Annotated in this window: 201 protein-coding genes, 3 tRNA genes, 6 pseudogenes and 1 riboswitch (2 of these 211 cut by a window edge); of the genes and pseudogenes, 80 read left to right on the top strand and 130 right to left on the bottom strand. The window is 73.4% G+C overall.

Annotation, left to right across the window (positions count from 1 at the left end; genetic code table 11):
• The 6 genes from JQX11_RS05665 to JQX11_RS05640 all read right to left on the bottom strand — a co-directional run.
• Nucleotides 1-340, bottom strand: the 5' end (the start) of a protein-coding gene (locus JQX11_RS05665; RefSeq protein WP_307826079.1) for a sensor histidine kinase. It extends 1781 nt beyond the left edge of the window; only the first 340 of its 2121 coding nucleotides appear in the window; the start codon lies at nt 338-340; its stop codon lies off the left edge, out of view.
• A gap of 44 nt (nt 341-384) precedes the next feature.
• Nucleotides 385-846 carry a hypothetical protein gene (locus JQX11_RS05660; protein ID WP_204923910.1) on the bottom strand — a complete coding sequence of 154 codons (462 nt, stop codon included), beginning with the start codon at nt 844-846 and terminating at the stop codon, nt 385-387.
• Between the two features lie 345 nt (nt 847-1191).
• Entirely contained in the window at nt 1192-4383 is a 3192-nt protein-coding gene (locus JQX11_RS05655) for a hypothetical protein (RefSeq protein ID WP_204923909.1), read from the bottom strand.
• Nucleotides 4384-4578: 195 nt separating this feature from the next.
• Entirely contained in the window at nt 4579-5166 is a 588-nt protein-coding gene (pgsA, locus tag JQX11_RS05650) for a CDP-diacylglycerol--glycerol-3-phosphate 3-phosphatidyltransferase (protein ID WP_088645596.1), read from the bottom strand.
• A 77-nt stretch (nt 5167-5243) separates the two neighbouring features.
• Entirely contained in the window at nt 5244-6782 is a 1539-nt protein-coding gene (gene rimO, locus JQX11_RS05645; protein ID WP_204923908.1) for a 30S ribosomal protein S12 methylthiotransferase RimO, read from the bottom strand.
• A 182-nt stretch (nt 6783-6964) separates the two neighbouring features.
• Nucleotides 6965-7888 (bottom strand): ornithine cyclodeaminase family protein, encoded by a 924-nt coding sequence (locus tag JQX11_RS05640; protein WP_204924155.1) that lies wholly within the window; start codon nt 7886-7888, stop codon nt 6965-6967.
• 91 nt (nt 7889-7979) lie between these two features.
• Nucleotides 7980-8046, top strand: a riboswitch (guanidine-III (ykkC-III) riboswitch).
• 59 nt (nt 8047-8105) lie between these two features.
• Between JQX11_RS05640 and JQX11_RS05635 the strand changes: the two genes are divergently transcribed.
• Complete coding sequence (locus tag JQX11_RS05635; RefSeq protein ID WP_204923907.1) at nt 8106-8420, top strand: DMT family transporter; 315 nt, start codon at nt 8106-8108, stop codon at nt 8418-8420.
• A gap of 42 nt (nt 8421-8462) precedes the next feature.
• Complete coding sequence (locus tag JQX11_RS05630; RefSeq protein ID WP_307826077.1) at nt 8463-8762, top strand: hypothetical protein; 300 nt, start codon at nt 8463-8465, stop codon at nt 8760-8762.
• Nucleotides 8763-8845: 83 nt separating this feature from the next.
• Here the strand turns inward: JQX11_RS05630 and JQX11_RS05625 are convergent, their stop codons facing one another.
• Nucleotides 8846-11317, bottom strand: a complete 2472-nt coding sequence (locus JQX11_RS05625; protein WP_204923906.1) for an FtsK/SpoIIIE family DNA translocase — start codon at nt 11315-11317, stop codon at nt 8846-8848.
• Between the two features lie 113 nt (nt 11318-11430).
• Here JQX11_RS05625 and JQX11_RS05620 point away from each other — a divergent pair, with 113 nt between their 5' ends.
• Complete coding sequence (locus tag JQX11_RS05620; RefSeq protein WP_204923905.1) at nt 11431-11907, top strand: type III secretion system chaperone family protein; 477 nt, start codon at nt 11431-11433, stop codon at nt 11905-11907.
• A complete protein-coding gene (locus JQX11_RS05615; protein WP_204923904.1) occupies nt 11904-13508 on the top strand; it encodes a type III secretion system chaperone family protein in 1605 nt (534 codons plus the stop codon). Before JQX11_RS05620 ends, JQX11_RS05615 begins: the two co-directional genes overlap by 4 nt.
• Nucleotides 13509-13599: 91 nt before the next feature.
• Here JQX11_RS05615 and JQX11_RS05610 read toward each other — a convergent pair whose 3' ends face one another.
• Complete coding sequence (locus JQX11_RS05610; protein WP_204923903.1) at nt 13600-14799, bottom strand: S1 family peptidase; 1200 nt, start codon at nt 14797-14799, stop codon at nt 13600-13602.
• A gap of 183 nt (nt 14800-14982) precedes the next feature.
• Between JQX11_RS05610 and JQX11_RS05605 the strand changes: the two genes are divergently transcribed.
• On the top strand, nt 14983-15861 hold the full coding sequence (locus tag JQX11_RS05605; protein WP_204923902.1) for a helix-turn-helix domain-containing protein: 879 nt from the start codon (nt 14983-14985) through the stop codon (nt 15859-15861).
• A 203-nt stretch (nt 15862-16064) separates the two neighbouring features.
• A complete protein-coding gene (locus tag JQX11_RS05600) occupies nt 16065-17057 on the top strand; it encodes an SMP-30/gluconolactonase/LRE family protein (RefSeq protein ID WP_204923901.1) in 993 nt (330 codons plus the stop codon).
• 73 nt (nt 17058-17130) lie between these two features.
• Here JQX11_RS05600 and JQX11_RS05595 read toward each other — a convergent pair whose 3' ends face one another.
• The 5 genes from JQX11_RS05595 to JQX11_RS05575 form a co-directional block, all read right to left on the bottom strand.
• Nucleotides 17131-18819, bottom strand: a complete 1689-nt coding sequence (locus JQX11_RS05595) for a ribonuclease J (RefSeq protein ID WP_088645585.1) — start codon at nt 18817-18819, stop codon at nt 17131-17133.
• Between the two features lie 52 nt (nt 18820-18871).
• On the bottom strand, nt 18872-19798 hold the full coding sequence (dapA, locus tag JQX11_RS05590) for a 4-hydroxy-tetrahydrodipicolinate synthase (protein WP_204923900.1): 927 nt from the start codon (nt 19796-19798) through the stop codon (nt 18872-18874).
• Between the two features lie 46 nt (nt 19799-19844).
• A complete protein-coding gene (thyX, locus tag JQX11_RS05585; RefSeq protein ID WP_204924153.1) occupies nt 19845-20588 on the bottom strand; it encodes an FAD-dependent thymidylate synthase in 744 nt (247 codons plus the stop codon).
• A gap of 148 nt (nt 20589-20736) precedes the next feature.
• Nucleotides 20737-21450, bottom strand: coding sequence for a DUF2752 domain-containing protein (locus JQX11_RS05580; RefSeq protein ID WP_307826076.1), 714 nt, complete (start codon nt 21448-21450; stop codon nt 20737-20739).
• Between the two features lie 4 nt (nt 21451-21454).
• Complete coding sequence (locus JQX11_RS05575; RefSeq protein WP_204923899.1) at nt 21455-22684, bottom strand: winged helix-turn-helix domain-containing protein; 1230 nt, start codon at nt 22682-22684, stop codon at nt 21455-21457.
• A gap of 78 nt (nt 22685-22762) precedes the next feature.
• Here JQX11_RS05575 and JQX11_RS05570 point away from each other — a divergent pair, with 78 nt between their 5' ends.
• A complete protein-coding gene (locus tag JQX11_RS05570) occupies nt 22763-23314 on the top strand; it encodes a GNAT family N-acetyltransferase (protein WP_204923898.1) in 552 nt (183 codons plus the stop codon).
• Here the strand turns inward: JQX11_RS05570 and JQX11_RS05565 are convergent.
• Nucleotides 23213-24550: a glycosyltransferase 87 family protein gene (locus JQX11_RS05565; protein ID WP_204923897.1), complete on the bottom strand. Its 1338-nt coding sequence runs from the start codon at nt 24548-24550 to the stop codon at nt 23213-23215. The two genes, JQX11_RS05570 and JQX11_RS05565, sit on opposite strands and share 102 nt — an antisense overlap.
• A gap of 36 nt (nt 24551-24586) precedes the next feature.
• Here JQX11_RS05565 and JQX11_RS05560 point away from each other — a divergent pair, with 36 nt between their 5' ends.
• Both JQX11_RS05560 and JQX11_RS05555 read left to right on the top strand, forming a co-directional pair.
• Nucleotides 24587-25168: a GNAT family N-acetyltransferase gene (locus tag JQX11_RS05560; protein WP_204923896.1), complete on the top strand. Its 582-nt coding sequence runs from the start codon at nt 24587-24589 to the stop codon at nt 25166-25168.
• 73 nt (nt 25169-25241) lie between these two features.
• The gene (locus JQX11_RS05555; protein ID WP_145918428.1) at nt 25242-25622 is read left to right on the top strand and encodes a VOC family protein; all 381 of its coding nucleotides are present in this window, start codon (nt 25242-25244) and stop codon (nt 25620-25622) included.
• Between the two features lie 12 nt (nt 25623-25634).
• Here JQX11_RS05555 and JQX11_RS05550 read toward each other — a convergent pair whose 3' ends face one another.
• From JQX11_RS05550 to rimP, 17 genes are all read right to left on the bottom strand, one after another.
• Nucleotides 25635-26105, bottom strand: a complete 471-nt coding sequence (locus JQX11_RS05550; RefSeq protein WP_204923895.1) for a GNAT family N-acetyltransferase — start codon at nt 26103-26105, stop codon at nt 25635-25637.
• Nucleotides 26106-26213: 108 nt separating this feature from the next.
• Entirely contained in the window at nt 26214-26981 is a 768-nt protein-coding gene (gene dapB, locus JQX11_RS05545; protein ID WP_204923894.1) for a 4-hydroxy-tetrahydrodipicolinate reductase, read from the bottom strand.
• 177 nt (nt 26982-27158) lie between these two features.
• Nucleotides 27159-28445, bottom strand: coding sequence for a M16 family metallopeptidase (locus tag JQX11_RS05540; protein ID WP_204924151.1), 1287 nt, complete (start codon nt 28443-28445; stop codon nt 27159-27161).
• A gap of 206 nt (nt 28446-28651) precedes the next feature.
• Nucleotides 28652-31027 carry a polyribonucleotide nucleotidyltransferase gene (locus tag JQX11_RS05535; protein ID WP_204923893.1) on the bottom strand — a complete coding sequence of 792 codons (2376 nt, stop codon included), beginning with the start codon at nt 31025-31027 and terminating at the stop codon, nt 28652-28654.
• A 222-nt stretch (nt 31028-31249) separates the two neighbouring features.
• The gene (gene rpsO, locus JQX11_RS05530) at nt 31250-31519 is read right to left on the bottom strand and encodes a 30S ribosomal protein S15 (RefSeq protein ID WP_109804764.1); all 270 of its coding nucleotides are present in this window, start codon (nt 31517-31519) and stop codon (nt 31250-31252) included.
• Nucleotides 31520-31737: 218 nt separating this feature from the next.
• Nucleotides 31738-32664, bottom strand: coding sequence for a bifunctional riboflavin kinase/FAD synthetase (locus JQX11_RS05525; RefSeq protein WP_204923892.1), 927 nt, complete (start codon nt 32662-32664; stop codon nt 31738-31740).
• Between the two features lie 124 nt (nt 32665-32788).
• Entirely contained in the window at nt 32789-33673 is an 885-nt protein-coding gene (truB, locus tag JQX11_RS05520; protein WP_204923891.1) for a tRNA pseudouridine(55) synthase TruB, read from the bottom strand.
• Nucleotides 33674-33808: 135 nt separating this feature from the next.
• Complete coding sequence (locus tag JQX11_RS05515) at nt 33809-35134, bottom strand: MATE family efflux transporter (RefSeq protein ID WP_204923890.1); 1326 nt, start codon at nt 35132-35134, stop codon at nt 33809-33811.
• Nucleotides 35135-36843: 1709 nt separating this feature from the next.
• Complete coding sequence (locus tag JQX11_RS05510; protein ID WP_194822111.1) at nt 36844-37053, bottom strand: DUF6186 family protein; 210 nt, start codon at nt 37051-37053, stop codon at nt 36844-36846.
• A complete protein-coding gene (locus JQX11_RS05505; protein WP_145918420.1) occupies nt 37053-37460 on the bottom strand; it encodes a hypothetical protein in 408 nt (135 codons plus the stop codon). The genes JQX11_RS05510 and JQX11_RS05505 overlap by 1 nt, the downstream gene beginning before the upstream one ends.
• Before the next feature lie 19 nt (nt 37461-37479).
• Nucleotides 37480-38580 (bottom strand): DHH family phosphoesterase, encoded by a 1101-nt coding sequence (locus tag JQX11_RS05500; RefSeq protein WP_204923889.1) that lies wholly within the window; start codon nt 38578-38580, stop codon nt 37480-37482.
• A complete protein-coding gene (gene rbfA, locus JQX11_RS05495; RefSeq protein WP_204923888.1) occupies nt 38577-39053 on the bottom strand; it encodes a 30S ribosome-binding factor RbfA in 477 nt (158 codons plus the stop codon). The genes JQX11_RS05500 and rbfA overlap by 4 nt, the downstream gene beginning before the upstream one ends.
• Nucleotides 39054-39401: 348 nt before the next feature.
• A complete protein-coding gene (locus JQX11_RS05490) occupies nt 39402-39695 on the bottom strand; it encodes a DUF503 domain-containing protein (protein WP_204923887.1) in 294 nt (97 codons plus the stop codon).
• A gap of 90 nt (nt 39696-39785) precedes the next feature.
• On the bottom strand, nt 39786-42782 hold the full coding sequence (infB, locus tag JQX11_RS05485; RefSeq protein ID WP_204923886.1) for a translation initiation factor IF-2: 2997 nt from the start codon (nt 42780-42782) through the stop codon (nt 39786-39788).
• A 93-nt stretch (nt 42783-42875) separates the two neighbouring features.
• Nucleotides 42876-43208 carry a YlxR family protein gene (locus tag JQX11_RS05480; RefSeq protein ID WP_204923885.1) on the bottom strand — a complete coding sequence of 111 codons (333 nt, stop codon included), beginning with the start codon at nt 43206-43208 and terminating at the stop codon, nt 42876-42878.
• A 16-nt stretch (nt 43209-43224) separates the two neighbouring features.
• Nucleotides 43225-44268: a transcription termination factor NusA gene (gene nusA, locus JQX11_RS05475; protein ID WP_204923884.1), complete on the bottom strand. Its 1044-nt coding sequence runs from the start codon at nt 44266-44268 to the stop codon at nt 43225-43227.
• On the bottom strand, nt 44265-44930 hold the full coding sequence (gene rimP / locus JQX11_RS05470; protein ID WP_204923883.1) for a ribosome maturation factor RimP: 666 nt from the start codon (nt 44928-44930) through the stop codon (nt 44265-44267). The genes nusA and rimP overlap by 4 nt, the downstream gene beginning before the upstream one ends.
• A 172-nt stretch (nt 44931-45102) precedes the next feature.
• Between rimP and JQX11_RS05465 the strand changes: the two genes are divergently transcribed.
• From JQX11_RS05465 to JQX11_RS05435, 7 genes are read left to right on the top strand one after another with little or no spacing between them, the layout of a single operon-like run.
• Nucleotides 45103-45609 carry a hypothetical protein gene (locus JQX11_RS05465; RefSeq protein WP_307826075.1) on the top strand — a complete coding sequence of 169 codons (507 nt, stop codon included), beginning with the start codon at nt 45103-45105 and terminating at the stop codon, nt 45607-45609.
• Complete coding sequence (locus JQX11_RS05460; protein ID WP_204923882.1) at nt 45606-46055, top strand: ferritin-like domain-containing protein; 450 nt, start codon at nt 45606-45608, stop codon at nt 46053-46055. Before JQX11_RS05465 ends, JQX11_RS05460 begins: the two co-directional genes overlap by 4 nt.
• Before the next feature lie 57 nt (nt 46056-46112).
• Nucleotides 46113-46700 (top strand): PadR family transcriptional regulator, encoded by a 588-nt coding sequence (locus JQX11_RS05455; protein ID WP_204923881.1) that lies wholly within the window; start codon nt 46113-46115, stop codon nt 46698-46700.
• Nucleotides 46697-47431: an ABC transporter ATP-binding protein gene (locus tag JQX11_RS05450; protein ID WP_204923880.1), complete on the top strand. Its 735-nt coding sequence runs from the start codon at nt 46697-46699 to the stop codon at nt 47429-47431. Before JQX11_RS05455 ends, JQX11_RS05450 begins: the two co-directional genes overlap by 4 nt.
• On the top strand, nt 47428-50196 hold the full coding sequence (locus JQX11_RS05445) for an FtsX-like permease family protein (protein ID WP_307826074.1): 2769 nt from the start codon (nt 47428-47430) through the stop codon (nt 50194-50196). Before JQX11_RS05450 ends, JQX11_RS05445 begins: the two co-directional genes overlap by 4 nt.
• A 57-nt stretch (nt 50197-50253) precedes the next feature.
• Nucleotides 50254-50733: a nitroreductase family deazaflavin-dependent oxidoreductase gene (locus JQX11_RS05440; protein WP_204923879.1), complete on the top strand. Its 480-nt coding sequence runs from the start codon at nt 50254-50256 to the stop codon at nt 50731-50733.
• On the top strand, nt 50730-51461 hold the full coding sequence (locus JQX11_RS05435; protein WP_307826073.1) for a nucleotidyltransferase domain-containing protein: 732 nt from the start codon (nt 50730-50732) through the stop codon (nt 51459-51461). Before JQX11_RS05440 ends, JQX11_RS05435 begins: the two co-directional genes overlap by 4 nt.
• Nucleotides 51462-51505: 44 nt before the next feature.
• Here JQX11_RS05435 and JQX11_RS05430 read toward each other — a convergent pair whose 3' ends face one another.
• Together JQX11_RS05430 and map are read right to left on the bottom strand one after the other, a co-directional pair.
• Nucleotides 51506-52222: a VIT1/CCC1 transporter family protein gene (locus JQX11_RS05430; protein WP_204923878.1), complete on the bottom strand. Its 717-nt coding sequence runs from the start codon at nt 52220-52222 to the stop codon at nt 51506-51508.
• Nucleotides 52219-53076 (bottom strand): type I methionyl aminopeptidase, encoded by an 858-nt coding sequence (gene map / locus JQX11_RS05425; RefSeq protein ID WP_204923877.1) that lies wholly within the window; start codon nt 53074-53076, stop codon nt 52219-52221. The genes JQX11_RS05430 and map overlap by 4 nt, the downstream gene beginning before the upstream one ends.
• Nucleotides 53077-53164: 88 nt before the next feature.
• On the opposite strand from map, the gene JQX11_RS05420 reads away from it, so the two are divergent.
• The gene (locus JQX11_RS05420; protein ID WP_307826072.1) at nt 53165-53479 is read left to right on the top strand and encodes an STAS domain-containing protein; all 315 of its coding nucleotides are present in this window, start codon (nt 53165-53167) and stop codon (nt 53477-53479) included.
• Between the two features lie 13 nt (nt 53480-53492).
• Here JQX11_RS05420 and JQX11_RS05415 read toward each other — a convergent pair whose 3' ends face one another.
• The 6 genes from JQX11_RS05415 to JQX11_RS05390 form a co-directional block, all read right to left on the bottom strand.
• A complete protein-coding gene (locus JQX11_RS05415; RefSeq protein ID WP_204923875.1) occupies nt 53493-57176 on the bottom strand; it encodes a SpoIIE family protein phosphatase in 3684 nt (1227 codons plus the stop codon).
• A gap of 176 nt (nt 57177-57352) precedes the next feature.
• On the bottom strand, nt 57353-57904 hold the full coding sequence (locus JQX11_RS05410) for a pyridoxamine 5'-phosphate oxidase family protein (protein ID WP_204923874.1): 552 nt from the start codon (nt 57902-57904) through the stop codon (nt 57353-57355).
• A 60-nt stretch (nt 57905-57964) separates the two neighbouring features.
• Nucleotides 57965-58699: a gamma-glutamyl-gamma-aminobutyrate hydrolase family protein gene (locus JQX11_RS05405; RefSeq protein ID WP_307826071.1), complete on the bottom strand. Its 735-nt coding sequence runs from the start codon at nt 58697-58699 to the stop codon at nt 57965-57967.
• Complete coding sequence (locus tag JQX11_RS05400; RefSeq protein WP_204923873.1) at nt 58696-59463, bottom strand: 3-oxoacyl-ACP reductase; 768 nt, start codon at nt 59461-59463, stop codon at nt 58696-58698. Before JQX11_RS05400 ends, JQX11_RS05405 begins: the two co-directional genes overlap by 4 nt.
• A 5-nt stretch (nt 59464-59468) precedes the next feature.
• Entirely contained in the window at nt 59469-60815 is a 1347-nt protein-coding gene (locus JQX11_RS05395) for an aldehyde dehydrogenase family protein (RefSeq protein ID WP_307826095.1), read from the bottom strand.
• A gap of 114 nt (nt 60816-60929) precedes the next feature.
• Nucleotides 60930-62294, bottom strand: coding sequence for a glutamine synthetase family protein (locus JQX11_RS05390; protein WP_204923871.1), 1365 nt, complete (start codon nt 62292-62294; stop codon nt 60930-60932).
• Between the two features lie 529 nt (nt 62295-62823).
• Between JQX11_RS05390 and JQX11_RS05385 the strand changes: the two genes are divergently transcribed.
• Nucleotides 62824-63417 (top strand): hypothetical protein, encoded by a 594-nt coding sequence (locus tag JQX11_RS05385; RefSeq protein WP_204923870.1) that lies wholly within the window; start codon nt 62824-62826, stop codon nt 63415-63417.
• Nucleotides 63418-63497: 80 nt separating this feature from the next.
• Here the strand turns inward: JQX11_RS05385 and JQX11_RS05380 are convergent, their stop codons facing one another.
• The 5 genes from JQX11_RS05380 to pcaF form a co-directional block, all read right to left on the bottom strand.
• Nucleotides 63498-65135, bottom strand: coding sequence for an amino acid permease (locus JQX11_RS05380; protein WP_307826070.1), 1638 nt, complete (start codon nt 65133-65135; stop codon nt 63498-63500).
• Between the two features lie 441 nt (nt 65136-65576).
• The gene (locus JQX11_RS05375) at nt 65577-66077 is read right to left on the bottom strand and encodes a DUF456 domain-containing protein (RefSeq protein WP_204923869.1); all 501 of its coding nucleotides are present in this window, start codon (nt 66075-66077) and stop codon (nt 65577-65579) included.
• A gap of 177 nt (nt 66078-66254) precedes the next feature.
• Nucleotides 66255-68420: a putative bifunctional diguanylate cyclase/phosphodiesterase gene (locus JQX11_RS05370; RefSeq protein ID WP_204923868.1), complete on the bottom strand. Its 2166-nt coding sequence runs from the start codon at nt 68418-68420 to the stop codon at nt 66255-66257.
• A 7-nt stretch (nt 68421-68427) separates the two neighbouring features.
• Nucleotides 68428-69315 carry an SAM-dependent methyltransferase gene (locus tag JQX11_RS05365; RefSeq protein WP_204924146.1) on the bottom strand — a complete coding sequence of 296 codons (888 nt, stop codon included), beginning with the start codon at nt 69313-69315 and terminating at the stop codon, nt 68428-68430.
• Nucleotides 69316-69492: 177 nt separating this feature from the next.
• Complete coding sequence (gene pcaF / locus JQX11_RS05360) at nt 69493-70698, bottom strand: 3-oxoadipyl-CoA thiolase (RefSeq protein ID WP_204923867.1); 1206 nt, start codon at nt 70696-70698, stop codon at nt 69493-69495.
• A 158-nt stretch (nt 70699-70856) separates the two neighbouring features.
• Here pcaF and JQX11_RS05355 point away from each other — a divergent pair, with 158 nt between their 5' ends.
• The 4 genes from JQX11_RS05355 (at nt 70857) to JQX11_RS05340 (ending at nt 75192) form a co-directional block, all read left to right on the top strand.
• Nucleotides 70857-71822 carry a glutathione S-transferase family protein gene (locus JQX11_RS05355; protein ID WP_204923866.1) on the top strand — a complete coding sequence of 322 codons (966 nt, stop codon included), beginning with the start codon at nt 70857-70859 and terminating at the stop codon, nt 71820-71822.
• A complete protein-coding gene (locus JQX11_RS05350; RefSeq protein ID WP_204923865.1) occupies nt 71815-72525 on the top strand; it encodes a DUF998 domain-containing protein in 711 nt (236 codons plus the stop codon). Before JQX11_RS05355 ends, JQX11_RS05350 begins: the two co-directional genes overlap by 8 nt.
• A 205-nt stretch (nt 72526-72730) precedes the next feature.
• On the top strand, nt 72731-74047 hold the full coding sequence (locus JQX11_RS05345; protein ID WP_204924145.1) for a dicarboxylate/amino acid:cation symporter: 1317 nt from the start codon (nt 72731-72733) through the stop codon (nt 74045-74047).
• Between the two features lie 77 nt (nt 74048-74124).
• Entirely contained in the window at nt 74125-75192 is a 1068-nt protein-coding gene (locus tag JQX11_RS05340; protein ID WP_204923864.1) for an NADH:flavin oxidoreductase/NADH oxidase, read from the top strand.
• Between the two features lie 98 nt (nt 75193-75290).
• Here the strand turns inward: JQX11_RS05340 and JQX11_RS05335 are convergent, their stop codons facing one another.
• On the bottom strand, nt 75291-78968 hold the full coding sequence (locus JQX11_RS05335) for an ATP-binding cassette domain-containing protein (RefSeq protein WP_204923863.1): 3678 nt from the start codon (nt 78966-78968) through the stop codon (nt 75291-75293).
• A gap of 413 nt (nt 78969-79381) precedes the next feature.
• Nucleotides 79382-80221 carry a GNAT family N-acetyltransferase gene (locus tag JQX11_RS05330; RefSeq protein WP_204923862.1) on the bottom strand — a complete coding sequence of 280 codons (840 nt, stop codon included), beginning with the start codon at nt 80219-80221 and terminating at the stop codon, nt 79382-79384.
• A gap of 129 nt (nt 80222-80350) precedes the next feature.
• Between JQX11_RS05330 and JQX11_RS05325 the strand changes: the two genes are divergently transcribed.
• Nucleotides 80351-80929 carry a PadR family transcriptional regulator gene (locus JQX11_RS05325; protein WP_204923861.1) on the top strand — a complete coding sequence of 193 codons (579 nt, stop codon included), beginning with the start codon at nt 80351-80353 and terminating at the stop codon, nt 80927-80929.
• 121 nt (nt 80930-81050) lie between these two features.
• Here the strand turns inward: JQX11_RS05325 and ispG are convergent, their stop codons facing one another.
• The 6 genes from ispG to JQX11_RS05295 form a co-directional block, all read right to left on the bottom strand.
• Nucleotides 81051-82223 carry a flavodoxin-dependent (E)-4-hydroxy-3-methylbut-2-enyl-diphosphate synthase gene (ispG, locus tag JQX11_RS05320; protein WP_204923860.1) on the bottom strand — a complete coding sequence of 391 codons (1173 nt, stop codon included), beginning with the start codon at nt 82221-82223 and terminating at the stop codon, nt 81051-81053.
• Between the two features lie 9 nt (nt 82224-82232).
• Entirely contained in the window at nt 82233-83474 is a 1242-nt protein-coding gene (locus JQX11_RS05315) for a M50 family metallopeptidase (RefSeq protein WP_204923859.1), read from the bottom strand.
• Nucleotides 83474-84685: a 1-deoxy-D-xylulose-5-phosphate reductoisomerase gene (dxr, locus tag JQX11_RS05310; protein ID WP_204923858.1), complete on the bottom strand. Its 1212-nt coding sequence runs from the start codon at nt 84683-84685 to the stop codon at nt 83474-83476. The genes JQX11_RS05315 and dxr overlap by 1 nt, the downstream gene beginning before the upstream one ends.
• Nucleotides 84686-84728: 43 nt before the next feature.
• Nucleotides 84729-85448 (bottom strand): Uma2 family endonuclease, encoded by a 720-nt coding sequence (locus JQX11_RS05305; protein WP_204923857.1) that lies wholly within the window; start codon nt 85446-85448, stop codon nt 84729-84731.
• A gap of 210 nt (nt 85449-85658) precedes the next feature.
• Complete coding sequence (locus JQX11_RS05300) at nt 85659-85883, bottom strand: DUF397 domain-containing protein (RefSeq protein WP_204923856.1); 225 nt, start codon at nt 85881-85883, stop codon at nt 85659-85661.
• Nucleotides 85874-86680 (bottom strand): helix-turn-helix domain-containing protein, encoded by an 807-nt coding sequence (locus tag JQX11_RS05295; RefSeq protein ID WP_232377252.1) that lies wholly within the window; start codon nt 86678-86680, stop codon nt 85874-85876. The genes JQX11_RS05300 and JQX11_RS05295 overlap by 10 nt, the downstream gene beginning before the upstream one ends.
• A gap of 151 nt (nt 86681-86831) precedes the next feature.
• Between JQX11_RS05295 and JQX11_RS05290 the strand changes: the two genes are divergently transcribed.
• The gene (locus tag JQX11_RS05290) at nt 86832-87092 is read left to right on the top strand and encodes a hypothetical protein (protein ID WP_204923855.1); all 261 of its coding nucleotides are present in this window, start codon (nt 86832-86834) and stop codon (nt 87090-87092) included.
• An 89-nt stretch (nt 87093-87181) separates the two neighbouring features.
• Complete coding sequence (locus JQX11_RS05285) at nt 87182-87499, top strand: hypothetical protein (protein WP_232377251.1); 318 nt, start codon at nt 87182-87184, stop codon at nt 87497-87499.
• 102 nt (nt 87500-87601) lie between these two features.
• Here JQX11_RS05285 and JQX11_RS05280 read toward each other — a convergent pair whose 3' ends face one another.
• Nucleotides 87602-89161 carry a pectate lyase family protein gene (locus JQX11_RS05280; protein WP_204923854.1) on the bottom strand — a complete coding sequence of 520 codons (1560 nt, stop codon included), beginning with the start codon at nt 89159-89161 and terminating at the stop codon, nt 87602-87604.
• A gap of 26 nt (nt 89162-89187) precedes the next feature.
• On the opposite strand from JQX11_RS05280, the gene JQX11_RS05275 reads away from it, so the two are divergent.
• Together JQX11_RS05275 and JQX11_RS05270 are read left to right on the top strand one after the other, a co-directional pair.
• The gene (locus tag JQX11_RS05275) at nt 89188-89421 is read left to right on the top strand and encodes a hypothetical protein (protein WP_204923853.1); all 234 of its coding nucleotides are present in this window, start codon (nt 89188-89190) and stop codon (nt 89419-89421) included.
• A 255-nt stretch (nt 89422-89676) separates the two neighbouring features.
• Nucleotides 89677-90510: pseudogene (locus JQX11_RS05270) on the top strand (YhjD/YihY/BrkB family envelope integrity protein); the annotation flags it as partial.
• Here JQX11_RS05270 and JQX11_RS05265 read toward each other — a convergent pair.
• On the bottom strand, nt 90459-92861 hold the full coding sequence (locus tag JQX11_RS05265; protein ID WP_204923852.1) for an MMPL family transporter: 2403 nt from the start codon (nt 92859-92861) through the stop codon (nt 90459-90461). The pseudogene JQX11_RS05270 and the gene JQX11_RS05265 sit on opposite strands and share 52 nt — an antisense overlap.
• A gap of 218 nt (nt 92862-93079) precedes the next feature.
• Here JQX11_RS05265 and JQX11_RS05260 point away from each other — a divergent pair, with 218 nt between their 5' ends.
• Entirely contained in the window at nt 93080-94681 is a 1602-nt protein-coding gene (locus JQX11_RS05260; protein WP_204923851.1) for a phytoene desaturase family protein, read from the top strand.
• 40 nt (nt 94682-94721) lie between these two features.
• Here the strand turns inward: JQX11_RS05260 and JQX11_RS05255 are convergent, their stop codons facing one another.
• The 4 genes from JQX11_RS05255 to JQX11_RS05240 form a co-directional block, all read right to left on the bottom strand.
• The gene (locus JQX11_RS05255; protein WP_307826069.1) at nt 94722-95393 is read right to left on the bottom strand and encodes a TMEM175 family protein; all 672 of its coding nucleotides are present in this window, start codon (nt 95391-95393) and stop codon (nt 94722-94724) included.
• A 146-nt stretch (nt 95394-95539) separates the two neighbouring features.
• Nucleotides 95540-99592, bottom strand: a complete 4053-nt coding sequence (locus JQX11_RS33315; RefSeq protein WP_204923849.1) for a CHAT domain-containing protein — start codon at nt 99590-99592, stop codon at nt 95540-95542.
• On the bottom strand, nt 99589-101550 hold the full coding sequence (locus tag JQX11_RS05245; RefSeq protein WP_204923848.1) for a caspase family protein: 1962 nt from the start codon (nt 101548-101550) through the stop codon (nt 99589-99591). Before JQX11_RS05245 ends, JQX11_RS33315 begins: the two co-directional genes overlap by 4 nt.
• Nucleotides 101547-102878 carry a hypothetical protein gene (locus JQX11_RS05240; protein WP_204923847.1) on the bottom strand — a complete coding sequence of 444 codons (1332 nt, stop codon included), beginning with the start codon at nt 102876-102878 and terminating at the stop codon, nt 101547-101549. The genes JQX11_RS05245 and JQX11_RS05240 overlap by 4 nt, the downstream gene beginning before the upstream one ends.
• Before the next feature lie 794 nt (nt 102879-103672).
• On the opposite strand from JQX11_RS05240, the gene JQX11_RS05235 reads away from it, so the two are divergent.
• The 5 genes from JQX11_RS05235 to JQX11_RS05215 are packed head-to-tail and all read left to right on the top strand — an operon-like array spanning nt 103673 to nt 108781.
• The gene (locus tag JQX11_RS05235) at nt 103673-105445 is read left to right on the top strand and encodes a magnesium transporter CorA family protein (protein WP_204923846.1); all 1773 of its coding nucleotides are present in this window, start codon (nt 103673-103675) and stop codon (nt 105443-105445) included.
• Between the two features lies 1 nt (nt 105446).
• The gene (locus tag JQX11_RS05230; RefSeq protein ID WP_204923845.1) at nt 105447-105650 is read left to right on the top strand and encodes a hypothetical protein; all 204 of its coding nucleotides are present in this window, start codon (nt 105447-105449) and stop codon (nt 105648-105650) included.
• Complete coding sequence (locus JQX11_RS05225) at nt 105647-106207, top strand: hypothetical protein (RefSeq protein WP_204923844.1); 561 nt, start codon at nt 105647-105649, stop codon at nt 106205-106207. The genes JQX11_RS05230 and JQX11_RS05225 overlap by 4 nt, the downstream gene beginning before the upstream one ends.
• Nucleotides 106208-106216: 9 nt before the next feature.
• On the top strand, nt 106217-107782 hold the full coding sequence (locus tag JQX11_RS05220) for an AAA family ATPase (protein ID WP_088645516.1): 1566 nt from the start codon (nt 106217-106219) through the stop codon (nt 107780-107782).
• 9 nt (nt 107783-107791) lie between these two features.
• Nucleotides 107792-108781, top strand: a complete 990-nt coding sequence (locus tag JQX11_RS05215) for a hypothetical protein (RefSeq protein WP_204923843.1) — start codon at nt 107792-107794, stop codon at nt 108779-108781.
• 126 nt (nt 108782-108907) lie between these two features.
• Here JQX11_RS05215 and JQX11_RS05210 read toward each other — a convergent pair whose 3' ends face one another.
• Nucleotides 108908-110488 (bottom strand): Rieske 2Fe-2S domain-containing protein, encoded by a 1581-nt coding sequence (locus tag JQX11_RS05210; protein ID WP_204923842.1) that lies wholly within the window; start codon nt 110486-110488, stop codon nt 108908-108910.
• Nucleotides 110489-110752: 264 nt separating this feature from the next.
• Here JQX11_RS05210 and JQX11_RS05205 point away from each other — a divergent pair, with 264 nt between their 5' ends.
• On the top strand, nt 110753-110974 hold the full coding sequence (locus JQX11_RS05205; protein WP_088645513.1) for a DUF2631 domain-containing protein: 222 nt from the start codon (nt 110753-110755) through the stop codon (nt 110972-110974).
• Nucleotides 110975-111043: 69 nt separating this feature from the next.
• Here the strand turns inward: JQX11_RS05205 and JQX11_RS05200 are convergent, their stop codons facing one another.
• The 8 genes from JQX11_RS05200 to JQX11_RS05165 form a co-directional block, all read right to left on the bottom strand.
• Entirely contained in the window at nt 111044-112264 is a 1221-nt protein-coding gene (locus tag JQX11_RS05200; RefSeq protein WP_204923841.1) for a DivIVA domain-containing protein, read from the bottom strand.
• 22 nt (nt 112265-112286) lie between these two features.
• Nucleotides 112287-113438: a dual-specificity RNA methyltransferase RlmN gene (rlmN, locus tag JQX11_RS05195; RefSeq protein ID WP_204923840.1), complete on the bottom strand. Its 1152-nt coding sequence runs from the start codon at nt 113436-113438 to the stop codon at nt 112287-112289.
• A 104-nt stretch (nt 113439-113542) separates the two neighbouring features.
• Nucleotides 113543-114823, bottom strand: a complete 1281-nt coding sequence (locus JQX11_RS05190) for a phosphatidate cytidylyltransferase (protein ID WP_204923839.1) — start codon at nt 114821-114823, stop codon at nt 113543-113545.
• Between the two features lie 449 nt (nt 114824-115272).
• Nucleotides 115273-115830 carry a ribosome recycling factor gene (gene frr / locus JQX11_RS05185; protein ID WP_204923838.1) on the bottom strand — a complete coding sequence of 186 codons (558 nt, stop codon included), beginning with the start codon at nt 115828-115830 and terminating at the stop codon, nt 115273-115275.
• A gap of 86 nt (nt 115831-115916) precedes the next feature.
• Complete coding sequence (gene pyrH, locus JQX11_RS05180; protein ID WP_088645508.1) at nt 115917-116684, bottom strand: UMP kinase; 768 nt, start codon at nt 116682-116684, stop codon at nt 115917-115919.
• Between the two features lie 171 nt (nt 116685-116855).
• The gene (gene tsf / locus JQX11_RS05175) at nt 116856-117683 is read right to left on the bottom strand and encodes a translation elongation factor Ts (RefSeq protein ID WP_204923837.1); all 828 of its coding nucleotides are present in this window, start codon (nt 117681-117683) and stop codon (nt 116856-116858) included.
• 135 nt (nt 117684-117818) lie between these two features.
• Nucleotides 117819-118697 (bottom strand): 30S ribosomal protein S2, encoded by an 879-nt coding sequence (rpsB, locus tag JQX11_RS05170; RefSeq protein WP_204923836.1) that lies wholly within the window; start codon nt 118695-118697, stop codon nt 117819-117821.
• A 313-nt stretch (nt 118698-119010) separates the two neighbouring features.
• On the bottom strand, nt 119011-120297 hold the full coding sequence (locus tag JQX11_RS05165; RefSeq protein WP_372444551.1) for a hypothetical protein: 1287 nt from the start codon (nt 120295-120297) through the stop codon (nt 119011-119013).
• Between the two features lie 233 nt (nt 120298-120530).
• Between JQX11_RS05165 and JQX11_RS05160 the strand changes: the two genes are divergently transcribed.
• The 6 genes from JQX11_RS05160 (at nt 120531) to JQX11_RS05135 (ending at nt 127706) form a co-directional block, all read left to right on the top strand.
• The gene (locus tag JQX11_RS05160) at nt 120531-120890 is read left to right on the top strand and encodes a YraN family protein (protein WP_204923834.1); all 360 of its coding nucleotides are present in this window, start codon (nt 120531-120533) and stop codon (nt 120888-120890) included.
• Nucleotides 120891-120954: 64 nt separating this feature from the next.
• Nucleotides 120955-122475: a YifB family Mg chelatase-like AAA ATPase gene (locus JQX11_RS05155; protein WP_204923833.1), complete on the top strand. Its 1521-nt coding sequence runs from the start codon at nt 120955-120957 to the stop codon at nt 122473-122475.
• A complete protein-coding gene (locus JQX11_RS05150) occupies nt 122472-123644 on the top strand; it encodes a DNA-processing protein DprA (RefSeq protein ID WP_307826068.1) in 1173 nt (390 codons plus the stop codon). Before JQX11_RS05155 ends, JQX11_RS05150 begins: the two co-directional genes overlap by 4 nt.
• A 69-nt stretch (nt 123645-123713) precedes the next feature.
• Nucleotides 123714-125045, top strand: coding sequence for a serine hydrolase domain-containing protein (locus JQX11_RS05145; RefSeq protein WP_307826067.1), 1332 nt, complete (start codon nt 123714-123716; stop codon nt 125043-125045).
• Between the two features lie 299 nt (nt 125046-125344).
• The gene (locus JQX11_RS05140; RefSeq protein WP_204923831.1) at nt 125345-126400 is read left to right on the top strand and encodes a tyrosine recombinase XerC; all 1056 of its coding nucleotides are present in this window, start codon (nt 125345-125347) and stop codon (nt 126398-126400) included.
• A gap of 121 nt (nt 126401-126521) precedes the next feature.
• Nucleotides 126522-127706, top strand: a complete 1185-nt coding sequence (locus JQX11_RS05135) for an aminotransferase class V-fold PLP-dependent enzyme (protein WP_204923830.1) — start codon at nt 126522-126524, stop codon at nt 127704-127706.
• Between the two features lie 231 nt (nt 127707-127937).
• Here the strand turns inward: JQX11_RS05135 and JQX11_RS05130 are convergent.
• Nucleotides 127938-128492: pseudogene (locus tag JQX11_RS05130) on the bottom strand (murein hydrolase activator EnvC family protein); the annotation flags it as partial.
• A 207-nt stretch (nt 128493-128699) separates the two neighbouring features.
• Here JQX11_RS05130 and JQX11_RS05125 point away from each other — a divergent pair.
• The gene (locus tag JQX11_RS05125) at nt 128700-129806 is read left to right on the top strand and encodes a sulfite oxidase (RefSeq protein WP_204923829.1); all 1107 of its coding nucleotides are present in this window, start codon (nt 128700-128702) and stop codon (nt 129804-129806) included.
• Nucleotides 129807-129860: 54 nt separating this feature from the next.
• Here the strand turns inward: JQX11_RS05125 and JQX11_RS05120 are convergent, their stop codons facing one another.
• The 12 genes and pseudogenes from JQX11_RS05120 to proS form a co-directional block, all read right to left on the bottom strand.
• A complete protein-coding gene (locus JQX11_RS05120) occupies nt 129861-130184 on the bottom strand; it encodes a DUF2469 domain-containing protein (RefSeq protein WP_011905215.1) in 324 nt (107 codons plus the stop codon).
• A complete protein-coding gene (locus JQX11_RS05115; protein WP_204923828.1) occupies nt 130181-130993 on the bottom strand; it encodes a ribonuclease HII in 813 nt (270 codons plus the stop codon). Before JQX11_RS05115 ends, JQX11_RS05120 begins: the two co-directional genes overlap by 4 nt.
• A complete protein-coding gene (locus JQX11_RS05110; RefSeq protein ID WP_204923827.1) occupies nt 130987-131466 on the bottom strand; it encodes an NUDIX hydrolase in 480 nt (159 codons plus the stop codon). The genes JQX11_RS05115 and JQX11_RS05110 overlap by 7 nt, the downstream gene beginning before the upstream one ends.
• Before the next feature lie 58 nt (nt 131467-131524).
• Nucleotides 131525-132160, bottom strand: a complete 636-nt coding sequence (lepB, locus tag JQX11_RS05105; RefSeq protein WP_088646703.1) for a signal peptidase I — start codon at nt 132158-132160, stop codon at nt 131525-131527.
• A gap of 164 nt (nt 132161-132324) precedes the next feature.
• Nucleotides 132325-133146 (bottom strand): annotated as a pseudogene (lepB, locus tag JQX11_RS05100) (signal peptidase I); the annotation flags it as partial.
• Between the two features lie 192 nt (nt 133147-133338).
• Nucleotides 133339-133695 carry a 50S ribosomal protein L19 gene (rplS, locus tag JQX11_RS05095; protein ID WP_088646705.1) on the bottom strand — a complete coding sequence of 119 codons (357 nt, stop codon included), beginning with the start codon at nt 133693-133695 and terminating at the stop codon, nt 133339-133341.
• Nucleotides 133696-133837: 142 nt separating this feature from the next.
• On the bottom strand, nt 133838-134626 hold the full coding sequence (trmD, locus tag JQX11_RS05090; RefSeq protein ID WP_204923825.1) for a tRNA (guanosine(37)-N1)-methyltransferase TrmD: 789 nt from the start codon (nt 134624-134626) through the stop codon (nt 133838-133840).
• Nucleotides 134627-134641: 15 nt separating this feature from the next.
• On the bottom strand, nt 134642-135226 hold the full coding sequence (rimM, locus tag JQX11_RS05085) for a ribosome maturation factor RimM (RefSeq protein WP_204924140.1): 585 nt from the start codon (nt 135224-135226) through the stop codon (nt 134642-134644).
• A gap of 2 nt (nt 135227-135228) precedes the next feature.
• Nucleotides 135229-135489: an RNA-binding protein gene (locus JQX11_RS05080; protein WP_172862164.1), complete on the bottom strand. Its 261-nt coding sequence runs from the start codon at nt 135487-135489 to the stop codon at nt 135229-135231.
• Nucleotides 135464-135940 carry a 30S ribosomal protein S16 gene (rpsP, locus tag JQX11_RS05075; RefSeq protein ID WP_204923824.1) on the bottom strand — a complete coding sequence of 159 codons (477 nt, stop codon included), beginning with the start codon at nt 135938-135940 and terminating at the stop codon, nt 135464-135466. Before rpsP ends, JQX11_RS05080 begins: the two co-directional genes overlap by 26 nt.
• 248 nt (nt 135941-136188) lie before the next feature.
• A complete protein-coding gene (locus tag JQX11_RS05070) occupies nt 136189-136836 on the bottom strand; it encodes a ribonuclease FAU-1 family protein (RefSeq protein ID WP_204923823.1) in 648 nt (215 codons plus the stop codon).
• A 157-nt stretch (nt 136837-136993) separates the two neighbouring features.
• Nucleotides 136994-138400 carry a proline--tRNA ligase gene (gene proS / locus JQX11_RS05065; protein ID WP_204923822.1) on the bottom strand — a complete coding sequence of 469 codons (1407 nt, stop codon included), beginning with the start codon at nt 138398-138400 and terminating at the stop codon, nt 136994-136996.
• A gap of 69 nt (nt 138401-138469) precedes the next feature.
• On the opposite strand from proS, the gene JQX11_RS05060 reads away from it, so the two are divergent.
• Complete coding sequence (locus JQX11_RS05060; protein ID WP_204923821.1) at nt 138470-138991, top strand: hypothetical protein; 522 nt, start codon at nt 138470-138472, stop codon at nt 138989-138991.
• Between the two features lie 76 nt (nt 138992-139067).
• On the opposite strand, the gene JQX11_RS05055 is transcribed toward JQX11_RS05060, so the two are convergent.
• From JQX11_RS05055 to ftsY, 8 genes are all read right to left on the bottom strand, one after another.
• The gene (locus JQX11_RS05055; protein WP_204923820.1) at nt 139068-140147 is read right to left on the bottom strand and encodes an amidohydrolase family protein; all 1080 of its coding nucleotides are present in this window, start codon (nt 140145-140147) and stop codon (nt 139068-139070) included.
• Between the two features lie 18 nt (nt 140148-140165).
• Nucleotides 140166-140747: a Uma2 family endonuclease gene (locus JQX11_RS05050; RefSeq protein WP_204923819.1), complete on the bottom strand. Its 582-nt coding sequence runs from the start codon at nt 140745-140747 to the stop codon at nt 140166-140168.
• A gap of 68 nt (nt 140748-140815) precedes the next feature.
• Nucleotides 140816-142372, bottom strand: coding sequence for a signal recognition particle protein (gene ffh, locus JQX11_RS05045; RefSeq protein ID WP_204923818.1), 1557 nt, complete (start codon nt 142370-142372; stop codon nt 140816-140818).
• A 220-nt stretch (nt 142373-142592) separates the two neighbouring features.
• Complete coding sequence (locus JQX11_RS05040; RefSeq protein WP_204923817.1) at nt 142593-144917, bottom strand: [protein-PII] uridylyltransferase; 2325 nt, start codon at nt 144915-144917, stop codon at nt 142593-142595.
• A 12-nt stretch (nt 144918-144929) separates the two neighbouring features.
• Entirely contained in the window at nt 144930-145268 is a 339-nt protein-coding gene (locus JQX11_RS05035) for a P-II family nitrogen regulator (RefSeq protein WP_067307311.1), read from the bottom strand.
• Between the two features lie 25 nt (nt 145269-145293).
• Nucleotides 145294-146691 carry an ammonium transporter gene (locus JQX11_RS05030; protein WP_204923816.1) on the bottom strand — a complete coding sequence of 466 codons (1398 nt, stop codon included), beginning with the start codon at nt 146689-146691 and terminating at the stop codon, nt 145294-145296.
• A gap of 229 nt (nt 146692-146920) precedes the next feature.
• On the bottom strand, nt 146921-147784 hold the full coding sequence (locus tag JQX11_RS05025) for a phosphotransferase (RefSeq protein ID WP_204923815.1): 864 nt from the start codon (nt 147782-147784) through the stop codon (nt 146921-146923).
• A gap of 7 nt (nt 147785-147791) precedes the next feature.
• Complete coding sequence (gene ftsY / locus JQX11_RS05020) at nt 147792-148973, bottom strand: signal recognition particle-docking protein FtsY (protein WP_204923814.1); 1182 nt, start codon at nt 148971-148973, stop codon at nt 147792-147794.
• 148 nt (nt 148974-149121) lie between these two features.
• On the opposite strand from ftsY, the gene JQX11_RS05015 reads away from it, so the two are divergent.
• The 5 genes from JQX11_RS05015 (at nt 149122) to JQX11_RS04995 (ending at nt 154115) form a co-directional block, all read left to right on the top strand.
• Nucleotides 149122-150834 carry an alkaline phosphatase D family protein gene (locus JQX11_RS05015; RefSeq protein ID WP_204923813.1) on the top strand — a complete coding sequence of 571 codons (1713 nt, stop codon included), beginning with the start codon at nt 149122-149124 and terminating at the stop codon, nt 150832-150834.
• 24 nt (nt 150835-150858) lie between these two features.
• Entirely contained in the window at nt 150859-151296 is a 438-nt protein-coding gene (locus JQX11_RS05010) for a MarR family winged helix-turn-helix transcriptional regulator (RefSeq protein WP_307826066.1), read from the top strand.
• A 141-nt stretch (nt 151297-151437) separates the two neighbouring features.
• Nucleotides 151438-153057, top strand: a complete 1620-nt coding sequence (locus tag JQX11_RS05005) for an MDR family MFS transporter (RefSeq protein ID WP_204923812.1) — start codon at nt 151438-151440, stop codon at nt 153055-153057.
• The gene (locus JQX11_RS05000; RefSeq protein ID WP_307826065.1) at nt 153054-153545 is read left to right on the top strand and encodes a universal stress protein; all 492 of its coding nucleotides are present in this window, start codon (nt 153054-153056) and stop codon (nt 153543-153545) included. The genes JQX11_RS05005 and JQX11_RS05000 overlap by 4 nt, the downstream gene beginning before the upstream one ends.
• A 48-nt stretch (nt 153546-153593) precedes the next feature.
• Entirely contained in the window at nt 153594-154115 is a 522-nt protein-coding gene (locus JQX11_RS04995; RefSeq protein WP_204923811.1) for a DinB family protein, read from the top strand.
• A gap of 28 nt (nt 154116-154143) precedes the next feature.
• Here the strand turns inward: JQX11_RS04995 and JQX11_RS04990 are convergent, their stop codons facing one another.
• The 3 genes from JQX11_RS04990 to JQX11_RS04980 form a co-directional block, all read right to left on the bottom strand.
• The gene (locus JQX11_RS04990; RefSeq protein WP_204923810.1) at nt 154144-154761 is read right to left on the bottom strand and encodes an HAD family hydrolase; all 618 of its coding nucleotides are present in this window, start codon (nt 154759-154761) and stop codon (nt 154144-154146) included.
• Nucleotides 154761-158369, bottom strand: coding sequence for a chromosome segregation protein SMC (smc, locus tag JQX11_RS04985; protein WP_204923809.1), 3609 nt, complete (start codon nt 158367-158369; stop codon nt 154761-154763). Before smc ends, JQX11_RS04990 begins: the two co-directional genes overlap by 1 nt.
• A gap of 291 nt (nt 158370-158660) precedes the next feature.
• On the bottom strand, nt 158661-158855 hold the full coding sequence (locus JQX11_RS04980) for a hypothetical protein (RefSeq protein ID WP_067305353.1): 195 nt from the start codon (nt 158853-158855) through the stop codon (nt 158661-158663).
• 308 nt (nt 158856-159163) lie between these two features.
• On the opposite strand from JQX11_RS04980, the gene JQX11_RS04975 reads away from it, so the two are divergent.
• Nucleotides 159164-161056, top strand: a complete 1893-nt coding sequence (locus tag JQX11_RS04975; RefSeq protein ID WP_232377249.1) for a CAP domain-containing protein — start codon at nt 159164-159166, stop codon at nt 161054-161056.
• A gap of 107 nt (nt 161057-161163) precedes the next feature.
• Nucleotides 161164-162069, top strand: coding sequence for an endo alpha-1,4 polygalactosaminidase (locus JQX11_RS04970; RefSeq protein WP_204923808.1), 906 nt, complete (start codon nt 161164-161166; stop codon nt 162067-162069).
• A 96-nt stretch (nt 162070-162165) separates the two neighbouring features.
• On the opposite strand, the gene JQX11_RS04965 is transcribed toward JQX11_RS04970, so the two are convergent.
• From JQX11_RS04965 to rsmD, 9 genes and pseudogenes are all read right to left on the bottom strand, one after another.
• Nucleotides 162166-164385 (bottom strand): MMPL family transporter, encoded by a 2220-nt coding sequence (locus JQX11_RS04965; protein ID WP_204923807.1) that lies wholly within the window; start codon nt 164383-164385, stop codon nt 162166-162168.
• A gap of 223 nt (nt 164386-164608) precedes the next feature.
• Nucleotides 164609-165466 carry a bifunctional DNA-formamidopyrimidine glycosylase/DNA-(apurinic or apyrimidinic site) lyase gene (gene mutM, locus JQX11_RS04960; protein WP_204923806.1) on the bottom strand — a complete coding sequence of 286 codons (858 nt, stop codon included), beginning with the start codon at nt 165464-165466 and terminating at the stop codon, nt 164609-164611.
• A 199-nt stretch (nt 165467-165665) separates the two neighbouring features.
• Nucleotides 165666-166400, bottom strand: a pseudogene (rnc, locus tag JQX11_RS04955) (ribonuclease III); the annotation flags it as partial.
• Nucleotides 166401-166549: 149 nt separating this feature from the next.
• Nucleotides 166550-167494: pseudogene (locus tag JQX11_RS04950) on the bottom strand (phosphate acyltransferase PlsX); the annotation flags it as partial.
• A gap of 135 nt (nt 167495-167629) precedes the next feature.
• The gene (gene rpmF, locus JQX11_RS04945; RefSeq protein WP_088646032.1) at nt 167630-167803 is read right to left on the bottom strand and encodes a 50S ribosomal protein L32; all 174 of its coding nucleotides are present in this window, start codon (nt 167801-167803) and stop codon (nt 167630-167632) included.
• 5 nt (nt 167804-167808) lie between these two features.
• The gene (locus tag JQX11_RS04940) at nt 167809-168372 is read right to left on the bottom strand and encodes a YceD family protein (protein WP_204923805.1); all 564 of its coding nucleotides are present in this window, start codon (nt 168370-168372) and stop codon (nt 167809-167811) included.
• Nucleotides 168373-168482: 110 nt separating this feature from the next.
• Complete coding sequence (locus JQX11_RS04935; RefSeq protein ID WP_088646034.1) at nt 168483-168980, bottom strand: SPFH domain-containing protein; 498 nt, start codon at nt 168978-168980, stop codon at nt 168483-168485.
• 153 nt (nt 168981-169133) lie between these two features.
• A complete protein-coding gene (gene coaD / locus JQX11_RS04930) occupies nt 169134-169619 on the bottom strand; it encodes a pantetheine-phosphate adenylyltransferase (RefSeq protein WP_088646035.1) in 486 nt (161 codons plus the stop codon).
• Nucleotides 169616-170179: a 16S rRNA (guanine(966)-N(2))-methyltransferase RsmD gene (rsmD, locus tag JQX11_RS04925; RefSeq protein ID WP_204923804.1), complete on the bottom strand. Its 564-nt coding sequence runs from the start codon at nt 170177-170179 to the stop codon at nt 169616-169618. Before rsmD ends, coaD begins: the two co-directional genes overlap by 4 nt.
• A 306-nt stretch (nt 170180-170485) precedes the next feature.
• On the opposite strand from rsmD, the gene JQX11_RS04920 reads away from it, so the two are divergent.
• From JQX11_RS04920 to JQX11_RS04905, 4 genes are all read left to right on the top strand, one after another.
• The gene (locus JQX11_RS04920; RefSeq protein ID WP_204923803.1) at nt 170486-171763 is read left to right on the top strand and encodes a cell wall anchor protein; all 1278 of its coding nucleotides are present in this window, start codon (nt 170486-170488) and stop codon (nt 171761-171763) included.
• 127 nt (nt 171764-171890) lie between these two features.
• Nucleotides 171891-172727: an ABC transporter ATP-binding protein gene (locus tag JQX11_RS04915; RefSeq protein ID WP_204923802.1), complete on the top strand. Its 837-nt coding sequence runs from the start codon at nt 171891-171893 to the stop codon at nt 172725-172727.
• Between the two features lie 8 nt (nt 172728-172735).
• Nucleotides 172736-173497 (top strand): ABC transporter permease, encoded by a 762-nt coding sequence (locus JQX11_RS04910; protein ID WP_204923801.1) that lies wholly within the window; start codon nt 172736-172738, stop codon nt 173495-173497.
• 30 nt (nt 173498-173527) lie between these two features.
• Nucleotides 173528-174298, top strand: coding sequence for a MerR family transcriptional regulator (locus JQX11_RS04905; RefSeq protein ID WP_204923800.1), 771 nt, complete (start codon nt 173528-173530; stop codon nt 174296-174298).
• A gap of 72 nt (nt 174299-174370) precedes the next feature.
• Here the strand turns inward: JQX11_RS04905 and recG are convergent, their stop codons facing one another.
• A complete protein-coding gene (recG, locus tag JQX11_RS04900; RefSeq protein ID WP_204923799.1) occupies nt 174371-176575 on the bottom strand; it encodes an ATP-dependent DNA helicase RecG in 2205 nt (734 codons plus the stop codon).
• Nucleotides 176572-178191, bottom strand: a complete 1620-nt coding sequence (locus tag JQX11_RS04895) for a DAK2 domain-containing protein (protein WP_204923798.1) — start codon at nt 178189-178191, stop codon at nt 176572-176574. Before JQX11_RS04895 ends, recG begins: the two co-directional genes overlap by 4 nt.
• Before the next feature lie 222 nt (nt 178192-178413).
• On the opposite strand from JQX11_RS04895, the gene rpmB reads away from it, so the two are divergent.
• Both rpmB and JQX11_RS04885 read left to right on the top strand, forming a co-directional pair.
• Nucleotides 178414-178605: a 50S ribosomal protein L28 gene (gene rpmB / locus JQX11_RS04890; RefSeq protein WP_046569512.1), complete on the top strand. Its 192-nt coding sequence runs from the start codon at nt 178414-178416 to the stop codon at nt 178603-178605.
• A 110-nt stretch (nt 178606-178715) separates the two neighbouring features.
• Nucleotides 178716-179969 carry an ATP-grasp domain-containing protein gene (locus tag JQX11_RS04885; RefSeq protein ID WP_204923797.1) on the top strand — a complete coding sequence of 418 codons (1254 nt, stop codon included), beginning with the start codon at nt 178716-178718 and terminating at the stop codon, nt 179967-179969.
• Nucleotides 179970-180032: 63 nt separating this feature from the next.
• Here the strand turns inward: JQX11_RS04885 and JQX11_RS04880 are convergent, their stop codons facing one another.
• Nucleotides 180033-180494, bottom strand: a complete 462-nt coding sequence (locus JQX11_RS04880; RefSeq protein WP_204923796.1) for a GNAT family N-acetyltransferase — start codon at nt 180492-180494, stop codon at nt 180033-180035.
• A gap of 22 nt (nt 180495-180516) precedes the next feature.
• Nucleotides 180517-181455, bottom strand: coding sequence for a thiamine-phosphate kinase (locus tag JQX11_RS04875; protein WP_204923795.1), 939 nt, complete (start codon nt 181453-181455; stop codon nt 180517-180519).
• 121 nt (nt 181456-181576) lie between these two features.
• Between JQX11_RS04875 and JQX11_RS04870 the strand changes: the two genes are divergently transcribed.
• The 11 genes from JQX11_RS04870 (at nt 181577) to JQX11_RS04820 (ending at nt 194858) form a co-directional block, all read left to right on the top strand.
• Entirely contained in the window at nt 181577-181810 is a 234-nt protein-coding gene (locus JQX11_RS04870; protein ID WP_088646044.1) for an Lrp/AsnC ligand binding domain-containing protein, read from the top strand.
• Nucleotides 181811-182440: a DUF3515 family protein gene (locus JQX11_RS04865; RefSeq protein ID WP_204923794.1), complete on the top strand. Its 630-nt coding sequence runs from the start codon at nt 181811-181813 to the stop codon at nt 182438-182440.
• 139 nt (nt 182441-182579) lie between these two features.
• Nucleotides 182580-183536 carry an MFS transporter gene (locus JQX11_RS04860; RefSeq protein ID WP_204923793.1) on the top strand — a complete coding sequence of 319 codons (957 nt, stop codon included), beginning with the start codon at nt 182580-182582 and terminating at the stop codon, nt 183534-183536.
• Nucleotides 183537-184506: 970 nt separating this feature from the next.
• A complete protein-coding gene (locus JQX11_RS04855; RefSeq protein WP_204923792.1) occupies nt 184507-186639 on the top strand; it encodes an Agd3-related carbohydrate-binding protein in 2133 nt (710 codons plus the stop codon).
• 46 nt (nt 186640-186685) lie between these two features.
• Nucleotides 186686-188527 (top strand): GT4 family glycosyltransferase PelF, encoded by a 1842-nt coding sequence (gene pelF, locus JQX11_RS04850; protein WP_204923791.1) that lies wholly within the window; start codon nt 186686-186688, stop codon nt 188525-188527.
• Complete coding sequence (locus JQX11_RS04845; RefSeq protein ID WP_204923790.1) at nt 188527-190044, top strand: hypothetical protein; 1518 nt, start codon at nt 188527-188529, stop codon at nt 190042-190044. The genes pelF and JQX11_RS04845 overlap by 1 nt, the downstream gene beginning before the upstream one ends.
• Nucleotides 190045-190081: 37 nt before the next feature.
• A complete protein-coding gene (locus JQX11_RS04840) occupies nt 190082-190885 on the top strand; it encodes a nucleotidyltransferase family protein (RefSeq protein WP_307826093.1) in 804 nt (267 codons plus the stop codon).
• Nucleotides 190882-191775 (top strand): NAD-dependent epimerase/dehydratase family protein, encoded by an 894-nt coding sequence (locus tag JQX11_RS04835; protein WP_204923788.1) that lies wholly within the window; start codon nt 190882-190884, stop codon nt 191773-191775. The genes JQX11_RS04840 and JQX11_RS04835 overlap by 4 nt, the downstream gene beginning before the upstream one ends.
• Before the next feature lie 52 nt (nt 191776-191827).
• Nucleotides 191828-193204, top strand: a complete 1377-nt coding sequence (locus JQX11_RS04830; protein ID WP_232377247.1) for a nucleotide sugar dehydrogenase — start codon at nt 191828-191830, stop codon at nt 193202-193204.
• Nucleotides 193201-194166 carry an NAD-dependent epimerase/dehydratase family protein gene (locus JQX11_RS04825; RefSeq protein WP_204923787.1) on the top strand — a complete coding sequence of 322 codons (966 nt, stop codon included), beginning with the start codon at nt 193201-193203 and terminating at the stop codon, nt 194164-194166. The genes JQX11_RS04830 and JQX11_RS04825 overlap by 4 nt, the downstream gene beginning before the upstream one ends.
• Complete coding sequence (locus JQX11_RS04820; protein ID WP_232377246.1) at nt 194166-194858, top strand: putative glycoside hydrolase; 693 nt, start codon at nt 194166-194168, stop codon at nt 194856-194858. Before JQX11_RS04825 ends, JQX11_RS04820 begins: the two co-directional genes overlap by 1 nt.
• Nucleotides 194859-195005: 147 nt before the next feature.
• Here JQX11_RS04820 and JQX11_RS04815 read toward each other — a convergent pair whose 3' ends face one another.
• Nucleotides 195006-195632: a TetR/AcrR family transcriptional regulator gene (locus JQX11_RS04815; protein ID WP_307826064.1), complete on the bottom strand. Its 627-nt coding sequence runs from the start codon at nt 195630-195632 to the stop codon at nt 195006-195008.
• A 106-nt stretch (nt 195633-195738) separates the two neighbouring features.
• Here JQX11_RS04815 and JQX11_RS04810 point away from each other — a divergent pair, with 106 nt between their 5' ends.
• The gene (locus JQX11_RS04810) at nt 195739-196761 is read left to right on the top strand and encodes a glycoside hydrolase family 113 protein (protein WP_204923785.1); all 1023 of its coding nucleotides are present in this window, start codon (nt 195739-195741) and stop codon (nt 196759-196761) included.
• A gap of 30 nt (nt 196762-196791) precedes the next feature.
• On the opposite strand, the gene JQX11_RS04805 is transcribed toward JQX11_RS04810, so the two are convergent.
• Nucleotides 196792-197388, bottom strand: coding sequence for a TetR/AcrR family transcriptional regulator (locus tag JQX11_RS04805; protein ID WP_204923784.1), 597 nt, complete (start codon nt 197386-197388; stop codon nt 196792-196794).
• Between the two features lie 202 nt (nt 197389-197590).
• On the opposite strand from JQX11_RS04805, the gene JQX11_RS04800 reads away from it, so the two are divergent.
• Both JQX11_RS04800 and JQX11_RS04795 read left to right on the top strand, forming a co-directional pair.
• A complete protein-coding gene (locus JQX11_RS04800; RefSeq protein ID WP_204923783.1) occupies nt 197591-198610 on the top strand; it encodes an aldo/keto reductase in 1020 nt (339 codons plus the stop codon).
• A gap of 57 nt (nt 198611-198667) precedes the next feature.
• Nucleotides 198668-199513, top strand: coding sequence for an LLM class flavin-dependent oxidoreductase (locus tag JQX11_RS04795; protein ID WP_232377245.1), 846 nt, complete (start codon nt 198668-198670; stop codon nt 199511-199513).
• A 164-nt stretch (nt 199514-199677) separates the two neighbouring features.
• Here JQX11_RS04795 and JQX11_RS04790 read toward each other — a convergent pair whose 3' ends face one another.
• On the bottom strand, nt 199678-199893 hold the full coding sequence (locus JQX11_RS04790) for a hypothetical protein (RefSeq protein ID WP_204923781.1): 216 nt from the start codon (nt 199891-199893) through the stop codon (nt 199678-199680).
• 236 nt (nt 199894-200129) lie between these two features.
• On the opposite strand from JQX11_RS04790, the gene JQX11_RS04785 reads away from it, so the two are divergent.
• Nucleotides 200130-201539: an alpha/beta fold hydrolase gene (locus tag JQX11_RS04785; protein WP_204923780.1), complete on the top strand. Its 1410-nt coding sequence runs from the start codon at nt 200130-200132 to the stop codon at nt 201537-201539.
• 51 nt (nt 201540-201590) lie between these two features.
• Here JQX11_RS04785 and JQX11_RS04780 read toward each other — a convergent pair whose 3' ends face one another.
• A complete protein-coding gene (locus JQX11_RS04780; RefSeq protein ID WP_204923779.1) occupies nt 201591-202493 on the bottom strand; it encodes an oxidoreductase in 903 nt (300 codons plus the stop codon).
• Between the two features lie 67 nt (nt 202494-202560).
• Between JQX11_RS04780 and JQX11_RS04775 the strand changes: the two genes are divergently transcribed.
• Both JQX11_RS04775 and JQX11_RS04770 read left to right on the top strand, forming a co-directional pair.
• The gene (locus JQX11_RS04775) at nt 202561-203145 is read left to right on the top strand and encodes a TetR/AcrR family transcriptional regulator (RefSeq protein WP_307826063.1); all 585 of its coding nucleotides are present in this window, start codon (nt 202561-202563) and stop codon (nt 203143-203145) included.
• A gap of 40 nt (nt 203146-203185) precedes the next feature.
• Nucleotides 203186-204055 carry an alpha/beta fold hydrolase gene (locus tag JQX11_RS04770; RefSeq protein WP_204923777.1) on the top strand — a complete coding sequence of 290 codons (870 nt, stop codon included), beginning with the start codon at nt 203186-203188 and terminating at the stop codon, nt 204053-204055.
• Nucleotides 204056-204196: 141 nt separating this feature from the next.
• Here the strand turns inward: JQX11_RS04770 and JQX11_RS04765 are convergent, their stop codons facing one another.
• A complete protein-coding gene (locus tag JQX11_RS04765) occupies nt 204197-205291 on the bottom strand; it encodes a D-alanine--D-alanine ligase family protein (RefSeq protein ID WP_204923776.1) in 1095 nt (364 codons plus the stop codon).
• Nucleotides 205292-205441: 150 nt separating this feature from the next.
• The gene (locus JQX11_RS04760; RefSeq protein WP_204924133.1) at nt 205442-205672 is read right to left on the bottom strand and encodes a hypothetical protein; all 231 of its coding nucleotides are present in this window, start codon (nt 205670-205672) and stop codon (nt 205442-205444) included.
• A gap of 253 nt (nt 205673-205925) precedes the next feature.
• Between JQX11_RS04760 and JQX11_RS04755 the strand changes: the two genes are divergently transcribed.
• Nucleotides 205926-206771 (top strand): helix-turn-helix domain-containing protein, encoded by an 846-nt coding sequence (locus JQX11_RS04755; protein WP_088646065.1) that lies wholly within the window; start codon nt 205926-205928, stop codon nt 206769-206771.
• Between the two features lie 7 nt (nt 206772-206778).
• On the top strand, nt 206779-206979 hold the full coding sequence (locus tag JQX11_RS04750) for a DUF397 domain-containing protein (RefSeq protein ID WP_204923775.1): 201 nt from the start codon (nt 206779-206781) through the stop codon (nt 206977-206979).
• A gap of 65 nt (nt 206980-207044) precedes the next feature.
• On the opposite strand, the gene JQX11_RS04745 is transcribed toward JQX11_RS04750, so the two are convergent.
• The 5 genes from JQX11_RS04745 to JQX11_RS04725 form a co-directional block, all read right to left on the bottom strand.
• Nucleotides 207045-208115 (bottom strand): ROK family protein, encoded by a 1071-nt coding sequence (locus tag JQX11_RS04745; protein WP_204923774.1) that lies wholly within the window; start codon nt 208113-208115, stop codon nt 207045-207047.
• A gap of 178 nt (nt 208116-208293) precedes the next feature.
• Entirely contained in the window at nt 208294-209085 is a 792-nt protein-coding gene (locus JQX11_RS04740) for a putative protein N(5)-glutamine methyltransferase (RefSeq protein ID WP_204923773.1), read from the bottom strand.
• A 157-nt stretch (nt 209086-209242) separates the two neighbouring features.
• A complete protein-coding gene (locus JQX11_RS04735; protein WP_204923772.1) occupies nt 209243-210406 on the bottom strand; it encodes a cystathionine gamma-lyase in 1164 nt (387 codons plus the stop codon).
• Entirely contained in the window at nt 210403-211410 is a 1008-nt protein-coding gene (locus tag JQX11_RS04730) for an NAD(P)H-dependent glycerol-3-phosphate dehydrogenase (RefSeq protein WP_204923771.1), read from the bottom strand. The genes JQX11_RS04735 and JQX11_RS04730 overlap by 4 nt, the downstream gene beginning before the upstream one ends.
• Nucleotides 211411-211453: 43 nt before the next feature.
• On the bottom strand, nt 211454-212176 hold the full coding sequence (locus JQX11_RS04725; RefSeq protein WP_204923770.1) for a lysophospholipid acyltransferase family protein: 723 nt from the start codon (nt 212174-212176) through the stop codon (nt 211454-211456).
• A gap of 128 nt (nt 212177-212304) precedes the next feature.
• On the opposite strand from JQX11_RS04725, the pseudogene cofC reads away from it, so the two are divergent.
• From cofC to JQX11_RS04710, 3 genes and pseudogenes are all read left to right on the top strand, one after another.
• Nucleotides 212305-212955 (top strand): annotated as a pseudogene (cofC, locus tag JQX11_RS32150) (2-phospho-L-lactate guanylyltransferase); the annotation flags it as partial.
• A gap of 288 nt (nt 212956-213243) precedes the next feature.
• A complete protein-coding gene (locus tag JQX11_RS04715; RefSeq protein ID WP_204923768.1) occupies nt 213244-215565 on the top strand; it encodes an RNA degradosome polyphosphate kinase in 2322 nt (773 codons plus the stop codon).
• Nucleotides 215566-215614: 49 nt separating this feature from the next.
• On the top strand, nt 215615-216499 hold the full coding sequence (locus tag JQX11_RS04710) for an NUDIX hydrolase (RefSeq protein ID WP_204923767.1): 885 nt from the start codon (nt 215615-215617) through the stop codon (nt 216497-216499).
• Nucleotides 216500-216554: 55 nt separating this feature from the next.
• Here the strand turns inward: JQX11_RS04710 and JQX11_RS04705 are convergent, their stop codons facing one another.
• The 3 genes from JQX11_RS04705 to leuC all read right to left on the bottom strand — a co-directional run bounded on the left by JQX11_RS04705 (nt 216555) and on the right by leuC (nt 219516).
• Nucleotides 216555-217298: an HU family DNA-binding protein gene (locus tag JQX11_RS04705; RefSeq protein ID WP_204924132.1), complete on the bottom strand. Its 744-nt coding sequence runs from the start codon at nt 217296-217298 to the stop codon at nt 216555-216557.
• Between the two features lie 172 nt (nt 217299-217470).
• Nucleotides 217471-218058, bottom strand: coding sequence for a 3-isopropylmalate dehydratase small subunit (gene leuD / locus JQX11_RS04700; protein ID WP_204923766.1), 588 nt, complete (start codon nt 218056-218058; stop codon nt 217471-217473).
• A 15-nt stretch (nt 218059-218073) separates the two neighbouring features.
• The gene (leuC, locus tag JQX11_RS04695) at nt 218074-219516 is read right to left on the bottom strand and encodes a 3-isopropylmalate dehydratase large subunit (RefSeq protein WP_204923765.1); all 1443 of its coding nucleotides are present in this window, start codon (nt 219514-219516) and stop codon (nt 218074-218076) included.
• Nucleotides 219517-219565: 49 nt separating this feature from the next.
• Here leuC and JQX11_RS04690 point away from each other — a divergent pair, with 49 nt between their 5' ends.
• Nucleotides 219566-220252 carry an IclR family transcriptional regulator gene (locus JQX11_RS04690; protein ID WP_088646078.1) on the top strand — a complete coding sequence of 229 codons (687 nt, stop codon included), beginning with the start codon at nt 219566-219568 and terminating at the stop codon, nt 220250-220252.
• A gap of 234 nt (nt 220253-220486) precedes the next feature.
• On the opposite strand, the gene JQX11_RS04685 is transcribed toward JQX11_RS04690, so the two are convergent.
• The 4 genes from JQX11_RS04685 to JQX11_RS04670 all read right to left on the bottom strand — a co-directional run bounded on the left by JQX11_RS04685 (nt 220487) and on the right by JQX11_RS04670 (nt 222086).
• A tRNA-Glu gene (locus JQX11_RS04685) sits at nt 220487-220562 on the bottom strand.
• Between the two features lie 329 nt (nt 220563-220891).
• Nucleotides 220892-220964, bottom strand: a tRNA-Glu gene (locus JQX11_RS04680).
• Nucleotides 220965-221103: 139 nt separating this feature from the next.
• Nucleotides 221104-221175, bottom strand: a tRNA-Gln gene (locus tag JQX11_RS04675).
• A 107-nt stretch (nt 221176-221282) separates the two neighbouring features.
• The gene (locus JQX11_RS04670; protein ID WP_204923764.1) at nt 221283-222086 is read right to left on the bottom strand and encodes a fumarylacetoacetate hydrolase family protein; all 804 of its coding nucleotides are present in this window, start codon (nt 222084-222086) and stop codon (nt 221283-221285) included.
• Nucleotides 222087-222239: 153 nt separating this feature from the next.
• Here JQX11_RS04670 and JQX11_RS04665 point away from each other — a divergent pair, with 153 nt between their 5' ends.
• Entirely contained in the window at nt 222240-223817 is a 1578-nt protein-coding gene (locus tag JQX11_RS04665) for a hypothetical protein (protein ID WP_204923763.1), read from the top strand.
• 33 nt (nt 223818-223850) lie between these two features.
• On the top strand, nt 223851-224735 hold the full coding sequence (locus JQX11_RS04660; RefSeq protein ID WP_204923762.1) for a 3-methyladenine DNA glycosylase: 885 nt from the start codon (nt 223851-223853) through the stop codon (nt 224733-224735).
• Between the two features lie 42 nt (nt 224736-224777).
• Here the strand turns inward: JQX11_RS04660 and JQX11_RS04655 are convergent, their stop codons facing one another.
• The 8 genes from JQX11_RS04655 to JQX11_RS04620 all read right to left on the bottom strand — a co-directional run.
• Nucleotides 224778-225932: a cellulose binding domain-containing protein gene (locus JQX11_RS04655; RefSeq protein WP_204923761.1), complete on the bottom strand. Its 1155-nt coding sequence runs from the start codon at nt 225930-225932 to the stop codon at nt 224778-224780.
• Nucleotides 225933-226074: 142 nt separating this feature from the next.
• Nucleotides 226075-226653, bottom strand: coding sequence for a GNAT family N-acetyltransferase (locus JQX11_RS04650; protein WP_204923760.1), 579 nt, complete (start codon nt 226651-226653; stop codon nt 226075-226077).
• A 7-nt stretch (nt 226654-226660) separates the two neighbouring features.
• Nucleotides 226661-227077 carry a DUF4180 domain-containing protein gene (locus JQX11_RS04645; RefSeq protein ID WP_204923759.1) on the bottom strand — a complete coding sequence of 139 codons (417 nt, stop codon included), beginning with the start codon at nt 227075-227077 and terminating at the stop codon, nt 226661-226663.
• Between the two features lie 110 nt (nt 227078-227187).
• Entirely contained in the window at nt 227188-227613 is a 426-nt protein-coding gene (arfB, locus tag JQX11_RS04640; RefSeq protein WP_088641642.1) for an alternative ribosome rescue aminoacyl-tRNA hydrolase ArfB, read from the bottom strand.
• 9 nt (nt 227614-227622) lie between these two features.
• Nucleotides 227623-227931, bottom strand: coding sequence for a hypothetical protein (locus JQX11_RS04635; RefSeq protein ID WP_204923758.1), 309 nt, complete (start codon nt 227929-227931; stop codon nt 227623-227625).
• 141 nt (nt 227932-228072) lie between these two features.
• Nucleotides 228073-228936: a S1C family serine protease gene (locus JQX11_RS04630; RefSeq protein WP_204923757.1), complete on the bottom strand. Its 864-nt coding sequence runs from the start codon at nt 228934-228936 to the stop codon at nt 228073-228075.
• Between the two features lie 62 nt (nt 228937-228998).
• The gene (locus tag JQX11_RS04625) at nt 228999-229958 is read right to left on the bottom strand and encodes a VWA domain-containing protein (protein ID WP_204923756.1); all 960 of its coding nucleotides are present in this window, start codon (nt 229956-229958) and stop codon (nt 228999-229001) included.
• Nucleotides 229955-230686, bottom strand: partial view of a DUF58 domain-containing protein gene (locus JQX11_RS04620; RefSeq protein ID WP_204923755.1) — the 3' portion only. Its footprint extends 261 nt past the window's final position; 732 of the gene's 993 nt are visible here — the last part of the coding sequence; the start codon falls outside the window, past its right edge; its stop codon occupies nt 229955-229957. The genes JQX11_RS04625 and JQX11_RS04620 overlap by 4 nt, the downstream gene beginning before the upstream one ends.

Genomic DNA, 230686 nt, shown 5'->3' with positions numbered 1-230686 from the left:
GCAGGGCCAGGAAGATCAGCCCGCACGGCGGCCACCAGAGCCACTGCCCCAGCCAGGCCAGCGGGGTGACCGCGGGCCAGCTCAACGCCAGCACCGCCGTCCCGGCGACGAGTCCGGCGGCCAGCATCAGCCGGCCGACCGGGTGACCGGGCAGCCCGGCGAGCACCAGCGCGCCGAGGGCGGTGAACGCGACCGCGATCGTGCCGGTCAGCGCCGCCGGCCCGAGCGCCGCCGGTTGCGGGTACCACCACTGCCCGGCCAGGACGAGCCCGGCGACGACCAGGCCCGCCCCGGCCAGGACCCGGCGGGACGGGGACAGTGCGGCGATCGGCGACGGCACGGCAGGCCCTCCCGGGTTGGTCGTCGGTGGTGGGATCGGGTGGGTCAGTCGGCCCAGCCGGCGGCGTGCATCGCGTTGTGCAGCCAGTTGCCGGTGTCGTGTTCGAGGTGTTCCGGCAGGGCGCCGATGATCTCGGACAGGTCCGGGTCGTCGAGGCGGGGCAGCTCGGACAGCGCCCGCTCCAGCGAGATGCGGGACCGGGCGAGCACGTCGGGGTGGTCGTGGATGTACTGCGTCACGTGCGCGATCACCGCGGTCAGCCGCTGCCGGACGACGTCGGGCACCGCCGGGCCGGTGCCGGCCTGCAACGCCTCCAGCCGCCAGTCGGCGGAGAAGACCGGGTGCAGCCGTCGGCCGGTGACGTCGAAGAACTCGACCGCCCCGGCGAGCTTCTCGCCGTGGTCGGCGGTCGACAGCAGGTCGGCCAGGTTCTGGTACACGTGGCAGAACGTGTCGTTGGTGGCGATCAACAGGATCCGTCGGTCGTCGCCGGCGTTCGGCATCATGCTCACTCCTCGGGTGCCGTGCGCGGACGGGCGGGGCCGTCCCCAGGAACCCGTCCGCCGCAGCGTAGGTGGTCGACCGTCCACAGTGGCACCGTCGGGCGGACCGGCGGGGTGGACGGTCGCGCCATCGTCACCCGCCGGCTGTCCCGCCGACCCGGGTCGGATGTCCCGGCCCGGCGGGACCGATCGGACGGCGACCCCGGCCGGCGACCCGGGGAAGCGCACCCCGCAGGCGGGGGCAGGGCCCCGGACCCGCGACGCGGGGGAAGGGCCCCGGCCGGCCCGGCGGGCGGGGGAAGGGTCCCACCCGCTCGGGCCGACGGGGCCCTCCCGGTCGACGCGCGGTCAGCCCGCCGGGTGCACGCTCACCGTGGTCGCCCGGGTCATGTCGGTCGCCGCGGTCACCTCCGGCAGCCCCTCGGTGTGCCCGCCGGAACGCACCCGGGACGACCAGTGGTCGTAGCGCTGGCCGAGCTGGCCGACCCGGACGAACGCCGCGCTGGCCAGGCAGGCGCTCAGCGGGTCACGCGGCTTGTCCGGCACGCTGGCCTGGACGCAGCCGGCACCGTACTGGCCCTGGTCCCGCAGCGGGTCGAAGCCCGACCGCTCCCCGTCGCACGGGTTCCAGTCGAACGTCTGGACGCAGTCGGCGTAGTTCTCCACCGCCTGCGTCATCGCGTTGCGCAGGTGCTGGTGTGCCGACTGGTCGCCGTCGCTGCGCGGGCGGGTGTAGTCGGCGGGCAACCCCTGGCCGCCGTAGAGCAGGCCGGCGAGGCTGTCGTCGAGTTCCAGCGCGGTCCCCCAGCCCAGTTCGGTGTACGCCTGCAACAGCCGCAGCGCGTCGGAGACCGCCTTGCCCTTCTGCCAGAGCACCCGGGACACCTCCCAGGTGTCGCTGCTCGGCGGGTTCGGCCCGGTGCCGGCCCGCATCACCCGGTAGAAGTACTTCTGCCGGCCGGACAGCATCGCGGCGGCCTTGCTGCGGGCGGACGTCGCCTGGGTGGCGACGACCGGGATCGCCGCCGACTCGAACGCCGGCTTGTACGTCCCCGCCCACCGGTCGGTGAGGTACTTGTTCTCGTCGTAGCAGTAGCCCTGCGGGATCGGGGACCGGACGTCCCACGAGCAGAACGTGCCGATGGGAAAAACGCGGGTGGCGGTCTGCACCTCCTGCCAGTCCCCGCCGGCCCACTTCACCCGCGACCGCAGGGTGATCTGGAGGTCGCCGGTGGTGGTCTGGAACCGGGGTCCCTCGTGCTCCTCGACGTTGACGAAGTTCGCGTCGTAGCAGGTGGAGAACTCCGGGGCGTGTCCCGGCGGCATGGCGTGGCGGGCCAGGTGGAACGCGTTGGGCAGGTTGCTCCGGCGTACCGTCGACGGGATCGGCCGGCCGACCCGGGTCGGGCCGCACCCGCCGATCGACTCGGTCTCGGGAATCCGGTTCGCCGCCGGGAGTTCCTGGTCCGGGCTGCCCCACATGTCGTGCACCGGCAGGGTGTCGCTGCCGTTCCAGACCACCGCCTTGCGGACGTTCTCCACCTGGGCGTTCCAGCCGGCGACCGCGGTGCGGTAGTCGGCCATCAGCGCGGTGAACAACGGGTTGGTGCCGCCGTCGGCGGTCGGCTGGCTGAACTGCCGGACCCGTTCGTTGATGGTCCGCCCGGTCTCGGCGACGGCGTCGCCCCGCCCGGCGGCCACCTGGGCGGCGAACTGCGGGTTCTCCAGTTGCAGGATGTTGTAGACCCGGGCGGCGGTGGACCAGGCGGCGGCGTTGGCGACCGGGCCGACCGTCCAGGTGCCGCCGACCCGGTTACGCGCCCACTGGCCCAGGTAGTTGATCGAGCCGGCGGGCAGGTGGGTGTCGAGCACGCTGACCGGGTCGGCGAGGCTGGTGCCGGCCGGCGCGGTGAAGGTGCCCTCGTCGGAGGCGTTGACGGTGGCGAAGGTGAAGGTCGGCGACTCGGCCTTCGGGAAGTAGGTGCCCAGGTAGTCCGGGATCGGCTGCCCGGTGATCTCCTTGTGGTGCACGTACGTGGTGATCACCTGGTTGAGCTGGCTCTTGGCGATGTTCTCCAGGGCCACGTGGGTGGCGAGCGCCATCGAGTCGACCTTGCGTTCGATGGTCTGCAACTGGGTGGCGATCCGGCCGAGGTTGGCGCGTACCTCGTCGAGGCCCTTGGTGAGGGCGTCGAGCTGGGCGACCAGCCCGGCGTACATCTCCTTGAGCGCCGACTCGATCCGGTCGAACCGCTTGTCGATCCCCTTGGCCAGCCGGTCGATCTGCTGGCGCAGCTTGCCGATCTCCGCCTGGATCGCGGCGTTCGGGTCACCGCCCCCGGCGAACAGGCCGATCAGGCTCACCGCCGCGCCGAGCAGGTTGCCGGTCAGCACGGCCGTGCCCATCGCCGTGGCGGCCATGGTCAGCCCCTGCCCGAGCACCGTCGTCACGTACGTGTTGATCGCGGTCACCGAGGTCACCACGGCCTTGCCGATGGTCTCCAACTGCTTGCCGAACTTCTTGTCGACGAAGCCGACCAGGGTGGACAGCACCGTGACGGTGGACCCGAGACCCTCGAAGATCTTGCGGTTGGACTCGGTCTTCGCCTTCTCCGCGTCGATGACCGCCTGGCTCGGCTTCGGGTCCTGGTTGAGCGGGTACGTGTTGGCGTAGCTGACCACCTCGGTGATCCGGTTGTTGCCGTCGGTGTCGAGCACCTTCAGCGTCGCGTACGCCCGCTCCTGCACCAGCGCCTTGAAGGCGGTCGCGTCACCGCGGACGTCGCGGATCGCGGACAGCGGCACGTAGTAGCCGAGGGTGCCGGTGTTGCCGTCGGCGCGCGGCTCGTGGATCCGGGCGGCCAGCAACCCGTCGACCGGGGTACGCACCCCGGTGCCGGTGCGCCCGGCGAACGCGCTGTCCCAGCCGGTGGCCAGCGCGTCGTCGGTGGCGGCCCGGCGGTGCAGTTCCCGCCAGGTGTCCTGGGTCAGGTCCCGGGAGCGGGCGTTCCACGCCGCGTCCTGGTAGCCGCCCCGGACCAGGTTCAACGCGTCCGGCACCACGTTCGCGCCCTCCGCGCCGACCGTGCTGGTCAGGAACGCCCGCACCGCCGGGCCGGTGGTCACCGCGCCGCTGGACCCGGCGAGCCGGGCCAGCACCGCCATCGCCACGGCGAACCGGGACCGGTCCTCGGCCCGCGCGTCGCTGACCGCCGCGTCGGCGACCGCCCGGGTGGTGGCCACGTGCCCGGCCACCTGCGTCGCGTCGGCACCCGGCTGGGCGCTACGCCAGTCCAGCAGCTCGGCGGTGAGCAGGGCGTCCTTCAACCCGGCCGCCCCGGCGTCGCGGAGCTGCACCACCGCCCCGAACAGCGCCCCGTGCACCGCCTGCTCGTCGAACGGCACCGGGTCGGCGGCCCGGGCCGGAGTCTGGTGCATGGTGACCGCCAGCACCGCCGTCAGGCCGGCCGCCCACAGCCGGCGGCTGCGCCACCCGCCGCCCGGGGACCGCCCCCGGGTGTGTCTCGTCGCTGTCCCCACCGCTGCTCCTCCCGCCACCGGGCGCAACCCCGCCCGCCGTCACCGGGCGTCGACCCGGTCGGGCCGACGCCGCACCGGCCGCAGGGGTCGGTGCGGTGACGACTCTGCGGGGCGGGACGTCCCGACCGGCAGGGACAGCCGTCCCGCCGCACCGGGATTCCGGTGCGGCGGTTCAGCGGAGGCGGTGCGGGCCGGTCAGGGCCGGGGGCGGCGCAGGCGCAGGGCCTGGGCGACGTAGTCGAAGCCGGTGACCACGGTGACCAGCACGGCGGCGGCCATGATCCACGGCCCGACGGCGGCAAGGGCCGCCGGCATCGGCCACAGATACCAGGCGATGGCCAGGATCTGCAACGCCGTCTTGAGCTTGCCGCCCCGGCTGGCGGCGATCACGCCGTGCCGGATCACCCAGAACCGCAGGCCGGTGATGCCCAGCTCACGGACGAGGATCAGTACCGTCACCCACCAGGGCAGCCGGTCGTAGACGGACAGCAGCACCAGGGCGGCACCGGTGAGCGCCTTGTCGGCGATCGGGTCGGCCACCTTGCCCACCGAGGTGACCAGGCCGAAGCGGCGGGCGATCCAGCCGTCCACCAGGTCGGTCATCGAGGCGAACGCGAAGATCAGGCAGGCGGCGATCCGCCACCCGGTGTGGGTCATGCCGGAGGCGACCACCGACGCGGCGAAGACCGGCACCAGCACCAGCCGCAGCAGGGTCAGGCCGTTGGCCGCGTTGAGCACCGGCACCCGGGCCACCGGCGGCGCGGACTCCGCCGCCCCGGTCACCGCCGCGCCCCGCTCCGGCCGTCGTGGCGTTCCTGGCACCGCCCCACCTGGCTCCCCCGCTCCGTCCGGGCCCACCGTCACCGTTCCGCGCCGGGCGCCGCCGAGATCATCTCATCCGGCACGGCCACCAGGTCGACGCCCTCGGTCGCGGTGACCGTGGCCCGGACGAGGTCGCCGGGGCGCAACGCTGCCAGGTCGACCCCGCCACCGACCGGGGCGACCAGGGTGGTCGAGCCGTCGACCTCGGGGGCCTGGTGCGCCGCCCGGCCCTCCACCACGCCGTCGTCGACCGTGTCGACAAGCACCTCGACCATGCTGCCGAGCCGTTCCTCGGCCCGCTGCGAGCACAACTCGTCGGCGAGGGCTGCGAGCCGGTCGTAGCGGCGCTTGACGGTGGCGGCGGAGAGCTTGCCGGGCAGCCCGGCGGCCTCGGTGCCGTCCTCATCGCTGTAGTCGAACACGCCGATCGCGTCGAGCCGCGCGTCGGTCAGGAAGCGGGTCAGCTCGGCCACGTCCTGCTTGGTCTCGCCGGGGAAACCGACGATGAAGTTGCTCCGCGCGCCCGCCTCGGGGGCGAGGGCGCGGGCGCTGGCCAGCAGCTCCAGGAACCGGTCGGTGGAGCCGAACCGGCGCATCCGGCGCAGCACCGGCTCGCTGGAGTGCTGGAACGACAGGTCGAAGTAGGCGGCCACGCCGGGGGTGGTGGCGATCGCCTCGACCAGGCCGGGCCGGGTCTCGGCGGGCTGGAGGTAGCTGGCCCGCACCCGGACGATGCCGTCGATCGCGGCGAGCTGCGGCAGCAGCTTCTCCAGCGCGCGCGGGTCGCCCAGGTCCTTGCCGTACGACGTCGAGTTCTCGCTGACCAGCACCAGCTCGCGGACGCCGGTCTTGGCCAGCCACTCCGCCTCGGCCAGCAGCTCGTCGGGGGTACGCGAGACGAACGCGCCCCGGAACGCGGGGATCGCGCAGAACGCGCACCGCCTGTCGCAGCCGCTGGCCAGCTTCAGCGAGGCCACCGGGCCGGTGTCGAGCCGGCGGCGCAGCACCTGCCGCAGGTGCGCCGGGGTGTGCGCGTCGGTCTCCGGCGCGACCCGGGTGGGGGTGCCGTGGCCGGGCAGGGAGACCGCCGACTCCCGCCGGGCGACCGGGGTCAGCGGCAGCAGCTCGCGGCGGTCGCGGGGGGTGTGCGCGCCGATCGCCTCGCCGGCCAGCACCGAGTCGAGCCGGGCGGCGATGTCGGGGTAGTCGTCGAAGCTGAGCACCGCCTGCGCCTCGGGGAGGCTGTCGGCCAGCTCCCGGCCGTACCGCTCGGCCATGCAGCCGGCGGCGACCACCTTCGCCCCGGTGTCGGCGGCGGCGAGCAGGGTCTGGATCGAGTCCTGCTTGGCCTTCTCCACGAACCCGCAGGTGTTGACGACCACCACGTCGGCACCCTCGCCGTCGGTGGTGACCTGCCAGCCATCGGCGTGCAGCCGGGCGGCCAGCTCCTCCGAGTCGACCTCGTTGCGGGCGCAGCCCAGGGTCAGCAGGGCGACCCGGCGGCCGTCGGCGGGCGACGGCTGCGGGGCGGGCCGCGACGGGCCGGCGTTGTCAGGCGTGGGGGTGGCGGACACCATCCGAGGGTACCGGGCGCGGGAGCGGGCCCGACCGACGGCGGCGTGCGGTGTCGGCCGGTTCACCCCGCCGCCCGGCAGATCGTTGATCAAATGACGAGATTGCACACGACACGCCGGGAACACTCGCCGGAATTGCAATCCGATCATGGTGCAGCCGCCCGCCGCAGCCGACGTACCGGCGGTCAGACCGTCGTCGCGCCCACCCGGACCAGCCGGTCCAGCAGGGCGACCTCGGTGCCGGCCAGGCCGGTGGAGCAGAACACCGACACCTGGTCCGCGCCGGTGCGGCCGGGGACCGCACCGGCCAGCACCGCCCCCAGGTCCCGCAGCCGTCCCGGGTACGGCGCGACGGCGGTCAGCATCGGCGGGTCGTACGCCGCCGCCTGGGCCGGCGAGTCGGTGGCCAGCACGTCGGCGGCGTCGAGCAGGTCGGTGCCGAACTCGTGCCGGTGCACCTGCTTGAAGCCGACGGTGTTGACGTGGGTGCCCGGGGCGAGGTCGGTGGCGGCCAGCACCGGGGTGGCGCTGGTGGTGGCGAGCACCACCACGTCCCGGTCGCGGACCGCCTCGGCGGCCGAGGCGACGGCGCGGGCGGGGATCCCCAGCTCGGCGCGGACCCGGGCGGCGAACGCCTCGCGGCGGGCCGCCGAGCGGCTGTGCACGGTCACCTCGCGCAGGGGCCGGACGGCGGCGGTCGCCCACACCTGCGTCCACGCCTGCCCGCCCGAGCCGATCACGCCCAGGGTGGCGGCGTCCGGGCGGGCCAGGGCGTCGACGGCCACCGCGCCCAGCCCGCCGGTACGCCGGGAGCCCAGCTCCGCGCCGACGGCGATGGCCCGTACCGCCCCCGTCCGGGCGTCGTGCAGCACCACGAGCTGCTCGCCGGCCGGGTGGCCGAGGGTGTCGTAGGAGCGGAAGCCGTACCACTCGTCGGTGAGCTGCCCGGCGGTGAGCACCATCCGCCCGCCGGCCAGCGGTGCGGACGCCCGGGGTGGGGCGACGAGCCGGCCGGCGTGGGCGGCCAGCAGGGCATCCCGCATCGCCGCGACGGTGGTCGGCGCGTCCAGGGTGGCGGCGACCTGCCGGTCGTCGAAGAGCAGCGTCATACTCCCCATGCTGCAACCTCAAGCTGACTTCAACTCAAGGTGTGGTGGGGAGGATCACCCCACCCCGCCGGCCGGCGGTGCTAGCGTCGGTCGTGGTGGCCCGCACGGCCACCCCGGACGAGTCGCGGGCGTACCCGGTCAGGCCAAGACGCCCCGTACCGAATCGACTCGTCCCCGGCCGACGGGCCCGGGACCCGCACCCCCGAGGTGATACCCGATGGCCTGGATCGTGCTGGTGCTCTCCGGACTCCTGGAGACCGCGTGGGCGGTCTCCCTCGACCGCAGCGCCGGGTTCACCAGGCCGCTGCCCTCGGCCGTCTTCGCGGTCACCCTGGTCGCCAGCATGGCCGGCCTGGCGTACGCGCTGCGTGACATCCCCGTCGGCACCGGCTACGCGGTCTGGGTCGGCATCGGGGCCGTCGGCACCGCCGTGGTCGGCATGGTCGCCCTCGGCGAGTCGACGAGCCTGCCCCGGCTGCTCAGCCTGCTGCTGGTGGTGGCCGGCGTGGTCGGCCTCAAGCTCTTCCACTGAGTGGCCCGGCCCTCGCCGGGGCCGATGCGTAGTTTCCGTCCGGTGTGGGTAGTGATCGACCACCACAGCAACCAGCCCCCGACCACGGAGGACGTCATGGCCGACACCCACGCCCCCGCCCGCCCGCGTACCAACGCCGCCCGCATCTGCACCATCCTGGCGTTCGTCTTCGCCGTCGTCGCGCTGCTGATCGCGCCGGTCATCTTCGGCATCATCGGCCTGGCGCTCGGCATCGTCGGCGCGGTGCTCGGCGACAAGCCGCTGGGCTGGTACGCCGCCGCCGCGAACGTGGTGGCCATCGTCCTGAGCCTCGTGCTGATCAGCGCCATGATGAACAGCTGACCAGACGCACCCGTGCGACGGGCCCGCCGGATTCCCGGCGGGCCCGTCGCACGTCCCGGCCCGGTCGGGGGTACGCCCCCGGCTCAGTCCACGTCGCCGCGCAAGCCGTCGAGCACCTCGTCCAGCTCGTCCGGCTTGACCAGCACGTCGCGGGCCTTGGAACCCTCGGACGGGCCGACCACCCCCCGGGTCTCCATCAGGTCCATCAACCGGCCCGCCTTCGCGAAGCCGACCCGCAGCTTGCGCTGGAGCATCGAGGTCGAACCGAACTGCGAGGTCACCACCAGCTCCACCGCCTGCACCAGCAGGTCCAGGTCGTCGCCGATGTCCTCGTCGATCTTCTTCTTGCTGTCCTGCGCCGGAGCCAGCACGTCGGAGCGGAACTCCGGCTCACGCTGGTCCTTGCAGAACTTCACCACGTCGGCGATCTCGCGCTCGGTCACCCAGGCGCCCTGGATGCGGACCGGCTTCGACGCGCCCATCGGCAGGAACAGCCCGTCGCCCCGGCCGAGCAGCTTCTCCGCGCCCGGCTGGTCGAGGATGACCCGGGAGTCGGCGAGCGACGAGGTGGCGAACGCCAGCCGGGACGGCACGTTCGCCTTGATCAGGCCGGTCACCACGTCGACGCTCGGCCGCTGGGTGGCCAGCACCAGGTGGATGCCGGCGGCGCGGGCCAACTGGGTGATCCGGACGACCGAGTCCTCCACGTCGCGCGGGGCGACCATCATCAGGTCGGCCAGCTCGTCCACGATCACCAGCAGGTACGGGTACGGCCGCATCTCCCGCTCGCTGCCCGGCGGGGCCTTGATCTCGCCGTTGCGCACCTTGCGGTTGAAGTCGTCGATGTGCCGGACCCCGTTGGCGGCGAGGTCGTCGTAGCGCATGTCCATCTCGCGGACGACCCACTCCAGCGAGTCGGCCGCCTTCTTGGCGTTGGTCACGATCGGGGTGACCAGGTGCGGGATGCCCTCGTACCCGGTCATCTCGACCCGCTTCGGGTCGATCAGCAGCAGTCGCACCTCGTCCGGCGTGGCCCGGGTCAGGATGGACACCAGCAGGGTGTTGAGGCAGCTCGACTTGCCCGCGCCGGTGGCCCCGGCGATCAGGATGTGCGGCATCTTCGCGAGGTTGGCCACCACGAAGCCGCCCTCGATGTCCTTACCGAGGGCCACCACCATCGGATGGTGGTCGCTGGTGGCGGCCCGGGACCGCAGCACGTCACCGAGGGCGACGTTCTCCGGGTCGGTGTTGGGGATCTCCACCCCGACCGCGCTCTTGCCCGGGATGGGGCTGAGGATGCGCACGTCGGGCGACTTCACCGCGTACGCGATGTTGCGGGAGAGCTGGGTGATCCGCTCGACCTTGACCCCGTGCCCCAGCTCGACCTCGTAGCGGGTGACGGTGGGGCCCCGGGTGAAACCGGTGACCTCGGCGTCCACCCCGAACTGGTCGAAGACGCCGGTCAGCGCGGCGATCACCTCGTCGTTGGCCTTGCTGCGGGTCTTCGGGGCCGCGCCACCGGTGAGCATGTTGGCCGGCGGCAGCACGTAGTCGCCGGCCAGCCCGGTCAGCGCGAGCTGCTCGGCGCGGGTGGGCGGGGCGGAGTGCTCCGGCGGCTCCGCCGGCTTACGGCTGGCCGGCACCCGGCTCGCCGGCCGGCGGGGCAGCACGATCGTCTCCTGGAGGTCGACCTCCGGGCCGACGTCGTCGAAGTCGTCCGGGTCGGGCGGCGGGGGCGCGGCCTTGCGGGCCGGCCGCTTACGGGCCGGCTTCGCGACGACCTCCGCCGGCTCCGCGTCCTCCTGCTCCGGGGCCTCGGGCGGGGCGACCAGCGTGCCGGCGAGCAGACCGAGCCGCTCCGGGATCTTGTTGATCGGGGTGGCGGTCACCACCAGCAGCCCGAAGACGAGCAGCAGGATCAGCAGCGGCATCGCCACCCAGGCGGTCACCGCCCGCTCCAGCAGGTCGCCGATCCCGGCACCGACGAGACCACCGGCGTAGTCACGCTGCACCGGGTCCACCGGATTCTGTCCGATGTGCAGCATCGCCGCCGTGGCGACCAGCATGGACCCCCAGCCGACCAGGCCCCTCCCCCGGTGTTCCGGGGCCACCGGGGTCCGCAACAACCGCCACGCGCCGATCATCAGCAGCACCGGCACCACCACCGCGATCGCACCCAGGAACAGGCGTACGGTGTCGGCCAGCCGCGCGCCGAACGGGCCGGCGCCGGAGAACCAGATCGCCACCGCGCTGAGGATGGCCAGCCCGAACAGCAGCAGGCCGGCGCCGTCGCGGCGGTGCTCCGGGTCCAACTCCCGGGCCGAGGCGGCCTGCCGGCCGGCGGCCCGGAAGCCCCAGCCGACCCCGTGCGCCAGCCCCATCCACAGTGCCCCGACCGCCCGGCCCACGTACGCCGCCGGAGCGGGTCGGGGGGCCGGTCGCCGCCGGGCCGTCGCCCGGGTGGTCTTCTTCGCCGGCTGACGGGCACGACTGTTCGTGGTGCCGCGCGGCGACGCGCCGCGTCGCCGGCTCGCCTGAGAGGTACGGCCCGCCATAGAGTCACCGTAACGGCGTGACCCGGCAGATCGCCGCTTTTCCGGGTCGTGTCCGCGCGTCGCAGCACGGACCACGCCCGCAGACGTGTTATTCGCCTCAGAAGGGATGCCCGATGGCGTCGCCTGCTTTCGCGGACCGTCCCGACCCCCTCGCGGGTGACCCGCAGGCCCTGCGCCCGCTGACCGCCGACCTGGTCGCCGCCGTGCTGGGCACCCGGGGGTACGTCGTGGTCGCCGACGGGGACGGGGACCTCGTGGGCCGCTGGGACGACAGCCTGATCTGGTTCCTGCGTCAGGGCGGCCACGGCGAGCTGCTCCAGGTCCGCACCCTGGCGGCGGCGACCTTCGGCATCGAGCACGTGCCGGCGCTCTACGCCTTCTGCAACTCGTGGAACCACGAGCGGTTCTGGCCGAAGGCGTTCGTGCACGTCGACGACGACGGTCGGGCCCAGGTCTGCGGCGAGGTGATCACCGACCTGGAACGCGGAGTCACCCCGCACCAGCTCGACCGGCTACTCGACCGCGGCATCACCGAAGGCTGCCGGCTCGCCGCCGCCGTCGGCCAACTGCCCGGCCGGACGCCCGGATGACCGGCGGGTTCGCTCCGGGGGCGGACGGGCCGGCCGCGCCGCGCGACCCGGGCCTGGCCGCCGCGTTCGCCGACGCCGGGGACCTGCCCGACGGGGAGGCCCGGCTGGCCGAACTCGACCGGATCGCCGCCCGTGCCGACGCGCTCGGCGACCCGCACTCCGCCCTGGACGCCCGGTTCGCGCTGGTGGCGGCGTACCTGCGGCACGGGGGCCGGTGGCGGATCATCGAGCCGGTACGCCGTCTGCTGGCCACCGTGGACCGGTCCCCCGACATGCTCGACGCCCGCCCCGGCGACGCGGAACTGCTGCGGCGGCACCTGCGTCAGGCGGTGGAGGCCGCGATCGGCACCCCCCGGATCGGGCTGGACCAGGCCAACGCCCTGCTCGACGCGCTGGCCCGACGGGTCGGCGCGGAGGCCGGCGTGGTCGCCCAGTTACGCTGCCGGCTCGCCGACCACGCCGGCGACGAGCCCACCGCCCGCCGGTGGTACGACAGGTGGACGGCCGCCGCGCCGGACCCGGAGGGCGGCTGCCCCGCCTGCCTGGCGGTACGCCGCGCCGAACTGCTCGCCGGATGGGGCGACGACCGGGCCGCGTTGGCGGCGCTGCGCCCCGCGCTCGACGCCGGGGTCGACTGCACCGACCAGCCGGAACGGGCCCTCGCGGTGGGGCTGCTGCCGTGGCTGCGCACCGGGGCGGCCGGTCGGGCCGCGACGGCGCACCTGCGGGCGTACCGGCGGCACCGGCGGGAACGGGCCGCGTTGCCGTACCGGGCCGCGCAGTTGCGGTTCTGCGCGCTGGCCGGGCACCCGGACCGGGCGCTGGACCTCCTCGCCGAGCAGTTGCCCCGGCTGGACCACCCCCACGACGACCTGTCGGCGATGGAGTTCGCCGCCGCCGGGGCGCTGGTCTGCGCGTTCGCCGCCGAGTCCGGCCGGGCCGCCCGCCGGATCCGCCGCCCCGGCCACGCCGACCGGCCCGCCGCCGACCTGGACGTGGCGACCCTCGGCACCGACCTGCTGGCCGAGGCGACCCGGCTGGCGGGCAGCTTCGACGCGCGCAACGGCACCGGGCACCACGCCGGGCGGATCGCCGCCTGGCTGGCCGAACGGCCGACCGGCGACCCGGTGCCCCTGCCGGCGCCGGAGAGCGTCGACGACCCGGCCGACGAACCGTTCCTGCCCTCGGCCGAGGAGCCGGCCCCGCTGAGCCTTTCGCAGCTCACCGCCGTGCTGGACACCCGGGGCGACGTGTACGCCGTCGACGCCGCAGGCGTGGTGGTCGGCCGCTGGGACGAGGCGGTCGTGCAGTTCCGCCTGCTGGGCCGGGACGGGGAGATCCTGCACGCCCGGGTGGTGGCGGCCCGGCGGCTGGCGGCGGGACGGCTCGCCGAGGCGTACGAGTTCTGCAACGCGTGGAACCACGACCGGCTGCTGCCGAAGGCGTACGTCCACGAGCTGCCCGGCGGTGAGCTGGTGCTGGCCGGCGACGTCACCACCGACCTCGCGCACGGGGTGGCCCCGGCACAGCTCGGCATCCTGGTCGACGCGGCGGTGAGCACCGGCGTCGCGTACGCCGCCGCGGTCGCCGCCCTGCCCTGACCGCCACCGGCCGACGGGGCGTGCACGCGCGAGCGGCCCCCGACCTCCGGGCGGTGGAGGTCGGGGGCCGCGGTACCGGGGCCCGGGGTGGTTACCGGCCGCGTCGCGTCGCCTGCTGGCCGCCGTTCGCGGTGACCAGGGTCAGGTTGTTGCGCTGGAGGATCTCGTTGACCGGCTGGAAGAAGGTGACACCGCCGACGGTGCAGTCACCGGAGCCGCCGGAGGTGACGCCCTGCGCCTGGTCGCCGGCGATCCACGAGCCACCGGAGTCGCCCGGTTCGGCGCAGACGTCGGTCCGGGTCAGGCCGGTCACCGTCCCCTCCGGATAGTTGACGGTGGCGTTGCGGGCCTGGACGACGCCGCACCGGGCGCCGGTGGTGGAGCCGGAACGGCAGATCGACGCGCCGGGCGGCACCTCGACGGAGCCGTTGACCGGCACCGTGCCGCCGTTGAAGTCGCTGACCACCCCCTGCGGGGTCCACTGGCCGTTGGTCCGCACGAACGCCCAGTCGTCACGCGGGAACGACGACGCCGCGAACACCCCCTGCCGGGCCTGGTTGAACCCGGTGGTGCGGTCCCCGACCCGGCCGCAGTGCCCGGCGGTGACGAACCCGCCGACCACCGCGAAGCCGATCGAGCAGCGCCCGATGTCGTTGATGAAGAACGGATCGCCGCCGACCAGGTCGAACAGCGGGCGCGGCTGCTCCCGGGAGGTGGTGACCCGGACCGCGTCCGCCGGGGCCCCGCTGCCCGCCGCCCACCGGCGGGCCCGCGCCTCGGCGCCCGGCTGGGCGAGCACCACCACGGAGTTGGTGGCGACGTCGACGTACCAGCCGGTGATGGCCGGGGACGCCTGCCCGCCGACCGCGTCGAGCCGGGTCTTCGCCGCGTCCAGCTCGCCGACGGCCCGGTCGACCGGCTTGGGCACCGCACCGGCGGCCCGGACCCGGTCGGCCTTCGCGGGGTCGGCGACCGCCACGTTCAGGGTGGACCCGTCGCCGCTGAGCCAGGCCCCGCCGTAGTCGTTGCCGAGCGCGGCCCGCAACCCGGTCAACCGGGCGGTCGCCTGCTGCTCGGCGGTCAACCGCCGGACCGCCTGGTCCCGGCTGATCCGCAGGTCGCGGCTGAGCGCGTCCACCACCTCGGGAGCCGGCCCACCGGCCGCGCGGGCGTCGGTCCCCCCGGCGCGGGGCGCGCCCTGGTCACCGGCGAACGACGGCAGGGTCACCGCCGCCGTCAGTCCCGCTGCCGCCAGCACGACGCCGATCGCTGTCATCCGTCTGCGGTCCATCCGCCATGCTCCTCCCGGCCGACGCGGGGTACGCCCGCCGGACGGAGGTACGCAGACGGCCGCCGAACGGATGAGCCGATCCGCAGTTATCGACGTACGGTGACCGTCAGGTGACGCATTCCCGCTGTGCCTGTCCCCCGCAGGGTGTGGTTGGCCTGTCGACCGCCGCCGATACTGGGAGTCATGCAGGCGCAACGACAACTCGGCGAGTTCCTCCGCTCGCGACGCTCCCGGCTCAGCCCCCAGGAGGCCGGGGTGGCCACCTACGGCGGCCGACGGCGGGTGCCGGGGCTGCGCCGCGAGGAGCTGGCCCTGCTGGCCGGGGTGAGCGCCTCGTACTATGCCCGGCTGGAGCAGGGGCAGGCCACGAACGCCTCACCCGAGGTGCTGGACGCGCTCAGCCGGGCGCTGCGGCTCGACGCCGCGGAACGCCGCCACCTGTCCGGGCTGGCCGCCGGCCCCCGTCGCCCGGCCGTCCGCCGGCCCCCGCCGGAACGGGTCGACCCGGCCGTACACCAGCTCGTCGCCGCCCTCGGGGACGTGCCCGCGCTGGTGCTCGGCCGCCGGCTCGACGTGCTGGCCTGGAACACCGCCGGCCACGCCCTGTTCGCCGGTCACCTGGAACCCGACGCGGTGCACCGGCCGGACCGACGGCCCAACATGGCACGGCTGGTCTTCCTCGACGCGCACACCCGCGATCTGTACGTCGACTGGCCGGCCAAGGCACGGGCCGTGGTGGCGACCCTGCGGATGACCTCCGGGCAGCACCCGACGGATCCGCTGCTGGCCGCGCTGGTGGGCGAACTCGCGGTGGGCAGCCCCGAGTTCGCCGCCCGGTGGGCCGACCACCGGGTCAAGGCCGGCGGCGCCGCCGCGTACGCGATGCGGCACCCGCTGGTCGGCTCGCTGACCGTCACCCAGCAGAGCCTGCGCACCGAGGACGACCAGACGGTCGTCGTCGCCACCACCGCACCGGGTTCGCCGTCGCAGGCGGCGATGACCCTGCTGGTGCACGCCGCGGTCACCGGCCGCGCCGCCGCCCGGCAACCGCTGCCCGGCTGACCCTCCACTTCCGATCCCGGCGGCGCCGACAGGGTGCCGCCGTCCCACCCGGCCGCGCCGGGCCCGCCACCGGACCGTGTCGTCCGGCGGGGGTCGGCGCTGCCCGGCACCACGCGACGACGGCGCTCCGCACGGGGCGTCCGGTCGTCCGCGCCCGAAACCGGACCCGATCGGCGGGTCCGCACACCCACGAAGGACGAACCATGCGCAGAAGAATCCGTACCCTCGCGGTGGCCGTCGCGGCAGTCGGCGTCCTGGCCGCACCGGCGACGCCTGCGGCACCGGCGGTGGCCGGCCCCACGGCGGGCGTCGCGGCCGCCCCCGTCGCCCCGTCGACCCTGCCGGCCCGGATCGCCGTCCACTTCGACCCGGCGACGGGACAGCTACCGGAGAACATCGTGTGGGCCCCGGACGGCACCGCCTACCTCACCTTCGCGGCGGCCCGGCAGGTCGTCGCCGTCGACCCGGCGGGCCGGACCCGGGTGCTGGCCACCCTGCCCGCCCCCGCCGACGGCGGCGTGCACACCCCGGTGCTCGGCTTCGCCCTGACCACCGGGATCGTCCGGACCGGCGACGGCACCCTGTACTTCCTGTACGCCAGCGGCGACGCCGCCAGCACCGGCCTCTACCGGTTGACGCCCGGTCAGCCGCCCCGACGGATCGCCGCGCTGCCCGCCACCGGGCTGCCCAACGGGCTGGCGCTCGACCCGACGGGCCGGACGTTCTACCTGACCGACTCGGTGCTCGGCACCATCTCCACGGTGCCGCTGGCCGGCGGTCCGGCCCGGGTCTGGTCGTCGGCGTCCGCCCTCGCCGCGACGGGCTTCCTCGGCGTCAACGGCGTCAAGGTGCGCGGCGGCGCGGTCTGGGTGACCAACCTGGACCAGGGCACCCTGCTGCGGATTCCGCTGCGGCAGGGCCGCCCGGGAGCCGTCGAGGTCAGGGCGACCGGGCTGGTCGGCATCGACGACTTCGCGTTCACCGCCGACGGCCGGGTCGTCGCCGCCCTCAACGGGCCGAACACGGTGGTCGGCATCGACCACGACGGGCGGACCAGGACCCTGCTGACCGCTGCCGACGGGCTGCAGAACCCGACCTCGGTGGCCGTACGCGGGCACACGGTCCTGGTGGCCAGCGCCGCCTACGTCACCGCGACCGACCCCAACCTGATCGTGGCCACCCTGCGCCACCGCTGAGCCGACCGGCAAACGGGCCGGCCACCGTCGTGACGACGGTGGCCGGCCCGCGGCGTCCGGGTGGGGAACCCGCTCAGACCTCGACGACGGTCGGGACGATCATCGGGCGGCGGCGGTACGCGTCGTTGACCCAGCGTCCCACGGTGCGGCGGACGATCTGCTGAAGCTGGTGCGGATCGGTGATGCCGTCCGCGGCGGCCCGGTTCAACGCCTCGGTGACCAGCGGGATCACCGGGTTGAACGCGGCCGGGTCCTCGGAGAAGCCCTTCGCCGACAGGGTCGGGCCGGCGACCACCTTGCCGGTGACCGAGTCGACGACCACGGTGGTGGCGATGAAACCGCCGTCGCCGAGGATCCGCCGCTCGGTGAGCAGCGACTCGCTGACGTCGCCCACGGCCAGGCCGTCGACGTAGACGTAGCGGCTCTTCACGTGCCCGACCACACTGGCCCGGCCCTCGACCAGGTCGACGACGTCGCCGTCCTCGCAGATCACCACCCGGTCCGGGGCGACGCCGGACTCGATGCCCAGCCGGGCGTGCGCCCGCAGGTGCCGCCACTCGCCGTGCACCGGCATCAGGTTGCTCGGGCGCACCACGTTGAGCAGGTAGAGCAGTTCACCGGCCGGGGCGTGCCCGGAGACGTGCACCTTGGCGACGTCCTTGTGCACCACCACCGCGCCGGCCCGGGCCAGCCGGTTGATCACCCGGTAGACCGAGGTCTCGTTGCCGGGGACCAGCGACGAGGCGAGCACGACCGTGTCGCCGGGGGCGATGGTGATGTGCCGGTGGTCGCCGCTGGCCATCCGTCCCAGGGCGCTCATCGGCTCGCCCTGCGAACCGGTGGACATCAGCACGATCTGGTCGGGCGGCAGCGTGGTGGCCTCCTCGATGCCGATCACCAGACCGGCCGGGATGTTGAGCAGGCCGAGATCCCGGGCGATGCCCATGTTGCGGACCATCGAGCGGCCGATCAGCGCCACCTTGCGGCCGTGCTCCAGCGCCGAGTCGAAGACCTGCTGCACCCGGTGCACGTGCGAGGCGAACGAGGCGACGATGATCCGCCCCTTCGCCTTCGCGAAGATCGAGTCGAGCACCGGCCCGATCTCCCGCTCCGGGGTGACGAAACCGGGGATCTCGGCGTTGGTGGAGTCCGACAGCAGCAGGTCGACGCCCTCCGCGCCGAGCCGGGCGAAGCCGGCCAGGTCGGTGATCCGGCCGTCCAGCGGGAGCTGGTCCATCTTGAAGTCACCGGTGTGCAGCACCAGGCCGGCCGGGGTACGCACGGCCACCGCCAGGGCGTCCGGGATCGAGTGGTTGACCGCGAAGAACTCGCACTCGAACGGGCCCAGCCGCTCCCGGCCGCCCTCGCGGACGGTGAGCGTGTAGGGCTGGATGCGCCGTTCGGCCAGCTTCGCCTCGACCAGGGCGAGGGTGAACTGGGAGCCGACCAGGGGGATGTCCGGCTTGTGGGCGAGCAGGTACGGCACCGCGCCGATGTGGTCCTCGTGACCGTGGGTCAGCACGATCGCCTGCACGTCGGCCAGCCGGTCCAGGATCGGTGCGAAGTCGGGCAGGATCAGGTCCACGCCGGGCTGCTCGACGTCGGGGAAGAGCACCCCGCAGTCGACGATGAGCAGCTTGCCGTCGTACTCGAAGACGGTCATGTTCCGACCGATGGCACCGAGTCCGCCGAGTGGGATGATCCGCAGCCCGCCCTCGGGCAGCGGCGGGGGCAGTTCACCCTCGAATTGCGCCTCGGTCACGCGTCCACCTCATTCTGCGACGCCGTAACCCGGCGTCCGTCGTGTCGTTCGATCATTCGGGCAGGTCCAGGCCCGCCGCCGCGCAGTCCGCGCGCAGCAGGGCCAGTTCGTCGTCGGTGGCGTCCGCCAGCGGCGGACGCACCGGGCCGGCGGGCAGGCCCAGCACGTTCAGGCCCGCCTTCACCAGGATGGTGCCCGGGCTACGGAAGATCCCGGTGAACAGCGGCAGCAGCCGCCGGTGCAGGGCCAGCGCCGTGCCGGTGTCACCCGCGTCGTACGCCTCGATCATCTGCTTGGCGAGCGCGCCGGTGAAGTGGGTCGACGTGCCGACCAGCCCGACCCCGCCGACCGCCAGGGTGGGCAGGGTGAGCGAGTCCTCGCCGCTGTAGAAGGCGAGGTCGGTGCGGCTGGTCACCCAGCTGGTGGCGGTCAGGTCACCCTTGGCGTCCTTGACCGCGACGATCCGCTCGTGCGCGGCGAGCCGCACCAGCGTCTCGGTCTCGATCGGCACCCCGGCGCGGTGCGGGATGTCGTACATCATGATCGGCAGGCCGGTGCCGTCGGCGACGGCGGTGAAGTGCGCCACCAGCCCCCGCTGCGGCGGCTTGCTGTAGTAAGGGGTCACCACCAGCAGGCCGTGCGCGCCGGCCTTCTCGGCCGTGGCGGCCAGCTCGATGGTGTGCCGGGTGTCGTTGGTGCCGACGCCGGCCACGATCCGCGCCCGGTCACCTATCGCCTCGACCACCGCGCGGATCAGGGTCTCCTTCTCCGCGTCCGAGGTGGTCGGCGACTCGCCGGTGGTGCCGTTGAGCACCAGCGCGTCGTTGCCCTGCTCGTCGACGAGGTAGGTCGCCAGCCGGACCGCCCCGTCCAGATCGAGGGAGCCGTCGGCGGTGAACGGGGTCGCCATCGCGGTGAGAAGCCGCCCGAACGGGCGCGACACGCCCCGGTCGGGGGCGGCAGGGTGGTCGTGCGTCATGCTCACAACCTAGCGGACGAGCACCGGACAGCCGGTGGGGAAGGGCTCAGGACAGCTGTGCGTGCGGACTGGTCGCCACCTCGGTGCCATCGGGCAGCGTCGAGACGACGAAGTCGGCGAAGACGTTCGGGGCGACCTGCTGGAGCTGCCGCAGGCACTCCACGGCCAGCTCACGGATCTCCACGTCGGCGTGCTCGGTGGCCCGCATCCCGATGAAGTGCCGCCAGGCGCGGTAGTTGCCGGTGACCACGATCCGGGTCTCGGTGGCGTTGGGCAGCACCGCCCGCGCCGCCTGCCGGGCCTGCTTGCGGCGCAGCGTCGGGTTGGGCTCGTCGGCGAACCGCTGCTCCAACCCCTCCAGCAGCTCGGTGTACGCCCGCACGCTCGCCTCGGCGGCCTCGACGAACCGCTTGTGCAGCTCCGGGTCGTCGGCGATCACCGCCGGCTCGACCATCGCCGCGTCCCGCTCCGGCACGTAGCGCTGGGAGAGCTGGGAGTAGGAGAAGTGCCGGTGCCGGATCAGCTCGTGGGTGAACGAGCGGGACACCCCGGTGAAGTAGAACGTCACGCTGCCGTGCTCCAGCACCGACAGGTGCCCGACCTCCAGGATGTGCGCCAGGTAGCCGGCGTTGGTGGCGGTCGCCGGGTTCGGCTTCTTCCAGCTCTGGTAGCAGGCCCGGCCGGCGAACTCCGCGAGCGCCTGGCCGCCCTCGGCGTCGGTCGACCACGGCACGTCGTCGGGGGCCTGGAACTGGGTCCACGCGATCAACTGCACCTGGGGCTGCACCATCTCCGGCATTCCTGCGACTGTAGTGGCCCGGTGGGCTGCGGGGAAACTCGGGCCACCGCGCTGACCAGCGAGATCATGGACAGTTCCGGCCGGGGGCGGCGGCGGGTGGCCAACGTCTCCCACCCGGCCCGCCGGGCGCCCCGGCCGGTCAGACGTAGAGCGCGGTGAACGGTGCCCAGGGCAGGTTGCGCAGCACCGAGAAGGCCATCCAGACGGCGAGGAACCCGCCGATCACCGGGGAGCTGAGCCGCAGCTCGGGCAGCCGCCACCCGAACGCCTGCCGGCCCGCCCAGGCGACGAAGAGGTATGCCAGGAAGGGCACCGCGAAGACGAACACGGCGTGGTGGCGGGCGGCTGCCGGCAGGTCGGCGTGCAGGAGGTACCACAGCGCGCGGGTGCCCCCGCAACCCGGACAGTCCAGCCCGGTGGTCAGCTTGAGCAGGCAGCTCGGCGCGGCGTCCGGGTCGCTGGTGGTCGGGTCGCTGACCAGCGCGTACGCCATGCCGGCGGCGACGCAGCCGAGCGCGGCCAGCGGGGCGGCCCAGCGCGGCGACCGGGCGTGCAGGCGGAGCACGAACCGGGTGAGCCGGTCCGGCTCGGCCGGCTGCCACACCACCGGCGGCCCCGCCGACCAGGAGCCGGGGGGCAGCCCCTCGGCGTTTGCGCCCACCCCCGGGTGCGGGTGCCCGTGGGAGGCGGCCGGGTCGGTCGGCGTGCCGACGGCGTACGGGCCGGTCGGCGTGCCCACGGGGTACGGGTCGCTCAGCGTGTGGGTGGTGCCGGCCGGTGCGGCACCGGTCGACGTCGGATCGGTGCCCTGCCCCGACCGGGAAGGCCCGGTCGGCCCGTCAACGCTCGTCACGGCCTCACGGTACACCGGTGAGGCTGCGCAACGCGGCGGCCAGCGGGGCGGCCAGGTCACCGGCCGCAGGTGGGGCGACCGCGTCCAGGCCGAGCCAACCGGCGAGCCGACGCAGCTCGGCGGCGAGCGCGACGGCGGTCTCCCCCGGGTCGACGCCGGGTTCCTGCCAGGCCGCCGGCACCAGCAGCACCCCGGCCTTCCGGTCGGCCTTGAGGTCGACCCGGGCGGTGAACCGCTCCCCCTGCAGGAACGGCAGCACGTAGTAGCCGTGCACCCGCTGCGCGGCCGGCACGTAGATCTCGATCCGGTAGCCGAAGCCGAACAGCCGCTCGGTGCGGGCCCGCTCCCAGACCAGCGGGTCGAACGGGCTGACCAGGGTGTTGCCCCGCACCCACCGGGGCAGCCGGGCGTCGACGTGCCGCCAGGCCGGCTGCCGCCACCCCTGCACCGTCACCGGCACCAGCTCACCGGCCTCGACCAGCTCGGCGACGGCCTGCCGGGCACCGGCCAGCGGGAGCCGGAAGTAGTCCCGCAGCTCCGGCTCGGCGGCCACCCCCAGCGACCGGGCGGCCACCGCGACCAGGGTGCGGTACGCGTCGGCGTCGGTCGGCGTGGGCGCGTCGAGCGCGGCCGCCGGCAGCACCCGTTCGGGCAGGTCGTAGCGGCGGGCGAAGGAGGGCGTCCGGTCGGCGGCGGTGACCTCGCCGGCCCAGAACAGGAACTCCAGCGCCCGCTTCACCGCCGACCAGTTCCAGCCCCAGTTGCCCGTCTCCCGGGGCGCGTCGTGCTCGATCTCGGCGGCGGTCAGCGGCCCGGCGGCAGCCACCTCGTCGCGCACCCAGGCGACCAGTTCGGGCTGCTCGGCGGCGATCCGGCGCATCCCGCCCCAGGCGTCGTCGCGGGCCTTGGCCATCCGCCAGCGCAGCGCGGCGTGCAGCCCCACCGGCACCAGGGACGCCTCGTGCCCCCAGTATTCGAACAGCTCACGGGGGCGGCGGTAGGCCGCGGAGTCGAGCAGGCTGGTCGGGTAGGGCCCGAGCCGGCTGTAGAGCGGCAGGTAGTGCGCCCGTTGCAGCACGTTGACCGAATCCATCTGGATCAGCCCGACCCGGTCGAGCACCCGGCGCAGGTGCCGGCGGGTGGGCACCCCGGCGGGCGCGGGGTCGGCGAAACCCTGGGCGGCGAGCGTCATCCGCCGGGCCTGGGCGAGCGAGAGCGATTCCGGTGCGACCATCGCCGACGACCCTAGACCAGCGGTACGACACCGGAGCGGACACTGGACCGACCGCCCGTCGGGGCATAGAACGGACGCATGCTCACCATCCGCCGCGAGGAGCCCGACGACGCCGAAGCGATCGCCCGGGTGCACATCCACGGCTGGCAGGCCGGGTACGCCGGCATCATGCCCGCCGAGGTGCTGGCCCGGCTCAACCCGGTGGCCTGGGCGCAACGCCGGCGGGACGTGGGCACGGCCCACCCGGAGCACCCGTTCACCACCCTGCTCGCCGAGGTCGACGGGCTGCCGGCCGGATTCACCACCTTCGGGCCGTACCGCAACAACCAGGACCGGGACGACCTGGACCCGGCGTACGGCGAGGTGCTGGCGATCTACGTGGAGCCGGCGCGCTGGGGTGACGGCACCGCGCAGGCCCTGTTCGCCGCCGCCCGGGACGGGCTGGCGGCGAACAGCTGGCGGGAGTACCGGGTGTGGGTGCTGGCCGACAACCTCCGCGCCCGCCGGTTCTACGAGCGGGCCGGCCTGTCAGCCGACGGTGAGCGGTCCCGGTACCGGGTGCCGCTGGCCGGCGGCGGTCCCCCGGTCCACCTCGACGAACTGCGCTACACCGGCCGGCTCCCCGGCTGAGCCCGCCGGCCGCCGACCGGCCCCGGGGTCGACCGGTCCGGCCGGGGCGCCCGGCCGGCCGCCGACCGGGGCGGCCCAGGTGCGGATCGGCAGCAGCCCCAGCAACGCGAGGCTGATCCAGACGTAGGTGTTGCTGCCCAGGAAACCGCCGGCCCCGGTGAAGTCCTTCTCCCAGGCCCAGACGATCCGGCTGCACAGCAGCACGTAGGAGATCACCGCGAGGGCCAGCAACGCGCGCCGCCGCAGGCTGCCGGCGGGCGCGGCGACCACGTTGTCGACCAGCAGGATCAGCGCCGGGATCAACCAGACCAGGTGGTGCACCCAGGTGACCGGGCTGACCAGGCACATCAGCGCGCCGGTCAGGGCCAGCCCGGTGGCCTCGTCGCCGACCGCCACGGCGGCCCGGCAGCGCCACGCCCAGACGGCCAGGGTGACCAGCACCAGCGCCAGCCAGGCCAGGGTGCTCGGGTGTTCCGGGTCGAGCCGGGCCACCACGCCGCGCAGCGACTGGTTGGACACGAACGCCAACTCGCCCACCCGGTCGGTGTTCCACAGCGCCGACGTCCAGAACTCGCGGGCGGCGTCGGGGAAGAGGGCTGCGGCGAGCAGGGTGGCCGCGGCCGCGGCGGCGACGGCGGTGCCGGCGGCCCGGAACCGCCTGGTGATCAGCAGGTAGACGATGAAGACACCCGGGGTCAGCTTGATCGCGGTGGCCAGCCCGATGCCGACCCCGGCCCACCGGTTGCCGGCCGGCAGCAGCCGCAGCAGGTCCACCGCGACCAGGAACAGCAGCAGCATGTTGACCTGGCCGAAGTTGACCGTCTCCCGCATCGGCTCGAACGCGGCGGCCAGGCAGAGCGCCACCGCCAGGACGAACCACCGGGTCCAGCCGGCCCGCCGGGCGACCGGGTCGAGCAGCCACCAGACCAGCACCGCGCTGACCAGCACCGTGGCGGCCACGCTGACGGTGATCGCGACCGGCCACGGCAGGTACGCCATCGGCAGCATCACCAGCGCGGCGAACGGCGGGTAGGTGAAGCCGTACTGGGTGCCGGGCTTGAGGTAGTCGTAGATCTCGCCGTGGTCGTGCACCCAGAAGGTCAGCGCGCCGTAGTAGACCTTCAGGTCGAAGAAGCCGTGCCGGACGGCCGCCACGGAGAGGAAGGCGGCCACCGCGACGGCGAGCACCACCACCGTGACGACCTGCCCGGCCGTCCGCCTGGCCCCCTGCGCCACCGTCGTCTCCCTCGCTGTGGCCTAGGCTTTCGTGCCATGGCTCTGGGGTACGTCCGCCCGGCGCGTCCCGAGGACGCCGCCGAGATCGCCCGTGTGCAGCTCGCGACCTGGCGGGTCGCGTACCGTCGACTGCTGCCCCGGCACGTGCTCGACAACCTGGACGAGGCGTGGCTCGCCCGGCGGTGGAGCGCGGCGGTGCAGGAGCCGCCCTCGGCTGCGCACCGGGTGCTCGTCGCCGTGGAACAGGCCGAGCAATCCTATCTGGTGGGTTTCGCGGCTTCCGGGCCGGCGGACGCCGAAGCGCTCGCCCCGGGCGAGCCGGCCACGGCGCTGGGCGCCGGGGTGGTCGCGGTGACCGACCTGCTGGTCGAGCCGCGCTGGGGTCGGCGCGGGCACGGCAGCCGGCTGCTCGCCGCCGCCGTCGACGCCTGGCGCGGCGACGGGTTCACCCACGCGGTCGCCTGGACGTTCGACGGCGACGAGGCGACCCGTAAGTTCCTCACCAGCACCGGCTGGGAGCCGGACGGCGCGGCCCGCGCGCTGGACGTCGACGACATGCTCGTCCCCCAGGTACGGCTGCACGTCGCGGTCCCCACCGAACCGGACGACACGCCCTGAACCGGTCGGTTCTGTCGGCCCATCCTGGTAGACCGGAGGCGGCGGTGCGCCACCGACGGTGAGGGAGACGGGCATGTTCCGGGAGACGAAGGCGTTCAGCGGGTTCTCGGCCGACGACACCGACCGGGCCCGGGAGTTCTACGCCGGCACCCTCGACCTGCGGGTGTCGCAGCTCGGCGGCCCCGGCGGGCTGCTGATGCTGCACCTGGCCGGCGACCGGGACGTGGTGGTCTACCCCAAGGCCGACCACGTGCCGGCGACGTTCACGGTGCTCAACTTCCCGGTGGCCGACGTCGACCGGGCGGTCGACGAGCTGACCGCACGCGGGGTGCGGTTCGCGCGCTACCCCGGGCTGCCGCAGGACGACCGGGGGATCATGCGCGACAACGGGCCGACCATCGCCTGGTTCACCGACCCGGCCGGCAACATCCTGTCCGTCATCGAGCAGGAGTGACCCCGCACCGGGTCAACGGCGCAGCTCGACGACCAGCTCGTCGTCCTCCACCGCCCCCGTCGGGGTGAAGCCCAGCGAGGTGTAGAGCCGGGCGGCGGCCGTGTTGTCCGGGTGGTACGACAACCGGACGGGGTGCGTGCCGTCCGGCCCGGCCAGCCAGGCGGCGAGGGTGCGTACGGCGGCCCGGCCCACCCCCCGGCCCTGCTCGGCGGCGTCGATCAGCATGCCGCCGATCCACCGCGACCCGTCGTCGTCCACGCCCCACATGACGTGGCCGGCCACGGTCTCGTCGGCGTGGACCGCCAGCGACGTCCAGACCTCGGAACGCGAGGTCAGCACCAGGTAGCGGGCCGCCAGCGCCGGCACCCACCCCCGCTGGTCGTCGCGGGGGGCCAGGTCGGCCACCGCCCGCCAGTTGTCGTCGTCCACCGGGCGCAGGGTGACCCGCCGCCCGGCCTGATCGGTATGTCCGGAATCCAGCACCGGGGCAGCCTAGGGGCGCACGGCGGCACCCCGCCAACGAATTCGTCGCCACGCGCACGCCACACCCGACCCGGCACCCGGGCACAGCGGGCGGGCGACGCGGCAGGTCTAGTCGAGCAGGGCGTCCAGGCCGACGGTCAGCCCCGGCCGCTGCCGGACCGCCCGCACCGCCAGCAGCACCCCGGGCATGAACGACACCCGGTCGTACGAGTCGTGCCGGATGGTCAGCGTCTCGCCGAGGGTGCCGAACAGCACCTCCTGGTGGGCGACCAGGCCGGTGGCACGGACCGCGTGCACGCGTACCCCGTCGATGTCGGCGCCCCGCGCGCCGGGCACCTCGTCCCTGGTCGCGTCGGGGGTGGGCCCGAGGCCGGCCTCGGCGCGGGCCTGCGCGACCAGCCGGGCGGTGTGGGTGGCGGTGCCGCTCGGCGCGTCGAGCTTGCGCGGATGGTGCTGCTCGATGATCTCCACGGACTCGAAGTGCCGGGCCGCGCGGGCGGCGAACTGCATCATCAGCACCGCGCCGATGCCGAAGTTGGGGGCGATCACCACGCCGACGTCGGGCCGGTCGGCCAGCCAGCCGCGCACCTGCTCCAGCCGCTGCCCGGTGAAGCCGGTGGTGCCGACCACCGCGTGCACGCCCCGCTCGATGCACCAGCGCAGGTTGTCCATGACCGCGTCCGGGGTGGTGAAGTCGACGACCACCTCGGCGGAGGCGGCGGCGGACAGCTCGTCGCCCTGGTCGACGGCGGCCACCAGCGCCAGGTCGTCGGCCCCGTCGACCGCCCGGCACACCTCGGCGCCCATCCGGCCCCGGGCACCCAGCACGCCGACCCGGACCGCCCCACCCGGAACCTTCTCCTGCTCGTCAGTCACGCGGCACAACCTATCCCAATCGGGACGCGGGCCACCGCCGGACCACCACCGTCCCACCGGCCGGTCCCGGTACGGACCCCGGACCCGACCGCGAACCGCCGACCACCCGGACGCCGGCCGGTCGGACCACCGCCGGGACGGCCCGCGTCACCGGGCACGGGTCGGCGGGCGGCGGGCTCAACCGGCGAAGTCGTGCTCGCCGAACGGGCCGACCACCGCCAGCGACATCGGCCGGCCCAGCAGCTCGGCGGCGAGGGTGTTCACGTCGGCCACGGTCACCGCGTCGACCCGGGCCAGCAGCTCGTCCACCGGCATCAGGTCGCCGTAGAGCAGCTCACCCTTGGCCAGCCGGCTCATCCGGGAGCCGGTGTCCTCCAGGCCCAGCACGAACGAGCCCTTGCTCATCCCCTTGCCCCGGGCCACCTCCGCCTCGGTGAGCCCGTCGGCGGCCACCCGGGCCAGTTCGGCGCGGGTCAACCGGAGCACCTCGTCGACCTTGCCCGGCGCGCAGCCGGCGTAGACGGCGAACAGGCCGCTGTCGGCGTACTGGCTGGCGTAGGAGTAGACCGAGTAGGCCAGGCCACGCCGTTCGCGGATCTCCTGGAACAGCCGGCTGGACATGCCGCCGCCGAGGACGTTGTTGAGCACCCCGAGGGCGAACCGCCGCTCGTCGACCCGGTCGATGCCGGGGCAGCCGAGGATGACGTGCGCCTGCTCGGTCTCCTTCGGCTCGACCAGGACGGCGGCCGGCTTCGTGCGTACCGCCGGGGTGTTGCGCCGGGGCGTGCCCGGCGCGGCCGGGTCGGTGTCCAGCGGGGTGCCGCGCAGCGCCTGGCGGACCAGCCGGACCACGGTGGCGTGGTCGAGGTTGCCGGCGGCGGCGATCACGATCTGCGGCGCGGTGTAGCGGCGGCGGTAGAAGCTCTGGATCTGCCTGCGGGTCATCGGGGTGACCGTCTCCTCGGTGCCGGAGATCAACCGGCCGAGGGGGTGGTCGCCGTAGACGGCGCGGGCGAACAGGTCGTGCACCTCGTCGCCGGGCTCGTCGTCGTGCATGGCGATCTCTTCGAGGATGACCCCGCGTTCGGTCTCCACGTCGGCCGGTTCCAGCAGCGAGTCGGCGACCGCGTCGCACATCACGTCGATGGCCAGCGGCAGGTCCTCGTCGAGCACCCGCGCGTAGTAGCAGGTGTACTCCTTGGTGGTGAAGGCGTTGGTCTCGCCGCCCACCGCCTCGATCTCGGCGGAGATCTCCAGCGCGGTGCGCTTGTGGGTGCCCTTGAACAGCAGGTGTTCCAGGAAGTGCGCGGCACCGGCCTGCGGGCCCGTCTCGTCCCGCGAGCCGACCGTGACCCAGATGCCGAACGAGACGCTGCGCATCGTCGGGATCGCCTCGGTGAGCACCCGCAGCCCGCTCGGCAGCACGGTCCGCCGCACGGTGCCGCCCAGCGGGTCGTCACTGATCGTGCGGGTGACCGCCCGGGACGCGGCCCCGGCGCGGCCGGGCTGCCCGGCGACGGCGTGCCGGACGGGCGACGCCGCCGGCCGCCGGCCCGGGGGAAACGACGAACGCTGGGCGCGGCTCACGCAGACCTGCTTCCCGTGCGACGAGGGGTGGAGGGAACACACCGGCCGGGTGACGACGTCGTCGTCACCCGGCCGGTCACTGCTCAGCTGTGCCGGGTACGCCGACGCGGACGCTCGCCGCCGTCGCCACCCTCGCCGCCACCCGGGCCACGCTCGCCGCGCTCCGGCGCGCGACCACCGCGGTCGCCGCCCCGGTCACCGCGGTCGCGCGGACCCCGGTCGCCGCCCCGGCCGGCCGGCCGGTCGCCACCGGCGGCCTCACCGGCGGCCGGCGCCTCGGCGCCCTCCGGCCGGACCTTGTCCAGGTAGATCTTGCCGCGGGCGTCGATGTCCGCGATCTCCACCTCGACCTTGTCGCCAACGTTGAGGAAGTCCTCGACCCGCTCGACCCGCTTGCCGTCGCCCACCTTGGAGATGTGCAGCAGGCCGTCGCGGCCGGGCAGCAGCGAGATGAACGCGCCGAACGCGGCGGTCTTGACCACCGTGCCGAGGAACCGCTCGCCGGCCTTGGGCAGGGTCGGGTTGGCGATCCCGTTGATCCGGTCCACGGCGGCCTGCGCCGACGGGCCGTTGGTCGCGCCGACGTAGATCGTGCCGTCGTCCTCGATGGAGATCTCGGCGCCAGTCTCGTCCTGGATGGCGTTGATGGTCTGCCCCTTCGGGCCGATCACCATGCCGATCTTGTCCACCGGGATCTTGACGGTGGTGACCCGGGGCGCGTAGTCCGACATCTCGGCCGGGGCCTCGATCGCCGCCTGCATCACCCCGAGGATGGTCTGCCGGGCCTCGTTCGCCTGCTGGAGCGCGGCGGCGAGCACATCCGACGGGATGCCGTTGAGCTTGGTGTCGAGCTGGAGCGCGGTGACGAACTCCGGCGTGCCGGCGACCTTGAAGTCCATGTCACCGAACGCGTCCTCGGCACCGAGGATGTCGGTCAGCGTCACGTACTGGGTCTTGCCGTCGACCTCGTCGGAGATCAGGCCCATCGCGATGCCGGCCACCGGCGCCTTGAGCGGCACACCGGCCGACAGCAGCGCCAGCGTCGAGGCGCAGACCGACCCCATCGAGGTCGAGCCGTTGGAGCCGAGCGCCTCGGAGACCTGCCGGATGGCGTACGGGAACTCCTCGCGCGACGGCAGCACCGGCAGCAACGCCCGCTCGGCCAGCGCGCCGTGGCCGATCTCCCGCCGCTTCGGCGAGCCGACCCGGCCGGTCTCCCCGGTCGAGTACGGCGGGAAGTTGTAGTTGTGCATGTAACGCTTGCGGTTCTCCGGGGAGAGGGTGTCCACCATCTGCTCCATGCGCAGCATGTTCAGCGTGGTGACCCCGAGGATCTGGGTCTCGCCCCGCTCGAACAGCGCGGAACCGTGCACCCGGGGCAGCACGCCGACCTCGGCGGTGAGCGGCCGGATGTCGCGCGGCCCCCGGCCGTCGATGCGGACCTGCTCGCGCAGCACCCGGTTGCGGACCTCGGACTTGGTCAGCGAACGGAAGGCGGCGGAGAGTTCCTTCTCCCGGCCCTCGAACCGACCGGTCAGCTCCTCGGCGACCTTGGCCTTGACCCGGTCCAGGGCCTCCTCACGGTCGGCCTTGCCGGCGATCTGGAGCGCCTCGGCCACCTCGGCGCGGACCAGCTCGGCCACCGCCTGGTAGACGTCGTCCTGATAGTCGAGGAAGACCGGGAACTCGGTGACCGGCTTGGCGGCCACCTCGGCCAGCTCGCTCTGCGCCCGGCACAGCTCGCGGATCGCCGGCTTCGCGGCCTCCAGGCCGCTGGCGACGATCTCCTCGGTCGGGGCGGTCGCGCCGGCCGCGATCAGGGTCACCGCGTGCGGCGTCGCCTCGGCCTCGACCATCATGATCGCGACGTCGCCGTCGTCGAGCGCCCGGCCGGCCACCACCATGTCGAAGGTGGCGCGGGCCAGCTCCTCCAGGGTCGGGAACGCCACCCACTGGCCGTCGACGTGGGCCACCCGGGTCGCCCCGATCGGGCCGGAGAACGGCAGGCCGGACAGCTTCGTCGACATCGAGGCCGCGTTGATGGCGACCACGTCGTACGGGTGCTGCGGGTCGAGCGCGAGGACGGTCTCGACGACCTGGACCTCGTTGCGCAGGCCCTTGACGAACGACGGGCGCAGCGGCCGGTCGATCAGCCGGCAGGTGAGGATCGCGTCCTCGCTGGGCCGGCCCTCACGGCGGAAGAACGAGCCGGGGATGCGGCCCGCGGCGTACATCCGCTCCTCGACGTCGACGGTCAGCGGGAAGAAGTCGAACTGCTCCTTCGGGTGCTTACCGGCGGTGGTGGCGGAGAGGACGACCGTCTCGCCGAGCTGGGCGATGACGGAGCCGGCGGCCTGGCGGGCCAGCCGGCCGGTGGAGAAGGTGATCTCACGGGTGCCGAAGGACCCGTTGTCGATCACGGCGGTGCGGGATTCGGTGCCGAGGTTGGTCTCGGTCATGTGCTGCGGTACTCCTTCGCGTCGTGGGCCCCACGACACCGGAGCTGCTCAGACGGCCGGTCTTCGATCGAAGCGCCCGGGTGGCCGGCATGATGCCGGGATGCCCGGGGGCCACTACCGGAGACCGGTACGCTGACCGGCTCCCTCTCGGGTGGTCGCGCGGCCCTCTTCTTCTGGTGGTGCCGAGCGGGGGAGCGACCCGGTGGCCGCTCCCCCGTCACGTCATCGGCGCAGGCCGAGCCGCTCGATCAGCGACCGGTAGCGGTTGATGTCCTTCTTCTGGACGTAGTTGAGCAGCCGACGGCGCCGACCGACCAGCAGCAGCAGCCCACGGCGGCTGTGGTGGTCGTGCTTGTGCACCTTCAGGTGCTCGGTCAGCTCCGCGATCCGCTTGGTGAGGACCGCGACCTGGACCTCCGGCGAACCGGTGTCGCCCTCGGCGGTCGCGTACTCCGTGCGGATCTTGGCCTTGGCTTCCTGGTCGAGCGCCATGTTCTCCCTGTTTCGGTGGGTTGACAACTGGTGTCCGTCGTTCGGGTCCGCGTGGACCGGAGACGGACGAACCTCGCACCCGCGGCGTCGTGCAGGCACGCGAGGCCCCGCGTCGGTCATCCGACGTCACCGCCACACTACCAGCCCGTCGCGGAACCGCCCGGTCAAGCCCCACGCGGCGGGCGTCGGGGGCCCGTACACCCCACCCGCCGGGCCGGTCAGGCGACCGCCAGCCGGGTCCGCGCGACGTCCTCGGCCATCTGCGCCAGCAGCGGCTCGATCGCGTCGTACCGGATCTGGCCGCGCAGGTGGGCGGCGAAGTCGAGGGCGACCTGCTCGCCGTACAGGTCGCCGGCGAAGTCCAGCACGTGCGCCTCGACCCGGCGCTCCCGGCCGGCGAACGTCGGGTTGGTGCCGATCGAGATGGCCGCCGGCAGCCGCTCGATGCCCCCGCGTACCAGCCAGCCGGCGTACACCCCGTCGGCGGGCACCGCCGCGTGCGGCGGGCAGCGCAGGTTGGCGGTGGGGAAACCCAGCTCCCGGCCGCGCTGGTCGCCCAGCACCACCACCCCCTCGAGGCGGTGCGGCCGGCCGAGCACGACGGTCGCCGCCGCCACGTCCCCGGCCTCGATCCGGGCCCGGACGTACGTCGAGGAGAAGACCGTGCCGTCGGCGGCGACCAGCGGGGCGTTCTCCACCGCGAAGCCGTAGGTGCGGCCGAGCTGTTCGAGCAGCGCCACGTTCCCGGCGGCCCGGTGCCCGAACCGGAAGTTGTCCCCCACCACGACCAGCGCCGCGTGCAGGTGTTCGACCAGGATGTCGTGCACGAACGCCTCGGCCGGCAGCCGGGACAGCTCGGCGGTGAACGGCACCACGCACAACACGTCGACCCCGAGCGCCTCGATCAGCTCCGCCTTGCGGATGGGCTCGGTGAGCACGGCCGGGTGCGCGCCCGGGCGGACCACCTCGGCCGGGTGCGGGTCGAAGGTCACCACCACCGACCGTACGCCCAGCTCACGGGCCCGCGCCACGGCGTGTCCGATGGTCGCCTGGTGCCCCCGGTGCACGCCGTCGAAGACGCCGATGGTGACGACCGACCGCCCCCAGTCACCGGGTGCCGCCTCGTACCCCCGCCACCGCTGCATGCCGCTCCTTCCCTGCTCCGCCGCTGACCGGCTCACACCCGTACCCACCGCCGCCGGTCGTGCCGGCCGTCGTCCCCGCACCCGTCCCCGCTGTGCCGTCCGGCCGTGCCGGCCGACGGCCCGGTCAGGCCGGGGCGAGCACGATCTCCGCGCGGGCCCGGCCGTCCCGCTCGCTGACGATAGCGATCAGGCCGCCGTCCGGTCCGAAGACGGCGTACGGTCCGGCGATGCCCACCGGGTCCAGCGGGCCGCCGTGGGAGAGCACCTTCGCCTCGTCGGCGCTGGCCTGCCGACGGGAGAAGTACCTGTCGGCGGCGGTGTCGAGGGGCAGGGTGACCACCTCGGGCGCGCGCTGCTCCAGCGTCGCGAGGGTCGCCGACTCGGCCAGGGTGAAACTGCCCACAGCGGTACGCCGCAGCGCGGTGAGGTGTCCGCCGACGCCGAGCGCCAGGCCCGCGTCCCGGGCCAGCGCCCGGATGTACGTCCCCGAGGAGCAGTCGACGTCGATGTCCACGTCGACCACGTCCGGGGTGTCCCGGCGGATCGCCGACACGTCGAGCCGGGAGACGGTGACCCGGCGGGCGGGCAGCTCGACCTGCTCGCCGTCCCGGACCCGCTTGTACGCCCGCTCCCCGTTGATTTTGATGGCGCTCACCGCGCTGGGCACCTGGTCGATCTCACCGGTCAACGGCACGAACGCGGCCCGGATCGCGGCGTCGGTCAGCGCACCGGCAGGCGTGGTCCCGATCACGTCGCCCTCGGCGTCGTCGGTGACCGTGGACTGGCCGAGCCGGACCGTCGCGGTGTAGCTCTTGCCCGCCCCGATCACGTACGTCAGCAACCGGGTGGCCCGGCCGACCCCGATCACCAGCACCCCGGTCGCCATCGGGTCGAGGGTGCCGCCGTGCCCGACCCGGCGGGTGCGGGCCAACCGGCGGATGCGCGCCACCACGTCGTGCGACGTCATGCCGCCGGGCTTGTCGACCACGATCAGACCGTCACCGTTCACGACCGCCAAGCCTGCCAGACGGGTCCACCCCGCCCGCCACCGCACGGCACATCGCGCGCCGTCGGACCCGGCGCCCCACCTGGGTCCCGGCCCGCCGACCACCGTACGGCCGGACGGGTCGCCCCCGGTGGCTGCTCAGCGCACCGCGCCGACCACCGCCCACCTGCCGGACCGCAGCCGCAGCAGCACGCCGACGAGGCGGATCACCACGAGCAGGGTGAGGCCGGCCCAGATACCGCCCAGACCGAGGTCGAACGCGTAGGAGAGCCAGATCGCCGGCAGGAAGCCGCCGACCGCCGCGACCACTGTCAGGTTGCGCAGGTAGCGGATGTCGCCGGCACCGATGAGCACACCGTCGAGGGCGAACACCACCCCGGCGAACGGCTGCATCGCCACGAACCAGGGCCACGCCACCATCGCCTGCCCGCGTACCTCGGGATCGGAGCTGAACAGGGACGGCACGACGCCGGACCCGGCGGCGATCAGCACCGCGAAGGCCACTCCGCACACGCCGCCGAGCAGCGCGAACCGGCGGGCCAGGGCGCGTGCACCGGCGGCGTCGCCCGCGCCCAGTGTCGCCCCGATCAACGCCTGCGCGGCGATCGCCAACGCGTCGAGCAGCAGCGCGGTGAAGAACCACAGTTGCAGCGCGATCTGGTGGGCCCCCACGGCGGCGGCACCGAACCGGGCGGCGACGGCGGTGGCGGACAGGAAGCTGGCCTGGAAGGCGAGCCCCCGGATGAGCAGGTCCCGGCTGAGCACCAACTGCTGGCGGATCAGCGCCGGTCGGGGCCGCACGCCCACCCGCTCCCGCAGCAACGCCCCCACGAACAGGGCACCCGAGACGGTCTGGGCGATCGCGTTGGCCACCGCCGAACCGGCCACGCCGAGTCCGGCGGGGTAGACCAGCAGGGGGCAGAGCAGCGCGGAGAGCAGGTTCGGCCCGAGCACGAACAGCAGCGGGCGGCGGGTGTCCTGGATGCCGCGCAGCCAGCCGTTGCCGGCGGCGGCCAGCAGCAGCCCGGGCGCGCCGAGGGCCGCGATCCGCAGCCACTGCCCGGCGGTGTCGGCCACCTCGCCACCACCACCGGCGAGGGTACGCGCCAGCGCGTCACCGCCGAACTGCATGCCGACGGCCACCAGTACGCCCACCCCGAACGCCAGCCAGGACGCCTGGACACCCTCGGCCAGCGCCGCAGCCCGGTCACCGGCACCGAACCGGCGGGCCGCCCGCCCCGTGATGCCGTACGCCAGCACGGTGCCGAGCCAGGCGGTGAGCGTCAGCACCGTGCCGCCGACGGCGAGGGCGGCCAGCGGGACCCGGCCCAGGTGCCCCACGACGGCAGTGTCGACCAGCACGTAGAGCGGTTCGGCCGCCAGCACCACCAGGGCGGGCAGGGCGAGTGCGGCGATCCGGCGCGGCGAGGCGAGCGCGGTGGCGGTGGCGGTGGACTGGCTCATCGCCGCCGATCCTGGCACGCCTGCGGTAAGGAACGCAAGCCTTGGCATCGCTTACCGAGCGAGGGTCGGCGGAAGCCGCCCGGCGAGGGACACGATCGCGGGGGACGAGATGAGCGCGGATGGCGGAGTGGTGAGGTGGGGTGCTGCGGCCGAGCCGGCCGGACTCAGCGGGGGGGTGGGGTGTGCCCGGCCCTGCCTGGACGGCCGATCCCACCGGCACACCGAGGCAGGCCGAGCCGACCGGGCTGAGGTCGGCCGCCGCGCCGAGCCGACCGGGCCGGGGCAGGCTGGGGCGCACCCGACTGAGGAAGGCCGAGCCGATCGGGCCGGGGCGGGCCCGGCTGACGGGTATCGGTACGACCACCGCAGGTCGAACACGACCCGGCCGAACGACCTCTGGAGGGGCTCTCACCCGGCCTGTCGGACACGGCTCGGGCCGGGCGGCCTCCGGGCACGGCTCGGCGGAGCCGGTCGAACCCGGCTCGGAGCGAGCCGCCCTCGTACACCGCCGGACCGGATGGACACGGCCCGGCTCGGCCGCGCCGAACGCGTCCGGAGCCGGGAACGGTAGGGCTGAGCGCAACCGGGTGCCGGGGCGGTCCGGACGGGCGGCAGGCCAGGCCCGGCCACGCAAAACCGGGCAGCCACGGCCTGCGGCCGGGGGCGGGATCGCGGCCGGGCGGGGTCAAGCTGAAAAGCAGTCGGTGCCGGACCGGGCCGACGCCAGGGCGGGACGACCCGGAGCATGCGTTACGGCCGGGCCGCGCCTGGGGGTAGCGAGCCCGACCAGCGGCGGGACGACGGTTCGGTGCCGAGTCCGGTGGGGTGGGTGAAAACGAGCCGGGCGGGGCCGGACCGCGCACGACCACCGGAGCCAGGCTGAGTCGGAACTCAGCCGGGCAGCGGGGTCATCGCCGGTTCGGCAGGGTCACTGGCGGGTGTCCATCGAGGTCTGCAACGCGCGGCGCATCTGCTCGCGGGCCTCGTCGGTGGTCTCGGTCTTGGGCTTGGTCGCCATGGCGGTGTCCTTCCAGGGTGCGGACCACCGAACAGGTGGCCCGGACGGGCGGTCCTGCTGAGCGCCGGGAAGGCGGCCCGGGATCACCGGAGCGGCTCGCCTGGCAGCGTGAGCCCGGGTCGGTCAGACCCTGGAGGGAGGCGGCACCGGGTGTGGCACCACCGCCCGCGACCTGCGTCGCGGCGCGACGTCGGCCTCTCCCAAGTTAACGTTTACTTTCCACATGCTGCCCACTCTTCCCGTCATCTGGACGGGCCTGGCAAGCATCCCGAGAGCAGCCCAGACCGACCTGCACGCATCGACACGGGTCGCGCATCACCCGGACCCCGTCGGGGTTCCCCGTGACCCGTGGGATCGAGCAGGCCCATACCGGCCACGAGACGGCACCGCTGAACCGGCCGGCCCAGGCACGGGACACCCAGGCAGGCTGTGGGCGCGGAACCCAGCCGGGCCGGCACGGAAACCGGGCGAGCCGGCGCAGAACCCGGGCGAGCCGGCGCGGGAACCGGGCGAGCGGAGCCGGGCGGGCCAGACAAGGCAAGGCAGGGCCCGTGCCACCCGGTGGCGCGGGCCAGGTCGGGCGGGCAGGGCGGAAACGGGCCGGGCGACCTACCGGAGCGGGATCGCTGGGCAGGTCCGCGTCGCCGCTCCTGCCGGGCCCGCAGCGGCCGTCACCCGACGGTGGAAGCGGTCAGCGGGCCAGGAAGTGCCAGCCGAGCCACCACCAGAACCCGAACACGCCGATCCGGCCTACCGGCACCGGACCGACCTCGTACCGCATGACGTAGGCGCAGACGTCGCCCAGTGACGGAATCCGGGAACCTTCCCGGCGGGCGGCCCACTCCACGGCCGCGAAGAGCACCAGCGAGGCGAGGAAGCCGCTGATGGCGAGCGTGCGCATCATCGCCGTACCAGCCCCCAGAACGCGGCCAGCCAGGCGAACCAGGCCGCCGAGCGGACCAGTTCGTCCTCCAGCAGCGGATCGGCCAGGCGGGAGAAGGTGGGGAACTCGTCGCCGACCGCCATGACGAAGGTGGCCCCTTCGAGCACCCCGAACAGCGCGGCCGGGAGCAGCCACCAGACGGTGCCCCGGCCCAGCCGGCGCGGTGCCGGCCGACGTTGCACCCGGTTGCCGAGGCCGAGCCAGATCAGCGCACCGCCGGTGCCCAGCGTCCAGATGTTGGCCTGTGCCGAGAACGACGGGAACTGCCCACCGACCAGGGAGAGGCAGGCCAGCACCGGCACGGTGACCACCGGCCTGTCCCAGGCGCGGGAGACGTCCACGGCGATCTCGTGCGGCTGCTCCATCGTCCGATTCTCCCCGGGGTCACCGTGTGCGGGAAGACCGACACCCGTCGGCGTCGGCGGGGTCACCGGTCAGCGCACCGGCCAACTCCGCCCTGATGAGGGCGATGACCTGCTCGGCGTCGCCCGATCCGGTGAAACCGGCGGCGAAGCGGTGACCTCCGCCACCCAGCGCCACCGCCACCGCGCTGACGTCGACGGCACCCTTGCTGCGCATCGACACCGCCCACTCGGCCGGCCCGACCTGCTTGAGCACGCACGCGACGTCCGCCTCGGCGGTGCAGCGGACCGAGTCGATAAGCGATTCCAGCACGTACGGCTGCTGGTCGTGCCGGGCCAGGTCGTCGAGGGTGGCGTCGGTCCAGACCAGGCCGTGGCCGGCGGCGGCCTCCGGTTCGAGCCGGGCCCGACCCAGCACCTCGCCGAAGAGCCGGACCGCGCCGAACGGCCGGGTGTCGAAGACCTGGCGGGAGATGTCCCCGGGGTGCAGGCCGGTGGCGAGCAGCCGGGCGGCGAGCCGGTGCACCTCGGGGGTGGTGGCCGCGAACCGGAACGAGCCGGTGTCCGTGGTCAACGCGACGTAGAGGCCCGTCGCGATCTCGGCGTCCAGCGGCACGTCGAGCCGGGAGAGCAACTGCTCGGCGACGACCGAGGTCGCCGCCGCTGTCGGATCGACCAGATGTACCGCGCCGAAGCCGGTGTTCGAGGCGTGGTGGTCGAGAACGATCGAGGTGCCGGCGGTGTCGAGCCGGTCGACCAGGTCACCGAGCCGCGACTCGCTCGCGGCGTCGAAACAGACCACCAGATCCGGATCCGGGTACGCCTCGGCCGCCGGCACCAGCAGATCGAGCCCCGGCAGCCAGCGGAACGGCTCCGGCACCCCGGGCGGCCCCGGGAAGGTGGCCTGCAACCGGCGTACGCCGAGCCGGCGCAGCCCCAGCCCGAAGCCGAGCATGCTGCCCAGCGCGTCGCCGTCCGGGTTGACGTGACAGATCAGCAGCACCCGGGCATCGGCCGGCAGACCGCGTACCGCTGCGACGGCGGCGGCCCAGTCGTCCTCGCCGGGGCCGGCGGACGGCGACCCGGTACGGAGCTGGTCGGCCGTGCCCGGGGCGGCCGTCACCGCCGGTCCGTGGCGGACGTGTCGGTGGTGGCGTCGTCGTCCGCCTCGTCGTCCTCGTCGTCGACCCGGTACGGCTGGGCGTCGCCCGCGTACTTGGCCTGGGCGGCCAGCCGCTGCACCTCGGCGTCGGCGTGCCGGGCCTGGGCGAGCAGGTCGTCGATCTGCTTGACCTGGTCCTGCACGTCGTCGAGGACGAAGGTCAGGGAGGGCGAGTGGCGCAGCCCGAGGGCCTTGCCGACGGTGCTGCGCAGCATGCCCTTGGCGCTCTCCAGCGCGGCGGCGGTGCTGGCCTGTGCCGTCGCGTCACCGAGGACGGTGTAGAAGACGGTGGCGTCGCGCAGGTCGGCGGTGATCCGGGCGTCGGTGATGGTGATCATCCCGAGCCGGGGGTCCTTGATCTGGCTCCGCACCACCGAGGCGACCAGTTCGCGAATCCGCTCGGCGTGCCGGCGAACCTTGGCCGGATCAGTCATGTCCCCCACCTCCAGGGCGTTCCTTCCGCGGCTGGAGCGGCGACGCGGGCGTCACCGGGACCAACCACCCAACACCTCGAACACTACCCGCGCGCCACCCCCACCCGCCCGCCCCCACCCCGCCCCACCACCCCGCACTCCCGCCTCCCCCACGTCCCACCCAGCCCGACCCTGCCTCACCCCGCCCCGCCCCGGTGATCAAGAAGTTTGCGTCAATTGATCAAGAGGTTCGCGTCAACCTGAAGATCGAAGCTGACGCAAACCTCTTGATCAACGCGAACAGGCGGGGCGGGGCGGGGGCGGGCGTGGGGCGGGGGCGGGAGCTGGTGGGTGGGTGGGGAGAGGGGGTCAGTCTTCGGGGGTGTGGAGGTGGCGGCGAACGGAGAGGAGCTCGATCTCGGGGCGGGCGGCGACCAGGCGTTCGCAGGAGTCGAGCACGTCGCGGACGTGGGTCGCCTCGGCGGCCACCACGGCCACCCCGATCTCGGCCCGCCCGTGCAGGTCGAGCGCGCCCACCTCGGCGGCCGACACCTCGAAGCGGCGCAGCGCCGCCACGATGGGCCGGACATAGGAGCGCTTCGCCTTGAGGGATCGGGAGTCACCCGGCAGGAGCAGGTCGAAGAGTGCGGTTCCGGTATACATCGCCACGGACGTTACGGAAGCGGCCCGGACATGCTCAAGGGGTTTACGCCGGGTGGCGTAAACCCCTTGAGCACTGTTGTCAGCCTCGGATCAGGCGCGCGGCTTCTCCCGCATCTCGAAGGTCTCGATGGTGTCGCCGACCTGGACGTTGTTGAAACCGCCCAGAGTCAGACCACACTCGAAGCCTTCGCGGACCTCCGTCGCGTCGTCCTTGAACCGCTTGAGCGAGCTGATCGTGAGGTTGTCCGCCACGACCGCCCCGTCCCGCAGCAGCCGCGCCTTGGCGTTGCGGCGGATGATGCCGGACCGGACGATGCAACCGGAGATGTTGCCGATCTTGGACGAGCGGAAGACGTCGCGGATCTCCGCGGTGCCCAGCTCGACCTCCTCGTACTCCGGCTTGAGCAGCCCCTTGAGCGCGGCGTCGATCTCCTCGATGGCCTGGTAGATGACGGTGTAGTACCGGATCTCCACGCCCTCGCGGTCGGCGATCTCGCGGACCTTGTTGGCGGCCCGCACGTTGAAGCCGATGATCGTGACCGCCTCGGACGAGGCGCTCGCGAGCATGACGTCGCTCTCGGTGATCGCACCCACGCCCCGGTGGATGATCCTGAGCTGGACCTCCTCGGGGATGTCGAGGTTGAACAGCGCGTCCTCGAGGGCCTCCACGGAACCGGAGACGTCGCCCTTGAGCACCAGGTTGAGCGAGGTCTTCTCGCCCTCCTTGAGCTGCTCCATGAGCGTTTCGAGAGTGGCCCGACCGCGGGAGTTGGCGAAGGACGCCGCCCGCCGTCGTGCCTGCCGCTGCTCGGCGATCTGCCGCACCGTGCGGTCGTCCTCGGCGGCCAGGAAGGTGTCACCCGCACCCGGCACCGCGGTCAGACCGAGCACCAGGACCGGACGGGCCGGACCGGCCTCGGCGACCTGGTTGCCGTTCTCGTCGAGCATGGCGCGGACCCGGCCGTGGGCCCCACCGGCGACGATCGAGTCGCCCGCCCGCAGGGTGCCCTTCTGCACCAGCACCGTCGCCACCGCACCGCGACCCTTGTCCAGGTGCGCCTCGATGGCCACACCCTGCGCCGGCCCGTCGATCGGAGCGGTCAGCTCCAGCGACGCGTCGGCGGTCAGCAGGACCGCCTCCAGCAGCTCGTCGATGCCGATGCCCGGCTTGGCCGCCACGTTGACGAACATGGTGTCGCCGCCGTACTCCTCGGCGACCAGGCCGTACTCGGTCAGCTGCTGGCGGACCTTGTCGGGGTTCGCCTCCGGCTTGTCGACCTTGTTGACCGCGACCACGATCGGCACGTCGGCCGCCTTGGCGTGGTTGAGCGCCTCGATCGTCTGCGGCATGACGCCGTCGTCGGCCGCCACCACCAGCACCACGATGTCGGTGACCTGCGCACCACGGGCACGCATGGCGGTGAACGCCTCGTGACCCGGGGTGTCGATGAAGGTCACCGCGCGGTCCTCGCCCTCGTGCGGGACGTGGACCTGGTACGCGCCGATGTGCTGGGTGATGCCACCCGCCTCGCCGGCCACCACGTTCGCCTTACGGATCGCGTCGAGCAGCTTGGTCTTACCGTGGTCGACGTGACCCATGACGGTCACCACCGGCGCACGGCTGACCAGGCGGTCCTCCGCGACCTCGGCGTCGAGGTCGATGTTGAACTGCGCGAGCAGCTCGCGGTCCTCGTCCTCCGGGCTGACGATCTGCACGTCGAAGCCGAGGTGCTCACCCAGCAGCAGCAGGGTCTCGTCGGAGCAGGACTGGGTCGCGGTGACCATCTCGCCCAGGTTGAACATCTCCTGGACCAGCGAACCCGGGTTGGCGTTGATCTTGTCGGCGAAGTCCGACAGCGAGGCGCCACGGGAGAGCCGGACGACCTGACCCTGACCCCGGGGGGCACCCGAGCTCATGGTCGGGGCCGACAGGTTGTCGAACTCCTGTCTGCGCTGCTTCTTGGACTTGCGACCACGGGTCGGCCGGCCACCCGGACGCCCGAAGGCACCCGCGGCGCCGCCGCCACGGCCACGACCGCCACCACCGGGACGACCACCGCCACCGGCCGGGGCACCCGGACGGAAACCACCGCCGGGAGCGCCACCGCCGCCACCGGGGCCACCACGGTAGCCACCGCCGCCGGCGCCACCGCCGCCACCGGGACCGCCACGGAAGCCACCGCCACCGCCACCACCGGGACGGAAGCCACCGCCACCGCCACCGGGACGACCGGCACCGCCGCCGGGGCCGCCACGACCGCCACCGGGGCCGCCGGGGCGACCGGTGGTGGGCCGCTGGCTCGGCATCGAGGCCGGGCTGGGCCGCGGCGGCATCGACGCCGGGCTCGGCCGCGGGGGCATGCCGGCCGGGCTCGGCCGGGGACCGCCGCCGCCGGCCGCCGGGGGCCGCTGCTGGCCACCCTGGATGCCGAACGGGTTGTTACCGGCGCCGCGCGCCGGGGGACGACCACCGGGCCGGGCACCCGGGCCCGCCGGGGGACCACCGGGCCGGCCGGCGGCCGGGGTACCCGGACGCGGCGGTACGGCGTTCGGGCCGGGACGCGGACCCGGACGCGGGCCACCCTCGGTGGGCGGCTCCCGCCGGACGTTGTCCCGCTGCTGCTGCCGAGCGGCCTGAGCGGCCTTGACCGCCGCCTCCTGCTCGGCCTTCAACGCGGCGGCACGCGCCTCGGCGGCAGCCACCTCGATGTCGTGTGCGCTCGCCGGCTTGGCGACCGGGGTCACCGGCTGCGGCGGGCCGGGGACCGGGCCCTTGGGCTTCGGTCCAGGGGTCGGCGCGGCCGGCCGCCGGGGCGGCATCGGTCGGGCCGAGACCCGGGGGGCACCCGGGGTCGGGGTCGGCGTCGGGGTCGGTGCCGGGCTCGGGGCCGCCGCCGGAGCGGACGGTGCCGACGAACCACCGGCGGACGCGACGAATGCGCCACGCAGTCGTCGGGCGACGGGCGCCTCGACGGTGCTGGACGCGGACTTCACGAACTCGCCCATTTCCTTCAGCTTGGCGAGCACTGTCTTGCTTTCGACCCCGAGCTCCTTAGCAAGCTCGTGTACGCGGGCCTTACCTGCCACTGCACTCCTCACTCCGAGGTCGTGCGGGCAGCACCCGCAGCGACCTCACTCCTGCACTTGAAGCCTGGTCATTTCAGGGACTTCATCGTGTGCTCATGTCGGTCGTCCTACCTTGCTAGCGACCCTCGCCCGATCGGGTTGACCGGACGTAGTGGTTGGCGCATCGACGTGCTCCGCGACGGCACCGTGATCGGGGACCCCGGTGAGTCGCAGCGCCCGCCCGAAGGCGCGACGCCGCACCGCCAGCGCGAAGCAGGCCGGATCCGGGTGCAGGTTCGCTCCCCGACCCGGCAGACTGCGGCTCGGATCAGGCCGGAGACTGTGACCATCCTCGTCACCGACCGCGACGATCCGCAGCAGTTCGCTGGCCGGCGCACGTTTCCGGCAACCCACACAGGTGCGCTCCGGATGCGCGCGTCGTACCACTGGAAGAAGTCTACCCCTAGCCGGCCGAGATCGCTCCGCCCGGCTCCGGGACGTGCTCGCCTCCACCCCGACCGCCGGCGCCCGGCTGCTCCGCGTCGGACCGGATGTCGATCCGCCAACCGGTCAACCGGGCGGCAAGCCGGGCATTCTGCCCCTCCCGGCCGATCGCCAGGGAGAGCTGGAAGTCCGGGACGGTCACCCGGGCCGTACGGGTGGCCAGGTCGACCACCTCGACCCGCAGCGCCTTGGCCGGCGAGAGCGCGTTACCGACGAACGTCGCCGGGTCGTCCGACCAGTCGATGATGTCGATCTTCTCGCCGTGCAGCTCACTCATCACCGCGCGGACCCGCTGGCCCATCGGCCCGATGCAGGCGCCCTTGGCGTTCACACCCTGCACGGTGGACCGGACGGCGATCTTGGTGCGGTGACCTGCCTCACGGGCGATCGCCCCGATCTCCACGGTGCCGTCGGCGATCTCCGGCACCTCCAGCGCGAAGAGCTTCTTCACCAGCGCCGGGTGCGACCGGGACAGGGTGATCTGCGGCCCGCGCATCCCCTTGGTCACGTGCACCACCACGCAGCGGATCCGCTCGCCGTGGGTGTACCGCTCGCCGGGCACCTGCTCGGACTGCGGCAGCACGCCCTCCAGCTTGCCCAGGTCGACGCTGACGATGCCCTTCTCGCTGCGCGCCTCGTGCGCCTGCACCACGCCGGTGACCAGGTCACCGTCGCGGCCGACGTACTCGCCGAAGTGCACCTCGTCGGTGGCCTCCCGCAGCCGCTGGAGGATCACCTGCTTGGCGGTCATCGCCGCGATCCGGCCGAAGTCGTGCGGGGTGTCGTCCCACTCCCGCACCACGCTGCCGTCGTCGTCCAGCTCCTGGGCGTAGACCAGGGCGGCGCCGTTCTTACGGTCGATCTCCACCCGGGCGTGCGACTCGGCGCCGTCGGTGTGCCGGTAGGCGGTCAGCAACGCGGTCTCGATCGCCGCGAGGATCGTGTCGAACGGGATCTCCCGCTCGCGCTCCAGTGCGCGCAGCGCCGCGAGGTCGATGTTCACCTCTCCTCGTCCTCCACATCATCGTCGTCATCTTCGTCGGTGTCGTCGCCGACCTCGTCGATCTCGTCCGCCTCGTCGAGGCGGTGGAACTCGACCTGGACCCGGCCGGGGCCCAGCTCGGCGTAGCGGTGCTCCACCGGACCGGACTCGGTCTCCAGCACCACGCGCTCGTCGTCGGCCGCCGTCACCCGCCCGGTGACCTGCCGGTCCACGGCGGGCTCGCCGGCCCGTACGGTCACCTTCACCAGCCGGCCGGCGTTGCGCCGCCAGTGCCGGGGCAGGGTCAGCGGGCGGTCCACCCCCGGGGAGCTGACCTCCAACTGGTACTCCCCCGCCACGATGTCCCCGCCGGACTCCTCGGCCGCGTCCAGCGCCGCCGAGACCGCCCGCGAGACGACCGCGACCGCGTCCAGGTTGATCCCGCCGTCGGCGTCCACGATCACCCGGACCACGTGCCGGCGGCCGGCCCGGGAGACCGAGACGTCCTCCAGGTCGTAGCCCGCCCCGGCGACCACCGGCTCGATCACCGCGCGCAGCCGGTCACGACGGGCGGCCAGGTCACCCCGGGATGCGCCGGCACGGTCGCCGCCCCGGGGACCGTCGGTGCGGCGGGAGCGTCCCGCCGGTGCCGTCGGCCTGGTGGCACGGCCACGCTGCGTCATCTGGGCACCCTTCTCCTGGTCGGCGGCGGTCGTCGGACCGGCACGCCGGGACGCCACCGGGGCGGCAGCGCCGGTGGCTGCGCAGAGCGTAACGCGCCGTCGGTACGGCGGCCCCGGCGGCGCACCGACGGCGGTCGCCCGGCGGACGCCGGGCATGGTGTTGACTTGTCCGGTGGCCACGGGCAGAACAACGACGCACCACGACGCAACGGGGCAGTCCCGGCGTACCGTGCTGCGGGCCGGCGCGCTCCTGGCGGCCGGCGTCGCCGCCGTACCGCTGACCGGGTGTGGTCTTCTCGACCGCGACGACCCGACCCCGCCGCCCGACCCGCTGGAACCCCTCGCGGCGGAGGCCCGGTCGCTGGCCGACCGGCACCGGGCCGCGATCGCCGCCGATCCGGGGCTGGCCGACCGGCTCACCCCGATCGCCGACGCGCACGCCGCGCACGCCGACGAGCTGCGCCGGGTGATCGGCCGCCCCGGACCCTCCGCCGCGGCGTCGCCGGACCCGTCCGCCGCCGGAGGTGACCGCGCCGCCGTGCTGGCCGCGCTACGGACGGCTGAGCAGCGCGGCCGGGACAACGCGGCGAAGGCGTGCGCCGACGCGCCGGGCGACCGGGCCGCCCTGCTCGGCGCGATCACCGCCGCCCGTGCCACCCACCTGGAGGCGCTGAAGTGAGCCGCTCCACCGCCCCCGCCACCCCCGGCGACGCGCTCGCCGGGGCGTTGGCCGCCGAATACGCTGCGATCTACGCCTACGGCCCGATCGGGGTGCACCTCACCGACGCCGACCGGCGGGCGGCCCGCGCCGCCGAGGCGGCCCACCGGTCCCGACGCGACGCGCTCGTGCTCCAGCTCAGCGCGGCCGGGGGAACGGTGCCGCCCGACCAGGCCGGCTACGCCCTGCCGTTCCCGGTCACCGACCGGGCCACCGCGCTGCGACTGGCGGTGCAGGTGGAGGAGCGCACCGCGGCGTTCTGGCGGGTGGCGCTGCCGGTCACCACCGGCGCGGACCGCACGCGGGCGCTCAACGCGCTGACCGACTGCGCGGTACGGGCCACCCGGTGGCGGCGCAGCGCGGGCCTCACCCCACTGACCGTCCCGTTCCCCGGCAGTCCCACCTGACCCACCGTCCGTACCCTGCGGTTGCGGTCCGCATACGGGGTATGCATACTCCGTCGCATGTCCATCCGTCACGGCCTGCTCGCCCTGCTCGAGCGCGGCCAGATGTACGGCTACCAGCTGCGGGCCGCGTTCGAGGAGTCGACCGGCTCCACCTGGCCGCTGAACATCGGTCAGGTCTACACCACCCTCAACCGGCTGGAACGCGACGGCCTGGTCCGTTCGCTGCCCGAGCACGAGGGCGGGCAGCGGCCGTACGAGATCACCGACGCCGGACGGGCGGACCTGGCGCTGTGGTTCGTCACCCCGATCAGCCGCAACGACCGCCCCCGCGACGAGCTGTCCATCAAGCTGGCCCTGGCGCTGACCACACCCGGGGTGGACGTGCGGGCGGTGGTGCAGACCCAGCGTGGCGCGACCATGCGTACATTGCAGGAGCTGACCCGGCTCAAGTACACCAGTGACCGGCCGGAGGACCTGCCCTGGCGGCTGGTGCTGGACGCGATGATGTTCCAGGCCGAGGCGGAGATCCGCTGGCTCGACCACTGCGAGACCAGCCTGGTCCGGCACCGGCCGGCGGCCCCCACCGCACGCAGCGGGTCACCGCCGGAGGTGGTGGAGCGGGCCGACCAGGAGGCACACCGGTGACCGGTCCCGACGGCGCGGTGCTCGAACTGCGCGACGTCCACCGCACCCACGGGGGCGGGGAGGCGGCCGTGCACGCGCTGCGCGGGGTGAGCCTCACCGTACGACCGGGCGAGCTGGTGGCCGTGATGGGCCCCTCCGGTTCGGGCAAGTCGACCCTGCTCACCCTCGCCGGTGGGCTGGACCGGCCGACCGGCGGGGAGGTGCTGGTCGAGGGGGAGTCGCTCGGCACGCTCGACGGGCGGCGGCTGGCCCGGCTGCGCCGTCGCCGGATCGGCTACGTCTTCCAGGATCTGAACCTGCTCGGCAGCCTCACCGCCGCGGAGAACGTGGCCCTCCCGCTGGAACTCGACGGGGTCGGCGTACGTCAGGCCCGGCGGGCGGCCCTGACGGCCCTGCAGGAGGTCGGCCTGGACGGGCTCGGCGGTCGCTTCCCCGACCAGATGTCCGGGGGTCAGCAGCAACGGGTGGCGATCGCCCGGGCGCTGGTCGGTGACCGGCGGCTGGTGCTCGCCGACGAGCCGACCGGGGCGCTGGACTCGCAGACCGGGGAGGCCGTGCTGCACCTGCTGCGCCGCCGGGTCGACGCGGGCGCGGCCGGGGTGCTGGTGACCCACGAGGCCCGGCACGCCGGCTGGGCCGACCGGGTGGTGTTCCTCCGCGACGGCGTCATGGTCGACTCCACCGCGCCGCTGGCCGGGGTGGAGCACCTGCTCTCCGGAATCGGCCGGTGAGCGCCCCGCCCCACCCGGACGGACCCTCGCCCGCCGACGGCCGGTCCGCCCGCACCGCCCGGCTCGCCGGCACGGTCGGGTCCTGGCGGGCGGCGCTGCGGATCGCCCGGCGGGAGGCGCGGCGGGCGCGGGGGCGTACCGCGCTGGTGCTGACGATGATCGCGCTGCCGGTGCTGGTGCTGAGCTTCGTGGCGGTCACCTACGACATGGCCGACCTCACCCGGGAGGAGAGTTTCGTCCAGCGGGCCGGCGCCGCCGACGTCGAGCTGAGCTGGGTGGCGGAGAACCCGATCCACCAGGACTCCTGGGGGGACACGAACTGGGCCCGTACGGGTGAGCAGGTGACCCGGGAGCGGCCGGTGGGCCGGGCGGAGATCGAGGCGCTGCTGCCGGCCGGCAGCAGCGCCAGCCGGGTGAGCTGGTGGGTGCCGTTCGAGGTGCGGATCGGCGACCGGACCAGGACCCTCGACGGGCGGGCGCTGGACCTGACCGACGCGGTGGCCCGCTCGACGGTGCGGCTGCGCTCCGGGCGGGTCCCCACCGCACCCGACGAGGTCGCGGTGAGCGCGCAGGCCGCCGCCCGGATGGGCGTCCGGGTGGGCGGGTCGGTCGACGCGGCCGACGGCACCCGCCGGTGGCGGGTGGTCGGCGTGGTCGAGTTCCCGGACCAGCTCGGGGAGATCGTCGCCCTGACCCCGGCCGGGCTGCCCCGGGACGGGCGGAGCTACGACGAGAGCTGGCTGGTCGACCTCCCCGGCCCGGTGGATGCCGCGCTGGTGGACCGGCTCAACGCGCACGGCGTGCTGGTCAGCGCCCGTAACCCGGTGCCGGGTGCCCGCTCCCCCGACGGGTCGACGCTCTACCTGCCCGATCCGGTGCTGGCGAGCAACACGGTGCTGGTCGGCGGCCTCGGTCTGCTGGAGGTCGTCCTGCTGGTCGGCCCGGCCTTCGCGGTGGGGGTCCGGCGGCGGCGGCGGGACCTGGCGCTGGTCGCGGTGGCCGGCGGCGACCCGGTGCACCTGCGGCGGATCGTGCTCGCCGACGGGGTGGTCCTCGGTGGGCTCGGGGCGGCGTGCGGGCTGCTGCTCGGGGTCACCGCCGCGCTCGTCGGCCGGTCGCTGGTCGAGGAGCACGTGCTGGGGGCCCGCAGCGGGGGCTACCGGGTCTTCCCGGCGGCGCTCGCCGCGATCGCGGCGGTCGCGGTGCTGGCCGGGGTGCTGGCCGCGCTCGCCCCGGCGCTGGCCGCCGCCCGGCAGGACGTGGTGGCCGGGTTGGCCGGTCGCCGGACCGCACCCCCGCACCGCCGCCGCTGGCTGCTCCTCGGGGTGGCGCTGACCGTGCTGGGCAGCGGAACCGCTGCCCTGGGTGCCGCGCGGGGCGACACCCCGCTGATCCTCGCCGGGTTGGTCCTGGGCGAGCTGGGCCTGGTCTTCTGCACGCCCATGCTGATCGGTCTGCTGGCCCGGTTCGGTCCGCTGCTGCCGCCCGCGCCCCGGATCGCGCTGCGCGACGCCAGCCGCAACCGCTCGTCGGCCGCCCCGGCCATCTCCGCGGTGATGGCCGCCGTCGCCGGCAGCGTCGCTCTGGGCGTCTACGTGGCCAGCAACGACGCCCGCGAACGAGCCGACTGGCAACCGGGGATGCCGCCGGGCCGGGTGCTGCTGCTGCGCGCCGACCGCGACGGCACCGGACCGCTGCCCCCGTTGCCGCTGATCACCGAGCGGGTGCGGGCCGAGCTGGGCACCGACGCGGTGCTGCCGGTGGCGACGCCCGGCTGCACCGAAGTGCGCGACCCGGGCGCCTACTGCACGGTCGCGCCGGTGCTGCCTGCCGGCCGGGCATGCCCGTACGACCCGGAGTCGTACCAGACAGCCGAGGCCCGCCGCGCGGCGCTGGACGACCCGCGCTGCGTCCCGCCGGTCCGCATCGTCAGCGGCTTCTACCTGCCCGCCATGGTCGACGACGGCACCGCCCTGGGGGTGCTCAGCGGCGCGCCGGCGGCCGAGGTGGCGGCGGCGGCCGCCGTGCTGCGGGCCGGTGGCGTGGTGGTGAGCGACCCCCGCTACGTGGTCGACGGCCGGGTGATGGTCCGGGTCGACCGGTCGACCGGCGGTTCCCGGCCGCCGGTGGCGAACACCGTCACCCTCCCCGGTCACCTGCTGCGTGACGGGTTGGCGGTGGACCGGCTGGTGCTCTCCCCCACGGCCGCCGCCCGGGCCGGTCTGCGCACGGAGCCTGTCGGTTTCGCCGTCGATACCCGGTCCGCGCCCACCGCCGCGCAGCTCGACCGGGTGGTCACCGCGCTGCGGCCGTTGCTGCCGGTGTCGGCGCAGATCGAGCGGGGTCCGCCCCGTTCGGAGCAGCGGCCGTTGCTGCTCCTGCTGGCGGCCGGTGCCGGGATGATCACCCTGGGCGCGGCCGGGGTGGCCACCGGGCTCGCCGCGGCGGAGGGCCGCCGGGACCTCTCCACGCTCGCGGCGGTGGGGGCCAGTCCCCGGGTACGCCGGGTGCTCTCGCTCTGCCAGGCGGGGGTGATCGCCGTGGTGGGCTCGGCGCTCGGCATCGCGGCCGGGCTCGGCTCCGCCCTGATCATCCTGACCTCGACGAACCGCCAGTACGCGCAGAGCTGGCCGACCCAGACGCCGTACCCGATGGTGGTGCCCTGGCAGACCCTCGGCGTGCTGGTGGTGGTGCCGCTGGTGGCGATGCTCGGTGCCGGCCTGTTCACCAGGTCCCGCCTCACTGTCGAACGCCGGCTGGACTGAGCGGCCCGCCGGGAGCCGGTGGGTGCGGACACCGCGTCGACCAGGCAGACTGGCCGGGTGCCCGTACTCGGAACCCTCACCCGGCGGCTCGGTCACCACACGTGGTTCGGTGCCACCATGCGCCTGCTCGTCCCCGTCGACCGGGCGGTCGGACGGCTCACCCGGGGTCGGGTGGTCGCGCTGGGGCTGGTCCCCTCGCTGATCATCACGACCACCGGGCACCGTTCCGGCCTGCCGCGCAGCAACCCCCTGCTGTACGTGCCGGACGGCGACGGGTTCGTGGTGATCGGCTCCAACTGGGGTCAGCGGCACCAGCCCGGTTGGGTGCACAACCTGCTCGCCCGGCCGCAGGCGGAGGTGGCCGTCAAGGGCCGTCGGCTCGCCGTCCGCGCCGACCTGGCGACCGGGGCCGAGCGGGAACGGCTCTGGCAGTTGCTGGTCACCGAGTGGCCGGCGTACCGGACGTACGTGCAGCGGGCCGGCGGCCGGGAGATCCACATCTTCCGGCTGGCGCCGACCGGTGCCGACCTGCCGTGACCGTGCCGGAGCCGGCAGCCGGAGTGGACCTGGACGATCCGCGTTGGCAGGTCGCCGGGCGGGTGGCCGACGCGGCGCGGCGACGCTTCCCGGCGGACATCCTCGCGGTGGCCGTGCACGGTCCGCTGGCGCACGGCGACGACGACGGTGGCGGGGACGCCGAGGTCGACCTGCTGCTGGTCACCTACCGGGCGGGCGGCGGCCCGGCCCCGTCGACCCGGCGGGTGGACGGGGTGCTGGTCGCGCTGACCGTGGCCGACGCCGACGGCTACCTGCGGCGGGCCCGGACGCTGACCCCGGCCTGGCCGCTGACCGCCGACCGGTACGTCACCACCGTCGCGCTGTACGACCCGACCGGCTGGCTGCGCACCCTGCGCGACGAGCACCTGGGCCGGCTGGCCCGGGCCCGGCCGGCCGAGTTCAGCACCGCCGCCCGGGACGCCTGGTACCGGGGCTGGGCGGCGCACGCCCGCGCGGCCCGGCTCGCCGAGTGGTACGAGACCGACCAGGCGCTGGTCATGCTGGGTGAGGCGCGGCTGGCGGCGGCCACGGTCAGCGGCCTGCTCAGCCGCACCTACTTCCGGGACCCGGGCGACGCGGTGCGGCGTACCGGGCTGGCCGGCGCGGACATGACCGAGGTGGGCCGGGTGCTGACCGGGCAGGCCGAGGAGCTGACCGCCCGGGGCCGACCGGTCGACGGCACGGTGGACGACCTGCTCACCGGCTGAGCCCCGGCACCGCCGGACCGACCGTGACGACCGACCGGGCCGGTCTAGCCGAGGCCGCCCTGCACCCCGATGAGCATCCCGACCAGGTAGGTCGCGCCGGCCGCCGCCGCGCCGAGCAGCAGCTGCCGCAGCCCGCCGGCCCACCACGGGCGGTGGGTGAACCGGGCCACCACCGCCCCGGCCGCGAAGAGCCCCACCCCGCCGACGGCGAGCGCCAGCGCCAGGCTGGTGGAGCCGAGCAGGTAGCTCAGCAGCGGGAGCAGCGCGCCGACGGAGAAACAGAGGAACGACGAGATCGCCGCCGCCCAGGGGCTGGGTTGTTCGTCGGGGTCGACACCCAGTTCCTCCCGGACGTGCACCCGCAGCGCCTCCTCCGGGTTGCGGCGTACCGCCTCGGCGACCTGGTCGGCCAGGTCACGCGGCAGGCCCCGGGCCACCCAGGCGTCGGACAGCTCCCGGGCCTCGGCCTCCGGGTGGCGTTCCAGCTCGCGGCGTTCCTTGGCCACCTCGGCGGCGACCTGCTCGTTGGCCGACCGGACGCTGGTGTACTCGCCCAGCCCCATAGAGATGGCGCCGGCGACCAGGCCGGCGGTGCCGGTGAGCACGATGCTGTGCGCCGACACCCCACCGCCGCCGACCCCGGCGATCAGGGCGATGTTGGTGACCAGACCGTCCATCGCGCCGAAGACGGCGGGGCGCAGCCAGCCGCCGGACACGTCCGCGTGGTGCGCCTCGCGCAGCGCCGCCGGGGTCTCGGTCACGGCAGGGTGAGGATCTCGAAGCCGTCGTCGGTGACGACGATGGTGTGCTCGAACTGGGCCGTCCACTTCCGGTCCTTGGTGACGACCGTCCATCCGTCGTCCCACATGTCGTACTGGTAGGTGCCGAGGGTGATCATCGGCTCGACGGTGAAGGTCATGCCGGGTTCCATGATGTCGGTGGGCCGGGGGCTGTCGTAGTGCGGCACGTACAGGCCGCTGTGGAAGGCCTCGCCGATGCCGTGGCCGGTGAAGTCGCGGACCACCCCGTAGCCGAACCGCTTGGCGTACGACTCGATGACCCGGCCGATCACGTTGATCTGCCGGCCGGGGCGGACCGCCCGGATGCCGCGCATCATCGCCTCGTGGGTGCGCTCGACCAGCAGCCGGGCCTCCTCGCTCACCTCGCCCACGCAGAAGGTGGCGTCGGTATCGCCGTGCACCCCGTCGAGGTAGGCGGTGACGTCGACGTTGACGATGTCACCGTCGGCGAGCACCGTCGAGTCGGGGATGCCGTGGCAGATGACCTCGTTGATGCTGGTGCAGCAGGACTTGGGGAAGCCCCGGTAGCCCAGCGTCGACGGGTAGGCGCCGTGGTCGACGAGGAACTCGTGCACCACCCGGTCGATCTCGTCGGTGGTGACCCCGGGCTTGCAGTGTGCGCCCGCGAGCTGGGTGGCCTGCGCCGCCAACCGGCCGGCGACCCGCATCTTCCCGATGGTCTGCGGGGTCTGCACGTGCGAGCCGCGCCACTGCTGGGGTTGCTTGCGGCCCACGTACTCCGGGCGGGCGATGTGGTCGGGGACCGCTCGCCACGGGGAGAGTGTGCCGGGGGTGAGCGGGGCACGGACGGTCATGACGACAGCCTATCTCCGGAGGGCGGAGGGCCTCCCGCACGGCCCGGCGGTTGTTGCCGCCACCACCGGGCTGTGCAATGGTGGCGGGGTGGATCTGGAGGGCGAACCGCCCGTGTTCTCCGCACGCGCGGAGAACACCGGGGACCACGTCCGCGTCACGGTGACCGGCGAGGTCGACATGGCCACCGCGGACACCATGGTCCAGACCACGCTGCGTGAGCCGGCCCGGCAGGTCACCCTGGATCTGCGCGCGGTCACCTTCTTCGACTCCGCCGCCATCCACGCGGTGGTCCAGCTCGCCCGGCGGTTCCCGGGCGCGCTGACCGTTTTCCCGTCCCGGCAGGTCAGCCGGGTGCTGGAGATCTCCGGCCTGGGCGGGCAGGAGTGGCTGCGCCCGCTCTGACCCGGGGCCCGGCTCAGTCGGCCAGCCGGCGGCGCAGCGACACCTCCGTCCCCTCGTCGGTACGGCGCACCGACAGCTCGCCCAGCGCCTCGATCAGCGCGAGTCCCCGGCCCCGGAACCCGGCCCCGGTCGACTCCCGCCACCGGCCGCTGTCGCGCACCGTCGCCACCACCGTCCGGTCGACGATCGACACCTCGACCACGATCGTCGGCTCCACCGGCGCGACCGGGTGCTCGATGGCGTTGGCGGCGGCCTCGGACACGGCGACGATCAGGTCGAACAGGTCGTTCTCGCCGACGGAGTGCGCGACCAGGAAGTCCTCCAGCCGCTTGCGCAGCACGCTGAGCCGGGTCGGGTCGGCGGGCAGCCGCAACGCGAACCGGTTCAGCTCGGCGGCCTCCAGGGCCAGCACCGCGACGTCGTCGTGCCGGCTGCGCCCGTCGACCCGCCCTACCACCGCGTCCACCAGGTCGGCCACGTGTCCGCCGCCGGCACCGGCAGCGGCGTCCGCCCGGAGCTGGGCGAGGGCCGCGTCGATGCCGGCCCGCCGGTCCTCGATCAGGCCGTCGGTGTAGAGCAGCAGCCGACCGCCGGGGGCGAGTCCACCCTCGACGGTGCGGTAGTCGGTGCCGGTGAGCGCCCCGATGGGCGGCCCGAGGGCCTGTTCGTGCAGGAAGGCCACGTCGTCTCCTCGGATCAGCAGGGGGGACGGATGACCGGCGCTGGCGTACCGCAGCCGGCCGGTGCGCGGAGTGAAGGAGAGGCAGAACACGGTGGCGAACGACTGCCGCTCGGTCGAGCCGACCAGCCGGTTGAGCCGGGTCAACGCCTGCCCCGGGTCGTAGCCCTCCAGCAGGTAGGCCCGCAGGCCGTTGCGGAGCTGACCCATCGCGGCGGCGGCCCGGACGCCCTTGCCGACCACGTCGCCGATGACCAGCACCACCTCGTCGTCGCCGGTGCCGATCACGTCGTACCAGTCGCCGCCGACCTCGACGTCGGTGCTGCCGGGCAGGTAGCGGCTGGCCATCACCGCACCCGGGAGCTGGGGCAGCGAACGCGGCAGCAGGCTGTGCTGCAGCGTGGTGGCGATCCGGTGTTCGGCCTCGTAGAGCTGGGCGTTCTCCAGTCGTACGCCGACCAGGCGGGCCAGTTGGGTGAGGGCCGCGTGCTCGGTGCCGTCGCCCTCCCGACGCCAGACCCGCAGCTCGCCGAGCTGCCCACCGGTGCTGCCGGTCAGCGGCAGCACCTGGGACGGCTGGTCGGTGCTGGCACCACCACCGTCGGCCTCGTGCCGCGCGCCGGTGACCGTGGTGACCGATACCCGGGCCGCCTCGGCGAGGTGCAGGGCGTGCCGGGCGGCGACCCGGACCACGTCGGCTGTCGACTTCGCGGTGTTGACCGCCACGGCGGCGTCCGCGAGCGCCCGCAGCCGGCGGATGATCTGACCCCGCAACTGGCCCAGTTCGACGTTGGCCCGGACCCGGGCGATCAGCTCGGTGCCGGAGAACGGCTTGGTGAGGTAGTCGTCGGCACCCACCGCGAGACCGGCGACCGCCTCGGCGGAACCGGCCCGCGCGGAGAGCAGCACGATTGGCACGTGCCGGGTGGCCGGGTTGCCGCGCAGCGCGGTGACCAGGCCGAAGCCGTCCAGCCGGGGCATCATCACGTCGGTGAGCACCAGGTCGAACCGGCCCGCGGTGGCCTCCTGGAGGGCCACCGCGCCGTCCGGCACGGCCACCACCTCGTACTCGGGACTGAGCAGTCGGGTGACGTGTTCGCGCAGGTCGGCGTTGTCGTCGGCGAGCAGGACCCGGCCGACCCGGGCGGGGTCGCCGGTGGCCGGGCCGGGCCGCCCGTCGCCGGCCGGGTCGGGCCGGTCGGTCCACCTGGCGGTCTCCGCCACGTAGAGCGACGCCTGCGCCGACTCGCTGGTGGGCAGCGGCGCGGCGGCGGCGACCCGGTCGGGCGGCAGGTGCGCGGAGCCGAACGGGACGGTCACGGTGGCCGTGGTGCCGTGGTCGACCCGGCTGGTGGCGGCGACCGTGCCGCCGTGCATCTCGACCAGTTCACGGACGAGGGCCAGGCCGATGCCGGTGCCCTCGTGGGTACGCGAGCGGACCCCCGGCACCCGGTGGAACCGCTCGAAGACGTGCGGCACCTCCTCGGCGGCGATGCCGACCCCGGTGTCGACCACCTCCAGCCGGGCCGTGCCGTCGACCGCGACCACCCGGACCCGGATCTCCCCGTCAAAGGTGAACTTCAGCGCGTTGGAGAGCAGGTTGAAGACGATCTTCTCCCACATGTCGCGGTCCAGGAGGACCGGCGCGGGCAGCGGCGGGCAGTCGACCACGAGCCGCAACCCCGCCCGCTCGGTCGCGGAGCGGAACGTGCTGGCCAGCCGGGAGGTGTATTCGGCCAGGTCGGTGGGCTGGTAGTGGGCGGCCAGCCGGCCTGATTCCAGCCGGGAGAAGTCGAGCACCGTGTTGACCAGCTTGAGCAGGCGCAGCGCGTTGCGGTGCATCATGGTCAGCCGGTCGAGGTGCTCGGCGGACAGCGTCGGGTCGGCCAGCATGTCCTCCAGCGGGCCGAGGACGAGGGTCAGCGGGGTGCGGAACTCGTGGCTGACGTTGGCGAAGAAGTTGGTCTTGGCGCGGTCGAGCGCGGCCAGTTCGGCGGCGCGGGCCCGCTCCTGCTCGTACACCCGCTGCTGGCCGACCACCCGGGACACCTGCGCGGCGATCAGGCCGAGGAAGTCGCGGTACTCGTCGGTGAACGGCAGTCGGGCGGAACGGCCGACCACCAGCGCCCCGGCGGGCTCGCTGGTGGCGGTGAGCGGCAGCACCAGCGCCCGGGGGGCGACGTCGTCGGGCACCGCGCCGAGTAGCTCGGCCACCTCGATGTCGGCGGCCACCCCACCGGCGGCGACCCGGGCCAGCGTGGCCGGCGGCTCGGCCGGCACCCGGGCGGGATCGACGCCGCTGACCCCGGCCGGCACCGGCCGACCTGTCTCGTCGGTCAGGTAGACCAGGGCGAACGGGACGTCGGCCCGGTGCCCGTCGAGCACCGCCGCCGTGGCCTGCCCCAGCTCGGCCATGCTGCCGGCCGAGCCGAGGCGGGCGCCGAGTTCGGCCAGGGCCCGCAGCCGGCGTTCCCCGACGACCCGGCCGGTGGTCTCGTTGACGAAGCAGAAGACGCCGTTGACGCTGCCGTCGTCGTCGCGGATCGGGTCGTAGGAGATGTCGAAGTAGACCCGCTCGACGAAGCCGTGCCGGTCGAGCAGGAACGGGTGGTTCTCGGCCCGGTAGGACTCGCCGCTGCGGCACACGCCGTCGAGCAGGGGGCCGAGCACGTCCCAGGTCTCGGCCCAGTGTTCCCGGGCCGGCCGGCCGAGCGCGACGGGATGCTTGTCGCCGATGGTGGGCCGGTAGGCGTCGTTGTAGAAGGCCAGTTGGTCGGGGCCCCAGAACATCACGATCTGGGCCCGCGAGGAGAGCATCATGCCGATGGCGTGGCTCAGCGCCGCCGGCCAGGTGTCGGGGCTGCCGAGCGGGCTGGCCGCCCAGTCGTGTCCGCTCAGCCGGCGGCCCATCTCGCCGCCCGCCGCGAACGCCCCGGTCAGCCACGGCGGCAGTACGGCGTCAGCGGACGACAGTGCGGACAGCCCTCGGCCGTCCTCGCCCCCACGGGCCGAGCTCATCCGCGCCCCCTGCTTCGGCCGGTCGTGCCCCCCATAACGCCTCGGCTCACCGCCGGTCGCGTCCGTCTTCTACCCCGACGGATCAGGAACGTAACGCACAGGTTCCGACGGACGCTGGTAACCCGTGCCTCATCCTGCCGTCATCTGTCCGACAGCGCACGGTGGGGGCGGTCAGGTCAGAAGACCGGCAGGCCGTCGATGCTGGCGGCGTTCTTGGTCGCCCGGTAGGCGACCAGGTCCTCGGCGGTCCGCCGGGAGTGTGAGGTGAGCAACAGGTCGCGGTCGGCGCGGTAGTCCATCAGGGGCACCGCGTAGCCGCAGGAGTCGCTGACCCGGTCCACGGTCACCCCGATCACCGCCCGCACGGCGTGCACGTCGGGCGGCTGCGGGAAGTCGGCCAGTAGCGCCCCGAAGCCGGGGTCGGTGACCGGGGTGGCGACGCCCCGCCCGTGCAGTCGGACGATCTTCGGTGGGCCGTCGAAGGCGCAGAACATCAGCGTGATCCGGCCGTTGTCCCGCAGGTGGGCGATCGTCTCCGCGCCGCTGCCGTGGTAATCAAGCCAGGCCACCCGGTGCGGGCCGAGCACGACGAAGGTGCCCCGCATGCCCTTGGGCGAGACGTTGACGTGCCCCCCGCTGCCGCTGGGCGCGGTGGCCACGAAGAACATCGGCTGCGCCTCGACGAACTCCCGCAGTCGCCCGTCCAGCGCCGGATACACGGTCCCCATACCGTCATCCTGCCGCCGCTGACCGCATTTCGAGACAGGCATCCCGCATAATGGGAGGCATCAGTGGTCTCGGGCGGCCCTCACCAGGGCGGTCACCGGGCGCGGGTCGTCGTCGTTCTCCGGATGCCACTGCACCCCGAGCAGGAACCGTCGCGCCGGGTCCTCCACCGCCTCCACCACCGCGTCGTCGGCCCAGCCGGTGACCGTGAGCCGCCCCGGGTCGGCCACCGCCTGATGGTGGTACGAGTTGACCCGGTCCACCCCGGCCAACACCGACGCCGTCCGGGTCCCCGGCGCGAACCGCACCGGATGCGCCCCGTACACCCCCGGGGCGGGGCGGTGCCGGTCGTGACCCACCACGTCCGGCAGGTGCTGGTGCAGCGACCCGCCGTACGCGACGGCCAGCAACTGCATGCCCCGGCACACCCCCAGCACCGGCAGGTCCACGGCGAGGGCGGCGGCCAGCAGGGCCGACTCCCCGGCGTCCCGGTCGGGCCGGGGCTCGGTACGCGGGTCCGCCGGCTGGCCGTAACGCTCCGGGCCGACGTCCGCGCCACCGGCCAGCAGCAGCCCGTCGAGCACGTCCACCACGTCGGCGTCCAGGTCGTCCGGGGGCAGCACCACGGCCCGGCCCCCGGCGGCGGTCACCGAGCGGACGTACGCCTGCGGGATCAGCGACGCCGGCACGTCCCGCCAGACGGCCCAGCTCGCCGGCTCGACGTACCCGGTGATGCCGATCAGCGGACGCGCCCTGCGGCCGGACGGCCCGGCGCCGCCACCCGCCGGCCCGCTCACAGCGGGGTGACGTACGCGCCGGTGATGCCGCCGTCGACGACGAACTGCGCGGCGGTCATGAACGACGCGTCGTCGCTGGCCAGGAACGCCACCGCGGCGGCGATCTCCTCCGGTGCGCCGAACCGGCCCATCGGCACGTGCACCAGCCGGCGGGCGGCCCGCTCCGGGTCGGCGGCGAACAGCTCCATCAGCAGCGGGGTGGCGACCGGGCCGGGGCACAGCGCGTTGACCCGGATGCCCTCCCGGGCGAACTGCACGCCCAGCTCCCGGGTCATCGCCAGCACCCCGCCCTTGCTCGCGGTGTACGCGATCTGCGAGGTGGCCGCCCCCATCAGCGCCACGAACGAGGCGGTGTTGATGATGGAGCCCTTGCCCTGCCGGCGCATGTGCGGAATCGCGTACTTGCAGCACAGGTAGACGCTGGTGGTGTTGACCCGCAGCACCCGTTCCCAGGCGTCCAGACCGGTGTCGAGGATCGAGTCGTCGTCGGGCGGGGAGATGCCGGCGTTGTTGAACGCCACGTCGACCCGGCCGTGCCGCTGCACGACCCCGTCGAAGAGGTCCCGCACGGCCGCCTCGTCGGCGACGTCGGTGTGCACGTACTCGCCGCCGACCTCCTCGGCGGCCCGCCCGCCGGCCTCGTCGTCGATGTCGACGCAGACCACCCGGGCCCCCTCGGCGGCGAACCGCCGCACAGTGGCCAACCCGATCCCGCTGCCCGCCCCGGTCACCACGGCGACCCGGTCCTGTAGCCGACCCTGCACGCGCCTCACTCCTCTGTGCTGATGAAGACGTTCTTGACGTCGGTGAAGGCGTGCAGCGCGTCCGGGCCCAGCTCACGGCCGAGCCCGGAACGCTTCATCCCACCGAACGGGGTCCAGTAGCGCACCGAGGAGTGCGAGTTGACGCTCAGGTTGCCCGCCTCCACGGCGCGGGCCAGCCGCAGCGCCCGGCCGACGTCCCGGGTCCAGATCGAGCCGGACAGGCCGTACTCGGTGTCGTTGGCGAGCCGGACCGCGTCGGCCTCGTCGTCGAAGGGGAGCACCGAGACGACCGGCCCGAAGATCTCCTCCCGCCAGTGCCGGTCGGCCGGGGAGTCGGCGAGCAGCACCGTCGGGGCGTGCCAGAAGCCGGGGCCGTCGGGCCGGTTGCCGGTGAACGCGACCCTCGCACCGTCGAGGTAGCCGGCGACCCGGTCCCGGTGGGCTGCGGAGATCAGCGGGCCCATCTCGGCGGTCTCGGCGGCCGGGTCCTCCACCCGCAGCGCCCGGACCGCCGGTTCGAGCAGTTCCAGGAACCGGTCGTAGACCGGGCGCTGGACCAGGATCCGGGAGCGGGCGCAGCAGTCCTGGCCGGCGTTGTCGAACACGGCGTACGGCGCGGTGGCCGCCGCCTTTTCCAGGTCGGCGTCGGCGAAGACCAGGTTGGCGCTCTTGCCGCCCAGCTCCAGGGTGACCCGCTTCACCTGGGCGGCACAGCCGGCCATGATCCGGGTGCCCACCTCGGTCGAGCCGGTGAAGCAGACCTTGCGCACGGCCGGGTGGGTGACGAACCGTTCGCCGACCACGTCGCCCCGGCCGGGCAGCACGGTGAACACGCCGTCCGGCAGGCCGGCTTCGCACCCCAGCTCCGCCAGCCGCAGCGCGGTCAGCGGAGTCAGCTCGGCGGGCTTGAGCACGACCGTGTTGCCGGCGGCCAGCGCCGGGGCGAAACCCCAGGCGGCGATCGGCATCGGGAAGTTCCACGGCACGATCACCCCGACCACGCCGAGCGGTTCGTGGAAGGTGACGTCCCAGCCACCGGGCACCGGGATCTGCTGCCCGGTCAGCCGCTCCGGCGCCCCCGCGTAGTAGTCGAGCACGTCGCGGACGTTGCCCGCCTCCCACCTCGCGTTGCCGATGGTGTGCCCGGAGTTGCGCACCTCCAGCTGGGCCAACTCCTCCAGGTGCGCGTCCACCAGCCCCGCGAACCGCCGCAGAACCCGCCCCCGCTCCCCCGGCGCCACCTGACGCCACGCTTCGAACGCACCAGCAGCCCGAGAGATAGCCGCATCCACCTCCCCCGGCCCGGTGGCCGCCACCTCCCCCACCACATCCCCGCTCGCCGGATCAACCACCCGCGTCACACCCCACCCCTTTCCCCGTCGATCATGGAGTTGTGGTGCCCCGCATGAACCACATACCGCCACACGTCGCCCACCACAACTCCATGTTCGACGCCGCAGTGGGGGTCAGAGGCGTTCGAAGCCACGGGTCAGTTCCCAGTCGGTGACGGCGGCGTCGAAGGCCGCCAGTTCGACCTTCGCCAGGTTGGCGTAGTGGGCGTGGACCTCGTCGCCGAAGGCGGTGCGGGCGATGTCGGAGTTCTGCCAGAGGGTGAGGGCGTCGCGGAGGGTGGGCGGGACGCGTTCGGCGGTGGGGTCGTCGTAGGCGTTGCCGGTGCACTCGTCGGCCAACTCCAGCTCCTGTTCGATGCCGTGCACCGCCCCGGCGACCAGGGCGGCGATCGCCAGGTACGGGTTGACGTCCGCGCCGGGGACCCGGTTCTCCACCCGCATCCCCTGCCCGTGGCCGACCAGCCGCAGCGCGCAGGTGCGGTTGTCGGTGCCCCAGCGCAACGCGGTCGGCGCGAACGAGCCGGGCTGGTAACGCTTGTAGGAGTTGATGTTCGGGGCGAACAGCACGCTCATCTCGCGCATGGTGGCGAGCAGCCCGGCCAGCACCCGCTGCCCGGTGTCGCTGAGCTGCGCCGGCCCGTCGCCGAGCATCGCCGAGCGGCCGTCGACGTCGCGCAGCGAGAAGTGGATGTGGCAGGAGTTGCCCTCCCGGGCGTTGGGCTTGGCCATGAACGTGATCGACACGCCCTCCTGGGCGGCGATCTCCTTCGCCCCGTTCTTGTAGATCACGTGGTGGTCGGCGCAGGCCACCGCCTCGTCGTAGCGGAAGGCGATCTCGTGCTGGCCGAGGTTGCACTCGCCCTTGGCGCTCTCCGGGGTCAGCCCCGCGCCGGCCATCTCGGTGCGGATGCGGCGCAGCAGCGGCTCCACCCGGGCGGTGCCGAGCAGCGAGTAGTCCACGTTGTACTGGTTGGCCGGGGTGAGGTCGCGGTAGCCGCGTCGCCAGGCCTCCTCGTACGAGTCGCGGTAGAGGACGAACTCCAGCTCGGTGCCGGCGTACGCGGTCAGCCCGTGGTCGGCCAGTCGGTCGAGCTGCCGGCGCAGGATCTGCCGGGGTGAGGCGACCACCGGGCCGGAGCCGTCCAGCCACTCCAGGTCGGCCAGGAGCAGCACGCTGCCCGGCTGCCACGGCATCCGGCGCAGGGTGGACAGGTCAGGGCGCATGGCGAAGTCGCCGTAGCCGCGTTCCCAGCTCGACATGGCGTACCCGTCGACGGTGTTCATGTCGACGTCCACCGCGAGCAGGTAGTTGCAGCCCTCGCTGCCGTTGGCGACGACCTGGTCGAGGAAGAACGGGGCGTGGAACCGTTTGCCCTGGAGGCGGCCCTGCATGTCGGTCAGGGCGAGCACCACCGTGTCGATCTCGCCCTCGGCGACGGCGACCCGGAGCTGTTCCAACGTGAGCGGGGCTTTCCTCATCCGTGCGCCTCCATCACCAAGGTCTACCGGCCGAGCGGATCACCGTCAATGCCCCGTCCGGGCGGGCCGGCAAACCCCCGACCCGGGGTGCCCGGTCGGACCCGGTCCGGACCCGGCGGCCCGGCCCGCGAGGGCCCGCCCGTGGCCCGGAGCCGGACGCGACCCCGACGCGCGAAACGAGCGGAAATTGTCGTGCGCACAACGACGGAAACGCTTTTCCCAAGGGCGGGAAAGAAGCGCCGCGACACGCCACTCATCCGTTCGGACACATAGCCGACCACACCGATCGGTAATCGCGCGGCGACCTTGCGTGAAAGTTGGAACCCTTGCCAGAATTTGAGCCGGCCGGTGCGACGCACGGCATTTTGTCGGCCGATCCGCACGACCACTTCCCCTGACCTGCCGCGTATTCGCGCGCAATGCGTCGACAGGTCACCGGAGCGTGGATGTTCGGCCCTCCTGGTCGCACCGGGCCGGCCGGCCCAGTAACACCCGAACTGCTCCATCACGACGCACCGAAGGACGCGTAATGACGAGAGTACGTCCCAGTGGGAAGCCCCGGGCCCTCGCCGCCCTGGTGGCGATCGCCGTTTCCGCCGCGCTGCTCGCGGTGGCCGGCCCGACCCAGGCGGCCCCCCGCACCGCCGGTGCCGATGCCGCGCAGCCGGCGGCCGGATCGTCCGCCACCGACGGCGCGCGGGCCGGTCGCCTCGCGCCGCTGTCCACCGGGGCCACCGGCGTGTCGGCGGGTTCCGCCGGCACCCTCGCCTCAACCTCGGTGACGGGGACCGTCGGTTCCATCACCGTCACCTGCACGCTGACCCCGAGCACCCCGTTCGTCTACTACGGCGGCCCGTACGGCGGCGGCGAGGAGGGCCTGGCGGCGGTGCAGTGCACCTATCCCGTCTACGCGATCCAGGTCGAGGTCGCCCTGTTCCGCTACGGCACCCAGGTCACCTACAACACCAAGACGGCTTACAGCACCGTCCTCGGCAACGTCGACACCGAGTACCCCCGGTACACCGGCGAGTACAAGACGGGCGCGGACGCCTTCATCACCTGGAACTACGGCGGCCCGACCACGTTCATCCCGCTCACCTTCAGCAACAGCGCGTACCTCTGACGGTCGCCGGGCGGCCCCCGGCCGGAACCCTTCAGGGCTCCGGCCGGGGGCTGTCCGTCGTCGCCCCGGAGGGCTGGTGGTCAGGCCGGCCCGTCGACCCGTGCGGCGTCCGCCGCCGGTGCCGCCGGTACGTCGACCGTCCGACGCGGGCCGGTGAACCACTTCCGGGCCGAGGCGTACCACCAGATGCCCACCCCGAGCAGCACCCCGCCGACGGCCAGCGGCGCGTAGTTCACCGCCGACCAGCTGAACTCCGCGTTGCCGGGCACCCCGGCCGGCACGATCGGCAGCACGAAGTACACCGAGATGATCACGATCTCGACCACCGCGATCCAGCCGAGCAGCTTGTATTTCCGGCCGAGCGTCCACGGGCCCGGCTCGAACCGGTCGCCGAGGCGCAGCCTCAGCGCGATCGGGATGACGAAGGACAGGTAGAGGCCGATCACCGCCACCGACACCACCGCGTAGAAGGCGACCGGGATGCCGGACGGGCTCTCGTAGAGCGCCGGCAGGGTGAGCACCAGACCGGCAAGCGTCGCCCCGATGATCGCGTTGGCCGGGGTGCCGTTGCGGTCGACCTTCGACCACAGCCGCCAGCCGGGCACCGCCCGGTCCCGGCTGAACGCGTACGTCATCCGGCTCATCGAGGTCACGCAGCTCATTCCGCAGAAGAACTGCCCGATGGTGGAGATGATGATGACCGTCTTGAAGAAGAACGGGGTCAGCGCGGATTCGAAGATGGCGCCGGAGAATCCGCCGGCCGCGTTGACCGCGTCCACGTCGGTGGCGGCGAACAGGAACGCCAGCAGCAGGATCCACCCGCCCACCGCCGAATAGAAGATCGACCGCCACAACCCCTTGGCGGCGGCCTGCGACGCGCCCCGGGTCTCCTCGGACACGTGCGCGCAGGCGTCGAATCCGGTGATCGTGTACTGGGTGAGCAGGAATCCCAGCGGCAGCACATAAAACCAGAACGTCAACCCGCCGGTGTCACCGTCACCGAATCCGGAGTTGTTGAACCGCTCGGTGAACACGAACTGGAAGCTCTGGTGCCGGTCGGGCACCAGCAGCAGGATGGCCACCACGGCGGCGGCGCCGGCCACGTGCCACCAGACCGACACGTTCTGGAGTACGTCGATGATCCGGTGCCCGAAGATGTTGATCAGCCCGTGCAGGGCCAGGATGATCACGAACAGGACGAACGCCTGCCGCAGCGTCCCCTCCCACCCGTCGAAGAGCGCCGACAGGGTGAGGTTGAGGAAGGTGGCGCAGCCGTAGTCCACCGACGCGGTGACCGCGACCAGGCCGATCAGGTTGAGCCAGCCGGTGAACCAGCCGTGCACCGGCCTGCCCATCTTCGCCGCCCACCAGTAGATCCCCCCGGCCGTCGGATACGCCGAGACCAGTTCGGCCAGGCAGAACCCGATGATCAGGATGAACAGCGAGATCAGCGGCCAGCCCCAGGAGATGGCGACCGGCCCGCCGTTGTTCCACGCCTGCCCGAAGGTGGTGAAACAGCCGGCCAGGATCGAGATGATCGAGAACGAGATGGCGAAGTTGGAGAAGCCGCTCCACTTCCGGTGCAACTCCTGCTGGTAGCCGAGTTCGGCGAGCCGTCGGGCGTCGTCGTCCGGCGCGTGCGGTTGCCCGGCGGTCGACGGTTGCCCGTTCCCGGCTGTCGGCGGTTGCCCGGTGGTCGGCGGGGGCGTTGTGGCCACAGCACACCTCCCTGAGGTGGTACCCGGAACTACCCGGGTGATCCCCGGGTGCGCCCGAGTCTCGTCCCGCCGATCACGACGGTCAATCCGTCGCCGGTGCCGAACTCGTTAATTCGCGTCGCCCCGGGCGGCGGTGGTCAGGTCGCCCCGGCGGGCGGTAATCGGGTTGCCCCGGATCCGGCACCGACGCATGCTTGAGCCCGTGACCAGGCCCGATCGCGACGGGCCGACGCCGGGCGCTCGGCAGGAGCCCGGCACCACGGCGGCGCGGGACGCCCACCTCTCTCACGTACGGCGTCATGCCGTACCCGACGGGCGTCCCGCTCCGCCTCCCACTCCCGCCTTGATCGACTCACCTGGGCCGATGTTGCGGTGTCCCGGCGACCGGATACCGCAACATCGACCCAACCGAGTCGATCTTGCCGCCGCTCCCGTGGGTGGTCAGGTGAACAGGAGGCCGGCCACCCAGAGGGCGGCGATCGCCAGGCCGGCCAGGAACTCCACCAGCATCGACAGGCCGGCCGCCTTCAACGCCTGCACGGTCGCCGGCCAGGCGAGCTGGTTGCTGCCCAGCCGCAGCCGTTCGGCCCCCCACACCCCGCCGACGAAGCCGATCACCAGGCCGATCACCGGGATGACGAAGAACCCGACCAGCCCGAGCAGACCCCCGACGAGCAGCGACGACGTGGGCACCCCGGTGCGCTTGAGGTTGCGCGCCGGCCAGGCGTACTTGATCACCGCACCGCCGGCGGCGACCACGGTGGCGGCGGCGAGCACCGCCCAGCGTCCCGGCCCGGCACCGCCGAAGAGCGCCCAGAGCAGCACCCCGCCCCAGCACAGCGGCAGTGCCGGCAGGCCGGGCACCACCACCCCGGCCAGCCCGGCCACGATCGCGATCGCCGCGACCACCGAGACCGCCGCCCCACCATCGGTCAGGCTCACCCCGCCACCTCTCCCCCGCCCGGTCCCGTCCCGGTCACGTCGTCACCATGCCAGAGCACCGGCCTCCCCGCCGGCCACCCGTACCCGACCGGCCGCTTGCGGCCACCCCACCCCGAACGACCACGCCCCGGTCACCACCGCACCGCCGACGACGCCCCCGACCGGGCCGGGGGCAGGTCACTCCGTCGTCTCCCCACGCAGCCGGGCGGTGATCCGGTCGGCCGGGGCGGGCGGCCCGAACCAGCGGCCCTGGCCGGTGTCGCAGCGCAACGCCCGCAACCGTTCGGCCTGCTCCCCGGTCTCCACCGCCTCGGCGGTCACCGACAGCTCCAGCGCGTGCGCCAACCGGACCAGGGCGTCGACGATCCGCTCGTCCCGGTGGTCGGGAGACGAGTCGCCGCCGTCACCCCGGATGCCCTCGACGAACGGACCGGCCAGCTTCAGGCAGTGGATCGGCAACCGCCGCAGGTACGCCAGGTTCGAGTAGCCGGTGCCGAAGTCGTCGATGGCCAGCCGTACGCCCAGATCCGCCAACCGGTACAACGACCGTAACGGCTCCCCGGCGGTGCCCATCACGGCGCTCTCGGTCAGCTCCAGCTGTAACAGTTCCGCCGGCAGGCCGCTGCGGCTCAGCGCGCTGGCGACGGTGTCCACGATGGCCGGGTCGTCGGCCTGCCGGGCGGCCAGGTTGACGCTGACCACCAGCTTCGCCTCCGGGAACTCGCGGTGCCAGGCGCGGGCGTCGCGGCACGCCTGCCGCAGCACCCACTCGCCCAACCGGACGATCAGCCCGGTCTCCTCGGCCAGGCCGATGAACCGGTCCGGACCGACCAGGCCCAGCTCCGGGTGGGACCAGCGGACCAGCGCCTCCACCGCGAGCATCGAGCCGTCCAGCAGGGACACGATCGGCTGGTAGTGGACCACGAACTCGCCCCGGTCCAGTGCCGCCGGCAGGCCCGCCGCCAGCGCGGACCGGGCGATGTCGGCGGCGCTGCGCTCCGGGTCGTACACCGCCCAGCGGCCCCGGCCCTCCGCCTTCGCCCAGTACAGCGTGGTGTCGGCGGCCTTCATCAGCTCGGACACGCTGGTCTCGCTGGCCGGGCACTCGACCACCCCGACGCTCGCCGACACGGCGAGCTGGTGGTCGCCGACGAGCACCGGCGCGGCCACCGCGGCGAGCGCCAACTCGGCGACCCCGACCGCGTCGTCGATGCCCTCACCGCCGTTGACCAGGATGACGAACTCGTCGCCACCCATCCGGGCCACCAGGTGCCCCTGGCCGATGACGCAGTCGGACAGCCGCCGGGCGATGGTGACCAGCAGCCGGTCGCCGAGGTCGTGGCCGAGGCTGTCGTTGACCGCCTTGAAGCCGTCCAGGTCGAGGAAACAGACGCCGATCCGCTGCTCGGGCCCGGCGTCGGCGAAGACCTGGCCGAGTCTCTCGAAGAACAGCGTCCGGTTGGGCAGACCGGTGAGCGGGTCGTGCAGGGCCTGGAACCGCAGCCGCTGCTGGAGTTCGTACCGCTGGGTGATGTCCTCAATCATGGCGACCGTGAACCGGGGGCGGCCGTCGTCGTGCCGGATCAGCGAGACGGCCAGGTCGGTCAGGACGACGCTGCCGTCCTTGCGGTAGTAGCGCTTCTCCACCCGGGCGCTGTCGTGTTTGCCCTCGATCAGCTCCTGGTACATCTCCCACATCCCGGCCGCGTCGTCGGGGTGGAACAGCGACGCGACGTTGGTCTGCCGCAGCTCCTCCGGGGTGTAGCCGAGCATGTCGGCAAAGGACTGATTGACGTCGATGATCTGACCGTCGATGCCGGCGATCCCGATACCGATGACCGCCCCGGTGAACACCGCCCGGAACCGTGCCTCGCTGTCCCGTAGCGCCCGCTCCACCGAATCCCGCGCCTGCCAGGCCGACCGGGCGATCCGCTCCTGCTGGCTGAAGGTACGGTCGCGCAACGCCCGGCCGAACCCGGCGGCCAGCCCACCCTGTAGGGCGGCCACCCGGACGGGCAGGTCGGGTGGCAGGTCGTTCGGGGGCAGCACCCGCTGCGGCAACTGTTCGCCGAGCGCCCGCACCGACCAGTCCAGGATGCGCGGTTCGGTCAGGTGCGCCTCCACCAGCGCCCGGCCCACCTCCTCCGCCGGGGCGGCGGAGAACTCCTCGGCGAGCAGGGCCTGCGCCAGCCGTACGGTGTGCGTCAGCAGCAGCCGCTCGGTCTCCTCCGTGCTCATCGGCACGAACCCGAGCCGGCGTACCGCCCGTGCCCAGTCGGCGGCGTAGCCCTGCGCGCCCGGACGGGACGCGTCGGTGCCGCCGGGGTCCGGAACGGCGGACATGGTCGGCTCAGCCGGCGGGTCGGTCGTGCCGGGCGACGCCGCCGAACGCCCCGAACCGCTCGGGGTGGTCGTCCACGTCGGACGGGGAGTCGGGCCGCCACAGCGGCATGTGCACCACGCCGGGCGCGAGCAGCGTCCAGTCGCCGAAGAAGCCGGTGATCTCGGCGCGGGACCGCAGCGTGATCTCGGTGTCGGTCCGGGCCGAGAGCCGCTGCGCGTCGAGCATCTCCTGGGGCTGGTCCTCGAAGGTGGAGTGGGAGATGACCAGGAAGCTGCCGGGTGCGGCGGCGGCCCGCAGGGTGGCGAGGATGTCGGCCGGGCGGTCGGCGTCGGGGACGAAGTGCACCACCCCGGCGAGCAGGATGCCCAGCGGACGGTCGAAGTCGATCAGGCCGCTGGACCGGGCCTCGTCCAGGATCAGCTTCGGCTCGCGCAGGTCGGCGTGCACGGCGACGGCCCGGTCGTTGCCGGTGAGCAGTTCGCGGCTGTGCGCCACGGCGACCGGGTCGATGTCGACGTAGACGATCCGGGCCTGCGGGTCGGCGGCCTGGGCGACCTCGTGGACGTTGCCGACGGTGGGGATGCCCGAGCCGATGTCGAGAAACTGGTCGATGCCGGCGTCGAGCAGCGCCCGGACGGCGCGGCGCAGGAACTCCCGGCCGGAGCGCATGGTGGCCGCGAGGTTCGGCGTCATGCCGGCGATCTGCTCGGCGAGCCGCCTGTCGATCTCGAAGTTGTGCGCGCCGCCGAGGAAGTAGTCGTAGACCCGGGCGGCGCTGGGCCGGCTCAGGTCGATCTCGGCGGGAAGTCCGTCCGGCGTCTGCATCTCTGCCTGGCCCCCCAGTTCGTCGCCGCGGTGCGGGAGGGCACCGGCGTCGACGGCGTGCGCGGGCACGCGGAGCCGCACCGGCCGACCCGCGGATCGTGTGGTGCTGACCACTCTAGGCCCGTCCGCCCAGGTACGGGAGATCAGCCGACCCCGATCTGTGCCCGGGACCGGCAGGTCGGACCCGCCGGGCGAACCGTGGTCACGCTGCGCGTCCGCCCGCGCACCACAGGCCACCACGGCGCGTCAGTCGACGGATTCCAGCACCAGGGCGATGCCCTGACCCACCCCGACGCACATGGTCGCCAGGGCCCGCCGGCCGCCCCGACGGCGCAGTTCCAGGGCTGCGGTCAACGCCAGCCGGGCGCCGCTGGCGCCGAGCGGATGCCCCAGCGCGATCGCGCCGCCGTTCGGGTTGACGTGCTCGGCGTCCTCCGGCAGGCCCAGCTCGCGCAGCACCGCGATCCCCTGCGCGGCGAACGCCTCGTTCAGCTCGACCACGTCCACGTCGGCCAGGGCGAGGCCGAGGCGGTCGAGCAGCCGACGGGTGGCCGGCACCGGCCCGATCCCCATGATCCGGGGCGGTACGCCGGCCGCCGCCGCGCCGCCGATCCGGGCGAGCGGGCTCAGGCCGTACCGGGCCACCGCCGCCTCGGAGGCGACAAGCAGGGCCACCGCGCCGTCGTTGACGCCTGAGGAGTTGCCGGCGGTGACGGTGCCGCCGGCCCGGAACGGGGTGGGCAGCGCGGCCAGCTTCGCAAGCGACGTCTCCCGGGGATGCTCGTCGACCTCGACCAGTTTCGTGTCCCGGCGGCCCGCCGGCACGGTCACCGGCACGATCTCCTCGGCGAACCGGCCGTCGGCCTGCGCCTTGGCGGCCCGCTGCTGGGAACGCAGCGCGAACTCGTCCTGCGCGCGCCGGTCGACGCCGAACTCGGCGGCCACGTTCTCGGCCGTCTCGGGCATCGAGTCGATCCCCCACCCCGCCTCCATCAGCGGGTTGACCAGCCGCCAGCCGAGGGTGGTGTCGTACACCTCGGCGGCCCGCGAATACGGCGTGGTCGCCTTCGGCATGACGAACGGGGCCCGGCTCATGCTCTCGACGCCACCGGCGAGCACCAGGTCGGCCTCCCCGGCCACCACGGCACGGGCGGCGGTGGCCAGCGCGTCCAGGCCGGAGCCGCAGAGCCGGTTGACGGTGCTGCCCGGCACCTCCTGCGGCAGGCCGGCCAGCAGCGCAGCCATCCGGGCCACGTTGCGGTTGTCCTCGCCGGCCTGGTTGGCGCAGCCCAGCACCACGTCGTCGACCCGGGCCCAGTCCACCGCCGGGTGCCTGGCGACCAGTTCGCGCAGCACGTGGGCGGCCAGGTCGTCGGGGCGCACCCCGGCCAGCGCGCCGGCGTACCGGCCGATCGGGGTACGGACTCCGGACACGAGGTAGGCCACGCTCATCGACGCACGTCCTTCGGGGGGTGGGAAGGGGCTGGCGGTCCCGGCGTCACCCGGGTCACGGGGGACGCCCGCCGTCAGGATATCCACGCCCGCGCCGGTCGCCGCCCGGCCGGGTCGCGCACCAGGTCGGGCGGGCGGACGCCGGATAGGTTGGCGGTATGACCCGGGCCCAGTTCAGCGCAGAGACCTCCGGCGGTGGGGCGTTCGTCCGCCAGCCCAACCGGTTCACCGGCCGGGTCACCCCGCACTCCACCTCACCCGAGGGCGGTGGCCCGGACGAGCAGGGGCGCTGGCCGCTTGCGGCCGGCCGGTACCGGCTGATCTGGTGCCGGGCCTGCCCGTGGGCGCACCGGGCCATGATCGTGCGGGGCCTGCTCGGCCTGGACGGGGTGATCTCGCTGGGCACGGTGGACCCGATCCGCGACGAACGCGGCTGGCGGTTCACCCTCGACCCGGACGGCTTCGACCCGGCGCTGGGCATCGGTTTCCTGTCCGAGGCGTACCTGGCCACCGACCCGGACTACACCGGCCGGGTGACGGTGCCCGCGCTGGTGGACACGCTCACCGGCCGGGTGGTCACCAACGACTATCCGCAGCTCACCCTCGACTTCTCCACCGAGTGGCGACGCTTGCACGCCCCGGACGCGCCCGACCTCTACCCGGTCGCGCTGCGTCCCGAGCTGGACGTGCTGATGGCCGAGATCCACACCGACGTCAACAACGGCGTGTACCGGTGCGGCTTCGCCACCTCCCTGCAGGCGTACGACGAGGCGTACGCGGCGCTGTTCGCCCGGCTGGACGCGTTGTCACAGCGGTTGGCCGGGCAGCGGTACCTGATGGGTGACGCGATCACCGAGGCGGACGTGCGGCTGTTCACCACCCTGGTCCGCTTCGACGTGGCCTACCACGGGCACTTCAAGTGCAACAGGCAGAAGCTGACCGAGATGCCGGTGCTCTGGGCGTACGCCCGGGATCTGTTCCAGACCCCGGGTTTCGGCGGGACGGTCGACTTCGACCACATCAAGCGGCACTACTACGCCACCCACCGTGAGATCAATCCCACCGGGGTGGTGCCGGCGGGCCCGGACACGTCCGGCTGGCTCACCCCGCACGGCCGTGCCTGACGCCGCCCGCGCGGTCGCCGGCCGGCTCGCCGCCGGCTGCGTGCTGCTCGGCGCGGTCGCGGTGACCGTCGCCGTCGGAGCCGGCCCGGGTGGCCCGTGGCGCGGGTACGTCAGCGAGGCCGGGGTCAGCGACAGCGCGTTCGCCTCGACGTACCGGATGGGGGTGTTCGCCCTGGCGGCGGCGTTGCTGTCGCTGGCCGCGGCGCTGCCGGTGACGTTGCGGCTCGCGGCCGGCCTGCTGCTGGCCGGCGCGGCCGGCACCGTGGTCTCCGGCGCGGTGACGTGCAGCGCCGGGTGCCCGCTGCCGCCGTTCGAGGCGGCGACACCGGCCGACCTGGTGCACGCCGGGGCGAGCATCGTGGCGGCCGGGGTGACCGTGCTCGCCATGCTGGTGGTCGGGTTCCTCCGGCCGGCGACGCCGGGGCTGCGCCGGGTGGCCCGGGTCGCCGGGGTGCTGGCGTTGCCGGTGGCCGGGGCGGTCGCGCTGGGCCTGCTGACGGTGGGCCGGGGCGATCTGGTGGCCGGCCTGGAACGGCTGCTGCTGGTGGTCTGTGCCGGCTGGGGCCTGTGCACCGCTCTGCTGCTGGCCCGGCACCGGCCGGCCGCTGCCGGACCGGCCGACCGGACCGGCCCCGGCGTGCCCCGTGCCCGTGAGCACGACGAACGTGACGAACGGGTCACCGGGTCGACAACCTCCGTGTAAGGAGCCTCACGCGGAGCGGTCATTCCAGCTCGCGGTCGGCCGGGAGTAGCGTCGACAGGCGATGACCAATGTCTGGCACCTCACCGTGCGCCTGTACGTCGACCTCCGACGCCAGGCCAGTGGGGTCTGTCCGGCGCAGCCACGCTCCTGACGCTGCCCGCGACCGACCCCTACCGACATTGGACCCGCCCTGATGGCTTCCACCCTGCGCAAGTTCCCCTTCTCCGCCCAGATCCTGCTCGGCCTCGTGCTCGGCGCGGCGCTGGGCTTCCTCGCCCGCGAGGGCGACCTGAGCTGGCTGGCCAGCACCCTCGACACCGTCGGCGGGCTCTTCGTCCAGTTGCTCAAGCTGGCCGTCCCGCCGCTGGTCTTCACCGCCATCGTGGTCAGCGTGGTCAGCCTGCGCGGGGTGGCCAACGCCGCCCGGCTGGCGCTGAAGACGCTGCTCTGGTTCGGCGTCACCGCCCTGATCGCGGTGAGCCTCGGCATCGGCATCGGCCTGCTCACCGACCCGGGCCGGGGGGTGAGCCTGGACGTCGGCGGCGCGACCGCCCCGAAGACCACCGGCTCGTGGACCGACTTCCTCACCGGCATCGTGCCGACCAACCCGGTGGGCGCGTTCGTCGAGGGCAACGTGCTCCAGATCGTCTTCCTCGCCCTGGTGGTCGGTGCCGCCGCGCTGCTGGTCGGTGCGGCCGCCGAGCCCTTCGTCGCGCTCAACCGCGCGGTGCTGGCCATCGTGCAGAAGGCGCTGTGGTGGGTGATCCGGCTCGCCCCGATCGGCACCCTCGGGCTGATCGGCCACGCCGTCGCCGCGTACGGCTGGGACCTGCTGGCCCCGCTGGCGAAGTTCACCACCGCCGTCTACGTCGGCTGCGCGATCGTCCTGTTCGTGGTCTACCCGCTGCTGCTGGTGACGGCCGGCCGGCTCAACCCGCTGCGCTTCTTCGCCGGGGCCTGGCCGGCGATCGAGCTGGCCTTCGTGTCCCGGTCCTCGGTGGGCACCATGCCGGTGACCCAGCGTTCCGTCGAGCGGCTCGGCGTCCCCCGTGAGTACGCCTCCTTCGCGGTGCCGTTCGGCGCGACCACCAAGATGGACGGCTGCGCCGCCATCTACCCGGCGCTCGCCGCGATCTTCGTGGCGCAGGTCTTCGGGGTGGACCTCGGCATCGGCGACTACCTGCTGATCGCCTTCGTCTCGGTGGTCGGCTCGGCCGCCACCGCCGGCCTGACCGGTGCCATCGTCATGCTGACCCTGACCCTGAGCACGCTGGGCCTGCCGCTGGCCGGGGCCGGCCTGCTGCTGGCGATCGACCCGATCCTGGACATGATCCGCACCGCCACCAACGTGGCCGGGCAGGCCGTCGTGCCGACCATCGTGGCCGCCCGCGAGGGCATCCTGGACCGCGACGCCTACGCCAACGCCGGACGGCGCGACCTGACCGACGCCGACGAGACCGACGCCGACGAGGCCGCCGACCGGCCGGCCCGCCGCGACGATCTCGCGCCGGCACCGGCCTGAGCGCACCGGCCGAGCCCTCCTTTGGACACTGCGCCCCGCACCGCACCGCCACCCGCCCGTACCGGAGGATCACCCGCATGAGTGCCCTGTTCACCCCACTCGCCCTGCGCGGCGTCACCCTGCCCAACCGGATCGCCCTCGCGCCGATGTGCCAGTACAGCGCCGGCCCGGACGGGCTGCCCACGGACTGGCACCGGGTGCACCTCGGGTCCCGGGCCGTCGGCGGAGCCGGCCTGATCCTCACCGAGGCCACCGCGGTCGTTCCCGAGGGGCGGATCAGCCCCCAGGACACGGGCATCTGGTCCGACGCGCACGTCGACGCGTGGCGGCCGGTCACCGCGTTCGTCGCCACCCAGGGGGCGGTGCCCGCCGTGCAGCTCGCCCACGCCGGGTTCAAGGCCAGCACCTACCGGCCGTGGGCGGCCGAGCGCGGCGGGGTGCCGGACGCCGAGGGCGGCTGGACGCCGGTCGGCCCCGGAGCCGAGCCGTTCCTGCCCGACTACCGGCAGCCGACCGCGCTGGACGAGACCGGGATCGCCGGGGTGGTGTCCGCGTTCGCCACCGCCGCCGGTCGGGCCGTCGACGCCGGATTCGCCGTCGTGGAGATCCACGCCGCACACGGCTACCTGCTGCACGAGTTCCTGTCCCCGCTGACCAACCACCGCACCGACGGCTACGGCGGCGACCGGGCCGCCCGGATGCGGCTCACCCTGGAGGTGGCCCGCGCGGTCCGGGCCGCCGTCGGCGAGCAGGTGCCGGTGCTCACCCGGATCTCCGCCACCGACTGGGTCGACGGCGGCTGGACGGTGGACGACAGCGTCGCCCTCGCCGCCGAGCTGGCCGCGACCGGCGTCGACCTGGTAGACGCCTCCTCCGGCGGGGCGTCGACCCGGGCGGCCATCCCGGTCGGACCCGGCTACCAGGTGCCGCTGGCCGCGCAGATCCGCCGCGAGGCGGGCGTGCCGACGGGTGCGGTCGGCCTGATCGTCGAGCCGGAGCAGGCCGAGCAGATCGTCGCCGCCGGGGAGGCCGACCTGGTGCTGCTCGGTCGGGAACTGCTGCGTGACCCGTACTGGCCGCGCCGGGCCGCCGCGAAGCTCGGTGCCACCCCCGACTGGCCCGAACCGTACGCCCGCGCCTTCTGACCGTCTGCCGACCGGCCTGCGGCGACCGCTGTGGGGAGAGTTGTCGTCGCTGGAGCGACGACAACTCTCCCCGGTCCCGCGGCCGGACGGCGGCGGGGTCAGCCGGCCAGGTGACCCCAGTCGTCCTCCAGGTCGCGCCACGCGCCCTGGGCGGCGACCGTGCCGTCGACCAGCACCACCACGTGGTCGGCGCGGACCAGCGCCGCCCGTTTCGAGGTGGAGCCGAGCACGGTCACCCCGTGCCCCCGCAACGCCGCCCACAGCGCCAGTTCGGTGGTGACGTCCAGCGCGGAGGACACGTCGTCGGCGACCAGCAGTTCGGTACGCGGGGCGAGCGCCCGGGCCAGCGCCAGCCGCTGCAACTGCCCACCGGACAACCGGGTGCCCTTGTGCCCGATGAGCAGCCCCAGCCCGCCGCCGCCCGCCAGGTCGTGCTCCAGTTGGGCGGTGGTGACCGCCCCGGCGGCGTCCACGTCGTGGCCGAGGGCGATGTTGTCGGCGACCGTGCCGGAGAGCACCCGGGGCAGCTGACCGACGTAGCCGACCTGCTGGGGGCGTAGGAACAGTTCCGGCTCGGTCACCGGCTCGCCGTTCCACCGCAGCTCGCCGACGTGGTGCACGATCCCGGCCAGCGCCCGCAGCAGCGACGACTTGCCGGACCCGACCGGCCCCACCACCAGGACCAGTTGGCCCCGGTCGACGGTCAGGTCGACGTCCCGCACGGCGAGAGTGCCGTCGGAGTGCCGTGCCCCGAAGTCGACCAGTTCCAGGCGGCGCAGCGGCCGGCGCGGCGGCGGCTGCGGCGCGGGGGCGGTGCCGGCGGCGATGTCCACCCCCGGCACCTCCGCCGAGTACGCCCCGATCCCGGCCATCGCCACCGTCCGCCGGGTCCACACCCGCGCCGACGGGTACTGCGAGACCAGGGACGCGGTGGTCCAGGCGAACCAGCGGGCCGCCCCGAGGGTGGAGACGGCGACCAGGGTGGCACCGGCGGAGAGCCCCCCGCCGAGGTAGAGCGCCCACGCGGCGATCGGCAGCAGCCCGCTGGCCACCGAGGGGGTGGAGCGGGCCCACACCTGCGCGGCGATCTCCCGCCGCTGCCGGTCGCTGCGCACCAGGTCCAGCGCGGAGAGGTGGTCCAGCACCGGCCGGGTCGCCCCGGCGAGCTTGACCGTCCGGGCCGCCGACAGCGACGAGACCAGCGCGGTGGCGAAGGCGGCGCGGGCGGCCACCGTGTCCCGCGCGGAACGCTCCAACCGGGGGCCGAACAGGGTCGCGGCGAGCCCGGACACGGCCATCGTGCCCACGAAGAACAGGGCCGGCACGAGACTGCCCGTGATCAGCGTCATGGTCACCATCGTCACCAGGGCGATGAACTGGTCCATCAGGTTGTCGGCGAGCTGCACGACCCGTTCGGTGTCCCCGCTCTGCGCCACCACCTCGGCCGGGGTGTGCCGGCTGGTACGGCGCGGGCCGGTCTGGCCGTGCACCAGCCGCAGGCTCATCCGCAGCATCTGCCGTACCCACCACTGGGGGAACCGCAGGTTCGTCAGGAAGGGCAGCGGCAGCACCACCACCAGCGCGGCGGCGATGCCGAGCGCCGGCAGCCACGGGTCACCGCCGTCGACGACGTCCGCCCACAGCCAGGGCAGCACCGCGCCGTCGAGGCCGAGCACGGTGATCACCATGAACAGCACGACCGACAGCAGGCCGAGGCGCGGGTCGTTCAGGCCCAGCCGCAGGATCTCCCGCATGGTCCGCGCGGGCGGTAGCGGTGGCAGCGGCGGCGGGTCCCCCTTCGGTACGGCCACCGCCGTCCGTCCGGCCGTCCCGGTGCCTGCCACGGCGGCGGCCCGCCCCGGCCCGTCGTCGCCCGCTCCGGTGCCGGCCGACCCGACGCCGTCCGCCCCGGCCGGGGACGTCGCGTCGACGTCCGGCCAGGCGGTGCCCGGCGGGTCGGCCTGCGGCCAGTTCCCGGTCGGCGGATCCGCCTCCGGCCAGGCGGTGCCCCGGGTGCCGGATTCCGGCCAGGCGGTGGCCGGGCCGTCGAGCAGGTCCAGTCCGCCCCGGCTGCCGGACCGGCCCGCACCGACCGGGGTGTACGCGGCGGCGTGGCTGGTGGCGAGCAGCTCGGCGAAACGGGCCGAGGAGCGCAGCGGGCCGGCCTCCAGGACCGCACCGTCGGCCATCACCACCACCTCGTCGCAGCGCCGCACCGACGACAGCCGGTGCGCGATGATGATGCCGATCCGGTCGGTGAGCAGACGTTCGGTCGCCTCGCGTACCCGGGTCTCGGTGACCGGGTCCAGCCGTGCGGTGGCCTCGTCGAGGATCACCACGTGCGGGTCGCGCACCAGGATGCGGGCGAAGGCCACCAGCTGTTCCTGGCCGGCGGAGAGCACGTGGCCGCCCTCGCCCAGCCGGGTCCGGATGCCGTCGGGCAGCTCCGCGACCCACCCGGTGAGCCCCAGCTCGGCCAGCGCGCGGGGCGCGTCGTCGAGCAGGTCCGGGTCGAACAGGGCGACGTTCTCGGCGAGGGTGCCGGCGAGGATCTCGGTACGCTGCGGCACCACCGCGATCCAGCGCCGCAGTTCCTCGACGTCCAGGTCGCACAGGTCGGTGTCGCCGAGCAGCACCGTCCCACGCGGCACCTCGACCGCCCGGGTGAGCACCTTGGCCAGCGTCGACTTGCCCGAACCGGTCCGCCCCACCAGCGCGTACGACCGGCCCCGGACGAAGCTGAGCCGGACGTCGCGCAGCGCGGGTTCCCGCTCGTCCTCGCCGGTGGCCGGGTAGCGGAAGGTGAGCCCGCGCAGGGTCAGGTCGCCGTCGGTGGGGGTGAGACCGCCTGAGGGTTCCTGCCGGGAGTCGGACAGCAGCAGCACCCGGGCCCAGGCGCCGAGCGCGTACTGCAGGTGCGGCACCCAGCGGGCGAGGTGTTCGACGGTCGCGCCGAAGCTCAACGCGAGCAGCCAGATCGCGGTCAGCCGGGCACCGTCGATCCGGCCGGTGGTCAACGCCCAGGCCCCGGCGAGCACCACCGCGGCGATCCCGACCCGGATGGTGCCGGCGGCGAAGGCGGTGACCCGCGCCGACATCAGGAAGACCCGGCGGCAGCGGGCCAGCACCTCGGCGGCCCGCCGGGCGTACAACCGCAGCACGTACGGCTGGGCGAGGCTGGTGCGGACGTCGTCCTGGCCGTGCACCGCCTCCTCCATCACGGCGGCCAGGTCCGACCAGGCTTCCTCCTCGGACATCCGGGCCGGGGCGATGGCGGCGGTGGGACGCCGCAGCACCACGACGAGCAGCGCGGTGAGCAGCAGCATCGCCACCCCGGCCGGCCACCAGACGAACAGCGCGCTGATCGTGGCGAGCAGGCAGAGCACCAACCCCTGGACCAGCCGTACGCCGGTGTTCCGCAGCTCGGAGGCGACCTGGTAGACGTCGTTGTCGATCCGGTCGAGCAGTTCACCGACCGGGGTGCCCTCCAGGGTGGGCAGATCCTGCCCGAGGGCGACCCGGCAGAGCCGGCGGCGCACATCGGCGGACCAGTCGGCGGTGATGCCCGCCATCAGCAGCGCGATCACCAACTCGCCGAAGACCGCGACGACCAGCGCGACTACCAGCGCGACGAACCATCCGGCCGAGCGGTGTACCAGCACCGGGCCGGCGACCGCCGAGGCGGCGGCCTGACCGGCGGCACCGAGGACGACAAGAACGATCACGACCGTCACGCGGCGTGGCGCGGACGCCCAGAGATCACGGAGCAGGCGCATGGAGACTCCCTCCGGGACTCGGGGTGGCGGTACCCCCCAGCCTGACCCCCCGCCCCCCTCCCCTCAACGCATTTACCGCCCCCCACCACCCTCCCCCGCCCCACCTCCCCCTGCCCCTGCCCCTGCCCCGCCCTGCCCCGGTGATCAAGAGATTCGCGTCAAGATTGATCTCCAAATTGCCGCAAACCTCTTGATCAACTGACTCAAACCTCTTGATCACCGGGACGAGCCGGCGACCAAACGAGGCGAGGCGGATGGCGGGCGGGGCACCCAGGGAGGCAGGAGCCAGGGGAGGCAGGAGCCAGGAAGGCGGGGGCCCGTGGCGAGCGGGGGTGCCCGGGGAGGCGGGGCGCGCGGGAAGGCGGGGCGCGCGGGGAGGCGGGGCGCGCGGGGAGGCGCGAGGGGCGGGATCGTCAGAAGAGGATGGTGGCGAGGGTGCCCACGCGGTGGAAGCCGCAGCGTTCGTAGACCCGGCGGGCGGGGCGGTTGAAGTCGTTGACGTAGAGGCTGACCGTGGGGGCGACCCGGAGCAGCGCGTCGTGGACGACGGCGGCCATCGCGGCGCTCGCGATCCCGCGTCCGCGCCATGCGGGGGCCACCCAGACGCCCTGGACCTGGGCGGTACGGCGGGTCACCACCGCCAGTTCGGCCTTGAACACGACCTCGCCGTCGACCATGCGGGCGTACGCCCGGCCGGCGCGGACCAGGTCCTCGACCCGTCGGCGGTAGGCCCGGCCGCCGTCCTCGGCCAGCGGTGAGACGCCGACCTCCTCGGCGTACATGGCGACCGCGGCGGGGAAGAGCAGGTGCACCTCGTCGGGGCGCACCCGGCGCACCTCGGGGTCGACCGGGATGGCGGGCAGGGCATCGGTGGCCAGCAGCGGCTGGTTGGGGCGGACGTCGCGGGCCGGCCCCCAGTGGTCGGCGAGCCGGTCCCAGAGGCCGAGCACCGCGTCGGCCCGTCCGACGATGGAGGAGCAGAGCCGCTCCTCGCCGGAGAGCTGCTCGGCGAAGGCGGCGACGGCGGAGTCGGTGGCGAGGATCGGGGTGAGGTTGCCGCCGAGCCAGCAGATCGACTCCAGGTTGCGGCGGGTGCCGTAGCCGAGGATCCGGCCCTCGGCCCGCCACCAGGCGAGGCCGCGTGCGGAGACCCGCTCGGCGACCTGCGCGCCCGCGTACGGGTCGAGGTCGAGCAGCCGCTCGACGGCGCGCCGCTCCGACTCTCCCAGTTGGCGTACCGGCACCGTCAGCACGCTTACCAGCCTGCCAGATCCGGGCGGTGGTTCGCCGGGCGACCGGCACAGCCGTCAAGGGACTTGTCGCCAACACATTGCCGATATATCGTTGATGCATCAGCGACAGCACAATGAGAGGACGACATGATGGGATTCCACCGTCGGATCCACGCACTGCAGGAGGCCCGGCAGCGCGGCTTCGGCTTCCCGCCCGTGCCCCCCGGCCCGCACGGGCACGGAGGCTGGGGCGGCGGCCGGGGCGGGCGCGGGCGGGGTCGGGGACGCCGCCCCAACGTCCGGGCCGCCGTGCTGGCCCTGCTCACCGAGCGGCCGATGCACGGCTACGAGATGATCCAGGAGATCGACTCCCGCACCGGCGGGGCCTGGCGGCCCAGCCCGGGGTCGATCTACCCGACGCTGCAACTGCTGGAGGACGAGGGCGTCATCGCCGCCAGCACCGATCCGGCCGGCGGCGGGCGTAAGCGGTTCGACCTGACCGAGGCCGGCCGGGAGGAGGCCACCACGGCCGCGCAGACCCCGCCCTGGGCCGAGTTCGCCGAGGACACCGTCAACAGCTGGCACGACATCCGCGACGCGGGCGCGCAGGCCATGCACGCGCTGCGCCAGGTGATGATGACCGGCACCGACGACCAGCGGGAACGCGCCGCCCAGGTGCTCGACGAGACCCGTCGCAAGCTGTACGCGATCCTCGCCGAATCCGAGTGACCCCCGGAGTAAGCCCCGGCGACCTGCCGACCAGCCCGGACCGGGACGACTCCGGCGACGATCACCCGGTACCGACGAAGGCGGCCCTCCCGGTGGGAGGGCCGCCTTCGTCGACGGTGGATCAGTGCACGGTGACGGTGGGGCCGGGGATCAGGTCGCGCAGCTCCTCGGGGATCTCCGCGCCCATCTCGTCGGCGATCCGCAGCGCCTCCTCGATCAGCGTCTCGACGATCTGCCCCTCGGGGACGGTCTTGACGACCTGCCCCTTGACGAAGATCTGCCCCTTGCCGTTGCCGGAGGCCACCCCGAGGTCGGCCTCGCGGGCCTCGCCCGGCCCGTTCACCACGCAGCCCATCACGGCGACCCGCAGCGGCACCGGCAGCCCCTCCAGGCCGGCGGTGACCTCCTCGGCGAGCTTGTAGACGTCCACCTGGGCCCGGCCGCAGGACGGGCAGGAGACGATCTCCAGCCCGCGCTCGCGCAGCCCCAGCGACTCCAGGATCTGGTTGCCGACCTTGATCTCCTCGACCGGCGGGGCCGACAGTGACACCCGGATGGTGTCGCCGATGCCCTCGGCCAGCAGCGCCCCGAAGGCGACGGCCGACTTGATGGTGCCCTGGAACGCCGGGCCGGCCTCGGTCACGCCCAGGTGCAGCGGGTAGTCGCACTGCTCGGCCAGTTGACGGTAGGCCCGGATCATCACCACCGGGTCGTTGTGCTTGACCGAGATCTTGATGTCCCGGAAACCGTGCTCCTCGAACAGCGAGCACTCCCACAGCGCCGACTCGACGAGCGCCTCGGCGGTGGCCTTGCCGTACTTGGTGAGCAGCCGCTTGTCCAGCGAGCCGGCGTTGACGCCGATCCGGATCGGCGTACCGGCGGCGGAGGCCGCTGCGGCGATCTCCCTGACCTTGTCGTCGAACTGGCGGATGTTGCCCGGGTTGACCCGGACGGCCGCGCAGCCGGCGTCGATCGCGGCGAACACGTACTTCGGCTGGAAGTGGATGTCGGCGATCACCGGGATCTGCGACTTCTTCGCGATCGCCGGCAGTGCCTCCACGTCGTCCTGGCTGGGCACGGCGACCCGGACGATCTGGCAGCCGGACGCGGTCAGCTCGGCGATCTGCTGGAGGGTGGCGTTGACGTCGGAGGTGAGGGTGGTGGTCATCGACTGCACCGAGACGGGGGCACCGCCACCGACGGGCACCGAACCGACCATGATCTGGCGGCTGGCCCGGCGCGGGGCGAGCGGCGGGGGAGGTACGGCGGGCATACCGAGACTGACAGCGGTCACTTCAGGCACTCACCTTGTGAAGAGGGTGATGGGGTTGACGATGTCCGCGGTAGCGGTGAGCAGGGTGAACGCGCCACCGATGAGGATCACCGCGTACGTGATGGGCATCAGCTTGAGGTAGTCGACCCGGCCGGGGTCGCGCCGGCCGATCCGGGCGTAGAGCCAGGAGCGGGCCCGTTCGAACCAGGCGATGGCGATGTGGCCGCCGTCCAGGGGCAGCAGCGGCAGCAGGTTGAACACGCCGACGAAGAAGTTCAGCGAGATGAACAGCAGGACCAGCAGCTGCCAGACGCCGTTCTCCAGGGCTTCGCCGCCGAGCCGGCTCGCGCCGACGACGCTGATCGGGGTGTCCTTGTCCCGCTCGCCGCCGGTGACGGCGGTCCACAGGGCGGGCACCTTGTCGGGGATGCGCTTGAGTGCCTCGTAGGTGCCGACGGCCAGGTCCTTGGTGTAGCCGGCGGTGGCCGGGATGGCCTCGACCGGGCCGTAGGTGACGTTCGCCGGGACGCCGGGCGGGAGCATCGGGCCGGCGACGCCGAGGGCGGAGACGGTGATCGGGGCGCCGTTCGGGTCGTCCAGCGGCTTGCGCTGCACGGCGGCGAGGTCGGCCCGGACCTGGCCGGCGACCCCGTCGCGCTCGTAGCTGATGGTCGCCGGCTGGCCCGGCGGCAGGTCACGGACGGTCTTGACCAGCGCGGCGTAGTCGGGGACGGCGACGCCGTTGATCGCGACGATCTTGTCGTCGTCACGCAGCCCGGCCTGCTTGGCGGGGCTGACCGGGTCACCGGGGGCGCACTCGCGGACCGCGTCGGTGGGGACGACACACTCGACGACCTTGACGTGCGCCGGCAGCGGGTTGGGCAGGTCCTTGTTGGGCAGGCCCATGAACATGGCGGCCAGCCAGATCGCGATGACGGCCAGCGCGAAGTGGGTGACCGAGCCGGCGGACATCACGATCGTCCGCTTCCAGACCGGGTAACGCCACATCGCCCGCTTCTCGTCGCCCGGTTCGACGTCGTCGTCCTGCGGCGTCATGCCGACGATCTTGCAGAATCCGCCGAGCGGGATGGCCTTGAGGCCGTACTCCGTCTCACCCCGGCGGAACGACCAGATGGTCGGCCCGAAGCCGACGAAGTAACGGGTGACCTTCATGCCGAAGGCCTTGGCGGTCAACATGTGACCGGCCTCGTGCAGGCTCACCGAGATGAGGATCGCCAGGGCGATCACCACCACCCCGAGCAGATAGAGCATCAGGCTTCCTTCCCCGACCCCGAGATGATCTCCTGCGCGTGCGCGCGCGCCCACGATTCGGCGGCGAGCACGTCCTCGACGGTACCTGGTTCACCGAAATCGGGGGCGTCCTCCAACACCCGCCCGAGGGTGTCGACGATGCCGAGGAACGGCAGCCGTCCGGCGACGAACGCCGCCACACACTCCTCGTTGGCCGCGTTGTAGACCGCCGGGCGGCAGTGGCCCGCCACGCCGGCCGCCTTGGCCAGCGCCACCGCCGGGAACGCCTCGTCGTCGAGCGGGGCGAACTCCCAGGTGTGGGCGGTGGTCCAGTCGACGGCGGTGGCGGCGTCGGGCACCCGGTCGGGCCAGCCGAGGCCGAGCGCGATGGGCAGCCGCATGTCCGGTGGGCTCGCCTGGGCCAGGGTGGAGCCGTCGACGAACTCGACCATCGAGTGGATCACCGACTGCGGGTGCACCATCACGGTGATGTCGGCGTAGGGCACGTCGAACAACTCGTGCGCCTCGATCACCTCCAGCGCCTTGTTGACCATGGTGGCCGAGTTGATCGTGACGACCGGTCCCATGTTCCATGTCGGGTGGGCGAGCGCCTGCTCCGGGGTGACAGCGGTCAGCTCGTCGCGTCGCCGCCCCCGGAACGGTCCGCCGCTGGCCGTGACGACCAGCCGCCGCACCTCGCCCCGGGTGCCGCCGCGCAGGCACTGGGCCAGCGCCGAATGCTCCGAGTCGACAGGTACGATCTGCCCCGGCCGCGTCACCGCGGCCTTCACCAGCGGGCCGCCGGCCACCAGCGACTCCTTGTTGGCCAACGCGAGGGTACGACCACAGCGCAGCGCGGCCAGCGTCGGCGCGAGCCCGAGCGACCCGACCACCCCGTTGAGGACCACGTCGCAGGGCCACTGCGCCAGCTCGGTCATGGCGTCCGGGCCGGCGATGATCTTCGGCAGCCTGAAGTCGCCGGTGGCCCAGCCGCGCCGGCTCGCCTCGGCGTAGAAGGCGAGTTGCAGATCCTGCGCGGCGGACGCCTTCGCCACCCCGACCGCGTCCACGCCCAGTTCGAGCGCCTGGGTGGCGAGCAGTTCGACGTTGCCGCCGCCGGCACCGAGCGCCACCACCCGGAACCGGTCGGGGTTGCGCCTGACGATGTCGATCGCCTGGGTGCCGATCGAACCTGTGGAGCCGAGCAGAACGAGGTCCCGGGGAGTTGTCACCCGGTCATTCTGCCCCGTACGCGCTGTGCGCCGGCTGGGAGCCTCACCCCTCGACGTCACCCTCCGCGTCTGCCCCCTGCCCCAGCGGTTCCGCCTCCTCGACCGGTGCCTCCTCGCCCAACAGGTCGGCCGGATCGATACTGAACGCGAAGGGCTGCCGCATGACGAACGTCGTCCCGGCGGCAGCCGCCGAGACCGGCCGGTACTCCCCGTCGGTCAACTCGAAGAGCGCGATGGTGGGCACCCGGTTACGCAGGTCGACGCGGAGGAAGAACGGGACACCGGCGGCGGCGTACTCACGGGGCCGGTCGATCACGTCCTTACGCCTGTTGCCCGGCGAGACGACCTCACCGAGCAGCACGGCGTGGCCGATGTCCATCGTCGTCCGCCCGCCACCGGGAACGTCGAGGAGCACGATGTCCGGAATGAAGAGGTCGGCACCAGAAACGATGTTGGCTTCGGCGTACAGCCACAGTTTTTCCCGACGGGCCGCCTGTTTGAGCAGGTAGGCCAGATCCAACTCGGCATTCTGATGGTCGTATCCGGCATGTGGGGTCACGATCACGCTTCCGCTCAGGACTTCAACCTTGGGACCGTTGGTCTCCGGCAACAGGTCGAGGGCGAGCTGGGCGGTCCACGGCTCGTCGTGCCAGCGCAGCACGTCGAACGACGGCCCGGTCGGCCGGTCGATCGACCCCGGCGACGGGGACGTCGGGTCGGGCGACTGCGGTGCCGGCTCGGGCGCGAATGCGGCCTGGGCCATCCGGGCTCACCCCCTCAGCGGAACATCCTGCTGGTCCCAGCCTAATCGCCGCAGCCCCCGGAGCCGCCCGTCGCACCGCCAGTGCGTCCCGGTCAGCCCACGACCTCCCCGCCCGTCGGCCAGATCCACACGCCTGATCAACACATCGGGGCCGATACAGGGGTGTCCGCGACGATCCTTACCCCAATATCGGCCCCGTTGAGTCGATCATCATGCCGGACGGCAGACATGTCGGGCGGGGTTGAGGTCACCCGACCGGGTCGCGGCCACGAAGCCGGCCCAGGAGGCGGGCGGGAAGGTCAACGCGGGGCCACCACGGTCCTTGCTGTCCCGCACCCCGACCACCTGCGGCAGATTCGTCGCCACCTCCACGCAGGTGGAGCCACCGTTGTCGCTGCGGGTCGACTTGCGCCAGACTGCACCGGTCAAGTCCATGACTTCGCCAACTCCCGTATGAGATCCCGGGAGGCCCGCCGGGGCAGTGCTTCACCGCGCAGGCTCTCCCATCTGCGCTGAAGGCTATCAACGTCGTCCGGCCGGTCGGTGATGTGTGCTCGTAGGGCGCTGTCCAGATGCACGACCTCTCCTCCGTCGGGCACACGGACCAGAATGAACGGGCCGGCCAGGCCGGCGTGCATCCCGGCATCCGCTGGCACCACATGCACGCTGATGTGCGAATGCCCAGTCAGCCGCAACAGATGCTCGAACTGCTCGATCATCACCGCCGGTTCGCCGATCCCCCGGCGCAGTACCGCCTCGTCGATCACCGCCACCACCTCGGGTGGGCGCTCCCGGGTCAACACTGCCTGCCGATCCATTCGGGAGGAGACTCGCTGCTCGACTTCACTCTCCCCGAGCATTCCGCCACCGTGCAGGACCGCGCGGGCGTACGCCTCGGTTTGCAGGAGGCCGGGGACGAGTGACGGTTCAAACCAGCGGATCAGGGTCGCCTCCCGCTCCACGCTGATCCACTCGCGTAGCCACGGGGGTGCGGAGTCGGCGCGGACCAGGGCGAGCAGCCGTTCGAAGAGGCCGCCGGCCTCCAGGGCGGCGTCCGCGCGGGTGATGAAGTCCTGCGACGGCGTACGGTGGCCGATCTCGACCATGCCCACCAGCGACGACGAGTAGCTGATCTGTTGGGCCAGATCCTCCTGGCTCAGCCCACGTTCCTTGCGCGCCCGGCGCAGCTCCGCCCCGAGGAATTCCAGGGTCGACATCGGTCCACCGGTCATCACACCTCCACCACACGTCTGCCACCCGCCGCCAGCGACGACCACGGGACCGGACCCGGTCGGCACAGTCGATGCTGAGACCCCGCGCCCCCTTCAGAAAGTAGCCGCGTCCACAGCAGAGTGTGAACAGGCATACGGAGGGAGCAGGCGGATGGGGAAGCGCGACAGGCCGGTACCGGTGACGCCACGGCACCGGCGGGACTGGTCCCGGTGGGGTCGGCACTGCACCTGTGGGCTGCGCTGGCCGTGCCCGGACCGGCTGGCCGCCGTACCGCTGCGGGAACCGCCACCACCCACGCTGCCCGCGCCCCGCCCTTACCTGTGGAACGGCCCCACCGCCGCCTACTGGGTGGGCGCTGCGGGACTGGTCACCCGGGGGCAGGCACGTCGGGCGAACGGCCGCCACCGGTGACCCCGCCGACGGGCGGCGCACGGCGCGGGCGACCGGCGTCGGCCGTGCCGCCACCGGACGACGCACGACGGGAACGGTCGCTGTCGGCGATGACCCCGCCAGTGGACGGGGCACGGCGGGGGCGGTCGGCGGCGGTCCGGGCGGACGGCCCGGGTCGGCACCTCGCCGCGCGGCCCGCCTGGCGGTGCCGGGCCTGTGCCGCCCCGTGGCCCTGCCAGCCGGCCAAACTGAGCCTGCGGCGGGAGTACGCCCACGACCGGCCGGCGCTGGCCATCTACCTATGTCTGCTGATGCACGACGCGATCGCCGATGCGCTGCGGGTCGGCACCGGCCCGGTCGAGCCGGCCGCCTACTTCACCCGGTTCCTCGCCTGGACCCGCCACGACCGGCCGCCGCCCACCCGTTGATCGACACAAGGGGGCCGATGTGGGGTGTTCCCGTCGATCGGACACCCCTACATCGGCCCCATTGAGTTGATCATCGCCCCGGACGCGGCCCGGGGACGACGGTCAGGCGTAGGTCTCGAACTCGGCGACCTTCGGGGTGGCAGCAGAGCTGTTGATCCGGAAGGTGACCTTCTTCAGCGAGGTACGGGCGAAGGTGATCACACCGGCCCGGCTGCCGGAGGCCAGCACCGCTCCGGTGTCGGCGTTGAGCACCTGCCAGGAGGTGACGCTGCCGGCCGAACCCGACGCCTCCCGGATGTTGATCGAGGAGATGCTGGTCGCGGAGCCCCACTTGATCGAGATGTCACCGGTCGAGCCGGCGGGCGACCAGTAGGTGCCCAGGTTGCCGTCCCGGACGTCGCCGTAGCTCGTACCGCTGGCCTTGCTGGAGCCGTCGGAGCCGGCGCCGATGCTGAGGTTGGTCCCGCCGGGGGTGCTGGTGGGCGGCGGGGTGGTCGGGGCCGGGGTGGTCGGCGCGGGCGTGGTCGGGGCCGGGGTGGTCGGGTTCGGGGTGGTCGGCGTGCAGCTCCCGTTGGACTCCTTGAGGCCGGTGTTCGCGCCGGCCGTCTGCCGGACGATGTCCGGCACGCAGCTCGCCCCGTCGAGGCGGTAGGAGTACGGGATGCTGACGCTGGTGTTCGACGGCATGCCCGGCCCGGCGGGGTTGGTCTCGCTGCCGGGGCTGGACCAGGTCACGTTGTCCAGGATGTTGCCGCTGGCCTGCCAGTAGCCGGCCTCGCTGGTGTAGAAGGTACCCAGCACGTCCCGGGAGTTCTTGAAGTAGTTGTTCTCCACCTTGGCCCGCGCGCCGGCCCGGGAGTTGATCCCCGACTCGTTCAACTGCACGTACGAGTTGTTGTAGATGTGCGCGATCCCGCCCCGCAGCAGCGGCGTACGGGAGTCGATGTTCTGGTAGAGGTTGTGGTGGAAGGTGACGAAGCCGTTGCCCCGGTCGCTCTCGCTGGAGCCGATCAGGCCGCCCCGGCCGGAGTTGCGCAGGATGCTGTACGACAGCGTCACGTACTGGACGTCGTCCTTCATGTCGAACAGCCCGTCGTAACCCTCCGACTCGCCGCCCGACGCCTCCAGCGTGGTGTGGTCGACCCAGACGTTGCGCACGCTGCTCTCCATGCCGATGGCGTCCCCACCGTTGGAGGTCGGCGAGCCCGACTTCTTGACGTTCCGGACTGTCACGTTCTGAATGATGATGTTGCGGGAGTCGCGGATGTGGATGCCGAGCTGGTCGAAGACCGCCCCGCTGCCGACCCCGACGATGGTGACGTTGCTGATCTCCTTCAGCTCGATCTTGTCGGCTGCGGTGTTGCAGCTGTTGCCCGACACCTTCGTGGTGTTGCCGTGGTTGATCGTGCCCTGCACCTCGATCACGATCGGGGTGCTGCTGCTGGCCCGGTTGCACAGCGCCGCGTGGATCGCGGTGCCGGTGCTGGCCCGTACGGTCTGCCCGCCCGCGCCGCCGGTGGTGCCGCCGTTCTGGGTGGCGTAGCCGCTGGCGCTGCCGGCCGCCGCCGACGCCTGGTGCACCGGCAGGGCCACGCAGATCGCGGCACCGACGGCGGCCGTGGCCAGCCCCGCCTGGACTCGTCGTGCGACTGGTCGTCTCATCCTCGCGTCACCTTTCTCATTACCTGGTGGTGGTGCCGCTGCCGGGTGGTGTGGTGCCCGGTCGGGCGGCGGTGATGACGGTGGTCCTGGTGGACCTCTGCGCGCCGGGGACGGGCCGGGCCTTCGCGGCCGTCAGGCGGAGTCGCCGGCCGGCCAGGGGTGTCTGCGCCGGTGGTCGGGTCGACCCGCTCGCCGTGCTGCCGCGCACGGCGAACTGGCGCCTGCGGCGGTGGTGGAACTCGCCGGGGCACCCGCACTGAGCATCTGGAAAGCGCTTTCCACAAGCGAGGATAGGGCGACGTCTATGGACACCGCAAGACGTCGTCCGGATTGCGGCTAATGACCGCCTACCTACCGGCCAGCCCGATATTGATCCACTCGCCGGGGCTGATGTTGCGCCATCACGGCGTCCCGACACCGCAACATCGGCCGAGTTGAGCCGATCATGGCTGGCGCACGGGCATGACGCGGGATCGTGATGCGTGGCAGCGGGCGACAGGGGGAAGAACATCGCGATGGGCGACGCATGGCAGCGTACGAAGCGGATCACCAGCGCCGCGTTCCGACCGGTACGCGGGCGGGACCTCTCCCTGCACGCCGCCGCGATCACCTTCTACGGGGCGATCGCCGTGGTGCCGGTGGCCCTGCTGGCGATCTGGCTGACCTCGCTGCTGGCCGGCGCGGACCGGGTACGCCGGCTCACCGCGTACGCCGTGGAGACACTGCCGGACGCGATCGGTGCGCCCGAGGCGGTGGACGCGCTGGTCAACGCCGGGGTGCAGTTGACCCCGCTACTGGCGCTGGCCTCCCTGCTGCCCGCCTCGCTCTACGGCGAGGGGCTGCGCCGGGCGTTCGTCTCGGTGGCCGTCGCCCCCAACCCGGACGAGTCGCTGGTCGGCTGGCGGGGCCGGTTGCTGTTGCTGCCCCTGCTCGCCCCCGCCCCCGCCCTGCTGCTGTCGATCCTCATCGCGCTGCCCACCACCACCCGGCTGATCCGGCAGGGCGGCTGGGTCGCCGCCCTGGGCATCGTGCTGTCGTTCCTGGCGGTGTGGCTGGTGCTCACCCCGGTGCTGATGTGGGTGTTCCGGGTGGTCGGGCCGGCCTCACCGGACTGGCTGTCGACGTTGGCGGTCGGCTCGTTCACCGCCGCCAACCTCTCCGGCTTCCTGCACGGCTTCGTGCTGTTCTGCTCGCTCCCGCTGGATCTCGGGGTGCCGTTCGGCGGCTTCGACCCGGTCGGGGCCGGCGTCGCGGTGCTGCTCTGGCTCTACCTGTTCCACGTGATCGTGCTGGCCGGCTACTCGGCCACCCTCGCGTTGTCCCGCTGGCGGGCCCGCCGCGCCGCCGCCTCCGGGTCGACGTCCGGCTCGGGCCCGACCGTCGACTCGGCGTCGACGTCGGGCCCCGGGAGCGCGTCCGCAGGCGTCGATGCCGCGTCGGCCACGGCGAACCAGCCCGAGGCATCCGCCGACCCGCCCGGGGTCCCCGCCGCCGGGACGGGCGACACCACCGGGACGGGCGACGCCGACGCCGACGTGTCCGGGGTCGTCGGCGGTTCCGCCGGGTCGTCGGTCTCGCGCAGGCCGTAGCGGGCCCAGAACCGGGCCAGGGGCGTCGGGGCCCACCAGTTCCACCGGCCCAGCAGCCGCATGGTGGCCGGCACGAGCAGCGCCCGGACCAGCGTCGCGTCCACCACGATCGCCACGATCATGCCGACGCCGATCAGCTTGATGTAGGCCATCCCGCCGGTGGTGAAGCCGGCCACCACGATGATCAGCAGCAGCGCGGCGGCCGTGATGATCCGCCCGGTGCGTTGCAGGCCGGTGGCGACCGAGGCGGTGTTGTCGCCGGTGCGGTCCCACTCCTCGCGGACCCGGCTGAGCAGGAACACCTCGTAGTCGGTGGCCAGCCCGAACAGCACCGCGAGCATCAGGATGAGGTTGCTCGGCTCGATGAACCCGGTGGAGGTGAAGCCGAGCAGGCCGGACAGGTGCCCGTCCTGGAAGATCCAGACCACCACGCCGAACGACGCGCCGATCGACAGCAGGTTCATCAGCACCGCCTTGACCGGCAGCACCACCGAGCCGAAGGCGAGGAACAGCAGCAGCAGGGTCGCGCCGGCCATCAGCAGCGCCATCCACGGCAACCGGTCGCCGAGGCTGTCCAGCAGGTCCACGTCGGCGGCGGGCCGCCCACCGACCAGCACCTGCGCCCCGGCCGGGCCGGGCAGGTCGCGCAGCGTCCGCACCAGGTCCCGGGCGGCGTCGCCGGTCGGCTCCCCCGGGTAGCTCACCGACAGCAGGGTGGACTCCCCCTTCGCCGCCGTCACCTGAACCCCGGTCACCCCGGGCAGCGCCGCGATCCGGTCGGCGAACGGGCGTACCGCGTCGGCGGGCGCGCCGGAGACCAGCACCTCGACCGGGGCGATCGTGCCGCCGGGGAACTCGGCGGCGATCCGCTCGGAGACCACCCGGGGTGCGGCGTCCGCCGGCAGCACCCGCTCGTCGACCCCACCGAACGTGATCCGCGCGAACGGGGTGGCCAGCACGCCGAGCAGCAGCGCGACCCCCACCAGGTACAGCACCGGCCGGCGCATCACGCTACGCGCGATCCGGGCCCAGGCGCCGCCGGACGCACCCGCCGCCGGCCGCGCACCCCGCGTCCCCCGCCGCCACGGCAGCGGTACGCGCACCGCGTCCACCCGGTGGCCGAGCACCACCAGCATGGCCGGCAGCACGGTGAGCGCGGCCAGCATGGCGATCAGCACGGCGGCCATCCCGCCGAAGCCCATCGACCGCAGGAACGGCTGCGGGAAGATCAGCAGGCTGGCCATGGCGAGCGCGACGGTCAGCCCGGAGACGAAGACGGTCCGGCCGGCGGTGAGCATGGTGCGGCGGATCGCCTCGGCGACGGACCGGCCGGTGGCCAGCTCCTCCCGGAACCGGCTGACGATGAACAGCGCGTAGTCGACCGCCATCCCGAGGCCGATCAGGGTGATCACGTTGATCGCGAAGATCGACACGTCGGTGACCAGGTTGACCAGGCGCACCGCCACGAACGCGCCGAGGATGGCCAGCCCGCCGACGAGCAGCGGGGTACCGGCGGCGACCAGCCCACCGAAGATCAACACGAGCAGCACCAGCAGCACCGGCATGGACAGCAGCTCGGCCCGGGTCACGTCCTCGGTGCTCTGGGTGGTGGCCGCCTCCTGGAACGCCACCAGCCCGCCGACGTCGGTCCGCAGGCCGGGCGCGTCCAGCGCGGGGCGCAGCGCCGCGAACTGCGCCGAGCGGGCGTCCTCGTCGCCGCCGGTGAGCTTGACCAGCGCGTAGGTGGCCCGGTGGTCGGTGGCGACCAGCGCGGGCGCGGGCGCGTCGTACCAGGTGGTCACCTCGGCCACCTCGGCGCGCTGACGCAGCCCGGCCACCGTGAAGGTGACCGGGTCGCGGAACTGCGGGTCCTCGACGGTGACGGTGTCGCTGGACCACAGGACGATCACGTCGGCACCCTGCCTGCCGAGTTCGGCGGTGACCCGCTGCACGGTCCGGCTGGACTCGCTCGACGGGTCGTCGAAGCCACCCCCGCTCAGCTCGCCGAACACCCCGGTGCCCCAGGTCGCCCCGACGGCGATCAACACCCCGGCCACGGCCAGCACCGCCCACCGGGCGCGCACCACCACCCGCCCCCACCAGGCGAACATCGGTCTCTCCCCTCGTCGACCCGCCGGCCCGTCGAACCACCGCCGCCCGCACCCGGGCCGCCCACCGGGACCGCCCCACAGCGATCGACGTCCACTATCGCAACAACCGTTCACGTTCGACGGGCCGGGACCGGCCTCTCCCGGTTGCCGGAGCGGGCGGGGCACCCGCCGGTCGAGCCGGCACACGGACGCCGCGCACCGCACTAGGCTGCGCAGGCATGAGCGATGCGAGTGAGCTGCCGTCCCGCGCCGACGTCGTGATCGTCGGATCGGGGCACAACGGGCTGGTCTCCGCCGTCCTGCTGGCCCGCGCCGGGCTGGACGTGCTGGTGCTGGAGGCGGCGGAGGTGATCGGCGGGGCCACCCGCACCGAGAACCCGTTCCCGAAGGTGCCCGCGCTGCGCCACTCCACCGGGTCGTACCTGCTGGGGCTGATGCCGCCGGAGCTGCTCGCCACCCTCGACGTCCGCATCCCGGTGCTGCGCCGTGACCCGCACTACTTCCTGCCCACCCCGGGCGGGCCCGGTGCGCCGTACCTGCTGTTCGGCAGCGACACCGCGGCGACCCGGCGGCAGCTCACCGAGTTCTTCTCCCCCGCCGACGTGGCCGCCGACGACGCGCTCCAGGCCGAGCTGGCGCAGTTGCGCGCCGACCTGGCCCCGGCCTGGCTGGCCGAGCCGCTGCCGGTGGAGCAGACCGCCGAGCGCTACGTCCGCCCCGAGCTGCGGCAGGTCTTCGTCGACCTGGTCCGTGGTTCCGTCGCCGACTATCTGGCCCGTTTCGACTTCCGCTCCGAGCTGCTGGTCAGCATGTACGCGGTCACCGACGGGCTGTCCGGCCTCAACGCCGGCCCGGACGACCCCGGCACCGGCCACAACTTCCTCGTGCACAACATGTGCCGGCTGCCCGGAGCGGACGGCACCTGGATGATCGCCCAGGGCGGGATGGGCACCGTCTCCCGCACCTTCGCCGAGGCCGCCCGCGCCGCCGGGGCGACCATCCTGACCGGTGCCCGGGTCGACGCCGTCACCCTGTCCGGGGGCGCGGCGTCGGGTGTCCGGCTCGCCGACGGGCGGGAGGTCGCCGCCGAGGTGGTGCTCGGCGCGTGTGACCCGTACCGGCTGATGGACCTGGTGCCCGACGGCGCGCTGCCGGCGGAGCTGGGCGCGCGGATGGCGGCGGTCCGCCGGCCCGGCACCACCCTGAAGCTCAACCTGGCGCTGACCGGGCTGCCCCGGTTCTCCTGCCTGCCGGCCGACGCGCCCAGCCCGTTCGGGTCCACCATCCACCTGCTGCCCGGGTCGGCGTCGCTGGTCGGGGCGGGCGGCGCGTCGCCGATGGCGGCGCTGCGGGCGATGTGGGCCGACGTGCAGGCGGGGCGGCTGCCCGACGAGCCGACCATCGAGTGGTACCTGCACACCACCGTCGACCCGTCGCTGTCCGACCCGGCCGGGCACCACTCGTCGGCGCTGTTCGTCCAGTCGGTGCCCTACACGCTGGCCGGCACCGACTGGGACACCGCGCTGCCCGGCTATGTCACCCGGCTGGTGGAGATCTGCGAACGGTACGCCCCGGGCACCGGTGACCTGATCGCCGACGCGGTGCCGCTGCCCCCGCCCGGCATCGAGGCGCACTTCGGCATCACCGGCGGGCACATCCACCACGTCGACAACACCGTCTCGTTCACCGACCGGATGCCGTACGCCACCGGCATCGACGGGGTGTACGCGGGCAGCGCCGGCTGCCATCCGGCAGGCAGCGTGATCGGCGCGGCCGGCCACAACGCCGCCCAGCGCATCCTCGCCGACCTGGGCCGCTGACCCCCGACCGGCCGCTGACCCCGACCGGCCCGGCCCCCGCTCAGACGGGGGCCGGCCGGGAGGATGGCAGGTCGCCGGGGCCCCGGATCAGGTAGAGCCCGGTGAGTAGGAAGTACGCCGCGAGGCTGAGCACCGGGTCGACGAACGAGATACCGAACGCGACGACGTACAGCACCGGGCCGAGCAGGAACCGGCGGGCCACGGCGCGGGCCAGCCGGGGGTCCAGCCCCGGGTCGAGCAGTCGGCGGCGGCGGGCCCACCACCAGCTCAGGTTGAAGAACAGCGCCTCACCGAGCACCGTGCCCACGTAGAGCGCGGCGGTCAACCGCTGGTCGGCGACGGTGCCCCGCAGGTTGTCGGCGAGCAGGCTGGCCGCGAACGGGATGGCCGCGACGAACAGCAGCAACAGCAGATTGAGGACGAGCAGCATCTGGTCGACCTTGACGACGTACCGCCACATGTTGTGGTGGGTCAACCAGACCTGCCCGACGATCACGAACGTGATCACGTACGCCAGGTAGGCGGGCCACTCGTGGAACAACGCCCCGGGCAGGTCCTGGCCCTCGGGCCGCTGCGGGCTGAGTTGGAGCAGCTCCACCGCCATCAGGGTGAGCACGATCGCGATCACCGCGTCGCTGAACGCCTCCACCCGCGACGCGTCCCGCTCCTTCTCCCGCCGGTGCCCGAACTCGTACTCCTCCTCGTCCCCCACCCCACCCCCACCCCTCAACCGGGGCACCGCATCGAATCGCGGCCCCACAACGATCGTGGACCGTCGGTTACCAAAGCAGGGCCGTTTCGCCGCCTTTGTCATTCTCGCCTCGCAGGCCGGCGATCGGGGGACAAAAGTAGAAGGCGTCATCGGCCCTGGTGGGTGAACGCGGCCCAGGAGATCGGGTCGGCCAGGCCCGGCCGTGAACACTCCGCAGCCAGTACGGCCGGCATCCCGGCCGGCGGCTCACGGTCCGGGTCGAGCATCCACAACTGGGCCCGGTGCAGAGCGTCGGCCGGGGCACAGCCCTCCTCGTACAGCAGGTGATGCACGAGGTACATGAGCAGCGAGGTGCCCTCGTCCGGCACCTGCCACAACGAACCGAACACGGTGTGGGCACCGGCCGCCAGGAAGCAGGTGGCCAGACTGAACGCCTCGTCGTAGGCCCCACCTGCGGCGTGCGTCGTGCAGGCGGCCAGGAACACCTGACCGAGGTCGAGTTGCGCCAGGCGGGACGCCTGCAGCAGCTCCCGGGCCGGCAACGGCCCCCCGGCAAGCAGCAGGTGGGCATCGGCCGGCCGAGCCGGGTCCACCCGCGCGTGACAGGCGAAGTGCAGCAGGGACGGGCCGGGCCTGACGGCACGAATCCACGCCAGCACACCCTCCGGGCTGGCCCGGCGTCGCGGATCAGGATCCGCGCCCAGGAAGTCGCCACTGTGGTGGAACCGCTCGTACACCGCATGCGCCTCGATGCCCGCATACCGCAGGTCACTCAGCGGATCGCCGACCACCAGGGCGGATCGGACCGCCCGTACCGGCCGGGCCGCCGTCGCACAGAGGATCCGGGCCGACGGCGCGTACGAGATCACCAGGTCGTGGACTGCGTAACGGCGACCGGTGACGGTCTCCTCGTACGCGGCGTGCCATGGCACCAGCCCGAACACTCCCATCGGCACCAGCACCACCCGGGCAGGTCGGTCCGGTCGTAACCCCCGCAGGTCGGCGATGAGGCGTCCCACCACCGCCCGCCACGCCCACCGACACAGGTCGTCGATGTAGGTGGCCCGCGCAACGGCAGCCGGCCCTCCCACCTCGCCGCCCACCGCACCGGCGTCCCGCGGCACCGTCCCCGCAACGGGCCGCCCGTTGGTCGCCACGACGTCGGTATCCGGACGGAGCATGACGCCGCGCGATCCGGGTGCCGCCGCATCGCCCAGCACGGCCGGGCCCAGGGCCGCCGCCAACAGTCGACGTACCGGGCTGCCGGGGCCCGCCAACAGGTCGGGGAAGCTCAGCGGAAGGATGTCGCCGACGGCGGGTACCACGACCGCGAGCCCCGGCACCGCCCCTGCGGCCGGTACGAGATAGACGAGGGCGTCGAAGTCCAGTCCGTGCAGGGCGGCACGGACCTCGTCCGTCCGCACCTGGGTCAGCAGGTCGTCGAGGAGACCGGCGTTCTCCAGCGCACGCAGCACCCGCAGGCGCAGATCGTCAGGTGCCTCCCCGGCGGTGACGACCGCCCCGAGCAGGTCACCGGTGAAGTGGTCGCGACCCAGGCCCCCGGAGTCCTGCCACTCCGCAGCCAGGTCGTTCCGACCGGCACGACCGAGCAACTCCACCACGGTGTGACCGGCGGTCGCCGCGTGCAGAGTCAGGCTCCGGCCGGCGTCCAGGGCGGTGAGCAGATCGTCGTCGGCCTCGTCCTGAAGGCACCAACGGACCACCCGGGCCGCGGCGGCGGCGGCCGACCGCGCCCTCTCCAACGCCTGGTCGGTGCCGGACTGGAGGAGAACCTGCCGGGCCTGCCCCTGCAACGCGGACAATCCGAACCGCCGGGTCGCCGCCCGGTCCGGATCCCCTGATCGGCGCAGCGCCTCCGCGTGGTCGCCGACCATGTCGGACCAGAGCGGATCAGCGGGACCGACGCTCTCGGCGAGCGCCTGGCCGAGGTACCGGACCGCGCGGGCCGCCGACCCACGGTCCCCAGCCGCAGCCGCCCGCGCGAGTTCGGCCTTGCCGGCAAGGCTGAGCACGGACTTCCGTAGCCCGGACAAGGGCAACTGTCGGTGGGCGAGCCCGATCAGGTGGTCGGCCCAGTGCCGGAGCAACCCCACGTCCTGGTGCTTGGTCGCCGAGTGCACCTGCGTCCCGGCGGTCAGGAGGATGGTGAGCAGGTCAGGCGGGGTCAGCGGCCCGGCCGGCAGCGGGACCGGGGGCCGGGGCCGGGGCGACTCGCTCGTGGCACGGGCCAGGAGCGCGTAGTGATCCCGGCACGCTTCGACGAGGGGATCGAGCAGGTGCCGGGACAGCCGCGACGGACGCAGACCGCCGTACAGTTCCTCGACGGTCGCGAGCGCACGGCCCATCCCGACCACGTCCGCGTGGGTACCCAGGCGGAGTACCTCGATGATGGCCGCGAAGAGTGCGAACTCTGACCAGGTCGCGTCCGTCTCCTCGGCGGCGGCGTCACCCCGCGTCGGCAGCGGGGCCGTCCCGGCCCGGAAGCTGCGGAGATCACCGACGCGGGCCCCCCGACAGACCAGCGTGAAGGAGGTGAGCGCCCGCCCCTGTGAGCCGGCGATGAAGTCCTGGTCGGCCAGGGCCGCGGAGAAGGCGGCCATGCCGTAGTCGGAGTCGGAGTCGAATTCCGTGACAGCGCTGAAGCTCGCGACGACTCCCTCCGCGGTGTCGACGGCCCCGGCGAAGCCCGCCGGCTGGCCCTCGATGCCCACCCGGGCCGTCGCGAGCAGATGCCGTAGCCGGGGCAGATCGGGGTCCGCCATCGTGATCGCGAGCCGGGCGAACTCCGCGTACGTGATGACGAGAGCGAGTTTCCCCCGGTCAGCGGGCGACGCCTGGGTCACCTCGTCCAACACCCGGTCGGCCTCGACCAGCGACTGCTCCAGACCTTCGAAAGTGGCGGGCGTGGCCACCGGTTCCACCTTGTCCTCGTCGGAGACCGCCTCGTAGAGCGCGAGAAGGCGGATCCGGTGGGCGGCCAGCACGTCCTCCGTCGAGGCGTCGGCGGTCAGCGCCCGGTCGACGCAGGCCCGGGCGGCGGCGAGACTCTCAGGGGCACGACCATGTTGCCAGCGCAGCAGGTGCGTCGCACCGAGTTGGCACCAGACCGCTGCGGGGTCCGGTGCCGCTGGCAGCGCTCCGCCCAACAGCTCGACCGCCTCGGCGAGACCGTCCGCCTCCCCGGTCCGGACCGCCCGGCTGTGCAGCAGCTCGGCCAGAGCGATAGCCGAGGACGGGTCCGGGTCGTCCGCCCGCACGGTCCGCCAGCATTCGATCGCCGCCGCGATGTCCGCCGGATCGTGGTCGAGGTCCCACCGGGCGGCGTACCCGAAGGCTTGCCCCCGGTGCAGGCTGAGCCAGCCGGGCTGGTCCGGCCGGCCAGACCGGATCGCCCGGTTCGCCACCGCGATGGCCAGGCTCAGGCTGTTCGGATCCTCGTCCAGGCCGGCCAGCTCCAGATAACCCGCCGCCAACTCGGCGGAGGCGAACGAATACCGTGGAGTCTCCGGTGGCAGGCCGGCGAGTGCCGCGGTGAGCTGCGCCACCCCCTCGTCCAGATCCCGCCGACGACGGCCGGCCCAGTCGTAACGGGCCAGCAGGGCCAACCCACCGAGCATCCGCACGTACCGGATCCGGTGAGGATCGGCGTCGCCCACCGTGACACCCACCATGGCCCGTTCCAGACGATCCACCTCCGCCACGGCAGCCGGCGAGTCCTCCTCCAGGTCCGGAGCATGCCAGGAGAACCGCTTCCAGGCCGCCTCCAGCAGGTCCACCGCCACGTTGTCCCGCTCGGGATCGGCAGCCGGCCAAGCCCGATGGGCCATGGTCAGCTGCGTCACCGACCGCTCCAGGTGGTCGGCCACCCCGGCACGGCCGGGCCCTTCGAGTCCCGCCGCCAGCCGGGCCAGCTCACCGTGGGCAAGCCCGAGGCCGTAGTGCCACCAGGCCGCGCCGGTGTGGTGCGGGGAGACATCCAGCGCGCGGGTCAGCTCGCCGACCGCCGCGAAGAGGTGATTGTCGTCCCCGTCCTGGTCGTACCACTCCAGGAGGGCTTCGCCGAGCAGCCCGGCGATCTCGGCCGGGTCGGCGTCGGCCGGCGGATCCATGCTGAGCTGGAGCAGCACGTCGATCCATTCGTTGAGGGGCAGCTCGTCCGGGTCGTGGTCGTCGGTCACCTGGATCGACCCACCCCGCTGAGACCGGTGCTCCCCGGCACCTCGGTGACCACCGTCAGGGCCAAGCTGAGCCAGTCGCACGCCGTGCCGGCGGCGCCCGCGTCGCGGTGCACGGCGGCCAGGCCCAGCCGGCCGAGCAGGCCGGTCACCGCCAACGGTGCCCGGGTCCGCCGCGTACCCACCTCGTCCAGGGCCGGCAGCTCGAACGGCGCGGCACTGAACTCCTCCTCGGCCGCGAGCAGGATCAGCAGGTCGCGGGTGTGTGCGCCCGGCTCGACCGGGACTCCGGCCGGCAGCCGGAACTCCACCGGCCGGCCGTACAGGGCAGCGCCGGCACTCCCGGGCGCGATGTCCTCACCGGGGAACAGGCCGGCGTGCACCCGGTGCCGTTGGGTGACGTTCAACAGGACCACATGCAGCGGGCGACCACTGTCGTTGTGCAGCCGGACGAAGACCGTCGGTGCCACCCAGCGACCGTGTTCCCAGTGGTAGCGCAGCACGATCGCACCGTCAGCCCCCGGCAGCAGTGCCGGACGGTGCGCCGGAGCGGTCACGTCCGTGGGACGGGCCTCGACGAGTTGCAGGGACACCGCACCGGTCAGCCGCGACACCGGATTCACCAGGGTCCGGACCAGGCGTACCCGGGCCAGGTGTTCGAGCGCCGCGACGACTCTCCGGCCATCGTCGCCGTGTACCCCGGTGAAGTCCGCGCAGAGCGGGACGTCGTCACGGTCGCGGATGCTCACCCGATCCGGGGCCTCCGCCCGTAGACGCAACTCGACCGAGTCAGCCTCCCCCGCCCCGACGAACGGCCGGACGTACGGCGACGGACCCCCGGTCGGTCCCGACGCGGCCAGCGCGGCCATGACCACGTCGATGGTGGGCCCCGCGGCCTCCTCGACGGCGAGGACGACCTCCGGCACGGGTACCCGGCTGAGCACCACCGGATACTGCACGTCCTCGTCCGGTTCCCAGCCGACCGGCTCGACGACGCTACGGTCCGGGTCGACCCGGACGATCCTGGCCTCGTCGCTCGTGCCTGCCACGGCCACCCGTATGCCGTTCCCGTCGACCCTGGTCGGGATGCCGTGGCAGGCTCCCGCGTCGATCTCCCAGCAGCCCTGACCCGCGCGTAGCCACATCCCGCTGGCGGGCGGGCGGATCCGGCCACCGAGGAACGGCTGGTCGACGATTCCCGGGGTCACCGGGTCCAGCTTCGGCACCTGTCGGGACGCATACCGCTCCACCTCGCACCGGGCGGCGGCGAGCAGTTCACGATAGGTGGCCGCCGGGCCGAGCCGGTGCATCGCCGCCATCAGAGCCCAGCTGAACAACCCCCGGTAGGCGCCGTCCAACCACTCCTCGGTGGCCACCTCGGAGGACCGGCAGGCCGCCAACAGCACGTGCTCGACCGGGCCCCGGGCAGCGGCGAGGCGCAGTTCCGGCAGGAGTGCTCCGACTGCGGGCGGAGTGGTCAGATCCGGCACCGAACGCTGTACGTTACGGGTCGCGCCGTGGGAGTGGCAGCTGTCCAGGACGGCAACCACATGACAGTCCCGGGCCGCGACCTCGCCGAGCAGTAAGGAAACCTCCTTGTCGTACAGGTCGGGGACGTCGCCGTGACGGCTGTCGTAGCAGACCAGGGTCTGCAGTTGCCCGCTCGGCTCCAGATGCCACAGTTCGCCAGGCACAGCGGCCCGCGAGCCGTGCCCGCTGAACCAGAACAAGGCCGTGTCCCCGGACCCGGCCTGCCCGAGATGATCACGCAATCCGGCCACCACGCGGTCCCGGGTCGCTTCGTGGTCGACCAACGCCAGGACCGAGGGACTCCGCTGCGCCGGGACGCGGACCCGAAGGAATTCCGCCACCTGCGCCACGTCATTGCCGCACCCGCGCAGGGGAGGCGACCCCCGGTAGCTGTCGATGCCGACCAGCAACGCGAAGACCCGCCCGGTCAAGGCCCCTCCCCGATCGGCACGTGGAGCCAGCAGTGTTCGACGAAGCCCTTCTCCGGCAGGTCGACGGTCACCTCGGCGAAGCGCTCGGGCAGTGGCGGCAGTTGGGAGTGCCGCAGCACGTCCTGATAGAGCACATCCGGTACGCCCAGGACGTAGTCGACCAACGGGTTGTCGCGCAGGGCGGCCCGCAGGGGCGGGCTGTCCAGAATCCGGTGTACCGCGATCGCTGCGGCCCCGACCCAACCGCTGTCCCCGGGCTTCATCAGACCACGGTGGAGAGCGAATCGGAGTCGCATCCGTTCGGCCGGACCGAGACCATCGTTCGTCCGGCGCAATGCCAGGTCGAGCCCGTCGACCAGGCGGGGGATCACCCTCGACTCGTCGATGCCGACAGGCAGGACCGCGAACTCGCCGTCACCCTGGAACTGCAGGGACACGGCCGACTCGTCGATGCCGGCGGCATGACGCGCCTCCCTGAGCACCCGGACCAGCCAGGACTGGGTCCGGGCAGCGAGGTCGTTGGGGCGCCTGCTGTAGCCGGCAACGTCGGCAGCCATGCACAACCGGACCGCCGCTCCCTGGTGCTCCACCCGGTCGGGCAGCACCTCACGAAACGGCACGGTGTCGTGCAGGGTTGCTGTCCAGCTTCCACCGGTATGACGCCGGCCCGGTCGGTTCCGGACCCGAACCCCCAGTCGTCCAGTGAGCACGGTGGTGGTGGACGGCACCTCGATCAGGGCGTGCAGTCCGTAGGTCAGGGGCAGGCCCGACCCGCCGGCATCCTCGTAGTTCCACCCGAACCGGTGCCGGTGGGCTCCGAACGACCAGGCACGGGGGCGATCCGCCCGGGGTGCCAGGCGGGTCAGCCAACCGTTGCGGGCTGCCGCAGCGGCGGCAGCCCGGTCGGCGGCGGGGGTGACCGCGCGGGCCCGCTCGGCTCCGAAGGTCAGGCCGAGGGCTCCCCCGTCGGCGTGCAGTTGCACGGCCAGTGCGCCCTCGTCGGCGAGGGCGACCTCGAACCGGACCGCGGCGTGCTGTCCCCCCTGCGGCAGTGGGTCCAGGTCGAAGGCGAACAACACCCCGTAGTAGCGCAGCCCGCCAGCCCCGGCACGTCGGCGCAACTGGGAAGGCAGTTCCTCGGCGGGGACCGGGAAGAGCAGAGGACGTCCCAGGCTCACCCCGCCCGGATCGGTGGGGAATCCGGCGGTGCCCGCGTCGCGGGTCGAACCGGGAAGCAGCGCCACCCGGACCAGCAGGTCCGACGGCCGTATCGGCTCGTCCATCGACAGCACCGGCGGGTTCCCTGCCAGCGGCTCATCCGCGTCCATGTGGTCTCCATTCGAAAGGACCCGACCGGCCCGGCCACCGGCGATTCGTCTCAGGGCGCCTGAAGGAATTCGTACCGCACGGGGACGGCCTTACCCACCGCACTACCCGGTCGCCCCCGGGAGGATCACCGCCGACGCGATGTCCGATCATCGTCGACCATCCGATCCCCCACGTGGAACTGTCAACCAACTGACAGTTTCCGATAATCGCGTCCGGCCTCAAATATCTCCGGAACACATCATCGGCCGATCCGGCGGTGGGAATCCCGTACTAATCCGGGATCGCGTGGTCGCGACCGTGCCAGGCTCGGTGTCCACACGAGACGCGAGGGAGTGGGTGTGAGTCCGGCCGAGGTCAGCAGTCGCATCCCGACCGGTGAACACCGGTCAGGCAACCGCCTCCGTGGTGGGGGTGGACGGTTTCAACGCCCACCGGCCGGCCGGGTACTGCCAGATCGTCCCGCCGACCCGGCCGCGCTCGCACAGATGGCACATCAGGAAGACCGACGAGCGGGATCCGCCCCACCACCGGACAGCCTCCAATCAGAAGAGGCGGGAACCGCTATCCGATCGGTCAACCCTTCGAGACCTTCGGTCGACGCGACGGCAGCCCCGAACCGACGACCATCCACACCATCGCCCATTCATCACGCCGCCGGAAAACGATATGGCGGCGTCGTCACAGGCGAATATGAGTATCGCGGACGGGACCGACTCGATCTCATCGCCGTCAACGATTAGCAGAGCCTGAGAGTCGTCGACTCAAATTCGGTACGGGTAGGAGCCGGGGAGCCATGTCAGAACTGAGAGCGATAGAGAGCGTCCTCCGCGAGTACCGACGGGACATCAACGGCCTGCGGGTCGCCGTGGGTGAGGTCGGTACGCAGGTCGCCGACATCGGCGTGCGCCAGCGGGACACCCAGGACCAACTGCTCGCGCTGCGCAACGGCCTGCTCCGCCTGGAGCAACAGGCCGAGCGAACCAAGCACCTGCACAGCGCCGAGGCAAAGGTCGGCCAGGTCAAGGCCGACATCGAGCAACGGTTCGGCCATCACAAGGTGGTACGCCGGACCGCCGTCGGCATCCTCCGTGCGTTCGACCGAGGGCTGGTCCGGGAGGAGACCGTCCAGACCGTCAGCGAGGAGCTGATGGTGCAGAACTCCCGCTACTGGCTGGCACCCGTCCTGGTGGCACTGGCTGCCTGGGTCGGCGATGACCAGGAGCGGTGCGTACGTGCGCTGGAGGACGCCTACAGCCACTCGCCCGAACGGACATCGCTGTTCATGACCCTGGTGCTCCGGCGGCAGGGCCGACGGTCGGCCGCCGTACGGTGGCTGCGGCATTACCTCGACGCCCAGGACCCCGCAGCGCTCGGTCGCGAGTTCCCCGTCATCCTGGAGGCGATTGCCCAGGGTGCCTTCGGCCCCGCCGGAGTGGCCCTCGTTCAGGAACGGCTCGACCGGTGGCGTCGTCTCCTGCTCGACGACGAGGCGGTGGCCGCGCAGGTCCGACGCTGGCGCGAGGAGCTGAACACCCACATCCGCGCTGACGGGCTCGAAACAGACTTTCCCCGACTGGCCACGGCCACGCCGCAGTGGCCTCAGCTACGCCTGATGCTGTCCCACGCGGACGCCCACCAGTCGATCATCGACCGATACGCGCCCCTGCTGGCCGCCGAGGCCACGGTGAGCAGCGACATCGAAGACGCCGTTGACGACCTGCTCGAACAACTCGTCAGCGAGAGCGACCGCGAGGAGTTGCCTCTGCGTCGGGAACTCCTCGCGTACGAGGCAGTCGTCCGCTCCGACGGTGACCTGGCGGCAGCCGAACAGTTGGTCCGGACCGAGGCCGACGCCCTCGACGACACCCGTGACTACCTCAGCCTGCAGACCGACTGCGCGCTCACCCCCGAGACCCTGGCCGTCTCTCCGCAGACCCAGCGGCTCGCCCTGGCGAACTGCCACGACTGGTTGGCCCAGGCCCATGAGTCGTTCACCCGCGACTACCGGCTCGCCGCGCCCCAGACGGTGCAGATGGTTGTCGATCCCGGAGCAAGCTGCGGGATCCCCGCCTTCCGACCGCCCCGGTGGCAGGGGTCTTTCGACGAGCCGCTGGGAGCGATGGAGCACTCGCTGACCACCCACTGGGACCGGGCCTCCCGTTCCTTCGTCGACAGCCTCACCTTCACCTGGGGCAGGAACCTGATCGGACCATCGGTGTTCCTGCTCCTGTTGCTGGTGATCACCTGGGGGCTGGGGGGTCCGGGGGCGGGGCTGCTCGTCACCGCCGCGGCCGGCATCGCCTGGGCGGTGGTCCTGAAGGGCCGGGCCGACCGGGCAGCCGCTGAGCAGGCACGGGTCAGGACGCTGATCGACGACGCCCGGGACGAGTCCCTGCGCGACCTCCGGGCCACCGGCATGGAACTCGAAACTTGGTACGAGCGGTTCAAGGCCGCTGACGGCAAGGCTGGTGAGGTCACCGTCCTGATCGCTGACCTGGCGACGGCGGGCGGGCCCGAGTCGTCGCACGATCGTCGAGTGGTGGCCCGCATCACGGAAGGAGAGTGACATGACCGGTTCCGACCATGCCGGCGAGATGGCCGTACCGCAGGTGGCCACCCCACAGACGAACGTGCCGTGGGCCCGGACCACACCCCCGGTATGGCTGACCCGCACCGAGCGCCGCCGGCAGATCGTCGAGGAGCTACCCGACTGGGATCCGCTGCCACCGGGGGAGTCCAAGGTCCGTCGACCCGCACGGGACGACGTATGAGCAACGGGGGCGACGACCTGCACGCCTGGCTGACCTTTCTGCGACGCTGGCGCAACGCGGAGCCGGCCGATCCGCACGGATTGCCTCCGCTGGCCCCGGAGTCACTGCCCGCCGACGGCTGGTTCCGGTTTGTGCAGCTGCTCAACAGCGCGCTGACCGAGCGTCTCCAGGCATGGGTGGACGGCCTGCTCAAGGCGTTGACCGCCGCCGGTGACGAGTTCGACCGGGGACGTGCCCTTGCCCAGGGCCGTCGCGGCTTGGTGCCGATCCGGGCCGTCGCGGGACATCCTGGGCTGCCGGAGCCGCTGGCCCGGCACCTGCGCGGTCTGGTCGACGAACAGGTCGTACTCGTGCAGCAGACGCTCGAGGAGGGTGTCGAGACGCTCCGCCGTGCTGGTGGCGACGGCCGGCTGGTGGAGAACAGGTTGCGGACGTTGCGGGAGAACTCGCTCACGGCGTCCGTCGCCCACTTTCCGGGGCCCCTCGACGAGTGGGCGACGGAACCCGTCCGACCGTCCCGCCGGATCATCACCGGCCCGTCCACCACCGCCGGCTGAGGAGCACGGATGTCCCGATACCTGGAGGCCCACCGCGACCTCGACAGCTTTGTCGCCGCTCGGGTGCCGCTCGTCGGTGTGCGTACCGTCGAGCCGCTACGCGCCGTGCGGCTGCTACGTGAGGTGGCCGGCAGCGCGCGTCGCGCGGGCCTGCCGTTCTGGCTCCACACCCGTGCCGCCGGCCTGCGGGACCTACGCACCAACACGCAGGTGCAGGATGACCGGTCGTTGGTGGCAGCGATGGACTTCGCGGCGGGGCAACTGTCCCGCCGGGCCCAGGCGACGATCGTGTTCGTCGAGCCGGAGGACCTGACCACCGACTCACCTGCGGCCCGTCATCTGGCCGAACTCGCCCGGCTCGCCGACGCCCGGTCCGGCAGCATCGTCCTGATCACCGACACGCCGCTCTGGAGTGGTCTGCAACGCCTGGGGATGAGCATCACCCTCGACCTGCCCGACGCCGCCGAGATGTACGACATCGTCGCCGACTTCCTGGCCGAGCAGCAGGGTGCGGTGGACATCGAGTGGACCGAGGCCGATGCCCGGCGCGCCGCGGAGTTCCTCGTCGGGGTACCGGAAGGCACTGCCATCAACGTCCTGGCCACCATGGCCGCGAGTGGACGTCTCCACCGGGACGACGTGGCCCGGCTGGCCGAGTTCAAGGACAAGCACTTCGGTGATCTCGCTGGCCTGGAACGGGTGCACGTCGCCCCGGCCGACAACCAGTTGGGCGGGCTGACGACCCTGCGCGCCTGGCTGCAACGTCGACACCAGGTCATGCTCGCCGACCTGAGCGGCACCCGGCTGCGCCCGCCCCGTGGGGTGCTGCTGGTCGGTGTGCCCGGATGCGGAAAGTCGCTCTCTGCCAAGGCCGTCGCGGCCCAGTGGCAGATGCCCCTGTACCGGCTCGACTTCGCCACCATTCTCGGCATGTACGTCGGACAGTCCGAGGCCCGGCTGCGGGAGGCGTTGGAGATGGCCGAACGCATGGCGCCGTGCGTCCTGTGGATCGACGAGATCGAGAAGGGGCTGGCCGGACAGCACGACTCCACCGGGGTGAGCCGTCGACTGGTCGGACAGTTCCTGTACTGGTTGCAGGAGTCCAAGTCACGGGTCTTCGTCGTGGCGACCTGCAACGACGTCCGATCGTTGCCACCGGAACTGCTCCGCAAGGGCCGATTCGACGAACTCTTCTTCGTCGACCTGCCCGACGCGACCGACCGCGCCGAGATCATCCGGCTCTACCACCGGCGCTATCTGGGCACCGAGGCAGACGGTGGTCTGCTCGCCCGGCTGGTCGACCTCTCCGACGGCTTCGCCGGCTCGGACATCGAGTCGGCGATGAACGAGGTGGGAATCGAGGTCATGCTGCACGACGGTCAAAGCGCCCTGACGGCCAGTTTCGTGATCGACACCTTCGTCAACATCATCCCGTTGAGCCGCACCCACCCCGAACAGATCGCGGAAATCCGTGACTGGGGTCGGGAACGGGCTGTGCCTGCGGGTGCCGCGGTGGCGACCCCCACGCCCGACGGTGGGAGCCGCCGTCGGGTTCTGGTACCCGGCGACGCCTGAGAGGCTGAGATGACGAAAGAGGAGAACCAGGGGAAAGGCGCGATCTGGGACCTCCGGGATCTGGTCGGCGACCTCGCGGACCAGATCCCGGCCGGCCCGGGCGACGGTGCCCCCGCCGCCCGGACCATCGGGGTCCGACCGCCCCGGGACGCCCCGAACCGGCGGCCACCCGGTACGCCACTGGCCGAGTCCCCCACGTCCCGCCCGGATACCCAGCAGGCAGACTCGTTGACGGAAGGCGACGAGCGGCAGCACCCAGCACTGGCACCATTCGGTGGACTTCCCGTGGTGCCGACCGACAAGGTCACCGCACCGGAGGCGTTCCCGCGCCGGCCGGAACGATCCGGGACGACTCTGCCGAGCACCCCCACGCTGCGGAAGCCGGCCGGCGTGGTCCTAGCCGTCCTGCTGGTCGTCGTCGGCACGGCGTACGGCGTGCACCTGTGGAACCCCGACGACCCCGGCACCTCCGGCTACGGCGAATCGGTGTCCACCCCGAACCCATACCTCACTCCGGCCGACTCGACCGGTACCCCGGACGAGCCGACCGGACCGCCCGACGGTGGTACCACCACCCCACCAGATCCCGAGGCCGCGGCCCTGGCCGAGTTGCATCGACTGCACGACCAGGACCTGCCCACGGTCAACCTCGACGGCCGGTACGTCGCCCAACTCGCCTCGAAGTCCGAGGGCATCGTCGATCCGCGCCAGCAGGCAGCAAACGGTTCGCACACCTTCTACGCCAGTGACATCCTCGCCGAGCATCTGCGGCTACGGGCGGAGTTCGGCACCGAGGTACCCGTGGTCCTCCTGTTGAGCACCGACTACGGCCAGCAGCAGCGGCACGGCAACCAGCCGCTGTGGCTCACCTTCGCCGTGCTACCCGAAGGGTCGAAGGAGTCGGTCGCCAGTTGGTGCGGTGGACATTTCGCCCAGCTGACCGAGGAGGCCCGGCAGAATCTCTGCGTACCCCGCCGGTTACGTCCACCGGGCACGTGATCACTCCAGCCACCGCTGCCTCTGCCGATCCGACGTCGGGGAAGGCTGGCGGGTGCCGTCCCACCTCGGAAGGGCAAAGCCGTTACCCCACCGGTCGGTGGTACGGGCCGCGGCCCGGTGAGCCGGTCAGTTGACCGGCTCACCGGCCGGGGCCGGGGCCTCCGCGTCCACCCGGGCGGCGCGGATCTTGTGGCCGACGCTGGTGAGGCAGCGGCCGGAGGGGAGGTCGAACTTCCAGCCGTGCAGCTGGCAGGTGAGCTGGTCGCCCTCGACGATGCCGAACCGGGTCAGGTCCGCCTTCAGGTGCGGGCAACGGCGCTGCACCACCCAGTCGCCCAGGGTGACGTCCTCAGCGTCGACGGCCCGCTCGTGCTCGTCGTACCAGCCCTCGGCGTACTGGAGGCGCTCGGTGGACAGGCACTTGAAGAAGGCGTACACGAACTCGTTGTACTGGCCGATCCGGGCCGCCGAGAAACGGCAGGACAGGAAGAGCGAGTTGACCCAGTCGACCTCGTCGATGTAGAGCAGGTGCTCGATCAGCGCCCGCTCGGTGCGGAACCGGTACCGGACCTTCTCGTCCGCGTACGGCCGGACCTCCTTGCCGGGGAAGTCCACCACGATCGACTCGACGCTGTCGCCGTCGTAGCCGACCAGGTCGAAGCGGACCGGGCCGCCGACGCCCTTGGCCAGATAGATCGACTCGTCGAGCAGCGGCTCGATCCGACGCTTCATCCCGGCCAACACGTCGATCTCGGGGTGCCGCCAGGACGCCTTCTCGGCCTCGATGACGCCGCGCTTACGCTCCCGCATCTCCTCCAGGTGCGCGGTCTTGTTCGCGAAGAACTCCTCGACCGGCTGCGGGTGGGTGGTGGTCGCGCCAGAGGTGGTCACCTCGGCGACGCTGCCCGGCAGCAGCACGATGCCGTTGGTGCCGCCGACCTTCGCGTACTCCGACAGGAACACCGACTGGTCCGGGAAGATGTTGCCCTCGTCGCCGTGGATGTCGTTGAACTGCCACAGCGCGTCGTCGAGGAAGCACGGCGGGCCGGCGATCGGGAAGACGTGGTCGGCCTTCAGGTCGTCGATGTAGCGCCAGGTCCGGTCGAACTGCCGTTCCCGCTTCTGCTTGCCGAACGCGGTCTTCGCCGCCTGCGGCAGCTCGTAGACCATCGGGTACCAGATCGCGCCGGAGAACTGGAGCAGGTGCGCGTGCACGTGGCCCAGCTCGGCGAAGACGGTCAGGTCGGTGGGGCGGGCGTCGTTCTGGTTGAGCAGCCGGACCCCGTCGTACTCCACCCAGAGCGACGAGTCGCCGATCGGACCGTCGGTCGGGCTGGTCAACGCCTGAATCATGATCTTCAGGCCGCCGTCCAGCTCCACCACCTGCTCGTTGGGGGCCCGCAGGAACTTCGTGAAGCCCAGCGCCCGCAGCTCGTCCTCCATCTCCGAGGTGGGGAACTCGGGCAGCAGGACGGTGGCGTCCTTCGAGACGAAGTCCCGCAGGTGCTTGGCGTCGAAGTGGTCCCGGTGCAGGTGCGACACGTACAGGTAGTCGACCCGGCCCAGGGTCTCCCAGTCGAGCAGGGAGTTGTCGGGGAACGGGAACCACGAGGCGAAGTAGGCCGGATTGACCCACGGGTCGCACAGGATGCTGCCCGCAGCCGTGTCGATCCGCATGCTGGCGTGTCCCGTACCGGTCACTCGCACCGCAGTCCCCCTCAAACAGACAATCAAGGTGTACGTCAGGAACGCTACCGGAGGCAGTGTGGTCGACGGCCCGCGACGCCGGTAGAGCCGACCCGCCCCACCGGGAAGGGGACCTTCGGCCCGGGTGCCGCCCCGGCCGGCCAACCCCACCCGGTGGCGTGGTCCTGCGCCGTACCGCGCCTCCAGCAGGGCGGACCCCGCACCGGGCCCGGGGCGGGGCGTGCCAGACTAACCGGAGATCCGATCGCGAGGGAAGGACCGACAGTGGCAGGAAGCGAGCCGGTAACCGCGCCAGATCAGCACAGGCCCGGGCACCGCAAGGCCGGGCGGATCGGCGCGGTGCTCTCCGCGTTGGCGCTGCTGGCGATGCTGTGCGGCAACCACGAGGGCAAGGTCGAGGACATCTGGCTGGTCGGCCTGGCGGTGCTGTTGCTGGCGATCGTCGTCGGCGACGCCGTGCTGCGTCGCAGCGGGCTGCGCTCCTGACGCACCGCCCCCGCAACGCCACGAGGGCCCACCCCCGGCCGGGGGTGGGCCCTCGTCACGTGTGGTGGATCACCGGCCGAAGAGGATGTCCTGCACGTCCTTGAGCGCGGCGTCGACCTCGGCCTCGAAGTAGCCGCCCGGCACCAGGCCGAAGCGCAACGTGTCCAGGTCCTTCGGGTTCACCGGCATCTGGTTACGGCCCTGCATCCCACCGAGCAGGCTCTCGAAGAACCGGTCCACCTGGTCCGGGTCGTACCCGCTGCCGAACCGGCGCACCTGGAAGCTGCGCCGGATCTGGTCGACCCGGTACAGCTCGCTGCCCGGCGGACCGGCCATCGGCGGACCCACCATCGGCGGGCCACCGACCGGCGGGCCCATCTGCGCGGGCGGGCCGCCCAGCGGCGGGCCACCCAGCGACTGCGGCGGCATCGGCGGAGGGCCGGCCGGGCCCCGGCCACGCATGTCCCGGGGGTCGCGGTCCAGCATGGGGTCCCGCTCCGGCATCCGGTCCCGGTCGGGCATCCGGTCGTACTCGGGCATCCGGTCGCGGTCCAGCATGCGGTCCCGCTCCGGCATCCGGTCCCGGTCGGGCATCCGGTCCCGGTCCGACATGCGGTCCCGCTCCGGCATCCGGATCTCGGCGGTCATGTCGGCACGGCCGTGGCGACCGGCCTCGAACCCGTCGAAACGCTGCTCGTCGGGGGGTGGTCCGTAGCCACTGCCCGGACCGGCCGGCAGACCACGCGGCGGCGGGCCACCGTGACCCATCGGCGCACCCGGACCGGGGCCCATCGGACCGCCGGGGCCCGGCCCCAACTGGCCGCGCGGGGCGTCGTACCCGCCACGCGGGGCGTCGTAGCCACCGGCGAAGGCACCGGTCGGCTCGTCGTAGCGGCTGCCGTACCGGTCGGGTGGGCCGGGCTGCGCCGGCATGGCGCGCGGCGGCATCGACGGCGGGGTCTGCGGGAGGCCCCGGTGGTCGTCACGCATCGGCGGGGCGAGCCGGTCCGCGCCGCGCGGGTCGGCACCGCGACCGGTCGGGGCGGACCGTTCCTCCAGCTCGGCCAGCTGCCGCTCCACCCGGTCCAGGTGCAGGTCGACCTGCCACTCGTCGTAGCCGTTGAAGCGGACCCGGAAGACGACGTCGTGGACCTCCTGGGAAGCCACCGGAGCACCGACCGGCTGACCGGCGAGGGTCGCCTCCACCCGATCCAGGAAGGCGTCGACCTCGTCGACCTTGTAGCCCCGGCGGAGCGCCTTACGCCGGAAACGCTGACCCTGACTCGCCACTATGTCTCCTGGTCTCGTACCGCTACGCCCGGTCGCGCCCGCGCGGCGCTTCGCTGTCACTGTCCCCCGCGGCAGCCAACTGCCCGCACGCACCGTCGATCTCACGCCCCCGGGTGTCACGCACCGTGGTGGACACGCCGGACTCGCGCAACCGTCGGACGAACTCCCGTTCCACCGGCTTGGCACTGGCGTCCCACCGGCTGCCCGGCGTCGGATTGAGCGGGATGAGGTTGACGTGCGCCGACCGTCCGGCCAACAGGCGTCCGAGCAGGTCGGCCCGCCACGGTTGATCGTTCACGTCCTTGATCATCGCGTACTCGATCGACACCCGGCGGCCCGTCGTCGCCGCGTAGTCCCACGCTGCGTCCAGCACCTCGGCTACCTTCCAGCGCTGGTTGACCGGCACGAGTTCGTCGCGCAGCTCATCATCGGGCGCATGCAGCGACAACGCAAGGGTCACCGAGAGGTCTTCGCTGGCCAGTCGGCGGATGGCCGGCACCAGACCGACCGTGGAGACGGTGACGTGACGCTGCGACAGACCCAGCCCCTCCGGGGCCGGCGCGACCAGCCGCCGGATCGCCGTGACGACCCGGGAGTAGTTGGCCAACGGCTCACCCATGCCCATGAACACGACGTGGGACAGCCGGGGCGGCGAACCGGCCACCGCGCCCGAGGCGGCGACGCCGGCCAGGTAGACCGCCTGGTCGACGATCTCGGCGGCGGAGAGGTTACGGGTCAGCCCGGCCTGGCCGGTGGCGCAGAACGGGCAGGCCATGCCGCACCCCGCCTGGCTGGAGATACAGACGGTGACCCGGTCCGGGTAGCCCATCAGCACGCTCTCCACCAGCGAACCGTCGTGCAGCCGCCACAGCGCCTTGCGGGTGGCGCCGTCGTCGCAGGCCAGCTCCCGGACCGGGGTGAGCAGCCGGGGCAGCAGCGCCCCGGCCAGCCGGTCCCGGCTGGCCGCCGGCAGGTCGGTCATCTCAGCCGGGTCGCGGACCAGCCGACCGAAGTAGTGGTGGGAGATCTGCCGGGCCCGGAAGGCCGGCTCGCCCAGCTCGGTGACGAGCGCCTTCCGGCCCGGCAGATCGAGATCGGCCAGGTGCCGGGGAGGCATCGCCGGGCGGCGGCCGGGGGCGTCGGGGTCAACGGGGATCACAGGCAGGCTCGTCATGGCTGGTCCAGTCTGTCACGCCGTGTGCCGCAGCCGCCCGTCCGGAGGTGCCGAATCGACCCCCACCGCCGGGACCGCCCGGGTGGCACGGCGTGATTCATCCCTCAGCCCACCACCGGTACGAGGACCGCCAGCAGCAGATAGGCGGTGGGTACGGCGAACAGGATCGAGTCCAGCCGGTCCATCAGACCGCCGTGCCCCGGCAACAGGCTGCTCATGTCCTTCACGCCCAGATCCCGTTTGATCATCGACTCGGCGAGGTCACCCAGCACCGCCGCCACCGAGACCGCCACCCCGAACAGCGCGCCCCACCAGGGGGCCACGTCGAAGAGCAGCCAGATCAGCAGGGCGCTGCCGACGGCCGCGGCGACGACCGAACCGGCGAACCCCTCCCAGGACTTCTTCGGGCTGATCCGGGGGGCCATCGGATGCTTGCCGAAGTTCGCCCCGGCGGCGTACCCGCCGGTGTCGGAGAGCACCACGCCGGCCACGGTGACCAGCACCCGCAACGGGCCGTCGCCGGGGGCCGCCGCGAGCATCGCCGCGAAGCCGCCCAGGAACGGCACGTAGACCGCGATCAGGGTGGCCGCGGTGATGTCCCGTTGGAAACCGGCCGGGCCGTCACCCAACCGCCAGATCATCGTGCCCAGCACGGTGACCAGCAGGCCCAGGCTCAGCGCGTCGGGGCCGGCGAACCAGGCCAGCCCGATGGTGAGCACGCCACCGGCGAGCAGCGGCACCAGCGGTGGATGGGCGCCGCTGCGCCGTACCGCGCGGGCCATCTCCCAGATGCCGACCCCGATCGCGCCGGCCAGCACGGCCAGGAAACCGGGGAGGAAGAAGAAGAGCGGGACCAGGACCAGCGCACCGAGCCCGAGTCCGACCCCGATCGCGGCCGGCAGGTTGCGCCCGGCCCGGCCGGTCGACGGCTGCCCGGTGGCGGGCCGCTCGGCGCTGGCCCGTCGCCGACCCGGGGACCGCCGGCCGGGCGGTGGCTCCTGCGGGTCGGCGTCGACCTCGGGCCGGGCGGCGTCGTCGGTCCGGACCGGGGTGAACGGCGAGGTGGGGACGGCGTCGTCGCGGACCGGGGGCAGCTGGGCGGTCGGAGCGTCGTCGTCGCGGACCGGGGGTAGCTGCGAGGTCGGGGCGTCGTCGTCGGCGAACGGCCGGCCGGCCACCGGCGGGTCGTACGGACCGTCAGGCGACTCGTCGTGCCGGCGGACGGGCGGTCGGGGCGGGGCCTGGGGCACCGCGGACAGGTCGGTGCCCGACTGCCGGGGGGACCACGGTTCGACCTCCCGGTCCGGCCAGGGCAACGCCGGGGGGCGGTCGGACCGCTCCCAGCCACGGGGCTCGGTGCCGCTGTAGGGGTCGAGGGGGGACATCACGTACCGGACGACGGTACGAGTGCCACCACATGACGCAAGACCACAACCATCCCCTACCCGCGTGACTACTTCGGTTGACCGGCCCGACGGCCGATCGATCCCCGCCGTTCACCGCCCGGTGGCCGGGAATCGTGCCGAGCCTACTGCACGGGCCGGCCGGGCACGGTGGACGCCGGGCCCGGTTGGCCAGCGGTGGCGGCCATGCCGCCCGCCCGCCGGCCTCGTCGCGGCGGCCCGTCACGGCGCGGAGACGGTGGGTTCCGCGTGGTGTCCCCGCCGGCCCGAGCCCCGGGCGATCAGGGGAGACGGTCCCCGCCACCGACACCTCCCCGACGGCGGTGACCTCACGACAGAGACTTCAACGACAGCGGCGACCTCAACGACGGCGGCACCGGAGCGACGCCGCCGTCAGGCGGTGCCGCGCCGGTGCCGTGGCAGCCGGGAGCTCAGACTTCGAGCAGCTCCGACTCCTTATGCTTGACCAGCTCGTCGACGGTGGCGACGTACCGCTGGGTCAGGTCGTCGAGTTCCTTCTCGGCGCGGCGGCCGTCGTCCTCGCCGACCTCGCCGTCCTTGACCAGCCGGTCCAGCTCTTCCTTGCCCTTGCGGCGGACGTTGCGGACCGCCACCTTGGCTTCCTCGCCCTTGTGCCGGGCCACCTTGATCATTTCGCGGCGGCGTTCCTCGGTCATCTGCGGGAGCAGGATGCGCAGCTGGTTGCCCTCGTTGTTCGGGTTCAGCCCGAGGTCCGAGTCGCGGATCGCCTTCTCCATGGCGTTGATCTGCGAGTTGTCGTACGGCTTGATGATGACCATGCGCGGCTCGGGCACCCCGATGGACGCCATCTGGGGCAGCGGGGTGGGCGTGCCGTAGTAGTCGATGATGACCTTGGAGAACATGGCGGCGTTGGCGCGACCGGTACGGATGGCGCCGAACTCCTCCTTGGCGTGCTCGACCGCACGCTCCATCTTCTCCTCGGCCTCGAGGAGGGTGTCGTCGATCACCGGTCTCCTCGCCTCCTTCTGTTGCTCGTCGTGGGCTGATCTGCTGCTCTGGTGCGGAGGACCGCTGCGGTGGCCGGCGGGATCGGTCAGGCGGTGATCAGCGTACCGATCTTGTCGCCGCCGACGGCCCGGATGATCGTGTCCTCGCCCTGGGCGCCGAAGACCAGCATCGGCAGCCCGTTCTCCATGCAGAGGCTGAACGCCGCCGCGTCGGCCACCCGCAGGTTACGGCGCAGCACCTCGGAGAAGGTGATCGAGTCGAACTTGCTGGCGTCCGGGTCGATCCGTGGGTCGGCGCTGTAGACGCCGTCCACGCCGTTCTTGCTCATCAGCACCACGTCGGCGCGGATCTCCAAGGCCCGCTGGGCGGCCACGGTGTCGGTGGAGAAGTACGGCATCCCGGCGCCCGCGCCGAAGATGACCACCCGCCCCTTCTCCAGGTGCCGGATCGCCCGCAGCGGAATGTACGGCTCGGCGACCTGGGCCATCGTGATCGCGCTCTGCACGCGCGTCTCGATGCCCTCCTTCTCCAGGAAGTCCTGCAACGCCAGGCAGTTCATCACGGTGCCCAGCATGCCCATGTAGTCGGCGCGGGCCCGGTCCATGCCGCGCTTCTGCAACTCCGCGCCCCGGAAGAAGTTGCCGCCGCCGACCACCACGGAGACCTGCACACCACGTCGTACGACGGTGGCGATCTGCCGGGCGATGGCCTGCACGACGTCCGGGTCGACACCGATCGCCCCACCGCCGAACACCTCGCCGGAGAGCTTCAGCACCACTCGGCGGGCGCGGCCGGGCGGCGGCGCCGTCGGGTCGTCCGCCTCCAGGCTCCGGTCGTTCACAACCTGTGTCATCCGCCCCGCCCTTCCCGCGCGCACGTCGACCGCGCCGCGTCACCGCGTACCTGCCCGTTGCCGACCCTATGTGACGAGGAGGCCCCGGTGCCTGTCACGTACACCGGCGGCCTCCTCGTCGACGTTGCGTGCCCGCCCGGGCGCGGTGTCCGCGCCCGGTCCGTGGGCGGCTCAGGCCTGGCCGACCTCGAACCGGAGGAAGCGGGTCACCTCGATGCCGGCCTCGGCCAGCACCTGCTTGACGGTCTTCTTGTTGTCGGACACCGACGCCTGCTCGATCAGGACGTAGTCCTTGAAGAAGGCGTTCACCCGACCCTCGACGATCTTCGGCAGGGCCGCCTCGGGCTTGTTCTCCTCGCGGGCGGTCTGCTCGGCGATGCGCCGCTCGGACTCGACGACGTCGGCCGGCACCTCGTCGCGGGTGACGTACTTCGGGCGCATCGCGGCGATCTGCATCGCGGTGCCCCGGGCGTCGGCGTCGGCGGCCTCGTCGGTCTTGCCGGTGTACTCCACCAGCACGCCGACGGCCGGCGGCAGGTCCTGGCTCTTGCGGTGCAGGTAGACCGCGACGGCGCCGTCGAGCTTGGCGAAGCGGTTCAGCACCAGCTTCTCGCCGATCTTGGCGGACTGCTCCTGGACCAGGTCGGCGACGGTCTTGCCGTCCAACTCGGTGGCGAGCAGCTCCTCGGCGGTGCCGACGCCGCTGCGCTCACCGTGCTCGACCAGCTGCTGGGCCAGGGCGACGAAGGCGTCGGTCTTGGCCACGAAGTCGGTCTCGCAGTTGAGCTCCAGCAGCGCCTTGCCCGAGTGCGCGATGAGGCCGTTGGCGGCGGTCCGGCCGGCCCGCTTGCCGACGTCCTTCGCGCCCTTGACGCGCAGGATCTCGACGGCCTTGTCGAAGTCGCCCTCCGCCTCGGTGAGCGCCTTCTTGCAGTCCATCATGCCGGCGCCGGTGAGGTCGCGGAGCTTCTTGACATCCGCGGCGGTGAAGTTGGACATGACTCTCTCTTCGGTGTTGAGACTGCGGTGGGTGGTCTGAGGTGCCGGTTTACCCGGAACAGCACCGGACGTGCCCGGCAGAAACCGTCGCACCCCGCCGCCCGGTCATCCGGGCGGCGGGACGCGACGGTGCGGTCACTCGGCGGCGGCGGTGGCCGGCTGCTCGGCCGGCTGCTGCGCGTCGACCGCCGGCTGCTGGGCCTCGGCCGCCGGCTGCTCGTCGGCCTTCTTCGGCTCCAGCAGCTCGCGCTCCCACTCGGTCAGCGGCTCGTCGCTGCCGACCTGACCCGCCTCCGGCTTCTCGTCGCCACCGCGACGCCGGCCGGAACGGGCGATCAGGCCGTCGGCGACGGCGGCGGCCACGACCTTGGTCAGCAGCTCGGCGGAGCGGATCGCGTCGTCGTTGCCCGGGATCGGGAAGTCGACCTCGTCCGGGTCGCAGTTGGTGTCCAGCACCGCGATCACCGGGATGCCCAGCTTGCGGGCCTCGTCGACGGCGATGTGCTCCTTCTTGGTGTCGACGATCCAGACCGCGGCCGGGAGCTTCTGCATGTCCCGCAGACCACCGAGGGTCTTGGTGAGCTTGGTCTTCTCGCGGAACAGCTGGAGGGTCTCCTTCTTGGTGTACCCGGCGGCGGTGCCGGTCAGGTCACCCAGCGCCTCCAGCTCCTTCATCCGCTGGAGCCGCTTGTACACCGTCTGGAAGTTGGTCAGCATGCCACCGAGCCAACGGTGGTTGACGTACGGCTGACCGACCCGGGTGGCCTGCTCGGAGATGGCCTCCTGAGCCTGCTTCTTGGTGCCGACGAACAGGATGCTGCCGCCCTCGGCCACCGTGTTGCGCACGAAGTCGTACGCCTTCTCGATGTAGTCGAGGGTCTGGCGCAGGTCGATGATGTAGATGCCGTTGCGCTCGGTCATGATGAAGCGCTTCATCTTCGGGTTCCAGCGCCGGGTCTGGTGCCCGAAGTGGACACCGCTCTCCAGCAGCTGACGCATGGTCACGACGGCCATGGTGGGGTACTCCTCAAGATCCCTGGTTGTTCCGCCCGACCGGTGGCCGGGCGTCCTGGCGCCTGGTCGCCGGCCATGGTGGGCCCGACGGGATCGGGACCAGGGAGGCCGTCGCCCCACGACGAGACGTGGAGAGGGCACGCGAGGTCGACCGCGCAAGGCGGTCGCCAAGAGCCCAGTGTACGCCCCCACCCCGCCACCCGGCCCCGGGCTCCCCTCCGGCGCAGGACGGCCCGGGACGGGGGTGCGGCCACCCACGGCCCAGCCGGCTGGCGGGCGGCTCCACGGGCGGCCAGGACTGCCGACGGGCGGGTCAGCGGGCGGCGAGAGCGGCGGCGACGAAGAGCACCAGCCCGATGGTGAGATAGGCGGTCGGTGGGCGCAGCCAGCCCCGGTCGCCGTCGGCCATCGCCAGCCCGCCGGCCCGCAGCCCGTACAGGCCGCCGGCGAAGATCGGCAGACCGACCACCAGGAAGACGCCCACGACGACGTGCGCCACCGGGACCGGATCGCCGGTCAGTCCGTGCAGCAGCACCCGTAGCGCCGGGATCTCGAAGACCAGCACCGACAGGCCCAGCAACGCCGCCAGCGCCGGCCGCCGGGTGCGGTAGACGCCGTCGGAGGCCGGCGCGCCCGTCCGGTACGTCCCGTCGGGGCCGGCCACGCCGTCCGGACGGGGCACGACCGGCGCCATCGGGCCGGTCGGCACCTCCAGCGGGGAGGGCTCGGCCGGCCGGTTCGGCTCGACGATCGGATAGTTGCCCAGCGCCGCCGGTCGACCCGCCTCGGAGCCGGCCAGCGGGCCGACCCCGCTGACCCCCAGCACACCGGAGTCGGCGGCGAACCGACCGGTGCCGCCGTCAGCCGCGCCGAACCGACCGGCACCGCCCGACCGGCCCGGGTCGCCGACGCCCCGGTCCACCCCGGGGCCGGTCAGCAGGCCGGCCCCCGTGTCACCGGCCCCCCGCACCGGGAGGCCACCGAGCGCCCCGACGCCGGTGTCGCCGCTCGACCGGGCCGCGCCGAGCGGGCCGCTCCCGGTGTCGCCCACGCTCCGTCCCAGGCCGGTGTCGGACAGCCGGCCGGTGCCGGTGTCACCCACACTCCGCCCCGGCCCGGTGTCCGTCAGGTGGCCGGTGCCGGTGTCGCTCACACTCCGTCCCAGGCCGCCGTCGGCCAGCCGACCGGTACCGGTGTCGCCGATGCCCCGGGGGGAGCCGCCGAGCGCTCCCGTGCCGGTGTCCCCGAGCGGCCCGGAGTCGCCGACGCCGGCCTCCCGGGCGGCCCGTCGGCCCACCCGGTCGGTGGGGAGTTCGCCGGAGACCTCCGGATCGTCGCGACGGAGCCGGGTCGGCCGGTATCCGGCGGAGTCGCCCGCGCCGTCACCCAACGGGTCGGCCGCGTCGAAGCGCCCCGGGTCGAGGCGTTTCGCGTCCGCGTACCGGCCCTCCTCGGCAGCCCGCTGGTCGGGTGTCCGCAGCTCGTCGTACCGGCGCACCCCGCTCGCCGTCCGCCAGTCCGGGTCGTCGTACGCGCGGTCCCGGCCGGCCGGGTACCAGCGCGACTCCTGATCTTCGGGGTAGCTCCGTCGTGCGTCCACGTCCGGCACCGTATGCGACCGACCCGTCCGACGCCATTCGCAGGTCGGACGGCTGAACACGACCGATCGGGCGGATCGTCCCCGGCGACCGACCGGCCCCGGAGCAGGACGTATCCGGGTTTCCATAGCACGCCGGGGCCTTGATCGTCCGGTCGTCCACAGGCCCCCGGGTTGTCCACAGCCGGGGTAACGGGGGTCGCGTTCCGCCCATCCCCACCCGGACGCTGACCGTCATGACCAACCGGAACCAGGCGATCGGCGCGTACGGCGAGCGGTGCGCCGTACGCCATCTGATCGGGGCCGGGCTACGCCCGGTGGCCCGCAACTGGCGCTGCCGGGCGGGCGAGATCGACGTCATCGCCTGGGACGGCCCGGTCCTCGCCTTCTGCGAGGTGAAGACCCGCCGGGGAGACACCTACGGCAGTCCCGCCGAGGCGATCGTCCCGGCCAAGGCCCGGCGGTTGCGCGGGCTCGCCGTCCGCTGGCTGGCCGAGACCGGGACCACCGCCGACGAGGTCCGCTTCGACGTCCTGTCGGTCCGGCTGCCACCCGCCGGACCGGCCCGCGTCGAGCATCTCAAGGGGGCCTTCTGATGGCCGGCGGGCGTCGGGACAAGGACCGGCGGGCCGGCTGGCGGGTCCGGGCGGGGGTGGCGTGGTGAGCTACGCCAAGGTGCTCGGGGTGGGCCTGGTCGGCGTCACCGGCCACCTGGTCGAGGTCGAGGCGGACCTCTCCCCCGGGCTGCCGGCGGTCGTCATCTCCGGGCTGCCGGACACCGCCCTGCACGAGGCACGGGACCGGGTCCGCGCGGCCGTGGTCAACTCGGGGCAGCGCTGGCCCAACCGCCGGATCACCCTCAACCTGCTGCCCGCCACGCTGCCCAAGTACGGCTCGGCCTTCGACCTGGCCATCGCGGTCGCCCTGCTCGGTGCCGCCGGTGAACTGCCGCTGCTGCCGGTGGAGGGGGTGGTGGTGCTCGGCGAGCTGGGGCTCGACGGGACGGTCCGGCCGGTTCGTGGCGTACTGCCGATGGTCACCGCCGCCGTACGCGCCGGGCTGGACCGGGTGGTCGTACCGGTGGGGAACGCGGCGGAGGCGGCGGTGATCCCCGGGGTACGGGTCCGCGCCGTCGACACCCTGCACCGGCTGGTGGCCTTCATCCGGGACGGGACGCCCCTGCTCGAACCACCGCCACCCGCCCCCGCCGAGGCGGCGGCCGGGCCGGATCTCGCCGACGTCGCCGGGCAGGGCCTGGGCCGACGCGCGGTGGAGGTGGCGGCGGCCGGCGGACACCACCTCTCCCTGCTGGGGCCGCCGGGTGCCGGCAAGACGATGCTCGCCGAGCGGTTGCCGTCGATCCTGCCGGAACTCGACGACGCCGCCGCGCTGGAGGTGACCGCGCTGCACTCGATCGCCGGCATCCTGCCGCCGGACGGGCGGCTGCTGCGCCGTCCACCGTTCCAGGCACCACACCACTCGGCCACCGTGGCGTCCCTCGTCGGCGGCGGCTCGGGACTGGCCCGGCCGGGGGCGCTGTCGCTGGCGCACCGGGGTGTGCTCTTCCTCGACGAGGCCGCCGAGTTCAGCAAGGCCGCCCTGGAGGCGTTGCGCCAACCGCTGGAGAGCGGTCAGGTGCACCTGACGCGGGCCCGTGGCGGCACCCGGTACCCGGCCCGGGTCCAGTTGGTGCTGGCCGCCAACCCCTGCCCCTGCGCCCGGCCCGGGGGCGACACGCTCTGCGAGTGCAGCCCGCTGGCCCGCCGGCGGTACCTTGGCCGGCTCTCCGGTCCGCTGCTCGACCGCATCGACGTACAGGTCCGGGTGCTGCCGGTGCGGGCGGCCGAGTTGATGGGCACCGACCCGGACGGTGAGCCCTCGGCGGCGGTCGCCGCCCGGGTGGTGGCGGCGCGCGGGGCTGCCGCCGAGCGGTGGGCTGCGGTCGGGCACCGGCTCAACGCGGAGGTGCCCGGCCCGCTGCTGCGCCGCCCACCGTGGCGGCTCGCCGCCCAGGCCACCGCCGACTTACGCGGTCGGCTCGACCGGGGTTCGCTCTCGGCCCGGGGCTTCGACCGGATCATCCGGCTCGCCTGGACGATCGCCGACCTCGACGGCCGGACCCGGCCCGATCAGGAGGACGTCCGGGAGGCCATCGGCCTCAGAACGGGGGAGGAAGCGTGACCAGCATCGAGGACCTGCACGCCCGGGTGGCGCTCACCTGGCTCGCCGAACCGGGCACCCGGTCGGTGTACCGCCTGGTGGGCCGGCTGGGTGCGGCGGCCACCCTGGAGTTGCTGCTCGACGGCGGTGCGCCCGACGACGCGTTGCGGGCGACGGTGGCGGCCCGGCTGGACGCCGGCGACCCCAGGACGGTGGCGGCCGGGGCGGTGGCGCTCGCCGACCGGCTCGGCGCGCGGATCGTCTGTCCCGCCGACGACGAGTGGCCCGCCCCACTGGGTGACCTGGAAGGGCTCGAACTGCCCGGGGCGAGCCGGAAGGTCGACCGGGAGACCGCCCCACCGCTGTGCCTGTGGGTACGCGGCGGGTGGCCGCTGGCCGAGGTGCTGGACCGGTCGGTCGCGGTGGTCGGCGCACGGGCCGCCACCGGCTACGGCGTACACGTCGCCACCGAACTCGGGTACGGCCTGGCCGACCGGGAGTGGACGGTGGTCTCCGGCGGCGCGTTCGGTATCGACGCCGCCGCCCACCGGGGCGCGTTGAACGCCGGTGGGGTGACGGTGGCGGTGCTGGCCTGCGGGGTGGACCGTCCCTACCCGATGGGCAACTCGGCGCTCTTCGACCGGATCGCCGAGACCGGCCTGCTGGTCAGCGAATGGCTGCCGGGTGCGGAGCCGTTGCGTCCCCGTTTCCTGATCCGCAACCGGGTGATCGCCGCCGGGACCCGGGGCAGCGTGCTGGTCGAGGCGGCGGCCCGCAGCGGCGCGGCCCAGACCATGCACCGGGCGATCGCCCTCCAACGGCCCTCGATGGTGGTGCCCGGCCCCGTCACCTCGGCGCTGTCCGTCGGCGCACACGAGTTGCTGCGGGAGTACGGGGACACCCGACTTGTCACCGGGCTCGCCCACGTACTGGAGGAGGTGGGCCGGATCGGGGTCGACCTGGCGCCACCCGCCCGGGGTGCGGCCCGCCCGACCGATGTCCTCGACGACGAGGCGACCATGCTGCGCGAGTCGATGCCCCGACGCGGCACGGTCGGCGCGGACGTACTGGCCGCCCGGGCCGGCGTTCCCGTCCGGACGGCGTTACGCAAACTCGCCCTGCTGGAGGAGTTGGGCCTGGTGGCCCGCCGCGCCGACGGCTACGCCCTCGCCCGGCCCCCGTCGCGCTGAGGCGGAGACGACGGATGCCACCCGAAGGTGCCACCCCGGTGGACGGGTTCGGATGCGATGATCGCTGCCGTGTCGATTCCCCGTCGTTCCGTCCTCGGTCTCGGATTCGCCGCCGCCCTCGGGCTGACCGGCTGCGCGCAGCACCCGTCCACCGGGCCGGCCGGCTCCTGGGCCACCCCGGTCCCCGGTGACGGCTCGCAGGGCGGCCAGGGTGCGGCGGCTACCGGCCGACCGGGGGCCGCCGCCCGGGGTGCCGCCCCGACCGTGACCAGAAAGCCGCGCACGCTCACCGTGGCGCTCCAGCGCTACCTCCAGCCCACCACCGAGAACCCGAAGCACCCGACGTACGCCGGGGCGGTGGTGCTGGCGACGACCGACGGTGAGCCGACCGACCACCTGGCGGTCGGTGAGGCACTGCGCTACGACGCCGGGCCGGTGCTGCTGCCGGCGGCGAAGCGGGTCGCCATGCGTCCCGACTCGATCTTCGACCTGGCCTCGCTCACCAAGGTCTACACCGCGATCCTCACCCTGCAACAGGTCGACAGTGGGCGGATCGACCTGGACGCGCCGGTGGTGCGATACCTGCCCGGGTTCACCGGCACCGGCAAGTCCACCGTCACCGTGGCGATGCTGCTGGCCCACACCAGCGGCCTGCCGGTCGGGGCGAAGGTGACCGGCTACTCGACGATGGCGCAGCGGTGGCAGGCGGTGCTGGCCACCCCGCTGGTCAGCGGCGCCACCCCGGGCACGGTGTTCCGCTACTCCAGCGTCGGTCTGATGGTGGCCGGAAAGATCGTCGAGCAGGTCACCGGGCTCACCCTCGACCGGGCCCTGAAGACCTACCTGACCGGCCCGTTGGGGCTGCGCTACACCGGGTTCAACCCCAACACCTGGCTCAGCTCGGCCGACCGGGCCAACCGGCTGGTCGCCACCGACGCCCGTTCCTCCCGGGGGCTGCTGCGGGGTGTGGTGCACGACGACGTCGCCAACCACCTCGGCGGCATCGCCGGTCACGCCGGCATCTTCGCCCCCGCCAGCGAGGTTGCGGTCATCGGGCAACTGCTGCTCGACGGCGGCAGCTACGGCGGGAAGCGGATCCTCGCCGAGAGCACCGTCGCCCGGATGCTGCGCAACGCCAACACCGGGTTGCCCGCCGTCGACCCCGACCGGCCGGGACGCACCTCCGACCACGGCCTCGGCGTGGTGCTCAACCAACCCTGGTTCATGGGCAGGCTCGCCCGGCCCACCACCTTCGGACACACCGGGTTCACCGGCACGTCGTTCCTGGTCCAACCGGACCGTCGCCGGGTGCTGGTGCTGCTGACCAACCGTGCCCATCCGAACTGGAGCTGGGCCGACCCGGACCCGGCCCGCGTCGCCGTGGCCAACGCGTTCGCCTGACCCGCTCCCGCCGCCGACCGGACCACAGCCCGAGCACCCCCGCGCCCACCGGCCGCCCCGCCGAAGCACCACCACCTCCCTCCACCCGCCGCCCGTCCGTCCCCGATCAGCCACCCGCCTCCTCCGGCGGCCCGTCCGCCTCCGGATGGCTTGCCGGGCCCCGCGGGTCGTCCGGTCGGCGGTGTCCCCCTGCCGGCGTCCGTAAGCTGGGCCGGTGAACCCGGACGAGTGGTCGGTCGCAGGTCGACAACCGTCGACCCCCGGCAGTTGCCGCCGGGGACCTCGGCGGTGGCAGCGCGATGAGTAGTCGCAGGCCGGGGACCCGCGCCACCCACCAGGCACTGCCGCCGGCCATGCGGGACGCGGTCGACGGCTTCGCCGTGCACCTGGCGCAGGTACGCAACCGCTCCGCGCACACCGTCCGGGCGTACGTCGCCGACCTGGTCTCGCTGCTCGACCACGCGGTCCGGATGGGTTGCGCGGCCCCCGCCGACCTGGATCTGGGCGTGTTGCGCAGTTGGCTGGCGAAGCAACGGACCACCGGCGCGGCATCCAGCTCGTCGGCTCGACGGGCCGCCGCGGCGCGTACCTTCAGCGGCTGGGCCCACCGGTCCGGCCTCCTGACGACGGACGTGGCCGCCCCGCTGGCCACCCCGAAGACACGTCGGGAGCTACCGGTGGTGCTCCGCGCCGACCAGGTCGCCACCCTCGTGGAGGCCCCGGGCCGCAACCGGCCCACCGCCCCGGGCCACGACGGGCCTCCCGCCGCGCCACCCGACGCTCCCTCCACCGGGGCACCTCCCGCCCCGACCACCGGTGGGGCCTCCCCGGAAGTGGACCCGGCGGAGGAGGCGGTCCTGTCGCGTGACCGGGCACTGCTCGAACTGCTCTACGCGACCGGCGCGCGGATCAGCGAGGTGTGCGGTCTGGACACCACGGACGTCGACCGGGAACGTCGGGTGATCCGGGTCCTCGGCAAGGGCAACCGGGAACGGACGGTCCCGTACGGGCTGCCGGCGCAGCGGGCGGTCGACAGGTGGTTGGCGGCCGGTCGACCCGAACTGGCCGGCCCGGACTCCGGGCGGGCCCTGTTCCTCGGTGCCCGGGGCGGGCGGCTGCACCCGACGACGGCCCGGCGGATCGTGTCCGGGTACGCGCGGACCGCCGGGCTACCGCCGACCAGCCCGCACGGGCTGCGGCACTCGGCGGCCACCCACCTGTTGGACGGCGGGGCCGACCTGCGGGCGGTGCAGGAGCTGTTGGGGCACTCGTCCCTGGCGAGCACCCAGATCTACACCCACGTGTCGGTGGAACGACTCCGCGCCGCCTACCGGCAGGCCCATCCCCGGGCCTGACCGCCCTCCGGGGCCGGAGCCGGCCCACCCCCGGGAGTCGTGGGGCCACGCCGTCGGCGGGGTGCGGTGACCGGTGACGATCGGCCCGGCCGCCCGGCGGCATGCGGGCTACGATCGCCCGATGAGCGTCCCGACGCCGCCCGAGTCGATTCCCGGGGCCCGACTGCTCTTCACCCTCGACCCCTCGGTCAGTTACCTCAACCACGGTGCGTTCGGTGCGGTGCCACTCAGCGTACAGCGCACCCAGCAGCGGCTGCGCGACGAGATGGAAGCCAACCCGCAGCGTTTCTTCGGGATGGCGCTGATCGACCGGCTCGCCCACACCCGACGGCACCTGGCCGCCTTCCTCGGTGCCGATCCGGAGGGCACCGCCCTGGTCGGCAACACCACGACGGGGGTGGCCGTGGTCCTCCAGTCACTCGGCCTACGCCCCGACGACGAGGTGCTCGGCACCGACCACGGGTACGGCGCGGTGAACTACTCCGTCGCCCGGGAGTGCCGCCGGACGGGCGCGACCACCCGTGCCCTGCACCTGCCCCGGTCGGCCACCGACGCGCAGATCGTGGAGATCGTCCGGGCCGGCCTGCGCCCGGGGCGTACCCGGTTGCTGCTTGTCGACCAGCTCACCTCGGCCACCGCCCGGGTGCTGCCGGTCGCCGCGCTGGTGGCGGTGGCCCGGGAGCACGGCATCCCGGTGCTGGTGGACGCGGCACACGTGCCCGGGATGCTGCCGGTGCAGGTCGACGCGATCGGGGCCGACTTCTGGGTGGGTAACCTGCACAAGTGGGGGTTCGCCCCGCGCGGCACCGCCGTACTGGTCGTCGCCCCGTCATGGCGGACGCGGATCGAGCCGTTGGTGGTGTCCTGGCAGCAGGCCGAGGGCTTCCCGGGCAACGTCGAGTGGCAGGCCACCCTCGACTACACGAGTTGGTTGAGCGCCCCGGCCGGTCTCTACGCGCTGCGCAGCCTCGGCGTCGAGCGGGTCCGGGCGCACAACGCCGCGCTGGCGGCGTACGGGCAGCGGGTGGTCGGGGACGCGCTCGGGGTGCCCCCGGCCGACCTGCCCGACCCGGGCGGGCCGGGGGTGGCGATGCGGATCGTGCCGTTGCCGACGGGCGTCGCCGGCACCCTGGAGGAGGCCGCTGCCCTGCGCGGTCTGATCGCCGATCGCCTCGCCGCCGAGGTGGCGGTGATGGCCTGGCACGGGCGGGGTTGGCTGCGGCTGTGCGGGCAGGTCTACAACACCCCCGACGAGTACGAGCGGCTGGCGGCCCGGCTGCCGGCGTTGCTGAGCGGGCGGGGCTGAGCCGACGCCGGCGGAGCGCCGACCGCACCGGCAGGGTGCCGCGTCGTCCCGCCGGGCGACCCCGTCCGGCCCGGCACCCCATCGTCGACCGTCGCCGGTGCCTGGGGTCCGGACGGGAGCGCCGCCGGTGGCCGCACGGCGGGCCACAGCGGCGTCACGGGCCAGACGGCTGGCCACCCCGGCGTCAGGGGCCGGACGGAGGCCGGCCTCGACGGTGGTGCCCGGGCCGAGGCTGAGGTCGGTCGTCACCGGCAACAGGCGGACCCGGCCGAGCCCGAGCAGGGCCAGCGGGTCGAGGTATTCCGGGCCGCGTCGGGCCCCCCAGTGCAGGCAGCCGCCGGCCGGCGCCGCCGTCGCAGGGCAGCCCGGATGCCCGGCCAGCAGCACGCCCAGCGGGGCGCCGGCCGCCACCACGTCACCGGTGCGCACCCGGGGGCGTACCGGCTCGTAGGTGGTCCGCAGCCCCTGCGGGTGGCCGACGGTGACCACCGGTCGGCCGGCGACCATGCCGGCGAAGAGCACCGTGCCGGCCCCGGCGGCCCGGACGGTGGCACCGGGCGCGGCGGCGAGGTCCACGCCCCGGTGGCCGGCGAGCCACGGCAGCGGGGGTGGGTCGAACCGGCGTACCGGTCGGGGCGGGCCGTCGAGCGGCCACCGGAACGCCGGTGCGGGCACGACCCGGACCGGGGCGGATCGTGGCGGGGTCGGCCGGCCGGGGAACCAGTGCGAGCCGAACACGAGCACGGCGACCCCGAGGGCCGTCACCTGCCGTAGTCCTGTGCGCATCACCGCAGCATGCCGGGGTCGCCCGCGTGGTGCCGCGCACCCGGTGTCCGCTGTGGATGAGGGGACGGGCTGTGGAAAACGACCGTCGGGCCGGTGGATCTGTTATGCCGGTTGCCGGCCGCCGCCGGGCGGAACGACGACGGTGCCGGCCGGCCGACCGGTCTAGGCTGACGGGATCGCAGTGCGGCGCGGAGCGGGAGGCCACCGATGACCACCATGGACGACGTGAGCCGGCCCTCGCGGGTCGCCGGGACGGACGAGGGGATCAGCCCGGAGGAACTCCGGTTGGCCGCCCGCAACCACGGCATACCGCTGGAAGCGTTGCGGTACGACGTCACCCCGGCCGGCCTGCACTACCTGCTCATCCACTACGACATTCCCGACCTCGACCCGGCGGTCCACGCGCTGACCGTGGACGGGGCGGTGGGTCGGCCGCTCCGGCTCGGGCTGGCCGAACTGCGCGAACGCCCCCGGGTGACCCACCGGGTGACGCTGGAGTGCGCCGGCAACGGCCGGGCGTTGCTGCACCCCCGCCCGGTCAGCCAGCCGTGGCTGGTGGAGGCGGTGGGCAACGCCGAGTGGACCGGCACCCCGCTGGCGCCGCTGCTGCGCGAGGCCGGGATCGCGCCCGACGCGGTGGACGTGGTGTTCACCGGCGCCGACCACGGCGTGGAACGTGGGGTGGAGCAGGACTACCAGCGGGCCCTGCCGGTCGCCGACGCGCTGCGCGACGAGGTGCTGCTGGCGTACGAGATGAACGGCGCTCCCCTGCTGCCCCAGCACGGCGCGCCGCTGCGGCTGATCGTCCCCGGCTGGTACGGCATGGCGCACGTCAAGTGGCTGCGCACGATCAGCGTGCTGACCCGGGAGTTCGACGGTTACCAGAACGCGGTGGCCTACCGGCTGCGGCGCGACGCCGACGACCCGGGGGTGCCGGTGACCCGGATCGAGCCCCGGGCGCTGGTCCGGCCGCCGGGTTTCCCGGATTTCATGTCCCGGGCCCGGGTGCTGCGGCCGGGGCCGTGCACGGTGGACGGACGCGCCTGGTCGGGGCACGGGCCGGTGGTGGCGGTGGAGGTGACCACCGACGGCGGGGCGAGCTGGTCACCGGCCACCCTGGACCCGCCGGCCGGCGGCGGGTGGTCGTGGCGACGCTGGCGGTACGAGTGGACGCCGCAGCCCGGCCGCTACGCGCTGGGGGCGCGGGCGACCGACGCGTCGGGGCGTACCCAGCCCGTGGAGCAGCCGTGGAACCGGGGTGGGTTCGCCAACAACCTCGTCCAGCGGGTGGACGTGCTCGTCGTCGCGGAGTGAGGCGGCCCGCTCCCGGCCCGACGTCGGCGGTGGGCGGCCGACGCGGGGCGGGGATCAGCTACCGAAGCCCGAGTCGGCCGGCAGCGAGATGTCGGGCTTCTCCAGCTCCTCGACGTTGACGTCCTTGAACGTCATCACCCGGACGTTCTTGACGAAGCGGGCGGGACGGTACATGTCCCAGACCCAGGCGTCGTGCATCTCGACCTCGAAGTAGACCTCGCCGTCGGAGTTGCGCACGTGCAGGTCCACCTGGTTGGCCAGGTAGAAGCGGCGTTCCGTCTCCACCACGTAGGAGAACTGACGGACAATGTCGCGGTACTCCCGGTAGAGCTGCAGCTCCATCTCAGTCTCGTACTTTTCGAGATCTTCCGCGCTCATCGCACTCCGCCTTCCATGACCACATCTTCCCCCACCGGTGCCGGAGGCCGCGGCTGCTCGCCCAACGCCACGCCGACGGTACCCCCTGTCCGGCCCGAGCGCTCCATCGGCTCGGGAGCAGCTGCGCCGAGCGGCCGGCGGGCCCGGGGTGGGGTCCCCTCCCGGCCCGCGACGGCGGCCACGTTGACGTACGAGAACCGGTGCTCCACGCAGGGCCCCCGCTCGCGCAACGCCTCGGTGTGCTCGGCCGTGATGTACCCCTTGTGTTCGGCGAAGCCGTAGCCCGGGTGGCGTCCGTCCAGCTCCACCATGATCCGGTCCCGGGTGACCTTGGCCAGTACGCTGGCCGCCGCCACACAGGCCGCCACCCGGTCGCCCTTCCAGACCGCCAGCCCCGGCACGTCCAGCCCGTCCACCCCGAAGCCGTCGGTGAGCACGTACTCCGGGCGGGTGGTCAGCGAGGCAAGGGCCCGGCGCATCGCGGCGAGGTTGCACACGTGCAGCCCCCGGGTGTCGACCTCCTCGGCCGGGACGACCACCACCGCGTACGCCAGCGCGCGGGCGACGACCTCGGCGTACACCCGCTCCCGGCTGGCCGGGGTGAGCAGCTTGGAGTCGGCCAGCCCCTCGATCTCGCCGCGTCGCCCCTCGGGCAGCACCGCGGCGGCGGCCACCAGCGGGCCGGCACAGGCCCCCCGGCCGGCCTCGTCCGCGCCCGCGACGTGCCGGAATCCGCGTCGTTGCAGGGCGCGTTCCAGCGCGTAGAGCCCCCCGTCGCGACGCACCACCGTGCGCGGTGGGGTCAGCACGACGGCTCCGACGCGGGGGCCGCCGCCAGCACCTGGGTGAGCAGGTCCGCCAGGTCGGCGGGGTAGCACCGCTCGGTGGTGTCGGCCAGCTCGGCCGCCGACCACCAGCGGTGCCCGGTGACGCTGGCCCGTTCGATCGCGTCGAAGCCGGCCGTGTCGACCTCCCAGGTGGGCACCCGGACCACGAAGAACTCCTGTTCCTGGCGGTACCACACGCCGTCGAAGGGAAACTCGATCGTCTCGGAGCGGACCGACCCGCCCAGCTCAACCGGCGTCAGCCGCAGCCCGGTCTCCTCGGCCAGCTCCCGGGCGGCCCCGACCGCCGGGGACTCCCCCGGGGTGAGCCCACCGCCGGGGGTGAACCAGTACCGGTGACCCGGGCGGGCCGGGTCGACGCCCGCGAAGAGCAGCACCCGGCCGGACGCGTCGACGAGCAGCACGCGGGCCGCACGTCGGGGGTGGAAGACGGTCACCGCATCAGCCTGCCAGACGGTGCCGGCGGTCGGCCACGCCCGGGGCGGGCGCGGCCGGTCAGGGGTTGGGAATCCCGTCGAACGACTTCGGCACGGTGAGCCAGGTGGCCCGGTCGAACGGCCAGAAGACGGTGAAGGCCCGGCCCACCACCTCCCCCTCGGGGATGGTGGCGCTGTCGATGTTGCGGCCGGACTGCTGCCAGTGCTCCAGGGAGTCCCCGGAGGCCGAGCGGTGGTCACCCATCACCCAGAGCCGCCCCGCCGGGACGGTGATGTCGAACTCCTGGTCGGCGGGCTTGTCCTGCTGGCCGTTCGCGGAGTAGATGTAGGGCTCGTCGAGGGACTTGCCGTTGATCGTGAGCCGGTCCTGCGCGTCGCAGCAGACCACGTGGTCGCCGCCGACCCCGATCACCCGCTTGATGAAGTCCTCGCCGTCGGGGTTGCCGCTCCACTCGGTCGGCGCCTTGAACACCACCACCTCACCCCGGTGCGGTGAGCGGAAGTCGTAGACCAGCTTGTTGACCAGCACCCGATCGTCGATCTTGAGGGTGTTCTCCATTGACGGCGAGGGGATGAAGAAGGTCTGCAGCACGAATGCGCGGACCAGCACCGCCACCAGGATCGCGACGCCCAGGAGAATGGGCAGCTCCTTCCAGAAGGAGCTGCGCGGCTTTTCGGTCTGCTCGTCAATCACGGGTGGAGCCTACGTCGCCGGAGCCGAACGGGCCGCCCGGAACGCCGGAGGGGTTCCCGCCACCCGGCCCGCCACCACCGTTCCCGTCGGCGGAACCGGCCCCGACCGCCGGGCCGTGCGGGGTCGCGGGACCACGCCCGCCGCCCGGACCGGGTGATGGCGGCCAGCAGGGCGGCGACCGGGAGGAGCAGGACCACGTCGCCGGTCGGGGTCGGCCGTACCGGGGCCGGGGCGGTGTTCGCGGCGGCGGAGTCGGACAACTTGGCGAAGGTGGCCGGCACCGGCAGCGACGCCCACCGCGACGACGGCCACACCACCATGAACGCCCGGCCGACCACGTTGTCGATCGGCACCGGGCCCTGGCAGCGGGCGTCCTGGGAGACCAGCCGGTGGTCACCCATCACGAAGATCTGCCCCGGGGGTACGACCACCTCGTCGAACCGGCGGGACCGGCACTCCTTCGGGTTCGGCGGGACGTCCAGCGGGGAGTTCCGCACCACGTACGGCTCGTCGAGCGGGATGCCGTTGACCATGACCCGGCCCTGGTCGTCGCAGCACTTGACCCGGTCGCCGGGCAGCCCGATCACCCGTTTGATGAAGTCCTTCTCGCCGGGGCGGCTCACCCCGACCAGATCGCCGAGGGTGCGACCGATCTTGCCGGCGGCACCGGTCGGCGGCACGGGATTCTCCTGGGCGACCCACTTGTCGGTGCCCCGGAACACCACGACCTCGCCGCGCAACGGGTCGCGCATGTCGTAGACGACCTTGTTGACCAGGACCCGGTCGCCGATGAGGAGGGTGTCCTCCATCGAGCTGGACGGGATGAAGAAGGCCTGGAGGAGGAAGGTGCGGATCAGCACCGCGAGGCAGAAGGCCACGATCAACAGCAGTGGCAGCTCCTGCCAGAGGGGCATCTGCCGACGGGCGGGGCGGGCCCGCCGACGCCACGGGTCCGCTGTGCCGTTCGAGTCAAGCACCTGCACCACGCCACTCCCCGGTCCGCAGAAACGACACTACCGCCCGGGAGCCTCGTCGAGGCCCCACGGGCGGCAGGGACGATCGGAGCGCCGCGATCTGTCGTCGCGACACCATCCGCCGGTCTGCGCCCGTACCGATCAGCGTAATGCGCTCTGGTCGATACGACATCCGCGCAGGTCAGGCGGCGTGGCGAACGGAGATCAGCTGGGCTGCTTCTCGCGCTTCTCCTTGATCTTGGCCTTCTTGCCGCGCAGCTCGCGCAGGTAGTAGAGCTTGGCCCGACGCACGTCACCACGGGTCACGACCTCGATCCGGTCGATACCCGGGCCGTTGAGCGGGTACGTCCGCTCCACACCCACACCGAAGCTGACCTTGCGGACCGTGAAGGTCTCGCGCAGACCGTCACCCTGGCGGCGGATGACGACGCCCTGGAAGATCTGGACCCGGGACCGGTTGCCCTCGACGACCCGCGCGTGCACCTTGACGGTGTCACCGGCCCGGAAGTCGGGGATGTCGGTACGCTTCGACTGGGCGTCAAGGGCGTCCAGGATGTTCATCGCTGCGTCCTCGTAATGCTCACGGCGCACCGTCACTCGGTGCGCGGATGGGTGATTCTGATCCCCGGGTGGTTGCCGGCAGGCCGACCCCGGTCGGGAATCCTCGCAGCCGCCCACGGCGTGGACGGATGCGGCAACCCCTCTACTTTGCCACATCCCCCGGGGGCAGGGGGAAGCCACCCCGCTCCAGCGCGGCCACGTCCCGTTTGTCCAGAATCTCCGGGGACAGCGCGGCGATCATGTCGGGCCGTCGGCGGGCCGTCCGGGTCAGCGCCTCGTCGCGCCGCCAGCGGGCGATCCGCCCGTGGTCGCCCGAGCGGAGCACGTCGGGCACCTCGTACCCCCGCCAGCTCGCCGGCTTGGTGTACATCGGGGCTTCCAGCAGGCCGTGGGCGTGCGACTCGTCGTCAAGCGAACCCGCGTTGCCGAGCACCCCGGGCAGCAGCCGGGTGACCGCCTCCAGGATCACCAGCACCGCGACCTCGCCGCCGAAGAGCACGTAGTCGCCGAGCGAGACCTCGGTGACCTTCAGCCGGGTCGCCGCGTGGTCGAGCACCCGCTGGTCGATGCCCTCGTACCGGCCGCAGGCGAAGAGCAGGTGCGACTCGGCGGCCAGCTCGTGCGCCATCGCCTGGGTGAACGGCGCACCGGCCGGGGAGGGCACCAGCAGCCGGGGCAGGGTCAGGCCGTCCGGGGCCAGCTCGTCGGGGGCCAGCGCGTCCAGCGCCTCACCCCACGGCTCGGGCCTCATCACCATGCCCGGCCCGCCGCCGTACGGCGTGTCGTCGACCGTACGGTGCACGTCGTGCGTCCAGTCCCGCAGGTCGTGGACGGCCAGCCGGAGCAGGCCCTGCTCCCGGGCCCGCCCGATCAGGGACAGGTCGAGCGGGGCGAAGTACTCCGGGAAGATCGACACGATGTCGACGCGCATGTGGGTGGCTTCCGGCTAGAGGTCGAGCAGACCGGCCGGCGGGTCGACGACGACGCGTCCGCCGGCGAGATCGACCTCCGGGACGATCGCCTTGACGAACGGGATCAGCGCACTGCCCCCCTGGGGGCGGCGCAGGACGAGCAGGTCGGAGGCGGGCGCATGGTCGATCTTCGCCACCTCGCCGAGGTGCTCACCGGCCGGGGTGACCACGGCCAGGCCGACCAGCTGGTGGTCGTGGAACTCCTCCGGGTCCTCCGGCGGGGCGACGGAGGCGCTGTCCACCCCGAGCAGGGTGCCGCGCAGCGCCTCGGCGGTCTCCCGGTCGAGCACCCCTTCGAAGGCCACCAGCATCCGCCCCTGGTGCCAGCGGGCCGACTCGATGGTCAGCTCGGCGGGGACCTCGTAGGCCACGCCGGGCGCGACGGTGGGGGCCGGCTCGGCCCCGCCCCGGCGCGGTGCCGCCACCCGGGGCGTCGCCCCCGGCTCGGTGCACAGCACCGCGCCGGGGGCGAACCGCGCTTCGGGCTCGTCGGTCCGCACCTCCACGGTGACCTCACCGCGGATGCCGTGCGGTTTGCCGATCCTGCCGACGATGAGCAGCATCAGTACGAGTCGACGATGTCGACGCGTACCCCGCGTCCACCGATGGAGCCGATCACCTGACGCAGCGCCTTGGCGGTCCGCCCGGACCGCCCGATCACCGTGCCGAGATCCTCCGGGTGCACGCGGACTTCCAGCCGCTTGCCCCGACGGGAGTCGACCATGCGGACGCGCACGTCGTCCGGGTGGTCGACGATTCCCTTGACCAGGTGCTCCAGGGCGGGACGCAGCGGCATGTCAGGCCTGCTCACCGGCGTCGGCAGCAGCAGCCGGGGCCTCGGCCGGAGCCTCGGTCTTCGGCGCCTCGGTCTCGGCCGGGGCCTCCGCCTTGGCGGCCTTGCGGGCCGGCTTGGCGGGGGTCTCCGGGGCCAGGCCGGCGGCGGCCTTCGCCTCGGCCTCGTACGCCGCCTTGCGGTCGGCGCGCTCGGCGGCGACCTTGAGCGGCGGCGGGGCCGGCAGGCCCTTGAACTTCTGCCAGTCGCCGGTCAGCTCCAGCAGACGCTGGACGGCCTCGCTCGGCTGCGCGCCGACCGAGAGCCAGTACTGGACGCGCTCCGACTTGACCTCGATGATCGAGGGGTCTTCCTTCGGCTGGTAGACGCCCACGAACTCGATCGCGCGACCGTCACGCTTGGTGCGCGAGTCCGCGATGACGATGCGGTACTGCGGGTTGCGGATCTTGCCCATCCGCAGGAGCCGGATCTTTACGGCCACAGTTGTTTCGCTCCTGTTGCGATTTCACCGACCCGGCTACGGGCGGTGCACGGGTGAGCGTCGACCGGCACAGTGGGGTTGGGCCGGAGACTGCTCGATGGACTGGCGACGCGCCCGGGTTAGAGGGCGCCGGACGCGCGCCGGATACCAGCGACCCATTCTGCCAGATCACCCGCCGAACACTCACATCGGCCCACCCGACCGGCACGGCCGGCCGGCGGGCCGGTCGCCAGTGAGCTACGACACACTCATCGCGCGGGTGGCCGGTCCCAGCCGGGCGGCAGCTCCGTCGGGGGCGTCCAGTCGGCCGGCGGGACGAAGTCGCACCAGGTGCCGTCGAACGGGAACGTCCCCGCCTCGGCGAGGGCGATCACCCGCTCCCCCTCCGCGCGTACGGCCTTCTCGTCGGTCACCCAGTAGTGGTCGGGGAAGGCGAGCCGCTCGGAGAACTCGTCCTCGTCCTTCCACTGCCAGCTGTGGTCGGGCCGGACCACCACGTCCAGGTCCTGGTCGACCACGTCCACCCCGGCCAGCGACCCGTCGTCCCACCGGACGCCGGGCTCCTCCAGGTTGACGTACCAGGCGGCGAACCGGTCCTTCTCGTCGCGGAAGAACCAGACCGAGTGGGCCGCGCCCGCCGGCAGGAACTCCAGCAGCGGCGGTCCGTTCCACCGACCCCGGGCCAGCCGGTACGACGAGGTGATCCACTCGGTGAACGGCATCGCCCGCATGCCCAGCCCCGCCTCGGACACCTCGTGCGCCACCGGCGTGTCCCGGGCCACCCAGAGCAGCAGGCCCCGGTCGTCGTCGAGCACCACCCGGGCCGGCCGGACCCACCCGATCCGGCCGTGCCGCACGTTGCGGTGCACGATCAGCTGACCCGGTTCGAAACGCACCACACCTCCACAGCTCTGCACGCACCTGCGGCGCGCCGGTCCCGGCGGTCCCGGGGCTCCGGCCACGACGCCGGCCCGCGTCCCGGTGAGCCGGCGGCGCACGGGAGGCACCGCCGGCAGAGAGCGGGTCGGCGGACCGGGGTCCGCCGTGGGCGGCTCAGTAGGCGCGGGCCAGGATGGCGGTCAGGTCCGGCTCGTCCTCGTTGTCCGGGACGGACCCGTCGGCCCGCAGCAGGCACCGGACGGTGACGCCCTGGCCGTTGGCCTCGGCCTCGCCCGCGATGCCGACGGCCGACCACGGCACCATGGCCCAGCCGGTGGCCGCCGCCTCGATCGCCTCGGCGAGGGTGGACACCTCGACGGTGCGGGACCGCCGGTGGGCGAGCGCCTCGTCGTGCAGGGCCTGCTGGTCGGCCTCCAGGGCGGCCAGGACGGCGTCGACGACGTCGGCGACCGGGGTGGGGGCCTTCGAGCCGTCCGTCCGCCGGACCACGACCGCGTTGCCGGCGGCCAGGTCGCGGGGGCCGACCTCGACGCGTACCGGGTAGCCGCGCAGCTCGGCGTCGACGGCCCGGCGGCCGAACGCGGTGTCGGTGCGGTCGTCGAGCGCGACCCGGACGCCGGCGTCGCGCAGCGCGTCACGCAGCTTGGCCGCCGCCTCGCCCACGCCGTCGCCCGCCTTGACGATCATGACGTACGCCTGGATCGGGGCCAGCCTCGGCGGCACCCGCAGCCCGTTGTCGTCACCGTGCGCCATGATCAGCCCGCCGAGCATCCGGGTGGAGGTGCCCCAAGAGGTCGTCCAGGCGTGCTCCCGGCCGCCCTCGGCCGAGGAGTAGCTGATGTCGAACGCCTTGGCGAAGTTCTGCCCCAGCTCGTGGCTGGTGCCGAGCTGCAGCGCCTTGCCGTCGCCCATCATGCCTTCGCAGGTGTAGGTGGCGGTCGCCCCGGCGAACCGCTCCCGGGCCGTCTTCAACCCGACCACCACCGGGATACCCAGCACGTTGACCATCAGGTCCTCGTACGCCTCGTGCAGGATCTTGCGGGCGTAGGCGCGGGCGTCCTCGCGGGTGGCGTGCGCGGTGTGCCCCTCCTGCCAGAGGAACTCGCTGGTACGCAGGAAGACCCGGGGCCGCAATTCCCAGCGGACCACGTTCGCCCACTGGTTGAGCAGCAACGGCAGGTCCCGGTACGAGTCGATCCACTTGGCCATGAACTCGCCGATCACCGTCTCGCTGGTGGGGCGCACCACCACCGGCTCGGCGAGCTGCTTACCGCCACCGTGGGTGACCACCGCCAGCTCCGGCGAGAAGCCCTCGACGTGCTCGGCCTCGCGCTTGAGGTAGCTCTCCGGGATGAACAGCGGGAAGTACGCGTTCTCCGCGCCGGCCGCCTTGATCCGGGCGTCCATCTCGGCCTGCATCCGCTCCCAGATGGCGTAGCCGGCCGGTCGGATGACCATGGTCCCCCGGACCGGGCCGTTGTCGGCCAGCTTCGCCTTGGCGATCAGGTCCTGGTACCAGCGGGGAAAGTCCTCCGCACGGGGAGTGAGCACGCGAGCCATGACCGCACATCCTATGCGCCCCCCGACGGGTCGGCGCAGCCGGGCGCGCCCGCACTACCATCTGCCGTCATGCTCTGCGACCCGGCACCGGCCCTGGCCCCGCTCGCCGCCCGCTGGGTGGCCTGGGTGGCCGCGCACCGTCAGCCGGTCAACCCGGTCAGGGACGACACCGGCCGGCACGGCGGGCGTCACCAGCCGGACGACGTGTGGTTCCTCGCGGGCACCTTCGGCGGCGGAGTCAGCCGGCGCTGCGTGGTGCCGGCGGGCCGTCCCCTGTTCTTCCCGGCGTTCAGCTACTGGCAGCCCGGCCGCCGCGACGAGCCGGCCGAGCCGATGCCCGACGCCAGCGGGCACGCCGAACTGGACGGGGCCCCGGTGCCGGTACGGCCGGCCGGCTCCGCCGCCTCGTTCCCGGTCCGGGGGTTCTTCAACAACGTCGTCACCACCTGGCCGTGGCCGGTGCAGGTCTCCTGCTGGGGCCTGTGGGGGCTGGTGCCGCCGCCGGCGCCGGGCACGCACCGGCTGACCTTCGCCGGGCACGACGGCGCGCGGTTCTGGGTCGAGGCCGAGTACGAACTCGACGTGCGCTGAGCGGCGTCCGTGGCCGTCGACCACCGTGGTCGGCGGCGCAACCGGCGCGCGGGCCGGCCACGGGCGACCCGGCCGGTCAGCGGACCACCCGGCCGCGCAGCACGATCCGGCTGGGCGTCCGGACCACCCGCAGGTCGCGGCGCGGATCCTCGGGGTAGACGACCAGGTCCGCCAGGCCGCCCTCGACCAGGCCGGGGAAGCCGAGCCACTGTCGGGCCCGCCAGGAGGCGGCGGCGAGGACGTCCACGGCGGGCATGCCGGCCTGCTCGTGCAGCAGCAGCATCTCCTCGGCGGCCAGCCCGTGGTCGATGCCGCCGCCCGCGTCGGTGCCCACGTAGATCGGCACCCCGGCCTCGTGGGCGGCACGCACCACCTCGGGGAAGCGGTCGCGCAGGGCGAGCATGTGGTCGGCGTAGCCGGGGAACTTGGGGCGGGCCGCGGCGGCGATGCCCCCGAAGGTCCGAATGTTGATCATCGTGGGGACCAGCGCGGTGCCCTGCCGGGCCATCAGGTCGATCAGGTCGAGGCTCAGCCCGGTGCCGTGCTCCACCGAGTCCACCCCGGCCTTCACCATGATCTCCACGGCCGACTCGCTGAACGTGTGCACCGCCGCGCGTACCCCGGCGGCGTGCGCGGCGGCCACGGCGGCGGCCATCGTGTCGGCGTCCCAGGCCGGGGCGAGGTCGCCGACGCCCCGGTCGATCCAGTCACCGACCAGCTTGACCCAGCCGTTGCCGGCGGCGGCCTGCGCGGTGACCGCTGCGGTCACCTCGGCCGCTTCGACCTCCAGACCGATGTCGCGCAGGTAGCGCTTCGGCGGGGCGACGTGCCGCCCGGCGCGGGCCAGTCGCGGCAGGTCCGGTTCGTCGTCGAGTTCGGGGTACGGGTACGGCGAACCGGCGTCGCGCAGCGCGAGCACCCCGGCGTCCCGGTCGGTACGGGCCAACGTGCGGGCCTGGTCGAGGGAGGTGACCGGGGTGGCGCCCCGGGCGATGCCGAGGTGGCAGTGGGCGTCGACCAGGCCGGGCAGCACGAACCCGGAGTCGGCGACCGTCTCGGCGTCGGGCACCGGGTCGAAGGTGACCCGGTCGCCGTCGAGCCAGACGTCCCGGACCTCGTCGTCGGGTAGGAGCACACCGCGCACATGCAGAGCCATGCGCACAGTCCTACCCGATCACTGCCCGTCGGGGGCGAGCAGGTCGTTCTTCCGGACGGTCAGCGCCGGCAGGTCGACCGAGACCTTCCACGGCGACTCGGTGACGAACAGGTCCTCGGTGTGGGTGATCTGCTCGTAGTCGCGGCCACCGGGACCGAGCGCGTACTCGGTCAGCGTGATCCGCTCCTGGAGCGGGTCGACCACCCAGTACGAGCGCACCCCGGCGTGCGCGTAGACCTTCGCCTTGTCGTACATGTCGCGGAAGGTGGAGGTGGGTGCCACCACCTCCACGGCGAGCAGGGCGTCCTCGACGGGGACGGGCGACCGGCCGGCGTGCCGGCGGTGGATCGCCACCACGTCGGGCCGGGGCTCGTTGCGGCGATCGACCCGCATCGACAGGTCGAAACTCACGAGGTGATCCGACGGGCAGTTGACTTCGACAGCGAGCAACAGACGGACGCACAGGTCCTGATGCAGGGCAGTGGGGGACGGCACGATCAACCTTCCGTTGATCAGTTCGTACGGAAGGTCCTTCGGCAGGTCGCCGAGGTCGTCGACCGTCCACTCGTGCCGTTCGGGCAGGCTGGGTGCTGCGGTCATGACATCTCCTCCCAGGGGCGACGACCACCCTAGGTGCTCGGGTCGTCGCCCTCCGCCACCGACACGCGTCAGCGGGGCCGGTTGTCGCCCTTGCCGAGCTTGTTGAAGTCGATCTTCGGAAGCTTGAAGCCCGGCGGCAGCCCCTGGCCGCCCGCCAGGTCGTTCGGGTCCATCCCCGGCGGGAGCTGCGGCATGCCACCGGGGAAGCCGCCCGGCAGCCCGGCGCCCGCGCCGCTGCGCGGCCGGTTGCCACCCTTGGTGCCCTTGCGCTTGTTCTTCGGGGACTTGGTGGCCTTGCGCCGGCCCCCGCCGGGCAGGCCCATCATGCCGCCCATCTGCTTCATCATCTTCTGCGCGTCGGCGAAGCGGTTGAGCAGCTGGTTGACGTCCATCACGGTGACCCCGGAGCCACCGGCGATGCGGGCCCGCCGGGAGCCGTTGATGATCTTCGGGTTGGTCCGCTCGGCCGGGGTCATCGACCTGATGATCGCGGTGACCCGGTCGAAGTGCTTGTCGTCCAGCTCGGCGAGCTGGTCCTTCATCTGCCCCATGCCGGGCATCATGGCCAGCACGTTGGCGATCGGGCCCATCCGCCGCACCGCGATGAGCTGGTCGAGGAAGTCCTCCAGGGTGAACTGCTCGCCGCCCATCAGCTTGGCGGTCATCTTCTCCTTCTGATCGGTGTCGAAGGCCTGCTCGGCCTGCTCGATCAGAGTGAGGACGTCGCCCATGCCGAGGATCCGGCTGGCCATCCGGTCGGGGTGGAAGACGTCGAAGTCCTCCAGCTTCTCGCCGGTGGAGGCGAACAGGATCGGCTGGCCGGTGACCTCCCGCACCGACAGCGCCGCGCCACCGCGGGCGTCGCCGTCGAGCTTGGACAGCACCACACCGGTGATGCCCACGCCGTCGCGGAACGCCTCGGCGGTGCGGACCGCGTCCTGGCCGACCATCGCGTCGATGACGAAGATGACCTCGTCGGGGTCGACCGCGTCCCGGATGTCGGCGGCCTGCTGCATCATCTCGGCGTCGATGCCGAGCCGGCCGGCGGTGTCGACGATGACGATGTCCCGGGCGGCCCGCTTCGCGTGCTCGATCGAGGCGCGGGCGACCTGCACCGGGTCGCCGGTGCCGTTGCCGGGCTCCGGGGCGTACACCTCGACGCCGGCGCGGCCACCGAGCACCTGGAGCTGCCCGACGGCGTTGGGACGCTGGAGGTCGGCGGCGACCAGCAGCGGCTGGTGCCCCTGGGCCTTGAGCCAGCGGGCCAGCTTGCCGGCGAGGGTGGTCTTACCGGAGCCCTGGAGGCCGGCCAGCATGATCACGGTCGGCGGCTGCTTGGCGAACTGGAGCCGCCGGCCCTCGCCGCCGAGCACGTTGATCAGCTCTTCGTTGACGATCTTGACGATCTGCTGGGCCGGGTTGAGCGCCTGGGAGACCTCCGCGCTGCGGGCCCGCTCCTTGACGTTCGCGATGAAGCCCTTCACCACCGGCAGCGCGACGTCCGCCTCCAGCAACGCCAGGCGGATCTCGCGGGCGGTGGCGTCGATGTCGGCGTCGGTGAGCCGGCCCTTGCCACGGAGCTTGGTGAAGATTCCGGACAGGCGGTCACTCAAGGTGTCAAACACGCGAACATCCCGTATGTCGTCAGCGGCGGGCACAGGTGCGGCCGGGCCGGCTGTCCAGCCCACCGTTAGGGTAGCCCGCCGGCCGCACGCCCGCTCCGGCCCCGCGCGCCGCGCCCCGCACCGTGCCCGGGGCCCGGCCGGCGGCGGGCCGCCCACGACGCGCCCGCCGGCCCGACCGGCCGCCGGGCACCGGCGTCGCCCCGGGCGGTTGCCGGCAGCCCTACACGGCGGCGAGGACGGCGGCCTCGACGCGGTCCCGCTGCTCGTCCGACGGCCAGCCACCGACCAGGTAGAACGCGTCGACCACGTCACCGCCGAGGGTGGAGATCCGGGCGGCGCGCACCTGTGCCCCGGCCTCGTCCAGCGCGCAGGTGACCCGGTAGAGCAGGCCGGCCGCGTCGGCGGCGCGCAGCTCCAGCAGGACCGCGTCGGTGGCCGCCTCCCGGTGCCAGACGACCCGGGGGGCCGCTCCCCCGCTGCGGGCGGCCAGCGCCCGGCCGCGCAGCCGTTGGGTCACCGAGACGTCACCGGTGACCGCGCGCCGCAGGTCGGCGCTGAGTGCGATCGGGTCCGGGGCCAGCCCGTAGCGCGGCTGCACCCGGCACTCGACCAGGGCCCGGCCGTCGACCGTGGCGGCGTCCGCCGAGATCACCTCCAGCCGGTGCAGGGCCAGGCAACCGGCGACCGTGGCGAGCAGCCCCCGCCGGTCGGCCGCGGCCACCGCCACCCGGTCCTCGGTCAGGTGTACGACCGGCAGCGGCCCGGAGACCAGCGCCGGGTCGGGGGCCGGCGGGGCGGGCACCACGCCCGTGTCCAGGGTGGTCCGCACCCGGGCGACCAGCTCGGCGATCAGCCGCCCCTTCCACCCGGACCAGGCGGCCGGGCCGGTGGCGGCGGCGTCGGCCAGCACCAGGGCGTGCAGCAGCTCCAGCGTGGTGGTGTCGCCGACCCGCTCGGCCACCCCGGCGATCGTCTTCGGGTCGGACAGGTCGCGGCGGGTCGCCACGTCGGGCAGGAGCAGGTGCAGCCGGACCAGCGTGCCGATCAGCGCCGCCTCCTCGGCGGGCAGGCCGATCCGGGTGGCCACCGCCTCGGCCAGCGGCGCGCCGACGGTGGAGTGGTCGCCGTCCAATCCCTTGCCGATGTCGTGCAGGAACGCGCCGATCAGCAGCAGGTCGGGGCGCTCGACGTCGCGGGTGTGCCGGCTCGCCTCGTACGCGGCCTGCACCAGGTGCCGGTCGAGGGTGAACCGGTGCACCGGGTTGTGCTGGGGCAGGCTGCGCATCCGGGTCCACTCGGGCAGCCAGCCGTCGATCAGGCCGTACCGGTCGCAGGTCTCCCAGGCGGGCACCAGGCCGGGGCCGGCGCCGAGCAGGGTGACGAACGCGGCCCGGGCGGCCGGCGGCCAGGGCGCGGGCAGCGGCGGGCAGTACGCGGCCAGCCACTCGCAGGTGGCCCGCGCGATCGGCAGCCGGTGGGTGGCCGCGGCGGCGGCGATCCGCAGCGACAGGCTCGGGTCGGGGCGGGCCCCGATGGCGGTCCGGGCGAGCACCAGTTCCCCGTCGTGCTCGACCACGTCCCGGGCGACCGGGCGGCGCAGCGGCCGGCCGTCGGTACCCCGGCGACGGCCGGAGCGGAGCCGGTCGGCGGCCCGCCAGGCGTCGTCGAGGGCGTGGCTGACGGTGCGCGCGTCGCCGGCCACCCGGCGCAGCAGGGCGTCACCGTCGCCGGAGTCCGCCCGCGCCCCGGCCTCGGCGGCCTCGGCCGCCGACTGGCGCAGGCCGAGCAGCGCGGCCACCCCGGCGCGTTCCTGGGCGACCAGCCGGTCGACCCGGCGTCCCACCTGCTGGTGGAGGGCGTCGCGGGTGTCCAGCAGCCGCAGGTGGGCGGCGCGGACGGCGGGACGCAGCGCGTCGGTGATCCCGGCCGTGGCGATGGCCCGCAGGATGCCCACGTCGCGCAGCCCGCCGGCGGCCTCCTTCAGGTCGCCTTCGAGCAGGAAGGCCAGTTCACCGTGGGTACGCCAGCGCACCTCGGTGATCTCCCGCAGGGCGGGCAGCTGGCGGACGGCGGTTCGCCGCCAGTGGTCGGTGGCGGTCCGGGTGAGGGTGTCGGCCAGCGCCCGGTCACCGGCGACGAACCGGGCGTCGAGCAGGGCCAGGGCGACCTTGACGTCGTCCTGGGCCACCGACAGCGCCTCGGCGAGGGTACGCACGGAGTGGTCGAGCCGGACCCCGGCGTCCCAGATCGGGTACCACAGTGAGGCGGCCAACTCGTCCACCCCGGCCACCCCGGCGTGCAGCAGCACGAGGTCGAGGTCCCCGTAGGGTGCGCACTGCCGACGGCCGAGGCCGCCGACGGCGATCAGCGCGATGCCCTCCCGGGCCGGCAGCAGGCCGTGCAGCCAGGCGTCGAACGCCCCGGCCCGGGCGAGCCGGGCCGGTTCGCCGATGCCTACGGGAACCCCGACGACCCCGTCGACCAGGAGGTCCGTCCCTGCGCCGGTGCTGTCGTCCGACGCGTTCCTCCTGATCGACGGGGTCATCTACAGGTCCTCCTACAGGGCGTCGAGGCCGCGCTCGCCGGTACGGACCCGGACGACCTCTTCCACGCCGGTCACCCAGACCTTGCCGTCACCGATCTTGCCGGTACGGGCGGCGGCCACGATCGCGTCGACGACCTTGTCGACGTCCATCTCGTCGGTGAGCACCTCGACCCGGATCTTGGGCAGGAACTCGACCGTGTACTCGGCACCCCGGTAAACCTCGGTGTGCCCCTTCTGACGCCCGTACCCCTGGACCTCGCTGACGGTCAGGCCGGCAACGCCGAGAGCGTGCAGGGCCTCCTTCACCGCGTCCAGTTGGTACGGCTTGATGACCGCGGTCACCAGCTTCATGTCCATGCCCTCCATTCTCCGAACGTTAACCGGCGACCTTCTCGTCCACCGGCGCGGCGGCCGGCTCGGAGGCCTTCGCGCCACCCGGGGTGATCCCGGCCATCGCGAACGCCCCGCCACCGGCACCGCCGGTGCTCGGGGAGAGGTCGTAACCGCTCTCCGCGTGCTCGCTGATGTCGATACCCTCGACCTCGTCCTCGGCCTTGACCCGGAAACCGAGGGTCTTGTCGATGACGAAGGCGAGCACCCAGGCGACCCCGAAGGACCAGGCGGTCACGATCAGGCCGGCGAGGGCCTGGCGGCCGAACTGGGTCACGCCGCCGCCGTAGAACAGGCCGTCGGAGGCGCCGACCACGTCGCTGATCGCGGCGTTGACCGAGTTGGTGGCGAACAGGCCGAGCCACAGCGACCCGATCCAACCGCCGACGAAGTGCACGCCGACCACGTCGAGCGAGTCGTCGTAGCCGAGCTTGTACTTCAGGCTGATGGCCAGGGCGCAGACCACACCGGCGACGATGCCGAGCAGGACGGCCGCCCAGGGGGCGATGAACCCGCAGGCCGGGGTGATGGCGACCAGACCGGCGACGGCACCGGACGAGGCACCGACCATGGTCGGCTTCTTGTCCTTGATCCACTCCACCGCGATCCAGCCGAGCACCGCCGCGGCGGTGGCGAGCTGGGTGTTGATGAAGGCCAGCCCGGCGACCGAGTCGACGGTGAGCTCCGACCCGGCGTTGAAGCCGAACCACCCGAACCACAGCAGGCCGGCGCCGAGCGCGACCAGCGGGATGTTGTGCGGCTTCATGCCCTCACGCGGCCAGCCGAGCCGCTTGCCGAGCACCAGGGCGACGGCCAGGGCCGCCGCACCGGCGTTGATGTGCACCGCGGTACCACCGGCGAAGTCGAGCGCGTGGATCTTGGCGCCGATGATGCCGCCGCCCCACACCCAGTGGGCGACGGGGAAGTAGACCAGGGTGGCCCAGCCGAAGGCGAACAGCAGCCAGCCGCCGAACTTGGCCCGGTCGGAGATCGCGCCGCTGATCAGCGCGACGGTGATCACCGCGAAGACCATCTGGAACGCCATGAACACGTACAGCGGGACGCCGATGCCGCTGGGGTTCTCCGCCGTGGCACCCCACAGGTCGGTCTCGGCGAGGAAGGTCTTGGTGCCCAGGTACGCACCGGGGTCGCCCCAGAAACCGTTGACGTCGGTCCCGAAAGCAATGCTGAAACCGTAGAACCACCACAGAACAGAGATGAGCCCGATGGCGGAGAAGCTCATCATCATCATGTTGAGCACGCCCTTGGCCCGGTTGAGGCCGCCGTAGAACAGCGCCAGTCCGGGGGTCATGAGCAGCACGAGAGCGGTCGAAACCAGCAGCCAAACGGTGTTGCCGCCGTCGATCGTCGGTGCTTCAGGCACGCTGGCCTCCTAAAGGTGAAGTTCCCTCCTTCGCGGCTTCCGGGGCAGCGTCGCCCGTACGCCGGTTGCGCGGAAGCTTGGCCGGCTGCTGTTTCCTGGACCGACACCCCTCGATTTCCGACACGTGACGGGTTGTTTCCGGCGTGTGAAGAACCTCGATCATGAAACTCCGGATACGAAAGAGTGGCCGTTCCGGCAACGAACGGCCACTCTTTCCCCGTTGCGGTCGTCAGCGCAGGGCGTACTCCAGGGTGTGCCGTTCGTAGTCGAGCAGGCGCAGATCGCGCATCGGGCGACGGAGGTGACCCTTGTGCACGATCCGGACGAACGCCGGCTCCCCCGCCGCCGCCATCCGCCGGATGCCCTCCACGTGGTCGACGATCCGCTTGCGGATGGTCCGGATCAGCCGGTGCCGGTCCCGGGGAATCAGCCCGTACGCGTCGGCGAAGAGCCGCAGCCGGCGCGGCCGGTCCGGGTGCTTCCAGCCGAGCGTGATCGAGTCCCGGTCGGCGAAGATCGGCACCCAGGTCCACGCCGCGTACGCCACGTCGTAGATCCGGGCCCCGGGCGAGGCGAGGTCGAAGTCGATCAGGCCGAGGGTGCCGTCGGGCCGCCAGATCACGTTGTGCGGGGCGGCGTCGTGGTGGCAGATCACCTCGGTGTCCGGTGGCGGCGGCCCGAACGAGCGCCAGACCGCGCCGGGCGGCGGGGCGAAACCGTACTGGGCGTCGTGGAACATCCGGAGCATGGTGGCCACCGTCACCAGCGCCTCGTCGGTGACCCAGTGCGGGGCCAGCGGGTACTCCCCGCACTCCCCTTCGAGGTAGGACAGCACCTCCCGGTTGCGCTCGTCCATGCCCAGCGCCCGGGGAGCACCGGTGAACCCGACGTACTCCAGGTGGCGCAGGAGGGCGTGCACCGAGGGCGTCCACGGGCCGGCGTTGCGTCGGACGGTGTCGCCGACCCGGACGACGGTGCTCACGTTCCCGCCGTGCAGCGGGATCTCCTGCGAGGTCACGTACGGTCTCCCCAGGCCCGGCGCCGCATGGCGGGGGTCACGCCACCCGGCGTACGCGCGATCGTCGTTGCTCACCGCGAGGTTACGCGTCCCGGGCGAGCGGCTCGGTGCCGAGCAGCGCGTCGACGAACTGCGCCGGGTCGAAGGGGGCCAGATCGTCCGCGCCCTCGCCGAGGCCGACCAGCTTGACCGGGATGCCGAGCTTGCGCTGGACGGCGATCACGATGCCGCCCTTGGCCGTCCCGTCGAGCTTGGTCAGCACCACGCCTGTCACGTTCACCACCTCGGTGAAGACCCGGGCCTGTTCCAGCCCGTTCTGCCCGGTGGTGGCGTCCAGGATCAGCAGCGTCTCGTCGATCGGGCCGTGCTTCTCCACCACCCGCTTGACCTTGCCCAGCTCGTCCATCAGGCCGATCTTGTTCTGCAACCGGCCGGCGGTGTCGATGAGCACGGTGTCGGTGCCGGCGTCGATGCCCCGGCGGACCGCGTCGAAGGCCACGCTGGCCGGGTCGGCGCCCTCGGCGCCCCGAACCGTCTCGGCGCCCACCCGGCCACCCCAGGTCTCCAGCTGGTCGGCGGCGGCGGCCCGGAAGGTGTCGGCCGCGCCGAGGGTGACCGAGCGTCCGTCGGCGACCAGCACCCGGGCGATCTTGCCGCAGGTGGTGGTCTTGCCCGCGCCGTTGACCCCGACCACCAGCAGCACCGCCGGCACGCCGTCGCGGCCGGTGGTGCGCAGCGACCGGTCCAGGCCCGGGTCGAGCGCGGTGACCAGCTCGGTGGCGAGCAGGTCGCGCAGCTCACCGGCGGAGCGGGTGCCGAGCACCCGGGTCCGCTCGCGGAGGCGGTCGACGATGTCCCGGGTGGCGTCGATGCCGACGTCGGCGGTGATCAGGCTGTCCTCGATCTCCTCCCAGGCGTCCTCGTCGAGGTGGTCGCGGGCGAGCAGGCCGAGCAGGCCCTTGCCGAAGGCGTTCTGCGAGCGGGCCAGCCGGGACCGCAGCCGGACCAGCCGGCCGGCGGTCGGCTCGGGAACCTCCAGCGGCGGGGCCGTCGCCACCGGCGGCTCGACCAGCACGCCGGTGGACAGGTCGGATTCGGCCGCCTCGACGGGTGGCCCGGCCAGGTCCTCCTCGGCCCGGGTGTCGACCTCGGTCTGCGGCAGCGGGGGTGCGGCACGCCGACGCAGCCGGGGCACGACCAGGCCGAGGCCGCCGAGGATCAGCACGCCGAGCAGGGCCAGTGCGACGAGGAGGTAGTCCGTCATGCCGAAATCCTGTCAGATGCCGACGACCGCGTCCCACTCACCGCCTCCAGACCCGGGCGAGCTGCGGGTACGCTCGCCGCTGCCGGGGGTGACCCACCCGCCCACGGGGTAGCAGAGATGAACCGTCTTCTCCTCGGAGGTGCCACCCATGCCCGAGCCACGTCTGCTCATCGGCCCGTTGCTGCGCCGGGTCGTCGACACCCGGGCGACGGTGTGGGTCGAGACCAGCGGGCCCGCGGTGGTCACCGTCCGCACGGCCGACGGCGCCACCGGCTCCGCGCCGACCTTCTCCGCGTACGAGCACCACTACGCGCTGGTGGTGGTGGAGGGGCTGACCCCGGACCACGCCACCACCTACGAGGTGCTGGTCGACGACGAGCTGGTCTGGCCGGTGGCCCGCGACGGCTTCCCGCCCAGCGTGATCCGGACCAGGGCGGCCGACGACCGGGACCAGCCGGTGAGCCTGATCTTCGGGTCGTGCCGGGAGACCACCCAGCACAACACCACCCGCAAGCTGCCCCCGGACGCGCTGGACGCGTACGCCCGGCGGCTGATGGCCGCGCCCGACCCGGGCGACCTGCCCGACCTGCTGGTGCTGCTCGGTGACCAGGTCTACGCCGACGTCACCTCGCCCACGGTCCGGCGGCTGCTCAAGCGGCGTCGGCGGCGGCCGAAGGACGCCCCGGCCGACCAGGTGGTCAGCTTCGACGAGTACACCAAGCTCTACCTGGAGTCGTGGCGCGACCCGGAGATCCGCTGGCTGCTCTCCACCGTGCCGAGCGTGATGATCTTCGACGACCACGAGGTGATCGACGACTGGAACACCTCGAAGTCGTGGCGGGCCGACATGCGCCAGCAGGCCTGGTGGGCCGAGCGGATCCGCAGCGGCCTGGCCTCCTACTGGGTCTACCAGCACCTGGGCAACCTCGCCCCGGACGAGATCGCCGCCGACCCGCTCTACGCCAAGGTGGTCGCCGCCGAGGACGCCACCACGGTGCTGCGCGAGTTCGGCGAGCGGGTGGACTCCGAGGCCGACGAGGCGCACGACACCGAGCGCTGGCGGGCCGTGCAGTACCAGTGGAGCTACGCGCTGGACCTGGGCCGCACCCGGCTGGTGATGCTGGACAACAGGTGCAGCCGGGTGCTCGAACCGGGCGCCCGGTCGATGCTGCCGGCCGGCGAGTGGTCCTGGTTCCTGGACCGGGCCCACGGGGTCTACGACCATCTGGTGATCGGCGCGTCGCTGCCCTGGCTTCTGCCGCCGGGCATCCACCACGTGGAGGCGTGGAACGAGAAGCTGGCCGACTCCGGCAGGCCGTGGGTCGCCGGGCTGGCCGAGAAGCTGCGCCGGGCGCTGGACCTGGAGCACTGGGCCGCGTTCCGCCGCTCGTTCGACGCCCTCGGGGCGCTGTTCGTGCGGCTGGGCAGTGGCGAGCCGGGCAGCACCGGGGACCGGGTCGGCGCGGGGCCCGCCTACCCGGCGCCGGCGTCGATCAGCGTGCTCTCCGGCGACGTGCACCACTCGTACGTGGCCCGCGCCCGGTTCGACGACCCGGCGGTACGCACCCCGGTGCACCAGCTCACCTGCTCCCCGATCCACAACCAGGTGCCGGCGGCGATGCGCCCGCTGATGAAGCTGGGTTGGAGCGCGGGGCCGGCGGCGGCCACCCGGGCGCTGGCCCGCTCCGCCGGGGTACGCCGCCCGACGGTGCGCTGGAAGAAGCTCGCCGGCCCGTACTTCGGCAACGCGGTGAGCACGTTGCGCCACACCGGGCGGGAGGCGGTGGTGCTGATCGAGGGCACCACCAGCGACGGGCACCTGCGGGAGGTGGCCCGGCAGCGGCTCTCCTCGGCGAAGTGACCCGCGCCACGTACCCTCGGTGCCGTGGACGATCATCTGCCGGAGACACTGCGCGTGCTGGAGCACGAACTGACCGCGTTGCTCCGCCGGGGCCGGGCGCTGTCCTGGGAGATCGCCCGGGAGGTGCATCCCAACCTGGAGCCCAACGCGTACGGCCTGCTGCTGTGGCTGCGCCGGTCCGGGTCGACCCGGTTGACCGACCTGGCCGCCGAGCTGGGTATCGGTAAGGGCACGCTGAGCCGGCAGATCCAGGGGCTGGAGGCGTTGGGCCTGGTGCGCCGCGATCCGGACCCGGTCGACCGGCGGGCGGCGCAGCTACGGCTGACCGAGGAGGGCACCCGGCGCTTCGACGCGGCCCGGTCGGCCCGGATGGACCAGATCAACAGGTCGATGGAGACCTGGCCGAAGCGGGACGTCGAGGAGTTCGCCCGCCTGATGCACCGGTTCAACGAGACCTTCTGAACCCGGCCGCGCCCCGGGCCGGGCGGCCTCGTGCCCCGGGTCCGGGGGAATAGAGCCACGTCACGTCCGGTTGTTGCTTGAGGCAACAAACGCTTACGGTTGCCCGAGGCACCCTTTTCACCACCAGCGGAGGCAGCGACGATGACCCAGGCGACAGCGCCCACCCGGGCGACCGGCGTCGAGATGACCCACCGGCAGATCCTGGAGGCCCTCTCCGGACTGCTGCTGGGCATGTTCGTCGCGATCCTCTCCTCCACGGTCGTCTCCAACGCGCTGCCGCGGATCATCACCGAGCTCAAGGGCGGTCAGTCCGCCTACACCTGGGTGGTCACCTCGACCCTGCTGGCGACCACCGCGACCACCCCGATCTGGGGCAAGCTCGCCGACCTGACCAGCAAGAAGATCCTGGTCCAGCTCTCCCTGGCCATCTTCGTGCTGGGCTCCGTGCTGGCCGGGCTGTCCCAGTCCACCGAACAGCTCATCGCCTGCCGGGTGCTCCAGGGCGTCGGGGCCGGCGGCCTCACCGCCCTGGCCCAGGTGATCATGGCGACGATGATCGCGCCCCGCGAGCGCGGCCGGTACAGCGGCTACCTCGGCGCGGTGATGGCCGTCGGCACCATCGGCGGCCCGCTGATCGGCGGCGTCATCGTCGACACCTCCTGGCTCGGCTGGCGCTGGTGCTTCTACGTCGGCGTGCCGTTCGCCATCGCCGCCCTGGTGGTGCTCCAGAAGACCCTGCACCTGCCGGTCGTCAGGCGCCAGGTGAAGATCGACTGGTGGGGCGCGACCCTGATCACCGCCGCTGTGTCGCTGCTGCTGATCTGGGTCACCCTGGCCGGCGACAAGTACGACTGGATCTCCTGGCAGAGCGCCGTCATGGTGACCGGCGCGGTCGTGCTCGGCACGCTCGCCATCCGGGTGGAGAACCGGGCCAGCGAGCCGATGATCCCGCCGCGGCTGTTCCGCAACCGCACCATCACCCTCGCCGTCGTCGCCAGCATCGCCGTCGGCGTGGGCATGTTCGGCGCATCGGTCTTCCTGGGTCAGTACTTCCAGATCAGCCGGGGCGAGAGCCCGACCATGTCCGGCCTGATGACCATGCCGATGATCCTCGGCCTGCTGGTCTCCTCCGTCGTCGTCGGCCGGATCATCACCCGGACCGGCCGTTGGAAGCGCTACCTGGTCGCCGGTTCCGCGCTGCTCACCGCCGGCTTCGCGCTGATGGGCACGATCCGCTACGACACCCCGTACTGGCACCTCGCCATCTACATGGCGCTGATCGGCCTCGGGCTCGGCATGACCATGCAGAACCTCGTCCTCGCCGTGCAGAACACCGTCAGCACCCACGAACTCGGCGCGGCCAGCTCGGTGGTGGCGTTCTTCCGCAGCCTCGGCGGCGCGGTCGGCGTGTCCGTGCTCGGCGCGGTCCTCGGCCACCGGGTCAAGGACTACATCGCCGACGGCCTCACCGCCCTGGGCATCCCGGCCTCCGGCTCGGGCAGCGGCGGCGTCCTGCCCGACGTGCACACCCTGCCGGGCCCGATCCGGATCGTGGTGGAGAGCGCCTACGGCCACGGTGCCGGCGACATCTTCCTGGCCGCCGCCCCGTTCGGGCTGATCGCCCTGATCGCGGTGATCTTCATCAAGGAGATCCCGCTGCGCCAGCACACCGGGGACGCCGTCACCGACACCGTCGCGCGGGAGTCCGCCGTCGCCGCGGGCGGCGGGGCGGCGGTGGTCCGCACCGGGACCGACCGGTGAGCATCCCCGTCGAGCGTGAGCAGTACGGCCCGCAGGCCCGCCCGCTGGAGTTCGAGCGGGGCACCGACGGGCCCCGGGTGGTGCTGGTCGGCGTCGACGGCAGCCGGACCTCGCTACGTGCCGCGTCGTACGCGGCGGGGCTGGCCCGCAGGCAGGGCGCCGGGCTGGTGGTGGTCTTCGTCAGCGCCCCGGCCGGCTACGTCTCCCTCATGCCGGGGGTGGTGGCCGGGGCGGTCCAGCAGACCCACGACGAACTCGCCGACGAGCTGCGGCAGGAGTGCCGCCGAGGCGCGGAGGAACTGGGGCTGCCGGTGACGTTCCTGTGCCGGCGCGGGGACGCGTACGCCGAGCTGCGGGCGGCGGCCGACGAGTCCCGGGCGGACCTGGTGGTGGTCGGCTCCTCCGAGCAGGCCGGGCACCGGCTGGTCGGTTCCGTCGCCACCCGCCTGGTCCGCACCGGCCGCTGGCCGGTCCTCGTCGTCCCCTGACCGGGGCGGGGTCCGGGGAATGTCGGACCGGTCGGCGAGGATGCCGGCATGACCTGGCGTGCACCGGAGATCACCCGGACCCCTGAACTTCCCGTCGGCGACGAGCGGGCCATGCTGGAGAGCTGGCTCGACTACCACCGGCAGACCCTGCTGCTCAAGTGCGCCGGGCTGACCGGCGAGCAGTTGCGCACCCCGAGCGTGCAGCCGTCGACACTGACCCTGCTCGGCCTGGTCCGCCACCTGGGCGAGGTGGAGTCCTGGTGGTTCCGGGAGAACTTCGCCGGGCAACAGGTCGACTACCCGTACGGCACACCCGAGAACCCGGACGCCGACCTCGACGTGACCCACGCCGACGCCGAGGCCGACTTCGCCACCTACCACGAGCAGGTCACCCTGGCCCGGGCCGCCACCGTCGGCCGCTCGCTCGACGAGACGTTCACCGAGGTCGGCGCCAAGAAACGGACCTTCAGCCTGCGCTGGGTCTACTTGCACCTGATCGAGGAGTACGCCCGGCACAACGGCCACGCCGACCTGCTCCGGGAACGCCTCGACGGGGTCACCGGCGAGTGACCCCGCCGCCGACCGGCCCGGCCGGGTGTCAGAGCCCCAGCGCCGCCCGCAGGTAGCGCAGTCCCTCCGGCCCACTCCACCGGTACGCCGACAGCCCGGCCGCCCGCGCCCCCCGGATCGCCCAGTCCTCGTCGTCGACGAAGAGCACCCGGGCGGGCGGGGTCTCCAGGGCGGCACAGGCGGCCTGGAAGTACTCCTTCGCCGGCTTGTGCACCCCGACGACCGAGGAGTTGACCACCACGTCCAGCTCGCCGACCAGGCCCAGCTCGGCGAGGTCGGTGTCGAGCAGGTCGGTGGCGTTGGTGCCCAGCCCGGCCCGGATGCCGGCGGCCCGCGCCTCGCGGACGAGGGCCAGCACGTCGGCGTCGACCTCACCCCGGTAGCGCTGCCACTGCTCCACGGCCGCCCGCGCCCGCTGGGGGCCGACCGACTCGCTCAGCGCGTCGACCACACTGGACATCCAGTCGGCGTGGCTGACCTGCCCGGTCAGCACCGGTTGCAGCCGCCCCCAGTGCATGGCGATCTCGCCGAGTACCCCGGCGGCGAGGCCGTACTCCCGTTCGATGTCGGCGGCCACCGCCGGGTCCCAGTGGCGCAGTACGCCGTCGAAGTCGAGCAGGAGCGCCGTCGGCCGTTCCCGTGCCACTACTGATTCTCCTCGTGTCCGTCGGACCGCTCGGCGTCGGTCCGGTTGAGCCGTTGGCTGATCACCTGGGTGACCCCGCTGCGCATGGTCACGCCGTAGAGCGCGTCGGCGATCTCCATGGTCCGTTTCTGGTGGGTGATGACGATCAGCTGGCTCTTCTCCCGCAACTGGGCCATCAGGGTGATCAACCGGCCCAGGTTGACGTCGTCGAGGGCCGCCTCCACCTCGTCCATGATGTAGAACGGGCTGGGCCGGGCCCGGAAGATCGCCACCAGCATCGCCACGGCGGTCAGCGACCGCTCGCCGCCGGAGAGCAGCGACAGCCGTTTGATCTTCTTGCCGGGCGGCCGGGCCTCCACCTCCACACCGGTGGTGAGCAGGTCGTCCGGCTCGGTGAGGATCAACCGGCCCTCGCCACCGGGGAAGAGCACCGTGAAGACCTGCTCGAACTCGCGGGCCGTGTCGGCGAACGCGCTGGCGAAGACCTCCAGGATGCGCTCGTCGACGTCCTTGACCACGGTGAGCAGGTCACGCCGGGTGGCCTTGAGGTCCTCCAGCTGCTCGGAGAGGAACTTGAAGCGCTCCTCCAGGGCGGCGAACTCCTCCAACGCGAGCGGGTTGACCTTGCCGAGCAGGGCCAGTTCCCGTTCCGCCTTGGCGGCCCGCTTCTCCTGCACCGGCCGCTCGTAACGGACCGGCTCCGGCACCGGCAGGCCGTCGCGTTCGGCCGCCGCCACGTCCACCGGGGTCGGCGGCACGGGCTGGGTCGGGCCGTACTCGGCGACCAGGGTCTCCACGTCCAGGCCGAAGTCCTCGGCGGCCTTGGCCTCCAACTGCTCGATGCGCAGCCGCTGCTCGGCCCGGGCCACCTCGTCCCGGTGCACCTGGCTGGTCAGCCGCTCCAGCTCCGCGCCGAGCCGCTTCGCCGCGCCGCGTACCTCCTGGAGTTCGGCCTCCCGGGCGGCGCGTTCGCGGGCGACCGCGTCGCGGTGCTCCTCGGCCCGCGCGATGGAGGTGCCGAGCCGGGTCAGCGCCTCGCGGGCCCCACCGACCACGGCGCGGGCGATCGCCGCGCCCCGGGTCCGGGCCGCCCGCCGGGCCGCCGCCCGCTCCCGGGCCGCCCGTTCGGCGGAGGCCTGCCGGGCCAGCGAGTCGGCCCGGCCGGCGATCGAGGCGACCCGCTCCTCGGCGGTACGCACCGCGAGGCGGACCTCCATCTCGTTCTGCCGGGCCCGGGGCACCATTGCGGCGAGCTGGTCCCGTTCCTCGGTGGAGGGTTCCGCGTCGATCGGGGTGTCCTCGGCCAGCCGCAGCCGCTCCGCCAGCTCGGCGAGGGCGGCCAGGTCGCGTTCCCGGGCCGCCTCGGCGCGGGACCGGCTCTCGCCGAGCCGGTCGGTCTCCGCCTTCGCCGACCGGGCCGCCGCGCCCAGCTCGGCCAGCCGACGAGCGGCGGCGTTGCGGTGGCTCTCCGCCTCCCGCTTGGCGGCGGCGGCGTGCTGCACCGCCTCCTTCGCGGCGGCCACCTCGGCCCGGGCATCGACGAGTTGTTCGCGCAGCTCGGCGGCCGTCCGTTCGGCGGTGAGCCGGTTGGTGCGGGCCTCCTCCACGGCGGCCTGCACCTCGATGAAGCTCGCTGCCTTGGCCGACCCGCCGGCCGCCGCGTACGCCCCGACCACGTCGCCGTCCGGGGTGACCGCGCGCAGCTCCGGGTTGCCCGCGACCAGCTCGGCGGCGGCGGCGAGGTCGTCGACCAGTGCCACGTCGCGCAGCGCCCGGTGTACGGCGGGACGCAGCTCGGGGGCGCACTCCACCAGGTCCGGTGCCCACCGGGCGGTCTCCGGGAGCCGGGGGCGCAGCGCGTCGGCGGAGCCGGTCATGCCGGGGCCGGCGGGGCTGCCGACCAGCAGGCCGGCCCGGCCGGCATCGGAGATCTTCAGCAGCCGCATCGCCTCGACGGCCTCGTCGACACCGGTGACCGCGACCGCGTCGGCCAGCCCGCCGAGCGCTGCGGCGAGCGCCGCCTCGTGGCCGGCGGCGACGGTGAGCAACCCGGCCAGGCTGCCCAGCAGGCCGGGCACCTCGTCGGCGCGGGCGAGCAGCGCCCCGGCACCGTCCTTGCGGCGCAGCCCCAGGGCGAGCGCCTCCTCGCGGGCCTTCCACGTCGCGGCGTCCTTCTCGGCGGCCCGCTCGGTGTCGGCCAGCGCCCGGACGGTGGCCTGCGCCCGCTCGTGGGCGGCCACCGCCTCGGCGTGCCGGTCGTCCAGTTCGGCGTTGTCCCGGTCGGCCTCGGTGGACTGTTCGGCGACCGCGTCCAGCTCGGCCTGGGCCTGGTCGGCGCGGGCCAGGGCGTCGGCGTGGGCGGCGGCGAGCCGCTCGATCTCCTCACCGGCGCTGGTGGTCCGCGCCTGCGCCGAGTTCACCTGCCCGGTCAGCCGGGCCAGCCCCTCCCGCCGGTCGGCGATCGCCTTGGCGGCGGCGACCAGTTCCCGTTCGGCGGCGGCGAGCTGGCGTTCCAGCTCCTGCCGATGCTCGACGGCCTCGGCGAGCCGGATCTGGTCGTCGGTGAGCGCCGCGCGCAGCTCCTCCTCCTGCTCGCGGACCCGCTGCGACTCGGCCTCCAACTGGTCGGGGTCGCGGCCGGGGCGCTCGTCGTCGCCGGTGGCGCTGAGGTGGCGCAGCCGTTCCCGGGCCACCTGCTCCACCGAGCGGAACCGTTCGGAGAGCGCGGAGAGCTTGTACCAGGTGTCCTGGGCGGCGGCGAGCAGCGGCGCGTCCTCGGCGAGCGCGGCCTCCAACTCGCCGAGGCGGCCCTGGACCTCGGCGTGTTCGCCCTCGATCTGTTCGCGCCGCTGGCGCAGCGCCGTCTCGTCGGCGATCTCCTTGTCGAGGGTGGCCCGCAGGGTGTGCAGGTCGTCGGCGAGCAGCCGGAGCCGGGCGTCGCGCAGGTTGGCCTGGATGGCGGCGGCCCGGCGGGCCACCTCGGCCTGTCGGCCCAGCGGCTTGAGCTGACGGCGCAGCTCGGCGGTGAGGTCGGTCAGCCGGTTGAGGTTCGTCTGCATCGCGTCGAGCTTCCGCAGCGCCTTCTCCTTGCGCTTGCGGTGCTTGAGGACCCCGGCCGCCTCCTCGATGAACGAGCGGCGGTCCTCCGGCTTGGCGTGCAGCATGCCGTCGAGCCGGCCCTGGCCGACGATGATGTGCATCTCCCGGCCGATGCCCGAGTCGCTGAGCAGCTCCTGGATGTCGAGCAGCCGGCAGGAGTCGCCGTTGATCTCGTACTCGCTCTCGCCGGAGCGGAACATCCGGCGGGTGATGGAGACCTCGGTGTACTCGATCGGCAGCGCGCCGTCGGTGTTGTCGATGGTGAGGGTGACCTCGGCCCGGCCCAGCGGCGCCCGCCCGGCGGTGCCGGCGAAGATGACGTCCTCCATCTTGCCGCCGCGCAGCGCCTTGGCGCCCTGCTCGCCCAGCACCCAGGCGATCGCGTCGACGACGTTGGACTTGCCGGAGCCGTTCGGGCCGACCACGCAGGTGATCCCGGGCTCCAGCTTCAACGTCGTGGCGGAGGCGAAGGACTTGAACCCCTTCACCGTCAGACTCTTGAGATGCACCTGTCCGATCCTCGTCCGGTGGCCACCGCAGGCGTCGCGGGCTGCGCGGACCTGGTGAACCCGCAGACTAACCCGTGGGTACGCGGCGACCGGCACGCGACCCGCCCCGGCACCGCCGGCCGACCGCCGTGCGGGGGGTGGAATTGATCGGGGTGGCCCACGCCACATCGGTTCGCAAGATCGTGAATTGGTGAGCGGAGGAATATGTGGCGGACAGCACTGCGCGCCGGCACGAAAGTGTCGGCGCGCTTTTTCGCGGTGGTGCTGTTCAGTTTTCTGCGTACCCGACGATCAGGTGAGCGCCGGCTCGGCCAGCCGGAGGAGGTCGTCCACCTCCGCCGCAGCCGCCGCGAGCCGATCGTTGTCGGCACGCAGGCGCGTGATCTCGAACTCCAGGGCCTGGACCCTGGAACGCAGTCGGGTGACCTCGTCGAGCAGACGCCGGTCGGGCGCTGCACCTACGTGGCCGTAGAGGGCCTTCGCCATGCTGACTCCTTGATATGCGCTGCCGGAAAAGCCGGCCAACGCGCGCCCATTTCGTGTTCGCGACTACTACCAGGCCATCGAAATCCGGGCGTGGCTGGGCGCGACTGGCGACACCTACATATTGAGCGATAACCCCTCGTTCGTCAAGTTCTCGCAGGCCGTAGATCATCTCCACGTCTGCCCTGTGCACTTGCTGAGGGGGCCGCAAGGCTCGGACACTCTCTGTCCGGACTCCTTGACTCTACGCCTTCCCGGACAGGTACGGTGACCCTGGACGGTCGTCCCTCCTTAACTCTTCCTTAGCCACATTGCCGCTGTTCCGTGGCCGCCGTAGCGTCACCCCGGCCCGCAAGCGACCCGTGGAGGCGACAGGCGTGTACGGCTGGACCGACCCGAACGACCCGGACGCCGCATACCGACGGCCGCAGCCGTCGACGGACGACCCGGCCTGGCTGACCGACCGCCCCGCCCCCCGCTCGGCGTACCTCTTCGGCGACGACCCGGCCGCGGACGCACCGGCGCAGCCGGGCCCCGCCGGGGCGGACGCCGCGACCGGGCCCGCCGGGGGCACCCCGCCCCCTGCCGCCGACCGGTGGGCCGACGCGCCGGCCGGTCAGCCGTGGCAGGGCGAGCAGACCGGGTGGCAGGACGCACCCACCGGCCGCTGGAACGCCGGGCCCGCCGGGCAGTGGGACGCCGCCGAGCAGACCGCCGCCCACCAGGACGACCGGAACGCCGCCCACCAGGAAAACGCATGGCAGGCCGAGCGGTGGTCGGCCGATCGGGACGAACCGGCCGGAACGTGGCAGGACGACCGGACCGGCGAGTGGCAGGGCGACCCAGCCGGCGCATGGCAGGGCGACCCAGCCGGCGCATGGCAGGGCGACCCAGCCGGCGCATGGCAGGGCGACCCAGCCGGCGCATGGCAGGGCAACCAGACCGGCGCATGGCAGGACGGCCGGACCGGACCGTGGCCGGACGAGCAGGCCGACCGGGCCGGGGCCTGGCAGAGCGCGCGGGACGACCGGGCCGGCCGGTGGCCGGACGAGCAGGCCGCCTCCTGGCAGGACGGGCAGCCCCGCAGCTGGCCGGCCGGGCACGGCGAGCCGGAACACCCGTGGCAGGGCGGGCAGGACGACCCGGCCGGCACGTGGCAGGGCCAGCCGGCCGCCGGGCCGGACCGGCAGGAGCCGTGGCCGGACCGGCAGGGCGGGTCGTGGCCCGGTGACGGGGCCGACCGGTGGGCCCAGCCACAGGCCGGGCCGTGGCACGACGGGGTGGACCGGGCCGCCGGGCCGGACGACCCCCGGGCCGACGCGCCGGCCGGACACGACGGGCGGCAGACGTACCCGGCCGCCGTCGGGCCGGTGCGCGCCGACCTGCGGGACGCCACCGCAGCCACCCCGACGGTCGGACCGGTCGACGGGCTGGCCGCGACCGGTCGTACCCGGCGGCGGTCGCGACGCCCGGTGCTCATCGGCGGTGCCGCCGCGGCGGCGACCCTCGTGGTGAGCCTCGGCATCGGCGCGGTGCTGCTGCCCGACGACGGGAACACCGACCGGGCCGCCCTCGACGAGCCGGTGGCCACCGCGCCCGTCATCACCGACACCGCCCCGAGTAGCAGCGCCCCGGCCTCCCCCGGCGCGTCGCCGAGCCCGTCACCGACGTCGGCGAGCCCGTCACCGAGCCGGACCGCCACGCCGACGCCCACCCCGAGCCGGACCCAGGCGGCGTCGCGGCAGACCGCCCGGGGCGGCGCCGGCACCGTGGCCCCGGCAGCGCCCCCCACCACCCGGGCTGCGGTCAGCGGCGGCGGTGGGGGCAGCCAGACCCAGCAGGTCGTCGACCTGGTCAACGCCGAGCGTGCCAAGGCCGGCTGCGCGGCCGTCACCGTCGACGCCAAGCTGACCCTCGCCGCCCAGCAGCACAGCCAGGACCAGGCCGACCACAAGACCATGACGCACACCGGCAGCGACGGCAGCAACGCCGGGCAGCGGCTGGACCGGGCCGGCTACGCCTGGCGCACCTACGGCGAGAACGTCGCCTGGAACCAGCAGACCCCGGCCGCGGTGATGGACGCCTGGATGAACAGTCCCGGTCACCGGGCCAACATCCTCAACTGCGCGTTCACCGAGATCGGCGTCGGGGTGGCCAACGGCAACGGGCCGTACTGGACGCAGGACTTCGCCGCCCCGCGCTGACCGGGGACGGCCGGCCCCCGGCGACGACGTGACCGCGTCGTCGCCGGGGGCTTCTCGTTGGACCGGGTGAGGCGTGCGGCGTACCGCACGGGACCCGGGAGCCGCCGATGCGCATCCGGCCGTCAGCGTCCGCGACGCGCGGCGGGTCGCCGCTGCCCACCCGGCCACCGCGCCGCCACCCGGCCCGCCGGGTGCTGCCGGCCACGCTGGCACTCGCCCTGCTGACCCCGGTGTACGCCTGCCGTCCCGACCTCGGGCCACCCGGCGCACCGACCCCCTGGCCGCCCGGGGCGGCCCGGCAGTGGCGGTGGCAGTGGCAGCTTACCGGCCCGGTCGACACCACCGTCGACGCCGACGTCGTCCTGCTCGACCCGGTGCGGGTGAGCACCGCCGAGACCGGGGCGCTGCGTCGGCGCGACCGGCGGCTGATCTGTCACGTGCCCGTCGGGACGTACGCGGGGACGGACCCGGACGCCGCCCGGTACCCGGCGGCGGTGCGCGGCGCTGCCGCCGGGCGGCCCGGCACCCGGTGGGTGGACGTGCGGCGGTGGGACGTGCTGCGGCCCGTCCTGGCCGACCGGTTCCGGCTCTGCCGGGGCAAGGGGTTCGGCGCGGTGGCCCTCGTCGACGCCGACGGGTACGCCCACCGGTCGGGCTTCCCGCTCGGCTTCGACGATCAACTGCTGTTCAACCGGCGCACGGCCGGGCTGGCCCGATCCCTGGACCTCTCCCCCGGCCTGGTCGGCGACGTCGATCAGGTGGCCGCCCTGGCGCCGGACTTCGACTTCGCGGTCGACGAGGAGTGCGTCCGGTTGCGCCGCTGCGCCCGGCTGCTCCCCTTCGCCGACGCGGGCAAGCCGGTCTTCCAGGTCGAGTACGCCGGTGACCCGGCGCGGTTCTGCGTGACGACCGTCGGCTACGGCTTCGCCTCGATCCGTAAGAACCGCATCCTGGACGCCTGGCGGGTGCCCTGCCCCACCGTTGCCGGGCCGGTCCCCGGCACACCGCGGTGACCCGGACCGCGCGGTGCGGTCCGGGTCACCCGTGCCGCCGGCCACGGCGCTGCACCACCCGGGCGGGCGGTCACCGGCGGCGGGTCCGTCGGCCGGTCAGTGCGCCCCGACCAGCTCCGGCGTCGGTTCGGCCGGTGGGGTGACGGCGGGCCGGTCGCGGCGACGCAGGAACCGGGGGGCCCACCAGTTGGCCTCGCCGAGCAGGGTCATCACCGACGGCAGCACCACCGCCCGGATGATCGTGGCGTCCAGCAGGATCGCCGCGGCCAACCCGATGCCGAGCTGCTTCATGTCGATCGTGCTGAGCGAGGCGAAGATCGCGAACACCGCGACCATCACGATCGCCGCGCTGGTCACCACCCCGGCCGAGGAGGTGATGCCGTAGGCGACCGCGTCGGCGTTGGACCGGCCGCCCCGGATGCCCTCCCTGATCCGGCTGACCACGAAGACGTGGTAGTCCATGGAGAGCCCGAAGAGCACCACGAACAGGAACAGCGGCAGCCAGGAGACGATCGCGCCCATCGAGGTGAAGCCGAGCAGGTCCTGCGCCCACTCGCCCTGGAAGACCAGCACCAGCAGGCCGTAGGCGGCCCCGGCGGAGAGCAGGTTGAGCAGGATCGAGGTGAGGGCGACCACCACCGACCGGAACGTCCAGGTCATCACCAGGAAGGTCAGCGCCAGCACGAACGCCATCACCAGCGGCAGCTTCTCCCGGATGTGCCGGGCGTAGTCCTCGCTGGCGGCCACCCCGCCGCCGACGGCGTACTCGACGCCGGGGATGCCGCGCATCGCGGCGGGCAGCAGGTCGTCGCGGAGTTCGTGCAGGGAACGCACCGACCGGTCGTCCCGACTGGCGTACGGGGTGGCCACCTCCAGCACCGACACCCGGCGGTCGGCCGACACCTCGATCTTCGGGCCGTCCGCCTCGGCCGGGGCGAACAGCGGGTCGGCGGCGGCGGTGTGGGCCAGCCCGGTCAGGGCGGCGCGCACCTGGTCGGCCTGGTCGGCGGGGGCCCGTACGGCGACCGTGTGGCTGGTGCCGGTGCTCGGGAAGGCGGCGGTCAGCCGGTCGTACGCCTGCATCGCCGGGGTGGTCCGGGGCAGGTCCTCCATGCCGGGGAACTTCAGCTTCATCCCGAGCGCCGGGGCGGCCAGGGCGAGCAGCAACCCCACCGAGACGATCAGGGTGGCCCGGGGCGCGCGCAGCGCGGGCCGCAGCACCGCCGGCCAGAACCGGGGCCGGACCGGCTGCCCGTGCCGGCCGGCGCGGGGCGCGGTGAGCCGCCACAGCAGCGGCACCCGGGGGCGGTCCACCCAGCGGCCCAGCTTGGCCAGCAGCGCCGGCAGCACGGTCAGCGAGCCGGTCACCGCGACGGCGACCACCAGGATCGAGCCGACGGCGAGGGAGGAGAAGACCACGTCGTCGGCGAGCATCAGGCCGGCCATCGAGATGATCACCGCGAAGCCGGAGACGACCACGGCGTGCCCGGACGTCTCGGCGGCGATCTCCACCGCGTCCAACCCGGACCGGCCCTTGGCCCGTTCCTCGCGTTCCCGTCGGACGTAGAACAGCGAGTAGTCCACCCCGACGGCCATCCCGATCAGCAGGATCACGCTGGAGGTGGTGTCCGTGGCGGGCACCAGGTGGGAGGCGAGGGTGGACAACCCCATCGCGGCGGCCACCGAGGAGAGCGCCAGCAGCACCGGCACCCCGGCGGCGATCAGCGCGCCGAACGCGACGATCAGGATGGCCAGGGTGACCGGCAGGCTGAGCAGCTCGGCCCGCTTGAAGTCCCGGCCCAGGGTATCGTCCAGCGCCTGGTTGATCGACGGGCCGCCGACCTGCTCGATCCGCAGCTGCGGGTGGGCGGCCTGGGCGGCGGCGGTGGCGTCACGCAGCGGCTGCACCCGGTCCGCGGCGGTCTCCGGGTCGCCGGCCATGGTGACCGGCATCAGCAACGCGGCACCGTCGCGCGACGGGACCGGCTCGCCCACCGACGCCACCCCGGTGACCTGCCGCAGCCGGTCGGCCGCGTCGGTCGCGGCGGCCTGCGCGGCGGCCCGGTCCAGGGTGCCGGTACGCGGGGTGATCAGGATGTTCTCCACCGCCGGGTCGGTGAACTCGCCCGAGGTGACGATCACGTCGGCGTGACCGGACTCGCCGATCGCCTGGTCGGCCTGGGTGGCCTCGTTCAGGCCGGCGGCGTTGCCCCCGACGAAGCACACCGCCACGAAGACCACCCAGAGCGCGATCGCGCGCCACGGGTGCTCCGCGCTCCACCGTGCCAACCGCACCGTCACCGGTCTGCCGCCCATCTGAGTCGGGCCCCCTTCCCGCCGGCACCCTGCCGACCGTGCTGACGCTAGGGACGGCGACGCCGGGGCACATCGGGGAACGGCCCCGGCCCGCCCCCGAGGACGCGGCAGCGGTCGGGTCGGGGCGACCGGGAAGACCGATCGGGTGGATCGGGGAAAATCCGGCGGCGGCCCGGGGTGGCGGCGGCGCGGCACACCGGCGCAACCCCGAACCGGCTCGGGGTCAGCCCCTGAGGGCACCCCGGGGGCGGGGCTGACAGCGGGGGCAGCTGTACGACGACCGGTTCATGAACGCCTCCCGGCGGATCGGTGCGCCGCACCGCCGGCAGGGCTCACCCTCCCGGCCGTAGACGTTCAGCGACCTGTCGAAGTAGCCGCTCTCCCCGTTGACGTTGACGTACAGGTCGTCGAAGCTGGTGCCGCCCTGCGTGATCGCCTCGCCGAGGACGTCCCGCACGTGCCCGAGCAGCCGACCCGCGGCGGGGGCGGTCAGCGCGTCGGTGGGGCGGGCACCGTGCAGCCGGGCCCGCCACAGCGCCTCGTCGGCGTAGATGTTGCCCACCCCGGACAGCAGCGTCTGGTCCAGCAGGGCCCGCTTGACCTCGGTACGCCGGCGGCGCAGCGCGGCGACGAACCCCGGGTCGGAGAACTCCGGGTCCATCGGGTCGCGGGCGATGTGGGCGATCTCGGCGGGCAGTTCGGCGCCGCCCTCGCTGACCGCGAGCCCGCCGAACGTCCGCTGGTCGACGAAGCGCAGTTGCGGGCCGTCGTCGGCGAACCGGAACCGGACCCGCAGGTGCAGCTCGTCGGCCGCCTCGGCCGGCTGGAGCAGCAGTTGCCCCGACATGCCCAGGTGGCCGACGAGGGCGTCCCCGCTGTCCAGCGGCAGCCAGAGGTACTTGCCGCGCCGCCGCACGTCGGTCACCGTCCGGCCGGCGAGCACGTCGGCGAAGTGCGCCGGGCCGGGTGGGTGGCGTCGCACGGCCCGGGGGTGGCGCACCTCCACCGTCGAGATCCGCCGGCCGGTGACCCACTGGGCCAGCCCCTGCCGTACGGTCTCGACCTCGGGCAGCTCAGGCACGGCCCAGTCCCGCCTCGGCGGTCTCGTCCGCCGTCGGGACCACCGCGTCGGCGGCCGGCCCGTCGCCGGCGGCCCCGACCGGGCCGCCGGTGGACCCGGCCGGGCTGTCGTCGGTGGACCCGGCTGGGGCGGCTGGGGCGGACCCGGGCGTCGCGTCGGCGTCGTCCGGCCCGGTGCCGGCCCGGTCCTGCTCGTCCGGCCCGGTGCCGGCCCGGTCCCGCTCGGCCTGCGCGGTGAGTTCCCGCCAGGCCGCCTCGGCGGCCCGCTGCTCGGCCTCCTTCTTGCTGCGGCCCTCCGACCCGCCGTAGCGGTTGCCGGCCACCACCACCCAGGCGGTGAAGGTCTTGAGGTGGTCCGGGCCGGTGCCCTCGATCCGGTACTCGGGCACCCCCAGGCCGAGCGCGGCGGTCAACTCCTGGAGGCTGGTCTTCCAGTCCAGCGCCGCGCCCCGGCCCGCCGACTCGGCCATCAGCGGGTCGAACAGCCGGTGGATGACGACCGCCGCGGTGTCCAGCCCGTGCTGGAGGTAGATCGCGCCGAGCAGCGCCTCCAGGGTGTCGGCGAGGATGCTCGCCTTGTCCCGCCCGCCGGTGGTCTCCTCGCCCTTGCCGAGCAGCAGGTAGGCGCCGAGCCCGTCCGGGCCGAGGCCCCGGGCCACGTCGGCCAGGGCGCGCATGTTGACCACGCTGGCCCGCAGCTTGGCCAACTGCCCCTCGGGCAGGTCGGGGTGGTTCCGGAACAGTGCCGTGGTGATCACTACGCCGAGCACCGAGTCGCCGAGGAACTCCAACCGCTCGTTGGTGGGCAGCCCGCCGTTCTCGTACGCGTACGACCGGTGGGTCAACGCCCGCTCCAGCAGCTCGGCGTCGAGTGTCACCCCGAACGCCGCCTCCAGGTGGCTGACGGGCGCACGCCGCCGCTTGTCGTTGCTCATGTTCCTACCTCTGCTTCGGTCCCGCCGGGGTACGCGGGCGGATGACCCGGGTGCCGGGCGGCGGGTGCGTTCTGGACCGTCGGGCCGGCCGGCGTGGGTCCGGTGTTCCCGGTCACCTCGTCGGCCCGGTCGGCGACGGAACGGGTGGGGGTGTCCTCCCGCTCCGGGTCGGTGCCGTCACCTGCGGGAAGGAGCGCGACCTGCTCCCGGACCTGCTCGGTGGCCTGGCGACGCCAGAGGTGGGCGGCCAGGGCGATACCGGAGGCGACGTCGTCCGGGGTCGCCGCGCCGTGGCAGACCACCACCGTTCCGGCGACCCCGAGCAGGGCCGCCGCCCGGGGCGCTCCACCACTGGTCGGTGGGCCCCCGGCCATCGCGTACGCCCCCTCGATGGTCTTGAGCAGGATGTTGCCGGTGAAGCCGTCGGTGACCACCACGTCGGCGCGGACGCCGGACGTCACGTCGTACCCCTCGACCAGGCCGACGTAGCGGGCGTCACCGGGCAGCGCGGTGGCGGCGAGCAGGGGGTCGGCGGTGCGGCGCGGGCGGTCCCCCTTGCCGGCCTCGGTGCCGACCGAGAGCAGGCCGACCCGGGGGGCGGCGACGCCGTGGGCGACGGCGGCGTAGGCCGCGCCGAGCACGGCGTGCCGGGCCAGGGTGGCCGGTCGGGGTTCCAGGGAGCCGCCGACGTCGAGCAGGACGACCGGGCCGGAGACGGCCGGGAGCGTCGCCACCAGCGCGGGCCGGCGCACGTCGGGCCAGCGGCCGAAGCCGAGGGCGGCGGCGGAGACGGTGGCGCCGGTGGACCCGGCGGAGACGAGCGCGTCGGCGGCGCCGTCGCGGACGGCGGAGACGGCCGCCCGGACGGTGCTGTCGGCGCGGGGCGCGTGCTCGGTCGGCCCGGCGGCGGTCCGGGTGGCGCGGATGGTGATCCGGGTCCGTTGCGCCGGGGTCAGGGCGTCGACCACCCCGGCCGCGACCTCGGTCGGGCCGACGAGCAGCAGGTGCAGGTCCGGGTCGGCCCGCACCGCCCGCAGAGCGCCGTCAACCACGACGGCGGGAGCATCGTCCCCGCCGAGGAGGTCAACGGCGATCCGCGCGGTGCCCGACTCCCTCGCCGGGCCGGCCGGATCAGGCCGGCCGGCGTCGGAGGGAGCCGGGGCACCGGGCGATCGCCGGGGTGCGCGCGCCACCCGACCCGTGGTCGGGGGTGTCACTCGGCGTCCAGGTCAGACCTCGAGAACCTGGCGGCCGTTGTACGTGCCGCAGACGGAGCACGCCGCGTGCGGCAGCTTGGGGGACTTGCACTGCGGGCAGGCCACGGTCGCGACCACAGCCGCCTTCCAGTTCGCCCGGCGGGACCGGGTGTTGCTGCGCGACATCTTGCGCTTCGGGACGGCCACGGTTCCTACTCCTCTGTACGGTTCAGTTGCGACAGGCTCGCCCAACGCGGGTCGATCTGCTGGTGGCTGTGATCGGCCGGCAGATCGTCCCAGTGCACCCCGCACTCGGGGCACAGTCCTGGGCAGTCCTCCCGGCAGAGCGGGTTGGTCGGCAGCGTGAGCACCACCGCGTCCCGCAGCGCCGGCTCCAGGTCGATCAGATCGTCCTGCATCCGGCCCACCTCGTCCTCATCGGTCGTGATGTCCGTGGTGCTGTTCTCGTACGCGTACAGCTCCTGGACGTTCACGGTCAACGAGTAGTCGATCGCGCGCAGGCAACGACCGCACTCGCCCTGAACGGGACCGGTCACGGTCCCGGAGACGAGCACGCCCTCGGACACCGACTCCAACCTCAGGTCGAGGTCGAGGTCCGCGCCCTCCGGCACGCCGATCAACTCTCCGCCGAGGTCCGCCGGTGCCGGCACGACCCGCCGATGCGTACGCAACGCGCCAGGGCGACGCGGCAGGTCCCTCGTGTCGAGGACCAGCGGCGCCCTGGGGTTGAGTGATGAAGGCGAGTGTTTGGGCATAGTCAGACTCCGGCCGGTGAGAGGCCGACAAAAAAGGTTACCTGGGCGACCGCCGGGTCGTCGAACCGGGGGCGACGCCCGACCCGTCCGTCGGTGGGATGAGGTGCCGCTCAGAAGGGTAACGGGCGTTCCGCCTCGTCCCCACCGAAGGTGCCGATCTCCCGCAGCGCGTGCATCTTGTCCCGCCCGCGCTCGATCGAGGCAAGCGCCCGGGTGAGGAACTGCTCGAAGTTCGCCAGCGCGGTGTCGACGTAGTCGTCGACCTCCTCGCGCAGCCGCTGCGCCTCGGCGCGGGCCTCGGCGATGATCCGGGCCCCCTCGTGCTCGGCGGAGACGGTGATCTCGTTCACCGAGACCAGCCGGGCGTGTTCCGCCTCACCCTCGCTGATGATCCGGTCGGCCTCCCGCTTGCCGGCCTCCATGATCTTGTCCCGCTCCTCCAGCAGGGCGGCGGCGCGGCGCAGGTCGGCGGGGAGTTCGGCGCGCATCTCGTCGAGGGCGGCGATCATCTCGCCCCGGTCGACCATGCAGTTGTTGCGCGACATCGGGACGGAGCGCGCCTGCTCCACCATGGCGATCAGTTCGTCGATGCGGTCGAGCGGGTCCACCGGTACCTCACTCCTGTCGTTCGTCGGCCGACCTACATGATGCGGCCTGCGCCCGGCTTCGGCGCTGCACCACATGATGTCGTGCCCCGGCCACCACCGCCGCCACCACCCCGGCCCGACGCGCCGCCCGGATGCGGCGCGACGGCGCGACGGTCAGGGACGCGGGACGGTCAGCCGGGCCTGTAGCGCCCGGCGGACGGTGTCGGGCACGTGCGAGGAGATGTCGCCACCCCACTTCGCCACATCCTTGACCAGGCTGGAGGAGAGGAACGAGTAGAGCGGGTTGGTCGGCATGAACAGCGTCTCCACGCCGGCCAGGCCGATGTTCATCTGGGCCATCTGCAACTCGTAGTCGAAGTCGCTGACCGCCCGCAGGCCCTTGATCAGCACACTCGCCTCCTGCGCCCGGCAGAAGTCGACGAGCAGCCCCCGGAAGGACGCGACCCGCACGTTGCCGTACGAGGAGGTCACCTCGCGGAGCATGTCGATCCGCTCCTCGACGGTGAACAGGCCGCTCTTCGACTGGTTCACCAGCACGCCGACGATCACCTCGTCGAAGAGCCGGCTGGCCCGTCCGATGATGTCGAGGTGTCCGTTGGTGACCGGGTCGAACGAGCCGGGACACACCGCACGTCTCATGATCGGCGACCGTACCAAAGAGTGGTCTCGCCGTAACGCCGGCTGCGCGCGGCGGTGATGCCCTGCACCCAGTCGACCGGGCCGCCCCGGGTGGACCGCTCGACCACGACCAGCGCGTCGGGGGCGAGCCAGTCGTGCGTGACCAGCCCGGTCAGCAGGTCGGTGATCTCGTCGTCCGGCACCGCGTAGGGCGGGTCGGCGAAGACCACGTCGTACGGATCGCCGCCGGGTCCGGCCGCGACTACCCCGGCCACCCTGCCGGTGACCAGTCGGGCGGCGGGGGCGGCCCGCAGCGCGGCGACGTTCTCCCGGATCACCCGGGCGGCCCGGGGGTCGGACTCGACGAGCAGCACGTGCGCCGCGCCCCGGGACAGCGCCTCCAGCCCGACCGCGCCGGAGCCGGCGTAGAGGTCGGCGAAGCGTGCCCCGTCCAGGTCCACCTCGGCGGCGACGGCACTGAACAGCGCCTCACGGACCCGGTCGGAGGTGGGTCGGGTGCCGCCGCCGGCGGGTGCGGCGATCCGTCGTCCGCCGAGCGTGCCGGCCACGATCCGGGTCACGGTCTACCCCTGTGCATGCCTGTGACGCTACGCGACGGGTGGCGCGGGCCGGCGGCGCGGTGCGCCCGGACGGGGTGACCACCTGATCACTTCCGGTAGATCAATGATCTCATATGTATAACAACACTCCCTGTGCCGGCTGTGCGCTATGTCCGTATCGGCGCGCCCACTAGGGTCGGCCCGGTGCCGGTGCCGCTCCGCCGGCCAGGGCGCCGCACCGGCGTCGTCACGGCGCTCCCACCCCTGCCGTGACCCGCAGACGCCACCCCCGCCGCGCCCTGACGCATCCTCACCTCGGGAGTACGCGTGATCCGTCCCAAGCTGTCGCCACGGCGACCGCTCGCCGTGACCGCCGCCGCCCTGGCCGGCCTGGCCACGGCCCTCGCCCTGACCGCCCCGGCGGGCGCCACCTCAGCCTCACCGTCCCCGACGGCCACGCCGACGGCGACCGCCACGCCGAGCGCGACGGCCAGCACCCCGTCGGGCGGCGAGCCCGCGCCGTCCTGCGTCGCCGCCGCCGACGCCCGCTACACGCACACCTTCGACGGGCCGGCGGGCAAGGCGTCGATCACGCTGACCAACGGCCCGCTGTGCCGGGGCGAGGAGCAGGAACTCGCCCTGGTGTCGTACGTGACGCCGTCGGCGAAGTTCGCCGTCCCGCAGTACGTGCTCGACAAGTCGATCAAGAAGTTCACCGGGGTTGCCGCGGGCGAGCTGGGTGTGGCCACCCTGGACTTCGCCGTCGAGGTGCCGAACTGCTACACCCAGGTCGACTTCGTCTTCGGCAGCAAGCTGATCGACCCGCTGACCGACACCAGCGACCGGTACGGCGACCGTAAGGTCGGCAGCCCGGCCGGCATCGGCGCCCGCTCCACCGGCCCGCGCGCCTGGTACAACGGCGGCTCGGGCACCTGCTCGGCGGCGCCGGAGGTGATCGCCGAGTCCGACTGCGACGGCAACGTCGAGTTGACCCTGGTCAACCGCGGCGGCAACGCCGGGGCGACCTTCGCCATCGTCGGCAGCGGCGGCTTCACCGAGCAGGTGACCGTCCCGCTGCGCAAGATCGAGACCCGCAGGCTCAGCGCCGGGCAGGCGCAGGAGATCACCGTCACCGCCCCCGGCATGAAGGACTTCACCGGCGGCTGGCAGAAGCCCGCCGACTGCCAGCAGCCCGAGGTCGGCACCCCCGACGCCAGCTACGAGTCGAGCTGCGACAAGATGATCTTCCGGATCAGCAACCCGGAGGACGGCACCCCGCTGACCTCCGTGTTCACCCCCAACAAGGGCGAGCCGAAGAAGATCACCGTCGAGCCCGGCCGGACCGGGACGGTCAGCTTCCCGGCCAGCAAGGGACTCACCGTCACCGTCACCGGTGACCTCGACTCCGGCGGCCCGCTGAAGTGGGAGCAGCCGAAGGACTGCCCGTCCACCGGTGGCGGCGGTGGCGGCGGCGACCAGGACGGCGGCCTCCCGGTGACCGGTGCCGCGGCCGGCGCCATCGCGGCCGGCGCGGCCACCCTGCTGGTGGCCGGCGGGGTGCTCTTCCTCGTCGCCCGACGTCGGCGCATCCGCTTCACCGTCTGACCCGCGGCGCGCCCGCAGGGCGCTGACCCGCACAGCACGCCCGCAGGGCGCGTCGACCGGTCGGTCGACGCGCCCTGCGCGTTCAACGCTTGACCCTGCCGCAGCGTCAACCTCGCATGCTGACGCCATGTCCACGACAGAGTCGACGCGGGCCCTCGGGCCCGCCATCCAGATCCGGGGCCTGACCAGGTCCTACCGCGAACTGCCCGTGCTGCGCGGAGTGGACCTCGACGTGGCCCCGGGCAGCATCTTCGCCCTGCTCGGCGCCAACGGAGCGGGGAAGACCACCCTGGTACGCATCCTCGCCACCCTGCTCAGGCCGGACGGCGGGACGGCCCACGTGCACGGCTTCGACGTCACCACCCAGGGCGCGCGGGTACGCGAGTCCGTCAGCCTCACCGGCCAGTTCGCCGCCGTCGACGAGATCCTCACCGGCCGGGAGAACCTGGTGCTGGTCGCCCGGCTGCGCCACCTGCCCGACCCCGGCCGGATCGCCGACGACCTGCTCGGCCGCTTCGCGCTCACCGACGCGGGCCGTCGGCGGGTGGGCACCTACTCCGGGGGGATGCGCCGCCGCCTCGACATCGCGATGAGCCTCATCGGCGACCCACCGGTGATCTTCCTCGACGAACCCACCACCGGGCTCGACCCGCAGGCGCGCATCGAGGTGTGGCAGGCCGTCCGGGAACTCGCCCGCCGGGGCACCACCGTGCTGCTCACCACCCAGTACCTCGACGAGGCCGAACAACTCGCCGACCGGATCGCCGTGCTGCACCACGGACGGATCATCGCCGACGGCACCCTGGCCCAGCTCAAGCAGCTCCTTCCGCCCGCCACCGTCGAGTACGTCGAGAAGCAGCCCACCCTGGAGGACGTGTTCCTCGCCATCGTCGGCGACGACGCGCCCACCGCCGACACCGACCGCGTCCCGGACCCCGCCTGCCCCGCCGGCACCAACCACTGAGGACCCCGATGACCAGACACTTCCTGCCGGACACCGCCGCCCTGCTCGGGCGCTCGCTGCGGCACATCAGCCGCAGCCCGGACACCGTCATCACCACCACGATCATGCCGATCGCGTTCCTGCTGCTGTTCGTCTACGTGTTCGGCGGCGCGATCCGGACCGGCTCCGACCGGTACGTGAACTACCTGCTGCCCGGCATCCTGCTGATCACCGTCGTCTCCGGCATCTCCTACACCGCGTACCGGCTCTTCCTGGACCTCAAGGGCGGCATCTTCGAGCGGTTCCGGTCCATGCCGATCGCCCGCTCGGCCGTGCTCTGGGCGCACGTGCTGACCTCGCTGGTGGCCAACCTGATCTCGCTCGTGGTGGTGGTGCTGGTCGCCCTCGCCATGGGCTTCCGCTCCGGGGCCGGCCCGCTGGCCTGGCTGGCGGTCACCGGCATCCTGCTGCTGTTCACCCTGGCGCTGACCTGGCTCGCGGTCATCCCGGGCCTGACCGCCACCTCCGTGGACGGCGCGAGCGCGTTCTCCTACCCGCTCATCCTGCTGCCGTTCGTCAGCTCGGCCTTCGTGCCCACCGACACCATGCCCGGCCCGGTGCGGGCCTTCGCCGAGCACCAGCCGGTGACCTCCATCGTGAACGCCCTGCGCGGCCTGCTCGGCGGGCAGCCGGACGGCGGTGAGGTGTGGACCGCACTCGCCTGGTGCGCCGGTCTCCTCGTCGTCGCGTACGCCGGCGCGATGGTCGTGCACCGCCGTCGGGTGGGTTGACGGTGCTCCCGGGTCGGGCAGGCTGAGGTCATGTTGACGATCGGACGGCTGGCGTCGTACGCCGGGGTGACCATCCGCGCCGTACGGCACTACCACCAGATCGGGCTGCTGCCGGAACCGGAACGCGACGCCTCCGGCTACCGCACGTACGACGCGGCGGCGGTGGTACGCCTGATCCGGATCCGCACCCTCGCCGAGGCCGGCGTCCCGCTGAGCCGGGTCCGCGAACTGCTCGACGCCGACCCGGCGACGTTCGCCGCCGCCACCAACGAGATCGACCAGCAGTTGCGTACCCAGATCCGGGCGCTTCAGGAGCACCGACGGCGGATCGCCAGGCTCCGTGACGGTGACACCCTCGCCGTTCCCGCCGAGGTGGTCGACTATCTGGACCGGCTCCGCGCCGCCGGGGTGCCACTGGTCGCCGTCGAGGGCGAGCGCGACGGGTGGATCCTGATGGCGGCGCGGTGGCCGGACGCGATCCCGACGCTGATGGCCGACAAGGTGGCCCAGCTCGACAACCCCCAGGTCGTCCAGTTCTACCGACTGATCGGACGGATCGCCGAGAACTGGCAGGACGAGGAGCTGCTACACGAGACGGCGGACCTGATGGCGGAGATGTTCGCGCAGGCGGAGGCCGCCGGGGAGTTGGCGATGCAGAAGGAGGTCACCCCCGACCCCGCGTTCGTCAGGTTGATGGACTCGTTCGCCGACGCGGCCCATCCCGTCGTCAGGCGGCTGCGCAGGCTGGTCGCCGACCGGGGGTGGACCGGCTGGACCGTCATCGAGAAGCGCCGTCCCTGAACCGTCCCGCCGGCCGGCGGCACACCCGGCCGACGGGACGCCGCCCCGACGTCCACGCCCCGGGGGCGGCGGTCAGCCCTTCTCCAGGTATTCCGCGCGTTCCTCGTCGACCAGGGTGGCGACCGAGGCGGCCAGGGCCGGATGCCGCTCAAGCTCCGGGTCCTGGTCGACCAGGGCGACCGCCTCGGCCCGCGCGTCGCGGATCAGGTCGGCGTCGCGTCTCAGGGAGAGCAGCCGCAGGTGCGAGCGGCGGCCGGACTGGGTGGCCCCCAGCACGTCGCCCTCCCGGCGCTGCTCCAGATCCAACTCGGCCAGCTTGAACCCGTCGGTGGTGGAGGCGACCGCGTCCAGCCGCTCCCGCGCCGACGAGCCCTCGGCCGCCTCGCTGACCAGCAGGCAGAGCCCGGGAGCCGAACCCCGGCCGACCCGGCCCCGGAGCTGGTGCAGTTGCGACACCCCGAACCGGTCGGCGTCCAGCACGATCATCACGGTGGCGTTGGGCACGTTCACGCCGACCTCCACCACCGTGGTCGCGACCAGCACGTCGAGGTCACCGTCGGCGAAGGAGCGCATCACCGCGTCCTTCTCGTCGGCGGGCAGCCGACCGTGCAGGACGCCGATCCGCAGCCCTTGCAGCGGCCCCTCGGCGAGCAGCGGCGCCACCTCGGTCACCGCCAGCGGTGGGCGTCGCCCGTTGTCGTCCTCGCGGGGCGGCTCCTCCTCGGCCGCCGGCCCCTCACCGATGCGCGGGCACACCACGTACGCCTGGTGGCCGGCGCTGACCTCCTCGCGCACCCGCCGCCACGCCCGGTCCAGGAAGGCCGGCTTCTCGGCCGCCGGCACCACGTGCGAGGCGATCGGGGACCGCCCCTGCGGCAACTGGGACAGGGTGGAGGTCTCCAGGTCGCCGTAGACGGTCATCGCCACCGTGCGCGGGATCGGGGTGGCCGTCATCACCAGCACGTGCGGCGGCTGGTCGGCCTTGGCGCGCAGCGCGTCGCGCTGCTCCACGCCGAACCGGTGCTGCTCGTCGACCACCACCAGGCCCAGGTCGGCGAAGTCGACGCCCTCGTAGAGCAGGGCGTGGGTGCCGAGCACGATGCCGGCCCGCCCCTGCGCGACCTCGGCCAGGGCCCGCCGCCGGGCCGCCGCGCCCAGCGAGCCGGTGACCAGTTCCACCCGGGTCGCGTCCTCGACCGCGCCCAGCTCACCGGCCTGGGCCAGCGGGCCGAGCAGGTCGAGCATGCCCCGGTGGTGCTGGGCGGCGAGCACCTCGGTCGGGGCCAGCAGCGCCGCCTGACCGCCCGCGTCGACCACCTGGAGCATCGCCCGCAACGCCACCACCGTCTTGCCGGAACCGACCTCGCCCTGCAACAGCCGGTGCATCGGATGCGGGGTGGTCAGGTCGGCGGCGATCTCGACGCCGACGTCGCGCTGCCCGGGGGTCAGCTCGTAGGGCAGCCGGGCGTCGAACGCGTCGAGCAGGCCACCCGCCTTCGCCGGGCGCGGCTTCGCCGGCCAGGACGCCGCCCGCAGTTTGCGCTGCACCAGGGTCAGCTGCACGGCGAACGCCTCGTCCCACTTGAGCCGGCGACGGGCCCGGTACAGCTCCTCCTTGCTCGACGGTCGGTGGATCTCGCGCAGTGCGGTGCCGATGCCGACCAGCTTGCGTTCGGCCCGCAGCGACGCCGGCAGCGGATCGTCCGGCGGGGCGACCGTGTCCAGCACCACCCGGACGCACCGGGCGATCACCCAGGTCGGCACGGCGGCGGCGGCCGGATAGACCGGGATCAGCGCCCCGGCGAACTCCTCGACCTCCTCGGAGGCCGCCGCCTCACCCTCTCCGCCCTCGCCGAGCAGCACGTACTCGGGGCCGTTGAGCTGCCGCTTGCCCCGGAACTCGGTGACCTTGCCGGCGAACAACCCCCACCGGCCGGGGCGCAGCTCGCGTTCCCGCCACGCCTGGTTGCCGAAGAAGGTCAACGTCAGCGTCCCGCCCGAGTTGTCGCCGACGGTCACCTCCAGCAGGTTGCCCCGGCGCTGCCGCATCGGACGCACCGCCGTGCGCTGCACCTGGGCCAGCACGGTGACCTGCTCACCGACGTCCAGCGAGCGGATGTCGGTGTGCTCGCCGCGCTCGTCGTAGCGGCGCGGGAAGTGGTACATCAGGTCACCGGCGGTGTGCAGGTCGAGATGACCGGCGAGCGCCTTGGCGGTGCGCTCCCCGACCAGCTTCGTCAGCGCGGTGTCCACCGTGGCCGGTTCGGCCGTCGTCATTCGACCCCCACCAGGAGCGGATAGTGCGGTTGCCCGCCCGGGTACGCCTGCACCTCGACGAAGGGCCAGCGCCGGGTCACGTGCTCGCGGACCGCCTCGGCGAGCCCGGCCGGGGCGTCCGCGCCGGTGAGCAGGGTGACCAGCTCACCGCCGCCGCCGAGCATCCGGTCGACCACGGCGGCACAGGTGTCGACCAGGTCGCTGCCGATCAGGTGCACCTCCCCCTCGACCAGGGCCAGCACGTCGCCGGGCCGGCACGGGCCGGCGACGGTCAGCGCCTCCCGGCTGGCGTGGCACACCTCGGCGTACCGGCAGGCCCCGGCCGCCTCGGCCATCGCGATGACGTCGTCGGCGAACCGGCGCTGCGGGTCCCGCACGGCGAGCGCGGCCAGCGCCTGCACCGGCGAGCGGGTCGGCACCACGCTGACCTTAACCCCGAGCCGGTGCGCCTCCCGGGCGGCGGCGCTCGCCACCGCCTGGGTGTTCGGGTCGTTGGGCAGGACCACCACCCGGGCGGCGGCGGTGGCCCGGATCGCGTCCAGCAGCTCGCCGGTGGACGGGTTGCCCGGCACCACCGTCGCCCCCTCCCCACCGAGGAGTTCGGCGATGCCGACACCGGTCGCGACCACCACGGCCGCCCGGCCGTCGACGGCCGGACCGGGGGCCGGCGGGGCCTGGTCGGCGAACCGGGTCACCGAGATCCGGTACGGCCGGCCGGCGGCCACCCCCGCCTCGACGGCCGCCCCGACGTCGTTGACGTGGACGTGGACGTTCCAGGTGGTGGACTCGGCGGGTGCGCCGGCGTCGCCGACCACCACCAGCGAGTCGCCCAGCGTGGCCAGTTCGGCGCGCATCCGGGTCACCGCCTCGTGCGGGGCGTCGAGCAGGAACTGCACCTCGTAGGCGTACTCGGGGGAGCCGGTCTCCCGGACCACCGTCAGCGCCGGGCGCGCCGGGCGGGCCACCGGCGTCGGCCCGGCCGGGGCCTCCCCCGTGACCACCTCGACCAGCGCGTCGAGCAGCAGGCAGAGCCCCCGTCCGCCGGCGTCGACCACGCCGGCCCGGGCCAGCGCGGGCAGCTGCCCGGGGGTACGTGCCAGCGCGCGGGCGGCCTCCCCGGCGGCGGCCCGGGCCACGGTGCACAGGTCGTCGCTGTCGGTCTGCTCGGCGGCGGTCGCGGCGGCGGCGACCACACTCAGCACGGTGCCCTCGACCGGTCGGGCCACCGCGGCGTAGGCGGCGGTGGTGGCGTCGCGGAGCGCGGCGGCCAGCGCCCGGCCGGCGACGGCGGGCACGTCGCCGAGCGTGTCGGCGAGGCCGCGCAGGATCTGCGAGAGGATCACCCCGGAGTTGCCCCGCGCGCCGAGCAGCGCGCCCCGGGCCATCAGTCGCAGCGCCCGCCCGTGCGCGGTCGTGCCGTCCTCGGGCAGGGTGCCGGGTCCCATCGCCAGTGCCTGCTGGGCCGAGGCGAGCGTGAGCACGAGGTTGGTGCCGGTGTCGCCGTCGGGCACTGGGTAGACGTTCAGCTCGTCGATCTCGCCCTGGTGCCGGCGCAGCGCGGCCAGACCGCCCGCACACCAGCGGCCCACCGCGGCGGCGTCGAGGGTGTCCAGCACGGCCAGAAGCCTACTGGCGGCGACCGACACCCGCCGGGGTCGGCTGGCGTGTCCCGGTCCGGTTCGGGCGGGACGTCCCGGTCCTGGGCGGCCGACCGGGCAGGGCCGCGGGGGCCGGGACGGGCGGTTGGTCCTGCCCGGAGTGCATCGGGTACCCTGGCCAGGTTGTCCGGGCAGCGCCTGCCGGCGACCTCATGAACGTATCAATCTCAGGAGTATCCCGTGGCTAGCGTGTGCGACGTCTGTGGCAAGGGGCCGGGCTTCGGCCACAACGTGCCCTGGTCCAAGAAGAAGACCAACCGCCGCTGGAACCCGAACATCCAGTCGGTGCGTACCCCGGCCGGTGGGGGCACCACCAAGAAGCTCCAGGTCTGCACCTCGTGCATCAAGGCCGGCAAGGTCACCCGCGCCTGACCTGGTAACACCTCCACCGCCTCAGCTCCGATCAGTACCGGTGGGCCGTCCGGCCCGCCGGTACTGTCGTGTCCCCGCCCCCGGTGACCGACCCGTACGGAGGACGACCTTTGGACCTCGACCTGGGCCGCGACGAGATGATCGTCGTGGGCGCCTCGCTCGGCATGCTGCACTGGTTCGCCGAGGAGCTGCCGGCGGGCAGCGTGGTGCTCGTCGAGGAGCCGGAGATCATCGCCCGGCGCGACGTCACCGCGACGACGGCCCGGCTGCCGGTGGTGTCCCGGGTGGTGTCCGCCCGCTACCAGACCGGCCTGGACGTCGAGGAGCTGCTGGCCCGGGAGCCGGGGCTGGCCACCGCCCGGCTGGTGATGCCCGGTCTGGAGTACGCGGTCCGGGCCGCCGCCCGGCTCGCCGAACGGCTGGGCCTGCCCGGTGCCGGCCCGCAGGCCGCCGACGTGTTCTCCGACAAGCACCGGATGCGCGTACTGGCCGACCGGGCCGGGCTGGCCAATCCGGCGTACGAGCTGGTCGACTCCCCGCAGCGGGCGGCGGCGTTCGCGGCCCGGTTCGGTGGCCGGTGCGTGTTGAAGCCGACCCGTCGCTCCGGCAGCCTCGGCGTGCAACTCGTCGACGCCGGTGACGACCTGTCGGCGGCCTGGTCGGCGACCGCCGCCCCGGAGGCGCCGGTGGAGGCGGCCACCGACCTGCCCACCGAGGTGCTTGTCGAACAGACCCTGCTCGGGCCGGAGTACAGCGTCGAACTGCTGGTCGCCGACGGCGAGGTGTGCTTCGGCAACGTCACCGACAAGCGGGTGCTGCCCGGTCGCCGCCCGGTGGAGACCGGGCACACGGTGCCGTCGGCGCTGCCGGCGGACGGCCGCGCTGAACTCGTCGCGGCGGCCACCCGGCTGGCGGCGGCGGCCGGCTTCCGCACCGGTGTGCTGCACAGCGAATGGATCGTCGCCGACGGGGTGCCGACGCTGGTGGAGTGCGCCGCCCGGCTGCCGGGCGACATGATCGCCGCGCTGATCTCGCTGGCGTACGAGTGCGGGTTCATCGACGCCTACCTGCGGACGCTGCGCGGCGAGCGGCCCCGGCTGCCGGCCCGGCCGTCCGGGGCGTCGGCGGTGGAGTTCCTACTGCCGCCGCCGGGGACGCTGACCGCGGTCGACGGGGTGCGCGACGCCCGCCGGGTGCCCGGCGTCCTCGCCGTGCAGCTCGACGTGGCCGTCGGGGACCGGGTCGGCGAGGTCACCTCGTCGGTACGCCGGGGTGGGCACGTGCTGGCCTGGGGCGCCGATCCGGCCGAGGCGGCGGCCGCCGCCCGTGCCGGCGCCGACCGGCTCCGGTTCACCGTCGCCTGACGCCGCCGGGCCGGCGCGCCGGTCCCCGCCGCCGCGAGTGGGACCGGCGCGTCGCACGACCGGTCAGAGCGTCCGGCCGAACGACAGGCAGCCGGGGGCGTCGGCGTAGTAGCCGAAGTTGGCGATCCGCTCGTACCCCGCCGAGGTGTAGAGGGCGACCGCCTCGGGTTGCCGGTCACCGCACTCCAGGATGATCCGCGTGCGCCCGTGCCGGCGGGCCGACTTCTCGATGGCGGCGAGCAGGGCGCGGGCCACCCCACGCCCCCGCACGGTCGGGGTGGTGTACATCCGTTTCAGCTCGGCGGCGTCCGCGCCGTGGCTGCGCCACCCCGCGCAGCCGACCGGCTCGCCGTCGAGGTGGGCGACGAGGAAGTCGCCGTGCGGCGGGACGAACTCGGTGTGGTCGATGGGGGTCTCGTCGCCGCTGCCGCCGTACCGGACGCCCAGGTCGGCCATGGTCGCCCGGATGAGCGTCTGGGCCGTCGGCGAGTCGAAGCCCAGCGGTCGGATCTCGATCTCACTCACGGGGGAAGGGTACGACCGCCCCTTACCGGAAGTGGTCCCAGCCTGCTGGTCCGTCGTACACGTCACCGTCGACGGTCACCCCGCCGCCCTCGATCACCCGGCCCACCGGACGCCACCGGTCCGGCAGCGCCACCGTCGCCGGGAAGGTGGCGACCAGGGCGTGATCGTCGCCACCGGCCAGGATCCAGGTGTACGGGTCGACGCCGAGCGCCTGGGCGGCGTCGCGCATCTGCGGGGGCACGTCGAAGGCGTCCCGGCGCAGGTCGACCCCCACACCGCTGGCCTTCGCCAGGTGACCCAGGTCGGCCAGCAACCCGTCCGACACGTCGATCATGGCGGTGCCGCCGAGCCGGGCCGCCTCCGGCCCGGCCCGGTAGGGCACCTCCGGCCGCCGGTACGCCTCGACCAGCACCCGCGGGGTGCGGAACCCCCGGGAGAGCACGGTCAGCCCGGCGGCGGCCCAGCCGGTGCGGCCGGCGAGCGCCACCACGTCACCCGGCCGGGCGCCGGAGCGGACCACCGGTGCCCGGCCCGCCAGGTCGCCGAGAGCGGTCACCGCGATGGTCAGGGTGGGGCTGGCGGACATGTCCCCACCGACCACCCCCGCGTCGACCAGTGCCGCCTCGGCGGCCAGCCCGTCGGCCAGTTCCTCCACCCAGGCGGTGTCCAGGTCGGCGGGGATGCAGAGGGCCACCAGCAAGGCGGTGGGGGTGGCGCCCATGGCGGCGATGTCGGCGAGGTTGGCCGCCGCCGCCCGGTGTCCGACGTCCCGCGCGCCCGACCAGTCCCGCCGGAAGTGCCGCCCCTCGACCAGCACGTCGGTGGAGGCGACCACCCGCCGGTCGCCGGCGGCCACCACGGCGGCGTCGTCGCCCGGCCCGAGCAGGCAGGCCGATCCGTACGTCAGCCGGGTGGTCACCCGGTCGATGAGGCCGAACTCGCCCACGTCCGCGACACCCATGTCTTCCTTCCGACACGCTCGCTAGCTGCTTAACCGCGACCACCGCCAGGGATCACGCCTGCTCCGTAGGGTATTTTCACCCTTCGGGCCGCCCCTGGCGGCGACGGACGGAGGTCGAGTCGTGGTACAGGCGTACATCCTCATCCAGACCGAGGTGGGCCGGGCGCGGGACGTGGCCGGTCTGATCGCGGATCTTGCCGGCGTGGTACGCGTCGACGCCGTCACCGGGCCGTACGACGTGGTCGTCCTCACCGAGGCGAACACCGTCGACGAACTCGGCAAACTGATCGTCAGCAACGTGCAGATGGTGCCCGGCATCACCCGCACCCTCACGTGTTCGGTGGTGCGCCTGTAAGTGGACGAGAAGACCTCCTCCCCCGAGACCCCGACCGACGTCGCGCCCACCGCCGACCGGCCGGCGGTGGACCGGTCGACCCGGCGGGCCGCGCTCTGGGCCACCCTGGTCGCCGTGCCGGTGACGGTGGCCGTGGCCGGCTTCACCTTCGCCAAGCTCTCCCCGGACGCGCCGGTGGCCGCGCCGGAGGCGTCGCCGACCAGTGCCGGGCCGAGGTCCAGCGCCCCGGTCGAGATGCCCGCCCCGGCGCTGGCCGAACGGCCCGGTGTGGTGTGCCGGGCGCTGGTGTCGCAACTGCCGGCCACCGTGCGGGACCTCGCCCAGCGGCCGGTGACCGCCGGCGCCGAGCAGAACGCCGCCTACGGTGACCCGGCGTTGACCGTGGCCTGCGGGGGCGCCGAGCCGACCGTGGACGCCACCGCCGACGTGTGGACCGTCAACCGGGTCTGCTGGCACGCCGACGAGCGGTCGGACGCCACGGTGCTCACCACGCTCGACCGGGAGACCGCCGTCACGGTGACGGTGCCCCGGGCGTACGAGGGGGCGTTGCAGTGGCTCACCCCGATCTCCGACGCGGTGGTCGCCTCCGTGCCGTCGGGCGGCGACAGCCCGGCCGGCTGCCGGGGCTGAACCGCCTCCCGTGCCGGTGTCACGACGGCCGGCCGGTGAGGCGGAAAACCGGTTGACGGCACCGATAATCTGATCCTCCGTACCTGCGGCTGGCCGTGGGTGGCGAGGGGGCACTGCCCCCTCGCCACCAGGAGCCGCCGTGCGCCGCCCACCCGCCCTCTCGTTCCTCCTCGTCACCGTCTTCCTGGACATGCTCGGGCTCGGCCTGGTCGTGCCCGTCGTACCGGCCTGCGCGGGCACGTACACCGTGGTCAACGCCTATCTCGCCGACGTGACCGCCCCCGGGGGACGGGCCCGCGCGTACGGGCTGGTGGGGGCCGCGTCGGGGCTCGGGTTCGTCGCCGGCCCGACCGTCGGCGGTCTGCTCGGCGCGGTCGACGTACGCCTGCCGTTCCTCGCCGCCGCGGCGCTGTCCTTCGCCAACGTCGGGTACGGCTGGTTCGTCCTGCCCGAGTCGCGGCCCGGTGACCGCCGGACCCCGCTGACCCTGCGGACGGCGAACCCGTTCGGTGCCGTCGCCGCCACCCTGCGACGCCCGGTGCTGGGCCGGCTCGCGTCGGCCCGGTTGTGCGCCGACGTCGCCCGGATGACCCACCAGTCGACCTGGACGTTCTTCCTGACCCACCAGTTCGCCTGGGGTACCGCGCGGGTGGGTGCGGTGCTGGCGGCGGGCGCGCTCGCCGGGGCGGTGTTCCAGGCGGGAGCCGTCGGGCCGGCCGTGCGGCGGCTCGGGGAGAAGCGGAGCGCGGTGCTCGGCGGCCTGCTCGGCGTCGGATGGCTGGCGGGCACGGCGTTCGTGACCGCACCCTGGCCGCTGCACCTGCTCCAGGCGGTCGGTGTGCTCGCCGCGGCCGGTGGCGCCGCCGCGCAGTCGTGGCTGTCCCGGATCGTGCCCGCCGACGAGCGGGGCACCGTGCAGGGGGCCCTGACCGGCGTCGGCGCCGCCGCCGAGACCGTGGTGCCGGTGCTGGCCGGGACGGCGTTCGCCTGGTCGCTGGCCCACGCGTCACCGGGCCTCGTCTTCGTCGGCGCGGCGGTCTTCGCGGCCGGGTCGACCCTCCTGCTGGCCACCACCCCCGACCCGCGACGGCCCTGACGAGGGCGGTCGGGAAGCTGCGCGACCGGTGCCGCCGGATCGGCTGCCTGATGCGTCGAGTGTGGAGTCGGCGGGGGTGCTCCGATCCGGCGTCCGCCGTTTTATCCGACGCTGCCCGACCGACTCCGCCGACGCACGTCCACTTCTGCATTTGCGTGCCGTGGAAGTTCCACGAAACCGATCGGGTCAGCAAAACGATTTGGCTCCGGACGCGTTGATAGGTGGGACAGTGGAGGGCTTCCATTGGCTGGGAATGGGCAACTCCTGACGCTGGGAACCGCTTCTGCCGGAACTGGCCGATTCGACGGTCAGCGCTGCGGTATTCGCCATTTCCCGACGGGTTCACCCGCCGTCCCCGCCGCAGAAAGTCAACATTCTCCACGATGTGCCGTCGATCAAGCGATTGCCCGACAAAAGGCGCAAGCGACCACCGGTGGCACCGGGTTCACAGGTACCCCGGGCTGCGAAAACGTCGGGTACGACAGGCTCCGGCGTGACCCGCCTCCGGCGCAGCGGCCGGCGCCAGCCGAAGGGACGGCCGGAAAATCGGCTGATCGGCGGGCCAGCATAGACTGATCGGCCACTCTTGCCCCACCGCGACAGGTGCGACCCGAGCGAATGGCCGATGCGCGCGACGTTCCGCACCCGACCGCCGACCACATTCTGGCCACGGTCGGCTACAGCCGTGTGAAGTGAACGTGAATGAGGTGTTTCGATCACTTCGAAAAAGAGCACGTCAGCGCACCTGACACCGGCCGGCAACATCACCAAGATCAGCGCAAAGCGCGTTTACCGGAAGGCGACTTCGTACGCACTGCGCTAACACCCGACCCCGCTTGCGTCAATGCTCCACATGCGACAGGATCATGCGCGGAATCCGAACCGAAAATTGCTAGCCTTCGATGGCAACCCCGCGCGGTCCATACAGGATCGGCGGCATTGTTCACATCTCCTCATCGGAGGTCACCACATGGTCCACACCGGACCTACGCGCCGTCGCGCGAACCGATTCGCCCTCGCCGGGCTGACCGCGCTCACGGTCCTGCTCGGCACCCAGACCCCGGGCCTCGCCCAGCCGCCGACCGCGCCGCGCACGCTGGCCCAGCCGCCGAGCGCGCCCGGCCTCGGCCAGGTCGCCAGCCAGAAGGAGGCCCGCCCCGGCCCGCTGCCCACCCGGGCCGGCACCGTCAAGGTCGCCCCGTCGTCGGGTGCCCGCAGCGGCGGCGTGGGCACCCAGGCGATCAACGACAAGGTCGCCCTGCGGTCGCTGATCGTGGCCACCAACACGGCGGACTTCGGCGTAGCCACGCTGACCACCACCCTCGACCGGGTCGGCGCGAGCTACGACATCATCTACACCGCCAGCCAGACCCTCTCGGCGAGCACGCTCGTCGACTCCAACGGAGTCGGCAAGTACAACGCGATCCTGCTCACCAACAGCATGTTGATCTACGAGTCGGGCGGCAACTACCTGGAGGGCCTCAGCAGCACGGAGTGGACCACCCTCTGGGCCTACGAGCGCAACTTCCAGGTCCGGCAGGTGGCCCTCTACACCAGCTACGGCACCTGGCCGGAGGACTACTGCCTCAACTCCGCGGGCGAGACCGCGGTCGGCGACACCCCCCTGCCGGTCTCCCTGACCACCGCCGGCGCCGGGGTCTTCGACTACCTCAAGAGCACCGCCGAGATCCCGGTCACGCAGTCCTACGTCTACAAGACGTCGATCAAGAGCGGCTGCAACGCCGACGCCCTGCTGACCAACGGGTCCAACGTGCTGGCCGTCCGCACGACGTCGACCGACGGTCGGGAGCGCCTCGCCCTGACGTTCACCTCGAACCAGTACCTGCTCCACTCGGACCTGCTGGTCTACGGCCTGATCCGGTGGGCGACCAAGGGCCTGCACTTCGGTGAGCAGAAGCACCACCTCAACGTCGACATCGACGACTGGTTCAGCTTCTCGGACCACTACAAGGAAGACGGCACCGTCGAGTACAGCCCCGGCTTCCAGACCACCGGGCACGACGCGGTCAACCTCGACGCCAAGCAGACCGCGCTGCGCGCCGCGCACCCGCTGGCGTCCGGGTTCACTTTCAACATCCCCTACAACGGCGCCGAGATCGACCCGTTCGCCGGCAGCACGTGCAGCCCGAACGGCGACGCCACCACGCTGACCGCCACCACGAAGTGCCTGAAGAACAACTTCCGGTGGATCAACCACACCCTCACCCACCCCGCGCTGAACACCACCGACTACACCACCACCCACGACGAGATCAGCACGAACCAGACCGCGGGCACCTCGATCGGGCTGAACCCGCCGGCCAGCGTGCTGAAGACCCCCGAGTACTCCGGCCTCGGGGTCTACAACAACTCCAGCGGCGTGCTGACCGACTACGGCCTCTCCGCGTCCAACCCGGACCTGATCGACGCGGCCGCCGACCTCGGCATCACCACGCTGGCCGGCAACATGTCGTTCGCCAGTCACGTGCCGGCGCACTTCAACGCGTCCACCGCACACCCGCTGGACCCGAGCATCGCCGTGGTGCCGTGCTGGCCGACCAACATCGCCTACCACACCACCAACCAGGCCGAGGAGACGCACTTCTACAACGCGTTCTACGGCCCGAACGGCCACTTCCCCTACTGGCCCACCGACCGCACCTACGCCCAGCTCCTGGACTACGAGGCCTCGGTGGGCCTGCAGCACGTGACGTCCGGCTCGATCTACGCGCACACGTTCCACGTCGCCAACGTGCGTGACTACGGCTCGGGCAACAGCCTGGTCACCGACTGGGTGGGCGCGGTGCTGACCAAGTACAGCTCCTACTACTCGGTGCCGCTGCTGAACTCGGCGTGGACCGACATCGCCACCTACACCAGGGCGCGTACGGCCCACTTCGCCACGCTCGGCGCCGGGGCGTCGGCGATCTACGACCGGACCACCGGTGAGATCACGGTGACCTCGCCGGCCGCCGGCTCGCTCCAGCTCGGGGGCGTGGCCGCGACCACCACGGGTGCCGGCACCTACGGCACCGACGTCACCGTCCCGGTGACGCTGGCGGCGAACACCCCGGTCACGTTCACCGCCGCGCCTCGCCTGTAGGGCGAGACGGCGACATCAGAACAGCAAAGGTAAACGGGAGCAATTGGTGAGGATCGCACTGGTCTCGGAGGGCACCTACCCGTACGCGATGGGTGGGGTGAGCATCTGGTGCGAACAGCTCATCCGGGGAATGCCGGACTACCGGTGGGAGGTCGTGGCGCTCACCGTGGACGGCACCGAGGAGCCGGTGTTCGACCGGCCGGCCAACCTCGACCGTGTGCACTCGATCCCGCTGTGGGGCGGCCGGCCGACAGGCCGCCGCCCCCGGCGGGGGGTGCTGGTCCCCGCCGGGCGGCCCGGCACCGAGTTCATGCAGTCCTACGAGGTGTTCCTGCGGGCCCTGGTCACCCCCCTGGAGTCGACCCGTTCCCAGGCCGGTGCGGTCAACCGGAGCACCTTCCTGCTCGCCCTGCGCGGCATGTTCGAGTACGCCTCCGCCGGCGGTGACCTGGGCGCGGCCCTGCTGTCCAACGAGGCGCTGCGGATGATGCTGGAGGCCTGGCACACCCTGCGGGTCGAGGAGACCGGGCCGGCCCCCACCGTCGCCGACGCGTTGGAGGCGGCCTGGCTCATCTCGCACATGCTGCGGCCGTTGAGCGCGCCACCGGTACGCGCCGACATCGTGCACTCGTCGATGAACGGTCTGGCCACCCTCGTCGGGATGGCCGCCACCTGGACGTACGGCACCCCGCTGGTGCTCTCGGAGCACGGCATCTACCTGCGCGAACGCTACATCTCCTACCTGCACGACGACGCGCCGCACCCGGTCCGGGTACTGGTGCTGAGCTTCTTCCGCTCGCTCGCCGGTGCGGCCTACCTGATCACCGGCGCACTCGCCCCGCACTCGCAGTACAACCGGCGCTGGCAGCTGCACAACGGCGCCGACCCCGAGCGGATGTGGACGATGTACAACGGCGTCGACCCGGACGAGTTCCCACCCGCGGCCGGCGAGCCGGACGTGCCGACCATCTCGTTCATGGGCCGGATCGACCCACTGAAGGACCTGCACACCCTGATCCGGGCGTTCGCGCTGGTACGGGCCGAGATCCCCGAGGCCCGGCTACGCATCTTCGGCGGTACGCCGGCCGCCAACAAGGTCTACCACGAGAGCTGCGAGGCGCTGATCGACGAACTCGGGCTGACCGGGCACGCGGTCCTGGAGGGCCGGGTCGGCAGCGCCGTCGAGGCGTACCACGCGGGCAGTCTGGTGGCGCTGACCAGCATCTCCGAGGGCTTCCCCTACACGGTGGTGGAAGCGATGGCGTGCGGCCGGCCGACCGTGTGCACCAACGTCGGCGGGGTCGCCGAGGCCGTCGGTGACACCGGTTTCGTGGTCGCGCCGCGCGACGTCGCCGCGATCGCCGCCGCCTGCGTCACGATGCTCAACGACCGGGACCTGCGGCTGCGGCTGGGGGCGACGGCCCGGCAACGGGTGCTGGAGCGGTTCACCCTGCAACGGTCGTTGCAGGCGTACCGCGACATCTACGAGCGGCTGGCCACGCCGCGTGGGGCGTCCCCCGCGCCGAAGCACCTGCGCGGTCAGGCCCAGGGTTTCGTCCGGGTGCCGAACCGGCCGACCCGCCCCGGGGTGGCGTCGGTCGCCGCCCGCCCCGCCGCCGTGCCCACGGTCCGGCCCGAGGTGGCCCCCGTCGCCGCGACGCCCGTCGTCGCCCGGCCCGAGCCGACCCCGGTCACCGCCCGGCCCGAGGTGTCGCCGCTGGCCGGGCGGGTGCCCCGCCAGCGGGGGCCCGAGCAGTACTCGGCGGCGGCGTACCGGACCCGCCACGACCCGAACTCGGCCGCGCCGGAGCTGCCGCAGCCGGCCGGGCCGGGCCCGGACGACGACGAGACGACGACCGTCATCATGCGTACCACCGGTGGTCGCTGATGACCGAGGCCACCGACCCGGACGGCACCGATCCGTTGTTCCGCCCCGTCGCCACGATGACCACCGAGCCGGGGCCGGCCGAGAGCCCCGAACGCACCATCCTGCTGCCCCGGATCTCCACCGACCCGGTGGACGACCTGGTCGAGCGGGTCCGGCCCCGGTTGGCCCGCGCGGTGGACGCGTTGCAGGTCGCCGCCGCCCTGGAGGCGGACGGGCACACCGACCGGGCCGCCCAGGTCGAGTACGGCTACCGCGACGTCTTCGTCCTCGCCTCCGAGGTGTTCCGGCGGTTGGGCCCGGCCCCGGCGGTCGAGGAACAGCCGGCCGCCGCGCCGGGGGCCGGCCGGGACCGGCGGAGCGACCTGCGGACGATCTCCCACGGCCTGCTGTACGTGCTGCCGAGCGCCGCGTTCCCCGCCGTCCTGTCGGTGGTGGGACGGTCGGGGCTGGTAGCCGGGATGATCCTCGCCGGCACGGTCGGCTGGATCTGGTCGGGCGTGGTCGCCTACGCGGCGTTCCGCCTGCTCGGCCTGGGCCGGGCCCGTTCGGCCAGCCGGGTGCTGCGGATCGCCGCGCTGACCGCCGTGCTGCTCGGCCTGGCCGCCGGTGCCCTGATGCTGCCCTACGGCGGGCTGCCGCTGGCCGCGATGATGGTCTGCCAACTGGCCTACCAGCTGGCCAGCACCCTGCTGGTCTTCTACCGGCGGGAGGGGTGGCTGGCCGCCGCGCTGGTCCCGGCCGTCCTGGCCAGCGGGGTGTTCCTGGTCGCCGGTGGGGTGACGGCACGCCGCTGGGCGGTGGGCGCGGCGGCCCTCGGCGTGCTGGCCGCGTTCGCCGCCGGGCTCTGGGCCACCCGGTCCGCCGCCCGGTCGACCGAGCCCGCGCCCCGCGACCCGCTCTGGCCGGCGTGGCCCGCCCTGCTCGGCGTCGCCGGGTACGGGCTCTGCTCGGCGGCGCTGCTCTTCCACGCCCAGGCGCCCTACCTGCTGGGTCAGTGGGACGTCGCGGCGTCGGCGGTGCCGCTGATCCTGTCCATGGGGTTCGTCGAGTGGCGGACCAGCCGGTTCTGGGCGAGCGGGGTCGCCCTGTCCCGGCGGGCCCGGTTCCCGCACGCCTTCGTCGTCGGGATCTGGCGCACCATCGGCCGGGAGTTCGCGGTGTGCCTCGCGGTGCCGGCGGTGTTCGGGGCGCTGCTGCTCGTCGCGCTCGACCGGGCCGGAGTGCTGTCCACCGCCGGGGTGGTGATGACGGCCGCCCACGTGGCGCTCGCCGGGGCGTACTACCTGGCGTTCCTGCTGGCCGGTCAGGGCCGGTACGGCTGGCTGTGCCTGTCGATGACGGTCGTGATCGTGCTGCACGTCGGCGGGGGTGCGCTGCTCGGCGTCGCCCCGCTGCTCGGGCAGGGCGGCCACCCGCTCACCGACACCTCGCTGCACCTGGTCAGCGTGCTGCTGCTCCAGGCGCTGTTCGCGCTCGGTCTGGTTCCGGTGATCGGGCAGGTTCGGCACTACCGATAGTCCACTTGAGACCTATGGGGAGGTCCGGTTGCACGCGGTGATCCTTGCCGGTGGCAAAGGGGTACGGCTACGGCCGTACACGACGACGCTGCCGAAGCCCCTGATGCCGATCGGGGACAGCCACTCGATCCTGCAGATCGTGCTCGACCAGCTCGCCTCGCGCGGGTTCACCTCGGTGACCCTGGCGATCAACCATCTCGGCCCGCTGATCCGGGCGTTCGTGGGCGACGGCAACCGGTGGGGGCTGGCCATCGACTACATCGAGGAGGACCGGCCGCTGTCCACGGTCGGCCCGCTGTTCGGCCTCAAGGACCGGCTGCCCGAGGAGTTCCTGGTGATGAACGGGGACGTCCTCACCGACCTGGACTACGGCGACCTGCTGCGCAGCCACCAGCTCTCCGGGGCGGGCCTGACCCTGGCGACCTCCGAACGGGTGCACCGGATCGACTTCGGCGTGCTCGACGTGGACGCCGGCCGGGTCGTCGGGTTCCGGGAGAAGCCGGCGCTGCGCTACCCGGTCAGCATGGGCGTGTACGGGATGTCGCGGCGGACCCTGGAGCCCTACCCGGCCGGGTTGTCCCTCGGCTTCGACCAGCTCGTGCTGGACCTGCTCGCCGGCGGTGACCCGCCGATGACGTACCCGTTCGACGGGTTCTGGCTGGACATCGGGCGGCCGGAGGACTACGACGAGGCGAACCGGTCGTTCCACCAGCTCAAGCCGATCCTGTTGCCGGCCGGGGCCACCCCGGCGGAGGCGGGCGTCGGCGAGCCGGTGGGGGCCGTCGGCGAACCGCTGGCCGCCGACCTGACGGGCGTGGTGGGCGCCGGGGAGCTGACGTGACCCGGGTGCTGCTGTTCGGGGCGTCCGGGTTCATCGGGGGGCACGTCCGTGACGCGCTGACGGCGGACCCCCGGGTGACCGAGGTGGTCTGCCCGGGGCGGACGACCCACGACCTGCTCGACGGCACGCCGGACGCGCTGGCCGGGCTGCTGCGGGAGGTCGCCCCGGACGCGGTGGTCAACTGCGTGGGCGCGCTCACCGGCTCCGCCGGGCAACTGGTCACGGCGAACACGCTCGTCGCGGCGAAACTGCTGGAGGCGACCGCCGCCGCGGCACCACGGGCCCGGCTGCTCCGGCTCGGTTCGGCAGGCGAGTACGGGCCGGTGCCGGACCGGGTCCCGGTCACCGAGGACTCCCCCGCCCGGCCGGTCAGCGCGTACGGCGTCAGCCACCTGGCCGGCACCCGGCTGTTCCAGCTCGCCGGGGAGGCCGGCGAGGTCGACGCGGTCTCGCTGCGGGTGTTCAACCCGATCGGCCCCGGCATGTCACAGGAGAACCTGCTCGGTCGGGCGGCGGCCCGGCTGCGGGCCGCCCTGGACGACGGGGCCACCGAGATCACCCTGGGGCCGCTGTCGGCGTACCGGGACTTCGTCGACGTGCGGGACCTGGCCGCGCTGGTCGTCGCGGCGGTCCTCGCGCCGACGCTGCGGCACCGGGTCGTCAACGCCGGCAGCGGCCGGGCCGTCACCGCCCGGGAGGCGGTCGCCCTGCTGGCCGACGCGGCGGGTTACCGGGGCCGGGTCCGCGAGGCAGGTGCCGGGCCGCAGCGCTCGCAGGCGGTCGACTGGATCCAGGCCGACATCGGCCGGGCCGCCGGGCTGGGCTGGTCACCGGTGCGTGACCTGGCCACCTCGATCAAGGACATCTGGGCCGTCGGCGACGCGCGGTGAGCCGGCGGACCGCTCCCCCTTCACGACACACCCGCACACGAGAGGACAGCAGATGAGCATGAAGATCGGGGTCGTGGGCCTGGGCTACGTGGGGCTCACCCTCACCGCCGCCCTCGCCGACAAGGGCTTCACGGTGTACGGCGCCGACGTGTCACCGGCGGTGCTGGACGCGCTGTCGCACGGCCGGCCGCACATCTTCGAGCCGGGCATCGAGGACGTCTTCGCCGCCCACCTCGGCACCCGCATCCACGTCGCCGCCGACCTGCCCAAGGACACCGTCGACGTGGCGGTGATCAGCGTGTCGACGCCGGTGGACAACATGACCCACCGGCCCAACCTGGCGAACCTGGCCGCCGCCGCCCGGGTGGTGGCGGCGAGCTGCCGGCCGGACACGCTGGTGGTGGTCCGCAGCACGGTGCCGGTGGGCACCAGCCGTCGGGTGGTGCTGCCGGAGCTCCAGGCCGCCTGGGGTGAGCGGGTGAAGCTGGTGATGGCCCCGGAGCGCACCATCCAGGGGCAGGCGCTGCGGGAACTGGTGGAGCTGCCGCAGGTGATCGGTGGTCTGGACGACGACAGCCTGGTCGCCGCGACCGACTTCTTCAACGGACTGGTCCGCACCATCGTCCCGGTCTCCAGCCTGGAGGCCGCCGAGTTGGTGAAGCTGTCCAACAACTGCCACACCGACCTGATCTACGCGTTCGGCAACGAGATCGCGCTGGTCGCCGAGCGGCACGGTCTCGACCCGCTGGAGGTGATCCGGGCGGCCAACGTCGACTATCCGCGCCCCGATCTCGCCAAGCCCGGGTACGTGGGCGGCGGCTGCCTCTCCAAGGACCCGTACATCATGATCGACAGTGCGGGTGACCGCCGGCCGTTCCTCGTCGGCAAGGCCCGCCAGCTCAACGAGTACCTGCCGATCCACGTCGGCGAGACGGTGGTGCGGATGCTCGTCGAGGCGCGCGGGCGCAGCCTCGGCGCCCGGCTGGCGGTGCTCGGGTGGGCGTACAAGGGTTGGCCGGCGACCGACGACATGCGCGGCACGCCGATCGAGCCGATGATGCGGGTGTTCTCCGCCGCCGGGGTCACCGTCCTCGGTCACGACCCGATGGTCACCGACGACGTGATCCGCCAGTACGGCGGCGAACCGGTCAGCCTGGACAAGGCGTTCACCGAGGCGGACGCCGTCCTGATCATCAACGACCACCCGGACTACCGGGCGTTGCGGGTGCCCGAGGTGCTCGGCGCGACGCCACCGGCGTTCGTCTACGACTCGTGGCGGGTGCTCGACGCGGACGCGGTGCTGGCCGCCGGGGTCCGCTACGCCGGGCTCGGCTACCTGCCGCCGGCCCCCGCCGAGGCGGCCCGCGCGGACGCGGCGACCGTCGCCGCCGGAGCGGGCGCGTCGAACACCGCGGCGGTGTCGGCATGAGGGCGCTGCTGCTCGGCGGGGCCGGCTTCATCGGCCTGCACCTGGCCCGCCGGCTCGTCGCCGACGGGCACCGGGTGACGATCGTGGACGACTTCTCCCGGGGCCGCGACGACGCCGACCTCGACCGGCTGCGCGCCGACCCGGCCGTGCAGGTGGTCTCCGGCGATCTGACCGACCCGGCCACCTGGGCGGCGCTGCCGACCGGTTGGGACCAGATCTACCTGCTCGCCGCCGTCGTCGGCGTGCGCAACGTGGAGCAGGACCCGGCCCGGGTGATCCGGGTCAACACCCTGTCGGCGCTGCACCTGCTCGACTGGGTGGCCCCGGGCGAGCGGGTCTTCTTCGCCTCCACCAGCGAGGTCTACGCCGGGGGCGTGACCGCCGGGGTGGTGCCGGTGCCGACGGACGAGACCGTGCCGCCGATGATCTCCGACATCGCCGCGCCCCGGTTCGCGTACGCGGCCAGCAAGCTGCTCGGCGAGGCCGCCTTCCTGCACACGGCGCGGGCCCGGGGGTTCGAGACCGTGGTGGGCCGGTTCCACAACGTGTACGGCCCCCGGATGGGCGCCGACCACGTCATCCCGGAGATGTCGCTGCGCGCCCTGCGTGGGGCCGACCCGTTCCCCGTCCCGGGGGCCGACCAGTTCCGGGCGTTCTGCCACGTCGACGACGCGGTCGAGGCGATGGTGCGGCTGATGGCGGCACCGTCCGCCGCCGGGCAGATCGTGCACATCGGCAACGACCGCGAGGAGACCAACATCGGCGACCTGGCCAAGCTGGTCCTGCGGGTGGCCGGGGTCAGCCCCGCCATCGCCCCCGGGAACGCGCCGCCGGGATCGGTCGCCCGCCGCTGCCCGGACCTGTCCCGGCTGCGTGAGCTGACCGGCTACGAGCCGGGCGTCAGCCTGGAGGAGGGGGTCCGCAGCACGTTCGCCTGGTACCGGGAACACGGGTGGACGTGATGAGCCGACGCCCCATCTGCTTCTACTACGGCGACGGCCGCCTGCCCGAACTGACCCGCTACGTACGGGTGGTGCTGCAACCGGACTTCTACCGTCCGGCCGAGCTGCGCTACCTCGCGGCGCAGGACGTGCAGACCCTCGGCTACCTGTCGCTGTCGGAGGACCAGGGGCCGCCCGCGCCCTGGCAGCGGCAGGAACGCAACCCGGACTGGGGTGGCGCGTTCGTCCACGTCGACCATCCCGGGTGGGTGTCGCACGTGGTGGGGCAGGCGAAGCAGGCGATCGCGCAGGGCTTCGCCGGGCTGTTCCTGGACACGCTCAACGTCGAGCTGACCTTCCCGGAGGACGTGCCGCACCTGCTGACCCTGGTCGCCGCGATCCGGGAGGAGGCGGAGCCGGCGTACCTGCTGGCGAACCGGGGCTTCGGCATGCTGCCCCGGCTGGCCGAGATCGTCGACGGGATCGTCTTCGAGTCGTTCTCGGCCCGGTGGACCGACCATGGCTACGCGCCGTGGCCGCCCGACGTGCTGGAGTTCCACGCCCAGATCGCCGAGCAGTTGCTCCAGCTGGAGCTGGACCTGTACAGCCTCGACTATGCCGACAGTCAGGGCCTGACCGATTTCGCCGAGCGCCGGGCCCGGCAGTTCGGGCTCCAGTCCTCGGTCAGCGACCGCGCCCTGTCGCGTACCTGACCGCCTCACCCGGGGCGGGACCGCTGCGGTCCCGCCCCGCCCGGTACCCCCGCCCCCGCCGGTCCGGGACCGGACCGCGCGTCGGCACCACGCGCGTGCGGCACCCGCCCGGCGGGGGCGGGGTTCCGGTGGAGCCGGTCGGGTGGGTCAGGCCGCGGCGGCGTCGAGCGCCGGGGCCAGCGGCAGCAGCGCGGCCCGGACGAGGTCCGGCAGCGGCGCGGACGGCACCACGAACCCGGCCATCGACGGCACCTCGCCCGTGCCGTGCAGCCACTGCCGCAGCGCCAGCCGGGCGGCCGCGCCGACCGCGGCGGCGAGCACCTGGGCGGCCAGCGGTCCGACGCCGGGACAGCGGGTGGTGACCGCCCCGGCCAGGGGTTCCTCGAACGTGGTGACGGCCTCGACGTAGCAGGCGCGCAGCGTGGGGCTGGCGGCGATCATCAGCAGCGCGGCGGGCGGCTGGTCGCCGGGGTCGGCGTACAGGCCCACGACGGCGTCGACGACCGCGTCGGCGAGGCCGACCCCCGGTGGCCGGGCGAGCACCGCCGCCGCGACGCCGGCCGCGCGGTCGGCGGCGACCCCGGCGACGATGGCCTGCTCCCGGCTCGGGAAGTAGTTGTTGTAGGTCCGGGTCGATACGCCTGCCGCCTGGGCGATCTCCTCGACGCGGACGTTGTCCGGCCCCCGTTCCAGCGCGAGGCGCAGCGCTGCCGCCTGCAGGGCCTCCCGGGTGGCCCGCTTCTTGCGTTCCCGCAGCGTCGATGGACCGGTCACGGTGCCACTGTCGCACACACGATACGTGCACGCAAAATTGCGTGCACGCAAAAATATGCTACGGTCCCTCCGGAAACCGGGAGCACCACGACCGAAAGGGACCGACATGCGCGCCAAGGGCATGGCCTACGACACCGGCTTCGTCACCGACGGCGTCAGCTCGGTGCCGCACTGGGACCCCGAGGTGGTCCGGCGGGAGCTGGCCATCATCCGGGACGACCTGCACTGCACCGCCGTCCACCTGGTCGGCGGCGATCCCGGGCGGCTGGAGTCCGCCGCCCGGACCGCCGCCGGGCTGGGGCTGGAGGTGTGGTTCTCGCCGTACCCCCTGGAGCTGGAACCGGACCTGATCCGCGCCCTGTTCCTCGACTGCGCCGAGCGGGCCGAGCGGCTCCGCGCGGCGGGGGCCGAGATCGTCTTCGTCGCCGGTGCCGAGCTGAGCATCATGAACCGCGGGTTCATCGAGGGGGACCGCCTCGCGGACCGCCTCGACCACCTGTTCACCGACCCGGACGGCCGGGCCGGGCGCATCGCCGGGGTCCGCACCCGCCTCGATGCGTTCCTGCGCGCCACCGTGGCGGCGGTCCGCGAACGCTTCCACGGGAGGGTCACCTACGCCGCGATCCCGTTCGAGGGCGTCGACTGGGACCTGTTCGACGTGGTGACCGTCGAGCTGATCCGCTCCGCCGAGGTCGCCGACCAGTTCCGCGACGGCGTACGCCGGCTCGTCGACCAGCCCAAGCCGGTCGCCGTCACCGGCTTCGGCACCGCGACCTGGCGCGGCGCGGGCGACGTCGCGCCGCGCAGCATGGAGATCATCGAGTACGGCCCGGACGGCAGGCCCCACCGGCTGAACGGAGCGTACGAGCGCGACGAGCAGGGCCAGGCCGCCTACCTGGGAGAACTGCTCGACATCTTCGACAGCGAGGGGGTCGACAGCGCCTTCGTCCACCTGTTCGCGCTGCCCAGCCTCCCGCACCGGCCGGACGGCGACCCGCGCGACGACCTCGACCTCGCCAGCCCCGGGATCGTCAAGGTGCTCGACGGGCGCACCGGTACGACGTACCCCGGCCTGCCCTGGGAACCGAAGGCCGCGTTCGCCGCGGTCGCCGCGCACTACGCGCGCTGATCCGCCCGGCCGGGCGGACGGCGTCGCCCCTCAGCGCAGCCGCAGCCCCGCGACGAGAAGCCCGACCATCCGGCGGGCGTCGTAGTAGGGGGCGCGGCCGGCGCAGAGGTTGCCGACGGCGAACAGCAGTTCCCGGGGATCGGTGCCGGGGCGGATCTCGCCGGCCGCGGCGGCGGCGTCGAGCAGGCGGGCGCAGGCGGGGACGAGGTGGTCGAGGAAGTACCCGTGCAGCGCCTCGAAGGCGGCGGCGTCCGAGTTCATCGCCCCGGCGAGGCCGTGCTTGGTGACCAGGAAGTCGACGAACTGGTCGATCCAGGCGGTCAGGGCGGCGTGCGGCGAGTGGCAGTCGACGAGCAGGGCCGGCGCGGCCTCGGCGCACGCCTGCACCTGGTGCCGGTAGACGCCGACGATCAGGTCGGCCCGGGTCGGGAAGTGGCGGTAGATGGTGCCGACGCCGACGCCGGCCCGCGCGGCGATGTCACGTACCGGCACGTCGACACCGGCGGCGAGGAAGGCCGCGGCGGCCGCCTCGAGCAGGGTCGCCTCGTTGCGCCGGGCGTCGGCCCGCTTCCGGGGCGCGTCGGCGCGTCCGGGTGGGGTGGGCGACCCCGGTCCGCCGTCGGCCATGCGTCGTCACCTCCGGGCACCCTTGGCAAACGGAACAGCGTTCCGTATAGTTCAGAGCGGAACACGGTTCCACTTGCACCATGATGCCAGAGCCGGACGGCCGACGGCCAGCCGCGCCCCGTCCCCTCCCCAATCAGCCCACGGCGCGTCCGCACGCGCCGGGCCCCGGACCGTCACCCTGTCACCCCGTGGAGGAACAGTCATGCAGTACCGCACCCTCGGCCGCACCGGCGTGCAGGTCAGCACCCTCGTACTCGGCGCGATGAACTTCGGTGCCATCGGCCGCACCGGCCAGGCCGAGGCCACCGCGATCATTGACGCCGCCCTGGAGGGCGGGATCAACCTGATCGACACCGCCGACCGCTACAGCCAGGGCGAGTCGGAGGAACTGGTCGGCCGGGCCATCGCCGGCCGCCGCGACGACATCGTGCTGGCCACCAAGGCGGCCATGCCGATGGGCGACGAACGCAACCACCGGGGCACCTCCCGCCGCTGGCTGCACACCGCGCTCGACGGCAGCCTTCGCCGGCTCGGCGTCGACCACATCGACCTCTACCAGATCCACCGCTGGGACCCGACGACCAGCGACGAGGAGACGCTGTCCGCGCTCACCGACCTCCAGCGGGCCGGCAAGATCCGCTACTTCGGCTGCTCGACGTTCCCCGCGTACCGGCTCGTGCAGGCCGAGTGGGCCGCCCGGGAACACCACCTGGGCCGGTACGTCACCGAACAGCCCAGCTACTCGATCCTGCAACGCGGCATCGAGACCCACGTCCTGCCCGTCACCGCGCAGTACGGCATGGGCGTGCTCGCCTGGAGCCCGCTGGCCTCCGGGTGGCTGTCGGGCGCGGTCCGGGCGGGCCAGGAGATCACCACCCACCGCGCCGACGTCCTGCCCGAGCGCTTCGACCTCACCATCGCCGGCAACCGGGCCCGGCTCGACGCGGTCGAGCAGCTGACCAAGGTCGCCGAGGAGGCCGGGCTCACCCTGATCCAGCTCGCGCTCGGCTTCGTCACCGCGCACCCCGCCGTGACCAGCGCGATCATCGGCCCGCGTACGCCGGAGCACCTGCGCAGCCAACTCGCCGCCGCCGACACCGTGCTCACCGCCGACGTGCTCGACGCCATCGACGCGATCGTCGCCCCCGGCGTCGACCTCGCCCCCGGCGAGAAGCACGACACCCCGCCGGCCCTGCTCGACCCGGCGCTGCGCCGCCGCTGAGCGCCGGATCAGGAAGGACGGCACATGCCGCACCCCACCCCCCTCCGCATCGGGATCATGACCGCACCGATGCAGGTCCACTACCACGACGTGCTGCGGGTCTGGCGCGAGGCGGACGACATCCCCGAGATCGCGCACGCCTGGCTCTTCGACCACCTGATGCCGATCGGCGGCGACCCCGACGGGCCGGCGTACGAGGGCTGGACGCTGCTCTCCGCCCTCGCCGCCCAGACCCGCCGGCTGCGCCTCGGCCTGCTCGTCACCAGCAACCGGTTCCGTCCCCCGGCGATGCTCGCCAAGATCGCCACGACCGTCGACATCGTCTCCGGCGGACGGCTCGACTTCGGCATCGGCGCCGGCTCCCGCCCCGGTCATCCGGCGGCCCGCCGCGAGTACACCGCCCACGGCCTGCCCTACCACGACTTCAGCCACTCGGTGCAGAGCCTCGCCGAGGCGTGCACGGTCATCAGGCGGCTGTGGACCGAGGACGCGCCGTTCGACTTCCACGGCGAGCACGTGCAGTTGACCGGGGCCTACGGTAATCCGAAGCCGGTGCAGCGGCCGTACCCGCCGATCGTCATCGGCGGACGCTCGTCGGCCCTGCTGCGGGTCGTCGCCGAGCACGCCGACGTGTGGAACGTCCCCGGCGGTGGGGACATCGGGGAGGTGGCCGCCCGCAGCGCGCTGCTGGACCGCTACTGCGTCGAGATCGGCCGCGATCCCGCCTCGATCACCCGCTCGATCCACCTGCCGGTCTCCTACGACCGGCCGGCGGAGACCCGGGCCGCGATCGGCGCGGCGACCGCCGCCGGGTTCGGGCACGTGATCCTGGGGTTGACGCCGCCCTATCCCGTCGGCGTCGCCCGCTGGATCACCGACGAACTCATCACCCCGTCGGTGTAGCCGGGACGAGGTCTCCGGTTCCTGCGCATCCGGCTCAGCCGACCCGGGCGTCCGTCCAGCACCGGCCATCCGGAGGTGGCCCGGGCACGTCCAGGCCGGAACGACGTCGGCTCACGCAGACAGGGCCGGGTCGTTCGCGTCGATCGTCTGACGTCGCCGCGCGGTCACCGGGTCGACGGCACCGCTCCCGACCGGCCGGCCCGTCCGGAGCGCTTGAGCAGCACCGCGCCCCCGGCGACGAGGACGACACCCAGGACCATCCCGACGACGTTGCCCTGGGTCAGCGAGGCCAGCGCACCCAGCACGCCCACCACGACCAGCAGCACACCGAGAACCCGCAGCAGCAGACCACCGACGGTCTTCGTCTGTCCGTTCGCCATACCAACCCTGTTCCCCGCTCGCACCGTCCACAAACGACCAAGAGCGGACCGCCCGGGCCGGCTACCGTGCGGTCGACTCCTCGGAGAGGAGTCCACCGCTGGATCACCGACGAGCCCGTCACCCCGTCGCGGTGGTCGGAGCGCAACCTCAGGGACGAGATCCGGGTTCCTCCGCATACGGCTCGGGTGGGCCGGGGGCCAGGGTGGACGGGTAGCCACAATCTGGGAGGTCCGCCGTGTTCCGTCGTACCGTGACCGTCGTCGTCGCCCTGCTCACCGTCCTCGCCGGTCTCCCGGCGGTCGCCCAGGCGCGTCCCGGGCCACCGCCGGGCCTGAGCTGGGGTGACTGTCCCGACGACCTGCCCGACGTGCCACCCGACCCGCGCGTGCGGTGCGCCCCGCTGCGCCTGCCGGTGGACTGGGCCAGACCGGACGGCCCCACGTTCACCCTCGTCGTGGCCCGTCGGGCCGCCCGGGTGGCGGAGCAGCGGGTGGGCACGCTGGTGTTCGGGCCGGGCGGCCCCGGGGACTCGGGGGTGGAACGCATCCGCCGGGGGGACCGGTTCAGCGACGAGCTGCTGGACCGCTTCGACCTGGTCAGCTTCGATCCGCGTACGGTGGCCCGCAGCGCCGCCCCGGTCTGCACGCCCGACCCGGAGCTGCGCAGGCCACCCGTCGTGCTGACCGGCCAGGCCGACTTCGACGCCACGGTGGCCTACAACCGGGCGCTGTGGAACCGGTGTCGCCCGACCAGCCCGGTGTTCGGGCACGCCGACACGCTCAGCACGGTGCACGACCTGGAGGCGCTGCGGCGTGCGCTGGGTGAGCGGCGGTTGACCTTCCACGGCAGCTCGTACGGCACGCTGCTGGGCCAGCAGTACGCCGAACGGTATCCCGACCGGGTACGGGCCGTGGTGCTGGAGGGCGTGTTCGACCACAGCCTGGACGTGCGGTCCTTCGTCCGTACCCAGGCGGCGGCGCTCCAGGACGCCTTCGACGAATTCGTGACCTGGTGCGACAGCTCACCCGGGTGCGTGCTGCACGGCCGGGACGTCCGGGCAGTCTGGGCCGCGGTGCTGGCTCGCGCCGACAACGACGGGTACGCCCCGCGCACCGCCTTCGACGTCACCGCCGTGGCCCTCGGGATGCTCGCCGGCCCCCGCTTCCCACAGCTTGCCGAGGCCATTCGGGACATGGCCGCCGGCATGCCGCCGCCCGAGGTGAAACTCCCGGTGGCCGTGGCGGTCTTCTGCGCGGACTGGCCGGCCACCGTCCGCGACCACCACGAGTACGCGGCCCTGCTCCGGGCAGCCAGGGCGGTCGCACCGGACGTCCGCTACGGCGCCGGCCTGCTGGCCGTGCACACCTGTCTGGGCTGGCAGTCCCCGGTCCGGAATCCACCGCACGAGCTACGGGTGCGCACCCGCACGCCGTTGCTGCTGCTCAACGCCCGGCACGATCCCCGCACCGGCTACGCCTGGGCCACCAACGTCGCCCGACAGCTGGGCCGGCACGGACGCCTGGTCACCTACGAGGGCTCGGGCCACGGCACCTACCTGCGCAACGCGTGCACCGTCGCCGTGGTCGACAGGTACCTCGTCGACCTGACCCTGCCCGCTGCCGACGCCCGCTGCCCCGCAGGGTGAACCGTTCCGTCAGCGACCCACCGGGGTCCGGCCCGCGCCGTCGGCGGTCACCTACCGGACGGGCTGGGCGGTCAGGGGGAAGGTGACGCCGGTCAGCTCCTCGGAAACCGTCCACAACCGACGGGCGACGGCACCGTCGCGGGCGTTCCTGGAGCGGCCGACGAGCTTCGGCGCGCCACGCCCCTCGAAAAGGCCGTCCGGCCCGGCGTAGCTGCCGCCCGGAATGTCGGCGACCGCCGCGTAGAGGGTGGGCGACGCACCGTCGGCGTCGCTCTGCGCGAGCCGGTTGACCAGGGCCGTCTGGAGCCGGTTCCACCAGGAGCGGTCGCCGTCGAGGTGCCCGAGCAGGTTGGTGGCGGCCAGACCGGGATGGGCGGCGGTCGCCAGCACCGGCGAGCCGGCCTCGGTGAGCCGGCGGTGCAGTTCGGCGGTGAACAGCAGGTTCGCCAGCTTCGACTGGGCGTACGCGGGGAACGCCCGGTAGGGGCGGCGCTCCCAGTTCAGGTCGGCGAAGTCGATCTTCCCGGCCCGGTGCGCGCCGGAGGCGACGGTGACCACCCGCCCCCGGATCTGTGGCAGCAGCAGGTTGGTGAGCGCGAAGTGCCCGAGGTGGTTGGTGCCGAACTGGAGCTCGAACCCGTCGGCGGTACGGGTCGGCGGCGGGATCATCACGCCGGCGTTGTTGACCAGCAGGTCGATCGGCCCGGTCCAGCCCTCGGCGAACGCGCGGACGGAGGCGAGGTCGGCCAGGTCGAGCCGGCGTACCTCGACGTCGCCGGTCATGCCCGCGGCGGCGGCGGCGCCCTTGGCGGGGTCGCGGACGGCGAGCACGACCCGGGCACCCCGGGCGGCGAGCGCCGTGGCGGCGACCCGGCCGATGCCGCTGTTCGCGCCGGTCACGATGACGGTACGGCCGGTCTGGGCGGGGATCTGGGCGGTCGTGAATGTTGTCATGGGAAACAATGTATACGGCGACAACAATGTCGGCAACGGCGACATTTTTCCGGCTACCATGACCCCCGTGCCCGCGTACCACCACGGAAACCTGCGGTCGACGCTGCTCGCCGCCGCCGAGCGCAGTCTGCGCCAACACGGCGCGGGCCAGCTCTCGCTGCGCGAACTGGCCCGGGAGGCGGGCGTCAGCCACGCCGCGCCGCGCCGGCACTTCGCCGACCGGCAGGCGCTGCTGGACGCCCTCGCCGAGGCCGGGTTCGCCCGGCTGCACGCCGAGCTGCGCACCGCGCTCGCCGCCGCGGGTACGGACTTCGGGTCACGCCTGCACGCCATGGCCGCCGCCTACCTGCGGTTCGCCACCGAGGATGCCGCCCTGCTGGAGCTGATGTTCACCGGCAAGCACCGCGAGGGGGCGGAGCACCTCGTCGCGGCCGCCGCCGGACCGTTCGGGCTGATGCACGACCTGATCGTCGAGGGGCAGGCCCGGGGGGTGCTGGAACCCGGCTCCCCGGACCGCGCCGGCATCGTGCTGTTCGCCACGTTGCAGGGCATCGCCACGCTGGTCAACGGCAATCTGGTCGCACCCGGGCTGCTCGACGGGATCACCCGCACGGCGGTCGACCAGTTCCTCCGGGGGTCCCGCCCCCGGTGATCGCCGGACGATGTCGGGGGGCGGTCGTAGGCTCGGCGTCATGCCGAGGACGCACACGCTCACCCTGCCGGGAGTGGAACTGGTCTACGACGTTCGCGGCCCGCTCCCCCCGGCGGACGGGCGTCCCGCCCTCGTCATGATCGGCCAGCCGATGACGGCCGACGGCTTCGACGCGCTCGCCGCCCAGTTCGCCGACCGCACGGTCGTCACCTACGACCCGCGCGGCCTGGGTCGCAGCGTCCGCACCGACGGCCGGTCCGACCACACGCCCCAGCAGCAGGCCGACGACCTGCACCACCTGATCGGGGCGCTCGACGCCGGTCCGGTCGACATGTTCGCCAGCAGCGGCGGGGCGGTGACCGCCCTCGCCCTGGTCGCGGCCCACCCCAACGACGTCGTCACGCTGGTGGCGCACGAGCCGCCCGTCAACGCCGTGCTGCCCGACGCCGCCGCCGCCGAGCGCGCGCGGGCCGCCTTCCACGAGGCGTACCAGGCGAGGGGCACCGGCGCGGGGATGGCCGCGTTCATCGCGATGACGTCGTGGCAGGGCGAGTTCACCGACGCCTACTTCGCCCGGCCCGAGCCCGATCCGGCGACGTTCGGCCTGCCGACCGACGACGACGGGAGCCGTGACGATCCGCTGCTGTCGAAGAACTCGTGGCCGGTCACCGACTACCGCCCCGACGCGGCGGCACTCACCGCCGCACCGACCCGGATCGTCATCGCGGTCGGCGAGGAGTCGGCCGGGACGTACACCGCCCGGACCGCCGTCGGCACCGCCCACCTGCTCGGCCAGGAGGCCACCGTGTTCCCCAGCCACCACGGCGGTTTCCTCGGCGGTCACGCCGGCTACGCCGGCAAGCCCCGGGAGTTCGCCGCGAAGCTCCGTGAGGTGCTGGCCACCCCCTGACCGACCGACGGCGACGCCCCGGCCGGTGAGCCGAAACAGCGGTCAGCGGGGGCCCGGTGAACAACGGCGCAGGAGCGGTATCCCCTGGTCGGGATACCGCCACATCAGCTCCGATGAGTCGATCATCCGGGGCGCAGGTGGTCAGTACCGGTGCAGCGCCGTGCGGATCAGCCGGTTGACCAGCTTGGGGTACTCCAGGCCGCTGGCCGCCCACATCCGGGGGAACATCGACGTCGGGGTGAACCCGGGCATCGTGTTGATCTCGTTGAGGTAGACGTCCAGGTCGGGGGTGACGAAGAAGTCGACCCGGGCCAGGCCGGAGCAGTCCAGCGCGGTGAAGGCGCGGGTGGCGTACTCCTGGACCTGGTGGGTGACCCGGTCGGGCAGGACGGCGGGGACGTCGTACTCGCAGACCTCGTCGGCGAAGAGGTACTTGGCCTCGAAGTCGTACCACTCGCGGTCGCCGACCATCCGGACCTCGGCCAGCACGGACGCCTCGGGCGCCCCGCCGGCCTCGCCCTCCAGCACGCCACACTCGATCTCCCGGCCGACGACCGCGGCCTCGACGAGCACCTTGGTGTCGATCTCCCGGGCGACGGCGACCGCGTCGTCGAGCCGCGCCCAGTCGTCGACCCGGGTGATGCCGAACGACGACCCGGCCCGGGACGGCTTCACGAAGACCGGCAGGCCCAGCCGCTGCTTGTCGGCCTCGCTGAGGGTCATCCCGTTGCGCAGCACCGCGTACGGGCCGACCGGGATGCCCTCGGCGGCGCAGAGCTTCTTGGTGAACTCCTTGTCCATCGCGGCGGCGGAGGCGAAGACGTTCGCGCCGACGTACGGGATGTCGGCCATCTCCAGCATGCCCTGGATGGTGCCGTCCTCGCCGTACGCGCCGTGCAGCACCGGGAAGACCACGTCCACGTCGGCGAGCGCGCGGGGGCCCTCGGTCGGGTCGAGCACCAGCAGACCGCCGGCGGTGGGGTCGGTCCGCAGCACCACCTCGGCCCCGGCCCCGGCGGTGACCTCCGGGAGCCGGCGCGCCCGGATCGCCAGCTCGCCCGGGTCCCCGCTGGTCAGCACCCACTGGCCCTGCCGGGTGATGCCGACCGGCACCACGTCGTACTCGTCGGGGTCGAGCGCGCCGAGCACGCTGCCCGCGCTGACGCAGGAGATGCCGTGCTCGGGGCTGCGTCCGCCGAACACGATCGCCACGCGGGTCTTGCCTGGGGTGGTCACTCGGGTCACCTCTCGGTACGCGACTGCGGAGCCGTCAGTTGCGCTCACCCGACTGACCTTACTGTGGGTTGCGGCGGACCGATGGTGATACCCGGCAGGAAGCGAGCGACCCTCGCAAACGGTCATCCGGCCCGATACGTTACGTGACGATCAGGGCCGGTGGGGGTGGTGGCCACGCCCTCGCCCGACCGCGATCACCTTCACCCGCTGCCGCCCGGCCCGGACCATGCCCAGGGCCATGAACGCCCCGGCTATCCGGTCGGCGGCCTCCCGGCTGCTGGCGCCGACCACCTGCCGCCGACGCTCGGGCCGGGCCCGCTCGTCGCGGGTGGACGTCTCCACCGGCCGGACGTCGCTGAGCACCACCAGGAAGCGCGTCATCGCCGTCACCAGACCTCTCACTGTTGGAAGTCCTTTCTCGACGCATGCGGCGGCGGCACGTGGCGATCGGGAACGGGGGAGTAAACCCGATCGCCACGCGCCTCATCCCCTCCGGTCACTCACCATCGCCGTCGCCACGACAACCGTTGGTGAGGACTCCGTTACAGATTGACAGGTGCACAGGCGTGAATGCAACTCTCATCGCCTCTTCTCTCATGTACGTCTTCCCATAGACCTGTGTCACCATCGATGCATGGCACCGAAGACCGCCCGTGCTCGCCGCCTCGGCATCGCCCTGCGCGCCCACCGGGAGGCGGCCGGCCTCACCCTGGAAGCCGCCGCCGACGAGATCAACAGCACCCGCAGCACGCTCAGCCGCTACGAGAACGCGCAGACGCTGGTCAGCCCGGCCACCGTCCGCGCGCTGCTCAGCCTCTACGGGGTCCGGCCCGACGAGATCGCCGCGGCGGTCCAGCTCGCCAAGGACACCCGCAAGCCCGGCTGGTGGGTGCCCTACTCACACCTGCTCGACAAACGCACCATCGACTTCATCGCGCTGGAGGCCGAGGCCACCGCGATCGCCAACTTCGAACCGTCAATCGTCCCGGGTCTGCTCCAGACCGCCGACTACATCCGGGGCGTGATGCGGGGCGGGCCGCACACCCTCACCGACGAGCAGGTCGAGCAGCGGGTCAAGCTCCGGCTGGACCGGCAACAGCGGATCACCGCCGCCGAACCGCCGATCTTCGACGCGATCATCGACGAGGGCGCGCTGCTGCGCCCGGTGGGCGACCGGACGGTGATGCAGGCGCAGCTCAGCCACCTGCTCAAGACCTCGGAGCTGCCGAACGTCACCGTCCAGGTGATCCCGCTCGCCGCCGGCTACCACCGGGGCACCCGGGGCTCGCTGCACATCCTGGAGTTCGCCGACCCGGAGGACCCGCTGATCGCCTCGGTGGAGACCGTCGCCGGTCAGATGGTCCTGGACCGGCCGGGTGACCTGCGTACCTGCACCAAGATCATGGAACACCTGCGGACCGTCGCGCTCAGCCCGGCCGACAGCCGCGACCAACTCGTGCAACTGATGAAGGGACGGTAGGAGACCGATGACACCCACGATCGGCGGGGCCCTGTCCGGGGCCGCCTGGCGCAAGAGCAGCCACAGCGGGGACGAGGGGGCCTGCGTCGAGCTGGCGTCGCTACCGGGCCGGGTCGCGATCCGCGACTCCAAGGACCCGGGCGGCCCGGTGCTGCTCTTCCCTCCCACCGCCTGGTCCGCCTTCGCCACCGCCCCGCCGCGCCGCTGACCACCCCGGCCCCGCCCCGCACCCGTCGTGACGGGGTACGGGGCGGGGCCGGGCGCGTCGGCGGGTCAGTCGACCGGGACGTCGGCGGGTGGGGTCGCGGCGGGTGGGGTCCCGGCGGGGCGGACCGCCTCGGCGGCGGCGATGGCCACCCCCCGCGCGCCGGCCATGTCCCGGTCCGGCACCAGCGCGAACGTCGCCAGCGCGGCCTGCTCCTCCCGCAGCACGGTGTGCGCGCGGACGGCGTCGAGGAACCAGTCCCGGAACTCCGGTGCCGCCTCGACCACCCCGCCGCCGACGAAGTACGCGTGCGGATCGGTGAAGTTGGCCGCGATGGTGAACAGCCGGCCGAGCGCCGCCGCCTGCTGGGCGAAGACCTCCCGGGCCAGCGCGTCGCCCCGCTCGGCGTACCCGCGCAACAGGGTGGCGGCCCGCTCGGGCGGCTCCTGCGCCAGCGGGTGCCCCGGATACCGGGACAGCCAGTACGGCAACAGGTTGCGCCGGATCGCGGTCAGCGAGGCGACGCTCTCCGCGTCCCCGGTGAAGCCGCAGGCGCAGCGCGGTTCGGGCTGGTCGGGGGCGAGCAGCCCGGCCAGCGGGATGTGCACGTGACCGAACTCGCCCGCCATCCCGGCCGCCCCGGTGACCACCCGGCCGTCGACCACCACCGCGCCGCCGAGACCGGTGCCGACGATCGCCGCCACCGACGACCGGGTCGCCGCGTCGGCTCCGAAGTGGACGTGGTGGGCGTAGAGCGCGGCGGCGTTGCCGTCGTTGTGGTAGATCACCGGCAGTCCGAGCCGGCGCTCCAGCGCGCCGCGCACGTCGAAGCCGTGCCAGGCCGGCTGGGCGAAGTTCGTCGAGCCCCGCGACGAGATGACGCCCGTCGCGCTGGCCGGGCCCGGGGTGTCCAACCCGACCGCCCGGACCAGCCCCCGGGGCACCCCGGCGTGGACCAGCACCCCGTCGAACGCGCCGGCCAGCGCCTCGATGGCCGCCTGCGGGCCGGCGGTCACCTCGCTGGGGGTCTCCACCAGCCCGTCGACCAGGAACCGGCCGTCCAGACTCAGCACCGTGGCGTTGTTGCTGGTGCCACCGTTGTCGAGGCCGACCACCACCGGCACGTCCACGCTGACCATCCGCCACCTCCGACCGGGCCTGCTGCGAGGTTAGTTCCCGTTCCCACCGCCCGTCACGCCCCACGTGCGGCAATCCCGCCCGGCACCCGCCCGGCCGGCGACCGGCCCCGCGCCGGGACCACCGGCCCCGCGCCGACGACACGGGACCCGCTCGGCGACACGGGGCCGGCTCGGCGGCTCACTCCGGCCGGCGGGCCAGGACTCCTGTCGCGTCCCACCGGTCGGCGTGCAGGACCCTCGGCAGCAGCCCCAGGCCGGTCATCGCCGCACAGAGCGCCTCTGCCTGCCCGGCGCTGACCTCCACCACCAGGTGCCCGCCGGGCCGCAGCCAGTCGACCGCACCGGCGGCGACCCGGCGCAGCACGGCCAGCCCGTCGACGCCCCCGTCCAACGCCACCGCCGCCTCGTGCAGCCGGGCCTCCGCCGGCATCAGCGCCACCGCCGGGGTCGGCACGTAGGGAGCATTGGCGACCACCACGTCCAGCCGGCCCCGCCAGTGCGCCGGCAGCGGGTCGTACAGGTCGCCCCGCACGACGGTGACCTCCCGGCCGGCCAGGTTGCGGCGGGCGCAGGCCACGGCGGCCGGGTCGACGTCGACGGCGGCGAGCCAGCGCGGGGCGAGCCGGTCGACGAGCGCCACGCTGATCGCCCCCGACCCGCAGCACAGGTCGACCAGCGCCGGGGCCGGCCCGGCGACCGACGCGGCGGCCTCCACCAGCAGCGCGGTCCGGGCCCGGGGGACGAACACCCCCGGGTCGACGGCGACCCGACGGCCGCAGAACTCGGCCCAGCCGAGCAGGTGTTCCAACGGTTCACCGGCGATCCGCCGGTCGGTGAGGGCGGTGAGCGCCTGCGGCGAGTCGGCGGCGGCGGTGAGCAGCGCGGCCTCGTCCTCGGCGTAGACGCAGCCGGCGGCACGCAGCCGGGCGACGAGGGCGGCGGGGTCGTGGGGAAACGGATCGGATGCCATGGTGATGCCTTTCGGGAGCGCACGTCGGCGCTCCCACCGTCGCTACCGCGGCGACGGGACTCCGTTGCCGCAGCGACGGGACTCGACGGGGAGCGCCGGTCCTGACGTCTGGTGGATCGGACTCACCTCCTCCGGTCGGGGCCCGGGTGGGCCGGCATCACGATAGCGGACCGGCCGCCCCCGCGTCGTCCAGTGCGGCGGTCACGTCGGCGACCAGGTCGGCGGTGTCCTCCACCCCGCAGGAGAGCCGGACGAACCCGGGGGCGGTGTCGTCGCCCCACTGCGCCCGCCGGTCGGCGCTGGTGTGCAGGCCACCGAACGAGGTCGCGGCGGCGACCAGCCGGGACCCGGCGACGAATCGGGCCACCCGGTCGGCGTCGCCGAGGTCGAACGAGAGTACTCCCGGCATCCGGCGCAGCTGCCGCGACGCCACCGGGTACGCCGGGTCCTCCGGACGGCCCGGCCAGCGCAGCCCGGTCACGTCGGGCCGGCCGGCGAGCAGCTCGACCAGCGCCGCCGCGTTGGCGGACTGCCGGGCCAGCCGCAGGTCCAGGGTGGCCAGCGAGCGGTGGGCCAGCCAGGCGTCGAACGCCCCGGGCACCGCGCCGGTGGTGGTGCGCCACCCGGTCACCGTCTCCAGCAGCTCCGCCGACCGGGCCGCCACGTAGCCGAGCAGCAGATCGGAGTGGCCGGTCAACGCCTTCGTGCCGGAGGCGACCACCAGGTCCGCGCCGAGGTCCAACGGGCGCTGCCCCAGCGGGGTGGCGGTGGTGTTGTCCACCGCCACCAGCGCGCCGGCCGCGTGCGCCGCGTCGGCCACGGCGGCGATGTCGGCCACGTCCAGGCCCGGGTTCGCCGGGGTCTCCAGCAGCACCAGCCGTACGTCGTCGAACGACGGGTACGGCCCGGCGGTGGGCACGAAGCCGACCCGTACCCCCATCCCGGCGAGGGTGGCGGTGGCGAACGCCCGGACCGGGAAGTAGCCGTCGGCGGGCAGCAGCACGGTGTCGCCGGGGCGCAGCACGGCCAGCAGCAGCCCGGTGATGGCGGCCTGCCCGGAGGCGAACACCCGGCAGTCGCCGCCCTCCAGCTCGCCGATGGCCGCCTCCAGCAGCCGCCGGGTCGGATTGTCCGGCCGGCCGTAGCCGTTCGGTGTCGCCGCCGGCCCCTGCCACGGGTCGAGGTGGTACGGCGCGGCGAAGACCGGGCCGGGCAGGAACGGCTGCCCCGGCTCCGGCTCGGGCAGCCCGGCGTGCACGCACCGGGTGCCGTCGTGCCAGTGCGTCGCCGGGTCACCCGGCCCGGTCGGCGGGCCGCTCACTCGTACGACTCCGGCTTGGCGGTACGGCTCATCAGGGTGTCCACCGCGAGTCTCGGGTCCATCCCCTCGTGGCAGATCCGCTCGATCTGTTCGGTGATCGGCATCTCCACCCCGTGCGCGCGGGCCAGGTCCCGGATGGCCAGGCAGCTCTTGACCCCCTCGGCGGTCTGCCGGGTGGCCGCCTGCGCCTGCTCCAGCGTCTCCCCCCGCCCCAGGTGCTCGCCGAAGGTGCGGTTGCGGGCCAGCGGCGACGAGCAGGAGGCCACCAGGTCACCCATCCCGGCCAGACCGGCGAAGGTGATCGGGTCGGCGCCGAGCGCCACCCCCAGCCGGGCGGTCTCGGCCAGCCCCCGGGTCATCAGCATGGCCCGGGTGTTGTCGCCGAATCCCATCGCGGTGGCGATCCCGTACGACAGCGCGATCACGTTCTTGACCGCTCCGCCCAGCTCGCAGCCGATCACGTCGTCGTTGGTGTACGGCCGGAAGTACGGGGTGCGGATCGACTGCTGCACCAGCTCGGTGCGGCGGGCGTCGGTGCCGGCGACCACCGTCGCGGCCGGCTGTTCGACGGCGATCTCGGGGGCCAGGTTGGGGCCGGAGACCACCACCACCCGGTCCGGGGTGACCCGGGCGGTCTCCACGATCACCTCGCTCATCCGCCGGGTGGTGCCCAGCTCGATCCCCTTCATCAGGGAGACGAGGGTGGCGTCCGGGGCGAGGTGGCCGGCCCACTCGGCGAGGTTGCCGCGCAGCGTCTGCGACGGCACCGACAGCACCACCAGTTCCGCACCGGAGATCGCCTTGGCCGCGTCGCCGGTCGCGGTGACCCGGTCGGGCAGCCGCAGCTCCGGCAGGTAGTCGGGGTTACGTCGGTGGGTGCGGATCGCCTCGACGACCTGCTCCCGCCGGGCGAGGATGGTCACCTCCCGACCGGCGTCGGCGAGGATCTTGGCGAACGCCGTCCCCCAGGAACCGGCCCCCAGCACCGCCACGTGCCCGCTCACGCCACCCCTGCCCCTGCGTCGCACCGGTCGATCCACTGGCTCATCAGGTCCCCTCGGAAGTACGCGGACGGACGGGACGTTCCCACAGCGGCGGCGGTGTGCCACCCCGGACCCCGGCGAGCAGGTCCCGCAGGGTCAGCATGATCTGGTCGGTCATCTCCTCCAGCACCACCCGGCTGGGGGTGGCCCCCGCCCAGCGGCCGAGGTCGACCGGCGGGCCGGCCAGCACCGTCACCGGGGTCCGGGGCCGCAGGCCCACCCGACTGGTCCGCGGGTCGAAGAGCCGTTCCGGGCCCCACATCACCACCGGGACCACCGGCGCGCCGGTGGCCAGGGCCAGCCGGGCCGCCCCGGTCTTGCCCCTCATCGGCCACAGATCCGGCTCCCGGGTGATGGTGCCCTCCGGATAGATCACCACCGCTCCCCCGGCGTCCAGCGCGGCGACCAGCCGGTCCAGCGACTTGACCGCGGTGGCGGTCTCCCGTTCCACCGGGATCTGCCGGCAGCGGTGCAGGATGTAGCCGACCACCGGCACCCGGAACACGCTGGCCTTGCCGAGGAACTGCGGCCACCGCCCGGCCTCGTAGATGAAGTGGGCGCAGACCAGCGGGTCGGCGTGCGAGATGTGGTTGGGCACGATGATGACGCCCCCGGGGCGGTGTAGCTGCTCGATCCCGTGCCAGGTGCGCCGGGTCCAGGCCAGCATCACGGGCTTGACCAGCGCCACGGCGAACCGTCGCCAGAAACCCAGCCTGCGCCGTGCCACCGTGCCTCCTCGTCACCCCACCCGCGTGCCGCACCCCCACCGTTGCGTGCCCGCAGCGGAAATCATGCCTGCTCGTCCCGGGTACGGCCAGTGCGGGTACCACCGCCGCCGCTGGCAGGATTGTCGACGTGGGCCAGGCGAGGTGGGCGGCGGTGGTGCCGGTGAAGCGGCTCCACGCGGCGAAGAGCCGGTTGCGGGGGGCGCTGCCGGCCGTACCGCACGAGGAGCTGGCGCTGGCGCTGGTGGCCGACACGGTCGGCGCGGTGCTGGCCTGCCCGGCGGTGGCCGAGGTGCTGGTGGTCACCGCCGACCCGCGGGTGGCCGCGACGGTCGGCGCGGCCGGCGCGCGGGTGGTGCCGGACCACCCGGACGCCGGGTTGAACGCCGCCCTGCGGCACGGCGCGCAGGCGGCGGCCGACGACGGCCGGAGCTGGCTGGCCGCCCTCACCGCCGACCTGCCGGCGCTGCGCCCGGCCGAACTGGCCGCCGCGCTGCACGCGGTCGGCACCGACCCGACGGGGGTACGCCGGTTCGTGGCCGACGCCCCCGGTACCGGGACCGTGCTGCTCACCACACCTCCCGGGGTGCCGCTTGCGCCCCGGTTCGGGGCCGGCTCGGCGGCGGCCCACCTGGCCTCCGGGGCGGTGCCGCTGCCCGGTGCCTGGCCGAGCCTGCGCCGCGACGTGGACACCGCCGCCGACCTGGCCGACGCGGCCCGGCTCGGTCTCGGCCCGGCGACCGGCGCGCTCACCGGTGTCGGCCCGGCGGCCCCCGGCCGGCGGCCCCGCGCCGACCGGCCGGTGTACGGTGCTGGCATGCAGGGCACCGTGGCGACCTTCGACGCGCAGAGCCGCACCGGCGTGCTGCTGCTCGACGACGGCACCGAGCTGCCCTTCCCGGCCCGCGCCTTCGACGCCTCCGGGCTGCGGCTGCTCCGTCTCGGCCAGCGGTTGACGGTGCACACCGATCCGGACGGCGGGGTCGTCCGGGTGACGTTGCCGACGATGGTCTGAACAACGCGGCCCAAGTTCATTTTGCGTTAACCGTAATCGGGTGATTATGAGCGGGTGAGCACCCCTCGCGAGCACCCCACCAGCCCGTCCGCCGCCACCGACCCGACCCGCAACGGCACCCGCCGTCGCAGCGGTTCCCGCACCCGCCGCGCCCCGGAGGAGGTCTCCGCCACGGCCCCCGACTCCCCCGGCGCCAGCGCCGCCGGGGCCTCCGCCGGCCTGGACGAGGTGCTCGACACCGACGACCGCCCCGCCGACGGCGTCCCGGCCGGCGGCGAGGGGTCGACGGGCGACGGGCCGCCCGCCGTCGCGCCGCTGCCGGCGGACCGGTTCCTCAACCGGGAGCTGTCCTGGCTCGACTTCAACGGCCGGGTGCTGGCCCTGGCCGAGGACCCGCGCACGCCGCTGCTGGAACGGGCCAAGTTCCTGGCCATCTTCGCCAGCAACCTCGACGAGTTCTACATGGTGCGGGTGGCCGGGCTCAAGCGCCGGCTCTCCGCCGGCCTGCCGGTACGCGGCGGGGACCGGCTGCCGCTGCGCACCCAGCTGGAGCGGATCACCGAGTGCGCCGCCGGGCTGGTCGCCCGGCAGGCCGCCTGCTTCGTCGACGACCTGCTGCCGCAGCTCGCCCGGGAGGACATCCGGATCATCCGCTGGGCGGAGCTGGACGACCCGGAGCGGGAGCGGCTGCGCACCTACTTCCGGGAACACATCTTCCCGGTGCTCACCCCGCTCGCGGTGGACCCGGCGCACCCGTTCCCGTACATCTCCGGGCGGTCGTTGAACCTGGCGGTGGCGGTGCGGGACCCCGACGGCGGGTCGGAGCTGTTCGCCCGGGTGAAGGTGCCCAACAACGTGCCCCGTTTCGTCCGGGTGGGCCGGGACCAGCCGGGGCTGCGGATGCTGCCCGTGGAGGACCTCATCTCGGTGCACCTGGGGCAGCTCTTCTCCGGCATGCAGGTGGTCGAGTGCCACCTGTTCCGGGTCACCCGCAACGCCGAGGTGGAGGTCGACGAGGACCGCGACGAGGACCTGCTCCAGGCCCTCGAACGGGAGCTGGCCCGGCGGCGGTTCGGCCCGCCCGTCCGGCTGGAGGTCGCCGCCTCCATCTCCGACCACATGCTGGAGCTGCTGGTCCGCGAGCTGGACATGGACGACCACGACGTGCTGCGGGTGCCCGGCCTGCTTGACCTGTCGGCGCTGTGGCAGCTCTACGGCGAGGCGGACCGCCCCGACCTGAAGGACAAGCCGTTCGTGCCGGCCACCCACCCCCGGCTGGCCGAGGGCGAGGTGCCGCGCAGCGTCTTCGCCACCCTGCGCGACGGCGACGTGCTGGTGCACCACCCGTACCACTCGTTCGCCACCAGCGTGCAGCGCTTCGTCGAGCAGGCCGCCGCCGACCCGAACGTGCTGGCCATCAAGCAGACCCTCTACCGCACCAGCGGCGACTCCCCGATCGTCGACGCGCTTGTCGACGCCGCCGCCGCCGGCAAGCAGGTGGTGGTGCTGGTGGAGCTGAAGGCGCGCTTCGACGAGGTGGCGAACATCGGCTGGGCGCGCACCCTGGAACGGGCCGGCTGCCACGTCGTGTACGGCCTGGTCGGGCTCAAGACGCACTGCAAGACCGCCCTGGTGGTACGCCAGGAGGGCAACCAGATCCGCCGGTACTGCCACATCGGCACCGGCAACTACCACCCCAAGACCGCCCGGCTGTACGAGGACTTCGGCGTGCTCACCGCCGACCCGGAGATCGGCGCGGACCTGACCGACCTGTTCAACGTGCTCACCGGCTACAGCCGGCAGACCGCGTACCGGCGGCTGCTGGTGGCCCCGCAGGGCATCCGCAGCGGGTTGGTGGAGCGGATCGAGCGGGAGATCGCACACGTCCGGCTGGGCATGCCGGGGCTGGTGCAGTTCAAGGTGAACTCGCTGGTCGACGAGGAGATCACCGACGCGCTCTACCGGGCGTCGCAGGCCGGGGTGCACGTGGACCTGCTGATCCGGGGTATGTGCACGTTGCGGCCGGGGGTGCCGGGGTTGTCGGAGAACATCCGGGTCCGCTCGATCCTCGGCCGGTTCCTGGAACACTCGCGGATCTTCCGGTTCGGCAACAACGGCGACGCCGAGTTCTGGATGGGGTCGGCCGACCTGATGCACCGCAACCTCGACCGCCGGGTGGAGGCGCTGGTGCAGGTCAGCGACCCGGTCGCCCGCGCCGAGCTGGACCAGGTGATGACCACCGCGATGAGCCCGGACGTGGACGCGTTCGAGCTGGCCGCCGACGGCAGCTGGAGCCGGCGGACCGGCACCCCGGAGGAGCCGCTGCACGACCTGCAGGAGCTGCTGCTGCGCCGGGTGGGCGGTTCCGACGGCTGAGCCGGGCGGCCGGCCCGTACGGGGGATCGCCCGGACGTAGGGTGATCGGATGGTGGACGAGGAGTCGGTCGGCATCCGGGCGGCCGGTGGGGTGGCGTGGCGGCCGACCGACGACGGCGGGATCGAGGTCTGCCTGGTGCACCGGCCCCGCTACGGCGACTGGTCGCTGCCCAAGGGCAAGTTGGAGCCCGGCGAGCATCCGTTGCTGGCCGCCGTGCGGGAGGTGGCCGAGGAGTCCGACGTACAAGCGGTGCCGCAGGTCCGGCTGCCCAGCGTGCGGTACCGCAGTGAGGGCCGACCCAAGCTGGTCGACTACTGGTCGATGCGGGCCGTGGGCACCGGCGGGTTCCAACCGGGCACCGAGGTCGACGACGTGTGCTGGCTCGACGTCGACGCGGCGGTCGCCCGGGTGAGCTACCCGCACGACGCGCAGGTGCTGGCCGCGTTCGCCGCCCTGCCCCGGGTCACCGGCACCGTGGCGCTGGTGCGGCACGCGCACGCCGGCAGGCGGGCCACCTGGTCGGGGCCGGACACCGGCCGCCCGTTGGACGCCGAGGGGGTCACCCAGGCGCACGCGTTGGCCCCGCTGGTCGCCCTGGTCCAGCCGGTACGGCTGCTGTCAGCCTCGCCCCGCCGGTGCGTACAGACCCTCGGGCCGGCGGCCGCCGCGCTGGACCTGCCGATCGAGGTGTGCGGCGACTTCGACGAGCCGCAGCCGGGCCAGCAGGTCGACGAGTGCGCGTTGGCCGCCGCCGGCCGGCTGGTCGAGCTGGCCGCCGCCGGGCAGCCGGTCGGGGTGTGCAGCCAGGGCAAGGTGATCCCGGGCGCGTTGGCCCGGCTGGCGGGACGCGACGACGAATTCGGCACCGCCAAGGGCGGCGGCTGGCTGCTTGCCTTCACCGCCGACGGGCTGCTCGCCGCCGACCGGTTCTGAACACACCGACGGGCGTCCACCGTGCCGGTGGACGCCCGTCGGGTCGTACCCGGTGTCAGCGCTTGGCTGCGGCCTTGCGGGCCGGTGCCTTCTTGGCCGGCGCCTTCTTCGCGGCGGTCGCCTTGGCGGCCGTGCTCTTGGCCGCGGTGGCCTTCTTGGCCGCCGGGGTGCGGGCGGTGGTCGACTTGGTCGCCGTGGCGGTCTTCTTGGCCGGTGTGGCCTTCTTGGTGGCCGCCTTGGTCGCGGCGGTGGCCTTGGTGGCGCTCGCCGTGGTGGTCTTGCGGGCCGCGGTCGCCGTCGTCTTCTTGGCGGCGGTCGCCTTCGCCCCGGTGGCCTTCGCCCCGGTCGCCTTGGTGCCGGTCGCCTTGGCTGCGGTCGCCTTGGTGCCGGTGGCCTTCGCGCCCGTGGCCTTGGTGCCGGTCGCCTTGGCTGCGGTGGCCTTCGCACCTGTCGCCTTGGCGCCGGTGGCCTTGGTGGCCGCCGTGCTGGTGGTCTTCTTCGCCGGAGCGGCGGTCTTCGGCACCTTGCCGGTGGCCACCATCTCCTTGAAACCGGCGCCCGGCTTGAAGGCCGGAACGGATGTCTTCTTGACCTTCACCGCCTCACCGGTACGCGGGTTGCGCGCTGTTCGCGCCGCCCGGACACGCTTTTCGAACGATCCGAATCCGGTGATCGCCACTTTGTCGCCCTTGGTGACCGCCGCCTGGACCTCGGCGAGGACCGCGTCGAGCGCCGCCGTCGCCGACTTCCGGTCCCCCAGGCGAGCGGCGAGCGCCTCGATGAGCTCGGCCTTGTTCACGACTTCCTCCCGATTGTGCAACTGACTCGACGCGAGCCATTCTGCGCGCACCGTATGCCCTGTGCTGCCTGGACACAAACATTCGGTGGAAAAAAGCCCTTGTGTCGTAACGGATTCGCCCCCACCGGATGAACCGGTGGGGGCGAAAACGGTGCCGTGGCCCGGCGTACGGCTAGACCACGGCGGGGGTGAACGACGGTCGGCCGGCCTCGTACGCCTCAATGTCGGCGACGTGCCGCAGGGTGAGTCCAATGTCGTCGAGGCCCTCCATCAGCCGCCAGCGGCTGTGGTCGTCGAGCGGGAACGACCAGGTGGAATCCCCGACCCGGACCTCACGGGTGGTCAGGTCGACCGTCACCGGCGTGGTCGGATCGGCCTCCACGAGGTCCCAGATCTGCTCGACCGCGGTCAGTTCCAATTCGACCGGGAGGAGCCCTTCCTTGAGCGCGTTGCCCCGGAAGATGTCACCGAACCGGGGCGAGACGACCGCCTGGAAACCCCCGTCGCGCAGCGCCCACACAGCGTGCTCCCGGGACGACCCGGTGCCGAACTCCGGCCCCGCCACGAGGATGGTGGCCCCGGAATACGCCGGGTTGTTGAGCACGAATGCGGGATCGTCGCGCCAGGCCCGGAAGAGTCCGTCGGCGAAGCCCGTCCGGGTCACCCGCTTGAGGTACACGGCCGGGATGATCTGATCGGTGTCCACATTGGAACGGCGCAGCGGCGCCGCGGTGCCGGTGTGGGTGGTGAACTTGTCCATCTCTCGGCTGCCCTTCTACAGATCGGCCGGGGCGGCGAGCCGGCCGGTCACGGCGGTGGCGGCGGCGACCGGCGGGGACACCAGGTGGGTGCGCCCGCCCCGGCCCTGCCGGCCCTCGAAGTTGCGGTTGGAGGTCGAGGCCGAACGCTCGCCCGGCTTCAGCGTGTCCGGGTTCATGCCCAGGCACATCGAGCAGCCGGCGAACCGCCACTCCGCTCCGGCGTCGGCGAAGACCTTGTCCAGGCCCTCCGCCTCGGCGGCCTCCCGCACGGCGGCGGAGCCGGGCACCACCAGCATGCGTACCCCGTCGGCGACCCGGTGGCCGCGCAGCACGTCGGCGGCGGCCCGCAGGTCCTCCAGCCGGCCGTTGGTGCAGGAACCGACGAAGACCACGTCGACGGCGAGGTCGCGCAGCGGGGTGCCCGGGGTGAGGTCCATGTACTCCAGGGCCCGGCGCGCCGCGGTCCGCTCGGCGTCGGTGGTGAACTCCTCCGGGTCCGGCACGGCCGCGCCGAGCGGGGCACCCTGGCCGGGGTTGGTGCCCCAGGTGACGAACGGGGTGATCCGGGAGGCGTCCAGGGTCACCTCGGCGTCGAAGGTCGCGCCGTCGTCGGTGGGCAGCGTCCGCCAGTAGGCCAGCGCCGCGTCCCAGTCGGCCCCGGCCGGCGCGTGCGGCCGGCCCTTGAGGTACGCGAAGGTGGTCTCGTCCGGCGCGATCAGGCCCGCCTTGGCGCCCCACTCGATGGACATGTTCGCCACCGTCATCCGGCCCTCCATCGACAGCGCCCGGATGGCCTCGCCCCGGTACTCCACGATGTGGCCGCGTCCGCCGCCCGTGCCCACCTGCGCGATCAGCGCGAGGACCAGGTCCTTGGCGGTGACGCCGGGGCCGAGCTGACCGGTGACGTTGACCGCCATGGTCTTCGGGCGGGCCTGCGGCAGGGTCTGGGTGGCCAGGACGTGTTCGACCTCACTGGTGCCGATGCCGAAGGCCAGCGCGCCGAACGCGCCGTGGGTGGCGGTGTGCGAGTCGCCGCAGACGATCGTCATGCCGGGCTGGGTGACGCCCAACTGGGGACCGATCACGTGCACGATGCCCTGGTTCTCGTCGCCCAGGGGGTGCAGCCGCAGGCCGAACTCGGCGCAGTTGCGGCGCAACGTCTCGATCTGGGTACGCGAGGTCGGGTCCGCGATCGTCAGCAGGTCGCCCCGGCGCAGCCGGAACGCGGGGTCGTCGTACCCGGTCGGGGTGTTGTGATCCTCGGTCGCGAGCGTGAGATCGGGGCGGCGGACCCGCCGGCCGGCCTGGCGCAGCCCGTCGAACGCCTGCGGGCTGGTCACCTCGTGCAGCAGGTGCAGGTCGATGTAGAGCAGGTCCGGCTCGCCCTCGGCGGTCCGTACGACGTGCGCGTCCCAGACCTTCTCGGCCAGGGTCCTCGGTTGAGTGACTCCCACCATCTGGACATCCTAAATTCTGGGAGGTAAATTTCGGCTTGTGGGACACAGTATGAGCGGTGTCGGCGTCCTCGACAAGGCGGTGGTCATCCTGGCCGCCTGTGTCGACGGCGCCAGCCTGGCCGAACTCGTTGAACGCACCAAGCTGCCCCGAGCCACCGCACACCGGCTGGCCCAGGCCCTGGAGATCCACCGGATGCTGGTCCGGGACACCCAGGGGCGATGGCGTCCCGGGCCCCGGCTCGGCGAGCTGGCCAACGCCGCCCCGGACGTCCTGCTGACCGCCGCCGAGCCGCTGCTCGCCGCGCTGCGCGACGCCACCGGGGAGAGCGCCCAACTCTACCTGCGCCGGGCCGACGAACGGGTCTGTGTGGCCGCCGCCGAGCGGGCCAGCGGCCTGCGGGACACCGTGCCGGTCGGCTCGGTGCTGCCCATGACGGCCGGCTCCGCGGCGCAGATCCTGCTCGCCTGGGAGCCGCCCGAGGCGGTCATGCCGCTGCTGCCCCGGTCCAAGTTCACCGGCCGCACCCTCGCCGAGGTACGCCGCCGGGGCTGGGCGCAGAGCGTCGCCGAACGGGAGGCCGGTGTGGCGAGCGTCTCCGCGCCGATCCGGGACCGCACCGGCCGGGTGATCGCCTCGATCAGCATCTCCGGCCCGATCGAACGCCTCGGCCGCCGCCCCGGCGAACGACACGCCATGGCCGTCGTCCGCGCCGGCCAACGCCTCTCCGGCCTCTAACCGCCCCCTCCCCCACCCGTCCTCTTCCCGCCCCTCTCCACCCCCACCCGCCTCGGTGATCAAGAGGTTTGCGTCACTTCGATCTCTGAAACATGACGCAAACCTCTTGATCACCGAGGCGAGGGCGGCGGGGACAGGTGGGACCGGCGGGGGGGTGGGAGGCGAGGGGGAAGGCTGGAGGCGAGGGGGAAACGGCGATCGGCCCGCCTCGCGGGGCGAGACGGGCCGATCGTGTGGTAGCCCCGACCGGATTCGAACCGGCGCTACCGCCTTGAGAGGGCGGCGTCCTGGGCCACTAGACGACGGGGCCAGGCACTTTTTCCTGCTTCACCACCCCGTGGGGCGGTGCGGCATTAGTCTAACGGCACCGGCACCCGGCCCCCGAGACGGGGGTCGGCATCCCGGCGAGGTCGGTGCCCGGGTGGCGAAACAGGGGCGTCCGAGCGGCCGGTATAGCGCAACGTCACCACACGAGCGGGCCGGCCAGACGAGCGGGCCGGCCACACGAAGCGGGGCCGGCCAGACGAAGCGGGCCCAGGCACGCGCGCGTGGCCGGCCGGCCACGCGCGGAAGGGGGCACACTCCCCCTGGACGCGAAGAAGCCCGTCCCAGCGAACGTGGGACGGGCTGTCAGCGTTGTAGCCCCGACCGGATTCGAACCGGCGCTACCGCCTTGAGAGGGCGGCGTCCTGGGCCACTAGACGACGGGGCCAGAACATAGCTCGTGCTTCCCTGCCCTGCCGGGCGGGGAAGCTGCACTCTATCAGAGATCAACTTCGCCCCGGTGACGGGACGGAGCCGACCTCCGTCAGAATCCAGCGTCCACGGATTCGGGTGAACCCGCGGTTGCGCTGGGGTACCAGGACTCGAACCTAGACTAACTGAACCAGAATCAGTTGGGCTGCCAATTACCCCATACCCCATTGGCCCCTTGTGGCGCCGGGAAGGAACTTTACCCTCCCCGCGCCAACAGGCCAAATCCAATCCCCCAAACCGCCTGTGAGCTGCGGAAACAGGGGTGTCGTACGGGTCAGGCGACCGGTACCACCGTGTTGGTGAGCTCGCCGATCCCCTCGATCCGTACGGTGACCGTATCCCCGTCAGTGAGCGGACTAACCCCGGCCGGGGTGCCGGTCAGCACCACGTCCCCGGGCAGCAGCGTCATCACGTGCGAGATGTACGACACCAGCGCCGGCACGTCGAAGACCATGTCCTTGGTCCGGCCGAGCTGACGTACCTCCATCTCCTCCGGGTTGCGCCCCACCTCGCAGCGCACCTCCAGGTCGGAGACGTCCAGACCGGTGGTGATCCAGGGGCCGATGGGGCAGAACGAGTCGAAGCCCTTGGCCCGGGTCCACTGCGAGTCGGAACGCTGCAGGTCCCGCGCGGTGACGTCGTTGGCGCAGGTGTAGCCGAAGACCGCTTTCGCGGCGGCGGCCCGGTCGGCCCGGCGGGCACCCGGCGCGCCGATCACCACGGCCAACTCGGCCTCGTGCTCCACCTGCCGGGAGAAGATCGGCAGCCGGATCGCGTCCCGGGGACCGATCACCGAGGTGGACGGCTTGAGGAAGAGCAACGGCTCCTTCGGCACCTCGTTGCCGTGCTCGGCGGCGTGCTCGGCGTAGTTACGCCCCACACAGACCACCTTGCTGGGCAGGATCGGCGACAGCAGCCGCACGTCGGAGAGCGCCCACCGGGCACCGGAGAACTGGATCTGCCCGAACGGGTGGCCCTCGATCTCGGCGACGGTCAGACCCTGCGGCCCGGCCTCCGACTCGCCCTCGACGACCCCGAACGACATTCCCTTGGCATGAGCGAAACGAGCGATACGCACCCGGCCAATCTATCCCCACGCCCGGCGTCACCCGTCGACCACCGGGACGTCGGCGCAGCGTAGGCCATCGGCCGTCGCGGCGGGCGGGGTTCGCCGCTTCGTACCCGCCCGGAGGGTGCGTGCTCCTAACGTCGGCTCCGGAGGTTCGTTGGTATGCCTGCATCGAGACGACACCACAGGGCCCTCGCGGTTTTCGTGAACTGCCTGGGCATCCTCGCCGCCGTACCGGCGCTGCCCGGTACCGGCCCCGCACCCCACGCCACCCCGGCCGGCCCGGCGGCGACCGCTGCGGCGGCAGGGCCCGCCACGACGGCCGGACCGCCTCGGGCACCGGCGGGCCACGCCGGCCCGGCGGAACCGGGCCGGGCACCGACGGGGCCGGTCACCCGGGCCCGACCGGCCGCCACCGCCCGTCCCGCCGTACCGGCCCGCCTCGCCGCCTGGGCGACGCCGGTGGCCCCGACCCGGGAGGCGGCACCTCCCCGACCGGCGCGGGCCGCGCCGGGCGTGGCGGCCAGCGGCGCGGTCGTACCGGTCACCCCGACCGCGCCGGCCCCCGGCATGACCACCGCCGGCAACCCGGGCGCGCCCCGGCCGGCACCGCAGGTCACCGTGGCCGTGGCGCCCGCCGCGACCGGGGTGCCGGGTTACCGGATCATGGTGCGCAACACGGGCGGCTCGACGGTGCAGACGATGGTCCGGCAGGAGTTGCCGGCCGGCACCTCGACCACCGCGGTCAGCGCGGGTGGCCTGGTCACCCGACCGGGCGGGGCGGGCGCGGGCGGGGAGGTCACCTGGCGGCTCGTCCTGCCGGCCGGAGCGACCCGGACCCTGGACACCGCCCTGGCCGCCGCCGCGCCGGGCCGGGCGCTGACCGCGCCGGCCTGCGCGTACACCGGTGACGGCGACCAGCCGTACGACTGCGCGACGGCCACCTGGCGCAGCGGGGCGGCCCCGGAGGCGTTCGTGCCCGCGACGCCGGCCTGGCGGCAGCCCCCGATCCTGCTCGGTGCGGCCCTGGTGGTGCTGGCGCTGCTGGCCGGCGCGCTCTGGTGGTGGCGGCGGGCCCGGCGACGGGTGGGCGGGATCGAGCCGACCGGCACCGCGCCGGTGGCGGCCGGCTCCCCGCCGTACGCGGGCGGCCCGGCGGCCCCGGGCGGCGGGACGGTGTACCCGCGCCCCGCCGTACCCGGAGAGGTCCGGCGACGCCGCAGCCCGTCGGTGTGGCTGGTGGTGGGGGTGGCCGCGACGGTGCTGGCCGCAGTGGTCTTCGCCGCCGCCTGGACGGCCACCCGCGAGGTCGCCGCCATCGACACCACCAAGCAGCCGACCGCCGGGGCGTGGACGGGCACCACCATGACCGGCCCGGTCGGCACCCCGCTGCGGGAGAAGGCGTTCGAGTTCACCGTCTACCGGGTGGCCTGCGCCACCGCGAGGGTGGCTAGCCAGCAGTGCCAGGCCACGGTCGGGGTGCGCAACGTCACCCCGGAGCAGCAGAGCTGGCACGGTCAGCTCCAGCGCGCGTACCTGCCGGGTGGGAGCTGGGTGAGCACCGACGAGGACGCCACCCGGCTGGCGAACCTGGGGCGCGACGTCTTCGCCCAGCCCGTCTCGGCGGGCAGCCGGGTGGTGCTGCCGCTGGTCTTCACCGTGCACGGCGCGCAGAAGCCGAAGCAGTTGGAGCTGCGCAGCGGGGTGTTCTCCGCCGGGGTCCGGGTGGACGTGCCCTGAGCGGGGGCGGGCGGCGGTCGTACCCTGAGGGGTGTGACCGCCGCCCTCGCCCCCGCCGCCCTCGACGCGGCCGACTGGCAGGCCCGGCGGGCGGCCCACGCGGCGCGGGTGGCCACCTGGCTGGACCCGCACCTGGCCCGCCGCCGCACCGGCGGCCGGCATCCGGTGGAGGATTTCCTGTTCACCTACTACTCCTACCGCCCGGCGCAGTTGCGTCGTTGGCATCCGGGCGCGGGGGTGCTGCTGCGTGACGCGGACCCGGCCGAGTTCGGCCGGGACTACCGCGCCGACCCCGCCGGGGTCACCCTCGACACCGACCGGGTACGCGCACGCCGCGCCGACTCGATCGGCTGGATCAGAGCGTTGCTGGCCGCGACCGCCGGCCGACCGGCGCACCTGGGCTGCTTCGGGATGCACGAGTGGGCGATGGTCTACCGGCAGACCCAGGAGGAGGTCCGGCACAACGCCTGGCCGCTGCGGCTCAGCCCGGACGACACCGCCGCCGTGGTCCGCGAGCGGGGCGTACGGTGCAGCCACTTCGACGCGTTCCGGTTCTTCACCGCGCCGGCCCGGCCGCTGAACCTGCTCCAACCGAGCCGGGAAACCCAGCACGCGCTGGAGCAGCCGGGTTGCCTGCACGCCAACATGGATCTCTACAAGTGGGCGTACAAGCTCTCCCCGCTGGTCGCCTCGGAGCTGGTGGCGGACTGTTTCGCGCTGGCCCGGCAGATCCGGACGCTGGACATGCGGGCCAGTCCCTACGACCTGGCCGCCCTCGGTTACCCGCCGGTGCGGGTGGAGACCGCCGAGGGCCGGGCCGAGTACGCGGCGGCGCAGCGCGGCTTCGCCGAGCGGGCCGCCGTGCTGCGCGCCCGCCTGCTGACCGCACTGGACCACGCCACGGCGGCTGCCGGCTGACCCGGGCGAGGGTCCGGACCGGGGCCCGGACCCTCGGGCGGATCAACTGGCGGTGCAGGTCGCCGTGGGGGCGGTGGCGGTGCCGGTGTGGGTGCCGAGGAACCCGAAGGTGGCCTCGGCGGCCGGGGCGAGCGCCCCGTTCCAGTTCACGTTGCGGGCGGTGACCGCGCTGCCGGTCTGGGTCAGGTCGGCGTTCCAGGTCTGGGTGATCTGCTGCCCGGCGGGCAGGGTGAAGGTGACCCGCCAGCCGGTGGTCCGCGCGGTGCCGGTGCTGCGGACGGTCACCTCGCCCTGGTGGCCGCCCTGCCACTGGTTGGTGATCCGGTAGCTGGCGGTGCAGGCCACCCCGGCCGGCGGCGAGGTGGTCGGCGGGTCGACCGTGGGTGACCCGGTGGGCGGGACCGTGGGGCTGACCGTCGGGCTCGGCGGGCCGGTGGGGGTGGGCGAGCCGGTCGGGGTGGTCGTCGGGGTGACCCCGCCGAGGGCGGCCACCAGCGCCGGATACCACCGGTCGGACATCTTCTGGTCGCCGGCCGCGTTGGGGTGCACCCCGTCGTAGGTGTCGGTGGTGGTGCTGAACCCGGTCCACTGGTCGACCACGACGATCGGCGACGCGGCGGTGGTCTTCCCCGCCGCCCAGCCGTCGATCACGGCGTTGAGGGCCACCGCCCGCTGCCCGCACTCGGCGCAGCTCGACGGGGCCATCGGGATGATCTTGGCAACGATGATCCGCATCGCCGGGTTGCTGACCCGCATCTGGTCCACCAGCTTCGAGTACGCGGCGAGGATGGTGGCCGGGGGGATGTTGCTCCACACGTCGTTGGTGCCGAAGTGCATGAGCACGACGTCGGGGTGGGTCGCGGCGAGCCAGCCGGGCAGCAGGTTCTGGTTGGCGACGTTCGTCACCAGGTAGCCGCCGTGACCCTCGTTGTCCCCGTCGTACGGCTGCCCGCAGCCCTGCGGGCCGAGGGTGCCGACGAAGTCGACGTCGGTGTGGCCGGTGGACTGCAGGCGGTTCCACAGCAGAGAACGCCAGCAGCCGGGCGAGCCGGTGATCGAGTCGCCGAGCGGCATCACGCGGACCGGGGTGGCGGCGGCGGGATGGGCCGCCGGGGTGGCGACCAACCCGACGAGCAGGGTGAGCGGAACTGCCGCGAACGCGGCGAGCAGGGCGGAGAGGAACGGCCTTCGGAGCATGGTGAGGGGACTCCTGTCACGTGACGACGTGCGGTCGGTGACGGCCCGGTTGCTCCCACTGACATCCCACCAGACCGGCTGCCCCGACTCAACGCCCTCCCGCATCCTGGCGAAGCGCTTCGACGCACCACCGCCGGCCGGGTCAGGTCGCCGGATGGCCCCGGTGCACGGCCCACTCCGGGGCCAGGATCGACATCACTGTCGCGTCGACCCAGCCGTCGGTGTCCCGCAGCACCTGCCGCAGCACGCCCTCGGCGACGAAACCCACCTTCTCGTACGCCCGGCGGGCACGCGGGTTGAACGCGAACACCTCCAGCGACACGCGGTGCAGGCCGAGGGTGTCGAAGGCGTACCCGACGACCAGCCGGGTCGCCTCGGTGCCGAGCCCCCGGTCGCGGCCGGCCGCCACGAACAGGGTGCGGAAGTTGCAGGAGGCGTTGTGCCGGTCCCAGTCGTTGAGGACGACCTCGCCGACGCAGTCGCCGGTGGCGTGGTCCACCACCGCCAGGTCGAGCCGGTCGGTCTGCGCGTTGCGGCTGCCGTACCAGGAACGCAGTTGCCGCTCGTCGGGGCCGTCGGGTGGGCTGCCGGTCAGGCGGGCCACCTCCGGGTCGGCCATCGCCGCCCGGAAACAGGCGAGGTCGGCGTCGACGAACGGCCGCAACGTCACCCGCTCGCCGGTGATCGTCGGTTTGCTGGCGAAGTCGACGGCGCTGGGCATGGGCCCATCATCGGTGGTGGCCGGGGGCGGGCTCCACCGGGTTTGCGCCGCCGGCCCGCATGCGCAGCCGCTCCTCCAACTCGGCCGTGGTGTCGACGAACCAGAGCTGGTCGCCCCGGTTGGCCTCGACGACGAAGTCGCGCAGGGCGGTGCTCCGCTCGACGTGCCCCGAGATGTCGCCGACCACGGCCAGCCGCAGCCGGTAGTTGACGAACTTCTGCACCACCGCGCCCGCCACCCCGGTACGCAGCGTGAAGAACTCGACGGCGAGCCGGCGTACCGGAAGCACCACCAGGTCGACCCCGTGGCCCAGCGCCGCGCCGATCACGTCGGTGGCGTCGTCGCCGCCGCAGATCCTCGGCCCGTCGGGGGCGCCGGCGAGCGCGGTGACGCCGGCGAGGGTGACCAGGGTGTCGGTGGACATGCCCGCCAGCCTAGGCAGCGCCGGCCCGCCCCGGCCCGGGTTTTCCGCCACCGGCGCACCGCACCGCGTCGGCGGTGCCGCCGCCGGGACCCGACCGGCGCGGGCGGCGGTCAGTCGCCGTCGGCGCGACGGTCCCGCTTGCGCTGGGACTGGCGCTTCTTGTCGGCCAGCCGGCGTTCCTTGGCGCCCCGGGAGGGGCGGGTGGGACGCCGGGGCGGCGGGGGCGGGGCGACGGCCTCGCGCAGCAGGGCGACCAGCCGTTCCCGGGCCGCCTCCCGGTTGGCCAGTTGCGCGCGGTGCTCGCTGGCGGCGATGGTGAGCACCCCGTCGACGAGCCGGCCGGCGAGGCGTTCCCGCACCCGCTCGCGCAGCGCCGGGGGCAGGCTGGTGGTGCCGGCCACGTCGAAGCTCAGCTCGACCCGGGAGTCGGTGGTGTTGACGCCCTGCCCGCCCGGCCCGGACGAACGCGAGAACCGTTCCCGCAGCTCGGCGGCGGGCACGGTCCACCGGTCGGTCACCCGCAGTCCGTCGTCCATCCGGCGAGGTTAGCGCCCCCGGCCGCCGGTGGGCGTCACGGTCGCGGAGGGTGCGGGTCCGGGTGCCGGTTCGGCCCGGTCGTGGTCGGGTCCGACGGTGGCGTAGGCGGCCGCGCCGAACAGCAGCAGCGCGATCACCCCGACCCGGGTGAAGACCGCCCGGACCAGTACGAGGGCGGCCCGGCGGGCGCCGGGGACGGCCCGCCTGGCGGCCCGGTAGTCGTTCCAGCCACGGCGGGCGCGGGCGTACCGCGCGCCGACCCCCCAGCCGACGACGAGGCCCACCACCAGCAGCAATGCGACGAGAGGTAGCTCCACCCACGCCAGTATCCATACTTAGCGCCATATTTCTATGGGCTGATGGCCTGGCCTCGGCATCTGCAAGTTTTCCCTGGTCAGCGCCGCGTGCGTCGGCCGCCGCGCCGGTGGACGCGGCGGCCCGGCCCGCGTCCTCCGGGATCAGCCGCCCTTGCCGATGATGGTGTCGGCCGTCTGCTGCACCTGGTCGATGGGGATGGCGAAGCCGATGCCGATCGACCCGCTGCCGTCGATGGTGGCGATCGCCGTGTTCACCCCGACCACCTCGCCCCGGGCGTTGACCAGCGGGCCGCCGGAGTTGCCCGGGTTGATCGACGCGTCGGTCTGCACCGCGCTGCGGCGGTTGGTGCCCAGCCGCACCTGCCGGTTGAGGGCGCTGACGATCCCGGCGGTCACCGTGCCGGCCAGGCCGAGCGGCGAGCCGACCGCGAGCACCGGCTCGCCGACCCGGGTGGACCGGGGCTTGGCCAGCGGCAACGGGGCCAACCCGGCGGCCGACGGCACCTTCAGCACGGCCAGGTCGCTGCCCGGCTCCCGGCCGACCACCTCGGCGGCGTAGCGGCGGCCGTCGGGCATCTCCACGGTCACCGCGCCACCGCCCCCCTTGGCCAGGATGTGGTCGTTGGTGACGACGTGTTGCTCGTTGTCGATGGCGAAGCCGGAACCGGTCGCCGACTGCCCGGCGGCACCCCCGCCGACCAGCACGGACACCACGCCCGGGACGGTCTTCTGGGCGGCGGTGACCAGTTCCGCCGGGACCGGGGCGGCGGAGGCCGCCGTCGGGCCCGCGCCGTCCTGGCCGGCCACCCAGCCGCCGGCCGCCGCGCCGGAGACGGTGGACAGGGCGACCACCGCCACGGCGGTCCACAACCGCCCGCGCCAGCGCCGCCGGGACGGGTCCTCCCCCGGCGACGGTACGTCCCACCGGGGTCGGCCGTCCGGCCCCAGGTCGGGTGAGAGGAACCAGGGGCCCCGGGGCTCCCCCAGGCCGGTCGGTACTGCCATACGTCCGCTCCTCACTGTGTGCTGCGACGGATCAGGGGCAGGTGGGCCAGCACGGTCCCCGCTCAGGGCAGGCGGGAGAACCAGCGCATCGACCCGGCCGCCGCCCCCATGGCGAAGACCAGCCCGAGCCCGATGAACCGGGCGGAGATGTCCTGACGTTCCTTGCGGTAGCCGACGGAGGACCCGATGTCCTCGTAGACGTCGCGCAGTTCGGCGCTGCTGCCCGCCTCGTGGAACCCGCCCCCGGTCTGGTCGGCGACCGCCTGCAGGGTCTGCCCGTCGACCGGCACCTGGATCGGGCGGCCACCCCGGTCGACGAACCCGCCCGGGGTGCCGAACGAGATGGTGTGCACCGGCACCTTCGCCGCGACGGCCGCCGCGGCGGCTTCCATCGGGTCGGCCCCGGAGGTGTTCGCCCCGTCGGAGAGCAGGACGACCCGGGCCGGCGGCGGTTGCTTGGCCGCCTTCCCGTCGAGGCTCTTCACCGCGCCGAGGCAGGCGCTGATCGCCTCGCCGATGGCGGTGCCCTGCACCCCGGTGATCCCCTCGGCGAGCCGGTCGATCCCGTCGTGCAGGGCACCCCGGTCGGTGCTCGGCGGCACCAGCACCGCCGCGCTGCCGGCAAACGCGACCAGCCCCACGTTGAACTCGTCGGGCAGCCCGTCGACGAAGGTCCGGGCGGCCTCCTTGGCGGCGGTCAACCGGTCCGGTTCCACGTCGGTGGCGAGCATCGACGTGGACACGTCCACGGCGACCATCACGGTGGCCCGCTCGCGGGGCACCCGCACCTCGGCGGTGGGCCGGGCGAAGCCGACCACCAGCAGCGCCAGCATGGCCAGGAACAGGCCGGCGGGCACGTGCCGTCGCCAGGCCGGCCGCTGCGGGGCGACCCGGTCGAGCAGCCGCAGGTTGGTGAAGCGGACCGCGTACCGGCTGCGCCGGCGCTGCGCCAGCAGGTAGCCGACGGCCAGCGCGACCACCCCGAGCAGCAGCAGGAGCCGGGCGGGTGACTGCCAGTTCACGCGACACCTCCCCGGGGCACGGCGGACGCCGCCAGCCGGCGCTGGGCGTGCACGTGCCGCACGATGTCGGCGGTCCAGTCCCGGTCGGTCCGCAACGCGAGGTGGTCGGCCCCGCTGCGGCGCAACGCGCGGGCCACCTGGGCGCGTTGCGCGGCGGCGGCGCTGGCGTACCGGCGGCGCAGCTCCGGGTCACCGGTCCACACCTCGCGCCGCCGGCCGGTCTCCGGGTCGAGCAGGGTGATCAGGCCGACGTCGGGCAGCTCCAGCTCACGCGGGTCGGTCACCTCGATTGCGAGCACCTGGTGACGGGCGGCGAGGCGACGCAGCGCCGGCTCCCACCCGGTGGTGGCGTCGTGGTCGTCGGGCAGCCCGTCGAGGAAGTCGGAGACCACCACCACCAGCCCCCGTCGGACGGCGACCCGCTGCACCGCGGCGAGCGCGGCGGCCAGGTCGGGGCCGGCCGGCGGGGTGGCCGGTGCCGCGTCGTCCACCCGGGGGGCGTGCAGCAGCGCGCGGAGCAGGCTCAGCAGGTGGGTACGCCCGCAGCGGGCCGGGAACCGGCGCAGCCCGTCGCTGCCGAGCACCTGCGCGCCGAGCCGGTTGCCGGTGCCGGCGGTGAGGAAGCCGACCGCGGCGACGGCCGCCACTGACAGTTCCCGTTTGTCCAGCGCGGCGGTGCCGTACTCCATGCTGGGGCTGGCGTCGACCAGCAGCCAGGTGGTCAGCTC

Source organism: Micromonospora humida, from assembly GCF_016901255.1.
Taxonomy (GTDB): domain Bacteria; phylum Actinomycetota; class Actinomycetes; order Mycobacteriales; family Micromonosporaceae; genus Micromonospora; species Micromonospora wenchangensis.
Note: the sequence above shows the minus strand (reverse complement) of the source record. Positions and strands in the feature narration are given on the sequence as shown.

Coding starts and splice junctions, on each gene's coding strand:
- JQX11_RS05660 (WP_204923910.1), bottom strand. CDS start 846: ATGATGCCGAACGCCGGCGACGACCGACGGATCCTGTTGATCGCCACC.
- rimO (WP_204923908.1), bottom strand. CDS start 6,782: ATGGTGTCCGCCACCCCCACGCCTGACAACGCCGGCCCGTCGCGGCCC.
- JQX11_RS05640 (WP_204924155.1), bottom strand. CDS start 7,888: ATGACGCTGCTCTTCGACGACCGGCAGGTCGCCGCCACCCTGGACGCG.
- JQX11_RS05635 (WP_204923907.1), top strand. CDS start 8,106: ATGGCCTGGATCGTGCTGGTGCTCTCCGGACTCCTGGAGACCGCGTGG.
- JQX11_RS05625 (WP_204923906.1), bottom strand. CDS start 11,317: ATGGCGGGCCGTACCTCTCAGGCGAGCCGGCGACGCGGCGCGTCGCCG.
- JQX11_RS05620 (WP_204923905.1), top strand. CDS start 11,431: ATGGCGTCGCCTGCTTTCGCGGACCGTCCCGACCCCCTCGCGGGTGAC.
- JQX11_RS05615 (WP_204923904.1), top strand. CDS start 11,904: ATGACCGGCGGGTTCGCTCCGGGGGCGGACGGGCCGGCCGCGCCGCGC.
- JQX11_RS05610 (WP_204923903.1), bottom strand. CDS start 14,799: ATGGACCGCAGACGGATGACAGCGATCGGCGTCGTGCTGGCGGCAGCG.
- JQX11_RS05605 (WP_204923902.1), top strand. CDS start 14,983: ATGCAGGCGCAACGACAACTCGGCGAGTTCCTCCGCTCGCGACGCTCC.
- JQX11_RS05600 (WP_204923901.1), top strand. CDS start 16,065: ATGCGCAGAAGAATCCGTACCCTCGCGGTGGCCGTCGCGGCAGTCGGC.
- dapA (WP_204923900.1), bottom strand. CDS start 19,798: ATGACGCACGACCACCCTGCCGCCCCCGACCGGGGCGTGTCGCGCCCG.
- thyX (WP_204924153.1), bottom strand. CDS start 20,588: ATGGTGCAGCCCCAGGTGCAGTTGATCGCGTGGACCCAGTTCCAGGCC.
- JQX11_RS05575 (WP_204923899.1), bottom strand. CDS start 22,684: ATGGTCGCACCGGAATCGCTCTCGCTCGCCCAGGCCCGGCGGATGACG.
- JQX11_RS05570 (WP_204923898.1), top strand. CDS start 22,763: ATGCTCACCATCCGCCGCGAGGAGCCCGACGACGCCGAAGCGATCGCC.
- JQX11_RS05560 (WP_204923896.1), top strand. CDS start 24,587: ATGGCTCTGGGGTACGTCCGCCCGGCGCGTCCCGAGGACGCCGCCGAG.
- JQX11_RS05555 (WP_145918428.1), top strand. CDS start 25,242: ATGTTCCGGGAGACGAAGGCGTTCAGCGGGTTCTCGGCCGACGACACC.
- JQX11_RS05535 (WP_204923893.1), bottom strand. CDS start 31,027: ATGACCGAGACCAACCTCGGCACCGAATCCCGCACCGCCGTGATCGAC.
- rpsO (WP_109804764.1), bottom strand. CDS start 31,519: ATGGCGCTCGACCAGGAAGCCAAGGCCAAGATCCGCACGGAGTACGCG.
- JQX11_RS05525 (WP_204923892.1), bottom strand. CDS start 32,664: ATGCAGCGGTGGCGGGGGTACGAGGCGGCACCCGGTGACTGGGGGCGG.
- JQX11_RS05515 (WP_204923890.1), bottom strand. CDS start 35,134: ATGAGCCAGTCCACCGCCACCGCCACCGCGCTCGCCTCGCCGCGCCGG.
- JQX11_RS05510 (WP_194822111.1), bottom strand. CDS start 37,053: ATGCGCACGCTCGCCATCAGCGGCTTCCTCGCCTCGCTGGTGCTCTTC.
- JQX11_RS05505 (WP_145918420.1), bottom strand. CDS start 37,460: ATGGAGCAGCCGCACGAGATCGCCGTGGACGTCTCCCGCGCCTGGGAC.
- rbfA (WP_204923888.1), bottom strand. CDS start 39,053: ATGACTGATCCGGCCAAGGTTCGCCGGCACGCCGAGCGGATTCGCGAA.
- JQX11_RS05490 (WP_204923887.1), bottom strand. CDS start 39,695: ATGTATACCGGAACCGCACTCTTCGACCTGCTCCTGCCGGGTGACTCC.
- rimP (WP_204923883.1), bottom strand. CDS start 44,930: ATGACGCAGCGTGGCCGTGCCACCAGGCCGACGGCACCGGCGGGACGC.
- JQX11_RS05455 (WP_204923881.1), top strand. CDS start 46,113: ATGTCCATCCGTCACGGCCTGCTCGCCCTGCTCGAGCGCGGCCAGATG.
- map (WP_204923877.1), bottom strand. CDS start 53,076: ATGACCGTCCGTGCCCCGCTCACCCCCGGCACACTCTCCCCGTGGCGA.
- JQX11_RS05415 (WP_204923875.1), bottom strand. CDS start 57,176: ATGAGCTCGGCCCGTGGGGGCGAGGACGGCCGAGGGCTGTCCGCACTG.
- JQX11_RS05410 (WP_204923874.1), bottom strand. CDS start 57,904: ATGGGGACCGTGTATCCGGCGCTGGACGGGCGACTGCGGGAGTTCGTC.
- JQX11_RS05390 (WP_204923871.1), bottom strand. CDS start 62,294: ATGAGGAAAGCCCCGCTCACGTTGGAACAGCTCCGGGTCGCCGTCGCC.
- JQX11_RS05385 (WP_204923870.1), top strand. CDS start 62,824: ATGACGAGAGTACGTCCCAGTGGGAAGCCCCGGGCCCTCGCCGCCCTG.
- JQX11_RS05370 (WP_204923868.1), bottom strand. CDS start 68,420: ATGTCCGCCGTTCCGGACCCCGGCGGCACCGACGCGTCCCGTCCGGGC.
- pcaF (WP_204923867.1), bottom strand. CDS start 70,698: ATGAGCGTGGCCTACCTCGTGTCCGGAGTCCGTACCCCGATCGGCCGG.
- JQX11_RS05355 (WP_204923866.1), top strand. CDS start 70,857: ATGACCCGGGCCCAGTTCAGCGCAGAGACCTCCGGCGGTGGGGCGTTC.
- JQX11_RS05340 (WP_204923864.1), top strand. CDS start 74,125: ATGAGTGCCCTGTTCACCCCACTCGCCCTGCGCGGCGTCACCCTGCCC.
- JQX11_RS05335 (WP_204923863.1), bottom strand. CDS start 78,968: ATGCGCCTGCTCCGTGATCTCTGGGCGTCCGCGCCACGCCGCGTGACG.
- JQX11_RS05325 (WP_204923861.1), top strand. CDS start 80,351: ATGGGATTCCACCGTCGGATCCACGCACTGCAGGAGGCCCGGCAGCGC.
- JQX11_RS05315 (WP_204923859.1), bottom strand. CDS start 83,474: ATGCTCTATCTGCTCGGGGTGGTGGTGATCGCCCTGGCGATCCTCATC.
- JQX11_RS05305 (WP_204923857.1), bottom strand. CDS start 85,448: ATGGCCCAGGCCGCATTCGCGCCCGAGCCGGCACCGCAGTCGCCCGAC.
- JQX11_RS05300 (WP_204923856.1), bottom strand. CDS start 85,883: ATGGACTTGACCGGTGCAGTCTGGCGCAAGTCGACCCGCAGCGACAAC.
- JQX11_RS05295 (WP_232377252.1), bottom strand. CDS start 86,680: ATGACCGGTGGACCGATGTCGACCCTGGAATTCCTCGGGGCGGAGCTG.
- JQX11_RS05290 (WP_204923855.1), top strand. CDS start 86,832: ATGGGGAAGCGCGACAGGCCGGTACCGGTGACGCCACGGCACCGGCGG.
- JQX11_RS05285 (WP_232377251.1), top strand. CDS start 87,182: ATGACCCCGCCAGTGGACGGGGCACGGCGGGGGCGGTCGGCGGCGGTC.
- JQX11_RS05280 (WP_204923854.1), bottom strand. CDS start 89,161: ATGAGACGACCAGTCGCACGACGAGTCCAGGCGGGGCTGGCCACGGCC.
- JQX11_RS05265 (WP_204923852.1), bottom strand. CDS start 92,861: ATGTTCGCCTGGTGGGGGCGGGTGGTGGTGCGCGCCCGGTGGGCGGTG.
- JQX11_RS05260 (WP_204923851.1), top strand. CDS start 93,080: ATGAGCGATGCGAGTGAGCTGCCGTCCCGCGCCGACGTCGTGATCGTC.
- JQX11_RS05240 (WP_204923847.1), bottom strand. CDS start 102,878: ATGGACGCGGATGAGCCGCTGGCAGGGAACCCGCCGGTGCTGTCGATG.
- JQX11_RS05235 (WP_204923846.1), top strand. CDS start 103,673: ATGTCAGAACTGAGAGCGATAGAGAGCGTCCTCCGCGAGTACCGACGG.
- JQX11_RS05230 (WP_204923845.1), top strand. CDS start 105,447: ATGACCGGTTCCGACCATGCCGGCGAGATGGCCGTACCGCAGGTGGCC.
- JQX11_RS05225 (WP_204923844.1), top strand. CDS start 105,647: ATGAGCAACGGGGGCGACGACCTGCACGCCTGGCTGACCTTTCTGCGA.
- JQX11_RS05220 (WP_088645516.1), top strand. CDS start 106,217: ATGTCCCGATACCTGGAGGCCCACCGCGACCTCGACAGCTTTGTCGCC.
- JQX11_RS05215 (WP_204923843.1), top strand. CDS start 107,792: ATGACGAAAGAGGAGAACCAGGGGAAAGGCGCGATCTGGGACCTCCGG.
- rlmN (WP_204923840.1), bottom strand. CDS start 113,438: ATGACGAGCCTGCCTGTGATCCCCGTTGACCCCGACGCCCCCGGCCGC.
- JQX11_RS05190 (WP_204923839.1), bottom strand. CDS start 114,823: ATGTCCCCCCTCGACCCCTACAGCGGCACCGAGCCCCGTGGCTGGGAG.
- pyrH (WP_088645508.1), bottom strand. CDS start 116,684: ATGACACAGGTTGTGAACGACCGGAGCCTGGAGGCGGACGACCCGACG.
- tsf (WP_204923837.1), bottom strand. CDS start 117,683: ATGTCCAACTTCACCGCCGCGGATGTCAAGAAGCTCCGCGACCTCACC.
- rpsB (WP_204923836.1), bottom strand. CDS start 118,697: ATGGCCGTCGTGACCATGCGTCAGCTGCTGGAGAGCGGTGTCCACTTC.
- JQX11_RS05160 (WP_204923834.1), top strand. CDS start 120,531: ATGACCAACCGGAACCAGGCGATCGGCGCGTACGGCGAGCGGTGCGCC.
- JQX11_RS05140 (WP_204923831.1), top strand. CDS start 125,345: ATGAGTAGTCGCAGGCCGGGGACCCGCGCCACCCACCAGGCACTGCCG.
- JQX11_RS05135 (WP_204923830.1), top strand. CDS start 126,522: ATGAGCGTCCCGACGCCGCCCGAGTCGATTCCCGGGGCCCGACTGCTC.
- JQX11_RS05125 (WP_204923829.1), top strand. CDS start 128,700: ATGACCACCATGGACGACGTGAGCCGGCCCTCGCGGGTCGCCGGGACG.
- JQX11_RS05120 (WP_011905215.1), bottom strand. CDS start 130,184: ATGAGCGCGGAAGATCTCGAAAAGTACGAGACTGAGATGGAGCTGCAG.
- rplS (WP_088646705.1), bottom strand. CDS start 133,695: ATGAACATCCTGGACGCCCTTGACGCCCAGTCGAAGCGTACCGACATC.
- trmD (WP_204923825.1), bottom strand. CDS start 134,626: ATGCGCGTCGACATCGTGTCGATCTTCCCGGAGTACTTCGCCCCGCTC.
- proS (WP_204923822.1), bottom strand. CDS start 138,400: ATGGCTCGCGTGCTCACTCCCCGTGCGGAGGACTTTCCCCGCTGGTAC.
- JQX11_RS05060 (WP_204923821.1), top strand. CDS start 138,470: ATGCTCTGCGACCCGGCACCGGCCCTGGCCCCGCTCGCCGCCCGCTGG.
- JQX11_RS05055 (WP_204923820.1), bottom strand. CDS start 140,147: ATGGCTCTGCATGTGCGCGGTGTGCTCCTACCCGACGACGAGGTCCGG.
- JQX11_RS05050 (WP_204923819.1), bottom strand. CDS start 140,747: ATGACCGCAGCACCCAGCCTGCCCGAACGGCACGAGTGGACGGTCGAC.
- JQX11_RS05040 (WP_204923817.1), bottom strand. CDS start 144,917: ATGACCCCGTCGATCAGGAGGAACGCGTCGGACGACAGCACCGGCGCA.
- JQX11_RS05035 (WP_067307311.1), bottom strand. CDS start 145,268: ATGAAGCTGGTGACCGCGGTCATCAAGCCGTACCAACTGGACGCGGTG.
- ftsY (WP_204923814.1), bottom strand. CDS start 148,973: ATGACGGACTACCTCCTCGTCGCACTGGCCCTGCTCGGCGTGCTGATC.
- JQX11_RS05015 (WP_204923813.1), top strand. CDS start 149,122: ATGCCCGAGCCACGTCTGCTCATCGGCCCGTTGCTGCGCCGGGTCGTC.
- JQX11_RS05005 (WP_204923812.1), top strand. CDS start 151,438: ATGACCCAGGCGACAGCGCCCACCCGGGCGACCGGCGTCGAGATGACC.
- JQX11_RS04995 (WP_204923811.1), top strand. CDS start 153,594: ATGACCTGGCGTGCACCGGAGATCACCCGGACCCCTGAACTTCCCGTC.
- JQX11_RS04980 (WP_067305353.1), bottom strand. CDS start 158,855: ATGGCGAAGGCCCTCTACGGCCACGTAGGTGCAGCGCCCGACCGGCGT.
- JQX11_RS04970 (WP_204923808.1), top strand. CDS start 161,164: ATGCGCATCCGGCCGTCAGCGTCCGCGACGCGCGGCGGGTCGCCGCTG.
- JQX11_RS04965 (WP_204923807.1), bottom strand. CDS start 164,385: ATGGGCGGCAGACCGGTGACGGTGCGGTTGGCACGGTGGAGCGCGGAG.
- JQX11_RS04940 (WP_204923805.1), bottom strand. CDS start 168,372: ATGCCCAAACACTCGCCTTCATCACTCAACCCCAGGGCGCCGCTGGTC.
- coaD (WP_088646035.1), bottom strand. CDS start 169,619: ATGAGACGTGCGGTGTGTCCCGGCTCGTTCGACCCGGTCACCAACGGA.
- JQX11_RS04915 (WP_204923802.1), top strand. CDS start 171,891: ATGTCCACGACAGAGTCGACGCGGGCCCTCGGGCCCGCCATCCAGATC.
- JQX11_RS04910 (WP_204923801.1), top strand. CDS start 172,736: ATGACCAGACACTTCCTGCCGGACACCGCCGCCCTGCTCGGGCGCTCG.
- JQX11_RS04905 (WP_204923800.1), top strand. CDS start 173,528: ATGTTGACGATCGGACGGCTGGCGTCGTACGCCGGGGTGACCATCCGC.
- recG (WP_204923799.1), bottom strand. CDS start 176,575: ATGACGACGGCCGAACCGGCCACGGTGGACACCGCGCTGACGAAGCTG.
- JQX11_RS04875 (WP_204923795.1), bottom strand. CDS start 181,455: ATGGGTGTCGCGGACGTGGGCGAGTTCGGCCTCATCGACCGGGTGACC.
- JQX11_RS04855 (WP_204923792.1), top strand. CDS start 184,507: ATGGTCCACACCGGACCTACGCGCCGTCGCGCGAACCGATTCGCCCTC.
- JQX11_RS04845 (WP_204923790.1), top strand. CDS start 188,527: ATGACCGAGGCCACCGACCCGGACGGCACCGATCCGTTGTTCCGCCCC.
- JQX11_RS04830 (WP_232377247.1), top strand. CDS start 191,828: ATGAGCATGAAGATCGGGGTCGTGGGCCTGGGCTACGTGGGGCTCACC.
- JQX11_RS04825 (WP_204923787.1), top strand. CDS start 193,201: ATGAGGGCGCTGCTGCTCGGCGGGGCCGGCTTCATCGGCCTGCACCTG.
- JQX11_RS04820 (WP_232377246.1), top strand. CDS start 194,166: ATGAGCCGACGCCCCATCTGCTTCTACTACGGCGACGGCCGCCTGCCC.
- JQX11_RS04810 (WP_204923785.1), top strand. CDS start 195,739: ATGCGCGCCAAGGGCATGGCCTACGACACCGGCTTCGTCACCGACGGC.
- JQX11_RS04805 (WP_204923784.1), bottom strand. CDS start 197,388: ATGGCCGACGGCGGACCGGGGTCGCCCACCCCACCCGGACGCGCCGAC.
- JQX11_RS04800 (WP_204923783.1), top strand. CDS start 197,591: ATGCAGTACCGCACCCTCGGCCGCACCGGCGTGCAGGTCAGCACCCTC.
- JQX11_RS04795 (WP_232377245.1), top strand. CDS start 198,668: ATGACCGCACCGATGCAGGTCCACTACCACGACGTGCTGCGGGTCTGG.
- JQX11_RS04790 (WP_204923781.1), bottom strand. CDS start 199,893: ATGGCGAACGGACAGACGAAGACCGTCGGTGGTCTGCTGCTGCGGGTT.
- JQX11_RS04780 (WP_204923779.1), bottom strand. CDS start 202,493: ATGACAACATTCACGACCGCCCAGATCCCCGCCCAGACCGGCCGTACC.
- JQX11_RS04770 (WP_204923777.1), top strand. CDS start 203,186: ATGCCGAGGACGCACACGCTCACCCTGCCGGGAGTGGAACTGGTCTAC.
- JQX11_RS04760 (WP_204924133.1), bottom strand. CDS start 205,672: ATGACGCGCTTCCTGGTGGTGCTCAGCGACGTCCGGCCGGTGGAGACG.
- JQX11_RS04755 (WP_088646065.1), top strand. CDS start 205,926: ATGGCACCGAAGACCGCCCGTGCTCGCCGCCTCGGCATCGCCCTGCGC.
- JQX11_RS04750 (WP_204923775.1), top strand. CDS start 206,779: ATGACACCCACGATCGGCGGGGCCCTGTCCGGGGCCGCCTGGCGCAAG.
- JQX11_RS04745 (WP_204923774.1), bottom strand. CDS start 208,115: ATGGTCAGCGTGGACGTGCCGGTGGTGGTCGGCCTCGACAACGGTGGC.
- JQX11_RS04740 (WP_204923773.1), bottom strand. CDS start 209,085: ATGGCATCCGATCCGTTTCCCCACGACCCCGCCGCCCTCGTCGCCCGG.
- JQX11_RS04710 (WP_204923767.1), top strand. CDS start 215,615: ATGGTGGACGAGGAGTCGGTCGGCATCCGGGCGGCCGGTGGGGTGGCG.
- leuD (WP_204923766.1), bottom strand. CDS start 218,058: ATGGACAAGTTCACCACCCACACCGGCACCGCGGCGCCGCTGCGCCGT.
- leuC (WP_204923765.1), bottom strand. CDS start 219,516: ATGGTGGGAGTCACTCAACCGAGGACCCTGGCCGAGAAGGTCTGGGAC.
- JQX11_RS04690 (WP_088646078.1), top strand. CDS start 219,566: ATGAGCGGTGTCGGCGTCCTCGACAAGGCGGTGGTCATCCTGGCCGCC.
- JQX11_RS04665 (WP_204923763.1), top strand. CDS start 222,240: ATGCCTGCATCGAGACGACACCACAGGGCCCTCGCGGTTTTCGTGAAC.
- JQX11_RS04655 (WP_204923761.1), bottom strand. CDS start 225,932: ATGCTCCGAAGGCCGTTCCTCTCCGCCCTGCTCGCCGCGTTCGCGGCA.
- JQX11_RS04650 (WP_204923760.1), bottom strand. CDS start 226,653: ATGCCCAGCGCCGTCGACTTCGCCAGCAAACCGACGATCACCGGCGAG.
- JQX11_RS04645 (WP_204923759.1), bottom strand. CDS start 227,077: ATGTCCACCGACACCCTGGTCACCCTCGCCGGCGTCACCGCGCTCGCC.
- arfB (WP_088641642.1), bottom strand. CDS start 227,613: ATGGACGACGGACTGCGGGTGACCGACCGGTGGACCGTGCCCGCCGCC.
- JQX11_RS04630 (WP_204923757.1), bottom strand. CDS start 228,936: ATGGCAGTACCGACCGGCCTGGGGGAGCCCCGGGGCCCCTGGTTCCTC.